The sequence below is a fragment of the Rahnella sp. JUb53 genome (assembly GCF_004346065.1).
Classification (GTDB): domain Bacteria; phylum Pseudomonadota; class Gammaproteobacteria; order Enterobacterales; family Enterobacteriaceae; genus Rahnella; species Rahnella variigena.
This window is the reverse complement of record NZ_SLYT01000002.1, coordinates 57672-288357: the sequence shown is the minus strand read 5'-3', so window position 1 is coordinate 288357 and position 230686 is coordinate 57672. Positions and strand designations below refer to the sequence as shown.

The following is a 230686-nucleotide window of genomic DNA, read 5'->3' as shown; positions in this document are numbered from 1 at the left end:
CGCGCCATTGCTGAACTGGCCGCTGAGCATCAGATTTGGGTTCATGTGGATGCGGCGTGGGGCGGTGCTCTGTTGCTGTCCGAAAAATACCGCGACTATCTGGACGGTATCGAGTTAGTGGATTCCATCACTCTGGACTTCCACAAACAGTTCTTCCAGACCATCAGCTGTGGCGCGTTCCTGCTTAAAGAAGAACGTCATTACGAGCTGATGCGCTATCAGGCGGCTTATCTGAACTCTGAGTTCGACGAAGCGGCTGGCGTACCGAATCTGGTGTCCAAATCACTGCAAACCACCCGCCGTTTCGATGCACTGAAACTGTGGATGGGTCTTGAAGCATTAGGACAGAAACAGTATGCCGCCATCATCGATCACGGTGTGACGATGGCGCAGGAAGTCGCGCAGTATGTGACCTCTGAAGCCGCGCTGGAACTGGTGATGAAGCCGCAGCTGGCGAGCGTGCTGTTCCGTTATCGTCCTGAGCAACTGGCGGGCAGCAGCGATGCGGCTATCGCGTTGCTGAACCAGAAAATCGGCGATGCGCTGCTGGAATCGGGTCGCGCCAACGTAGGCGTGACGGAGCATAACGGCGTGACCTGCCTGAAACTGACTCTGCTGAACCCGACGGTGACGCTGGAAGACGTGAAAGTTCTGCTGGCGCTGGTTGAGAAAACCGCACAGCAATTGCTGAACCAGTAAGTTTTAGTTCTGCGCCCAGGCGCAGCCAAAAGCCGGTGATACGAAAGTGTCACCGGCTTTTTTATTTGTGAAGATTCACTCAGACATGCTGTTAGTGCGGATATTTTCTATAGTGAAATTATCGAAAATAGGGGATTCAAATTTATTTGAAATATCACGCACACGATATATCTTCCACTTGTTCTCCTCCAGCCTGACATAAGCTGCTAAATGTTCGTGTTTTCCATCCTGAATTCCGAGCCAGACATCGACGACTTTACCCCCCATCAGATCACGGATATCACCTGTTTTGAATGCGGCAATCCACGCGGGATCATAGTCTTGTGAGTAAGTGAAATAATCAACATTAAAAATATCAGGTTCCGGAAGTTTGCTGATTATTTCCAGCTGCTTAAGAGTGTCTGTGGCGACATAGCGACGCATTTCAGCCGACTGGAGGGCTGGCGGAGGAGAACTCATGAACGTGTTCAGGTAATAATAATAAAAGTCAGTGACCTGCTGAATGGCCTTTTGGTCATCTGTTCGGGGAGAGGTGCATGCGGTCAGCAGGGTGATGAACAACATGGCAAGTATGCGCATTAAATCACCTTGAAAGTTTTCTTAGAGTCAGGGTTAACAGCAGCCTTATGACCCTGATTGTGGTACGCCGTAACTAAAACTTGATGTAATTCCCCTACGGTCAGCTTACGAATAACGGACGGCTCAATTCCCCTCAGCCAGTCAAGAAACCGACAAATACCAAAAAAATCCACACCTTCGGAGTGAAACAGGTATTCATTTTCACCTAATGAAAATGCCTGACGATAGCCTTCTTCCCCGGTGTGCAAACTTATACCAAAAAATTCCTCAACATCCTCTAGCAGGTCGCTGCCATCATCACCTGTAATGTCCAGGTCATCCTCAATAAGAGTATTTTCATCGATATGATCCTTCCTCAGACCAGCGCTTTGGCGGATACATTCGATTAGCTGAGAAAGTGAGGGGGGCATTGAGTGAGTTCCTTTTTACCTGTGTGGGGGATAGCATATTTTCTGTGGATCTAATTAACAATTAGCTACTCAGGTAATAACCTCATTTTCAGAGGTTTATTACTTTCTTTTTCAGCCTATTCACCGAACTTTCCTATTCTTTCGATCGCCCGGGCCTCGTTTCCTATACTGGTACTTTGTGTTGAAAGCGGGGAGGGACGATGAATTTTCTGTCACACTTCAATTTTATCGCGCTGGTGATGACACCGGCATTCTGGATTGGCGTCGCGACGATGGTGGTGGTTACGCTGGTGACTTACTGGCTGCTGAGCTGGTTACTGTCGTTTCTGCGCAAAGGCGTTAAGAGCTGGGGAGAGGTGCATCCGGCGACCAACAGAATGCGATTTATATTGGGCGATATGCTCAACCGCACTAATAATCTGCTGATATTTGTCGCCGCATTCCTGTTCAGCCTGCGGTTCGTCAATCTGCCGGACAATCTCTACAACACCATCAGCCATGCGTGGTTTCTGGTGCTGGCGCTGCAAATGGCGCTATGGCTTGATCAGGGTGTGGTGTCGTGGTTGCGGCATATCATGCGGCAGCCGGGCATGAATAAAAATCCGGTGACGCTGGTGATCACCGGGCTGATATTCCGCGCGGTGGTCTGGTCGGTAATGCTGTTATCCATTCTGGCTAACGTTGGCGTCAATATTACCGCGCTGGTCGCCAGTCTGGGCGTGGGCGGTATTGCTATCGCGCTGGCTATCCAGACCATCCTCAGCGATGTGTTTGCCTCGCTGTCCATTGGCTTTGATAAGCCTTTCGAAATTGGTGATTTTGTGGTGTTCAATGATGTCGCCGGTACGGTGGAACATATTGGCCTGAAGACCACGCGCATCCGCAGCCTGAGCGGGGAACAGATTGTCTGCGGGAATGCCATTTTGCTTCAGCAGACGCTGCATAATTACAAGCGTATGCAGACCCGCTGCATCGTGTTTAATTTTGGTATCGCCATCAATACCCCGCCGGATAAGCTGCGCAATATCGGTGACATGGTCAAAGGGATTATTATCGATGTCGGCGAAACCAAATTTGACCGGGCGCATCTGCTGGGTTTTGGCACCGACCGTTTGAATATTGAGGTGGTTCATATCGTTAATACCGCCGACTACAATAAATATATGGATATCCAGCAGGAAATTAATATCCGCATTATCGAAAAGCTCATGGAAAACGGTATTGAGATGGCGCTGCCAAATATGATTGTTAAAACCCCGGAGAAAAGTGGCGTTGGAGAATGGGAAGCTGCCAGCGCAAAACCGCAGGGTTAGGATAAAAGACAGGTTTGCCGCATATCGAAACGCTGCAACCCTGTCTTTTTTGGATCTGATTAACGTAACTGCTGTGCGATGGCGCTGTACATCAGCGACGCTTCCAGCGGTTGCGCGCTGAAATCAGGTTCTGCCTGCGGCCATGTTGACCACTGAACAATAACCAGATTTTCTGCGCGATTCACCATAATCACCTGACCATAAATACCCAGCGCCCACATCGAACCTTTTAGCGATTCAGACGGCGCTGGCGTGACGTTTTTGGCATTGGCGGGCACGGCATTATTCCACCACTGATAGCCGTACATCCCTTCCGGATGCGCAGCTGAAACCGAATTCTTCGCCTTATTCCAGTCTGTCGCCTGTTCCAGCCAGTGTTCAGGCAGAATTGTTTTACCGTCCGGCAACTGGCCGCCGCTCATTACAAACTCGCCGAAACGTCCCCAGTCTTCTAACGTCGCGTTAAAGCCGTGCGCCCCTACGTCATGTTTTCCCTGCTGATACGAGTGCCAGACGCCATCCTGGGCCATGCCGTAAGGCTGCCAGAGGGTTTTTTCCAAATATTTCGCCAGCGGCATACCGGTGGCTTTTTCCAGCACATCGCCCAGCAGCCATGCACCGCCAGAAGAATACGACCAGGATTCACCCGCCGGATGCGCGCGTTTCAAACCCGTAATGATTTTACGAACGCAATCGTAGGTGCCCGGCTGCGCTTCACATTGGGTGAGATGAGCAAAATCTGATTCAGGATTAGTGTAGTCCTCATTCCATGCCACGCCGGAGGTGTGCTGAATAAGCTGGCGCAGCGTGACGCCTTCCCACGCGGTGCCTTTGAGATCCGGCTCGTAATCGGTGATGAGGTCATTCAGTGATTTGATTTTTCCCTCTTTGATCGCAATCCCGACCAGTGTTGACACCACGGATTTCCCTACAGAACGCGATGTCCACAAGGTGTGGTCTGTATTGCCTTCGCCCAGATATTTGTACGCGATTTTGCCGTTCTTCAGCACCAGCATGCCGGTTACATTTTCACGCTTCAGGTAATCCTGCAGCGTATAGGTTTTACCGTTCACGCTGTACGTCGGATCCTGAAGTTGTTTTTCTGCCTGTACGAATGGCGTGGCCTTGCCATGACGGAAAACGTCGCCAGCATAATTGCGGTAGTCGTTACGAAAACCGATGACACGGGCGGCCTGATCCCAGTTCAGCATGTCTTTGGTATCCGGCAGCGTTTTATCGAATGGCGTCGGACAGGTGCTGAGTTCGATACCACCGCAGTCCTGTGGTTGTTCTGCAAAAGCAGGCGTCATAAACGAGACTGCTGCACTCATGGCCACAGCCAGCATCAGAGGTTTTAAGAGGGGATTATTCCGTGTTTTCATGTTTTCACTTATCCATCAGAGTATCGGGAAACATGAGTATAAGGAGGGTAAATGGTTTAAAAAAATCAGCTGATGGGGGAAAATCCCCCAATAAAATGACATTCACAGGGAGCAGAACATGTGAGCGTTACGTTATTCCTTCTCACAGATAGAGGCTTTTGCCTGTGTCGCTGAACAGGGGAATTTATCCCGTGCCGCGTTATCACTGGGTAAAGATCGCACCACGCTGCGTGATTTAATTGATTATTTCGAAGACGCGCTGGGGTATCCGCTGTTTATCCGTCAGGGGCGCACGCTGGTGCTGACGGAGCAAGGGCAGCAACTCCACCGGCAGGCACATTTGCTGATGCGTCAGGCTCAGGCCTTTGAGTTTTACGCGCAGTCGCTGCCGCAGCCTGATCAGCAGGAACTGGTGATGGTCTACGACCCCTTCGTTTCGCAGGCGTTTATCGACGCAGTTATCGTGATGATGTCGAAAGAGGGGATCCGTTTCAGCGCATGGAGCGCATCGCGGGAAGAGGCCGAAGCGGCGCTGACTGCCGGGACGGCCCAGATTGCAGTCTGTCAGGCAAATAATCGTGCGCTGGGGATGGATATGGAATGGTGCGCGCTGGGCAATATTGAACTGGATTTTTACGCCGCAAGCGGTTTGTTTCAGCATCAGCAGCGTCCGCTGACGTTGCTCAATCTTTCCCTGAAACCTCAGCTGGTCATGCATCACAAACATGATGAGCAAATTGCCCGCCGGTTACAAATTTCGGGGCATACTCTTTATGTCAACGAGCGTTCTGCGCTGCGCAGTTTGCTGGAAAATGCGCAGGGGTGGGGATTTTTACCCACACATTATCAGGCATCGACATGGAAGGATGTGCAGGCGATTGAGACGGAAGTGGGCAATCAGGGACTGACCATTACGGTGGTGGCTATCTGGCAGCCCGGTCAGACAAAGCAACCGGTCACCGGCAGATTAATCAGTGCACTGCCGGAATTATGGCGTAACAGCCTTCAGGGCTGAAGGATGTGATCGCCGGATAAATGTGCCCTCAGGCAGGCAATTTCAGCGGGCTTTGCTACGCTTTCTTAGCATCCTGTATCTGAACCTCGCCCTGCAAACCATACTGATTTCCCGAAAATCTGCTGAGGAGTTCATTCTATGCCTTTTGTTAAAACGAAAGACGGCGTCAATATTTTCTTCAAAGACTGGGGTCCGAAAGACAAGCAACCGGTTGTTTTCCATCACGGATGGCCGCTGAGTGCGGATGACTGGGACAATCAGATGCTGTTCTTCCTGGCCGAAGGTTTTCGTGTGATCGCCATCGACCGTCGTGGACACGGGCGTTCGGATCAGACCAGTGAAGGTAACGATATGGATCACTATGCGTCCGATGCTTCCGCTGTTGCCGAGCATCTTGACCTGCATGATGCCGTGCATATCGGTCATTCAACGGGCGGGGGGCAGGTTGCCCGCTATGTGGCGCAATACGGCCAGCCACAGGGGCGTGTGGCGAAAGCGGTGCTGATCAGCGCGGTTCCGCCGCTGATGGTGAAAACTGATGCTAATCCCGACGGTACACCGATTGCCGTCTTCGATGGTTTTCGCAGTGCGCTCGCCGCAAACCGCGCGCAGTTTTATTTAGACGTCGCTTCCGGGCCTTTCTACGGGTTTAACCGCGATGGGGCAGAAGTGTCACAAGGCACCATCAATAACTGGTGGCGTCAGGGTATGACCGGCAGCGCCAATGCGCATTACGAAGGAATCAAGGCGTTTTCAGAAACGGATCAGACCGACGATCTGAAAGCCATTACTGTGCCGACGCTGGTCTTGCAGGGGGATGACGATCAGGTTGTACCCTATAAAGATGCTGCTCTCCTGCAGGATAAACTGCTGGCAGACAGCACCCTTAAGATTTATCCAGGCTATCCTCACGGTATGCACACCACGCACGCCGACGTGATCAATAAGGATATTCTGGCGTTTATTCGCGGATAATTCCTGCGTCATTTACGTCATACATCTTTTTAAACAAAGACCCGCTGAAATGGCGGGTTTTTTCTGCAAGGCATAAAAAAGCCCGTCAGGGGAAACGGGCGTTTTTAAGGTTACAAGGGGAAGTCTTGAGATTTCTGTAGGTTGCTACAGAGATGTTCACTATACACTCCCACTGTGACAGAAATGTGTAGGAGAATTCTGGTTCTCACGACAAAGCGTGGCGCGAACGATGGCGGGATTGCGTCTTTCAGGCAATAAAAAAGGCCCGAAGGCCTTTTTTATGCGGACTATGCCAGCTTACTCACTTACTTACGGCCAAGCAGTAAACCCAGCACAACACCAATTGCGCCTGCCGCGATCAGACCGGACAGGGGATTTTCTTTGATCTTCTCCGCGACGTCAGAGACGACTTCACCGGCCTGAGCCGAGTATTTCCGCGCTGCGCCTTTAATCTGGTGCTTAGGAGAATCAACAAAATCGCCAAATTGTTTCTGTGCTTCACCGGCAAGCTGCTTGCCTTTGTCTTCGAGTTTATCTGCCAGATGGTTTGCGTCTGCATCGATATCATGTGATGACATGGTTTTCTCCTTTTGTTAACCGACTTTAAGCCTAGTCGATAATTTCCAGCTCAGGACAATATTCCGCTTATTCCTAAAAAACCGCCGGTTAAATGACCTGCGTCAACGTGGTGAAGCGCACAGCACCAGCGGCTGATCACGCGGCCAGGTACTGAGATCCAGCCGGTCGGTCACGTGGATTTCTCTGCCGCTGAGCAGGTCACGACAGGTGCGGTGAGCCAGTGATTCTGGCAGCATCACCTGCGTATCAACTCCCTCTGCGGGCTGAGTAAAGCCGACTTTTTGCTCATTAAAAACCAGACGGGGCGCGGCGACAATCACCGCTTCGCCGTTTGCCTGCCGCGCAAAAGCGATGACTTTACTGGCGTGGTCGCCAGTCGTTTCCAGCGGGAGATAATCCCCTTGCAGAAACAGCGCGGTTTTTTGCTGACGATAACGGGCAAGAACGGCAACGATATGTTGTTTCAGCTGCCCGCTTGTCCATCCGGTTTCATCGTTCCACGCCGGTTTTTCTCCCTGAACCAGCAGGCGATCCAGCTCATCGAAATCAGGCAGACGCCGGTTATCCGGATCCACCAGACTGAAATTGAGCACTTCGCTGCCCTGATAAATATCCGGGACACCCGGCGCGATCATTTTGATCACCGTTTGGGTCAGACTGTTCACCAGCCCGGCGCGAATAAAGGGACGGATGGCAGCGTAAAAATCATTAAGAAACAGACTGTTATCCGGCGAAAGCAAATGACGGGCATAGCCGAGTACGGCGTTTTCATAATCATCGTTGCTGTCACCCCAGCTGGTGCGCAGCTTGGCTTCACGCAGCGCCTTTTCTACGAATAGCTGGAATCTTTCATTGAGTTCACGCAAACCTTCCTCATCGGCCGGATGCAGTGTTGCCGGCCATGCACCGGCCAGCGCCTGATAAAGCATCCATGCGCCGGTCAGTTTCGGTGCGGGGCCGTCTGGCAAAGTGATGACTTTTGACTGATTCATCTGATGCCAGCGGGTGACATTTTCGGCCCAAAGTTCCGGCGCTTCGGTGAGGGTAAACAGTCTGGCGCGGGCATCTTCGCCGCGTTTGGTATCGTGAGTTGACGTGGTGGAAAGTGCTGCCGGTTGTTCCCCGAGTCGACGGGCCATTTCCTGATGGAACCGGTCGAGGGAAAACCTGCGCAGCAAAGGCTCTGCGCCCACTTCGTTCAGGGCCAGATCCATGTGCTGGCGGAAGAACAGCGTGTCCTCCACGGATTTCGCCATCAGCGGCCCCGTCAGTTGCTGGAAGCGGGTGCGGAACTGGTCAGCCTGACCGGATACGGACTCCGGTGTTTGCGCACAGAGAATACGAGCCAGAAATTCGAGAATATCCGCCGGTACGGCAAGCGATGAGGTGGTGATCTTCCCGATAATGTTATGCAGCAGGGCAGCGTCATCCGCGGGCAGTCCACGCGATGTGCCATAGGTACGATACACCGGGAAGGCGATCAGCAATTCACGCAGCGCCGCCCGCAGGGTGTTGGCATCCCAGGTGTGGTCTTCCGCTTCTGCAATATTCAGCGCCAGCTGGCACAGCGTAGTGAATTCCCCTTCGAAATTTTTCTCCACCATCATCAGTTTGGCGGCGCGCAATTCTTCGCGCATATCTACCGGCTTGCCGACCACGTTTTCATACAAATTGCGCAGCACCGCGATGTTTTCATCTTCGACCAGCACATCGGAAAGTGCGGCGATAAATTCATAACCTGTGGTGCCGGAAACCGGCCAGTCAGCGGGCAGACGTTCGCCTTTACCGAGGATTTTCTCCACCGTGATGTAGCAATCCGCACCGGCCTTTTCCCGCAGACGTTCAAGATAAGCTTTCGGATCGGCAAGACCGTCCACATGATCCACCCGTAACCCGTCCACCGCGCCGGAATGCACCAGTTCGAGGATCAACCGGTGCGTATCATCGAATACCGCGTCATCTTCCACCCGCACGCCCGCCAGACCGGTAATTTCAAAAAATCGCCGGTAGGAAAGTTCACGCGGGGCATCGCGCCATGACATCAGCCGGTAGGGCTGGCGCTGATGTAACTCGGCCAGCGCGCCGTTATCCGGCGTGGTTGCGCTGGCGTCGTGCGTGTCTGGCGCAAGAGGATAGTACGTGTCGAAATAGGCGAGTGCAGGCTGACCGGTTCGGGGATCCGGCTTCAGGGTGATTTCACCTTTTTCCAGCACCTCTTCAAACGTATCGCCGAGAAAAGGCAGGGTCAGCCGCTGCGACCAGTCGATATCAAAATGCCGTGCATAACGGCTTTTTTCGCCGTGTTCAATCACGTCACGCCACCATGGGTTTTCCAGCGACGCGGCCATATGATTCGGCACGATATCGAGGATCAGTCCCAGACCAGCGGCTTTCAGCGCCTGCGACAAACGGTCAAATCCCGCACGTCCGCCAATTATCGGATCGATTTCGTTGGCGTCGGTAATGTCGTAGCCATGCGTGGAATCGGAAGTCGCAGTAAAGACCGGTGAAGCATATAAATGGCTGATCCCAAGCCGCTTTAAATAAGGAACCAGTGCCACTGCTTTATCAAAATCCATGCCATCGCGGAACTGAATACGGTAGGTCGCGGCGGGTATGTTCACATTGATTCTCCCCTGAAAAGACGGACGATAACGGAGCCGGGTTCTGACGCTTCTGTCGCTTCGGGCCAGGCAAACAGCGTTTCACCCGGTTGATCCGGCAGCGGTTGTGTGGTTTCCCCGAGATTGAGCGTCAGAGACAGGATGCCTTTGGAGAATGTCCAGGTGACGGCGAGCACACCGTCCGCCGCCTGCACTATTTTGCCCACGTTACCCTGCGCCGGTGTGAGTAACGGCACGACATATTCACGCCGCAGCTGAAGCAATGTGCGGGTCAGCGCCAGACTGCCCACGCCATAAGGGCTGGCGGGTTTCTGCCAGTCCAGTTTAGAGCTTTCGAACGTCGCTGCTGCATTAGGATCGGGCACGCTTTCCTTGCCATATCCGCTGTGGCCTTCGAATTCTCTGGCGCGTCCTTCACGAACCGCCTGCGCAAGCTCACCTTCAAAATCGGTGAAAAACAGGAACGGATGGGTTTCGCCATACTCTTCGCCCATAAATAACAGCGGAATATGAGGTGAAAGCAGTAATGCGGCCAGCAGGGCGCGTGTTTTACGTTCACCTGCCAGCGTGATGAGGCGGTCGCCCTGTGCGCGGTTGCCAATCTGATCGTGGTTTTGGATGAAATCGACAAAGGCGACCGGTGGCTGATCGCGGCTCTTTTCTCCGCGAGGCTTGCCACTTTGCGGGGAGATTTCGCCCTGATACGCAAATCCTTCCGCGAATGCGCGGGCAGCCAGCCCGAGGGGGTCGGCGGCGAAATCCTGATAATAGGCGTGCGTTTCACCGGTACTGAGCACGTGGACCGCGTTATGCAAGTCATCATTCCATTCAGCGGTAAACTGCGGGACATCACCTGCGGGCGTGCGCGGATGCAAAGAGGTAATATTGCGGCTGTCTTCGGTGGTCAGATGCACGTGGCGACCGGTGATTTCTGCGCGAATACGCCGGGCGATCTCCGGCAGAATATGCGGGTCTGAGGGGTCTTTCATCTGATCGACCGCGTCAAAACGCAGCCCGTCAAGGTGATACTCTTTCAGCCAGTAAAGCGGCGCTTCGGTAATGTACTGACGGGCACCTTCCTGATCATAAGCAATGCCCGTGCCCCAGGCGGTCTGGCGTTCAGAATCGAAAAACTGCGGCGCCAGCAAGGGCAGGTAATTGCCCTCAGGGCCGAAATGGTTGAGCACAATATCGAGCACTACCGAGATGCCGTGACCGTGCGCCGTATCGACAAAGGCTTTGAAATCATCCGGTGTGCCGTAAGCAGAATGCGGCGCGTAGAGCAAAACACCGTCATATCCCCAGCCGCGTTGACCGCCAAACTGCGCCAGTGGCAACACTTCAATCATGGTAATGCCGGTTTCAGCCAGATAAGGCAATTTCTCCATCGCCGCTGCGAACGTGCCCTGCGGGGTAAATGTGCCGACATGAAGCTCATAAATCACCGACTCTTCCCACGGACGTCCTTTCCATTCAGCGTTCTGCCACTGATAGCTTTCTGAAGACGTGACCAGCGAAGGGCCGTTGACGCCTGCCTGCTGGGCACGGGAAGCGGGATCAGGCACCGCCATGCCATCCGGCAGAATAAACTGGTATGCCTCACCGGCAGAAACACCGGTTGCCACCTGTTCAAACCAGCCGTCTTCAGCAGCAGACATTTCTGTGTCCTTGCCGGAAAGGCGCAAGGTTAATTTTGCCTGACCCGGTGCCCAGACCCGAAAGTGAACCGTACCGGCGGCAATGAAATTAGCCCCCCAGCTGGTGGTGAATGCGTTGAAATGCATCGCGTTACCTCGCATAAAAATGGGCGATCAAAAGGTCAGTTAGCCAACGAATAATAATGATAGTCGAGGATGACGCGGATGGGAGGCTGCCAGGCGTCAGGCCCCGGTTAAGGCCGGGGCGTTAACGGTAAGTGTGACGAAACCGGTGCTGGCATCAGGACGATGAGGTGAAAAACACGATGGAAATAATGAAAGAAACGACGGTTCCGATGAGCAACATACATTTGCTCGGCGTGAAGAACTTCTTGTTCTGATTGGCTTTATAAGCCTTGAGTAATAACCACAGCATCACGATGCCAATGATAATAAATATTACGCCACCTGATATACTCGCGACTGGAGCCATATAAGTATCCTTCTCGTCGGTAAAATTTAATTATAGCTCAGCATCAGAGAAGCGTTTTTGAAGCGAATATTAACGTTCATCGGCAATACTGGCATCAGACGATATGACATGCCCGGCCTGCCGCAGCGTCCGGTTCAGACTGTACTGAAGCCGCCGATCAAATGTATAATATCCTGCCGCGATAATGACATAGCGGAATTACCGTTTTGCAGTGACTTAAGTGAAATAAAGCGTTTAATAAATGGGTTTTTATAAAATGGCGTTCAGCCTCAGATAATAATCACACAATACCTAAGGGAATTAAATGAAGTTTCTTCAAACTCTGCTTTTCATGCTGTCAGTGGTGATTACCGGACAGGCCAGTGCGGCAACAACCACCCTGACCGATGTACTGGGAAATAAAATAACCTTAAATACCCCGGTAAAAAGAGCGGTATTAGGTTTCTATTTTGAAGACTATATGGCGGTTGGCGGGGAACAGGCGTATGACCATATTGTCGGTATCTCCCGCGAAGCCTGGCACGGCAAAGTCCCGGCGAACTGGGATATGTATATTAAACACCGTCCCTCCATTGCCGACATCCCGGATATTGGCGAAATCGATCTGCATAACGTGTCACTGGAAAAAGTGATCAGCCTGAAACCGGATGTGGTCATTTTAGCCAGCTGGCAGTATGCCGCCCTGAAATATGAAGTCACGCAACTTCAGAGTCTGAACATCCCGGTTGTGGTGCTCGACTACAATGACCAGACGGTGGAAAATCATGTGAAATCCACGGAAATCATCGGGATATTAACCGGTCAGACTGAGCGCGCGCATGAGCTTGCTCAGCTTTATAAAAATAACATCACGCTGATTGAAGACCGGATCAAACAGGCAAATCTGCCGAAGCCAAAAGTCTACATTGAGTTTGGTAATAAAGGTCCGGCAGAGTATTCGTTTACCTATGGCGAAAATATGTGGGGCGTGATGCTGCGTCTCGCGGGTGGTGAAAATATCGCGGCGCCGTTTGTTAAACAGTGGGGCGAAATTAACCCTGAGCAGTTGCTGTTCGCTAAACCGGATGTCATTTTTATTTCCGGCCGGGAAAATAATAAGGTCGATACCGCATTAGAAATGGGTATTGGCGTCAATGAAGCCACGGCGAGAAAAAAACTGAACGGGTTCGCGCATCGTGACGGCTGGAGTTCATTACCGGCCATTCAGAATGACAGACTCTTCGGCGTTTATCAGGGCGCATCGCGTACGCTGGTAGATTTCACTATGGTGCAGTTTATTGCCAAATCTCTTTATCCGGATTTATTTAAGGATATTGATCCGGTGAAAAACTATCACGATTATTACACGAAATATCTGCCTGTTGTGCCGGTGGGAACCTTTGCGTTATCGGCCAGTGCTGAGCAGCAATAACTGTTTCTGATAACCGATCGTTGCTGTTAATCCATCGCCGCGATACGTTGCGGCGATGAGTCAGTCATCTCGTGGGATGCCACCCTGTCGCCGCGTACATTTCAGTGACCGCGAATTAAAAGGGATGAATTAAAAGGTATAAAGCACTGCCAGATTAAAGGTCGTCCCGCCGCGTTTTTCCACTATCGGACTGTCAGCGGCTTTATCGTCCAGCCAGGTGTAATCCGCACTGACCAGACCGCTCCAGTTCGGGGTTAACTGATGACTCCAGGTCAGGCTGCTGTCCACGCCATAGAATCCTCCGGCGGCCTGATAAGCCCCAAAATGACTGCGACTGCTTTGCTCGCGGCTTACACCATAAAAGGTGTTCATGTAGCGCCGGTCGCCAAAGAGCGCCGCCGACTGGAGCGCGACGGTGTCCGTATCATTCTGAAGCGGCAGCAACGTCACGGAAGTCTGATAATGCACGCCTTGCCCGTCGGTCAGCGGCAGGGTCGCTTTGCCTTCAAAAGACAGCCACGGTGTGGCTGACCAGCCCACGGCAAGGGCCGTGTTGGCGGTCGCATCAATATGCCCCATACCTTTGAGTTTTGCCGAGCCATCCCGCCACATGGAATTTTTGTCCGTGCGTCCGAGGCTATATCCCAGCGTATGTTCCAGATACAGGCCGTTATCCGTCTGCAAGTCATAGCCGATACCTTTGAGCGAGTCGAAGAAAAACGCACCGTCCCGCGCCTGAATAACCGGCGCAACCAGCCAGTTACGCTCGCCGGAACCACTGTAACGCGGCGCGTTCTGCGCGCCCATTCCTACCGTGAAGGTGGTCGCTGGCGGAGTGTCCTCAGCCAGTGTTTTAAGCACTGTCGCGGACAGGGCGAAACAGGTAATGTGCAGTATTAGTTTTCTGGATATCATGTAATTCCTCATCACCCAAACGTATGGTTCGTAGCGGATTGCAGCCGCGCCTGAAACCGAAGTATGAAGAGGCAGTGTCAACAAACTGTCGGGGATTTATGAAGAAACCGTCAAGGCGACAAACATGCAAACAACACGAGTCCTGATCATTGAAGACGATGCCGATGCGGCAGACGTTCTCGATGCCTATTTACAACGTGAAGGGTATGAGGTGCAGATTGCGGGCGACGGGATTTCCGGGCTCGACAAAGCATTGCGCTGGAAGCCCGATCTGGTGCTGCTGGATGTGATGCTGCCGGGCATGAGCGGCACCGACGTGCTGGCGACGCTGCGGCGGGAAACCCGTACGCCGGTGATTATGGTGACGGCGATGGGCGATATGCCGGACAAAATTGGCGCGCTGCGGGAAGGTGCCGATGACTACGTGGTTAAACCTTATAATCCCGGCGAAGTCGTGGCGCGGGTACACGCCGTGCTCCGGCGCACTGCGTCCGGCCAAAAGGATACAGCAACGCTGCGCTGGCAGGCGCTTGAGGTGGATGTTGATGCGCTTACCGCCGCCGTCAGCGCCCCGGCGGGTGAAAACCGCTATCTGGATTTAACCCCGACCGAATTCAGCATTCTGAGCACGCTGATGCGCGCCCCGACGCGGCCATTTTCACGCCAGTATTTGCTTGAGCAATGCCTGCCGGAAAGTGAGGCGCTTGAAAGGGTGGTCGATACGCATGTCTATAACTTGCGTAAAAAGCTTGAATCAGTGGGCATCCTGAATGTGCTAGTCAACGTCCGCGGCGTGGGCTACAGGTTCAGACAGCCATGATCCGCTTACACTATCAGTCTTTATGGCGCTGGATCTGCGTGCGCATTCTGACGCTCGCCATCGGCAGCGTGGTTGTGATTGCGCTGTGTATGTGGCTGCGGTTTGTGATCGAAAACCTGTGGGTTTTGCATCATATGTCTCCTGCGATGCGGCAGGAGTTTGAGGTATTGCGCAATAACCCTGAACTCAATCTCACGCGTTTCCATGAGATTGTGGATCTGGGCTGGGGAGCGCGTTACTCGGATCCTTCTATCGCGTCAGCTGACTGGATCATGGTCGCCATTCTGGTGCTGGTGGTCATTCCGTTTATCGCGATTTTGGGATTAAAAGCCGCACGGCCGCTTTCCTCACAGTTTAGCCGTCTGGCGCAGGTGGCCCGTGCGGTAACCAAAGGGGATTTCAATACTCAGGCTGAACCGGTGAAAAATGCCCCCGCAGAACTGGTGCAGTTCACCGATGATTTTAACGCCATGATGCTGCAACTCTCGCGCTATGAGCGTGAACTGCGGGCATCGCATGTCGCAATGGCGCATGAGCTGCGTTCACCCCTGACGGCGGCGGTCGGGCGGTTGCAGGGGATGCTCGATGGCGTATTTCCGCCGGAGCCACGCCAGTTGCAGATGGTAATGAAACAGCTTCTGCACCTGAACCGTCTGATTGACGAACTGCATCTGCTTTCTCTGGCGGATGCCGGTCAGCTGAATCTGAGCAAAACGCCGCTGGATCTCACTGAACTGTTGCGCGAACGGGTCGCCTGGCTGAAACCTCAGTCAGCGGAGGCCGGTTTTGACATCCTCCTCACGCCTGATACTCCTTGCCGTTATGTTGGCGACCCGTTCCGTCTCGGGCAGGTATTTACCATTCTGATGGAAAATGCGCTGCGTTACGCACTGGAAGGGCGGCGTCTCGACATCACGGTCAGGCCGGAAACCGGCGGTTATGAGATAGCGTTTCGGGACATGGGTCCGGCAGTCGATGACCATTTCCTGGCCGTTATGTTCGAGCGTTTCAGCCGGGCAGAATCTTCCCGCGCCCGGCATTCCGGTGGCAGCGGCCTTGGTTTATCCATTGCCCGCGCGATTTGTGAAGCCCACGGCGGGCGGATCAGTGCTGCGAAAAATGCGGGGGGCGGTCTGACCGTGACCGTCAGTTTACCTGTGCCGGAAAACGGACAATAAAAAAGACCGCGTCTTGACGGTTCCTTGATGAAATATCACGGGAATCTGGACAGTCAGTGGATTGAATAGCGATATCTCAATTCAGGACGACTGTTATGACCGTGACTTTGACTGATTATGTGCGCCACGCGGTGCGTCATCTGCACCCCTGTATTTGCCTGGCACCTCTCATCCCCGCAGCCTGTCTGCTGGTCCTGACCGTGATACTGACGGGCTGCGGGGATAAATCCCGTAAGCCCGCAGCCCCCGCACGCCCCGTCCGCGTGGTGATCGCCCCTTTACCCTCGGCATCCGCCACCGAGCCCCTGACCGGCGAAATCCGCGCTCAGGAAGAGGTGACGCTGGGGTTCCGGCTGGACGGTCGGGTGCTGAGCCGCGCGGTCGATGTCGGCGACCCCGTGGTGGCAGGGCAGGTGCTGGCATCGCAGGAAAGTGACACCAGCCGTAATCAGCTAAACAGTGCGCAGGCCGATCTGGACAGCGCGCGGGCGGCAGAGCAGGTGGCGGCGCAGAATCTCAGGCGTATGCAGCTGCTGATGCCGGGTGGCGCTATCGCCCGCACTCAGCTCGACAGCGCGCAGTCTGACTGGCAGGCCGCCCGTTCGCGACGTCTGAGCAGTGAAGATTCACTGAAAACCGCGCGGGAAAACCTCTCCTGGGCACAGCTTACGGCGCCAGCGGATGGCGTGATCACGCAGGTCAGTGTGGCGCCGGGACAGGTTGTCAGCGCCGGACAAACTGTGGTGACACTTGCGTCGGGCCGCGGACGTGACGCGGTTTTCGACGTTGCCAGACCGCAGTCCTTTTCTCAGCAAACCGGCGGCACTTTCAATGTCTCGCTGCTTTCTGACCCGTCGGTTGTGACGACGGGACATTTACGCGACATCAGCCCGCAGGCCGATCCGCAAACCCGCACGTGGCGGGTTCGCCTGACGCTCGATAATCCGCCGCCCGCGATGGCGCTGGGCGCCAGTGTTCAGCTTTCACTTGTGCATGCCGGTCAGCCGGTGATCGCGTTACCCGCTTCTGCGCTGACCCGCGCCGGAGGCAATCCGGCCCTTTTTATCGTCAATACCCAAACACAGACGCTGCATCTGCGCCCCGTTGTTTTAGAGGGTTACAGCGCTTCAGACATCTTTGTCTCTTCCGGTCTCAGCCCCGGTGAAAAGGTGGTGATCGCCGGAGTGAGTCAGTTGCGTGAAGGCGAGAAAGTGCTGCCCGGGGAGAATGCCGGATGAATCAGCGCCCCTCCTTACGTACCTTTAATCTTTCCGCCTGGGCGCTGGATCATCAGTCCCTGATGGCCTTTTTCATGCTGCTGTTAATGACCGCAGGGGTCATCAGTTATGAGCATTTACCGCGTAATGAGGATCCGGCATTCACTATCAAAACCGCCGTGGTGACCGCCCGCTGGCCGGGGGCTGACGTGGCGGATTCGGTCAGCCTGATGACGGATCCGCTGGAGAAAAAATTACAGGAAACGCCCTATCTGGATTACGTCCAGAGTGAAACCCGCGCCGGGCAGTCGGTTATTTTTGTTAATTTGCGTGATGACACACCGCCTGCCGCCGTGGCGGGGATCTGGTATCAGGTGCGTAAAAAGATGCAGGATATTGCCCCGTCGTTACCCGCAGGTGTGCAAACCAGCGTGAACGATGAGTTCGATGATACGTTTGGCACGATTTATGGTTTTACCGCCGAGGGCTATACGCCGCGTGAGCTGCGCGACCGGGTGGATGATATCAGCCGCAGTCTGATGTCTTTGCCAGACATGGGTAAAACCAGCCTGCTGGGTGTGCAGGAGCAGAATATCGTGATTGCGTTTTCGCCCGCACAACTGGCGGGAATGGGGCTGGATTTACAGCAAATTACCGATGCCCTGAAAGCGCAAAACGCCGTCGAACCGGCGGGTGTTTTGCGCAGCGACCGTGACAATATCGCCTTGCGGGTGAGCGGTGCGCTGACGACGGAGCAGAGTCTGCGCGCCGTGACGCTGCATATCGCCGGGCGCTACATTCCGCTGACGGACGTCGCGACCATCAGCCGTCAGGATGCCGAACCGCCGTCACCGGTCTTTCGTGTCAACGGTAAACCGGCTATCGGACTGGCTATTTCCATGGCGGCCAACGGCAATATGCTTTCCTTCGGCAAGGCGCTGAATGCGCGGATGGACGACATCAGCGCCAGACTGCCGCACGGCATAGAAATGAGTAAAGTCGCCGATCAGCCGGCAGTCGTTTCGCAAGCCGTCAGCGGCTTTATCCGGGTACTGATCGAAGCGGTAGTGATTGTTCTGGCCGTCTCTTTTGTTTCGCTCGGCACCCGCGCCGGGCTGGTCGTTGCTGCCGCCATTCCGGTTGTGCTGGCGATGACATTTACCGGTATGTCGCTGGCGGGAATTGGCTTACAGCGGATTTCACTGGGGGCGCTGATTATCGCGCTGGGGTTGCTGGTCGATGATGCCATGATCACCGTCGAGGCAATGGTATCGCGTATTGAGGCAGGAGAGTCCAAATGGCGTGCGGCGACGTATGCTTTTGAAACCACTGCGTTCCCGATGCTGACCGGCACGCTGGTGATGATCGCTGGGTTTATTCCTGTAGGTTTCGCCGCCTCCAGCGCCGGTGAATATTGCTACTCGTTGTTTGCGGTGGTGTGTATCGCGCTGCTGTGTTCCTGGCTGGTTGCGATTCTTTTTTCTCCGCTGATGGGTTTGTGGATCTTGCCTGAAAAACAGGCTTCACAGGGGGGAAAACGCAGCCGGATGATGGGGTTCTATCAGCGCCTGCTGAATCAGGTGCTGGCGCACCGCGGAATGACGATCGGTGTTGCCTGTCTGCTGCTGGGGCTGGCGGTGTATGCAACGACGTTTATGCAGGGCGAGTTTTTTCCGGCATCAGATCGCCCGGAACTGCTGGTGAGCCTGAGTCTGCCAGCTAACGCGTCGCAGGCGGAAACCGCCCGGCAAACTGCGCGGCTGGAGCAGGCGTTGCAGGGCAATCCTTATGTCGATCACTTTTCAAGCTATGTCGGATCCGGCGCGGTGCGGTTTTATCTGCCGATGGATGTGTTGCTGAATGACGAGAACACCGCGCAACTGGTGGTGGTCGCGAAAAGTCTGGATGACAGGGATAAACTGAGTGCGCAGCTGGACTCGCTCCTGGCCCGTAATTTCAGCGATATTATTACCCGCGTTTCGCCGCTGGAACTGGGGCCGCCGGTGGGCTGGCCGGTAAAGTATCGGGTCAGCGGCCCCGCTTATGACAACGTCAGACAGATCGCGCAGCATCTCGCCAGCGTGCTGGGAAGCAGTCCGCTGACCCGCGAAGTGAATCTGACCGCCGGAGAACCGGAGCGGCTCATCACGTTGCAGGTGAATCAGACTGCGGCGCGGGCGGCGGGCGTCTCATCAGAAAGTCTGGCGGCATTGCTTAATACCGTATGGTCAGGCAGCGTCGTTACCACGGTCAGGGATAAAAACCGGCTGACCGATGTGGTTCTGCGGGCTAACGATCGTGAGCGGCTGGAGGTGTGCACGCTGTCGGGGCTGATGATCACCAGCGCAACGGGACAAAAAATACCGCTGAGTCAGGTTGCCACGCCGGTCTGGGGAATTGACGATCCGGTGGTCTGGCGGCGTCAGCGCCTGCCGTTTATCACCGTACAGACGGATTCAGCCGCGGGGCTGCGGGCAGAAGCGGTTTCACAGCAGCTTGCCCCTTTGGTTTCCAGCCTCCGTGCTTCGCTGCCTGCCGGATATCAGATTGAGGAGGGCGGAGCGGTGGCGGAATCAGATAAAGGCAACAGTTCGGTGTTTGCGGTGTTACCGGTCACCTTACTGATTATGATGACGTTGCTGATGATTCAGTTGCAGCGTTTTTCCCGCCTGTTGCTGGCGTTATTGATGGCGCCTTTTGGCCTGCCCGGCATTGTGCTGGCGATGCTGCCGACGGGTACTCCGATGGGATTTGTGGCTCTGCTGGGCATTATTGCTTTAGCAGGAATGATCATCCGTAACGCGGTGATCCTCATCAGTGAGGCCGATAATAATGTTCTCGCTGGTATGCGTGGCGATGAGGCCATAAAAGCTGCCGCCGTTCACCGGTCCCGCCCGATCCTGCTGACCGCCTGTGCGGCAATACTGGGGATGGTGCCGATTGCTGAGCAGGTTTTCTGGGGACCGATGGCGTACGCCATCATCGGCGGATTGCTGGTCGCCACTTTCGTGACGCTAACCGTATTACCGGCTGCCCTGAGTCTGGTGATGCAACGCGAGAAAATCCCGGTAGAGAAAATGTAATCCGTCAACCACCGCTTTCCCGTTCTTCAGGCTGCTTCAAGGTAAATTTTAACGCAACACGATATATTGCCCGCTTGTTGGATTTTGGACACGTTGGGAATGTACGAGTTTAATCTGGTGTTGCTGCTGTTACAGCAGATGTGCGTGTTTTTGGTGATCGCCTGGCTGATGAGTAAAACGCGGTTATTTATTCCGCTGGTTCAGGTCACGGTGCGCCTGCCGCACAAGCTGTTGTGCTATATCACGTTTTCGATTTTTTGCATTATGGGCACCTATTTCGGGCTGCATATCGAGGATTCTATTGCCAATACCCGTGCGATCGGCGCGGTGATGGGCGGATTACTTGGCGGGCCGTGGGTCGGCGGATTAGTCGGCCTGACCGGCGGCATCCACCGTTATTCAATGGGAGGCATGACGGCGCTGAGCTGCATGATCTCCACCATCGCCGAGGGATTATTAGGCGGCCTGATCCACAGCGTTTTAATCAAACGCGGACGCATCGATAAGTTATTTAATCCGCTGGTGGCCGCTGGCGTGACCTTTGTCGCCGAAATCCTGCAAATGCTGATCATCCTGCTGATTGCCCGTCCGTTTACCGATGCACTCCATCTGGTCAGCAGCATTGCCGCGCCGATGATGGTGACCAATACGCTCGGTGCCGCCATGTTTATGCGCATTCTGCTGGATAAACGGGCAATGTTCGAAAAATACACCTCGGCGTTTTCGGCAACAGCGCTGAAAGTCGCTGCCTCGACGGAAGGTATTTTGCGGCGCGGATTTAACGAAGAAAACAGCATGAAAGTGGCGCAGGTGCTGCTGAAAGAGCTGGATATTGGCGCCGTGGCGATAACCGATCGCGAGCGATTGCTGGCCTTTACCGGCATCGGCGACGACCACCATCTGGTCGGCAAACCTATTGCTTCTGACTATACCTGGCGCGCCATCGAGAACGACGAAGTGGTGTACGCCGATGGCAACGAGATGCCTTACCGCTGTTCGCTGCATCCCAGCTGCAAACTGGGCTCGACGCTGGTGATCCCGCTGCGCGGCGAGAATCAGCGGGTGATCGGCACCATCAAATTGTACGAAGTGCGAAACCGGCTGTTCAGTTCCATCAACCGCACATTGGGCGAAGGCATTGCCCAGCTGCTGTCGGCACAGATCCTTGCCGGTAAATTCGAACAGCAAAAAGCGCTGCTGGCGCAGTCTGAAATTAAGCTGCTGCACGCGCAGGTGAATCCGCACTTCCTGTTTAACGCCCTCAATACGCTGATGGCGGTGATCCGCCACGACAGCGATAAAGCCGGGCAACTGGTGCAGTATCTCTCGACGTTCTTTCGCAAAAATCTCAAGCGCTCTTCCGAGATTGTCACGCTGGCGGATGAGCTGGAGCACGTGAACGCCTATCTGCAAATCGAGCTGGCACGTTTTTCGTCGCGTCTGAACGTGGATTTACAGGTGCCGGATGCATTGTCTTTTCAGCATCTTCCGGCCTTCACTCTGCAACCGCTGGTGGAAAACGCCATAAAACACGGCACATCCCAGTTGCTGAGCAATGGCAATATCATCATTCGTGCTTACAGTGAGGGGCAGACAGTGATCGTCGAAGTGGAAGATAACGCCGGTTTGTATCAGCCGGAAGAAAGCGGTGACGGATTAGGCATGAGTCTGGTGGACAAGCGGCTGCGGGCGCGTTTTGGCGATGATTTCGGCATTACCGTCAATTGCAAACCGGATGATTTCACGCGTATTACGTTACGTCTGCCAGCGGAGGGCGCGCCATGTTAAGAGTGCTGATTGTCGATGATGAGCCGCTGGCGCTGGAGAATCTGCGCTTACAGCTTCAGGATGAAAGCGACATTGAAATTGTCGGCGAGTGTACCAATGCCATTGAAGCGATTGGCGTGATCCACAAAATCCGCCCTGACGTGGTGTTTCTGGACATTCAGATGCCGCGCATCAGCGGGCTGGAAATGGTCGGTATGCTCGATCAGCAGCATCGCCCGCACATCGTTTTTCTGACCGCCTTTGAGGAATATGCGGTGCAGGCGTTTGAACAGTGCGCGTTTGATTATCTGCTTAAACCGATCCAGACGCCGCGTTTACAAAAAACGCTGGCGCGGTTGCGGCTGGGTTTTCAGGAGCAGGATGTCTCGCAGTTACCGCAATACCAGCAGCCGCTGAAGTTTATCCCCTGTCTGAGCAGCAACCGGATCTGGTTGTTGCAGCTGGAAGATGTGGCGTTCGTCAGCAGCCGCATCGGCGGGGTGTATGTCACCGGACAGGATGGCAAAGAGACATTTACGGAACTGACCTTACGCACGCTGGAAGTCCGTACGCCGTTGTTACGTTGTCACCGGCAGTATCTGGTGAATATGGATTATCTTAAGGAAATCCGCCTGGAAGATAAAAATCAGGCGGAGCTGTTACTGCGTGATGGTCAGGTCGTGCCGGTCAGCCGTCGCTATCTCAAATCGCTGAAAGAGACGGTGGGGCTGTAAACCCCGCCGGTTTTCTTTTGGTCAGATCAATCAAGCCGGTCGCAGCCGGGCAAAAGCGTCGCGGATTTCGGTTTCAGGCAATTGTATGCCGATAAACACTAACGCACTGTGCGGGGTTTCATCCGGCTGCCACGGGCGATCCCAGTCGGCGCTGTACAGGCGCTGAACGCCCTGAAACAGCAGGCGGCACGGCTGATCTTCTATCCACAACATCCCTTTGTACCGCATCAGATTGTCGGCAAAGCTGGCCAGCAGTTCTTCCATTATCGCTGAAATGGCGGTCAGCGCCACCGGATAATCCAGCTCCACCACAATTGAAGAAACGGTGTTTTGCTGTGGCGCGACGCGATGGAACAGCGGTTTTGCGGCTATCACGTTTTCTTCGAGCATAAATCCGCGGGTATCAAACAACAGTGCCGGATCGATATCGCCCTGAACCATTTTATATACCGGCGCACGTGCATTAATACGTTGCAGCCGTTCTGTCAGTTCCGGGCATTCACCGGATACATCCGTTTTGGTCAGCAGGATGCGGTCGGCATAACCAATCTGCGACTGCGCCAGCGGGAACTGATCCAGCTGCGACATGGCATGTACGGCATCCACCAGCGTGATAACGCCGTCTAAGACATAACGTTCACAGATGACTTCATGGGCGAAAAACGCCTGCAGGATAGGGCCGGGATCGGCCATGCCGGTGCATTCAATCATCAGCCGGTCAAACTGCACTTCGCCTTTATCCACGCTGTCGAGCAAATCCAGCAGCGCCGCTTCCAGCTCGCCCGAACGGGTGCAACAGATGCAGCCGTTGGATAAGGTGGTGATGCGCGTGGCGCGGTCGCCAATCAGTTGGTTATCGATGGGCATTTCGCCAAATTCATTCTCGATCACCGCAATTTTTATCTCCTGCTGTGTATGCAGAATCTGGCGTAAAAGCGTGGTTTTTCCGGCACCCAAAAAACCGGTTAATACTGTGACTGCAATCGGTGTCATGTTCGCTTTCCTCTTAACTACGGTGCTCTTTTTAACTTCAGCTACTTCTCAACTACAGCGCCCTCTTAACAACAGCGCATTCCGCCTTTACCGTCGCCGCCATAACGCGCCTGCTGGCGCTCGCGGAAAAACTCTTCATAGGTCATCGGCGTGGTATCCGGGTGGTTGGTCTGCATATGCAGAACGTAAGTGTCGTAATCCGGTATGCCCACCAGCATACGCGCGGCCTGACCGAGGTATTTCTTTGCCGCACCTAAGTTGTCAAACATACGTACTCCTCTGAATTTTGTGGAAAAGCCCCGCGTGTGCGGGGCTTTCAGGTAAACGGTTAGTGCCCGGAGGAGATTTTAATCCCTTCCGCAGGAACCGGCACATAAGGCGTTTCCTTATCGGTACGCTTATCGGTTTTACGTGCCTCCAGGCAGGCGCGGATACCGTAGAAAATGATGCTGTACACCACAATCAGGAACAGGATACTCAGCCCGGCGTTGGTGTAGTTGTTGATCACAATATGATGCATATTGCTGATCTGTTCCGGTGTCAGGTTCTCGCCGCCAGCAGCAATGCGTTCTTTGTACTGACCGGCCATGTAGAAGAAGCCTTCCATCTGCGCATTGGTGCTGAACAGTTTCAGACCCAGTGCCCAGGTGGTACAAATCAGTAACCAGATAGCAGGCACCATGGTGACCCAGATGTACTTGGTGCGTTTCATTTTCACCAGTACTACGGTGGCGAGGATCAGCGCGACGGCAGCCAGCATCTGGTTCGAAATCCCGAACAGCGGCCACAGACTTTTCACGCCGCCCAGCGGATCGACCACGCCCTGATACAGCAGGTAACCCCACAGTCCGACGCAACCGGCGGTGCCGATAATCCCGGCGACCAGCGAGTCAGTTTTTTTCAGGAACGGCACAAAGTTACCCAGCAGATCCTGCAACATAAAGCGGCCGGAACGCGTACCCGCATCCAGTGCAGTCAGGATAAACAGCGCTTCAAACAGAATGCCGAAGTGATACCAGAAGCCCATATCCGCCAGTGGCATGATCTTGTGGAACACGTGCGCAATACCTACGGCAAGCGTTGGTGCGCCACCCGCACGGTTCAGCACTGACGGCTCACCGATGTCTTTCGCCGTTTGCATAATCTGCTCAGGCGAGATCACAAATCCCCATGAACTGACGGTTGCTGCCGCGTGCGCTGTAACATCTTTCAGCTGCGCCAGAATCATCGGTGCATTATCGCCGCCCAGTTCGTGCAGGTTTGGCATGGTGATGCCAAGCCCGGCTGGCGGGGTATTCATGGCGAAATACAGACCCGGTTCAATGATGGATGCCGCGACCAGCGCCATCACCGCCACGAAGGATTCCATCAGCATCGCGCCGTAACCGATAAACCGTGCATCGGTTTCGCAGGCCAGTAGCTTAGGCGTGGTGCCGGAGGCAATCAGCGCATGGAAACCGGACACTGCACCGCAGGCAATGGTGATAAACAGGAACGGGAACAACGCGCCTTTCCACAACGGACCTGTACCGTCGATGTACTGGGTCAGCGCAGGCATTTTCAGTTCCGGATTGAGGATCACGATACCGATCGCCAGCCCGACGATAACGCCGATTTTCAGGAAGGTTGCCAGATAGTCACGCGGCGCAAGAATAAGCCAGACCGGCAGCAGGGCGGAGACGAACGCATAACCAATCAGCGTGAAGGTGATGGTGGTGTCTTTGAACGTCAGCGCCGGACCCCAGAACGGGTCGCTGGCGATAACGCCGCCGAAATAGATTGACGCGACCAGCAGGACAACGCCAATGACCGAGATTTCACCCACGCGTCCCGGCCGGATAAAGCGCATGTAGATGCCCATAAACAGCGCAATCGGCACCGTAGAACACACCGTAAACACGCCCCACGGACTTTCCGCCAGTGCTTTCACCACGATTAACGCCAGCACCGCCAGAATAATAATCATGATCAGGAAGCAACCGAACAGCGCGATAGTGCCCGGCACCGGCCCCATTTCTTCTTTGATCATCTCACCCAGAGACGCGCCGTTACGGCGTGAAGAAATGAACAGCACCATAAAGTCCTGCACCGCACCGGCCAGAACCACACCGGCCAGCAACCACAGCACGCCCGGCAGATAACCCATTTGCGCGGCGAGCACCGGACCGACTAACGGACCCGCACCGGCGATGGCAGCAAAGTGGTGACCGAACAGCACATTGCGGTTGGTCGGCACATAGTTCAGGCCGTCGTTGTTGATCACCGCAGGCGTGGAACGGGAAGGATCCAGCTTCATGACCTTTTGCGCGATATACAGACTGTAATAGCGATAGGCCACCAGATAGACCGACACCGAGGCGACGACTATCCATAATGCGCTGATGTGTTCACCCCGCCGCAGGGCGACGACGCCCAGACAGCAGGCACCGAGGAGGGCAACAAGCATCCACGGTAAGTGTTTGAAGAAGGTTTTTTTGTTCATAAATAACCCGGTTATTTAAAAAAACTCACGAAATCCCCGTCTCTGTTTTCTTTATTAAGCACTGCTTTCAGAGAGGCTGGGCCTGTTTATTGCGTATTTTTCTTGCGCACTTTTATTGCCCGTATAGGGTGCCAAAATCGCCGTTGCACAGGCGGGAAAGTTGGTCAGCGGTCACAGAGAGAGATAAGCGGTTGTCAGGCGGGATGAGCGGTTAAGGGGGCGATTAAGGACGTGAAATCTGTGAGTCAGGTCACGTAGGAATCCTGTCAGAAGGTCAGGACGGCAGTGTAACTTTTGTGGCACCGTGGTGTTTTGACAGGTAAATTATTCATTTGCTAAATGATCCGAGGGATCAATCAACACATTCAGGGAGTTTTTATGAAAGGTAAGTTTCCGCAAGGTTTTATGTGGGGCGGGGCAACGGCGGCCAATCAGGTGGAAGGGGCATACGATCAGGATGGCAAAGGGCTGTCCATCGTCGATGCCATTCCGGGCGGCAAAGACCGTCTGAAGATCGTCTCCTCACCGGAATTTGATTTTACCCTTGATCCCGCAAACCATACGTATCCGAATCATAAAGGCATCGATCACTATCATCGTTTTCAGGAAGATATCGCGCTGTTCGCGGAAATGGGATTCAAATGTTACCGTTTTTCTATTGCCTGGACACGCATCTACCCGAACGGCGTTGAGCAGGAGCCTGAGGAAGCCGGGCTGAAGCATTACGATCAGGTGATTGACGCCTGTATCGCGCACGGCATCGAACCGGTGATCACCATTTCACACTATGAGATGCCGCTGCATCTGGCGACCGCGTTTGGCGGCTGGAAAAACCGCGAACTGATTGCTCACTTCGAGCGTTTTGCCCGCACGGTGCTGACCCGCTACGGGCATAAAGTGAAGTACTGGATGACCTTCAACGAGATCAACAGCGCGGCACATTTCCCGATCATGAGTCAGGGGCTGACGGTGAAAACCGGCGCGCTTGAGGCGCAGGCGAAGTTCCAGGCGTGGCATAACCAGTTTGTCGCCAGCAGTCTGGCTGTCAAAATTGCCCACGAAACCAACGCGCAAATCCAGATCGGTTGCATGATCCTGTTTGCCACCAATTACGCTTATGACTGCAATCCGGTCAATCAGCTGGAAACCCTGAAAGAGACTCAGGCGTTTAATTTCTACTGCGCAGACGTGCAGGTGGGCGGTAAATATCCGTATTACGCCAAAAGTCTGTGGCAGTCGCAGGGCGTCGAACTGGATATTCAGCCGGGTGATGTAGAGCTGATTAAACAGCATACGGTGGATTACATTGGTTTCAGCTACTACATGTCTTCGACCATCAACAAAACCAATCCTGACGCGGTCACAGCACAGGGTAACCTGCTCGGCGGCGCGCGTAATCCGTTCCTCGAAGCCAGTGACTGGGGCTGGGAAATCGACCCGGTCGGTCTGCGGATTGCCCTTAATCAGCTTTACGATCGCTATGAAAAACCGTTGTTTATTGTTGAGAACGGACTGGGCGCTGTCGATAAGCCGGATGAAAACCACTACATTGCCGATGATTACCGTATCAACTATTTGCGTCAGCATATTGAAGCCATGGCGGAAGCCATTGAAGACGGCGTGGAACTGATGGGCTACACCCCGTGGGGTTGTATCGATCTGGTGAGTATGTCCACCGGTGAGATGAGCAAGCGTTACGGTCTGATTTATGTCGACCTCGACGATAAGATCTCCGGCACCGGTAACCGTTACCGCAAGAAATCATTCCACTGGTATCAGAAAGTGATCGGAACGAACGGGGAAGATATCAGCTGATAATCTCCCGTCAGACCTGAAACAGTCCGGGTCATGCCCGGACTGTTCTTAATGTCTGTTCATTGACGGGCGAATATGAATTAACGCTCGATTTTCAGCGCTTCCATTACGAGTGAAAATGCCGGCGAATGTTGTTTCCTGCTGGGGTAATAGAGGTAATAACCCGGGAACGGCAAGCAGTAGGGTTCCAGAAAGCGTATCAGACGTCCTTCCTCAATATGGGGAGCAAACTCCTCCTCGGGTAAAAACGCCACACCGAGCCCGGCTAAGGCTGCGTCGACCATGTGGGCCGACGTGTTAAACGTCAGTTGCCCGTCAACACGCACGTTGACAGGTCCCTCATCGTTATCAAACTCCCAGATATACAGCCCGCCCGATGTTGCCATCCGCATATTCATGCAGCTATGTTGCAGCAAATCTTGCGGTGTCAGGGGCATGGGGTGTGAACTCAAATACTCAGGCGAGGCCACCGCGGCCATGCGCAGCTGAGGGGTTAGCGGCATGGCAATCATATCTTTATCGATGGTGTCACCCAGCCGCACACCCGCGTCAAACCTGTCGGCGACAATGTTTCGAAAACCGTGGTTGGCATCGAACTCCAGTTTTATCTCGGGATATTCGCGCAGCAATGCGGATAATTTCGGTAACAGAATGGTTTTGAGAACGTGCGGGCCGCAGGTGATACGCACCGTTCCCGCTGGCTTGTCACGCATCTCTGTCAGCATATCCAGTTCCGCTTCAATCTCATCAAAACGGGTGCCGATAGCCTGTAATAAACGTTCGCCTGCTGCCGTCGGCGACACATTGCGCGTGGTCCGCGTCAGTAGCCGGATATCCATGCGATTTTCAAGCGCAGTAATGGTCTGGCTGAGTGCGGGTTGTGTCACCCCCAGCTGCGCTGCGGCGCGTGTGAAACTGCCTTCGCGGGCCACAGTCACAAACGCAATGAGATCATTGAAATTACGTTTCATTGCACCTTCTTCACTTTCGATTTATAAGCAGAGCTTATAGCCCCATTAAGTATTTATTAGCTGGTAAGACTATACCCGTCGTGTAGAATTTTTAGCAAGCCGGAATACGAAAGAACCGGGATAAAAACCCCTTCGTCTGATTCGATTAACCACATGAAATTACTGTTTTTATTCTTACGAATAAGACGCGGCACCGGCTTGCCAAAAATTCATCCTGCAGAAAGAAAAAAGGATCACAAGTGACGACAGCAGCAGAGAAAGATTTTGTGAACCAGACTCCGGCCGCACACTGGAACGGGGTCTGGGCGATAACGATGTGCGTGTTTGCGCTGGTGGCATCCGAGTTTATGCCGGTGAGTTTGCTGTCACCGGTTGCCCGCGATTTGGGCGTCAGCGAAGGGCTGGCCGGACAGGGGATTGCCATCTCCGGTGGACTGGCGGTGATAACCAGTCTGTCGATCTCCCGGCTGGCCGGTAACGTCAACCGCAAGGCGCTGCTTTTAGGGCTGACAATTCTGATGGCATTTTCCGGCGGACTGATTGCTTTAGCGCCCGGCTATACGACTTACATGATCGGACGAGCCCTGATCGGCGTGGCCATTGGCGGATTCTGGTCCATGTCGGCCGCTGTGGCTATGCGCCTGGTTCCGCAGGATCAGGTTCCCCGCGCACTGGCTATTTTCAACGGCGGTAATGCGCTGGCAACTGTGGTCGCCGCACCGCTGGGCAGTTATCTGGGGGGCGTCATTGGCTGGCGCGGTGCCTTTTTGTGTCTCGTGCCTGTGGCGCTTATCGCCTTTGTCTGGCAGTGGATCAGCCTGCCGTCTATGGCGCCGGAAAGCAGGAAAAATTCTGCAGGGAACGTCTTTCGTTTATTCAAAAATCCTTTAGTGCTGGCGGGTATGGCTGCGTGCGGGATTTTCTTTATGGGGCAGTTTGCCCTGTTTACCTATGTCCGGCCGTTTCTGGAAACCGTCACGCGGGTCAGTGCAGAGATGCTGTCCCTCATTTTGCTGGCGATTGGCGTCGCGGGTTTTGCCGGGACATTACTGATCGGCACGTTTCTGAATAAGCGTTTCTATCTCACGCTCATGGTGATCCCGCTGCTGATGGCCTTCATCGCCGTCATGCTGATGGTTCTTGGCCATTCGTCCGGGATCGTGATCATTCTGCTGGCGTTATGGGGGCTGGTGGCAACGGCAGCGCCGGTCGGCTGGTGGTCCTGGGTGGCAAGCACTTTCCCCAATAATGCCGAAGCCGGGGGCGGGCTGATGGTCGCTGTGGTGCAACTGTCGATTGCGCTGGGCTCGACCTTAGGGGGCGTCGCCTTTGATCATATCGGCTGGCAAAGCACGTTCACCGTTAGCGCGTTGCTGTTGCTTCTGGCGTCCGGCCTGACGTTTATCACTTCACGCAATGACCATTGATCACACGAGCATTTTTAACCGGACGAACTGAAGTCCATTCACCGCAATACCTGATTAAGGATAATTCCATGAGAGTGTTAACGATGTTGTTAGGGCTGTTTGTCAGCTCATTTGCTGCAACAGCCGCCGATATGTCCAACGGCGCAGATAACTTTTATAAAAGCGATAAAGTGACTCAGCAAAAGGTGACGTTTAAAAACCAGTATCAGATGAATGTGACCGGCAATCTTTTCATGCCAAAAGGCATGAATGAAAGCGCGAAAAAACCGGCCATTGTCATTGGTCATCCGATGGGGGCGGTGAAAGAACAGAGTTCCAATCTGTATGCGCAAAAGCTTGCCGAGCAGGGATTTGTGACGCTGGCGATAGACATCTCTTTCTGGGGCGAAAGCGAAGGTAAACCGCGCAATGCTGTCGCGCCGGATATCTATGCAGAGGATTTCAGCGCTGCTGTGGATTACCTCGGCACGCGTCCCTATATCGACAAAAACCGCATCGGGGTACTGGGGATTTGCGGCAGCGGCAGTTTCGTTATCAGTGCGGCAAAAATTGATCCGCGTATGAAAGCGATTGCGACGGTCAGCATGTATGACATGGGGTCGGCAAATCGACACGCGCTCAATAATTCGTTAACCCTTGCGCAGCGTAAACAGATCATTGCCGAGGCGGCAGAGCAACGTTACAGCGAATTCACCGGTGGCGAAACGAAATACACCAGCGGCACGCCGCATAAAATTGACGAGAACTCTCCCCCTGTTGCCAAGGAGTTCTACGACTTTTATCGCACTCCGCGCGGCGAGTTTACGCCAAAAGGTTCATCACCGGCGCTGACCACACACCCGACGCTGACCAGCAATGTGAAATTCATGAACTTCTATCCGTTCAACGATATTGAGACCATTTCACCGCGTCCGATGCTGTTTATCACCGGCGACCAGGCGCATTCAAAAGAATTCAGCGAGGATGCCTATAAACGTGCGGGGCAGCCGAAAGAGTTGTACATCGTTCCGGGTGCCGGTCACGTTGATCTTTACGACCGTACCGATCTGATCCCTTTTGCGAAACTGACTGCGTTCTTTAAAGAAAACCTGAAATAACCCCGCGGATTATTAACAGTCCGGGCCTTTGCCCGGACTACACTTTTGCCCGCACCAGCTCATTGAACCGCGTCGTGTACGCCGGTGACAGCATTTCGCGTTTCATCGCCCAGCCGCGCTGGATCCCCTGACCGGCAAACCAGACTTTGCCGACCCCGTCCTTGTGGATCTTGTCCAGCGTGGCCATCAGATGATCGCTGTTTTTCTTTGGCTGATATTCATCAAACAGATTGAGCTGGGCGACGCCCTGACTGAAAAAGTCGCCCAGCATCACACCGCCTTTCTGATAGCGATATCCGGGTTTCCAGATCTGATCGAGACAACGCACGGCGGCGGCAAGAATATCGCGGCTGTCGTGTGTCGGCGTCATCAGTTTGATGCCGGCATGATTGCCGTAATAAGGGACTTTCGGGTCGTGCGGACTGGTTTTCACAAACGCTGACACGTAGCGGCAATACTGATGTTCTCCGCGCAGTTTTTCCGCCGCGCGTACGGCATAATTGCAGATGGCTTCGCGCATATCCTGATACTCCGTAATGCGTTCGCCAAAAGAACGCGAACAGATAATCTGCTGCTTGGTCGGCACCGATTCTTCAAACGCCAGACAGGATTCGCCGCGCAGTTCGCGCACGGTACGCTCCAGCACCACGCTGAAATGTTTGCGGATCAGCGCCGAAGGGCAGTCGGCAAGTTGCAACGCCGTGGTGATCCCCAGCATATTGAGCTTTTTACTGATGCGCCGCCCCACGCCCCAGACTTCTTCCACCGGCACCAGAGCCATCAGTTTCCGCTGACGCACGGTCTGCGATAAATCCAGCACGCCACCGGTGCCTTTCCAGGTTTTCGCCGCAAAGTTCGCCAGTTTGGCCAGCGTTTTGGTGGGGGCAATCCCCACGCCAACGGCCAGATGTGTCTCCTTCCAGAGGGTCTTCTGCACCTGTTTACCAAAATCATGCAGCGAGATGCAGTTTTCGATATTAGTGATATCCAGAAAGGCCTCATCGATGGAGTAGATATCCACCGCAGGCGCCAGCCGTTCGAGTGTTTCCATCACGCGGTTCGACATGTCGGCATACAGCGCGTAGTTGGATGAAAACACTGCCACGTTGTGCTGGCGGATCGCGTCGCGTGCCTTGAAAAAAGGCGCGCCCATCGGGATCTGCGCCTTTTTGGCCAGCGCATTGCGGGCAATCACGCAGCCGTCATTGTTGGACAACACAATCACCGGCCGCCCGCGGAGATCTGGCCGGAACACGGTTTCGCAGCTCGCGTAAAAGGAGTTCACATCAACGAGGGCAAACATGGTTTGGTTGTCGCTTATAAGGTTTCATTCTTCATACCTATAAAATACTGGTTATGCATACAGTATAATCATAAGTGCGGGAAATGGAAAACGCTTAAGGGGTGAGTCGTCAATCAGCCGGGAAATACAAATCAGCTGCTGATCACTGAGTGTCTTACCCAGATTGAAGGTGTCGCCAGCATTCGCTCAAGTTTTGCTCTCAGTCAGGTGAAATACACCACCGCCTTGCCGACGCGGCATTTAAGAAGGTGAGAAGTGAAGATGTGTTCCCGTATTTACCCCAACCGCACAGGGTTATCCACAAAATCTGGGGATAACCCTGTGCAAAGTCTGGCCTGAAAATCAGCAGTGAATTCCTTCAGACCAGTCGGTATAACCTTTCGCGTCACCGCCGTAACAGGTTTCTTTTGCGGCGATAGTCAACTCAGCACCATAACGCAGACGTTTGGGTTGTCTGTCATACTGATTTCTTAATGGTTGACCGGTCGGCTAGTTTTGTGGTTGCATTTTGTGCGATCCATTTTTACCGGGTGTCGCTGCAAAGAATAATGGCGACACACATTTTGAGAAGGAGGCATTAATGACCACGATTTTCATTATCGGCGCGGCGGGCAATATAGGGCGCCGCCTGTCAAAGACGCTTGCAGATAAAGGACATGCTGTTCGTGCACTTTACCGTAAACCTGAACAGGAACAGACGTTACGTCAGGCAGGGGCCGAACCGGTCAGCGGGAACCTGACAGAGCTGGATGCCACTACTTTGGCAGCGTACATGAAAGGCAGCGACGTGGTGGTCTTCACCGCAGGTGCCGGTGGCAAAGGCGGACCGGAAATGACCAATGCGGTCGATGGCGAAGGGCTGAAAACCGCGGTCGCAGCGGCGACTCAGGCTGGCGTTTCGCGCTTTTTGCTGGTATCTGCATTCCCGGAAGCAGGGCGCGGTAAAACCATTTCTGATACGTTTGAAAACTACATGCGCGTCAAAAAAGAAGCCGATGTGGCGCTGGCGCAAAGCGAACTGGACTGGGTGATCTTAAGACCGGGAACATTAGTGGATGACAGCGGTACCGGACTGATTCAGGCCGGACCCGCCATTCCTTACGGCGATATCCCCCGTGATGACGTGGCAGCCATGCTTGCTGAAATCATTGAGCAGCCTGATGTCAGCCGTGTCATCATTGAACTGACTGCGGGAGATGTGCCGGTTCGTCAGGCTGTAGAGAAGATAGCGAAACGCTAAAGGTTTTTGCCACTCCCAGGCGGGCAGAAGAACGTTTGCCCGTCAGGAGAGTGCCGGATCGGAAAGGGGAGCCGGCAGCCTGAATGAAAAGTTTTTTAAATTACCTGTAGACGACCGGTCTAATTGTTGTTAGTGTAGCGACAAGGTTAAGGCGAACGGGCGATATCACACTGCTTTGTTCAGACCGGATCCAAAGGCTTTTCGTAATGGGTTCACAGGATTTTTTTATCTGACATCTAGACGACTGGTCTACTTAAATCACAATTCACTACGCCGGAGATTTATTATGAAGATTCTTATGGTTCTCACCTCACACGATAAACTGGGTAACACAGGCCGTAAAACAGGTTTCTGGCTGGAAGAGCTGGCCGCGCCTTACTATGCATTTAAAGATGCCGGAGCGGAAATTACGCTGGCTTCTCCAGAAGGTGGCAACCCGCCGTTAGATCCAAAAAGCAATGAGCCGGATTTCCAGACTGAACAGACTCACCGCTTCGAGGCCGACGAGCAGGCAACCGCTCAGCTGGCTTCAACGGTTCGTCTCGACAGCGTGTCGCAAGCTGATTTCGACGCCGTTTTCTATCCTGGCGGTCACGGTCCGTTGTGGGATCTGGCAGAAGATAAAAATTCTGTCGCCCTGATCGAAGCGTTTCTGGCGGCCGGTAAGCACGTGGCGCTGGTCTGTCATGCACCGGGCGTACTGCGTCATGTTAAAACTTCTGAAGGAAAACCACTGGTTGAAGGCAAAAAAGTGACCGGTTTTACCAACACCGAAGAAGAAGCGGTAGGGCTGACAGACGTGGTGCCTTTCCTGGTGGAAGACGAACTGATAGCCAAAGGCGGTATCTATTCCAAAGGACCGGACTGGGGTTCTTATGTGGTGATCGACGGTCTGCTGATCACCGGTCAAAACCCGGGCTCTTCTGCTGAAGCGGCTGAACTGCTGATTAAGCAACTGGGCGCATAGTCGTTCCTCACGCGGGGTGGCAGGCATGAATGTCGCCCCGCTTAGCAGGTGTCGATCTGTTGTTATTGCGGGGTGACAGAGTGTATTGTCGTGCGTGAAGATATTGTCCTTTCATTCGCTCATAGACGACTGGTCTAGTTTCTGGTAAATTTGCCCTATGACTACTGCAACTCAACACCATAACAATGACGTCCGCGAACATATCCTTGCGACAGGCCAGCGTATTATGGCCGGCAAGGGTTTTTCTGCTGTCGGACTGAATGAAATCCTCAAAGACGCGGGCGTGCCCAAAGGGTCTTTCTATCACTATTTTGGCTCGAAAGAGGCTTTTGGTGTGGGAATGCTTGAGCGCTATTTTGAAGACTATCTGGCCGACCTCGACAGGACGCTGAGCCAGCCCGGCCTTAATATGGCGCAGCGACTGATGAATTACTGGCAGCTATGGCGGGAATCTCAGTCATTCTCCGACTGTCAGGGCAAATGCCTTGCCGTGAAACTGGGCGCGGAAGTCGCTGATCTGTCGGATACCATGCGTTTAACGCTGCTTTCCGGCACGGCGGGAATTATCTCGCGTCTGGCGGAAGCATTAGAAACGGGTGTGGCTGAGGGATCTCTGACGATTGATGACACACCACGCACCGTGGCGGAAAGTTTGTATCAGCTCTGGCTGGGTGCCAGCGTGATGGTCAAGATTGTCCGCAACATGAGCCCGTTTGATTCCGCGATGGCGACGACGCAAAAGATTATTCACATCATCTGAAAATAATGCCAGCCATATTAAATGACTGGCATTCGCTTGCGAAAATGATTATTCCGGCAGTTGTGCTAACGCGTTTTTCACTGCATCAGGCATCGAAGGGCGTCCGTTAGTCAGACAGGTTGCCACAAAAGTGGCTTCGGCAAACACCACGCCATCCACTTTGATCTGCTGAACGAAGTTGACGCGGTTACGTTTCTCATTTCTCGCCAGTTCACAGGTTACTTCAACCTGATCGCCTTTTTGCAGGCTTTTACGAAAGCGCAGTGAATACTCCAGCACCATGTACATGTTGCCCTGAGCAAACTCTGCCTCGATATCAATACCCAGCGCTTCGCGCATGTAGGCATGGCGCGTCCATTCCATATAGAAGGGATAATACAAACCATCCACGACACCCTGAAAATCGATATGTTTTTCATCTACTTCATAATGCTTACTAAACATTTGCTGCTCCGTAGCCAGTCCATTTTTTTAAACAGGGCATCATATATACAACAGTAAGTTCTTTTGGTAAAAACCAACGTGTTTCAGAATATAAGATCTCTTGTATCAGGATAAAAAATCCCTTTGCGGGAGCCGGTGACTATAGGAAAGAACCCATGCTGAAAGAAAACTTCAACGAACTGCAGATTTTTCTGGTCGTTGCGAGAGAACGAAGTTTTACCAAAGCAGCAGGAAAGCTGGGGGTTTCGCAGTCGGCGCTCAGTCATGCCGTTAAGGCGCTGGAAGAACGTTTAAACATCCGCCTTTTGACCCGTACCACCCGAAGTGTCGCGCCTACTGAAATCGGCGAGAAGATTATTGCCTGCCTGGAACCACGACTTGCCGATCTCGAGCAGGAGCTGGAAACACTTGTTCAGCTTAACGGCCCGACCTCCGGGAATATCCGCATATCGGCGGGGGAACACTCCGCAAGAAAATTATTGTGGCCAAAGCTGAAGCCGTTTTTACAAGAATATCCTGAAATCAATGTCGAACTGCATGTGGATAACGGCTTCGTCGATATCGTCGATGGTCGCTACGATGCCGGGGTGCGTCTGGGCGAGAGCGTAGATAAGGATATGATTGCCGTCCGCATCGGTCCGGATTTCCGTATGGTGGTCGTCGGTTCGCCGGACTATTTTGCTGAAAAGGGTATTCCGCAAACTCCGCATGAGCTGCAATACCACAAGTGCATCAATATGCGTCTGCCAACCGCCGGTGGGTTGTACCACTGGGAGTTTGAGAAAGAAGGAAAGCCGCTGCGGGTGCGCGTGGAAGGGCAACTGACGTTTAATTTGCTGTCAGAACGAATCGATGCGGTGCTGTCAGGATTTGGACTGGCCTGTGTGCCGGAGGACATGGTTGAGGACCGGGTGAAATCTGGTGAACTGATTCAGGTGCTGGATGCGTGGTGTCCGTCGTTTCCTGGCTATTACCTTTACTACCCGAGCAGAAAACAACATCCGCCAGCTTTTGCGCTGATGATTGATATGCTGCGCGACAACGGATAATACGTCAGCGGCACGAATTTTATCCTTCACAGGCTATGGTTCAGTCCCGCAATACTTTCGAGAAACATACAGCCTCATCCCGGCCGATATAGGGTCCGTAATTCTCTATGAGTACGTATCCATTATTCTTATAAAAATTTACCGCCTTATGGTTAATGTGTCGGGTTTCAAGCCATATCTCTGTATATCCCATGTTTTTCGCGGATGTTTCAAGAAAATTGAGTAAGGCTTTTCCTACCCCAGGGGCGCTTCGGTCTGAGAACATTCTTTTAAGTTCGGCGATATTTTCTGTTAACGGTCGGATAGCCCCGCATCCTGTTGCATCGCCTTTTTCATTTCGTGCCAGCACCCAAAGCGATCTGTCACCATCCATTGAATCTATTGTGAAATTACTTTTTCCACTATCACCCGTTATCGCTGCAAGCTCCGCTGACAATTTTTCTATTAAAGAACAAGAATCTGGCGAAAATGGGTCTGATTTCTCTACTGTTATCATTCGATACCCTCATAAAGTTCTTAGTCAGAATAGAAGATGTTTACGGTAAATTCCTCATGTTTTATTTGATGATGTTAAATGCCGGATTTCTACAGCTCCACCTGTGATGTTTTCCGTTTTTCTGGCCGATCACTTAAACTGCCCCACACAGGACGGAACATAGGGAAAGTAAGATGCTTTTGCCAGCGACAAGCTTTATAAAAAACGTGTATCAATCGTCATCTGAAGAATGAGTCATCAATTGTTTGTTTCTCTGGATGGGCCCAAGGGTGCCGGTAAAACCACATTGCTGGAGGCCATTACGAAAGTATTAAGGGCAGATAACAAGAAGGTGGTCCGCCTTTGCGAGAAAAAAAGCGATCCTTACAGGGGCGAAACAATGGCTCTTGTTAACAAGTTCGCCCGAAATCCCACTCTGGATTTGGAATTAGAGGTTTGTAAGCGCCTTGCTGATAGCCGTGCCTGGATTTCTGAACATGTGCTGACTAAGCAGCCAGCGGACTGCATTATCCTGATGGATCGCTGGTATCCGTCGGATGCCGCGTTTCGCCGGATGATCCCTTTTGCAGAGATTTTACAGCTTAACATTCAACGAAAGGTGAGAACGCCAGACCTGCATGTCGGGGTGGTGACTGCGCCTGAAATTTCCTGGGCAAGGGCCGCGTCGCGGTCACGCGGGCTGGGAAGTACGGTGATTTCTAAGCTGGAAGAGCATGTCGCTTGTACCACGGCGTTCGAGCGAGAAGTTGCACATCATGACTGGGTTTTATGCCGCAATGAAGGAACGATAGAAGACGCAACGATGCAGGTCATTTCTGAGATCTACAGGGTGTCCGGCTCCTTACATCCCCGTTTCTAAAAACTCAATAAAGGCTCTGACTTTTGAATTCAGTGCCGAGCGTTCGTTGACGCAGGCATAGATATTCATCGGCAGGGACTCTGCGTCGCTGTCGCAGAACAAAGGCATGAGCCGTCCGCTATCAATCAACGGCTGGGCGATAAAGCTTGCCAGCCGCGCGATACCGCCGCCGTTCTCTGCTATTTTGGCAATAATATCAATGTCATCGCTGATGAATTGCGGATTGAGTTTCGCATTAACAGGTTGCCCGTTAATCTTAAATGTCCAGGGCAGAAAACGTCCGTCGGTGGGATAACGAAAAACCAGGCAGGCGTGCCGGCTCAGTTCTTCAGGAGTCTGCGGGATGCCTGCGCGCGCCAGATAAGCGGGGGCGGCGCAGAATATAAACGGCAAAGAGGCGATTTTTCTGGCAATCAGTTGATCGTTTAGTTGTGCCTCGATGCGGATACTGACGTCTATGCCTTCCAGCCGGTGGTCAACGTTGCGATCGGTGCTGATCAGTTCGACATCAATATCGGGAAATGACGCTTTGAACGCTGGCATCAGTGGTGCGATGACATACCGGCCAAAGGCGGCAGTCGTGGCGATGCACAGCGGACCCTGCGGTTTGGTTTCAAGCGCAGCAGCCTGCGAAGCGAGATCAATATCATGGGGAATATGGCGGACTTTCTCGAAATAGCGTTTACCACTTTCGGTTAATGTCATGCTCCGGGTGGTGCGCGATATCAGGCGTACGCCCAGATGTGTCTCAAGTCGCGACAGGCTCTGGCTCACCGCCGCCGGACTCATCCCTTTACCGCGTGCTGCCGCGGCGATACTGCCGTGTTCCACTACGCGGATAAAATTGCTGATCAGCCCTAACACATCCATAGTCTCTCCCGTGCCCGATTCGTCACTTTTTATTAATAATGATTAAAGCACAACCGCTCTACCACCGTCAGGGCTAGCTTGTTAGTTTATCCGCTGTTTCGCAAACCTCCGTTAAACAGGATAACCCGATGACTGATGCAGTAACAAAGAATACTCCATGGATCCGCTTTCCAAAACGCACTTCACCCTACATATTTGCTCTGTATATGGCGACCATTATGGCGTTTCTGATGAGTCTGGTGATCACTCTGGCTGAATTTGGCATGGGGCCTCATTACATGGAAAATGTGATGAATGCTTATCAGGTTGCTATGCCCGCGGCCTTTGTCTGCATACTCGTTGTCCGTCCGGTGGTTATCCGGCTGGTGGGATTAACGGTTCACGGTCACTGAGTCATTCAACAGGCTGCCCTGGAGATATATAGAAAAGGGCGGGCGTCTCATCTACGCTGTATGAGCTTTGCCCTTTTTGCATTTACAGGAACTGGAAAGATGAAAGTCGACTGGCACAGCGCCTTGCTGACACGTACCACGCTTGTGGATAAGCATTACAGAAACACCCAGAATGTTCGTCGTTTCCTGACTGAGCAGTGCGGGGAGGATTTTCGCTTCGATCGTGATTTTATGGCCTGGATACGCAATGAAGTGCCAAAAACGCTGGGCGATGTGGCCGATGAGTGGAAGCGCAGGCAGTCACCGTAACGCTGATATTTTAAATTCTGAGTCCTCGATGCTGAGGACTCAGTTCGAAATATCCTCAGTTCATTCCGTTCAGTTTTTCCATCACTTCATCAGATAAACTCAGACGTGCGCTGGCCAGGTTTTCCTGCAAATGTTCCGGTGATGACGTGCCGGGGATCAGCAAAATATTCGGTGAACGTCTGAGCAACCAGGCCAGCGCGACCTGCATTGGTGTGGCCTGTAAGTCAGCGGCGACTTCATCGAGTTGCGTTGACTGCAGCGGGGAAAATCCGCCGAGCGGGAAGAAAGGCACGTAGGCGATGCCCAGATCCGCCAGCCGATCCACCAGCGCATCGTCATGGCGGTTGGCCAGGTTATACATATTCTGCACGCAGACAATCGGCGTCAGTTTCTGCGCGTCCTCGACCTGTTTTGCCGTGACATTGCTCAGGCCAATATGACGAACCAGTCCGCGTTCTTTCAGCTTAATCATCGCCTCGAGCTGCGGTTCGAGCGATCCTTCTTTCGGCTGATGGGTATCCAGCATACTGCGCAGATTCACCACTTCCATTGCCTCAAGCCCCAGATTGCGCAGGTTATCTTCCACCGCACTGACCAGTTCCTGTGGCGTAAATGCCGTTAACCAGCCGCCTTTCTCATCCCGGCGCGCACCGACTTTGGTGACGATACACAGATTGTCAGCGTAAGGATGCAGGGCTTTTTTGATCAGCTTATTGGTTTCATGCGGACCGTAGAAATCACTGGTATCGATATGATTCACACCGCTCGCCACCGCATCGCGCAATACCTGAATGGCGCGGGCCTCATCTTTTACCGGACCAAAAACACCCGGACCTGCCAGCTGCATGGCACCGTAACCTAAACGTGCCACTTCGCGGTCGCCGAGACGATAAGTCATTGAGGGTTGTGACATGGGACTCTCCTTTATGTGTGTTCAATGATTGTAGCGCTGCGCTGGCTGTGCAACTATCCGGTGAAATCAGGACAAACTGTACGAGGCTACGCACAATGTCGATGGATATCGCCCTGCTGCACGCAGTGGTTGAGGTGGCAAAAGCCGGGGGATTTCGCGAGGCGGCGCGGGTTACCGGCAGTAATGCATCACGGCTCAGCGATGCGGTACGCCGCGCCGAACAACAACTGGGCATCCGGTTATTTCACCGCACCACGCGCACGGTGGTTCTGACCGAAGCCGGCAGGGCGCTGATTGAACGACTGCTGCCCGCCATGAATGAAGTGAATGCCGCGCTGGACGCGCTCAACCGTTATCGTCACACGCCGGGTGGCGTACTGCGCCTGAATGTGCCGGTCAGCGCCACGCGGCTGGTTTTGCCCGCCTTAGTGCCGGAATTTTTGCGGCGTTATCCCGATATCCAGCTGGAAATCATCGCCGAAAGTAATGTGCAGGATGTGTTTCGAGATGGCTGCGATGCCGGTATCCGTTATGACGAACGTCTGGAGCAGGATATGGTGGCGATCCCCATTGGTCCGCGTATTCAGCGCTACGCCGCCGCCGCGTCACCGGCATATCTTGATGTCCACGGCAGGCCGTCGCATCCGCGGGATCTGATCCCGCATCGCTGTCTGCGCGGGCGTTATGCCAGCGGCATCATGCCTGACTGGGAATTCGAGCGGGAAGGCGAAACCCTCAGCGTGCAGGTGAGCGGTCCGCTGGTGGTCAGCGTCGGAGGCGCGGTCGATCTGGCGGTGGAAGCAGCGATAGCCGGGACGGGGATCATTTATCTGTTTGAAGAATGGTTACGGCCCGCCATCACCAGCGGAAAACTCGAGCCCCTGTTGCAGCCATGGTGGCTGTCTTTTTCCGGTCCGTGGCTTTATTACAACGATCGCCGTCTGATCCCCGCGCCTTTACAGGCGTTTATTGATTTTGTACGTGAGGATAATCTGCGCCGCGAAACGTCACTCTGAGCGTTGTGCTGCCTGCGGTGTCACTGCCGGATGATAAGACGAGGGCGGCTGACCGATCACGCGGCGAAACATGGTGGAAAAAGACGAGCCATTGTCGTATCCCATCGACAGCGCGATGTCACTGACCGGCCTTCCGGCCACTAATCCCGACAACGCTACCAGTACACAGGCGCGCTGCCGCCAGACAGAAAATGACATCCCCGTTTGTTGAAGAAAATGACGGCGGAAGGTGCTGGCGCTCATAAACAACGCGTTCGCCCAGCGGTCAGCAGGATCATGGATCGATGGTGCGGCTAAAAAGGCCTGACACAGCGCCAGCAGCGGCGGATTTTGTGGCAGCGGAATTTCAAATTCCCGTGTCTGCATCGCGGCAATTTCCTGCAAAAGCAGCGCCACCAGCAGACGATCTCGTGATGACTCGTACAAAGGTTCGAGCTCAACGGCCTCGAGCAACAATTGTCTCAGCAGGGGAGAAACGGTAAGGATTTTACAGCGGTCACGGGCGGGCCACTGCTGCACGCTTTCCGGTTCGATATACAAACTGCGCGTCGAAACGCAGATAAATTTCACACTGTGCGGCTCCAGGGCGGGGATCCACACCGCGTGCTGTGGCGGTACTATCCAGTTTCCCGAACGGGTCGTGACGTGCATCAGCCCGGTGGCGCCGTACAGCAACTGGGCGCGACGGTGACGATGCTCAGGCAGCACAAATCCTCCCGGATAATCGTTCCCCACCGCCACGACTTCCCGGTCGAGATCTTCATAATCTTTTATATGAACGTTGCGCATAAAATTTTCAGGCTGCTTGTTGACCGATTCGCAAGGGTAAATGAGCGCTGCAAAAATGGGAAGGGCACGGTGAAGCCGCTACTCTTGCCGCCTGACATTTTGCGGAGTGGTTACGTGAACGACATCATCATTATTCTTCTGGCAGGTTTTACGACAGGCATCACCACGGTGCTGTTTGGTTTTGGCGGCGGGTTTATTGTGGTGCCTTTTGTGTATCACATCGTGGCGGTGCAGCCGGGTCTGTCACCACATGCCATGCATATTGCCGTGGCGACCTCGACCGCCGTCATGGTGTTTAACGCCGGATGGGCCAGCGTACAGAGCGGCCGGGCGGGAAGATTAAATACCGCCGTGTTGTTTCCGCTGGTCTGGTTTATCGCCACCGGCGCGGTGGGTGGTTCACTGCTTGCCGGATTACTGAAAGATGAGCTGGTTCGCGCCCTGTTTATCCTTTATCTGATCATCACGCTGGCGGATTGCCTGATGCGTAAAGGCTTTATCATCCGGCCACAGCCGCGAAAATTATCCGGTACCACTGTACGGCTGGGGGGCATTTTCATTGGCGTCGTGGCGGCGCTGCTGGGCGTGGGTGGCAGTGTGATGACGGTGCCGCTGCTGCGCCGTCATGGTCATGAGATGCGTGATTGTGTCAGTGCGGCAAATCCGCTTTCCATTCCCGTGGCGGTATGTGGCGCGGTGACCTACAGCCTGGCGGGGCTGCATGCGGTTCCGGCACCGGGGTATTCAGGTTACATCAGCCTGAAGATTTTGGTACTGCTCACAGCATCAGGTTTTTGCGGCATGTTGTTTACCCGCCGGTGTATTCCAGCCGTGCCCGACGTTCTGCATGCCCGGATTTATGTCATCTTGCTGCTGGCGGTGCTGATGGCGATGGCTATTTGAAAACACGAATAATTAACACAACCATAATATAATCCACGACTATTACCCATGAAGGATATATTTATCCAAAGCTTATAAATAACATTTACCTTAATAAAGGTATAGACCGGCCTTGTTTAACTCTTATTTAGTTTTCCCACCTCAGAATAATAGTATTAAAAATATCCTTTATACAGACTGAAGAGATATTAAATAAATTCAGTTCATCGGTAACAGGTACGAATTTTCCGGTGGTTCAATACATTATCTGAGGCTGGAATAATCATCTTATGCGTAGAGTTAACCGGGTAAATCTTTTATGGCTTCTGGCCTTTACGGGGCCAGGTGCGGCTAAAAATGATGCCAGCGAACTGAGTTTATACTCAATCAATACCGGTTCATTTGTTTATCATATGACGGGTAATGTCGGGGACTACAACGAAATTTTCAAGAATAAGTTCTTTTCCGTTGAGCGTAAATTCTCTCAGGAGTCGAAGAACAGTATGCTCGTGGGCACGATGAAAAACAGTTTTAACGATCGTTGTTTGTCGGTGGGTATGAGAAGGGATTTACACGAAATCAATTCCAGGTGGATGATAAAAGGGGTCTATGCCTACACCGGTGAGTTCTTTGCAAAAGCGTTCAGTGACTGCGGCAATCACGGGTCATATCATGATTTTAAAAAAGTCACCGGCATTGGTTTTTCGCCTTACATCTACCACGCGCTCCAGTACAACCCGACCACTTTCTTCGGCGTTGAAGCGGGGATTATTGCGCCTGATATTTTTGCAACCAGCATCCAGTGGAGTTTCCGGTAAGGTTCTGACATAAATAGTTTTTTTCAATGTGATAACGCCTCCCTATATACCGAAAATACCTTTCGGTTCTCCTCCTGATATTCTTTTTATTCACTGCGTCTATACTCAAATTCAGGCTGATGCTGTTCGATTTTCAATACTGTTTTTTCATTAAGGCGGTGGCTGACGTGCTTAAAAAAACTTTCGGGCTTTCATGCTTGCCGTTATTAGTAGCCCTGCCTGGGAGCCAGGCAGATCAATTAAAATTATATTCGATTAACACCGGATCCTTCGTTTATCACCTGACCGGTAACCACGGGCAATATACTGAGAAATTTGATAACGATTTCTACTCAGTTGAGAGAAAATTTTCTGAAGATTCAAAGTATAGCGTGTTAGTCGGGACGATGAAAAACAGCTTTGATGACCGCTGTATCGCCATAGGGATGCGACGCGACTGGGCGGAGAGCAACACGGGTTGGGTGTTCAAAGGCGTGTACGGTTACACTGGCGAGTTCTTTTTTGATGCCTTCAAACACTGTGGCGATGATGGATCTTATGCCGATTTCAAGAAAGTCACCGGCATTGGCTTTTCACCGTATATTTATCACGCCATTCAATACAACTTCACTGATTATTTCGGCGTTGAAAGCGGGATTATTATCCCTTCAGTTTTTGTGATCACCGTGCAATGGAGCTTTAGATAACGCCCCACGCTCAGCCCAGCAATCCCAGATGTTCGACCAGAATCGACGTGCCGATGCCAATCAGTACCACGCCACCGAGGATTTCCGCCCATTTACCGATCGCCGCACCGAGAAAACGGCCCAGCAACATACCGGACGTCGCCATAATGGTGGTAGCCGCGCCAATGGTCAGTGCCATCACCACAATATTCACCTGAAGGAACGCCAGCCCGACGCCGACGGCCATTGCATCCAGACTGGTCGCGACGGCGGTGGTGACCAGCAGCCAGAAGCCGTGGCGACGCGGTGCTTCTGTCTCTTCTGCGGTATCTTTTTTAAAGGCTTCCACAATCATTCGGATACCGAGGATCAGCAGCAGGGTAAACGCCACCCAGTGATCCCAACTCATAATAAACTGGCTGGCCGCCAGACCAATACCCCAGCCGATGACCGGCGTAATCGCTTCGATCACACCAAAAATGAGTCCGGTACGTAATGCCTCTTTAAAGGGCGGACGGTGCAGTGCTGCGCCTTTGCCGATTGCTGCTGCGAACGCATCCATGGACATGCCGAACGCCAGAATGAGGATTGTGTAAAGTTGCATAAAACAGACCAGTCAGGCCTTCATGAAGAAAAAGGCTGTTTATTAAAAGATGCGCGCAGTCTGCCACAGAAATTAAAATAAAAAAACCATAATTTTCAATATGTTATAGTATTGGTTAAGAATGTTAGCACAGGCTATATTTGGTTGAAATGCCCGCAAATTGCTGAAAATGGCATCGGCAGGAATGAAAAACATCAATCATCATAACGATTTATCGCGAGCCGGTTTTATTCACGGAATCTCACCTGCGAAGGCTCGCGCTTCCTCATCGTGCGGCGTAAACAATAAACGTCACTACGCCAAATATCTCCAGCGACTCTTCATCCTGAAAAGTGATCGGCTGATAATTCGGATTCATCGGTACCAGTTGCAGTACCGGATGAGTCCGCAATTTTTTTACCGTGAATTCACCGTCCACCGCCGCCACTACGATATCGCCATCAACCGCTGTCAGGGCGCTGTCCACCACCAGCAAATCGCCTTCGTTGACGTTGGCATCGCTCATCGAATGGCCGGAAACACGGATAAAATAGGTCGCGCTGGCATGGGCAATCAGCAGTTTGTTCAGATCGATACGCGACTCCACGTAATCCTGCGCCGGAGACGGAAAGCCGCAAGGCACGCGATCCAGGAATAACGGCAGGGTGATTTTTTGCAGATGTTCTGCGGGTGTGTACAAAATCATACTCATTTCTCGTGACACTGGTTTTATATACAGTATTCACGCTGAAGGGGCACGGATCAAGCCTGTCAGATGAAGAAAATCCTATCTGCCTGTGCGGACAGAAAATTTAGTGTTCCGCCTATATCCTGTTTCACGACGTACAACGGCGTTCAGACCGGGAGACAATAAAATTATGAGGTTTGTAATTTATTCGAACTATTTTTAGACAGTAAACAATTGCCCTGTGCAAACTGCACACAAAATAAAGTGTTAAAAGATATTATTTTTAGAAAATTAAAATTTCTACGTATTATGGTGTCACATGAAATTTTTAATTATTTAATAGAAGTAGAGAAGTTTCTATAAATGTGTACTTTTTATAAGTAAATAAATGTAATGTATTTATAATATCATGATTTAACTGAGTAATTTATAATTAAATAAAGTTAATATATTAGTAAGTAGAAAGTTATTTAAAAAGAAAAAGCAATTGTCTATCCTTGCCGCTGTATTTTAATTACCTCCCCTCTATTATGGTGATTTATCTGTGAGCAATACACAACATAAACTTAGCAAAGCTCGCCCTCCTCGCGTTCAAATAACCTATGACGTGGAAGTTGGCGGAGCTGAATCCAAAAAAGAATTGCCTTTAGTCATGGGCGTTATTGGTGATTTTGCCAAAGATGAAATGTCTCTGCGCGATCGTCGTTTCACACATATTGATAAAGACAACTTTAACAATGTGATGGAAGGCATGAGCCCGGCAATTGATATGTTGATCGAAAGCACATTACCGGAAAAAGAAGGTCAGATGGCCGTTTCGCTGGAATTTAACTGTATGGATGACTTCTCGCCTGAGAATGTGGCCATGCAAGTTGAGCCTCTGCGCAAACTGCTTGAATTACGTGAACAATTGAGCGATTTACGTAACCGGACAGCCAGCAATGATCGCCTGAAAGAACAGTTGGTTGAATTGCTTGAGAGCCTGAATAAAGACGCCGACCCTGCAAAAGGAGACGCTGAATGAGTGATATTCAGGTCATGAATACCTCAGCACCGGCTGAGCAATCAAGCGATTATCTTGATCAGATCATCGATAATACCCAGGCTATTCGCCGGGAATCTGACCGCCATAAAGTGAAAACGCAGCTGGATAACTTCCTGTCTGAAGTGGCATCCGGTGCGGTCATTGTGTCTAATGATCTGGTGGGAAGCATTGAAGCCCGCATTGCTGCCATTGATGAATTGTTATCTTCTCAGGTCAGCAAAATTATCCAGGCGCCGGAATTTCAGCGTATGGAATCCTCCTGGCGTGGTCTGCACAAACTTGTGCAAAGCAGCGTGACAGAAAATACCAAAGTGCGTGTTTTTAACTGCACGAAGAAAGAGTTGCTGCGTGATTTTAAATCGGCATCCGATTTTGATCAGTCTTCCTTATTTAAAAGCATTTATGAAAGCGAATACGGCACCTTTGGTGGCGACCCTTATTCTGCTTTTGTCGGTGATTTTGAATTTGATTCCATGCCGGAAGACCTGCAATTACTGGAACAGATTTCTCATGTCGCTGCCGCAGCACATGCACCTTTCCTGAGTGCCGCTAATCCAGGCATGTTCGGTATGGGCTCGTATTCTGAGATGCCGCGTCCGCGTGATCTGGGCAAGTTATTTGATACCTCTGATTATGCCCGCTGGAAATCATTCCGCCAGAGCGACGACTCCCGTTATGTTGGCTTAACACTGCCGCGTGTTATCGGGCGCCTGCCTTATGGCGCTAAAACCGTGTCTGTAGAAGCCTTCAATTTCGAAGAAAAAATTGCAGAAAACAATGACGGTGCAAGTTACCTATGGGTGAACGCCGCGTATGAATTAGCGGGCCGTATGGTCGAAGCTTTTGAAGAACATGGCTGGTGCGCTGCGATCCGCGGTGTCGAAGGCGGTGGTCTGGTCAAATCCTTGCCGACCTATAATTATATTTCGCAAACTGGCGAAAAAGTCATGCAATGCCCGACTGAAGTGGCGATTTCCGATCGTCGCGAAAAAGAATTAGCCGATCTGGGCTTTATTCCGTTGGTTTATTGCAAAGGCACGGATTATGCGGCGTTCTTCGCTGTGCAATCAACAAATAAACCGCGCAAATATGATTCTGAACTGGCTAATGCGAATGCTAAATTGTCCAGTCAGTTGCAATATATTATGACAACGTCGCGCTTTGCTCATTATTTAAAATCCATCGTGCGCGATAAAGTGGGCAGTTTTATGTCCAAATCTGAATGCCAGCATTTTCTGCAGAATTGGATCAACCAATATGTGGTGGGTTCCGACAATGTAGGGCCAACAATTAAAGCCAGTCATCCATTGCGTGAGGCAGTTGTGGAAGTTGTTGATGTCCCAGGTTCACCAGGCAGTTATCGCGCCGTTGCGTATTTGAAACCGCATTTCCAGCTTGAAGGTCTCAGCATGTCGCTGCGTCTGGTAGCGGAACTCCCTGCATCAACCGGTGCATAAATATTTAATCAACACTATAAGGAAATACCATGGCTACTGAATCCCTTTTTATGCAAATTGAAGGCGTTAAAGGCACCGTAAGTAATAAAGGTTTTGAGGATTGGATTGCTGTTGAGAATATGAACTTCGGTGTGTATTGCTCTGCAAAAATCGATAATGCCAGCGGTCAGGTAAACAGCGATGGCGTGAATTTTGATGCGATTTCATTCTCAAAAGTAATGGACACCACTTCAACGCAACTGGCTAATATGGTTGCTCAGGGCACCAATCTTAAACAAGTTTCCATTGTTAAAGCATTGTTCCAGGGCGAGAAAATGGTTCAGGCTTTGAAACTGACCTACAAAAACTGTGTGCTGACTAGCTACAACTTTGCTGCTTACTCTGAAGGTGAAGTGCCGAGTGAAAATCTGAGCTTCGTCTTTGGTCAGATGACATTCGAAACCAATATGGTTGAGCCAGACGGTAAAACCAGCAAACAAGGTCCTGTGGGCTGGAATTTGGTTGAGAATACCAAGCTGTAATTTTTCAAATCATCAGTGCATGTTTCGGCATGCACTGTTTCACGGTGTCTTAATGAAAAGTTTATTACAGCAATTGTCTGATGATAATCCGAAAGACCAAAATTGTCCTGATGTGGCCGAAGACAAAAGCAGCATGTTAATTGAAGAGATATTGCTGCTTTTGTCTTCACGCCCCAGAAGTTATCGAATTGATAAAACGCCATTAATTAATGAATCCATTCTTAATTATGGTGTAAGTGATGTATTTGCCAGTGATACACCTCGTCTTGAGCGTAATGCCATTATGCAGTCACGTATTGAAATTGCATTGCAACGCTTTGAGCCGAGGTTGAAAAATATCAGCGTTACGCCAGGAAATGAGCAAGGAAGTTTATGTTCATTCATCATTGATGCTGAGACTTTTACTGGTGAAGTTCGCTACCGGCTTATATGGGACGATGTAATTAGTCAATTCTCTCTGCGTGAATGACAGGTATGAATTATGTTAGCGAAAAAATTAATTTCTTACTATCAGAATGAACTCGCTTACCTGAAAACGCAGGGAAAGGCCTTCGCACGCCATTTTCCCAAGGTCGCCAGACGTTTGGGCATGTCAGAAGGTACCTCAGAAGATCCGCATATTGAGCGAATGATCGAATCTTTTGCCCTGGTTACCGCCCAAATTCAGCAGCGGCTCGATGAGGATATGCCGGAAGTCACCGATGCATTACTGACCGTTCTGGCTCCGCAGTTTCTGCGTCCTTTTCCTTCGGTGTGCATCGTGCAAATGTTGCCGGATAGTAAGGTGAGTGCGCTGACGGCCAGTAACCGTATCGACGCCGGTACCGCGTTATATTCCCGTCCGGTCAACGGGCAGATTTGTCGTTTCCGCACCACCTATCCGGTGACACTCCAGCCGGTCAGTCTGCACAAAGCCAGTCTGCATCTCGATGATGATGACATGAGCTGGAGTCTGAAAATGCAGCTGTCAGTCTGGCCTGGCGCTACGCTGACGGCGGAGACGCTGAGGATCCATCTGCGTGGTGCCAGCACCATCGTAAACATCTTATATACCTTGCTGTGCAGTGAAGTGGAGAGCCTGTCTGTTTTTGCGCAAGACCACTGTCATACCTTGTCGCCGCAGGCGATACATGCCGTGGGCTTTGGCGAAGATGAAGGATTGTTGTCAGGGGACTCACGGGTTTCGCCGACGCACAGTTTGTTGCAGGACTATTTTTTCTTTCCGCAAAAGTTTCATTTTATTGATATGCCACTGCCCGCGGCAATGGTCGCTGGTGGACAGACAGCATTGTCACTGGTGGTGAAATTTAACCGCTGCGCGATGGCGCGCCAGCTAGAAAAGATAGCCGGTACGGTGGATGAGAATCTGTTCCTGCTCAATTGCACCCCGGCCATTAACCTGTTCGCACACCGTGCTGAGCCGATTTCACCTGACCATGAAACCGCTGAATATCCGGTGATCCCGGACATCCGTTATCAGGATGCGATGGAAGTCTGGTCTGTGGACAGCGTCAGTGCGATGCGTAAGCAGGGCAATGAAACACGCTCCCGTCCCATCTATCCGCTGTTCGGGCTGGATCATTCGGCCAGCGACGGTGAGTCCGGGCTTTTCTGGCAATGCATGCGTCGTGAAACCCTGCTCAATGAGGGCGTGGCGTCCACGTTGTTTATCGCCTTTTCTGACCGCGGAGAAAAACCGCTGGTGCCCGGCTGCGATATTGTCAGTCTGAATCTGTCCTGCACCAACCGGGATGTGCCCGCCGCTATGCGTAATGGCGATCCTGACGGCGATTTTGAATCAGAACTGCCGATTGCGGGCATGAAAATTATCGCGCTGACACGCCCGACGCTGCCGGTCAGACCACCGGTGAAACAGGCTACTCGCTGGCGTCTTATTTCTCAGCTTTCGCTCAATCATATGCTGATCAGTGGGCCGGAAGGCGCACGCGTGCTCAAAGAGTCGCTGGCGTTGTACAACTTTACGGATAATCCGGGCATTAGCCGTCTGATTAATCTGATTAAAAGCGTCAGTGCCAGCCCCGTTGTCGCCCGCCTGAACCCACAGGATCCCCGTTCAATGGCGCGCGGCATTGAAATTCGTATGACCTTTGCCGGTGAGGCTGCCGAAGAGGTTGAGTATTTTTTGCTTTGCCGGTTTATCGACTGCTTCCTGGCGCTGTATTCCCCAGTCAACAGCTTTACCCGCGTAGTGACCTGTATCGATGGCCGCGATGAAACAGCATGTACCTGGCCCGTTCGCGCGGGACGACTGTTATGGATCTGAATAAAATTCTCAGCCCACATAACTTTTTCCAGCAGGTGCGCACCATGTTGCGCAGGCTGACACGCGGGCAGGGGACTGACAGCAAGCAGGTGCTCGAAGAACAGCTTTATTTCGTTTCGCCGCTCTCGCTGGACGCGCCGAGAGGTGAAATTACCGCAGTGACACCGCTCGAAGAGCAGCGCTGGCAGGTTGAAGTGTCAGGACACGGGCTGACGGGAACACTGGGCGCATTACCGACGGTGTATACCGAATGGATGATTGAGCGTTACTACCGGCACGGGGATGTGACCGCCAAGGCTTTCCTCGATATTTTCAATCACCGGTTACATAGCCTGCGCTATCTCGCCTGGCAGAAATATCACTACTACGCGATGGCAGAATTTTGCGTAACACGGCCGCTGAGTACCGCGCTGCGTGCGTTATCCGGCGTAACAAACAGCTCGCCTTCATTACAGCAGGAGCAATTTGCCGACCTTTTTGCGCATTCAGTCCGCTCCATGCTCAACTTTGAAACCTGGCTTAAGCACCGTTTCTCGGTCGGCGTGAAAGTCACGCCTTTCACCGGCGGATGGCAAACGATGGAACCTGAGCTTTGTTGCTGTCTGGGGAATCCGGCTCAACCGCTGGCGGTCGCTCCGATGTTGGGCGGTGTCTACTGGGACCGGCAGGCACATTTTACGGTAACTCTGGGACCCGTGCCGATGCATAACGCAGCTCAGTTTTTACCAAAGGGAAAGCATTACCAAAAATTATGGTCGCATATTCGCGAATATGTCGGTGAGGGACTGGATTTCGACATCGACCTGCTTATTGAGAATAAATCAAACGTCGTTACGCCATTGGGGAACGGGCAACTCGGGCTGGATATTTGCCTTGGTGCTTCTCCGGCGGCTGAGCTGCATAAAATTCGTTTACCCGTCTGCCGGGAAGGAAAATAGAACATGTCAAACTTACTGGGGCAAGACAACCGGTTTATCCGCTTTGTTGGGAACGCTGCGGATCAACTAACGTTGATGCATATCGAAGGTGATGAGCAGTTTTCTGACACCTTCCGCTATCAGATTCAGTTTCGTACATCGTTAATTACCGGGCAGATGGGCCGTTTTCTGGGGCATGAAATTGCCTGCGAGATTGGTCGTGGCAATCAAAAACGCTACGTTCACGGCGTGCTGACGAACATCAAAGAAGACAACAATGCCGATGGCCTCAGCACTTTCACTGGCACGCTGGAGCCGCGTATGGCGCTGCTGCGTCTGGGGCGTAATCTGGCGGTTTTTCAAAATATTACCGTGCCGGATTTAGTGTGCAAGCTGCTTCGTCAGCAGAATATTAATCACATTGATTTACGCTTGCGCGGAACATATACGCCGCGTGAATATTGCATCCAGTATCGTGAATCCGATTTTGATTTCATCAGCCGTTTACTTGAGCAGGAAGGCATTTATTACTACTTCCAGCACGACGCCGGACAACACACCTTGGTGCTGGCCGATCATCCTTCCAGCCACCAGACCGGCAAAACGGCAGAACTGCCCTTTATGCCTCAGGCAGGGCGGGGTGATGGTGTCGGGATCCTGAGTTGGGTGGCGTGCTCTTCTCTTGCGGCATCATCCGTATTGCTGAAGGGTTTTAACATGGTCCAGGCGACCAGTGTTGAAGGCGGTTCTCAGGCCGTGGTGGCTGAATATGCGGTGCCGGGTGTCAGCTATGTTGACACTGATGGCCATGAAAAACGTGAATTGCTGCAATCGGGCGCACGGCTGAAAATGGAACAGCTTGAGTCAGACAACCAGCAGTTCTACGCGGAAGCCAGTATCTGGTGGCTAGGCTGTGGCGATAAATTCCATCTGAGCGCTCACCCTTCATGCCCGGGCGATTACCGTATTAAGTCTGTACATATGCAGGCTTCCAGCAGCATTGACCAGAGTGGCCCTGATTTCAGTTGCGAACTCACCGTGCTGAAAGACAGCCTCGCCTGGCGTCCCGCGTGTCTTACGAAACAGCCTGAAATCGCAGGTATCCTCACGGCAGTCGTCGTCGGTCCCAAATCAGAAGAAATCCATACAGACGAATACGGTCGCATCAAAATTCAGTTCCCGTGGGACGGGGAAAACAAACACGACGACGGCAGTTCCTGCTGGGTAAGGGTTTCACAACCCTGGGCTGGCGGGCGCTTTGGTGCCGTGTTCCTGCCTCGCGTCAACAGCGAAGTCACGGTCAGTTTCGTGCAGGGCAACCCGGATTATCCACTGGTGACCGGTACGGTATTTAATGGTCAAAACAAACCACCGCTGAGCTTGCCGGAAGAAAAAAATCACGCCGGATTCGTGTCACGCAGTTCGCTTAACGCCAGTGTAGAAGAAGGGCATGCATTGCGCTTTGACGATAAAAAAGGCGCAGAACGGCTGATCATCACCTCGCAACGCGATCTGTTGCTGACGGTAAAAAACGATGTGATTTCCGACATTGCTAAAAATGTCACGGAAACCATCGGTGAAAACCGCACCACCGAAATAACAAAGGGCAACCAATCCCTGACGCTTAAACAGGGCGATTACAGCCTGGACATAAAAGGCAACCTGCAGGAAAGCCTGAGCGGTGGCGATCATCAGTTAAAAATCAGTGGGGGCGGGAGTTCCGTTAAAGCGGATAAAGCCTGCGTCATTGAATCCACCCAGACGATCGAATTCAAAGTTGGCAGCAGCAAAATCTCAATTTCTCCTTCCGGTATTACGCTCAGCGGAACCACGATCAAAATCGAGGGCAAGGGGACGGCAGAACTTAAAGGTGCGATGGTCACTGTTCAGGGTAGTGGTATGACCCAGATCAAGGGCGGCGTGACGATGATTGGCTGAGGACAAACATAAAATGAAAGACAAATTACTCTCGCCAGAGGCGCTCGCAACGCATAACCCGCTGCAAAGCACCGCTGAAAATGCCATGCGTCTGATGCAGGCAGGGCAATGGGAAGATGCACTGGCCTGCCTGGCGGCGCAAGAGCCACAAGAAAAACTGATGGCCTGGGCATTGCAACAGGTGTTAAGTCGCGCCGGATCGCAGGACACAGCGGTGAAAAACTGTAGCAGCGACATCAGCCAGTGGCTGAGCGCACCCGATGAGGCACTGCGTTTTAGCATTTTCCAGCAGGCCGAATTGCTGGGATTTGATACTCCGGCCGGTGCCCTAGGTCTATCGCTGTTCTGGATGAAGGGCAGTATGACGGCCGCAGAGTTCGAAGCGGTTTATCCCGAACCCCATTTGTCACGGCTGATGCTGCACTGCGCATTGAAATTACTCAGTGTGGCGATAGCAACAGATACCCCGCCGCACAACGGCGCGCAAATCCTGCTGGCTGAATGGCTGGCTTCACGGAGCGTTAACTGATGGCTCAACCCGCTGCCCGAGTAGGCGATATGCATGTGTGCCCGATGGTCACGCCGGGTTTGCCGCCCATTCCGCACGTTGGCGGGCCGGTAACAACACCGGGTACACCAACTGTTCTGATCGGCGGGATGCCCGCCGCCACAATGGGATCGATGGCGGTCTGCGTCGGGCCACCGGATTCGGTAGTGATGGGCAGCAGCAAAGTGCTTATCGGCGGAAAACCTGCAGCGCGTATGGGCGACAGCACCGCGCATGGCGGAACCATTGTTGCGGGTTGTCCGACCGTCCTGATTTCTTAGAGCGTATTGACATGATAATGAACTTTGAGCCCCTGCTGGCGCCTCTCGATGCCGACCAGCCTGCCGGCCGTGATATGGAATATGAGCAGATCTTTGACGATATCCGCCAGGCGAGGGAAAGCGATCCTGATTATTTGCCACAGGGCGAATGGGCGACTGAATTGCGCAAGGCTGACTGGGGCAAAGTCGTCCGGTTGAGCACAAAGGTATTGCAAGAGGATAGTAAGGATTTTCAGGTCGCCTGCTGGCTGACGGAAGGCCTGAGCCAGGTGCATGGGCTCAATGGTTTGCTCGCCGGGATCGGTTTTCTGACACCCTTTATTCAACGCTACTGGCAGAGCGGGTGGCCGGCACTGGATGACGATGGTGCGATTATCCGCCACGGTATGATCAATCGTTTGGATCGTCAGCTTGCGCAATTGCTGCAATGCCATCCTTTATTTGGTCAGGCGGAAAGCACGCTCGATCACTGGCGGAAAGTTCTCGCGTATGAGCATCGCATCACCATGAAACCTGACAGCGCCGCAGTGCCGGGCAGTGATGACGATTTCTCGATGGAAACATTCAACCGCTGGGCCGCTGCACTGGCCCCGCAAAAAGTCGCCGCGCAAAGCGACATGTTGAGTGAGATGGTCGCCGTACTGGACGCGCTGGAAACGACCTACGGTCAGCTCAATCCACAGGCAGATTCGGTGGCAATGGGGCAGACGCGCAGTGCGACCGTCGAAATGCAGGAATTCGTGAAGCGCCTGTTTGATCGTGCGGCACCCGCCTATGACGACGTGATGACACTTAACGTATTAACGCCTTATGACGATGAACAGGAAAGCGACGTTAATTCACTGATGAACACGACCCATAAACAGACCATGTCGCGGGATCTGGCTATCAGCCAAATGCTGACCATTGCCCATTTCTTTCGCCAGACCGAGCCCTCCAGCCCGGTGCCTTTCTTGATGGAACGGGCCGCACGCTGGGCAGGAATGACTCTGACCGAGTGGCTGGAGGAAATGTTGCAGGATGACAGCAGCATGCGCGATATCAACAATGTACTGAAAGGGCACGGAAGAGAATGACGGGTAAAAAAAGGGCGGGGCTGATGCTGGCCGCAATGCTTCTTGCAGGTTGCGTTTCAGACAATGACCAGGGACGTGAGCAAGCCATGGATGAGGCACCTGCGCCTTTTGCAAACGGTGCAATTACCCTGCAACTGCGGGCTGAACCGGGGCTGAACACTGTCAATGAGATGCCTAACAGTTGCACGGTGTTGCTGTTGCAGGCGAAAGACAAACCGGCTCTGGAGAAATTGCTGGGTAATCCTGCCACGTTGAAAAGTTTGTTTGCCGGTGCGGGCAGTGAAGGTGACGTTCTGCAGGTAGACCGTTACGTCATGATGCCAGGCCAGACCAATATCGTGCATGTCGATCGCGCAAGGGATACCCGCAATTTGGCGCTGGTGGCGGGTTATTACCCCTTCCCGTTAAAAAAACACATGGTCAGCATAGCGGTGCCGGTTGAAGCCACCAGCACCGGCTGGTGGGAACCTGTCTGGCAGGCACATTTAACACCGCTTACCCTGTCTGTAACCCTGGGCAGTGAAAGTATCGTCAGCGCAGATGTTCCCGCCACTGACGGAGAAAAACGTTAATGTATCCGGAACAACAACAAATTTACTGGCACTCAGGGCTTTATCTTCAGCCCCAGCATTTTCAGTCACTTGACCTGCATTATGAATGGAGTCTTTCTGAACACCTGCGCCTTGCCCAACCCTATAATTACGGGCTGGTTGAGCTGACGATTAATGAGGCGGCGCTAAGCGATTACGTCATCAGCGTTGAGCAGATCCGTTGTATTTTACCCGGCGGCACGTTGCTGTCGCAACCGGGTAATAGCCTGGTAGAAAAGCGCAATTTTCGCGATATCTGGAAGCAGCGTGATCAGCCACTGACACTCTGGCTGGCGCTGCGCCGGTTCGATCCTTTACACAGTAATGTCACGACGCTGGAGAAAGAGCATGACCGTGCGGTCACCCGCTGGATAAATACCAGCGAAGAATTGGTGATGAAAGATGTCTATGATCATGCTCCCGACGCGACGGTGGCGCGCCTTTGTTACAACGTAAGATTGCTGACCGATGTCGAAAAAGCCGATGCCGTTGACTGTGAGTGTATTCCACTCACCCGGCTGCGTTATGAAAACGAAAGCGTGATTATTGATCCGGCATTTTCGCCGCCTGCGGTGACGCTTTTCGGATCGAACAGCCTTGGTAAACTGATCGAAACACTCTATTTTGAAATGAGTGCCCGTGCCCGAAAACTTGAGGAATATAAGCGCTCTGAACGTCTGGTCAGTGACGCAGACCGTGGTGATCAGGTGACTCAACTGTTGGCTATGCGTTCGCTGAACCGCGTGCTACCTCAGCTGAAAAGCTTTTGTCAGGCCCGTCAGATCCATCCGTGGCAGGTATATAACGTATTGTGCCAGCTGGTCGGTGAACTCTCCTCCTTCAACGACAGTTGTTCCTTCCTTGGTGAATGGCGTGATGGGGGAAATCCGCTACAGGCCTATAACCATAATGATCTGCTGAGCTGTTTTGACAGTGCGCGTAAGACATTGATTACTCTGCTCAACAGTCTGGTTCTCGAAGACAACACTTACATCACACTAGAGAACGATCAGCAGGGTGTGTTCATAGGCGATTTCGACACTACACAAAGTAAAGATGCCGAAATGGTGCTGTTGCTTTTACGTTCAGCCAGCATGCCGATGGAAAACCGTCAGGTCAAAAATCCGGGCGGCATCAAACTGGCATCGCCAAAAATGATTGAACCGCTGATCCAGCATGCCTTGCCGGGGATCCCGGTGACGCGTTGTCCTCAGCCGCCGCGTGGTGTGCCTAACCGCAGCGACTCGCATTATTTCATGGTTGAGCAAGACAGCGATTTATGGCGTAAAGCCGGCCAGCACAACAGCATTGCCTTTTACTGGCCGGATATGCCTGACGATCTTCAGGTACAGATTATTTTTGTGGTGCCGTCATGATGACTTTACTGAATTGTTATTTGCCGCTGTTCCGACATGTCACCGCGTTCTTTGTTAATCCAAGGGATTATGCGGATTACGCCGGGTTTCGTGAAAAATGCATGACGTTATTACAGCAGGCTTTAAATGAGTCAGAACGCCATCACGAACCTCAGGAATGTGAAGAGGCCTATTTCGCGGTCGTGCTTTGGATTGATGAGCGGGTATTACGTTCACAGGCAGTCTGGGTGAAAGACTGGCGCAGTCAGTTGCTGCAAAAATATTATTTTGATATTTCTGTCGGCGGTGAGGAGTTTTTTGTCAGGCTTGATGCAATAGATAAAGAAAATGTTTCTCTGAGAATGGTGTATTTATTCTGCCTGCTGATGGGTTTTCACGGTAAATATACTCATCAGGACGCTTCGTTATTGCAGCAACGTATCGATGATGAACGTCAGTGTCTGCCAGAGGCCTGGCGTCAGTGGCCGAATGATGCCCTGCTGGTTGAGCAGGACGGCGGAGGCATCGAAAAAAACAGTGCTGTGCCTAAAAAATTCCGTCAACGAAAGTGGTTATTACTCTCATTGCCCGTCGTTATTTATGTGTTGATTAGGTTCGCTGGCTTAGGGATGTTTATCGGATAATATTATGTTGAAAAAATTAACTTCCTTTGTCGCGTGGGCTTTGTTTCTGTGCGTGTTATTTATTATCTGTCTGGTAGTCTCCTCTGTTCTCGGGCGGGAAATTATTTATGCATTTATGATGTGGTTTGTTGTGATCCTGACAATTTTAATTGTCCGCTTCATTTGGGGGTTTTCTTCAGGGATTACACAAGCGAAATATATTGCAGCCCTGAAAGCGAAATTTAAGCTGACCCGGTTGGAATATGTATTATCCGAGCACTGGAAAACGGGTGCGGCGGTGATTAAACGCATCAGAAGACGTAAGCAGCCCATTCCCTGGTTTGTTCTGACGGGCGGGCGAAGCGGCAAAACAACCCTGATGGCGGGCGCCGGATTGCCTCTGTTTTCTAATGAACCGGAAAGTTCGTTGGTGGTGCCGACGCGCACCCTGCGCTGGTGGTTTTTCCGGTCAGCAGGTTTTCTGGATCTTTCCAGCCATTTTCTGAGTAAAACGCCCGCCTTTGAACGTGGCTGGCTGCGGCTGGTGAACTGGTGTGGTCGTTTGCCTGCCCCGGCAGGAATAGTGGTGTGCGTTTCTGTCACCGAACTGCTCGAAAAAGATGAAGCTGCGTTGCATCTGCATGCGCGACATATCCGCACGCAAATCGAACCGCTGGTCAATAAAGTCAGACGCCGTCTGCCGGTGTACCTGTTCATTACCTGCTGCGACCGCGTAGCCGGGTTCAGTCACTGGGCTAACAAACTCTCGCCAGCCCAGCGTCAGCAGCCTTTGGGTTATTACTGGCGCCATTCTCCGGTCGTAGATGGTAAAGATCCGGCGCTGTTGGATCCCCTTTTTACCTGCGTGAAAGACGGACTGGATAAAGTACGGGTCAGCCAGCTTTCCGGTGGCGAACCTGAGGCGAGACGCTGTCGCTGATGGACTTTCCGGAGCGGTTGCCTCAGTTACAACCCGCGCTGCAACGCTATCTGGCGGCCTTGTGCGAACCGGATGCGTACTTTCAACCGGCGGAGTTAGGCGGGATCTGGTTTACCGCTACGGAGCCGGTCAGTAAAAACAGTGCCACGCGTCAGGCCGTCTTTGTCCATGATCTGATGACGCGGATTTTACCGATATTAAGCCGTCAGCGTGAAGTCATGCCAGTCGGGTTTGGCCGGCGTTTTCTGCAGCAATGGGGGATGCTGACTTTCAGCGCACTGGCGGTCTTATATGTGCTGGTGAGCGGCTATTTTGTCCACAATCTGACGGATGTCTTACCCGGAAAAACCGATGTCATGGCACAGGTTCAGCAACTGGAAAATATCGAAGGCTGGAGCAAGACACCCGTGCGTTATCTGCCTTTTGTGCCGGTGCTCAACCAGCGTCATGCGCAACTTGAAGCCAGCATCATGGCGGCAACGCCACGCGATAACATTAACATCCGCCAGATTGCTGACCAGTATCAGGAACAATTTGAACAGGCCGATGCGCCGCAAAAACGAACCATGATCCTTACGCTGGCACGCACTCTGATCACTAAGCAGGCCATGTGGGAAAAGCAGCCGTTAAGTGAACTGATGACGCGGGAGCCTGTTCCCGCTGAACTTAGCCTGACCGGGGCGACGCTTGCCTTGCCACCGTCGCAAGATGTGGTACTGCAGCGAGCTTTGTTGCAACAGCCCGGTGGCGAAGAACAACTTACCGTGCTGCGTGAATTGCTGGGCCGTCTGGTGAACAGTGATCCGCAAACTGAGTGGTTAGTGGCACCGTCTGAAGATCTGACGCCGGTGAATCTGACCGATTTCCTGCCTGCTTCAGCCGATAAAACTTACCTCAGCGGTCTGTGGACGTTGCAGGGCACCGCTGAAATTCAGCACTGGCTGGATGAAATTCGCCTGGCGGGCGGCAATACCCCGATGCCGGAACTGGCCGCGTTTGAGCAACGTTGGCCGATCCTGCGTCAGACACAATGGATGAAGATGATGCTGGCCATGAACCAGCAACCTGCCCCCGTGCTGGCTGATGAGCAGTGGCAAGCCACGCTGATCGCCCTTGATCAGGGGCACAGTCCGTCGATGAAGTTTGCCGCGTATGCGAATGAGCAACTGGAAGATATCAGCGTAACGCAAGCACAGTTTTGGCTGCGCGAGCTTCGCCGTCTGCAGCAGTTGCAAACTACGCCGTTACCCGGCGCGCTGATGCCGCGCTTCAGCAGACTGCAGCAATCCATGCAACAGAAAATATTGGCACTGTTGAAACTCGATAGCAAAACGCAGACGCCTGCAATTTCTGAACTCAACGTGAAGAACTGGAATGCCTGGGAGGCCGGTCTGCACGCGGCAGTCGCGGATGTTTTTGCCACGCCGAAAAACAGTGACCGGCTGACCCGCGGGTTGTTCCAGACCGGTGAGAAGGGTGACAGTAATCCTCTGCAGCTGCTCGAAAGCCGCTTTAACGTGTTGCGTAAAAGCCTCTCGACGGAACGCCCTGATTTCGCAACTGACGCGGTGTGGGCACTGTATCAAAACGATTCCCGCTGGCTGGTGGCGCATGCCATGCAGCGTTCTGGCTGCTGGCTGCAACAGCAATGGCAGAGCCGCGTGCTGTGGCCGATGGAAAATAACGCCAGTCGTCTTGAGTATCAGGATCAGCAAGATCTGGCCTGGCAGTATCTGTCTGACTTTATTCGCGGACCGGCGAAAAGCGTGCTGGTGGTTGATGACAGCGGGCCGAAAGCGGGTGAATTCAGCGGGCAAACGCCGGGTCTGACACCGGAGTTCCTGCGGATGGTCAATCACGTGCTGCGCCCCGATGACGTACTGGCGATGCCGGAGCGCGAGAATACCCGCAGCGACGATGCACTGGCCGCGCTGAAAGAAGAACAAACTCAGCTCGAAGCACAATTGGCCGCACTGGAGACAAAAACGCTGGAACTGACGTTGAAAAGTCAGCCTGCCACCATTCCCGGCGGCGCGCGTCTGATGCCCACCGGCACCCGGCTGACGCTGTTTTGCGATGAGCAGCAATGGAAACTTAACAGCATGAACTTCAGCGAACAGGCGCCATTCCGCTGGCGGGCTGGGCACTGTAGCCGTGCATCTCTGGTGATTAATTTCCCGGGCTTTGACCTGACTTATGAATATTTTGGCGATGCCGCCTGGCCGGATTTCCTGGAAGATTTTACCAATGGTCAGCACAGCTTTAAAGCCGATGACTTCCCGGATGACGCCGCGCAGCTGGCTTCGCTGGGCATTAAAGAAGTGATGGTGCGCTATCAGGCTGGCGCGCAAAACCGGATCCAGGATACCTGGCAGCAGTGGCAGGAGTTGCGTCAGGCACTGAATGACAATGCGGATGCGCAACAGGATGCCCGTAGCAAAAAAGCGGAAAAGCAACGACCAGCGGCGCTGAACAGTGGGTTCTCGCAGTTACCGGTCAGTATCACCGATTGTCACTGAGTGTCTGCTTAAGACCCGGTTGAGAAAACTAAACAGGATGACTTATGGGTAACTACCTGAAGAAAATTGTAGAAAAAATGAATGTCGGGGCTCGTGAATGCCTCGATGCGGCGATAAGTCTGGCGGTAAGCCGGACGCATCATGAAGTTGAAGTCGAGCATTTATTGCTGGCGGTGGTGACGCGTCAGCCTGCCATGATTGAGCAACTCTGTCTGAATGCAGGGTTGCGCGGCGATGCGCTGGTCGATGCACTGAAAACCAGCCTGAATCAGCAGCGCAGCGGCAATACGCGCAGTCCGGTGTTATCGGAATTACTGGTGGAGCATCTGGAAAAATCCTGGCTTCATGCCAGCACTTGCTGGCAACAAATGCAGCTTCCGGTACAGGCGTTTCTCGGCAGTCTGATTGCCAATGAAAAAGACATTCAGACGCACCTTTGTCCCGCGCTACAGCAGGCATTGGTGTGTCAGGCGGATCGCGCCGATCAGTTACTGCGTGACGCTTGTGTGCACAATGCCGGTGCCAGCGCAGCCGCGCCGGTGGATCATAACGCGGATTCTGCGGTGATGAAATTCACCCGTAATCTGACCGAACAGGCGCGCAAGGCGACGCTTGATCCGGCACTCGGACGCGAACAGGAAATTCGTCAGCTGATTGATGTGCTGTTGCGTCGTCGCCAGAACAATCCGGTGCTGACCGGTGAGCCGGGGGTAGGGAAAACGGCGCTGGTCGAAGGACTGGCTCAGCGTATTACGCAAGGCAGCGTGCCGGAAGCCTTGAAGAATATGGAAATTTTATCGCTGGATATGGGGCTGTTACAGGCCGGTGCCAGCGTCAAAGGCGAATTTGAAAATCGTCTGCAAACGCTGTTACGAGAAATCAAAGAATATCCGTCTCCGGTGATCCTGTTTATCGATGAGGCTCACACGCTGATTGGTGCTGGTGGTCAGGCAGGGCAAAACGATGCCGCAAACCTGCTTAAACCTGCTCTGGCGCGAGGAGAAATGCGCGTGGTGGCAGCCACTACCTGGGCGGAATACAAAAAGTATTTTGAAAAAGATGCCGCACTGGCACGTCGTTTTCAGGTCATTAAAGTGGCGGAACCGGATGAAGAAACTGCCACCGCCATGCTGCGCTCGCTGAAACCGGCGCTGAGCCAGCATCACGGCGTGCAGATCCTCGAAAGTGCGCTGGTGGCTGCCGTTCGCTTGTCCAGCCGCTATATATCAGGCCGTCAGCTGCCGGACAAATCGATCAGCCTGCTGGACACCGCCTGTGCCCGTGTGGCGATTTCGCAATGCCATGAGCCTAAGGAGATCGAAGATCTCAACGCGCTGCTCAGCAACATTCATACCGAACGTGAAAGCCTGCTCGAAGAAGGAGATAACGCCACAAGGTTGAAATGGCTGGATCAGCGTGAAAGCGAACTTACCCTGAACTTAGAGACACTGCTGCCCGTCTGGCGGCAACAGCAAGATTTGGTGGCGCAGATCACCGCGTGTGAGGATGTGGCGCAGATCGCTGCACTGCGTACCCAACTGGCGGAGATGCATAAAGACCATGCTTTGGTTTATGACTGCGTAGATGCGGTCTGTGTGGCGGATGTGATCGCCGGGTGGACAGGTATTCCGCTGGGCAGAATGGTGGAAAAAGAGCAGCAACAGCTCAGTGATCTGGTCGCGCGGCTGGAAAGCCGGGTGATTGGGCAATCCCATGCATTAGCGACAATTGCACAACAAATCCGCATCGGCCGCGCCAATCTTGCTGATCCGGTTAAGCCAACCGGCGTCTTTATGCTGGCCGGGCCTTCCGGCGTTGGTAAAACAGAAACGGCGCTGGCCTTATCCGAACTACTTTTCGGCGGTGAACAAAGTCTGATTACCATCAATATGTCTGAATATCAGGAAGCGCATTCGGTGTCCGGACTGAAAGGATCGCCGCCGGGGTATGTCGGCTATGGTCAGGGCGGCGTGCTGACCGAGGCGGTGCGCCGTCGCCCTTACAGCGTGGTGCTGCTTGATGAAGTGGAGAAAGCGCACCCTGATGTGATGGAAATGTTCTATCAGGTGTTCGACAAAGGCGTGATGGAAGACGCCGAAGGTCAGCTGATTAACTTCCGTAATACGCTCATTATTCTGACCAGCAACCTGGCAAGCGATCTGGTGATGACCGCCTGCGCAGCCGGAAGCACCGATCAAAATGCGCTGACCCGGTTGTTGCGGCCTGAATTCGACAAATTCTTCCGTCCTGCGCTGATGGGACGTTTGCAACTGATCCCGTATCTGCCGGTTGTGGGCGAAACGCTGGCCAAAATCATCCGACTCAAACTCGATAAAGTGTGCAAACGCTTTATCGCCGCGGGTGAAGGCAACTCTGCGCTGACTTACAGTGAAAAAGTGGTGGAGTTCATGGCCAGCCGTTGTCAGGTGGAACAAAGCGGGGCGCGCGAAATTGATGCCGTACTGAACCGGGAATTGCTGCCATTGCTGACTGACCGTCTGCTGGCAGTTGAAAGTAAAGCTGATATCCGCCTGCAAATTAGTGTCAGTAAAGATCAGCTCACACTGACCAAACAGCCAGCAGTGAAACGCTCTGCGGCGAAACAACCCGCCTGAACGACAGGGAAAGACTGACCATGAAAAACCGGGTGAATCTTCGGGCGCTAAAAATCAACGGGCACGATCCGCGCCTCAGCAAGTCGTTTTTGCTGCTGAGCAGCGAGCTCAGTCCGCTGACCGGCACCATTCCTGCGAGGCTGGACTGGAATGCGCTGGAGGAAAAGTGTTTTCAGCTGTTCCATGAATATGGCTATGACCTGCAAAGTGGCATGTGGTTTTGCCTGATCAACCTGCGGCTTAAAAGCTGGAAAGGGCTGGCGCTGGCACTTGATCTGCTTTCCACAGCATTTGCTCACAACAGCCAGCGTTGCTGGCCACCTGTCGCGGCGGTACAGCAACGTCAGCAACTGATGGACTGGTTCAATGCAAATGTGGCGACGCATATCTATACGCTGGAATATGGCCCGGAAAACAGTGGCGAAATGCGTCTGGTTGAAAAAAGTATTGGCGTGCTGTGCGGACAGTCTAAAAACCTGCAATCACGAAGCCATGATTCTCTGAACAATCTGCATTATTTTCTTCAGGTTCGCTGCCGGTCGGTGCCCTATCCGTTGCAGCCAAAACCAGTGAAAGCCTTGCAGCCTGTTCCGGAGCCAGCGCCTGAAGTCATCAGCGAGAAAAAAGCGCTGGTGACCGAAATGCTGCCGGATGCAGAACCTGCAGAAATCTGTCTGGAGTCTGCGCCATGTCGGCATCCGCTTTTGTGGGCGTTGGGCGGGATGGCGGCGGGTATCGCGATATGTGCTGTCGCAGCCGGTATCTGGTTTTCTGCGCAGTCGCTGAGTTTCGGTGAAAAACTGAGTGCTCCGTTACTGGCACTGCAACACAGTGAAGGTCAGCTGGATGAGGTCTGGCGTATGGCGCAGGAACCCGAATTGCGAGCACAGAAAACGGCGGTGTTAACCCATGCTGCGCCCTTGCTGGGCTGGCTGAGCGCACAACCTTCCGATGTGCTGCTGCGGCAAGGAAAAATATTATCTGACCATCTGGAAAAAGCTTATCCGGGCAATGAATACAGTGCGCAATGGCAGCGCACAATGGATGAGAAGGCGGGAGATATCCCGGCGCTGGATGGTGTCGTTCTTGCTAATAAACATCTTGATGAGCTTGAAGCACGCTTACTGAATGCCGAAAAAAAACACAGCCAATATATGACTGTGTCGGAATTGAAAACAGCGGTATATCAGATACGCCAGGATCTGCAACGTAACGGAACCAGCGCGGAAACATTATTGTGGACGATTCAACAGGACAGGGAGAATAACCGTCAGGTTAACCCCGCCCTGATAAAACAAATCTCACAGAGAATAGATGCCTTAAATGCTGCCAGTATCACGTTGAATTAGCGAAAGGTAAAAAAATTTAAAGTCTCGGTTATTGCTTAATCATCGCTGCCTATGAAGACTCTAAAAAACAATTAATTTTTTTTCATTAATAGTACATCTGTAGTCAAATATTCGAAAGTAATTCATCAGGCTAATCGTTCAGGAGAGGTACGGAAAATATGCATTTTATAGAAAAGTATCCGCAAGGTAAAAAACCATTAATAATGACGTTGTCAGAGGATGTGGAATCACCGCCGGATTATGACCATAATGCCATGAATTTTTCGTTGCTTACGCAAGCATATCAGGATGTTGCTGCGGGTCGTTGTTCTGTGCAATGTGAATCAGGAAAAAAAGATTTTTTGTATATATCAGCAATATACGTCGATGGTAATACCAATACCCCCACCAAGGAAAATCCTAACCAATTTGTTGGGTTAGGACAGATTTTAGTATTCGCTGCGATAAAATATGGGCTCGAATTGAAGATTGAACAAGCCTCACTGGTGGCGGTGGACGACAGTCAGGGATTTTATCTAAAAATGGGATTTCATCCAACTGTAGTGGGTGCCGTAAATCGAATGGATGATAGCGGGGTTTCACTCAAGTCTGGTGGTGGAAAATTAAATCCCCAGTGGCTCAATCGTTTTTCTCAGTCGTCATTTCAGAACGTAAATTTTCGGGGGTCACTCTGGTCGGGGAATATTAATAATATTTATGTAAATCTCCGGAGTAATATCATGAAGAATTGGGATATTGTTGGCTGAAACAATAAATGCTGAAACTTTATCAGGGATTGTAGTGTTGATCTATTTTTCAGAAAGTTAATAACTCATGTGCAAAAATTATATGCTTTATATCGGGAGTCAGGAGATAATGAAACACTAGCGTTTCATCGTATGGATGCTGATAAAGCCCCTAGGGTAACTAGATCCAGATCTAACAAGGAAATCAAACAAGTTACGTGTTGTTGGCGGGCATATCATTATTTTAACTTTGCATGAATTCAATGTCCGAAGCAGTGACAGCTTCACAATATGCACTGTAACAGTATCGCAATGTGAAGTTATGAATATGTCAGTTGTTTTTATTATGATAACTGAATAAATATATTTCAAGGAGTAGTAATATGTTTGGTAATAAAAAAATTAAAACGCAGGGTGAAATAAATATAGCTGAGCTTAAAAAATGGGAAGCAAGAGATAAGAAAAACCTGTTGCTTGTCCATACCGTGAGAACGCAGTATTTGAATAATAGTGTTTTGCTCACTCAGGATGCACAGTCTGTGTTCAAAACATGGGATATAGTGTCGACATCCCTCATTGATTTAAAAGCACTTAAAAAGAACTTCGGTGCCGTTGCCCGAAGGGGGCATGTCGCCACAGGGCTTTTTTTCGAAGCCGGTTTTATATTAGAAGTGCCAACCCAGAATATATTAGGTACGTTCCCGCGCGATGCCTGGTTTCCAAACCATGCCGGTGTTGATATGAAAAATCAACGTATCTTTGATAAATCTGCATTGTCTGATAGCATCTTCAGCGGTAAAGCCAAAAAACCATCGAAGAATATCGAGGGAGGGTATAATAAAATTGTAGATCCCCGTAAAATCCTGTCTCAGACGAATAGCTCTTATTATAACGAAATCGTCGTTATCGGGCGTCCAAATATTAGCCTGTACCCTGGTCTGCCAGCGACAAGGGAAATAAAAGTGGCAGGTATTATTCTTGCGCCTAAATATGTCACAAACAGCAGCGAATTCTTTAAGCAGCAAGCAAGAAAAGAATCCAGAAAAGCTGGCGAGTTAATGATGAAGCATAACCCAGGCATTCCGGTAATTGAGTTATAAGGTTACACAGGAACTCTGAGCTTCATAAAGAGCGGCTATACTTTCTGTGTGGGGCGACCAACGTCGCCCCGGTAAATTGTGAAGCCACTCATGAAGCATACAAAAAATAAATCATCGCTGCTGACTGTGACCGTGGCGTGTATTGGTGTCGTCTATGGCGATATCGGTACCAGCCCGCTGTATACCCTGCGTGAATGCCTGACCGGACAAGCGGGCATCGCCGTGACCCAAAGTGCATTATTCGGCTTTCTGTCGCTTATTTTCTGGCTCCTGATGCTGGTGGTGTCGGTAAAATACATCAGCTTCGTGATGCGTGCCGACAACGACGGCGAGGGAGGCATTCTGACGCTGATGTCACTGGCGATCCGCAACCTTAATCCGCGGTGGATCCCTGCGATCATGTTTATCGGGCTGGTCGGTGGCAGCTTCTTCTATGGCGACGGTGTGATAACACCCGCCATTTCGGTACTTTCGGCAATTGAAGGGCTGGAGATTATTGAGCCGTCGCTCGACCGTTTTATCATTCCATTTTCGATTGCCGTGCTGACGCTGCTGTTCTTCATTCAGAAAAATGGCACCGGCAGCGTGGGCAAAATCTTTGCACCGGTGATGGTGTTGTGGTTTATGACCATCGGCCTGCTGGGGATTGGCGGAGTTATGCGTAATCCCGATGTATTACAGGCGCTGAATCCTTACTGGGCGCTGCATTTCTTTGTGGAATTCAAAACCGTCTCGTTCTTTGCGCTCGGCATGGTGGTGCTGTCGGTGACCGGTGGAGAAGCGTTATATGCCGACATGGGGCATTTCGGTAAAAAACCGATCCGCATTGCCTGGTTTATTCTGGTCGGGCCTTCGCTGGTGATGAATTATTTCGGACAGGGCGCGCTGCTGCTCAGCAAACCCGACGCTATCGTGAATCCGTTTTTCCTGCTCGCTCCGGGCTGGGCGCTGATCCCGCTGTTGATACTGGCTACGCTGGCAACGGTGATTGCCTCGCAGGCGGTGATTTCCGGCGTGTTCTCCCTGACGCGTCAGGCCGTGCGGATGGGCTATCTGCCGCCGATGCGCATCATCTATACCTCAGATGAAGAATCTGGTCAGATTTACATTCCGGTCGTTAACTGGCTGCTGTATTTCGCGGTACTGATTGCCATCGTCAGCTTTAAACATTCCAGCAATCTGGCGTCGGCGTACGGGATTGTGGTCACTGGCACGATGGTCATTACGTCGGTATTGATTGGCATTGTCATGGTCAAAAACTGGGGATGGAAAACCTGGGCTGGCGGTCTGATGATGGCAGCGATGCTGATCATTGATGTGCCGTTGTTTGCCGCCAACCTGACCAAACTGTTCTCCGGCGGCTGGCTGCCGGTGGCCATCGGGCTGACCATTCTGTTGATTATGCTGACCTGGAAAACCGAGCGTTCGCGCCTGCTGCGCCGCCTGAGGCAGGATCCGGAAGCGCTTGAGGCACTGATCGCCTCGCTGGAAAAAGCACCGCCGAAACGCGTGCCGGGCACGGCAGTGGTGATGTCACGCGGGCAATATGAAGTGCCGCTGGTGCTATTGCACAATCTAAAGCACAACAAAATTTTGCACGAACGTGTGGTGCTGCTGACGGTGGTGACGGAAGACGTCCCTTATGTTCACAACGTGAAAAGGGTGACGATTGAACAGCTTTCACCGGCATTCTGGCGGGTGATTGCCAGTTATGGCTGGCGGGAAACGCCGAATGTCACGGATATTCTCTACCGCTGCGGGCTGGAAGGGCTGAAGTGTACGATGAACGAGACGTCTTTCTTTATGTCGCGGGACACATTTACGCTGGGCGAACCCCGTCCGTGGTATTTAAAAGCGCGCGGGAAACTGTTTCAGGTCTTGCAGCGTAACTCTCTGCGTGCGCCGGAGCATTATCATATTCCCCCGAACAGGGTGATTGAGCTGGGTGCAGTGGTGAAATTCTGAGGCTTTGCCCGCCGGATCGTAAAACCGGCGGGCAAAGCAGATTACGCTTGCGGTGCTGAAGTCAGGTCGGTGACTTCAGGCGTAGTCGAACTCTGCGTCGCCTGTGAGGTTTGCGACTGAGTGGTCGGTGTCAGGTCAGTAACGGCCGGTGTCTGCGCAGCTGGCGCGGCAGTTTGTGTCTGCTGAGTCGCCGCCGGTGTTGCAGGCGTAGCGGTTTGCGCAGGCTGAGTCGCAACTGGCGCTGGAGTTGCTGACGCTGAAGTTGTTGAAGCTGTTGAGGTCCCAGATGTTGCAGAAGTCTGCTGAGTCACTTCCGGAGTGGCTGCTGGTGTAGCCGCTGGCGTTGCTGAAGCCTGCGACTCTTTGGCGGCTGCCGGTGCTTCGATGTCTTTCGGCAGCGACGGAACCGGTTCTGCCGGAATCGATTCTGACTTCGGTTTCGGGACAGGCGTTGATGCGCGAACCAGGAACGTCGGTTTGAGATTTGCCACAGAATAAGTCACGTGGCTGACCGCATCACGCGATGTCGCGACTTCGACCGGCGCAATGGTGACGCGACCAATCAGTGAACGGGCATAGCCGCCGACTTTATGTTTCCCTTCCGGAAGCTGGACTTCCATGCTCTCGCCAGTCCCCAGCGCACCCGCCTCTTTATCATCAATGGTCACATACAGTTTGGTGCCATCGTCGGTTTTCGTCGGGACGTGCGCAACGGTCAGGCGCGTCGAGCCAAAATCGAAAGCCGGTGCCTGGTCGGCGGTTTTCGTTTTTGCGCATCCTGTGAGTGCGATAACGGCTGCTACGGCAGCAAGGGTGAAGCGATAACTCATAGTGCGACGTCTTCCTTTAAGGGATTTTTGTGATCTGCGTATCAATATACCTGATCCCACGGGAGAGATGAACGTTCTTACAGGGAACTCGGAGGAGTCTGCTATTCACTTCTCAATGTGTTCTTCATAGCAGTCCGCTGTAACTTTCGGTTGAAGCGCTTCGTCAACTTGTGTATTTTTATGCAAATTAACTGCATAAAATAACAATCACACAGGAGTGACCATGCTTAAGTCATTAATTTTCACCGGGTGTCTGCTTTCTTCATTAATCACATCTGCTTATGCCGCACAGACTACATACGTGGTCGGTTCCGGCGGCACATACCGTCCGTTTGAATACGAAAACAGCCAGAAACAGCTGGAAGGTTTTGATATCGACATTATCAAGGCGATCGCCAAAGCCGAAGATTTTGACATCAAACTGGTTAATACGCCGTGGGAAGGAATTTTTGCGACACTGAATTCCGGTGATCGTGACATCATTATTTCTGGCATCACCATTACCGATAAACGTAAAGCGATGGTGGCTTTCTCCGCCCCGTATTTCCCGGCGGAACAGTCCATCGTGGTGCCTGAAGGCTCTAAAGTGGATTCCGTGGCCGCCCTGAAAGGTCAGAAAGTGGGTGTGGTGAACTCCAGCACCGGCGACATCGTGGTGTCCAATGAACTGGGCAAAAACAGCACCGACATCAAACGTTTTGATAACACTCCGCTGATGTTGCAGGAGCTGGCGGAAGACGGCATCGGCGCGGCGGTCGGTGACGTGGGCGTGGTGAAGTACTACATCAAATCCCATCCGGAGAAAGCGCTGAAACTGGTACCGGATGCTAAATTCGAGCGTCAGTATTTCGGTATTGCGGTCGCTAAAGACAACACCGAACTGTTGGGCAAAGTCAATGCCGGTCTGAAGAAAATCGTGGCTGACGGCACCTACGCCAAAATCTACGAAACCTGGTTTGACAAGAACGTTCCAGCGCTTCCCGCTCAATAATATTCTCATCACGAACAACGTTAATCAGGGGCGGTAACACGCTCCTGAACAAGGACAGGTATGACCGGATTTCGCTGGGAGATAATCTCAGAATATGCGCCGCTGTTTGTACAGGGCGCGCTGATGACCATCAAATGCACCATTATTTGTGTCATTTTAGGCACCACCTGGGGCCTGCTGCTGGGGCTAGGACGGATGGCCCGTGCCGACGACGGTCCGTGGAAACCTATTCTGCGTTTCGCCGTGCAATGGCCGGTGCGTATTTACGTCAGTGCTTTTCGCGGTACGCCGCTGTTTGTGCAGATTATGGTGGTTCACTTTGCTTTAGTGCCGCTGTTTATTAATCCGCGTGACGGCATTTTAGTGGCGAACGGTCTGATGTCCTCGGATTTCGCCCGTGCGCTGCGCTCAGATTACGGTGCATTCTTATCCTGCGTGGTGGCGATTACCCTCAACGCCGGGGCGTATGTTTCCGAGATTTTCCGTGCGGGTATTCAGTCTATCGACAACGGTCAGATGGAAGCTTCCCGCGCGCTGGGAATGGGCTGGGGCAAAACGATGCGCAAGGTTATCTTGCCACAGGCGTTCCGTCGTATTCTTCCGCCGCTGGGTAATAACGCTATCGCGATTGTGAAAGATTCCTCGCTGGCCTCGGCGATTGGCCTGGCCGATCTGGCGTATGCCGCGCGTACTGTTTCCGGCGCTTACGCCACCTACTGGGAACCCTACCTGACTATTTCACTGGTTTACTGGGTTCTGACTTTCCTGCTCTCGCTGCTGGTTCAACACATGGAAAAGAGGTTTGGCAAAAGTGATTCACGTTAAGGATTTACAGAAACAGTTTGGCGAAACCCACGTGTTGCGCGGCATTTCCTGTGACATCGCAGAGAAAGAAGTGGTGTGCATCATCGGGCCTTCAGGTTCCGGTAAAAGCACCTTTCTGCGCTGCCTGAATGCGCTGGAAAAGCCCAATGGCGGCGAAGTGGTGGTGAATGGTTTTGCGGTGCATGACTCGAAAACCAATCTTAATACGCTGCGTGCCGGCGTCGGCATGGTGTTCCAGCGCTTTAATCTGTTCCCGCACATGACCGTGCTGGAAAACTTGATTATGGCGCCGATGTCGCTGAAGGGATTATCGAAAGCGGACGCCGTAACGCGTGCCGAAAAGTTGCTGCAGAAAGTTGGACTGATCGACAAAATCGACGCCTGGCCTTCCAGTTTGTCCGGTGGTCAGCAACAGCGCGTGGCGATTGCCCGTGCACTGGCAATGGAACCGTCGATCATTCTTTTTGATGAACCGACGTCAGCGCTGGATCCGGAGCTGGTCGGTGAAGTGCTGGCGGTCATGAAACAGCTGGCGCTCGAAGGCATGACGATGGTGATTGTGACGCACGAAATGGGCTTTGCGCGTGAAGTCGCTGACCGCGTAGTGTTTATCGATCAGGGTGTGATTCAGGAGCAGGGGCCACCGGCGCAACTGTTCACCGCACCGCAAAATCCGCGAACCCGCGAATTTTTGAGTAAAGTATTATGATCCGACGGCGCTTAAACAGCGCCCGTTTTCTTTGATGTGATGAGGTTTACCATGCAAAGTTTCCATTCTTATTGTATTTCAGCCTCCGGCGAAGAAAGGGCAGAAGGCGATATGCATGCCCGTTTTCCTTACTGGAGTTTCACGAAAACCGCGATCGCGATTTGTGCGCTGAAACTCAGTGAAAACGGGACTGTAAATTTGGATGGCTGTGTTGATGGCGAAGCTTACACCCTGCGGCAGCTGCTCAACCACACCGCCGGATTACCGGATTACGGCGCACTGAAAGATTATCACGACGCTGTCGCTGCCGGAGGAGAACCCTGGTCGCGCGAAAAATTGCTCAGTGCCGCGTTAGCCAGAGGCATGTTGTTTGCGCCGGGCGCGGGCTGGTCTTATTCCAACATTGGCTACATGCTGGCCCGCGAACACATTGAAGCCGCGTCAGGGCTGAGTTTTGCGCAACTGATGACTGACTTCATCACCACACCGCTAGGACTGACCAGTATCGCACTTGTCACCACGCGCGAGGAATTCGCACAACTGCACTGTGAAGCCGCCGGAAAATACCCTCCGGGCTGGGTCTATCACGGTTGTCTGGCAGGCAATGTGCGGGATGCGGCCAGACTGCTGCACGGATTATTCAGCGGTAAACTGCTGAGCGCTGCGTCGATGGCTGAAATGCAGGTGACCATCCCGCTTGGCGGTGCCCTCGAAGGACGGCCGTGGACAGAATGCGGTTACGCGCTGGGGCTGATGAGCGGCGCGATGGGAGACGCGGGACGTTCAGCCGGTCATTCAGGCGGCGGCCCGTCGTGCGTGAACGCGGTCTATCACTTCCCGGATCTCCGCGAACCTGTGACCGGTGCCTGTTTTACTGACGGGCATCACGAAGGCGTGGCAGAAACAGAACTGGGCAGGCTGGTGCAAAATTTCGGGTAAAAGGGCAAAAACACGGCTCCCAGTCTCGGAAGCCGTGTGTTAACAAACTTTAAGGTGGTGGATACGCAAACAGTTCGATAGATGGGATATATTCGATCCCATCAGAGGTGTACAAAACTGAATTAGTAAAGTCGTAAATCCTTCCAGTTATTCTTACTGTTACAAGACGGCCAATTTTAGTAACTTTGGCCTCGGCGCTATCTGATGTAAGAAATGGGGACATTTCCCCCAAGGCTTTCACGGGATTAGCAGCTATCTTTCCGGACAAGTAGTAACGATAGACTTCGGAAACCGTCGCACCCCCGCCCTGATATTTCGTGACGTAGAGCCATGTGTTTTCGTTTAATTGCTGCGATTTGAATAGTGCATCATCATAGGGTGGCCCAGTGTAATGCTGATAAGCAACATAGCTTGCTACCAGCAGTAATAAAACGACGGTTACTATACGGTGCCCCCATTTAATAACCATGCTGTTTGGCATAATCAATACCTTGTTTAATCCATCTTTGATCAACCGGGTCATCTCCGTAAGGCGCTACGCCATACCAATTGCTCCATTCTTCTCTGGAGGTGCCCGCCATACTTTGTGCAAATCCACCGCCCATGAGTAAAATATCTGGCGGGATACCCGCAACATATCCGGTAGCCCCGAAATTAAAATTGCCAAAATTAGCCAGCTTCTTGTTCTGTTGTTTATAGTCCCATACTCCGCGATTTCTTACCTTATGATAAAACCAGTAATAAGTTGCCGGGGTTGCCATTCCCTTGCTCATGCCACGTGCTTTTGCCTCCATAATATTTTTATTCAGAAGACTAAACCCAGAGGCTGGCATTATAGGAATAATAGCCATAATGAGTTCCCTTAGGCTGTTTTACGTTCATTCCATGAGTCAGAAAAAATGTGATTTCCGTCGCAGTGTTTCCATGTGATTTTTTCGTAACGAAACTCTATCTGTTCTAAACATCTTTAGTGTTGATTGCAACAACTTGATTTATATGTTAATTATCATTTTAAAAGATTAGTGGTGGAGCTTGGTTATTTCACGGCGTGCTGACTTTTGTCTTTCCAGGATCCTGGCTTTTTTAACTTTGTGCTAAATTACCCACAATTCTTACCCGCATTCCCGAGGCAACATGATCATCCCTTCAAACCGTACCACCCGTGAAATGAAGATAAACAATGTCGTGCTGGTGACGAATGCATTGAAATCTCTGGGCTCGGCGACGAAGGCGGAACTGGCGGGTGTCACTGGTTTGAGTATCGCCACCTGCGGCGCAGTGCTGAATGATCTGAGCCAGCGGCACGAAGTGCTGGCGCTGGAACTCGACGTCTCGCGTGGCGGCCGTCCGGCGCAGCGCTATGCGTATAACCCGAACTATTTCTCGGTACTTAGCCTGTACGCGCAGGGCAGCGACGCTGCCGCACAGATTGTCTGGTCGGTGAATTCAGCCACCGGTGAAAGTCTGGCGCAGGGTGAAATCCGCTTTTTACCGATGACGCTGGCGACGTTTTATCAGAAAATTGGCAGCCTGCTGGCGGACTATCCCAATATTAAAGCGCTGGGCATTGGCCTGCCCGGCGTGGTGGTAAAAGGAACCGTCACGACCTGTGATATCAGCATGTTTGCCGGTGTGGCGGTTGAGCAGCAACTGCGTGAACAGTTCGGGATTTATGTTCAGGCGGATAACGACATGAACTACACCGCATGGGGTTTTTACCGCAGCAGTTGCGCAGGCATTACCGCGCCGGTGGCGTATCTCTTCAAACCTGAGGTGCCTTGTCTGGGCTGTGGCATGGTTATTAACGGTCAGGTATTACAGGGTGCCAGCCAGTTTGCAGGGGAAGTGTCGAATCTGCCTTTTGAAGGATTGGATAAACTGCCGGTCGCAGAAGAAATGGCGAAAGTGATTGTCTCGCTGACCGCCATTATCAACCCGGCCACCATCGCGCTTTCCGGCCCAAAAATAACTGAAGTACTGCTGTCTGAGCTGACGACGCTTTGCCTGCGGCACATTCCCGCACAGCATATGCCGCAGCTGACTTACCGCCCGTCGATGCGTCAGGATTATCTTCAGGGCATCGCGGAATTGACGCTCAGCAACTACAATCTGCACATTGCTTTCGGTGAATAACGCCGGTTGACTTTGTTGTTCGCCCCCTTATACTGCGGACTTATTAAAAGACTTTTAATAACTAACTTCACCTCGCGGGAGAACCTGATGTCACTGTCATCTGAAATTGCGCACAACGGTATTCATGCCGGAAGTCCTGTCCGGCGTGTCGCGACGCGGGCGATATTTTTTGTCACCGGTATGGCGATGGGGCTGTGGGCGGCGCTGGTTCCGTATGCACAGCTGCGCACGCATTCAGAGGCGGGCGATCTCGGGTTACTGCTGCTGTGTCTCGGGGCTGGTTCGCTGCTGTCGATGCTGGGATCGGGACGGATTATCGGCAAGTTTGGCTGTCGGGCAGTGATCGTCTCGGCGGTCATTTTGTACTGTCTGATGCTGCCGCTGCTGGCGGTGTTCAGTGACATCTGGCTGCTGGCGCTCAGTCTGTTTATTTTCGGCATGGGCATCGGGCTGGCGGATGTAGCCGTCAATGTGCAGGGCACGCTGGTGGAACAGGCCGCGGATAAACCACTGATGTCAGGGTTTCATTGCCTGTGGAGCGTGGGCGGGATCGCCGGCGCCGGTGGCGGTGCGTTGCTGCTCAGTGCCGGTATCACGCCGCTCGGCAGCACGTTTTTTGCCGTGGTGCTGGTTATCGCGCTGACGGCGTATTCTTATCGCGGAATGTTACCGTTCGGCGCGCATGAGGATCCTGAAGAAGGCCAGCCGAAAGCCAGACCGAATTTCCGTCTGGTGCTGATGGCGGTGATGGCGATGATTTGTTTTATGGCCGAAGGCGCGGTGCTGGACTGGGGCGGTGTCTTCCTGACCCAGGATCGCGGTCTGGCGCTGGAACATGCGGGCTGGGGCTTTGCAGTATTTGCCGTGGCGATGTCGCTGATGCGCCTGACCGGTGATGCGATTGTCAGTGCACTGGGGCGCAAACGGATCCTGATTATCGGCGGGATTTTGGGTATCGCCGGTTATCTGATGGTTGTGCTGTTGCCGGGCTGGATCCTGCCATTGTGCGGTTTTGCGCTGGTCGGGATAGGCGCAGCGAATATTGTTCCGGTGCTGATTACGCTGGCCGGTCAGGAAAAAGTGATGCCGGTCAATATGGCGGTGGCGATGGTAGCAACGCTCGGTTATCTCGGTGTGCTGGGCGGTCCGGCGCTGATCGGCTTTATTGCCCATCTTTCCAGTTTGTATATCGCATTCTCGGCGGTCGCGGCGGCGTTTCTGGTCATCACGTTTGGCGCATACAAACTGAAGTATTGATTGTTTTCAAAGACCAATGATTTATAACTGAGTGGCAAATTTGCCAGCTGGCGCGTAAAAACCGCCAGCCCTCTTTTAGCCTGATTGATTTAAAATCCGACTCTGTAAGGAGCAGTAATGGCCGTAAAACTTATCGCCGTAGACATGGATGGAACGTTTCTCAATCCGCAGCACGAATACAATAAAGCCCGCTTTGGCGAGCAATATCAGCAACTTTTGCAACGTGACATTAAGTTTGTGGTGGCGAGCGGCAATCAGTATTACCAGCTTAAATCGTTCTTTGATGATCTCGATACTCAAATTGCTTACGTTGCGGAAGGCGGCGGGTATGTGGTCGATAAAGAACAGGAAATTTACTGCGGCAAGCTTGAGCCGGAACAGGTGACGCAGGTGCTGGAATGGATAAGTCGTACGCCGGGCATTAACACCATTGTGTGTGGGCGCAAAGGGGCTTATGTGCTCAGCGGCACCGATGAGGATTTCATCAGCCGTATGCGCCGTTACTATCACCGACTGACAAAAGTGCATCAATACGCAGAAATCGACGATACGATTTTCAAATTTGCACTGAGCTACGTGGAAGACGATGTCTATCCGCTGATGAGTGAAGTTAACGCTAACCTTGGCGGGATTGTTGCACCGGTGACCAGCGGACATGGCTCTGTTGATCTGATCATCAGCGGGAATCACAAAGCCTGCGGTCTGCAAAAAATCCAGCAAATTTATGGTATCCGCGATGACGAAGTGCTGGCGTTTGGCGACAGCGGCAACGATCTGGAAATGCTCAGCTACGCCGGTTACGGTTTTGCGATGGAAAATGCTTCGGCACCGGCAAAAGCCGCCGCGAAATACGTCGCGCCATCTAACCGTGATGAGGGCGTGCTGAAAGTGATTGATGACGTGCTGAACGGTCGCGCGCCATTCGCTTAAGCAGTTCAATGTGCATTAAAACGAAAAGGCTGCCGCGTAAAACGGCAGCCTTTTTAGCATTGTGTAATGAAGATTGTGTAATGAAGATTGTGTAATGAAGATTAAGGCACATAGTCTGGCGGAACGCCGCTGTCACCGGGCTCTGCAGGGTAGTAATCCGGCGGAACCGGCGATTGCGGTGGTTGATTCGAGCTGTAACCGTCGCTGGCGTCTACCGGCACCTTATTACCTTTGGCGTACATACATTGCGTGTACACCGTATCGTACTGATCCTGCAAGTCGCCGCTGCTGGCACCCGCATTATTGCTGCCCATTGCGCTGCCAATCAGCAAACCACTGCCTGCGCCAATCAGCGCGCCCGGACCGGCCTGATGCGACGCTGCGCCAATCAGTGCTCCGGCTGCCGCGCCCACGACTGTCCCGGCAGCAGCGGTACCGGCGGCATTATTACTGGCAGTTTCTGCGCCGCCATTCACACTGCCATAGGCCGCGTTACGGCATGACATTTCATCCATCTGAAACTGTTGATAATCCTTTCCGGTACCTGGCAGCACCATTACATCTGGTCGGGTTGGGGGAGAAACGCAGCCGGATAAGGTCGCGGCTAAGGCGAGAACCGCCACCGGAGTAAACCTGTTCATGACTTTTATCGCCTGTTAACGTGGTCCTGCGACCACTTTCATCCAGCCGCGCGGGCAGGCCGGGACTCGCGGATAATATCCCGCCGGATTCTGACAGTAATACGCATAAGCCGGGGGTTTCTCGACATACGTTTGCGGCTGCGGTGGCGCAGCGTAAACGACGGCTGGCGGGCCGTAATAGACCGGCGGAGGAATGCCAATCACCACGTCCGGCCCATACCAGCCCCCGCGATAATAGCCGCCATGGTAATAACCATGGCCGTAATAGCCGTGGCCGTAATAGCCATGACCGTAATAACCATAGGCGAACGACGCAGAACTGGCCGACATCAGCGCGCCAGCAGTAAGCATCAACAATAACAGCCTTTTCATAACGACCTCGAAGTGCATTGAGCGGATGTCCGAAGTGATAAAACCTACCACTCCTGAGGATAACGATACGCCTGTTGCGGCTAAAAGGTTGGCGGGGGATTAGGGTGAATATGACAAGGCTGTGGCAGCAATTGTGACCAAAAAATTCAACAGCAAACGTTTGTTTACGTTCAGGGTTTGAGAGGCGGGGGATTCATATTTCAGACCCGGTTTTGCCACAGCAAATCCGGGCTGAGAATTAAAAAATTCGAATTTAAGGTGTTATTTCTTACTTGCTGTAAAACGTCTGAAGGCTTCCAGCGTTTCATCGCTGACGTGATGCTCCACCCCTTCAGCATCCAGACGCGCTGTCTCTGCGCTGATGCCGAGCGCGATGAAAAACGCTTCAACCACGTTATGACGTTCGCGGTTTTCCGCCGCCAGTTTCTCACCTTCCGGTGTAAGAAAGGTTCCGCGATAGGGTAGCTGGTGAACCAGTCCGGCATTGGCCAGGCGTTTCAGGGTTTTTGCCACTGTCGGCTGGGAAACACCCAGACGCGCGGCCAGATCTACCTGTCTCGCTTCGCCAAATTCGTGAATCAAATCTGAAATCAGCTCAACGTAATCATCCATTAATTCCCGGCGATGCGCCTCGCGCACCTGTAAGAAACCCTGCGCGTGTTCTTCCACATCCAGTAATGGATTCATTTTTTTATCTTTCACTACGCCTGCCTCTTTCTTGCTCAACGGTTTTTCACCGCAGCCGCGCTCACCGCAGCAACCCACGCATTGTAAACCAAGTCCACATATCTACCAATTTATGAAAACTTTGCATTGGCTATGGAGTATAGCCTGTGCTATACCTGAATAATAAACCGCCGTTGATGCGCAGATTGACAGGAGAGATTTTCATGGAAAATGGACGACACATCTTAAAATTATTCAGCCATTCGCCGTTTCGTTTACGGCTGATGCTGGTGGGCATGATTGTGGCGCTGATCACCGGCAACGCGCAGGCGGCAGACCAGGCAGCCAGTAAGGACAAAAAAAAGTTTAAAGTGGTGACCACTTTCACGGTGATCCAGGACATCGCGCAGAACGTCGCCGGTGATGCTGCCACCGTGGAGTCGATCACCAAACCGGGCGCTGAGATCCACGACTATCAGCCTACGCCGCGGGATATTGTGAAAACGCAATCCGCCGATCTGATCCTGTGGAACGGGTTTAATCTTGAACGCTGGTTCGGGCGCTTCTTCGCCAACATCAAACATGTGCCTTCGGTCACCGTGACGGACGGCATAACGCCGCTGCCGATTCAGGAAGGGCCGTATCTGGGCAATCCGAATCCGCACGCGTGGATGTCGGCTAAAAATGCGCTGGTGTATGTCGAAAATATCCGAGCGGCGCTGGTGAAATATGACCCCGAAAATGCCGCAACCTACGATCGTAACGCCAAAGATTATGCGCAAAAAATCAGCCAGCTAGATGCCCCGCTGCGTGAACGTCTGGAAAAAATTCCGGCAGGGCAGCGCTGGTTAGTGACCAGTGAAGGCGCGTTCAGTTATCTGGCGAAAGATTATGATTTGAAAGAGGCCTATCTGTGGCCAATCAATGCTGAAGAACAGGGCACGCCGCAGCAGGTGAAAAAAATTATCGATCTGGTGCGTCAGCAGAATATTCCGGTGGTGTTCAGCGAAAGCACGATTTCAGACAAACCGGCAAAACAGGTCAGCAAGGAAACCGGCGCGAAATACGGCGGCGTGTTGTATGTCGATTCGCTGTCAGCGACTGACGGCCCGGTTCCCACGTATATCGATCTGCTGAAAGTCACGGTCGGTACCATTGCAGAAGGGTTCGGACAATGAGTAACGCCGCGCTGAATCTTAACGTTGATGACATTTCGGTGACCTATAACAACGGTCATACCGCGATTGAAAATGCCTCGTTTACCCTGCACGGCGGTTCGATTTGCGCGCTGCTCGGCGTTAACGGCAGCGGTAAATCCACGCTGTTTAAAACCATCATGGGAATACTCCGTCCTACGCACGGCAGCGTGACGCTGGACGGTCTGAACGTGGCGAAAGCGCTGAAGCAAAACCTTATCGCTTATGTGCCCCAGTCGGAAGATGTGGACTGGAATTTTCCGGTGCTGGTGCGTGATGTGGTGATGATGGGGCGTTACGGCAAAATGTCGTTTCTGCGGATCCCATCGGCGGAAGACAAAAAACAGGTGGCGTCGGCGCTGGCTCGCGTAGGCCTCACTGATCTGGCGCATCGGCAGATTGGCGAGCTTTCCGGCGGGCAAAAAAAACGCGTTTTTCTGGCGCGGGCGCTGGCACAACAAGGGCGCGTCATGTTGCTCGATGAACCCTTTACCGGTGTGGATATCAAAACTGAGAATGCCATTATCGAACTCCTGCGCCAGCTGCGCGAAGAAGGGCATCTGATTTTGGTTTCGACGCACAACATCGCCAGTGTGCCGGATTTCTGCGACCGCGTGGTGCTGATCAACCGCACGGTCATCGCGGCTGGTGCGCTCGACACTACGTTTACCTCTCATAATCTCGAAAATACCTTTGGCGGCGCGCTGAGGAACATCGGTTATTTAGTGCCACAGGAACCGGTGAGGCGGGCGGTATGATGGCGCTGTTGCTGGAGCCGTTTCAGTATAACTATATGGTGAAAGCCATCTGGGTGAGTGCCGGTGTCGGCGCGGTGTGCGCATTTTTATCGGCGTATCTGATGCTTAAAGGCTGGTCGCTGATGGGCGATGCGCTCTCGCATTCCGTCGTGCCGGGTGTGGCAGGCGCTTATGCACTGGGCTTTCCGTATGCCATCGGAGCCTTCGGTACCGGCATTCTGGCGGCGCTATCCATGACGCTGCTGCGCCATTTCACCAGGCTGCGCGAAGACGCGATCATCGGCTTCGTCTTCTCGACCTTCTTTGCGCTCGGGCTGTTGCTGGTTTCCCTTAATCCGACATCCGTTAACGTGCAGTCGATTCTGTTCGGCAATATTTTAGGTATCGATGACGCTGATATTTTGCAGGTGCAGATTATCGTCGGCGTTTCCCTGCTGGTGCTGTGCGTGATCTGGCGCGACCTGCTGGCGGTATTTTTCGACGAGGCGCACGCGGTTTCGGTCGGGCTTTCTCCGCTGCGACTCAAAATCATTTTCTTCACTATATTCAGCGCGTGCAGCGTGGCGGCATTACAAACCGTCGGCGCAATTTTGGTGATTGCCATGGTGATCACGCCCGGTGCGACGGCCTATCTGCTTTCTGACCGTTTCTCCCATGTGCTGATTATTTCGGTGATTATCGGCGCGATCACCAGCGCGGCGGGCGCCTGGCTGAGCTATTACCTGGATGGCGCAACCGGCGGCGTTATCGTCTGCCTGCAAACCGCGGTCTTCCTGCTGGCGTTTTTATTCGCGCCAAAACACGGCTGGCTGGCCAGTCATTTACGTATCAAACGCCGGAGCCGCGCATGATGTCCTGGTTTAATGTACTGATGGAGCCGATGAGCTTCGACTTTATGCAGCGCGCGCTGCTGACCAGTATGGCGACCAGCATTGTCTGCGCGATATTCTCTTGTTTTCTGGTGCTCAAAGGCTGGTCGCTGATGGGCGATGCGATTTCACATGCAGTGCTGCCCGGCGTGGTACTGGCCTATCTGGCGGGTATTCCTCTGGTGATTGGCGCGTTTGGTTCCGGTCTGTTTTGCGCCGTGGCAACCGGCTTTATCAAAGAGCATTGCAGGGTCAAAGAAGACTCGGTGATGGGCATTGTCTTCTCGGGCATGTTTGCTGCCGGTCTGGTGCTGTTTTCCCGGGTGAATACGGAGCAGCATCTCAGCCATATTCTGTTCGGCAATGTGCTGGGCGTGACGGACAGTGAAATGCTGCAAACGCTGATTATCGCGCTGGTGGTGACACTGGCGATTATCATCAAATTCAAAGACCTGATGTTATTTTGTTTCGATCCGGTGCAGGCGAAAGTGGTCGGGTTGCCGGTACGTTTTTATCACTATGCGTTGCTGTGTATGCTGGCGCTGACCATTGTCGCGGCGTTGCAGGCCGTGGGTGTTGTACTGGTGGTTGCAATGCTGATTACGCCAGGCATTACTGCGTTTCTGCTGTGTAAGACACTGCCGAAAATGATAATCGTCGCTGTGACGGTGTCACTTATTGCCGCCATTTCCGGCACCTTTATCAGTTTTTATATCGATGCAGCGACCGGACCGGCGATAGTGCTGATTCAGGCTATGCTTTTCCTGCTGGCATTAGCTGTGCATCTTTTGCGTAAACCGTTTAAATCCCGGCAGTCAGCACCGAATGCATAGTGTCCGCAGTGCAGGTTTGGCATGCTTGTGTGCATGTATTCCTTATTTAAAGAGATTCTGATGACCCAACAATTTGCTCCTGTCGAACTGGAAAAGCCTCCGCCTGATTAACCACGGCACGACGGCGCTGGCTACCTGTCGCATAAAGGCCTACCATCGACCGGCAACAAAAGGGTTTAATGAAGTTCAATGAAGTAAGCGTTAAGGATTGTTATGAGCGAAGTAGCAAGTTCCATCAGTGTTGGCGATAGCTTTACTGTCAAGAACGGCTCAACCCACGAAGTAACTGGCTTTGTGAAGAAGGGAGAGAGAATTTACCCGATGATCAAAACAGATCATGGTGATTCAAGCTTCACCTTCATCAAAGAAATTGTTTCGGTAAATAAAGCTTAAACATTAACAACCTTCTCTGTGATCGCGGCCTGTTTGTATTACGTAAAGAACAGGCTGCGTGATGTCAGCTCCCCACCAATTTCCTCTTTTTTCCTCCATCTTTGCCATATGCACGTCTGCCGGACATTGCAGTTTGAATTAACGATATACCGGCAGCAGATTCGCGCTTGAAAGAATATGTACTGCCGCATTGAGCACGCCGAACAGCAGCACCAGTACGATCATTTTATTCCCACCCCACACGCGGTACAGCGGGCTGCCAAAACGCTGGCGTGATGCGCGTGCCATCAGCGCCGGAACAATCACCGCCCAGACCGTTGCCGCCAGTCCGGCAAAACCAATCGCATAAATGAAACCGTCGGGATAAATCACGCCACCAATAATGGGCGGAACGAACGTCACCAGCGCTGTTTTGAAGCGACCAGTCCGGCTGTCGTTGAACTTAAACAGATCCGCCAGATAATCAAACAGGCCGAGCGTCACCCCTAAGAATGAACAGGCGACGGCAAAGTTTGAGAAAATCGTCAGCAGCAAGTCCAGACCGGCGCTGTTAAGTATCTGGCTCAGTGACTGCACCAGCACATCAATATTGCCACCCCGTTCAGCGATGCTGATGAATTCCGGACGCGGAATGTTGCCCATCGTTCCCAGCATCCAGATGATGTACAGCCCGAGCGCCATCAGCGTACCCAGCAGCAGACACTTCCTGATGATTTGCGGATTTTTGCCGTAGTACTTCATCAGGCTCGGCACATTGCCGTGATAGCCAAATGACGCCAGACAGAACGGCAGCGTTGCCAGCACATAAGGCATGTAGCTCGGATTAATTTCGACGCTGTTAAGCAAATTCACCGGTTTCACATGCCACAGCAGGCTGCCGAAAGTCAGGAAGAAGGCAATGATTTTCGCGCCAAGCACAATGGCCGTCATCCGGCTCACCGCACGGGTGCTCAGCCAGACGATAAAGGCCACGACCAGCGCCGTCAGCAGACCGCCGAGGCGGGGAGAAAAACTCACCGACATCTCACGCAACGTGTGCTGGATCACCGAGCCGCTGGCGGAAATATAGGCGTAGGTCAGAATGTACAAAACGAACGCGATAGTGATGCCGTTCAGCCGGTTCCAGTGTTTACCCAGCAGATCGCCGGTCACCGTATTGAAACTCGATCCCACCGGATAGTTAAGATTTGCTTCGAGGATCATCAGTCCGGAATGCAGCATACAAAACCAGGTAAAAATCAGGGCAGCTACAGACCAGAAAAACCAGGCGCCGGACATCACCACTGGCAGGGAAAACATCCCTGCGCCGATGATCGTTCCACCAATAATCATTGCGCCGCCCAGTACAGAACGTTGCGGGGCGGTCACGGAAAGCGTCGCCATAGTGCGTATCCTCGCGTGGCTTTTGTCAGAATTCGTTGAAAGAATGGCTGAAAAAGAAATGAGTGAAATAACGAACAAAAATCGCTGTTTTGTGCTGCGATTTTGGTCTTAAGCGCGGCAATATAGTGGAAATGAAGTAGTTTGTACACTGCTGAACTAGTTTGCTGATACAAAAGCCCACATTCAGAAGCTGAACAGGGCATTCAGGAAGGTGAGCAGGGAAATAACGCCGAAAATGTGTACAAAATATTAACTTTGTGCAATTTTGCGGTTAATAGGGTGCGGGGTATTCATGGCGCAGATCACAGATTTCATTACGATTTCTTATCTAAAAAAAATAAAAAACCCTGTTTGAAAATACAGGGTTGACACACAACATATAGCGAGTAAATTAGAACTCAGCACCAGAGAGAAGTGAAAAGAAATTTTTATTTCGCGGTGCAATTAGCAAGTTGATAAACTTGTCAGTAATGAGATGCGATAAAGGCCATGAAGTATTTTAGTATGGGTGATTCAATACCGGGCGTTATTTGAAAGTCCGTGAGATGATGCTTTAAGGCCACGCAGTAAAGCTGTGCAATCGCATGATGTGGACGAAAACGCGATGATGTAACGCCTTGTTAGTTAGAGTAATGTTCGCGATTTGAGTACGTAAGTATGAAATCGAGAATGTCGCGACGAAAGTAAGGCCACGCATCAAAGAGTATATATCGCGAGGGTGATGTACTCATTTATCCCGAGACATATCAGAAGGGTAAATGAAACGAGCAGGATACTGATGTTATTCCACAAAATTATAGGAGGATAGCGTTACCAGGCAGTAAAAATATATCCTGTGAGAATATGTACATCTTTAGCAGTTGCATTACCTAAGCAGTACACGTAATTAAGTTGATGAATGTTAAATGTTAATTTGATAGTACCTTAAAAGCCCCGGTTTAACGACTGGGGCTTTTTCATTTGTACAGCCTGTTACTCATTATTTCCCGCTGATAGTGCCTTCAAGAATCGTCTGCGCGCCCAGACAAACCAAAAAACACACCAGCGTGGTGTCTTTACCTGCAGTCGCAGCAGTTAATGCGCTGTCCTCATCGCTGATCGCGTCACCTTTTGACAGAGTGACATCGCCGATGCTGATTTCGCCGTCCATCACATACAGCCATTGAGCAAAACCCGCATGTGAAGGAACTTCCGTGGTGGTGTTTTCATCCATGCGAATGTCATAGACATATACCGCCTGCCTGATTTCAAGCGGAGACTCAATGCCTTCCGGCGCAGCCAGCAGCGTCCACTCATTGCTTTTTATGCCGTCAGGGCGCGTCATAAACTGCACGCGGCCTTCCAGATTTGCCTGACGCGGACGGATAAATATCTGCAACATTTCTGCCGACACCAGCGGCGTGGACTCCTCATGCCAGAAACTTTCACCGGCGTTCATCATCATCAGTTGTTTCGGTGAAAGGGGAACACGGTTACCGGCAGAATCTTCATGCACCATCGAACCACGCCACATATAACTGAGGATTTCGTCGTTGTTATGCTCATGCATTTTCACCAGCGTACCCTGTTCGAGAGTGGCATGGTCTATAACACTCAGAGGGCCGAAAGCGTCGTCATTTTTTTCAGGCTGGATTTGCCCCGGCCGCATACGACGGATACGAAACGGGCCATATTCAAAAGTAGTTTTGGGTTCAGCACGTAAAACGTTAAACATAATCTCTCCGGCGGCAGACAGGAACGCAGGGTTCGGATGAAAATCGGATACCATTTTTTAACATACTATGATCATTAAAGCGTATCCGCCGTGAATAAACTTTCCGTTTAATCAGAAACAAAGGCCCCGTCCCTGAGGCACTTAGATCCAAAATGAGCAGTTAATCCAGACTCAACAACGCACTCAGCTGCTCAATTTGTGATTGCCACTGACGTTGCAGCTCAGGTTTCTGATGCTTAGGTTTGCGCGCCAGATCTTCTGCCAGAAGGTGTTCAGCTTCCACCAGCCTCGCCAGCAGTTGCTCTTCTTCCGTGTCCTCGGTGTGGATTACGTCAGTCCCGCTTTCTGAAAAAAACGGTTCCGCTGGCGGGGGAGAACCCGCCAGTACGGCGTAAACCGGCGCAAGGGTATGCCACTCTTCTAACCGTTGCTCATCCACCAGCCAGAACCGGTTACAACTTTGCTCAATGAGCGTCCGGTCGTGTGACACCAAAAGCACCGCACCACGGAAGGTTTTCAGCGTTTCCGCCAGCTCTTCTTTGCCTTCCAGATCCAGGTGGTTAGTCGGTTCATCAAGCAGCAAAAGCGAATAATTCGCCAGCGTCAGCCCGATAAACAGCAGCCGCGAACGTTCTCCGCCGCTGAGCGTACTCACTTTTTGCTGATGGCGGATAAACGGGAATCCTGCGCCAATCAGCGCCATTTTTCTCTGCTCTTCCGTCAGCGGGGCAAAGTTCGCCAGCGCATCACCAAGAGAATCATCGTCCTGCAACTGATGCTGATTCTGATCGTAATAACCCACCCGCACGCGGGGATGGAAAGTCACACCCATATGGGTTGTTTCCGGCTGACTGAAGGCGTTCCACAACGTATGCAACAGCGAGGACTTGCCGCAACCGTTGCGCCCGACCAGTGCGATACGGTCACCGCTTTTGATGCGCATTTCATCCAGTGTGAACAAAACCGGAGCATTGCGCGCAGGACGAACCTGCAAACCGGACAGCGCCAGAACCCGGTCCGCCGCCAGCGCTTCGCCTTTTAACTGCAGCTTCCACTGATTACCGGCGGTGACTTCAGTTTGATCCTCCTTCAGCCGGTCGACCTGCTTTTCCATTTGCTTTGCCTTGCGCGCCAGCTTTTCGTTGTCATACACGCTGCCCCACAGCGCCAGACGTTTGGCACTTTTAGTTACGCGGTCAATCTCCTTTTGTTCTGTTTCCCTGCGCGCAGCGTCGGAGGCGTCTTTTTCTTCCAGCGCCTGGCGTGCCTGCGTACAAGGGAGACGAATAAACTGCAGGGTTTTATCGCGCAGGATCCAGGTGCTGTTGGTCACGTTATCGAGCAGGCTGCGGTCGTGAGAAACCAGCACGAAACTGCCGTTCCAGTTTTTCAGAAACTGTTCCAGCCATAACAGCGTCGGCAGATCCAGATGGTTGCTCGGTTCATCGAGCAGCAGTAAATCGGGCTGGCGGATCAGCGCGCGGGCCAGCAGCAGGCGGGTATGTTGCCCGCCGCTGAGCGTTCCGGCCGTCAGTTGCCAGGCAGATTCATCGAAACCCAGCGTGGAAAGCAACACCTGCGCCTGCCAGAGTTCAGGCTGATGAAGGCCCGGCGGCAGATGATTCAGAACAGATTCGAGCAGGGTATGGTGATTCAGTTCTTCAGGCAGATGTTGTTCAACGCGGGCCATCAGACACTGATTTGCCAGCGTGACACTGCCGGACGTTGCCGCCAGTTCACCGCTGAGGATTTTCAGCAGGGTACTTTTGCCACAGCCGTTGTGGCCGATAAGGCCGATGCGGTCGCCTTTTTTCAGGCCGAAGGAAATCTCAGCCAGCAAAGGGCCAAAAGAATTATCGAATGATACAGATTGTGCAGACAGTAAAGTCATGATGCTTACTCAGGTTTTCGGGCATAGAATGCCTCTCGTCAATATAGCCGACGATAACCGGTAAGCCGGAGGGAAGAACTCAGATTGTCAGTTAGCTTCGCTCAGACAGGTTATCGCGGCAGGGAGCCGGAAACGCCTGAGCAGCGACGATCGCCAAAGACAGGTGAATATAAAAACCATTCACGGGTCAGCATGGGGATCCTCCTTATATATAAAATTGGTGAATGAATGAACTGATTATATTAGGGAATTTTGAATTGTTCCAGTTTCAAAATTCCCCGACCCGCCGTTACGCCTCAACAACCTCATTTTCCAGTTTCTGCCGCTTACGCAGACCGGGGAACCAGGTCATCCACAATCCGACGACAATCAATGTACCGATGCCGCCAATGGCTGCCGCCGGGACTGCGCCCACCCAGGCGGCCATCAGACCGGATTCAAATTCGCCTAGCTGGTTCGAGGTGTTGATGAAGATGGAGTTGACCGCGCTGACGCGTCCGCGCATATCGTCTGGCGTGTCCAGTTGTACCAGTGCGCCGCGAATGACCATGCTTATCATGTCAAATCCGCCGAGCGCAAACAGTGCCAGCATGGATAACCACAGTGAGGTGGAGAACGCGAACACCAGCGTCGCCGCGCCGAAGCCTGCCACGGCGGCAAACATGGTCATACCCACGTTACGTTGCAGCGCGCGGTGGCTCAGCCAGAAACCGACAATCAGTCCACCCACAGCCGGAGCACCGCGCAACAGACCCAGTCCCCACGGGCCGGTATGCAATATGTCGTGGGCAAAAATCGGCAGCAGGGCGGTCGCACCGCCGAGCAAAACCGCGGACAGATCCAGAGAGATCACACCCAGAACATCCGGACGGGCGCGGATGAAACTGATACCGGCGAACAAGGTTTTAAAGGTCGCCGGAACACGGCGCGGTGGCGCCTGTTCGTAACGCAAACAGCGGAAGTGGAAACTCATGTTTTTACTGAATTTATTTTCTTCCCCAAAATCCCTCCAAAACATCTCCCCAAAATGGATTTTAAAATTTATCCCGTTTGTTGGGGAGTAATCCCGTAACTTTCACACAGCTAACGTTATCCAATCTGCTCCTCTGTCGTCATGGTACTTCTCAGTCATAGCTGCCGTTTTGTGTCCGAGTAGAGTTTGCGTGTTGATCCCGTGCGCACTGAAGAGCCTTTCAGCCAGAGAACGTTGTTCGTGAAAAGTCGGGGGCGTAGTTCCTTCGGTAAATTTTAAACCACTTGCGATACGCGCCTGCTTAAACATACGAGTTACTCCGTTTCCCGTTACCGGGTCGCCAGGCTTTGAAGAACCATGAGCGCGAGAGTGGTGGATCATGTACTTGCTCATCACCCTGTCCCTGCATTGCCTGATCACATCATCAAGAGACAAATTAATTTCTGGAAGAAATAGGGTGAGAGGTAAAGCTAGCCGTGTTCCTGTCTTCGACTGTGTGATATGCAGGTGGCCGTCCCAAACATCTGAGAATTTCATGTTCAGAATATCTGCACGTCGCTGACCAGTAATCAGGGCAAGAAGCATGGAGTTTTGCAGATAGGGCTGAAGGTCTGCCGCATTATCGAAAATCTTTTTCCATTGAGAAAAACTAAGCCTTCCCCTGGTTACTTTATTTCTTGGAACTCTGGTTGCCAAAGCTGGGTTGAATCCGGGTTCTATTTCGCCTGAGTGCTGGGCCTCTTTAAATATATCCCCCCACGTAGCCCTTAACATCTGAGCCATTCTGTTTTTGCCCTCTGATTTATACTCGTCAAGAATTGCGGCAATTGACTTTGTATCCAAATTATTAAGGCGCACATTCGGTAGCCTTTTTGAAAGAACCTGCGCACAGCTTTTACGTGTTTTGAACGTGGCCTTCTTTATTTCCCCTTCTATTAAACGCTCTTCAAGTAGAGATATATATTTACCAACCCAGTCCGAAACCCTTATTCCCGCCTCTTTATTTGTTGTTTTTTTCACAGTCATATCAACGAGAAAGTTTATCTGTTTTGATTGCTGCTCTGTGATCATGGTATTGGCTGCAATAGCCGCCTCTCGAGCGGTATCTCCATCGGTTCCGAACCCTATAAATTTACCGGTGATCGGGTGACGATATTGCCAATACACCTTGCTGGTTCGACGGTCGAACTTGCAGTAAAGGTTGGGGATATTAATTTTATGTGTGCGTGGTCTGGCTGCCATTTATCGTTTTCTCCAGTAGTGCTTTGACAGAAGCGGGGAGGTGATTCGGTATCTCCGCTTTTGCAATAACGCCGACATACTTCGCGTCTTCATCAACGACCCATTTGCTGCCTTGTTTAATCGGGGCAGGTATGATCTGGCCGGTTTTTGCATACCGATGAAGTGTTGCTGGCGCTGGTGGATATTTAAACCCTTTCGGACTGGATGCCCATTCCATCAAAGGTACGAGTTGGCCCATACGCTTTTTCTCCACACTTTTAGTTATAGCCGGCTGCACACCGGCTTACTGGCTGATCCGAAATCGGCCGTAATATTTCCCAGCTCGCCACCAGAGCATTTTCTCCCCTGGCGGCATTGCTGGCGCAAACTCAACTGGAACAAACCACAGATTCAGCATTCGTTTCACGAAAATCCGCCTGACTAAATGAGCGCGCTTAGGCATTACTGTTGCCTGACTCCGCCACCTGTTTTGCCAGTTCCTCAGCTTCACGAAAATCCCAGTCTACGCGGTGGGCTATGGTGAGCGCAGAACGAACGGAGTGCCCAATCATGTCATCCAGAGCGTCGAGGGTCATTGCCATGTCTGGATTTCTTTCCAATATCACAGCACGCTGAATCTGCCAGCGATTACAGGTTTCAAGCAGTGAATTTGCCATCACTCCCCCTTAACTGTAGTAAAACCGGCTGCGTGGACTGCGTTAGCAGATTCATTGTCATCTGGATGCTCTTCACTTGTCATGAGGTCCTGCAAGTCAAGTTCGAAGCATTCAATAAGCTGAGTAGCAAGCGTAATAATTCGTGGATCACTCCAGAACTGCGCGCCACTTTTTGAAAAATTATTGCAACGGGCTTCTTCGATACTGTGAGCCAGTGCTGTTGCTGCTTCGAGTTGGTCGAGTAGGGCGATGGCATGCGGGGCAAGGAACCATGATGAGCTGTGCTGACTGTTTAGCAAGTCAGTGAATTTTTCCCTGGCTTGTTCTGGTGTTGGCAGCCTGTTGCCGAATTTGTTACGTAGCGCTGCAATAGCTGTTGTATCAGTCATACAGCCTCCCGAAATTCTTTGCTGGCGCTGAGCTTCTTTTTGTAACTGGCTTTGGCTTCTTTCTGGGTATTACACCATTCACCGGCAGCGCGATGGGAAACCATGCGGAATTTCCCGTCGTTCGGATACCACGAACCGTATTCAATTTTCGGTACATTAATACCCAGCCACTCAGCAAACGAGTGGCCATAATCAGCTGCCAGATATTCTTCGTACCGGGTGCGTTTCTTTGGCTCTGGCAGTGCCGCAATTACCATCTCACGACCAGCATCCGTGACGTGGTAAACCACATCACCATCAGCACAGAAGGACGGCGCGGCGCGGGAAGTCATCAGGCCTGCAGCGACGAGAGATTCCAGATCAGCATTGTCACTGTGGCCGCCGCTGGTGAGGAAATAATTACGGTATGGTTCCCGGCGATTCTCGTTGATTCCCAGTGCATGCTGCATCAGGCCGATCTGGTGTTGGGTTGCCTCAGTCATCATGCGTACTCCGCTTCTTCTTTCTGGCGCTCTTTTCTTCCACGGTACCAGCCGCGCTTAATCCAGCGGCGAGCCTTGCGCATTGCGTCGATATCCCCGCGAATGACCTCAGGGAAGCCGCCATGCTTTACGGTTTTTGGAGTTTCCCCTTCGTAACCCTGCTCTTCACCGACTTCGATGATTTCTGGCCGGTAATAGGCCAGCCACTCGGCACGGCAGCATTGAGGGCAAGGAATATCCCCGCCGTTGCTGAGATAACCTTCGAATCCGCTGTCTGCATCCCACAGTTCGCCGTCGATGCAGACGCTATCCGGATAGTGCGCACCAAATTCGTATCCTTGATACCCGCAACTCGTTTGTACCTGTACTATTTTTCTTTTAGCCATGATTTCCCCCTGATCAGAACATCAGCTCTTCCCAGCGGCGCATAAACAAAGCTCTGGCCTGTACTGGGTTGAGAGGTGTGATAAGAATGTCTGTCGGTTTGATACCTTTCAGAATCGGCCAGAAGTTATCAGCATCTACTTCCAGATCCCGGCGTTCGGTCGCCAGCATGATCAGGTCAGCAGTTTTGACGATGGCGCTCATCTCGCGTGGCAGTTTGTACTTCTCGCGGATCAGGGCGTCAATCTGGCGCTCTACTCGGGAATAGTCCGGCAGCATGCGTTTCAGCGGTGCGGGGATGTCCTTCATGTACGCTTCAGTGGCGTCATGCAACAGGGCTTCGCGCTGGTATTGCGGTTCAACAATCATGCTGCACAGAACAGAGTGCTGAGCCACGCTGTAGAAGTCGGCAATCTGCCCTGCAAATCGGCATTCGTGGGACAGACCCTGCGCGATGTCGGCGATATTGAAGGCGAGCACATTAGGATTTGAGAAATCCAGATGCTGGCCGGAAAAGGTGGTTAACCAGGTCATAAAATTACTCCACACATTAAGAGAGAAATATGCTGCACACTGTTTTTGGGTTGATCGAAGCCCTTGCCGGTTGTGGCAATTAATTTGCTCAGGCATAGATAAGAGCCGCTGGTTGAGCAATGGGTATACTGGTTTCGCTCCGGGGTTGTTTTTACGACCCTTATTTACTCTGGTTTCAGCGGTAAGAACACTCGCGACCAATGCGCTTACCTGCTGTACCGACTTATCAGTGATCTTTCTGCTGCACTAATCCGGCGAAAATGGAGAAAGCTGCTACACTAAAATATGAATAGGAAAACTCTTAATAATTCCAATTAAGTCCCGCACCTATCGCCAGAGTTCTAAAAATGCCTGATATAAAACTCTCTTGTGAGAAATGTACTTCTGAACGTTTTGTAGCCTCTTCCAATTATCCAAGCTCTGACATGGTTTCCTCACTCGTCTGCGCTCTTTGCCACCACCCAGTAGATGTGAGCTCAGTAGTCACATTCAGGGACACTCCCTATATTGCCCTAGTTCCGCCTCTGCCAGACCACCTCTTTCCCCATATTGAATCCAGCCGCCAGGGTTGAATTATTCAAACTGCCATTAAGCTACAGTGTTCTTTCTGTTGCGTGCCTGGTCACTTCTCCACCTCAGGCGGCGGTGTTATCTTGGTAGTTCTCACACAGCCAAGAAGGAAATGAAGGTGGAAAACGCTTCGACTAATTTAGTCACTTTAGCCCGTAGGATTGAAGCTCTTGAGAACGCATTCACGGTAGCGCTTCATTCCGTTTCAACCGCCTTACCCACAGTAAAGAGCGACGTCATTGAAAATCTAAATCGTCATGCTCAAGCTTATAAAGGTAAGGATCCTGCCGTTGCCTCGGCAACCAAGTTGCTCATTAACCGAATTGAAGCTTTCAATCCGAAGATAAGAGATTAATTTTGGTAATCTCGCCGCCTTCTATAAAGGCGGCTACTCCCTGTGCTTGCTCTTGCAAGCTTTCAGAATCCGTTTCTTCGATGAACTCTTTATTCGAAGATGCCAGACCAACAGTTTTCGGTTCTTGCTTATCCATCCTGATACCTCATTAAGCAGCTATGTTCTTGCCGTTGTGCAACCGATGAATTAAATATACAAAACGTATTTTAATAAGTAAATACAAATTGTATACAATCCATATCAATATTGGGTAACATAATGTATTTTAAGTTGTTTTAATTTCTGGGAGGCTGATCTGTGATGGAAGAACTCGGGGATGATTCAGGGGAATAATGTTAGAAAGCCAGCCTCAAGACTGGCTTAAGATCAAAAGTGCTCTAAACAAGGCGCAATTTTGTTTCAACAGCAACGCCAATAATTCTGCAGTTGCCGTTGATAGGCACTAGCGGCCATTGGGGGTTCAACCCTTTCAAGTACTTCTGCCCGCCGTCAATAACAAGCTTTTTGAAAGTGGCTTCATTGGAGTCTGAAAGCTTGGCGATGACTAAACTTCCGTTGGTTGCATCTCGACCAGTATCAAATAAGACATAAGTTCCCTCTGGAACGCTTAGGCCCACAGGAGCAGTCATTGAATCGCCATCAACCTTAAGCCAAAAGGCATCTCCCTGAATATGAGCATCAGACTCCAGCCATTGGTCTATGTCTTTCAAGGAGTAAGCTTCAACAGCCTCCCCCCACATCCCAGCCTTTATACTGCTTACTACAGGATATTTTTTGCCTGAAGAATAAGGCCCAATGTAGGCAACGTCACCCTTAAGTTCTTCATCGATAATTAACCCGCCAGCACCAACCGAAAAGTTACGTTTTCCTAAAAAATGCAGGATTTTTGAAATGTCACTAAGGCTGGGCTCCCGCCTGGCATTTAGCCAATGGCTCACCGCACCTTTAGTAATACCAAGATGTTCTGCTAACTGCTCTTGATTGATGCCCTGATTTTTCATCAGAGACTTAGCGAGATCGTACCATTTCATAGTCATACCCAAATGATACAAGTTGTATACATACAATCGAGACACATAACGTATATCTTCTTGCGAGATATGAATACAAAATGTATATTTAGTGTGTTTACAGGAGAACTCAATGAACAACCTACGAGCCATACGAACCAAACTGGGCATTACTCAAGGGCACTTAGCTAATGCCCTAGGGATAACAAAGGGAGCGGTTTGTCATTACGAGAACGGCAAGAGAAACGTAAACATTGATCAATGTAGGACCATCGTTTCTGCGCTTAACAATTTTGGCGCGAATGTAAGCATTGATGATGTTTTCCCACCAACAAAGACTATCACTGCTGGCGCTCAGCCATAACTACCGAAGGAAAAATGAAATGGTAGATCTCAAATCAACAGTAAAAGCGATGTGCAAAGCCTACCCCGGCGGACGGTCTGCAATGGCTGGCGCTCTGGGCATGACTGAAACGCAGTTCAACAACAACCTGTATGAAAAAAACGGCTGCCGGTTTTTCGAAATTGTTGAGCTGGAAGCGATGGAAGACATCAGCAGTACCAGTTTCCTGGCTGAATACTTCGCCCAGCGCCGCGGTGGCCTGTTCGTCGATATCCCTCAGTTGGACGAATTGGACCAGGTCGAACTGTTCAGCAAAAGCTTGCGCACGGCGGCGCACCGTGGACACGTCGACATGATTATTCAGGCAGCCCTGGAAGATGGTGTGATTGATGAAGCTGAGGCCGCAGAGATTATGAAGTATCACCACCGTCATTTATCGGCGCGTGATGCTGAGGTTCGGGCTGTGCTGGCGCTGTTTGGCAAAAAGCAGAAGTCCGGAAAGGTTGACGCCCCAAGTGTGCAGCTTGAGGCGTCGGGCGCATTAAAAACGTGTGTGGAGTAATTAACGCATGAACAGTTTACTCGTAAAAGCTGGCGTTCCGCAAATGCGCGGTAAAGCTACTGGCGGTACCGCTGGCTCTTTCTCGTATGAAGTGATTATCGATGGTGAGTGGATGCCCTGCAACTACCAGTTCGCGGCGTGGTGGGTAGGTTACGTCCGCCATAGCAGCCAGAAGGTGACGGCATGTCTGAAGAAATCCAAAAGCTGGACAGGCGTTACTAGCATTGGCGGGGCGTTGTGGTACACGTCGTGGGCTTCGACAGAGCAGGGGATCGCGTCATCTTCATGCGCGCCGGTTACCCGCATGAGTGCGCCCAGTCTACTGAACAATTCCGGCGAAAGTTTAAGAGGGTCTTATGAGCGTTAAGTTATCCGCATACGTCTGGGATGGTTGCGCTGCTGCCGGTTTAAAAATATCGGCGGTTGCCATTATGGCGCGCCTCGCTGACTTCAGTTCTGACGAAGGCCTGTGCTGGCCGTCGATTACCACCATTGCCCGCCAGCTGGGTGCCGGTGAAAGCACTGTGCGCACTACGTTGGGCAAACTTGAGGCTGACGGCTGGATCACCAGTACCCAGCGCCGCAAGGGAAACCGCAATACGTCGAACATGTACCAGCTGAATATTGCGAAGCTTCGTGCTGCTGCTGAACCGTCAGATTCTGACGCATCAAAATCTGACGCATCAAATTCTGACCGGTCAAAATTTGAGGCATCAAAATCCAACACGAATACCGGTTTTCACCCGCCAGAATCTGGGGGGGATCCGTTAGTAAATTCAAAACAAGATCCATCAGATAATAAAACCTCTTGTCAGCCTGCTGTGCAGACCGACGCCGAAGTCGAAATTACTGATCAGGCTAAACAGGTTCTGAACTACCTGAACCAGGTCACCGGCTCCCGCTATCAGGTCAGCAAATCCTCACTGGATAACATCCGCGCCAGACTGCGTGAAGGCTTCACCACTGAAGAACATCAGCTGACGGTTGATTACATGCATGCCAAATGGGGAGGCGATCTGGAAATGGCCGAGTACCTGCGACCGTCCACGCTCTTTCAACCTTCAAAGTTCCCTGGCTACCTCGAAGGCGCTAACGCCTGGAATCGTGCAGGCCGTCCAGCGCGCAAAAACGGGAAGTGGGAGCGTGAAGGTGACGTTGCAGTTGATGCAGCCGAGCGGGATGCGGCATACCGCCGGTTCATTAGCGGAGTAGCGGCAACCAAGGCACCGAGTGCGCTGGAAAAAACGGTTTGCGCCGAGGCCAGCAAAGCCAACATCCGCAGCATGCGCGCCGATTTCGCCATATCGCAGTGGGCCAAGATTTGGAAAGAATGTGCCCAGCGCCAGCAGGGAGTGAAAGCAGCATGAAAACTTACCCAGAGTTAGTTCTTGAAGAACTGCAACGCGATAGCACACCGCGGTCATCAGCACAGCTTGAAGCGCTGATCGTAGCCAGAACCGGCATGACACCCCACAAGACGGCAATTCACAGCGCAATCATCGCATTGAGAGCCCGTCCTGAAGTGCATCTGGTTCATACCGAGACTTACCCACGCAAATACAGCCTTGCAACACCATCAGGTTCAGTGAAAACCAAGGCTGAAATCAGTGCTGAGTTTGAACGCAATCTGTGGGCAGTACGTCAGGGAAGGGGGCAGGCATGACATCTGAATTCGCAAGCACCACACCAAACGAGCACAAAGACCGCTGGCAGACGCCGGTTGAAGTATTCACCGCGCTTGATCTGGAGTTTGGTTTTTATCTGGACGCCGCCGCCGACCACCAGAATGCGCTGTGTGCCAGGTATCTGACCGAAGCCGATGATGCGCTGGCTGCCGATTGGGAGAGTTACGGCGCCATCTGGTGTAACCCGCCATACAGCGCGATCACCCCGTGGGTGGAGAAGGCCGCCGAGCAATGCCGCGCCCAGCACCAGCCGGTGGTAATGCTGTTGCCCGCCGATACCTCAACAGGTTGGTTCTCGCTGGCGCTGACTACCGCCGACGAAATCCGCTTTATCACTGATGGTCGCCTGTCCTTCATCAATGCCGGTACCGGCAAGCCAGGGAAGAACGGCAACAGCAAGGGCAGCATGCTCGTTATCTGGCGCCCATTCATCAAACCGCGCGGGCAATTCACCACCGTTTCGCGTGAAGCGCTGATCACTGCTGGCGCTGAGTACCTTCAGGAGGTGGCAGCGTGAACGAACTCCAGAAAATCTGGCTCGATGCCTATCGCAGCTATCTCAAGGCTGCATCACCAACTGGCGAGCTTTGCCCGTCGGATCACGATAGTGCGCTGGACCATGCTGATGCTGTGCTGAATAGCCTGCTCAAAGCAGGGGAGGTGAAATAGTGAAAACGGCAACGGTAAATATAAATAACTACGTCAAGGTAAAGCTGAACGAATTTGGCCTGTCTGTCATGAAATCGAATCGTGAAGAACTTCAGCGCATTGCACCAAGCCTGCCTGACTTTACACCACCAGCTACTGATTCCGAGGGGTATTCAAAATTTCAGCTTTGGTCACTCATGCAGGCTTTCGGTCCGGTTATTCATCTGGGGGGAGAACTTCCATTTGATAGCGAAATCCAGTTTACCTGCGAGTCGGTTATCGAGGAGGAAGAATGATCCTGACGTTACCATTCCCGCCGAGCGTCAACGGTTATTGGCGCTCAACCCGAAAGGGTGTGCTGATCAGCGAGCGCGGGCGGATCTTCCGTTCCAATGCGCTGGCGTCGATTTATCAGCAGTTGCGTAGCCGCCCGACGGCACTACTCACCGAACTGGATGTGCATCTGGTGCTCTACCCCCCGACCAGGGCGAAACGCGATTTAGATAATTTCCAGAAGGCTCTGTTTGATGGTCTGACCCATGCGGGGATCTGGAAAGACGACAGCCAGGTAAAACGAATGACGGTCGAATGGGGACCGGTTATCAAAGAAGGGAAGGCAGAAATAACGATTACTGATTTCAAACCCGCCGGTGTGCAGCCGGTTTAACGTGTGGAGTGATTATGTCGAACAGTTTGCTGTCAGGAAAAGTGGTAACGATGTCGAGCCGTGAGATTGCGGAGCTGGTGCAAAGTAAGCATAGCGACGTGAAACGGTCAGCTGAAAGGCTCGCAGTTGGTGGCGTTTTAACCGCGCCGTTGGCGCAGTTCGAATTTGAGCATAACGGAAACAGATATTTTGAATACCGGTTCAATAAGCGCGATTCGCTGGTGCTGGTTGCCCGGCTGTCGCCCGAGTTCACAGCCGCGGTAGTTGACCGCTGGCAGGAACTGGAATCGAAAAGCCAGTTACCTCAGTCATTGCCGGAAGCGTTACGACTGGCTGCTGATCTGGCCGAAGAAAAACAGGTACTGGAATCTCAGCTGGCGCTGGCCGCGCCGAAAGTTGATTTCGTTGATCAGTACGTCATGGCTAAGGGCTCTATGGGATTCCGCGCGGTCTGCAAATTGCTGCATGCGAAAGAACCAGAATTTCGGTTGTTCCTGCTTGAGAAAGACATTGTTTACCGGCTGGAAGGCCAGTTGACGCCAAAGGCCAATCATTTAGAGGCAGGTCGATTTGAGGTGAAAACCGGTACCAGCCAGCAGAATCAGCATGCGTTTCGACAGGCCAGATTCACGGCGAAGGGTATTGAATGGGTTGCCGGACTGTGGGCCGGCTATCTGCGACAGAAACAGGAGAACGCGGCGTGAGAGCATTACTGAAACCATACCCCCAGCGAGAGTTGGGGATCGTGCAGTTCGCGCTGCCGGCGGACATGGTGAAGTTCTTCAGCAGTAAACGCCTGCTGATCACCAACGAGCCAGCCGAACTCCATAAACTGCCTGATGGTGTGGTACCGGCAGAAGCGCAATCTCTTTCGCGTGATCCGCGTCTGTCTGGTTTCCTGTCATCACCAGCAGTAATCGCCAGAGTTGGCGGCATGGAAGCGCTGACGCTGTGGGTTAAACGCCACCGTGTGTGCCAGTGTCCGGACTACAGCGGGGAATTTCATCACCATGAGCTGGTGCAGGTTCCCCGCGGTCGTGGCGTTGTCTGCCTGTGCTGGGCGCATGATAACGAGTTTCGGGAAAAAGAATCGCCAAAACTGGATGCTATCGCGCTGGTGAACGCCGCCGAGTTTGTGACTGAGGCGATCCGGTACCGTTATGGTCTGCTGGACGGGCGTCACCTTACTTTGCCGGAACTGTGCTGGTGGGCCGTGACGAAAGGGCTGGCTCATTTGCTGCCGCCGGAAATTATTTGCGAAGCGCTGGGGGTTAAATACAAACCCCCGGGTGGTCAGGGTAAAGAAGCGGATGTGAACCCGTGGGAGAGGCAACCACGTGAAGAGCTGGAGAACAACATCAAACCGGTTCTGGCGCTGGCAATCGACCCGGAGACGCCGGAATCATTCCTCCGTATTCCGAAGCGCCGCCGGTACGAAAACGCAAAATACACCCAATGGGTAAAGCGCCAGCCATGCTGCGGCTGTGGCAACGGGTCTGATGATCCTCACCATATAACCGGCAATGGCTTTGGCGGCATGGCAACAAAATCGCATGACCTGTTCGTGATCCCGCTGTGCAGACGGTGTCACGACTCACTTCATGCGAATACGCAGGCTTGGGAAGAAGAACATGGTGATCAGATGTATTTGGTCATGAAGACATTAGACCGCGCGCTGGCGATGGGTGTTATCGCTACCGGCAAGCAAAAATAAGTGTGGAGAGAAAAATGCGTGATATTCATGAGACTTTAGAACTTTGGGGCGCATGGGCTGCCAGCGACAATAGCGGTGTGGACTTTTCTCCGATAGCAGCAGGCTTCAAAGGTCTCTTGCCACAAACATCTAAGTCACGATTACAATGCGATGATGATGAAGGCATCTTGATTGACGGTTGTGTGGCGCGGCTTAAAAAATACAGGGTTGAAGAGTTCGAATTGATAATTTTGCATTACGTATTCAACATTTCATTAAGGACGATTGCTAAAAGACGAAAATGTTCAGATGGTACAGTGAGGAAAGATATGCAAACGGCACAAGGTTTTATACTTGGTGTACGAATGGTCATTAAGCCCAACTAGTGGGCCTAATAGTTCATGTGGATTCTATCACCTAAGTAATATAATCCAAAGAAGGTGGCAACAAGTAACTGCCAAGTGAGAAAAATAAATATGCATGAATAAGAAAAGTGTAATAAAAGGTAAGGGTAAGCTGCAAGTACAGGAGAGATGAACGCATTAAGCATTACGATGATAATGCTTAATGCTGTCAAAAATGAAAATAACATACATAAAAACAATCTCCTAGTGAGTTCTTCCTGAGAGTTAACGGTTCTTCCATTTTCTTTGGTTACAACTATCTCGATGAATGGCGCCCCATTTTCACCAATTAATGGATAGTCAATTTGCTCGCGATTGAAAGTTGCAATTGCAGCAAGGGCTGCTATGTAAAATCCCGGCAAACTTGTGATAAATGAGACTACTGTTTTAATGAAACCATTTTCTTTAGATAGATCAGTAAAAGGTATTTTTAGCAAATAAAAGTACCCTATAGATAGAAGCATCAATACAAAAGGTATATACCAATCGTAAGCTTTTTTACCATTGATACCTTTAATATTAAGGTAGCCAAAAGGTCTAACTAAATGAAATAATAATTCGCCCATATTAGCCTCACATAACATCAATCATTTTGGTCGCAGTTTCAAGTTCTATACTATCATAGGAGTCCTTCAATCGCGATGTAAACCCAGACAAAACGCTCTTTTTAATGAACGTTTTTTCTAATCCATCAAGTTTGATGTTTGATGTTTGAAGTTCAACTTGCCTGATGGCATCAGTATCTGGCTCTTTGAATTTTATCTTTATTAAGTCATAGCCGCCGTTATTATCCTGCTTAAAATAGGATGATATGTTTTTAACCCACCCTATGACATCTTGCTGGCCATGATTAGGGACAATTCTTAGAGTGCTTTGCTTAGGAATAATAGACTGATTAACATCAGGTGCATTAATAACAGAAAACTCATTTCTCACTAACATAACATCAGCAAGCCCTTCTTTATTAATTTTATTGAAAAGGTCCTGGTCAAGCTTGCCGCTCATATCAAATACTGGCTTGTACAATACCTTTTTGGGTTTGTTTGACGATGGAGAAATGACATTAGTTGTCGAGTTTGCCGTGAATTTACTTTCATGTTTTCTTGAAAGCTCAAAGAGTACTCTATCTAAAAAACCATTCATGCGGGATGTCGAAACTTTGGGGACCGGCATATAGGTCATATCGTAAGTCCTCTTATTGCCATTTAGGGATATCACAATATGAGAGGAAATTTCATATCCTTCACCAGCTTGGTGATTCGGAGAAATTTCTTGCCGGTTCAGAGTTTTAGTATTCTTAATTACGGTTACACTTCCGTTTTTGTTCACAACATTTACTAATAAAGCTAGGTGGCTTGCTATTTTATCTGACCTGTTTGATAAAACTTTTACATCCTGAAGTGTTAAAATAATTTCTCCATCCTGATAAGAATGAATCATACCCTTTTGTTCCACAATCCATGGTGATAGCTCAAGCATGGTAGGAATTGGGCAAACACATTGGGATTTTTGAGATTCCTCGATAGACTGTGTTCTAAATTTTGTATCAATAGTTACCTGATGATGGGTAACCAAACGGGTAAAGGCATCCAGAGTCGACATTTTTTCTTTTGTCCATGTTGTATATCGCTGTATAAGAAAATTTTACAAGAAGGCTAACGCGTACGCAAAAACTATCGTAATCTGTTAAGAGTGGTCACGTAGTCACAAAGCTTAGACAATCTCAGAACCTCGCTCAGGCGGGGTTTTGACATTTCTGGAGGATAGTAAAATGTACCAGTAAACGGATAGACCGCAGACGTCAGCCAACGCAGCAGTTGTGATGCTGCCCCGAGTCCAATAATGGAGCCAGCTTTGCATCTGGTCAGGGTAAATGACAAAAGAAGCACCGTTAGAGCTTGCGAGAGCCAACCGCAAAACGGTTACAGCCAAATGCGTGACTCAAAGGCATGAGCGCGGCCACTGCGAAAAGTGGTTTCGAATAAAGAAAAGCCCCGGCATCTGCCAGGGCTTATTTGTTTGTGGAATGGGCGGCGTACATGATGCTGATAACATCGTGCACGCCATTCGCCCGTTAGTTGGTCACGAGCGAACCTAGGCCCATTGCTGATGTGCACACAGCAAATGGAGCCTATCAAAAAGGGCGTCTCTGATCTATGAAAAACACTGTGAATTTAAACAGTATAAATATTATTTGTGCTGACTCACTTCAATACATCAAAACCTTACCTGATAACTGCATTGACCTGATAGCTACGGATCCTCCATATTTCAGGGTTAAATCATGTAAATGGGACAATCAATGGCCTGACGAGTCAGCTTATCTGGCGTGGCTTGACGAGATGTTTGCGGAGTTCTGGCGCGTACTAAAACCATCAGGCAGCCTGTACGTATTTTGCGGTTCGCGTTTGGCTGCTGACACTGAGTTACTGATGCGTGAGCGGTTCAAAATTCTGAACCACATCATCTGGGCCAAACCTTCTGGGCCGTGGAACAGGCAGCACAAAGAAGACTTGAGGTCGTATTTCCCAGCCACTGAGCGGATCCTCTTCGCTGAGCATTACAGCGGACCTTATAGAGGTAAGGCATCGAGTTATTCCACGCAGTGCAAGGAGCAGCGCAAAAATACGCTCAAGCCTTTGGTTGATTATTTTAGTGATGCCCGTAAAGCCTTGGGGATAAGTGCTAAAGTAATTCATGAGGCTACTGGTAAGCAAATGGCTTCGCATTGGTTCAGTGAGAGCCAGTGGCAATTACCCAGTGAGAAAGACTACCTGGCGCTTCAAGGCTTATTTGATCGCGTAGCCCGCGAAAAACATGCGCGGCAAGAGCTGGAACTCCCTCATCATCAGTTGGTAGTGGAATATCATTCATTATCCCGACGTTATGCGGATCTGGTGGATGAGCTAAAGCGTTTGCGGCGGCCTTTCGCAGTGACGAGTCTCGTACCGTTTACTGACGTGTGGACGTATAAGTCAGTTCCATATTATCCCGGTAAACATCCGTGCGAAAAACCAGCTGAGATGATGAGAGACATCATCAACGCCAGCAGCCGACCGGGTGATGTAGTGGCTGATTTTTTCATGGGATCAGGTTCCACGATAAAAGAGGCCATCAAACTGGGACGTTTCGCGCTTGGCGTGGAACTGGAAGAGGAACGGTATAACCAGACGTTGGGAGAAGTATTCCCTGAACAGTCGAATGCCTCATAACACATTACAGCCCCGGCATAGTCTGGGGCTTTTTTATGCCCTCGATTCGTGGAGGACAATAACAGCGATAAGGGGTTTATCAATGTCCGAGCCGGTATCAGCTACAGCGGCTTCAGCGGCGCTTGCCACGGTCGGCGTTTTCGGCTGGTTCACCGGTCTGGATTACGGCGTGGTTTTCGGTGCCTTTGCTGGCGCTGTTTTCTACGTCACGTCAGCCGTTGACCTGTCAGCGTGGCACCGTATTTCGTATTTTGGCGTTTCATTCATGTGCGGCCTGTTTGGTGCCGGTGTTGCTGGCGCTAAGTTGGCGGCCTGGCTCAGTTACCCTGATAAACCATTGGATGCCTTGGGCGCGGTGATCATCTCCGCACTGGCGGTGCAGTTGCTTACGTTCGCCAGCAACAGGGCAAAGAACCCAACATCACTGATTGATCGGTGGAGGGGGCAAAGTGGTAATAAATGACCCGCTGGTAATCCTGAACGTGGTGGTGTGTACGTTGGTTGTTATCCGGCTGAGCTTCTTTCGAAAGAACGGGGCTACACATCGCCGCTGGGCGTCGTGGTTGGCCTACTTGCTGATCCTGATTTATGGTCATGTCCCGCTGCGTTTCCTGTTCGACCATTACGACGGCACGCGCTGGGCTATCCTCTTGCTGAACCTCGTTATCTGCATTGCAATATTCGCAGTGCGTGGGAACGTGGCGAAGATCATTAAAGTCCTGAGACATCCGCAATGACAAAAGATCAATTTACACGGGCGGCTTCCCTGAGCGCCGACTTAGCCGCGCGCTGGTATCCGCATGTGGTGTCCACGATGGCTGAATTCGATATTTCCACCCCGGCGCGTAAGGCGGCATTCATTGCGCAGGTGGGGCATGAGTCTGGTGGATTTAAAACGCTGGTCGAGTCCTTCAATTATTCGATCGCCGGCCTTTCGGTGTTTACGCGCCTCACTGCATCACAGCGTGAACAACTCGGGCGCCGGAATGGTGAAGGTCCACTGCCTGTTGAGCGCCAGCGCGCCATTGCTAATCTTGCTTATGGTGGCCGGTACGGAAACAAAGCCGCGGGTGACGGTTATAAATTCCGTGGTCGTGGCCTGAAACAAATCACGTTCCTCGATAACTATCTGGCCTGTGGCCGTGCGCTGGGCATTGACCTAATCACCGATCCTGACTTGCTTCTGAAAGATGAATACGCGGCGCGGTCGGCGGGCTGGTTCTGGAAAGCCAACAACTGCAAAAGCTTCGCCGACTCAGGCGACTTTGTGGGGCTGACCAAACGCATCAACGGTGGCGTAAATGGTCTGGCCGATCGGCAGGCTCGTCTGGCAATTGCCCAGAAAACACTGGGCATCTGAGAGGCACAACGTGGAAACATCCCTGTTCTCTGCTGTGCTTAAAGCTCACTGGAAATCGGCGGTTGCCATACTGCTGGCCGCCGCGCTTGTGTGGTGGATTGAGGGGCTGCGCTGGGACGCCAACGTGTCAAAGCTGAAAGCGACCCACACCGCAGAGCTGAAGAAAATCAGTGATCAGGCAGTGATTGACCTGACCAACCAGAAGAAACGCACCGAAGCGGCACAAACCGCATTGGCGGCGCTGGATGCCAAACACACGAAGGAATTAGCCGATGAACAGGCCAAGAATGACAGGCTGCGCGCTGATGTCGCTGCTGGCACTCGCCGGGTGCGGATCGCGGCAGCAAACCTTGCCACCTGCGAGCTCGTCGGGAACAGTACTACCGGAACCGGCGGCGTGGGCGATGCAGCACAAGTCGAACTCTCTGGCGCTGGTGGACGGGCTGTTCTCGATCTCCGAGCCAGCGCCATCAAAGACGACAAAGTGATCCAATACCTTCAGGGTTTCGCCGCTGAAGCCCGGAAGCGATGCAAAATCCAATAGGTAATGCTCAATGAAAACTGATAAGACAAGTGCAGAAATAGACCAGGCTGTTTCTCAATACAGCAGTTCTATGAGCATTGCGGTTCAAGATTCGTTAGCCACCAAGTTAAAACTCAGTCCTGAAATGAAAGTCGCAATCACTGAAGTGGTAGAGGAGACGATTAAGCGCGCTTTGCAACCGGGTGGGATTCTTTATCGAAGATAGCCAAGGCATTACAGCATGCATTCACTGAGTGCCTGTGATAATGATTATCATTTATGAAAGGTACTCCCGGCAGGGGGCCTCTCCACGGGGCGGCGCGCTCGCGGAAAACGGCTAGTTTTTCGGATCCTAGGTCATCATCATCATCTGTGCAGGTTATTGATTTTTATAATACCCAATTTGCAAAGATGTCGATTCGTTTAAAAAGTGTTCACCATCATGGACCAAGAGATCGCCTCACTCAAACTCAACATCAACCAGCTTGCAGGTATCACCGGTGTGCATCGGCAGACCGTCGCGGGGCGCCTGAAGAATGTTGATCCCGCCCCAGGCAGTAATGCGAAACTTAAATTATTTTCAGTTACAGATGTGCTAACTGAATTGATGACCCCCACGGTTTCAGGTGACGTCGCTGAAATGACGCCATCCGACCGCCTGGCGCACTGGAAGGCCGAGAATGAGCGGCTGAGTTTTGAGCAAAGCATGGGGCAACTTATCCCTGCGGAAGACGTGGCAAGAGAATTTTCGGTTATGGCGAAGGCAGTCGTTCAGGTACTGGAAACGTTGCCGGACGTGCTCGAGCGAGATTGTGCTCTTCCGCCGTCTGCCGTGATGCGAGTACAAAATATTATTGATGATTTGCGTGACCAGATTGCGCAGAAAGTCATTGACGCAGAACCGGAGGAGGAGACGTCTGAGGAGGACTGATGGCAAAGCGGGCTTCAGCGCGTGGTATCCGGAGAGATGTACCAGGAATACTTCGCGCACCGCGGCGTATGCTGGTTGCCGATGCGGTCAGCCAATATATGCGTGTACCGATGGGGGCTGGCAACTCCGTTCCCTGGGATCCGAATCTGGCGCCGTATGTCATTGAGCCTATGAATTGTCTGGCATCGCGTGAATACGATGCCGTGATTTTCGTCGGACCGTCCCGGACGGGTAAAACCATCGGCCTGATTGATGGCTGGATAGTCTACAACGTTGTCTGCGATCCCTCCGATATGCTGCTTATCCAGATGACAGAAGAGAAAGCGCGCGAACACAGTAAAAAGCGTCTTGACCGTACTTTCCGCAGCAGCCCTGAAGTAGCCAAGCGCCTGAGTCCCCGGCGTAATGACAACAACGTCTACGACCGAACGTTTCGCGCCGGTAACTACCTTAAAATCGGCTGGCCCTCTATTAACATCATGTCGTCATCCGATTATAAGTGCGTGGCGCTGACGGACTATGACCGCTTTCCCGAGGATATCGACGGAGAAGGTGACGGCTTCACACTGGCCTCAAAACGTACCACGACATTTATGTCATCCGGTATGACGCTGGTGGAGAGTTCACCGGGCCGCGATATCCGAGATACCAAGTGGCGGCGAAGTTCACTTCATGAAGCCCCGCCGACCACCGGCATTCTTTCATTATATAACCGCGGCGATCGCCGACGCTGGTACTGGCCTTGTCCGCACTGCGGCGAACACTTCCAACCGGCGAAAGATGTGGTGCAGGGCTATCAGAATATTGTCGATCCGGTGGTTGCCAGCGAGGCGGCATTCATTGAATGCCCACATTGCCGCGGAAAAGTCACAGCAGACCAGAAGCGCGCTTTAAATCAGAAAGGCGTCTGGCTGCGTGATGGCGAGAAGATTGACCGTGATGGCACTGTCACGGGCACGGCCAGACGCTCGCGCATTGCGTCATTCTGGATGGAAGGGCCTGCGGCGGCATACCAAACGCTTTCGCAGCTGGTCTACAAACTGCTTTCAGCTCAGCAGGATTACGAGGCGAACGGCAGTGAAGAAACCCTTAAAGCGGTGATCAACACCGACTGGGGTCTGCCTTACATTCCTCAGTCCAGTGCTGAGCAGCGGAAATCCGAAACCCTTATGGCACGCGCCGTTACCGTCACTAAGCGTACGGTGCCAGACGGCGTGCGTTTTCTGGTGGCGGCCGTTGACGTGCAGGGCGGGCGCAACCGGCGGTTCGTTGTGCAAGTTATTGGCTATGGCGCGCACGGTGAGCGGTGGATAGTCGACCGGTATAACATCAAACAGTCGATGAGAACGGGACCAAACGGCGAAAGTCCGCCGGTTGACCCTGCAGGCTATCTGGAAGACTGGAACCTGCTGCGCACCGACGTGCTGGATAAGACCTGGCCACTCGATAGTAATCCGGATGTTTCTCTGTCCGTCTTGGCGATGGCCGTTGATTCCGGCGGTGAAGACGGCGTCACCGGTAATGCCTATGAGTTCTGGCGACAATGCCGCCGCGATGGCGTACATAAGCGCGTTTATCTCTTTAAAGGCGACAGCACCACCCGCAGCAAGCTGATCACCAAGTCATTGCCGGACAATACCGACCGCCCAAACCGCCGGGCAGAGGCCCGCGGCGACGTGCCCCTCTATCTTCTGCAAACCAATATGCTCAAAGACCGGATCAGTAACGCGCTTCAGCGCGATACGCCGGGGGCTAACTACGTTCACTTTCCTGACTGGCTGGGAGAGTGGTTTTACGACGAACTGACCTATGAAGAACGAGGTGCTGACGGCAAATGGACGAAGCCTGGCAAAGGAGCGAACGAAGCGTTTGACCTGATGGTTTACGCCCATGCGCTGGTGATTTTGCGAGGGTACGAACGGATAAACTGGGAAAAGCCGCCTGATTGGGCGCAACCCATTCAACAATCCGCTCCCCTTGCACCTTCTGAAGCATCCGTTCCGAAACCCCGCAGCAACCATCAAAAACCGAAAACAACCCGCGTCAAGAAAGAGGATAAACCCTCTGCCTGGGCGCCATCAACATCAGGAGGCTGGGTATGAATCAGGCCGATATTGAAGACATGATCCAGCAGTATATGACTGCTGAACGCGCCGTCCTGCAGGGGAAATCCATCACCTTTAACGGGCAGTCCATGACGATGGAGAACTTAAGCGAGATACAAAAGGGGCGCGAGAAATGGGAGCGCCGGCTCAGCACGTTACTGGCTGCGCAGCGCGGGCGACCGCAATACCGGCTGGCGAGGTTTGTGTGATGAGCCTGATTGATGATGCCATTGGCATATTTTCGCCGGGCTGGAAAGCTTCCCGGTTGCGGTCCCGTGTGGCTATCAATGCCTATGAGGCAGCATTGCCGACCCGTACGCACCGGGCGAAGCGGGAAAACCGCAACGCAAATCAGCTCACGCAGTTTGCTGGCCGGTCGATCAGGGAGCAGGCGCGCTGGCTGGACAATAATCACGATCTGGTGATTGGCCTGCTGGACAAACTCGAAGAGCGTATTGTCGGCGCGCGCGGAATTGTGGTTGACCCTCAGCCCATCCTGAAAACGGGGCTGGTGGCCGATGAGCTCTCGAAACAAATACGGGCAGCCTGGGCGGAGTGGTCAGTTTCCCCCGATGTGACAGGGCAGTTTACCCGTCCCGTTCTTGAGCGGCTGATGGCAAGAACCTGGCTGCGCGACGGAGAGGTTTTCGGCCAGATGGTACGGGGTTCAGCACCCGGACTTACCCCGACGGCGAAAATTCCATTCTGGGTTGAGGCGCTGGAGCCGGACTACATTCCTTTGGAGATGAACGATACCGGGAAGGGAGTTTGTCAGGGGATCTATCTCAACAACTGGGGCCGCCCGACAAAGTATGTCGTCTATAAAAATCTGGTGACTTCAGGTGTGGCGCTCGGTAACACAAAAGAAATCCCCGCAGACGGCATGATGCACCTGAAATTCATGCGCCGGCTTCATCAGGTCAGGGGAAACAGCCTGCTATCCGGCATTCTGATCCGCCTGAGCGCGCTGAAAGAGTATGAAGATTCTGAACTGACGGCCGCACGTATTGCCGCCGCGCTGGGTATGTACGTCAAAAAAGGAGACGGGCAATCCTACGAAAACGCGGATGGTAATGGTAAGGACTCCCGCGAGCTTAATATTGAGCCCGGCATGCTCTTTGATGACCTCGAGCCCGGCGAAGAAATCGGAATGATTAAATCGGACCGGCCGAATCCTAACCTTGAGACGTTCCGCAACGGGCAGCTCAGGGCGGTGGCCGCCGGCAGCCGCAGCAGCTTTTCCAGTATCTCCCGCAACTACAACGGCACTTACAGTTCTCAGCGTCAGGAGCTGGTGGAGTCCTTTGAAGGCTACGGCATTCTTCAGGATGCATTTATTGCCGCAGTGACCCGACCGATGTACCGCAGCTGGTTGCAGATGGCGATCACGGCAGGCGTGATCGACGTACCGCCCGATGTGGACATGGCGACGTTGTTTAATGCGGTCTACAGCGGGCCGGTGATGCCGTGGATTGACCCGATGAAAGAGGCCAACTCCTGGCGCGTGCTGTTACGCGGCGGTGCGGCGACAGAAGGGGACTGGGTCAGGGCGCGCGGCGCGAATCCGGGCGATGTAAAACGCCGCCGCAAGGCGGAAGTCGACGAAAACAAAACGTTAGGTCTGGTCTTCGACACGGACCCGGCAAACGATAAAGGGGAAGCCAGTGCGAAAGAATCGAAGAAATAAACTGGGTGTGTCACCCAAGGCCTCCGCAGGGGACAAAAGCTGGTTCCGCATGAAGGCCAGCGGTGACAAGACTGCTGATATTTATATTTATGACGAGATTGGTTACTGGGGCGTGACCGCCCGTCAGTTCGCCAGCAGCATGAAAGCGCTGGGCGATCTGGACCATATCAACTTACATATCCACTCGCCGGGCGGAGACGTCTTTGACGGCATTGCCATTTACAACCTGCTAAACAGTCATACGGCAAGCAAAACCGTGTACATCGACGGCCTTGCCGCTTCAATGGCCTCGGTGATTGCCATGGTGGGTAATCCCATCATCATGCCTGAAAACGCGATGATGATGATCCACAAGCCCTGGGGGATAACCGGCGGTGATGCCAACGACATGCGCGACTATGCCGACCTGCTGGATAAGGTCGAAGCCGTGCTGATCCCGTCCTATGCCAAAAAAACCGGTAAATCTTCTGACGAACTTGCCCTGTTGCTGGGTGAGGAAACGTGGATGACCGCTCAGGAGTGTCTTGAGCACGGTTTTGCTGACCAGATTTCTACCGCGGTGCAGGCAATGGCCCGCATTAATTCAAAACGTATCGAGGAATTCGACGCTATGCCAAACGCACTGAAAAACATGATCACCAAGCCGAAAGCGACCACTCAGGCACCGGCTAATCCGCAACCAGCCCCAGCGCCTGCGGCGGTTCCTGTCCCCGCGGCACTGGATGAAAATACCATCCGCAATCAGGTCATCGCCGCGCAGAAACAGCGCGTCACGGGGATCAAAGACCTGTTCGCCATGTTTGGGGGCCGCCATCAGGAATTACAGGCGTCATGCATTGAAGATATCGACTGTACGGTCGATCAGGCCAAGGACAAACTGCTGGTCATGCTGGGGAAAGATGCCAGCCCGTCCAATAAAAACGGAAACAATGCGCACATTCATGCCGGAAACGGGAATTTCACCGGCGATGGGATCCGTCAGGCGCTGATGGCGCGCGCAGGCTTCGAAGACCGCCAGAACGACAACGTGTATAACGGCATGACCCTGCGCGAATATGCGCGCATGTCGCTGACCGAGCGCGGGGTGGGCGTTGCGGCTTATAACCCGATGCAGATGGTGGGACTGGCGATGACGCACACCACCTCTGATTTTGGCAATATTCTGCTGGATGTGGCGAACAAATCTCTGCTGCAAGGCTGGGAAGAGTCACAGGAGACATTTGAAGCCTGGACGAAGAAAGGGCAGCTCTCTGACTTTAAAACGGCGCACCGCGTCGGGCTGGGTGGCTTCCCGTCACTGCGTAAGGTACGCGAAGGGGCGGAATACAAATACGTCACGACGACAGATAACAGCGAAACCATTGCGCTGGCCACCTATGGTGAAATTTTCTCCATTACCCGTCAGGCCATCATCAACGACGATCTGAACCAGCTGACCGATGTACCGATGAAGATGGGCCGCGCCGCAAAAGCCACCATCGGCGATCTGGTGTATGCCGTGCTGACCGGTAACCCGAAATTATCAGACGGCAAGGCGTTGTTCAGTAGCGATCATAAAAACCTGGCAACCGGTGCCATTGACGTCACGAACCTTGATGCGGGCCGCCAGCTGATGCGTGTTCAGAAAGAGCCAACCACCGGTCGCACCCTGAATATCCGTCCGGCATTCCTGCTGGTGCCAACCGCCCTCGAAACCGTGGCAAACCAGACCATCAAATCTGCCAGCGTGAAAGGTGCCGACGTTAATGCCGGTATTATCAACCCGATCCAGAACTTTGCGACGGTGATCGGTGAACCGCGTCTGGATGACAACAGTACCAAATCCTGGTACCTGGCAGCTGCACAGGGTATGGACACCATTGAAGTAGCTTATCTCAACGGCGTCGAATTGCCTTACATCGATCAGCAGGAAGGATTCAGTTCTGACGGTATTGCAACGAAAGTGCGCATTGATGCTGGCGTTGCGCCGCTCGATTACCGCGGTCTGGTGAAATCCTCCGGACAGTAATCATACTTCCGCTTTCTCCGAATGCCCGTAAGGGCTTTTTTTATACCTAAAATTCGCCCCTTCCGGGGCGTCTGGAGTTTTCCAATGGCTAAGAATTTTGTGCAGGAAGGTCAGACGATTTCCATTACTAATACCGGCTCAGCCGCAATCGTCAGCGGCGACCCCGTAGTAATGGGTTCCCTGCTGGTTGTATCACTGGTGGACATTGCGCCAAATGAAACCGGCGAGGGTATGGCTGAAGGGGTGTTCCTGCTGCCGAAAGTTTCCGCCGATGTCATTCCCGCAGGCACAAAAGTGTTTATCGCGGACGGCGAAATTCAGCTGGCCTCTGCGGATGCGGTCGCTGCGGGTATTGCCTGGGAAGCCGCCGGTGCGGGCAGCACTTTTGTTGAAGTGAAAATCAATGGCTAACGCCTTTGATGCGTTGGCAGCGCGGATGGATGCGGTAACGACCGCGCGGTTTGGACGGGAGGTGGTAATCAATAGCGCCGTGTTTATCGGTGTTGAAAGCCATTTTCTGCCTGAGATGGGGCCGGTGAGCGGTGACGGCTTGTCTGTCGTGGTTTTCTCACCCGATTACCGTCCGCACCGTAACGATCAGGTGGTTTATCAGGGAGAAAGTTACATTGTCACCCGTCATCAGTTGTTTAACGGTAAACCTCAAATCTGGCTGGAGTAGGAGGGCGAGCAATGTCGGTAAAAGGGTTAGAAAAAGCGATTGAAAACCTGAACAGCCTGAGCCGATGGATTGTACCGGACGCGACGGCTAAGGCTCTGAATCGTGTAGCGGGCCGAACGATAAGTCACGGGAGTCGCAAAGTAGCGAAAGAGGCGACGGTAGATGATAACCGTAAGAAAGGTTTGCCGGTTCGCCTGGTGCGACAACGGGCAAAGCTCAGGAAAGCCAAACCTGATCGCCTGATCGCCTCGATTAAAATCAACCGTGGCAACCTTCCTGCTATCAAACTGGGCGCCGCCCGGACACGGTTATCACGGCGTAAGGGCGCAAAAAACGGGCATGGAAGCGTCCTAAAAGTGGGTCCCTACACCTTCCGAAACGCTTTTATTCAACAACTCGCTAATGGCCGTTGGCAGGTCATGCGCCGCGTGGGACAGGCTCGTTATCCCATTGACGTGGTGAAAGTGCCTCTGGATGTCCCGCTGACTGAGGCGTTTACCACGATATCCAAAGGACTGATTGAGAGTGATATGCCGAAAGAGCTGTCTTCTGCCCTGAAAAATCAACTAAGGATCCACCTGAAGCGATGAATAAACACAGCGCTATCCGAGCGGCCGTGCTGGCGAAGCTGCGAGGCGATATTACTGATCCAGTGACCTGGTTCGACGGACGGCCCGTTTTTCTTGAAGAGCAAGATTTGCCGGCCGTTGCAGTGTATCTGTCGGATGCCGAGTACACCGGCGACACGCTGGATGAAGACAGCTGGCAGGCCGTGTTGCACGTTGAAGTTTTTCTGAAAGCAGTAAACCCAGACAGCGCACTTGATGCCTGGATGGAGGAAAAAGTCTATCCCTCGATGGCGTCTATACCTGCCTTGGCTGACTTAATCGAAACCATTACACCGCAGGGCTATGACTATCAGCGTGATGACGAAATGGCCACGTGGGGTTCGGTTGATCTGTCCTATTCCCTCACTTATTCAATGTAAGGATTTTTTATGCCTACTCCAAATCCACTGGCGCCGGTTAAAGGTGCAGGGACAACGCTCTGGTTGTACACCGGATCGGGTAATGCTTTTGCTAACCCGCTCTCAGATATTGACTGGAACCGCCTTGCTAAAATCAAGGACCTCACTCCGGGTGAGATGACTGCGGAGTCCTACGATGATACTTATCTGGACGATGAAGACGCGGACTGGAATGCTACCGCTCAGGGGGCAAAATCTGCAGGTGATACCTCTTTCACACTCGCATGGAAGCCCGGTGAAGAGGGACAGAAAGACCTGGTCGCATGGTTTATTGATGGCTCAGTTCGCTATTACAAAATCAAATACCCCAACGGCACTGTTGACGTTTTTCGCGGCTGGTGCAGTAGCCTGGGTAAAGCGATCCCTGCAAAAGAAGTCATCACCCGTACAGCGAAAATTACCAACACAGGTAAGCCGGAGCTTGCTGAGGAGAGCGGCACCCCGAATATCCCAGTCACGGGCGTAACGCTCGATAAAGCGACCGCAAGTGTCGCTGCAGCCGCGGCAACCACGCTCAACGTGACGGTTAATCCTGCCAGTGCGTCAGATAAGTCATTCCGTGTGGCCACCTCCGACGGGACAAAAGCGAGCGTATCGGTGAACGGCAATGTGATCACCGTGACCGGCGTGGCGGCAGGCTCTGCTGACATTATTGTTATGACCAGTGACGGAAACTTCGTTGCAGTCTGTAAAGTCACCGTGACCGCCGCATAAGGAGTAGATCATGTTTCTTAAAAAAGAAAATTTCAGTTATAACGGCGAGTCTGCAACCCTCTTCGAACTGTCTGCGCTTCAGCGAATTGAGTTCCTGACCTTTATGGCTCAGGAAGAAAAAACGGTCAGCGTAGACAGTGAAGGGATCAGCGATCAGGAAATGACGGCCAGGCTGATTGGTTCGAATATTCGCTGCGGTGCACGTCTGATCGCAATGTCATTGTGGCATAACGATCCGACAGGTACAGACGTTGATACATTGTATCAGCAGGTTCTGAACAGCTGGCCGCCGGAGGCGATCGGTAAAGCCGAAATGCAGATTAAACTGCTCTCCGGCATGCTTGTTCCGATAGAGGGTTCTGACGGCGAAGATTCAGAAGACGCAGACGGAACCGAAAAGGCAGAGCCTGTTACTGCGGAAAAGCCCTTGCCAGCGAGCTAAAGTTTATCCTGAATCTGGCGCGCGAGTTTGGACGGCCCGACTGGCGCGCCATGCTGGCTGGAATGACTTCCACTGAGCTGGGCGACTGGCACCAGTTCTATCGGGAGCATTATTTTCAGGACGCTCAGCTCGATGCGCATTTCTCCGGGCTGCTTTATTCCATCTCCACACTCTTCTTCCGCGATCCGGAACTTACCCCCGCACATTTCAGCCTGCTTTCTCCTTCCGGGAATGTCATTAGTGAAGACGAACCGGACGATGACACGCTGATGACCGCAGCTGAGGGGATCACAGGAGGTACCCGATATGGCCCAGCAGATTAGCGACCTGGTCATCAATCTTGATGTTGATAGTGCGACCTTCAGCGAGCAGGTAGCCCGGATTAAGGGGCAACTGACTGGTGTAGCGAACGAGTCAGATAAAGTTCAGGCGCGAATGCAACGTGCTGCAGATCTGCAAAGTGCCTCACTCAAAAGTGTGGGTGACGCCAGCGCCGCTGCCGCTGCCGAAATGAAATCCCGACAGGGTGCCGCAACGGAAGGGCTCACTAAGGATTGGCTGAGCGTATCAAAATCTGTTGATGAAACGCACCGGCGCGTAACTGAACTCAATCAGCGCATGCGCGAGAATGACGGCCAGGCTGCGGCGCTTGCAAAGCGGCAGGATGAACTCGCTGCGTCATTCTTTCGTCAGATAGATGGCGTTCGTCAGCTCAGCGGCGAAACGCAGTCACTCACCAACGTACAAACGCGTTTACGTGCGGCGAGGGCACAGGGGAACATAACCCAGCAGGATTACCTCGCGCTTATTTCGCACACAGCGGCCAGGCAAAAAGAGCTGCAGGTCGTGGAGGACAAAGCATCAGCCGCGCGAACGCGTTTCCTTACTCAGCTGAAGCAACAAGTTGTTGAGCAAAAACTTTCGGGCACTGAACTGTTGCGCATGAAAGCAGCGCAGGTCGGGGCCAGCGATGCGGCAGAGGTTTACATCCGTAAGCTTGAGGCGGCTAAAGTCGCCACGCACGGGTTGGGTTTACAAAGTTCGGCAGCACGTCGCGAGATCGGTATCCTGATTGGTGAAGTCGCCAGAGGAAACTTTGGTGCGCTGCGTGGCTCCGGTATTACCCTTGCCAATCGCGCCGGATGGATTGATCAGCTTTTGACTTTGCGTGGGTTGGGCATCGCGGGTGTGGTTGGAGGGATTGGTGCGGCGGTTCTTGGCCTGGGTAAAGCCTGGTATGACGGCAGTAAAGAGTCAGAGGAGTTTAACAAACAGCTAATTCTCACAGGGAATTACGCGGGTAAAACGTCAGGACAACTTCAGGTGTTGGCTCGCTCGCTGGCGGGTAACGGCTTAACCCAACACGCTGCTGCTGGTGTGCTGGCGCAGGTCGTGGGAAGCGGTGCATTCAGCGGTAACGATGTCAGCATGGTGAGCAATGTTGCAGCCAGACTCCAGCAGGCCACCGGGCAGGCGGTCGACGAAACCATTAATCAGTTTAAACGCCTGAAAGATGATCCGGTTAACGCCGTCGCAACGCTCAACGATTCCCTGCATTTTCTGACGGCCACCCAATATGAGCAGATTACTTCTGCTCAGGCGCTGGGTGATACGCAGAAAGCAGCAGAGATTGCCATGCAGGCGTATTCAGATGCGGTCATTCAACGCGCTAGTGCGGTCGAGGATAATCTTGGCTCGCTCGAAAAGGCCTGGAACTGGGTAAAAAATTCCGCTTCCGGTGCATGGGATGCCATGCTTGGCGTCGGGCGAAATCCCGATACGGCGATGAAACGCCAGGACACCTTCGCTGACTGGCAGGCAGCTGAAAAACAATACCGTCTGCTGTCGGATAATCTCAACGTTGACCCGGATTACTCCGGCAACAACTTTCTTCAGAAAGCTGATGCGGAGAGGCTGAGAAACGCGCGTCAGCAGGTAGAGCTTAAAAAGCAGGCTTACGATCTCGCCGATCAGCAATATGCGCAGGAAGGGCTCGCCAGCGCACGGGAAAAAATGCGCACTGACCAGCAGAGTCAGGCTATCCGAAACCAGCAACAGTTTAACCAGCTGGTCGATTCCGGCGAAGCGGCAGCAGAAAAGCGCGCAACGGCAGAGAAAAAGCTTAATCAGCTTATTGAGAAAAACCGGCAGGATGCGAAAGACGGCATCGCCACACGGTGGACTGAAAAGGACATTGCTGCGGCAAGGGCTGGCATTGAAAAACAGTGGAAGGACCCCAAAACACCGAAAGGTAAAAGCTATACCACTCCGGCAGGTGAAAGAGCAGAAGAAAAGTCGCAGGCTGAACTGCTTACGCTTCGGGCACAGCTAAAGACGCTTGAGCAGCATACCAGCGTAAACGATGTTATCAGTAAGCAACGGCAGGATCTGTGGCAGGCTGAAAATCAATTCACCGTACTGCAGGAGGCTGCTGGGCGACGCCAGCTCACGGCTCAGGAAAAATCACTGCTGGCGCACAAGGATGAAACGCTCGAGTACAAACGGCAACTGGCCGATCTGGGTGATAAGGTCGCCAGTCAGCAAAAGCTGAACCAACTTGCGGATCAGGCCGCAAAGTTTGAACAGCAACAAACAGCGGCTCGGGCGGGTTTGCAGGCGCAGTCCAGGGGGGTATCCACTCGTGAGGCCGGACGACAAACCACGCTTCAGCGTCTCAGTGAAAGCTATTCGTATAATCCGCAGGCGCAGCAAAAAGTACTCGAAGAACAAAGGGCAACGTTCGAGGCGGAAGATGCCCTGCGTGCGAACTGGTTGGCCGGTGCGAAACAGGGCTGGGCTGAGTATCAGGATTCAGCAACGAACGTCTTTAGCTCGGTACAGCAGATTTCGCAGGCCACGTTCAGCGGGCTGGCGGGGCAGCTGACCAGTCTGACGACAACCGGAAAGGCGAGTTTCAAAGACTTCACCAGCTCGATACTTAAAATGATTGTCTCCGTAATCAACCAGCTGCTGGTGGCCTACGCCATCCAGTCTGCTATGGGCTGGTTAAGTGGTGGGTCTAAAACTTCATCGACAGGACAATCATTTGCGGTACCGTCGTTCCGCCCGTCGGGCTATGATGTTGGCGGCTATACCGGGCACGGCGGCAAGTATGAGCCTGCCGGTGTTGTTCACCGTGGAGAATTTGTTTTCACAAAAGAATCAACCAGCCGAATCGGTGTAACTAATCTCTATCGTCTGATGCGCGGTTATGCCACGGGCGGTCTGGTGGGCGGAGGCAGTGTAGCCGGTCAAGGTCTGGGTGGGATAAGCGTTTACGCGCCGGTCACGGTTACGCAGCAGGGCGATAATGGCACTGTTAACAGTGCTAACGCCACCAGCACTGCAAAACAGCTGCAGGGCATTGTACAGACTGTGCTAACTGACCGGTTTAAAAAAGAGATGGGGCCGGGCGGCTTACTTTACAAAGGAGGTCGATGATGACGGACAGTTTCAACTGGCGAACCCGCAAAACGGCACAGGGGTCCCATAACGTCAGTACGTTACAGGCACAGTTCGGTGATGGTTATAAGCAGGTGTCGGGGATTGGCATCAACAACACTGCTGAAACATGGGATCTCGACTGGACTGGGAAACGTGCTGAGGCGGCGACACTTCGGGCATTTTTACTCAGTCACGTCGTCTCCTCATTCTGGTGGACCAATCCCTGGGGCGAAAAGAAACTCTACCGTGTTAAAAATGATTCCGTAGCGGTGTCATTTCCAGCAGGTGATAAGGCAACGTTGTCTTTCACCTTTGAGCAGGCGTTTGCCCCATAAAATACATGACAGATTTTCAGTTCTGTCCAGCCGTTAAGGAATAGTTGGGCGTCGCCCGCGAAGGTTAAGAACGGGTTGCTTAGGAGTATCTGGCGAAGAAGTCGTGGAGGCTTACGCAGGCAACTACTCCTCATCGGAGGTTTTTTGCGTTGCCATGCATAACTTCGCTGCTATCATTCTTCTAATTATTAAGGGGAGATTGATGAAAAAAATGCTTTTAGCAGTGCTGGCGCTTGGACTTACGGGATGTGTAAACCCATACAATTACAGAGAAGACCAAAAACCAGAGGCATTATTTTCTACATCAAGAGACGCCTCTGATGTCCAGCAGTGTATTCTTGCTGCATGGCAAAATACCCCTCTTATGTCAGCAATTTTACAACAGAAAACCGGAATGTATTACAGCGTGCTGGCGTCAGGTGATAATGTTGATGTCTATAGTGATAATGGAAGAACACTAATTAAATTCTATTCCCTTCGTGGTTCTTTGGATATTACGAATGGAAAAGAAAAGAGAATTTCCGGAATAAAGTCTTGTTTGTAGCGATATTAATGAATACTTATAAACCCGCCATTGAGCGGGTTTTTTATTGCCCGGAGTAAATATGAGCTTTAATCAGGATATTCAGCAGCTTGAGCCAGGCAGTCTTATCCAGTTGGTGGAGATTGACGGTACAGCATTCGGTTTGGATAAAATTTTGCGTTTTCATGCTTATAACATCAGCTCGCCCGGCTGGAAGAGTTTTGCGGTCGAACATCTTCCTTCCATTATCTGGCAGGGTAATGAGTATGATCCCCACCCTTACGAAGTCAAGGGTCTTGAGTTATCGAGTACAGGAGCTCAGCCCACCCCGTCGCTGTCTGTCGGTAACGTGGGCAACTACGTCACCGCCCTCTGTATCCAGTATCAGGACATGGTGAAAGCGAAGGTAAAAATTCATACCACACTGCTGAAGTACCTTGATGCGGCAAACTGGCAACAGGGCAACCCGGATGCCAACCCGCGTGAAGAGCGTGTCCAGCTTTTCTATGTGAATGCCAAAACGGCGGAGACGCGCATTCAGGTTGATTTTGAGCTGTGCTCACCTTTTGACGTGCAGAGCCTGCAACTGCCTTCTAGGCAAATCACCCCTTTGTGCACCTGGTGCATGCGCGGACTCTACCGGTCGGGAACCGGGTGTGACTATAACGACACAAATTACTTTGCCAAGGATGGCACACCGACGAACGACCCGTCAAAAGACCAGTGCGGCGGCAGACGGCGGGACTGTGAAGACCGTTTTGGTAAAGGCAATCCTCTTTCTTTCGGGGGCTTTCCGGGGGCGAACCTTCAGGGGAAATAATAATGCGCGAAAAACTGCTTAACGCTATCAGGGAACACGTGGCGGCAGAGTATCCGAATGAAGCCTGCGGCGTGATTATTCAGGAGGGAAACAGTCAAAAATACGTCCCGTGCCGGAATGTGGCAGAAAAACCGCAGGAAGATTTTGTGATGCACACCGCTGATTATCTCACTGCACAGCAGCGAGGGGATGTGCTGATGGTCGTGCATTCACATCCTGATGTGGCTTACCTCGTCCCGTCTGAAACTGACCGTATTCAGTGCGATCACTCCGGGCTGGAATGGGGGATTATGTCCTGGCCGGACGGTGACTGGTGCACACTGTGTCCGCGCGGTGAGCGTGATTATACCGGCCGCGTCTGGGTGCTGGGGCACGCCGACTGCTGGTCACTCATCATGGACTGGTACAAGCGGGAATATGGCATTGTCCTGCGCAACTGGTCGGTACCTTACGAGTGGTGGGAAGGTGGGAAGGAAAGCCTTTATGACGACAACTGGCAGAATGAGGGCTTTATTGAGGTGCCGGTCAGCGAAATGCAGACGGGCGACATGCTGATGTTTCAGGCTGGCGCGCCCGTGACTAACCACGCCGGAATTTATCTCGGCGATAATCAGATGTTGCACCACAATTCCGGCCAACTTTCCACGCGCGTACCGCTCGGGAACTACTGGCGCGAACGTCTGGTGCGGGCGGTGCGACACAGGGAGCGAATGCATGCTTAAAACAATGATTCTGAAAGGTGCTGCAGCGAAGAAGTTTGGCCGAATTCACCGCTTTCATGTACAAGACCTGCGCGAAATGTTGCGCGCCATGTGTTCACAGATTCCGGGGTTTCGTAAGTACATGGCCACCGCACATCACGATGGCGTAACCTTTGCTTTTTACCGCGAAGACATCAACATCGGTATTCAGGAATTCGATATGTCTTCTACGGCTGACGAGTTCACCATGCAATCCATCCCCAAGGGTTCCAAACGCGCCGGCACGCTACAGATTGTTATTGGGGCCGTGGCTTTGGTGGCCGCATTCTTTACCGCGGGCGCGTCAATGGCGGCATGGGGTGCTGCTTTGAGTGCTGGCGCCATGTCCGCTACTACAGTACTTACCGGGATCGGGCTGTCCATGACGTTAGGTGGTGTAGTGAGTATGTTGACCCCACAGCCACAATTTAACGTCGGATCCTCTTCAAGTACAGATAACAAACCTAACTACGCGTTTGGTTCCCCGGTGAACACGGTGGCAATGGGTTATCCGGTCGCCGTGTTTTATGGTCAGCGCGAAATTGGCGGTGCCATTATCAGCGCGGGTAGTTTTACCAGCGATCAGCAATAATTAATTAACGCCGAAAGGCAGGAGTTATGTATGAATGTGATTATTAAAGATGCCAAAGGTGGGGCTATGGTCTATAACCCCGATGGCACTATTCGCGTCTATCTTCCATGGCTTGGATTATCTGAATTAACTCATGAAAAGCCGCCGACGAGCGATTATTCACTGGGTCCATTCCAGTCCTCTCAAGAAAGCTAATTAAGTTTTTATGTAGGGTGGCATTATCCCGACCAATCAGTTCTACCAGAGCTGAAAAGGCAACCTGAAGAGCAATTATTCTGCCATCATCAGTGGCAGTCGTTTGAATATCCATTTAATTTCCTTACACGGAGTTAATCAGCCATCCCTCCAGTGAATGACGGTCATGCTCCAAACATGTCCGGGCTGAATACTCACCATATCTCTATCGGTAAATCAGCAACATCCTGATATTCGATCAGTCATCAACTCACGGCCGCCTTGTGCGGCCTTTTTTACAGGTGAAATATGCGACTTCTCCAAGGTGAAACAATACAGGGCAGTAAGGGCGGCTCAGCAAAAGCGCACACGCCCGTAGAACAGCCAGATGACCTGCTGTCCACAGCGAAGCTGAAAATGCTGCTGGCCATTGCCGAAGGGGAGATTCAGGGTGACCTGACCGCGCAGCAAATTTTCCTGAATGACACACCACTGGCGAACCAGGACGGCAGCTATAACTTTACCGGCGTCGTATGGGATTTTCGCCCAGGCTCACAGGATCAGACGTACATTCAGGGCATGCCGGAAATTGATAACGAGCTCGCGGTGGGTATTGAGGTAAAGCAAAACACGCCGTGGACGCGCCAACTCAGCAACCTTCAGCTTGATGCCGTGCGAATCAAACTGAGCCTGCCTGTTCAGGTGCTATATAAAGATAATGGCGATCGTGTGGGGACGTCCACTGAGTATGCTATTGACCTGTCCACGGACGGCGCCGCGTGGCAGACGGTGGTAAACACCTCATTCACCGGTAAGACAACATCCGAATACCAGCGTGACCACCGTATAAATCTACCCCGTGCAAACACCGGCTGGGCAGTGCGCGTGCGGCGCATCACGCCGGATTCAACCTCGCAGAGCCTGATTAATGCATTCAAGGTGTTCTCTTACGCCGAGGTCATTGACAGCAAGTTACGCTATCCCAACACAGCACTTCTCTTTGTTGAGGTGGACGCACAGCAGTTTAATGGTGCTGCTCCAAAAATTACCTGCAAGCCGAAAGGCCGTAAAATTCGTGTGCCGTCGAATTACAACCCGGCAACCCGTGAATACAGCGGTTCGTGGAACGGCGAATTTGTCTGGGCATGGACGAATAACCCGGCATGGATATTTTATGATCTGGTGCTGAACAAAATCTTTGGCATGGGAAACCGTGTCGATGCCACCATGATTGACCGGTGGGAGTTGTACGCTATCGCGCAATACTGCGACGAAAAAGTGTCTGACGGAGCCGGCGGCACTGAACCCCGCTTTACCTGCGACGTTTATATTCAGAGTCAGCAGGACGCCTATACCGTGCTCAAGGATATTGCGGCCATTTTCCGGGGGATCACGTTCTGGGGAAATAACGAAATCTTCGTCAATGCTGACGTGCCGCAGGTGGACGCAGAAGGTAATGTTGACCCGGATTACGTTTATCACGCATCAAACGTGGTCAGCGGCCTGTTTACACGCGCAGGCGGTTCGTACAAAAACCGCTATTCGTCCTGTCAGGTCAGCTATTCAGACCAGCAAAACCATTACAGCGACACCGTCGAAACGGTTTATGACTCAGATCTGGTGGCGCGATATGACGTACAGGAAATGCAGCTCACTGCCATTGGTTGCACCTCGCAGAGCGAGGCACACCGCCGCGGACGCTGGGCGTTGTTGTCCAACGCGAAAGATGGCTCAATTTCGTTCGGGGTGGGGCTAGACGGCCATATCCCGCTTCCTGCCTCCATCATTGGCGTAGCGGATCCGTTCTTTGCCGGAAAAGAAAACGGCGGCCGTATCAGTGCCATAGATGGCCGGAACGTCAAACTTGACCGGGAGATAGAATACAAAGCCGGTGATCGTCTTGTCATAAACCTTCCTGACGGTACCGGCCAGGTGCGAACTATTGGCAGCATCAGTGCAGATAAACGCACCGTCACCGTGAATACTAACTGGACAATCAATCCGGTCGCCGGTGGTGTTTGGGCTATCGACAGTGACAGCCTGGCGATTCAGTACTACCGCGTCACGTCGGTGCTGGCTAATGATGACGGTACCTTTACGGTGTCAGGCATCGAGCACGATCCGACGAAGTACCGCTATATCGATGATGGTGTGCGCATTGACTCCCCGCCGGTCACCGTGACGCCGGTGAACGTCATGAACGCCCCGCGAAACGTGGTAATCAGCGAAAGCAGCTATGTGGTTCAGGGGCTGACCGTCGCGAGCCTGAATGCTGCATGGGATAAGGTTGACGGCGCTATCCGCTATCAGGCCCAGTGGCGCAAAGATAACGGCGACTGGATTAACGTCAGTCAGACCAGCGCGCAGGGATTTAGCGTCCAGGGCATTTACTCCGGGCTGTATGACGTGCGTGTGAGGGCGGTTAACGCCGGTGATGTTTCATCACCGTGGGGGTATGCGGAATCTACTAACCTGACAGGGAAGGTCGGTAAACCCGGCACGCCGGTGAATCTGATTGCTTCAGAAAATGTGGTCTGGAATATCAACGTTCAGTGGGCTTTCCCCGCTGGCGCCGGAGACACGGCTTACACTGAAATACAGGTGGCCACGACCGCTGACGGCATTAACCCGCAGTTTCTTGCAAACGTTCCTTATCCGGGAGTGAGTTATCAGCACGGGCCTATGCCTGCCGGCGTGCGTCGCTGGTACCGGGCGCGGCTTGTCGATCGTATCGGAAATACCGGTGACTGGACTGGTTTTGTTGGCGGGGCAAGTAATGCGGATGCCGATGATATTCTCGGGACTGTTATCGAAGATTTCATGAATTCGGAAGATGGTAAGGCGCTTTTAACTCCGCTGCAAACCAGTCCTGAAGCCCTCTTACAGGATATCCTTGCGACTTACGATACGGCTAACCAGCAATGGGCGCAGTACGGCGACAACAGGGCGGGGATCATCCAGGCGCAAAAAGTGGCTGCTAACGCTGAAAGTTCTGTGGCTCAGCTTGAGACGGATGTGGTGGCTCAGTTCGCCGAAACAGAAGCGGCACTTCAGGAGAAGTTTACCGCCTATGCAGATGCATCGGGCGGCTCAGCTATCTACACGCTGAAAACCGGCCTGAAATATGGTGGCGTTAATTATGACGCTGGGCTCTCCGTTGCGGTCACTATAAATGGCTCAACCGTTGATACGCGTGTCGCCATCAACGCCGATAAATTTGTGATTGCCAGTGGCAGTGGCAACAACATTTATTCTCCTTTCACGGTACAAAACGGCCAGGTCTTCATCTCTCAGGGTTTTATCGGGAATGGTTGGATCACCAATGCGATGATTGGAGATTACATTCAGTCGAATAACTTTGTAGCTGGAGTCTCAGGTTGGCAATGGAACAAAGATGGCACAATGCAGAACTACGGAAGTGATGGCGGGGGCGCAACCAAGCAAACCAACACCACTTACAGTACCAAGGACGAGAACGGGGTGCTTCGTGCTCAGTTTGGCAAAATCACGGGAGTGTTCTGATGGCAGATTGGGGAATACAGACCTGGGATGCGAACGGTAACCCTAATAACACCGGTATCGTGCCGGTGTTGGTTGTGGCAACCGTGTATTTAAGTGCCGGGCAGGTTTCCGGCACGTACTCCTATACCGTCCCGTCAGGGTTTCGTGTTGAAGCAATCCAGTCCCCAATAACAGGAGATGCTTATTCCGGATCACGCCGGAAAATCACGGGGTCAGGCGGAACGATATCGATTAGTGATGCGAATGGCGACTATTCAGCTGGGACATATACCGCTGATGAATGTTGGTTAATCATTTATTTGGTAAAAGCATAATGGCAACTTGGGGCGCACTATTTACCGACCAGTATGGTAATCCGTGGATTACTCCAGATACGACACCGATGTGTCTTGTTCAGAAAATAGTTTTAAATCCAACTTCGGCTGGGTCATATAACTTGCCAGTAAACTCATCGTCACCTTTCATTATCGCCTGTCACGCAACAGTGGGCAATGTGCTGTTCTATATCAGAAAGGTCGATTCCACTTATACCCTGAATTATAAGGTTGCGGGGACCGGCGGCAGTCCGGGAACTGTCACCATTTACATTTTTGGATACGTCATACCGCAACCGCTGCCTAAATGGGGAGTTGCCATCTGGAATGCTGCGGGGCAGTGCATTTTGACCAATGAAACTAAGGTGATGAATCCACCGGTTGGGTACGGGACCATAGGTTCTACAACCGACATCGGGTATTTGGTTGATAAAACTGTCAGTGGGAAATGGGCCGTGTTGCCCAGAGTGGTGGGTGTTGTGGTGGGCGTTATGGGCACCACCCAGCCACGCCCGTGGTCTTCTCCCATTGATACTTCAGCATACTACGACGGTTCTTCTACTCGCATCAGGGCCGGTCAGCGCGATGCGCCTGGTGAAGAGTTACACAATGTCGGCTATTCAAACTCGCGCGATCAGATATTCGCAATTGATGTTTCACGTTATTAATCAATAAATAACGATAACGATCGTTTTAAACGATCAATATCAATATATTGATCTATATAACCAATTATCCCCGCTCAATTTTCATTGTTAATGTCTTTTTATCTACGTTGATAGGGACATAAACATGAAGAATATTTTAATGGTTCTTGCCATTGCTTTGATGGTTTCCGGTTGTGCAGGAATGCTTGAAAAGCAGGATCCCGTTTGTGCTGGCGTTGCGCTGGTCGCAGGGCAGGAAACCAATGTGCAGATTTATGGCGTTCGTAAGGTAGCCAGCCAAACCCAGTATAAAGCAGGTGATCCATTCGGCTGGCGCTGGGTAAATAAGACGAATTTCATCAGCACAACGTGCGATAAATAACCACACTATTTCACATGAACCCGCTTCGGCGGGTTTTTTTATGCCCGGAGAAAAGCATGTCAGCAGGCACAATCGCATTAACTAACAATTCAGCAGCAGTTGCTGGTACCGGAACGGCATTCACCACCGATTTAAAAGCGGGTGACTTCGTAGTCGTTATAGTAGGCGGCGTCACTTACTCACTGGGTGTGAAAGCAATAACCTCACCTACTGCATTAACTCTGGTCACCGCTTTTGGTGGACCGACCGCTACAGGCAATGCATGGACTGCGGTACCGAATGCAACATTGGTTGGTATAACAGCGCAGGTCGCAGCCGACGTGGCCAAAGCTATCCGCGGTTTAAATCTGGATAAGGCCAACTGGCAGCAAGTGTTTAGCGGAACGGGTACGATCACGGTTACGCTACCTGATGGTTCGACATATACAGGCCCGGCATGGAGCAGTATTACTACATCCCTTTCTGGTAAAGCCGCGAGCGGTGCAAACAGTGACATAAAATCACTGTCAGGGCTGACGACTGCATTGTCGATTGCCCAGGGAGGAACTGGAGGTAATACGGCAGCAGCAGCTCGTAGTGCTCTCGGGATAACACCGGGTAATATCGGGGCGTTGGCCACCACGGGCGGAACTATGACTGCCACCATCAACAGCTCAACAACTGCGCCATCTATTATTAGTGGCCCCGCGAGTACAAATTCCTCCGGCATTAATTATCTAGGTCAGGCTACGTTAAATTCTAACCAATATATGACCGTTGATATTGTCGGGACGCCAAATAATATAATTACGCGATTCGTTACCTGGAACACGACACCTCATGTTTTCGGATTTTACGATAATGGGAATGGTACTTGCGATGGGCAATGGGTCGGCGGTTCCGATGAACGATTCAAGGGCAACATTACTGATTTCACCCAAGGTCTTGTGGCAACACTGAGTTGCCGGACAGTGACTTACGACAAGCAAGATGGTGCCCGAGAAATTGGTGTTATTGCACAGGATGTTGAGAGATTTGCAGATTGCGCTGTAATTAATGTAGGTAAGAAAGAATTCGGTAACGGTAGAGTCATTGAGGATTTCAAGGGACTAAATACCGCTGGCTTCGCAGCCGCCGCACACGGCAATGCCATCACAAGTCTCTTCGAATTATTGGATTTGGCGCTGAATGATCCCGATGCTGCGCGTTCTAAAATTGCAGAATACAAAGCTTCTATTGTTCCCCCGGTACCGCTTACGGCAGAACAAAAAATCTTTGGTGGCAAAACGCTCGATGAAATGCCGGCTGATACTGATTTTACAGATACCGACCTGCCTGAAAACAACGATGGGAAGGAATTATCTTCATAACTTCCTTCCCTTATCAAACAGTCGCACCAAATTGCCCTATTTAAAGTCATCCTATGCTAGGCTCACGAAAACTACTTCGAGGTGCTTATGATTACAGATGAAGAAGATTCTCTAATACGGCAGGAAATTGGTGAGGCAGTGATTACCGTACTTGAAGACGGCAAGATAGTAAGCGTCGAAACAATCATTACTCAGTTGGAGCAAAAGCACCAAAAGGTGGTTCATCTGCATCACAAGGATAGGTTTTGGAAAGCTATTGACCTGCTGATAGGTAAATCATAAAAAAAGCCCTCGAAAAGAGGGCCAGTGAATCAACACAAAATTTAGTTCGGAACAGGAGAGTTACTCCTTTGTTAACAATAGTTCATGAAATAAATTTAGCTTAAGTATCTTTAGTTTCGTAGTTAAAAAAAGCCCGCGTTAACGGCGGGCTAAAATCAAGGTATCAACATTACTTAGTACTGGAAGGTAGTCACGCCATCCATTTTCAATTTTAGTCCAGGGCGAAGAAAAAGCTATCAATGGGTAAAAAGAACCCACGTATAAGGTGGGCTATTCAAGGAAAGAAAATTTTAGGCCTTGGCAGGCTTGCTGTTCTTATGACAGCTGATCAGATAGTAGTTCGAATGCTAAAAATATCCAGATCACAGGCACAAAAAACCGGCTCATTGCCGGGATAGTTAATTAACTAATTTTATTATCATGTAATTGCTCGGCGATGAACACGCCGAGCTGCGAAGATCGCGCCCGGGTAATGATCATCAAGCCTTTTCTGGAATTCTTCTTTCAATGCCCCGACGGCACCGGCGCTTTTTATTGCTTTGCAGATCAGCCCTCTAAGAATTTACCCGCAGTCTACCCTTCACAATCACAAGAACACGTGATTATACTGTATGTATAAACAGTATTTTGTGAGGTTGTTATATGAACATCTTTTACCCAATACCAGACCCATTGAAGCTTCTGATACCTTTCTTCCAAGACAAAGTGCAAGCAGGTTTCCCCTCACCAGCACAGGACTACATTGAGAAAGGTATTGATTTAAATGAGCTTTGTGTAAATCATCCCGCAGCTACATACTTCGTGATGGCGACAGGCATGTCGATGGTCGATGCTGGAATCTACGAAGGGTCTTTACTTGTTGTTGACCGAAGCCTGCAGGCTAAGCATGGAGATATCATCATTGCATCATTGGCTGGTGAGTACACCGTGAAGCGTCTCTGCACTCATCCAGTTGTTCAGCTTGTGCCAATGAATCCAGATTTCCCGCCGATCGTTCTTCATGACGGTGGCGATGAACTTGAAGTGTTTGGAGTCGTCACTTTCAGTATTAATGGGTTCCAGTAATGTTTGCCCTTGCCGATGTGAACAGCTTCTATGCCAGCTGCGAGACTGTGTTTCGTCCTGATTTGAAAGGGCGGCCAGTGGTTGTTCTTAGCAACAATGACGGTTGCGTAATTGCTCGCAGTACAGAAGCGAAGAAACTAGGAATTAAGATGGGGGACCCGTTCTTTAAGATGCGTGATCTCTTTGAACGTCACAAGATAGTGACCTTTAGCAGCAATTACGCGCTGTATGCAGACATGAGTTCGAGGGTGATGACGGTGTTGGAAGAAATGTCGCCAGCCGTAGAGGTTTACTCAATTGATGAGGCATTTATGAACCTGCAAGGGGTTAGTAATTGCCAGAATCTGGAAGAGTTTGGACGCGAGGTGAGGGCTAAGGTTCTTCGGTGGACTGGTTTGACCGTAGGTGTTGGAATTGCACCGACTAAGACCCTAGCCAAACTAGCTAACCATGCTGCAAAGAAATGGACAAAGACCGGCGGTGTGGTTGATCTGTCTCTACTTGCCAGGCAGCGTAAGCTGATGGCATTGGTGGAAGTTGGGGATGTGTGGGGAGTTGGCAGGCGCATTTCCAAAAAACTTAATGATATGGGCATTAAAACTGCGTTGCAGTTGGCAGACACTCCGACGCCGCTGATACGAAAACACTTTAATATTGTATTAGAGCGAACCGTGAGGGAATTACGTGGGGAGCCATGTTTAGAACTCGAAGAATTTGCGCCAACCAAACAGCAGATCGTCTGCTCTCGTTCATTTGGTGACCGCGTTAGCGAATATGACCTGATGCGTGAAGCTATCTGCAGCCATGCAGTGCGGGCAGCAGAGAAGCTTCGCGGTGAGCGCCAGTACTGTCGCCATATTTCAGCATTCGTCAAAACCAGCCCGTTCGCTATGAATGAACTGTATTACGGCAAAACTGCAGGTACAAAACTGCAGATACCTACTCAAGACAGCCGCGATATAGTAGCCGCTGCCACGCAGTGCCTGGATGCAATCTGGCAAGATGGCCACCGGTTTCAAAAATGTGGAGTGATGCTGGGTGACTTCTATAGCCAAGGGGTGGCACAACTGGGCCTATTCGATGAGTACAAGCCACGTACAAATAGTGAGCAGCTCATGGCTGTTCTCGATGGTATCAACCACAGTGGAAAAGGACGAGTCTGGTTTGCGGGGCAAGGTATTCAAAAGAGTTGGGAGATGAAACGTCAGATGCTCTCACCAGCCTATACCACGCGCTTCAGTGATTTGATGCGCGTGAAAGTCTAACCTGTGGGTCATTTATCGGTTTTATCAACTCAGGCCCGTTGTTCCGAATGCTGCCGACCTTTTGCATAACTGGATGCCAGGTGAATTTTGAAGACGGCACGGACTCCTTCTCGGCTATTTCCAATGCGCGTTCTGGTAGAGTGTCACCATCCAGCCACTCCAGCGCCTGCGTGCGGTCAAGAACGAGCGGGCGTCTGTCATGGATATCGAGCAGTCCCTCATCACTAGCAGCGGTCACGATTACAAAGCCATCATCCTTCGGCGTTTCGGCTGCGTCAGGGTGATACTGGCTTATGGCCGCTAAGAACAGCGGGACATGTGATTTATGGTAGATGAAGTACGGCTGTTTGATCTTAGCGTTAGATTGGTCTTTCTTCCATTCGTACCAGCCATCCGCCATTACTAATGCACGCCCATGCTCGAATAGCGGTTTAAACATCCTGCTCGTTGCCACCGTTTCAACACGCGCATTGATCATCGGTGGCCGCTTTGATTCTTTCGCCCAGCCAGGTTGATATCCCCAGTTAACAGGATCGAGAAATATTTTATCGTGGCGCTGATTGAGCAAAAGGACGCGTGAACCGGGTGCGACGTTGTAACGGTCGAGCGGTATATCATCGATGCTGCTGGCGAACTCTTTATCAGGCGAGAGAACTTCAATGTAATGAGATCGGGGTTCGTACTGAGTGAAACGTCCGCACATATAAAATCCTCCATTGGTGGATCATAAGTATAGACCTTGAAGATAACTTGATGGGGTAGTCAGTCCTTCTGCACAACTAATTATATTATTCGTAAATTCATGCAGTTATAAACACCACCTTTCACAAGTTAAAAATTGCAGAAACAGATGTATTTGCTTTGCTAATCAGAAAGTTAAAATATTTCTTTGCGCTGCTGCTGCTGCGTCATATGGAATGCGCGGAAAAGAGAGATAGAGGGAAAAACCTTCCCCAAAACGAAATGTAAGTGGTTGATCTAAATAGCATGAGATATACACTGCGTGCGACTGAAAAAGCGCAAGAAAAACACACTTAATACACTGTTTTTTATAAACAAAGTAAATATTTTAAGCATGTACTCGTAACGTAAACGGCTGACCATCACAATCGATAACAGATAAAGACAGGCGCACACCGAGTAAGCGACGCCGGCTCCGGCGACATACATAAAACCGCCGAGCGCCGGACCCACCATAGACGCCGCCTGACCTGAAACACTGTTAGCGGCCATTGCCCGTGCCAGTAAATGCGGCGGCACCAGTGCCGGAAGCATCGACTGTAAAGACGGCGCTTCCATGGCTTTGGCGGTCGAAATGATAAAAATCAGGCCGAGGATAATGACTTCGTTGACGTGATGTGTCAGCGATAAATACGCCAGGGCGGCAATCGCCACCCATTCGGCGACTTGTCCGAGCAAGACCACGCGGCGGCGGTCAAACTGATCCGCCACGTGTCCGGCGACCAGCGCCAGCGCGACAGAGGGGAAAAACTGCACCAGCCCGATCAGCCCCAGATCAAACGCCCTTCCGGTAATCGAGTAGATTTGCCAGCTCACCACAATGGAAAGCATCTGGAAACCAAAACTGGAGGCCGCGCGGGCTATCCAGAACGCCACAAACGAGCGGTGCTGTAACAGTGAATCCGGATTACCGGAAGAAGATGACATGACAAATCCCTGAAAAATGAAAGATGCCGTGTCTGCTGGTCGCATGCGACAAGTTAGCCCGGCAATTATTGTGGATACAAATAATTAACAAACAATCTTATCGGCCGTTTTACCATAAAAAATTCAACAAATCTCCCTATCACATTGTGAAGAAAGTGTGCAGTTCGCGTGCAAGCGCCTCTGGTTGCTCCTCGGGAATAAAATGCCCGCTGTTGGCGATAATAATTCCGGTGACGTTTTCAGCAAAATCGCGCAGCGGTACGGCCATATCCGGGATAGAACCCTGATCGGCACTTACCGCCAGCAGCGGCATCTGCAATTTTCCCTGACTGTTCAGCTTCCGGTTCTGCTCAGCGGAAACCGTGACTGAACGGTAATACGCCAGTCCGGCGCGCAACCCGCCGCTTTTGAGGAAAACGCGCAAATACTCGCTGATGTCTTCGTCCGTAAAGGCATCAGGCGCTGCCGTTTTTCTGCGTAAAAACCAGTCCAGATAGATCCGTTCGTTGCCGGTAATCAATGCTTCAGGTAAATCGGGCAGGGTATGAAACGCAAAGTGCCAGGTTTTCCATGATTTATCCGGCGTGACCGGTAGCGCATCCGGTAAGGTAATTCCGGGGATCCCGGCATCGAGCAGCGCCAGTCGTTTCACTTCATTCGGGTAGAGCGCGGCATACGGATAAGCCACCCAGGCACCGACATCGTGGGCGACCAGAAGATAGCGTGTATGTCCAAGAGACTGCATCAGCTCGTGGGTTTTCTGCGCCAGACTCTGTGTGTCGTAGCCGGTTTCTGGCCGGTCGGAGTCGCCCTGACCCGGCAAATCAGGGGCCACCAGCCAGAAAGTATCCTTCAGATCCTGCATAACGTGACGCCATGCAAACCAGCTCTGCGGGAAACCGGCCAGCAGAAGTAAAACCTCGCCGTCAGGATTTCCGCCACAAACGTAATGTATTCGCACGCCATCCACTGTGGCGTAATGGTGATGAAATCCTTTTAGTGTTGGATCGGGTATACCGAAAAGCGCGGTGGCAACGGGAGTGGAAGGCATATTCTGATTCATGATATTTCTCCTGTTAAAGTTTATTAGGAAATGTTTATTTCCTAAATGGCAAAAAAATTTTAATCGAGGATTTTTAGCGCCAGTTCCAGCGTGGAGTCAGCATCCGGATTGTTTTCAACTTTGCCGGCAACACGCATTCCCAGCACGATATAAAGCATCAGGGTTGACGCGGCTTGTGCATCAATGGCCGTTGAGACTGAACCGTCACGTTGCCCCAGTTCGATCAACGAAATCAGGAACGCTTTATTGCGGGTAATCGCCTGACGAACCAGCCCGGCAACTTCATCATCGAAGGTCAGTAACTCAACAGTGCCGGCGACAACCAGACAACCGCGGCGGCCTTCAATTTCATGCGAAGATTTAAGGTAAAAGCGCAGCACCTGGGCAATACGTTCGCGCCCGGTCGTGACGCTCTCAATCTGCTGGCGCAGCTGGGCATTGCGCAGTGAGGTATAGCGCTCAAAAACGTTGAGAAACAGAGTTCGTTTATCAGTGAAAGCCTTGTAGATGCTGCCCGCCGTCAGGTTCATCGCCCGACTCAGGTCGCTGACAGATGCGGCATGAAAGCCTTTCTCACGAAATACCGTCATGGCGTTATCCAGCGCCAGACTGGTGTCGAACTCACGCGGGCGTCCGCGTTCTCTGGAAGGGGAAGGTTGCACAGGAGTCGCCACCATTAGGAAACGTTAATTTCCTAATGGTGGCACTGCGTCGAGGAACCGGCAAGCTATTTTTCTAAAGCTTGCAGAATTGACGCAAAACGGGTGTTTATTTGTGACTGTTTGCCAGCAAAAAGTTACCAGCGTAACTTACGGCCAGAATATTCCACGAAATGATGGCCGCCCTTACCGGATAAGGCTTCAAACTGATCAACAATACCGGTGGTACTTTCTTCAATCGTCAGGGTGGCATTTTCACCGCCCATATCAGTTTTCACCCAGCCCGGATGGACGGAAAGCAGTGTCACTTCCTGTTTTTCGGTCTGTTGCTGCAAACCACGGGTCAGCATATTCAGCGCGGCTTTGCTGGCAGAATAAAGCGGATAGGTCGCCACTTCGTTCTCATTGAGACTGGAAAGCTCAGACGTCATCAGCGCCAGCACACCGGTGCGGTGGTTTAGCAGCGGCAACAATTCGGCGGCGCAGCGTACAGGGGAGATAGTGTTAGTCAAAAACAGCTGAAGAATTTCGTCATCGCTGGCCTGATGAATATCCTGATGATCCGGACCGAACACGCCTGCATTCACAAAAATCAAATCAAAATGGCTCGCGGAGAGCGCGTCTTTTACCGCCTCCCTCGCTTCGGATTTATTGATGTCCAGTTTTACCCATTCAACTGACGCGGGGCTTTTACCAGGTACGGCATCACGCGTGGTAGCAGTCACCTGCCAGCCGCGCTTTGTGAGTACGTCCACCACACCTAAACCGATACCGCGCGATGCGCCGATGATCAATGCTTTCTTAGAGTCAGTCATATTCATCCTTATGTAATCAATGCGTTAACATCAGTTTATTTTTTTCATTAAATCCGTAAATCTGCTTCGTATTAATTGCAGTATGAGCCTGTAACGTTTGGGCAACAATGGGCTGGAGTCTGATTTTCCCTGTCGGCAGAGGCGCCTGATGATGAATCAGGGTTTCATTGCAAGCGCTAGTGCATGAGGCGGTAAGTCTTTACTATAGGAGCAGATGAAGTATTCATGTTGTTTCCAACAGACAGGCAAAGGTGAATAAAAGCATGATCGCCATAAAATGGTTTAGCCTCGTATTTGTCCTCGTTTTACTGCTGTCTTTTGGATACAGCTATGCAAAAGCCTCGCAAACCCGTGAAGAACCCGCAGGGCAGAGTTGGTCTACGGCGCGGCGGGATTCCGCCGGAATTGCGCCGGATCCAGCCAAACTCAAAAGTACCGCCATTGTGCAGATTTATGCTGCACCGACCTATGGCTGGCGCGGACTGGTCGCTGTACACCCGTGGATCATATTCAAGCGGGAAGGGGAAACACAGTTTACCCGTTATGACGTCATCAGCTGGGGCAGTACCAATGTGGTTCGCCGTAATTATGCTATTCCGGATGGCTACTGGTTTGGTTCGCAGCCACGTTTGCTGGTGGATCACCGTGGCGCGCAGGCGCAGATGATGATCCCAAAAATTGAAGCTGCCATTAAAAGTTACCCGTATCCGCACACTTATCACGCCTGGCCGGGACCAAACAGCAACACGTTTATGGCGCATATTGGCCGTGAAGTGCCGGAACTTGAACTGGATATGCCGCCTAACGCCATCGGTAAGGATTATCGCGGAATCACTAATCCGATTGGGTTGCCGCCTTCCGGGCGTGGTGTTCAGGTATCGTTGCTTGGGCTTCTGGGCGTTACGCTGGGCGTGGAAGAAGGTCTTGAAGTTAATGTGCTGGGGCTGAACCTGGGTATCGATGTCAAAAACCCGGCGTTGCGTTTGCCGTTTGTCGGGCGTGTCGGATTTGATAATCCGGGGAAAGCAGAGCTTTAATTAGAGACTTAAGCGGCATTTCGACAAAAAAGGCCCGCCATTTCTGGCAGGCCTTTTGTCTTTCACGAGGCGCTTACTTCACGCACTTCGCACAGGTGCTTGCATGGATTTGCTGGAAGAAATCGTTGCCTTTGTCATCCACCAGAATGAACGCCGGGAAGTCTTCGACTTCGATTTTCCAGATGGCTTCCATACCCAGTTCAGGATATTCCACACATTCCAGGCTCTTGATACTTTGCTGAGCCAGAACTGCTGCCGGGCCGCCGATGCTGCCGAGATAGAAACCGCCGTGTTTATGGCACGCGTCGGTCACCTGCTGGCTACGGTTACCTTTTGCCAGCATGATCATGCTGCCGCCGTTGGATTGCAGAAGATCCACGTAGGAATCCATGCGGCCAGCGGTGGTCGGGCCGAGAGAACCGGAAGCGTAACCTTCAGGGGTTTTCGCCGGGCCTGCGTAGTAAATCGGATGATCTTTAATGTACTGCGGCAAACCTTCGCCGTTATCCAGGCGCTCTTTCAGTTTGGCGTGCGCAATATCACGACCAACAATAATCGTACCGCTCAGGGAAAGGCGGGTTGATACCGGATATTCAGAAAGCTGCGCGAGGATTTCTTTCATCGGACGGTTCAGGTCAACCTTCACCACACCGGCTTCGCCCTGCTGACGCAACGCTTCAGGAATGTACTTGCCTGGATTTTCTTCCAGTTTCTCGATCCAGATACCGTTGCGGTTGATTTTGGCTTTGATGTTACGGTCTGCGGAGCAGGAGACGCCCATACCGACCGGACATGACGCGCCGTGACGTGGCAGACGCACTACGCGGATATCGTGGGCAAAGTATTTGCCACCGAACTGTGCGCCCAGGCCAAGATTGTTGGCTTCAGCCAGCAGTTCCTGTTCCAGATTGACGTCGCGGAATGCCTGACCGTGTTCGTTACCTTCAGTTGGCAGACCGTCGTAGTAATGGGTGGACGCCAGTTTCACCGTTTTCAGCGTCGCTTCAGCGGAAGTTCCGCCAATCACGAACGCGATATGGTACGGCGGACAGGCTGCTGTACCCAGCGTGCGCATTTTCTCAACCAGATAATCTTTCAGTTTAGCCGGCGTGATCAGCGCTTTGGTTTCCTGATACAGATAGGTCTTGTTCGCTGAACCACCGCCTTTGGCGATGCACAGGAATTTGTACTCGTCGCCATCGACACTGTAGAGATCGATTTGCGCAGGCAGGTTGGTGCCGGTGTTCACTTCTTTGTACATATCCAGCGCGGCGTTTTGGGAATAGCGCAGGTTATCTTCAATGAAGGTGTTGTACACGCCCTGAGACAGGCTGGCTTCGTCGCCGCCGCCGGTCCAGACGCGCTGGCCTTTTTTACCCATGATGATGGCAGTACCGGTGTCCTGACAGGTTGGCAGGATACCTTTGGCCGCGATTTCAGAGTTACGCAGGAATTGCAGCGCGACATATTTGTCGTTTTCGCTTGATTCCGGGTCATGAAGAATAGAGGCCACTTGTTGCTGATGCGCAGGGCGCAGCATGAAAGAGGCATCGTGGAACGCCTGCTGGGCCAAAAGGGTCAGCGCCTGCGGTTCCACTTTTAACACTTCTTCGCCATCGAAGGTGCTGACAGATACGTGATCTTTGGTCAGCAGGTAGTATTCGGTGTCATCTTTAGAAACGGGGAAGGGATTTTGATAATAGAACGGTTTGTTCGACATTGTTTTCTCACTTTTTCCGTTTTTGCCGCCACGGATGGGACTGTTGACTCGGTATAGCAGAGGTATTCGGGGCGACGTTTATATTCGTTCTGTATGTTGCCAGCCAAGTACACAGGCTGGCAACGGGGTTTATATGTTTTCTTTCAGTAAATGCTCTGTTAATGCTTTGTGGGTGATTTTATCGCCACAATCAGAACATCATCACCATCCACGGATAACCGATTACCAGTAAAGCAATCAGGAAGATGGCACCAAAGATTGTCCCGAGACGCCAGTAATCTTTGGTTGGCAGATAACCGCTGCCGTAATAAATCGGGCTTGGACCGGTACCGTAAGGTGTGATGATCCCCATAACGCCCAGAGACGTCACCATCAGCAGACAGAATACCTGCATATTAATACCCGGAATGGCGGCACCAATAGTCAGCATAGCCGGTAACAGCGCGGTAGTGTGCGCCGTGGTGCTGGCGAACAGGTAATGGAGCAAATAAAACGCCAGCAGCAGGGCAATCGTCGCTGCACCCGGGGAAATACCGCCCATCAGTGCCGCGCCTTCTTTACCCAGCCAGGCGATGAAACCGGTGCGGGATAAGCCGTCGGCCAGTGCCACCAGCGTAGCGAACCAGGCAAAGGTGTTCCAGGCGGGTTTGTTGCTGGTGATGTCGTTCCAGTTAAGAACCCCGGTCCACAGCATCAGCACCACGACCAGCAGTGCGGCCATCGCCGGTTCAATGAAGCTGGCTGCGAAAATCCACATTGCCAGCGCACAGCACACGAATACCAGCAGCAGGATTTCATGACGGGACATTTTGCCCAGTTTCGCCAGTTCAGCTGTCGCCCAGCGAGGTACTTCGTCATTGATTTTCACTTCCGGCGGGTAGAACCAGTACGCCAGCAGCGGCATGGTCAGCAGAAGCAACAGACCGACCGGCAGGAAGGCGATGAACCAGGTGCCCCAGGAAATGTTGATACCGGTTACGCTGTTCACGATGCCCAGCGCCAGCAGGTTTGGTGCCAGTGCAGACAGGAACATGGAACTGGTGATACAGGCTGCGGTAATCGCCACCCACATCAGGTAAGAACCAATTTTACGTGCGCTCGGGTCATTCGGTTTTGAACCGTACAACGGCGGCAGGTTGGCAATGATCGGGTAGATTGTGCCGCCGCTGCGCGCGGTGTTGGAAGGCGTAAACGGTGCCAGTAATAAGTCAGCGAAGGTGATGGCGTAACCGAGCGTCAGGCTGCGGCGACCCAGATATTTCACCAGGATCAGCGCCAGACGGCGGCCAAACTGGGTTTTATCGTAGCCGGCAGCAAACATGAACGCGCCGAAGATTAGCCAGACCGTGGAGTTACCAAAACCACTGACGGCCCATTTGAAGGACTGTGCTGCGGTTTTGAATTTAGGATCCGCCAGCTCAGCCGGGCTGAACAACAACCACTGGCTGAACAGGGCGATGACCACTACACCGGTTAAGCCGATAACGGCTCCCGGCAATGGTTCGAAGATCAGGCCAACAATGACGCCCACGAAGATGGCGAAGAAATGCCATGCATAAGGTTCAAGCCCGGCAGGCACCGGAACCAGCAGCAGCAACACCGACACCAGCACGGGAAGTACCATAAAGATCCAGCGATTTTTTTTGCCGGGTTCGGCTTTTTTCGCTGGCTCTTTCACCGCAGTTTTTGTTATTTCGCTCATAATATTTATCTTAGGTAGTTAGGAATATTGTGATGATGCATAGGTAAGATGTTGTCTTGTTTTTTTAGTTACTTAATATTTTCTTTAGTTATTTAATAGTGGCATGTTCATTGCCTCATTATTGTTATTTTCGTCTGATAACTCTTATTCCCCGTAAGAGGGAGGAAATGTTTATATAATGCGATTTCCCTATTTTTAACTGTTGATCTTGATCAAGAAAATACGGGGCTAAATTGTTTTTTAAATCGAATAAAACCAAAGAACAGGCTTTATCTGATTAATTATGGCGAGACAGGAGGGCGACATCGTTTGCGGGAAGTATTCTGGAAGTGTTCGGGGAGTAGATCAGCAAAAATGGAGTAGGGCAAATGAGAGGCATTCACAGTGTTGAGCTTCATCCGCGGGCCGTCTTCAGGCTTTCATGCGCCACTTGTCAGCGGCTGAACTTCATGATCTGCCGGAGGATAAGGGCGGCAGGATGTAATAATATTCTCATCAGTTAAATACAATTACGCCCGTAGTTTACAGGAATGTGATTATTTAATTTGTTAGTTAACATATTTTTAATATAACAGGCATTAAGTTAATAGATAAATAGTTAATTAACTAATGTTAGAGGTTTAGAAAGTAAAAATAAAACTATATTAATAAGCATGATTCCGGCTTTGAAATAATACAACGAATAATAAATAAACATTTCAACACGCTTCACAAAAATAGCGCGCCGGTGACGAATTCAGATTTAAAACCTTAAAGTTTGGAGTCACTATTATGAGCAACAACAATCTGCTATTGAGCCCGTTTACTTTACCGAATGGCACTGTGCTGAAAAATCGCATTCTGATGGCGCCAATGACCACCTGCACCGGCTTTTATGACGGCACCGTCACCAGCGAACTGGTTGAATACTACCGTGCCCGCGCCGGCAGCATCGGTACGGTGATTGTTGAATGCTGTTTTATAGATGACAAAGGCCTGGCATTCCCGGGCGCCATCGGTATCGACAACGACGCTAAAATCGACGGACTGGCGAAAATCGCTGCTGCAGTGAAATCTCAGGGTTCAAAAGCCGTTCTGCAGATTTATCACGGCGGCCGCATGAGTGAGCCAAAACTGATTGGCGGCCAGCAGCCTGTCGCGCCAAGTGCATTAGCAGCACCGCGTGAAGGTGCAGCCACACCTGTCGCGCTGACCGCAGAAGAAGTCGACGGCATGATCGCCAAATTTGGTGAAGGCGTGCGTCGTGCCATTGAAGCCGGTTTCGACGGCGTAGAAATCCACGGTGCCAATACCTATCTTATCCAGCAATTCTTCTCTCCGAATTCCAACCAGCGTGACGACAAATGGGGCGGCAGCCGTGAAAACCGCGCACGTTTCCCGCTGGCGGTGCTGGATATTACTCATGAAATGGCGAAGAAATACGCCGACGACTCTTTCATTATTGGTTACCGTTTCTCTCCGGAAGAGCTGGAAGAACCGGGTATCCGTTTTGCCGACACCATGTACCTGCTGGAACAACTGGCGGCGCGCGGTCTGGATTACCTGCATTTCTCCCTCGGTTACTCGCTGCGCCCTTCCATTGTCGATACCACGGATTCGACACCGCTGATCGACAAATACGTCGCAATGCGTTCCGACACACTGGCAAAAATTCCGGTGATGGGCGTGGGCGGCATCGTCAATAAATCCGATGCGGATATGGCGCTGGAACACGGCTACGACATGATTGCTATCGGTAAAGCGTGTATCGCCTATCCGGACTGGGCTGACCGTATCGCCGCCGATCAGAAACTCGATCTGTTCATCGACAGCACACAACGCGAAGCGCTGACCATTCCTGAGCCGCTGTGGCGTTTCTCGCTGGTGGACGCGATGATCCGCGACATGAGCATGACGTCGAAGAAATTTAAAGCCGGTGTGTTCCAGGAAAAAGTGCAGGATCCTGCACACGAACTGGCGATCAGCGTCAGTCTGGAAACCGACCGCATTGCGGATATCGCGCTGGAAGCAGGTGCGGATCTGGATGTGGAATTCACCACCAGTTTTGAAATCATCCGTACCCGGATTCTGGACGCCAACAGCCCGCACGTTGATGCGGTGACTGGCGCGACCGAACAGAGCGAAGCGGTGAAAAAAGCGGTATCCAAAGCGATCGCTAAATCGTGCAAGGCTCAGTTACTGGAAGAGGGTGGCAGTCTGAATGAGCCACAAAACTACGACGTTGTAGTGGTGGGCAGCGGCGGCGCAGGTCTGGCGGCGGCAATTCAGGCGTGTGACGAAGGGGCGAAAGTCCTGATTGTTGAGAAAATGTCTACCATTGGCGGTAACACCATCAAAGCGTCGGTTGGTATGAACGCCGCAGAAACCCGCTACCAGAAACTGAAAGGCATCGAAGACAGCAAAGAGCTGTTCTATCAGGAAACCCTGAAAGGCGGCCAGTTCAAAAACAATACTGTGTTGCTGAAAGAGTTCATCGAACGTGCGCCGCAGGCGGTGGAATGGCTGGCGGAGCACAATATTGAACTGAGCGACATCACCATTACCGGCGGGATGAGTATCGATCGTACGCACCGTCCGGCGGATCGCAGCGCAGTTGGCGGCTTCCTGATCAGCGGCCTGGTGAAGAATCTCAACAAACGCAACATCGACGTCATGCTCGACACTTCTGTCACTGAAATCCGATATGCCGATGGCGCGGTGCAGGGTGTGAATCTGCTCAATGATGAAAACGAAGTGCTGGTGGTTAACGCCAAAAGCGTCATTGTCGCTACCGGTGGTTTCAGCGCCAACCGCGACATGGTCGTGAAATACCGCCCAGAGCTGGACGGTTTCGTCACCACCAACCACAAAGGCGCGACCGGCAGCGGTATCGCTATTTTGCAAGATATCGGCGCAGGCACAGTTGATATGGGTGAAATCCAGATCCACCCGACCGTGGAACAAACGACGTCTTATCTGATTTCAGAAGCCATTCGCGGCGGCGGTGCGATTCTGGTCAGCCAGGCAGGCAAACGCTTCTTCAATGAAATGGAAACCCGCGACAAAGTCTCGGCGAACATTATCGCGCTGCCGGAGAAATTTGCTTACGTGGTGTTTGATGAGCAGGTGCGTCTGAATAATAAAGCGGCTGACGAATACATCGCCAAAGGCTTTGTGATCAGCGGAAATTCGCCACGCGAACTGGCGGCAAAACTGGAGATGAACTCAGACGCCTTTCTGGCGACGCTGGAAAGCTATAACGTGGCCGTTGATAAGCAGGATGACGTGGAATTTGGTCGCCGCACCGCGCTGCGCCACCCAATCAACCAGGGGCCATTCTATGCAATCCGTATCGCGCCGGGCGTGCATCACACCATGGGCGGTGTGACCATCAACACCGACACTTGTGTGCTCGATGCGCAGCAACAGGTACTCGGCGGCGCATTTGCGGCGGGTGAAGTGGTCGGCGGCATTCACGGCGGTAACCGTATCGGCGGTAACGCCGTTGCAGATATCATTATCTTCGGTATCCTTGCAGGACAAAACGCCGCGAAATTCGCGATGCGGTAACCGTTATCACGCAAGGTAATACAATGACGCCAGACGATCGTGTTTATGCTTATTCCGCTGTTTTAATGGGTTCGCCCATTCTTCTCAAGCTGTTTGAACATAACGAGAGTCTGGCGTCTGGCGTTTTCAGGCTGATTAAACATCAGGAAAACACCTTCACGGTGAATCGCCCGCATTCCGATATCATGGCGATCAATCATGCCGCCGGACGTGACCCTGTCACTGTCAGCGCGCCGGTCTTTGATTTGATCCGCCGCGCTAAAGCCATCAGTTGTCTGCCAGACAGCAGTTTCAATTTCACTATCGGCCCGCTGGTTAAACGCTGGAAAATCGGTTTTAGCGGTCACAGCATTCCGGCGGCTCAGGATCTCCAGACGTTACTTGCGCTGACAAATCCCGAAGATGTGATCCTCGATGAACAAACCCGTTCGGTGTTTCTGCAACAGGCAGGAATGGAAATTGACCTCGGCGCGATTGCTAAAGGTTATATCGCCGATGTGGTGCGTGATTATCTGCGTGAACAGCAGGTTGAGAACGCGTTAATCAATCTGGGCGGGAACGTACAGACGCTGGGTGCCGGTGCAGAAGGGGCGTGGGCAATTGGCCTGAAAAAACCGTTTTCCGAGCCGGACACGCTGATTGGGGTAATCAACGTTATCGGTAAATCGGTCGTGACATCTGGTATTTACGAACGTTATTTCGAGCTGGAGGGTCACTGTTATCACCATATTCTCGATCCGAAAACCGGCTATCCGCTGGATAACGAACTGCTCAGCGTAACCATTATTTCAGAAGATTCGATAGACGGGGATATCTGGACAACGTTGCTGTACGGAATGGGCGTGGAGAAAAGTCTGGCGTATCTTGAGCAGATCCCGCACATCGAGGCGATTTTTGTCACCCGCGACGGGCAAATTATTTTGTCATCGCAGCGGCAGTTTACCTTCACACCGCTGGATGACAGTTACCGGATCACGACTTACTGACAATACTGTTTTAACAGCGAATAGTGATCGGCCTGTAAACGGTAGCGGTAAACCGGGCGGCCGGTGACACCGTAGTGAATGCTGGTAAACAGAATGTTCATCTGCGCCAGCCAGATCAGGTATTTACGGCACGATACCCGCGAAATATTCACCGAACTGGCCAGTTCATCCGTGGAGAATTCCATAGTCGGATGAGCATCAATCCACTGACACAACGTGCGGAGTGTTTGTGGCGTTAAACCTTTCGGCAGCTTTTTGGTGTCCGCAGCGGCAGGATTACTGCCGTGGATCAACCGGTCAACGTCAGACTGCTCGTAATACTGCTGATTATCCATCAGCGTTTTTTTCTGCTGCCAGCCGGTCAGTGCTTCCTCAAAACGGGAAAACTGGAACGGTTTGATCAGATAATCCACCACGCCATAATTCAGCGACTTCTTAATGGTTTCCGCATCAGCGGCTGAGGAAATCACAATCACGTCGATTGGCCGGCGGGCGTTGCGCAGTTCAGGCAGTAAATCCAGCCCGTTATCCTGCTGCATATAAACGTCGAGCAAAATCAGATCGATAGACAGCTCTGAATTCAGAACCAGATCTTTCGCCTGTTGCAGCGTCGATGCTGTGCCGCAGCACGTAAAACCTTCTATCTGGCCAACATAACAGCGGTTCAGCTCTGCTACCATGGCGTCGTCGTCAACTATCAGCACATTGATCAAGAACTTGTCCTCTCCGCATCCCAGGGAAGTTGTACAAAAAATTGGGTGTAAACGTCAGGCTCTGATTCGACATTAATCGAACCGCCCAGGCTTTCGACCTGCTGTTTAGCCAGGAACAGGCCCATACCGCGTTGATCGCCTTTTGACGACACCCCTTTTTCAAAAATGGTTTCAATATTTTCCGGCTGAATGCCCGGACCATCGTCACTCACGATGCACGCCAGCTGTCCGTTCTGATAATGCAGCAACACGCTGACTTCACCATCATGCTGCTCGCCGAGCGCATCCAGCGCGTTTTCAATCAGATTGCCGAGCACGGTGATCAACGCAGCCACCTGATCTTCATTATTGTTGTCCGGCAACAGGCTGTCATCGCTGAGCGTCAGCAAATGCCGGGTATCAGATGCGCGGTTAATTTTGCTCAGCAGGAAACCGGCAATCACCGGAGACTTGATTTTCAGCAGCAGCGAACCGATTTCCGCCTGATAATTATTGGCTGTTTTGAGGATGTAATCTTCAAGTTGCGCGTAACTTTTCATGTGCAGCAATCCGAGGATCACGTGCAGTTTGTTCATAAACTCATGCGATCTTTCACGCAACGAATCGGCATAGTCTACCATGCCGCTGAGGCGCTGCATTAACTGGCTGACCTCGGTTTTATCCCTGAAGGTACAGATAGCGCCAATAATGACGCCATTATTGCGTACCGGCACCGTGTTGCTGAGCAGTAAACGGCCTTTGAAATTGATCTCTTCGTCACGGCGCGGCACACCGGTATTCACCACGTCCCGCAGATTGGCGATCAGCGGCAGAGTGCTTTCATCCGGTGTCACGTCTTTAGCGGTTTCCTGAAATATTTGCCGGGCAGTCTGGTTGATCAGCGTGACATGCGCCAGATCGTCTACGGCGATTACGCCTTCTTTGATCGACTGCAACATCGCCTGACGCTGTTCGAACAGCGTCGAAATTTCATAAGGTTCCAGCCCGAACAGGATGCGTTTGAGCATTCTCACCAGACAATACGTGCCAAGTGCGCCGACAATGATGCCGAACAGCACCGTCCACAGAATACTCCAGCGGCTCTTGTTGATTTGCTCGGTGACTTTGACCAGCGAAATCCCGATGGCGACCACGCCGATTTGTTTGTGATTGTTGTCGTAGACCGGCGTGAAAACCCGCAGCGCTTCATCAAGCGTGCCTTTATTGATCGAGACGTTCTCTTTGCCGAGCAGTGCCGGATTGATGTCATCGCCGATAAAATGATGACTGATCACATCCGCATTCGGATGCGAATAACGGATGCCGTCCATATTGGTGACCACGATAAACAGCAGATCGTTACGTTTTTGGACGGAGCTGGCGATCGGCTGAATGATATTGCTGTCAGGCGGCAGAAGCAGGGCGCGTTTGGTTTCCGGCAGATCCGCCATGGTGCGGGCCACGGCCAGTGCTTTATCTTTCACGCCGTCGCGGGTGGTATCGCTGACCTGCACAAAATAAAGCATATGCACAACCAGTAACACGGAAGCAATCACCGCGCTGACCATCAGAATGACAGATGTGCTGAGTTTCATGGGGTGCTTGCGCACGGGATGGCGTTGCTGCGAGTCGCTCATGGGAGCCCCGGAGAGAAGAGAGCCAAATGCTCATTGATGATTTTGACAGTTCGCGTTGTTCGTCCGGCGGTCTGGCGTTGAACACTGCATGAACCATCCCTGTTCACGCATAATGATATGACTATTTGTCTGATATTTCCGCTATTTAATACTTTCAAAAGTGAATCAGACGGCCATTAAAAAAGGCCTGAATCTCTTCAGGCCTTATCTTTATATTTCTTTTCCAGATCACTGGAAGTAAATATCACCGTTTTCGGCTTTGAGGATTTTGCCGTCGGTATCGGTGATCAGCGCGTAGCTGCCGCCGATATAAGTCCAGTGGCTGCCTGCATCCGGGGCAGGCAAATGACGTTCCTGCCAGCCGACGATTTCGTAAGGCTTGGTACGATACAGCGCCGGAACCTGGTCGCCAATCGCATACAGTTTGGAATCATCGTAGAACGATTTGATTTCATGCGAGTTTGACGCGGCAAACGCCGTATTGGCCAGAGGTAACACTGAAGAAACAACCAGAGCAGATAACATAACAATTTTAAAATGACGCATAGATTATCCCGTTTAAAACCATCAACTTAATGCGTGCCTCGGTGATATGCTGCCAGTCCATTGTATGAGTCATAAAGCCAAAGCCTGTGCTTTTTCTGTAGGACAGGATAATAACGAGAAAGTGTCCGGATGACGGGGCGTTTTTTTGTGTCGAAATGCAAATGATTTCAGAACTGTCCGTTAGTGCAAACGGCCGTCGAAATTTCTTCTAGCCTTATAATTCACTCATTTTTCAAATAAGGAATGTTGATGAGCAATCAAAAAACGATTCCCGACTCACTCAATGCGCCACATGTGGACGCTTTCCCGACACCGCCGTTCGAACGCCAGAAACAACCGTTTCCCGGACTCGCCAGCAAAATGAAACCGGTTCCCGATCACGGCGAGAAGACCTATAAAGGCAGCGGGCGGCTGAAAGGGCGTAAAGCGCTGATCACCGGCGGTGATTCCGGCATAGGCCGCGCAGTGGCGATTGCGTTCGCCAGAGAAGGCGCCCAAGTGGCGATCAATTATCTGCCTGACGAAGAGCCGGACGCGAAAGAAGTAGTTGAATTGCTTGCAGGTGAAGGGCTGAAAGTGGTGACGCTTCCGGGCGACATCCGCGATGAAAAATTCTGTCAGCAACTGGTGAACGACGCTGCAGAAAAACTCGGAGGGCTGGATTTGCTGGTCAATAATGCCGGTCGCCAGCAGTTCTGCGATTCGATTAAAGATCTGACCACCGAAGCGTTTGATGCCACCTTCAAAACCAACGTTTATGCCATGTTCTGGATAACCAAAGCAGCACTGGAATTTATCCCGCGCGGCGGTTCGATTATCAACACTTCCTCGGTTCAGGCATTCTTACCGAGCGATAATCTGCTCGATTATTCTCAGACCAAGGCGTCTATCGTGGCGTTCACCAAAGGTCTGGCTAAACAACTGGCGCCTGAGGGCATCCGCGTGAATTCAGTTGCGCCGGGCCCGTACTGGACGGCGTTGCAGGTTTGCGGCGGTCAGCCTCAGGAAAAAGTCGAATCGTTCGGTGAACAGGCTCCGCTGAAGCGTCCGGGACAACCTGCGGAAATCGCGGGAATGTATGTGACGCTGGCTTCGCAGGAAAGCAGCTACGCCTCTGGCCAGGTCTGGTGCTCAGACGGCGGAACCGGCACGTTATAGTTTTCATTCGCTGCGATGACAGAAAAAGTCACCGGCGTCTGCCGGTGACGTCGTGGTTTGATGGGAGCAATCTGCGGATTATTCCTATTTGTCATCACGCAAGCAAAGTCGCCTCGCGGACAATGTAAAGGCAGCTATGATTGATTCATCTGTACCACGCTACAGATAACCACTGCATTTAATCCTTGTGTCTGTCTATGATTGCCCGCCGTCGTGCGGGCTTTTTTTTGTGGAATTTCTGACCAGTTAACGGAAAAATGCCACTTTCCGTTTGAAAACCCTGAGTTTTACTATGGACAATGAGAATTATCTAATTATGCTATATTTAACTTAAATATTTATTCTTATTGCCGGACCCGTCACATGCCAGATATCAGGATTGTCTGCGAACAATGCGGCTCAGACCGCTTCGTCGCCAGCGCAAATACACCTTTCGCTGAACAGGTGAATGCTATTATCTGCGCAGTCTGTTCGCATCCGGTCAGGGTGGATGAAGTCGTCATTTTCAGAGAAGGGACCTATATCAGCGGGATCTACGACAACTTCCCCGCTGGCATACCACGAATGAATGATTTCGATATCTGACGTTATAATCCCCGTGCGGCCCATTCCTCCGGCGTCAGCGTTTTGACATCAAACTGGTCACGTGTACGGGTGTAAGTGTGACCGCCCATTCTTCCGATGGCATCCATTATCTGCTGGTCGATGTGCAGATTCGACGGGTCAACCGCATCGCTGCGGACATACACACCAAGCACTTCACCGAGAATAATTTCACGCGCCGGTCCCACCTGAAGTGTGGTGTGACGACGGCATTCCAGCGCCGCCGGTGCCGCGAGAATGCGGGGACTTCTGACCATCAGCCCTGGCGTGGTATCCAGCCCCGCTTCTTTAAGTTCATCTACCTCCGGTCCGAATTTAATGGCACAGATTTCCATCTGACTGACCAGTGCATCATCGACGATATGAACCGTAAATTCGCCGGTTTCACGGATATTGCGCGCGGTATCTTTAAAACGCATATCGGAATAATTTTCTACGCCTATCGCCACAATCGCGGGGTCATGCGTCAGGACATTAAAAAAACTGAAGGGCCCGGCATTCGGTATTCCGTCCTGGCTGACGGTCGTGACCAGCGCGACAGGACGTGGGATCACCGTGCCGATGAGGATTTTGTACCGCTCACGTTCCGTCAGCCGTGCAAAATCAAAATGAGTGTGCGAAGAAGGTCGGGTCATATCAGTTTCCTGCCGTAACGCGATGGGTTTCAAGTGGCGTGTGGCGGCTCAGATTTTCAAAACCGTCTTTAGTGACAACGTAACAATCACCGATATTACAACCCGCGGACAGCGGCTCAAGCCACTGAGTATGCAGGACAAACACCATGCCTTCTTCCAGTGTGTCGTAATTATGCGACGAAATATTAAAGCTGTTCTGCGCACCGGCCATGCCGACGGAATGCCCGAGATTGGGATTGTGCGGGCCATGCGTCGCCGGATAAACATGCATCAGCTTGCGCCCCTGTGCTTCCCAGTCGATATCCTGCACATACTGATGCGGTATCAGCCGCGCGTTGCCATCCGGCATCGGAGCCCAGTTATAGGGCATGGTCCGCGCCTCCGGTGAGGTCAGCATGCCGCGCTCAATCAGCGGACCGAAGGCGGCATTGTTGATATCACGCATTAATGCACCAGGACGGATCAGCTTTTCAGCACGTTTCACACCTTCGGTACAGGCGGCGAGTACGTCTTCCTGATGCGGTGTGATGTCGCCGACCGCAATCATTCTGGCCGTTTGCGCGGTATAACCCCGGCATGTCACGTTGGAAATATACAAATTGATCAGATCGCCCGGACGGACAACATGGCCGTAAGGTTTGCCGCAATGCGTGCCAAACTCGTTGATACCAATCTGATACCCGTCGCCGGTTTCGCCTCCTGCTGCCAGCTGAGCAAAAGAAAACGCCGCATAAATTTCATGATCTGTCACACCCGGTCTGGCGACATGGTAGGCGGCCTGTGTCCCGAGGCTGATCATCTGCGCCGCGCCACGGAATAACGCAATCTCACGCGGTGAACGGACTTTTTGCAGACGATCCAGAATGGCGTTATCGGCCACGTATTTGCATTTTGGCGTCAGCGATCCGAGTGCCGCCCAGAAGGTCAGGGAGGTACGGTCACCGATTATGCCAATCTGCGCGGCGGTCAGTGCGAAACGGGCAAGTACCTGCGCACATTTTTCCGCTGTTTTAATCACTGAATCGCCCGGACGGTCGGCGTACTCGCGCCCGATTGGCCCGATTTGCCAGATTTCATCCACCAGCACCGGTTCGCCACCCGGCGGCAGCAGCACGGATTGCGTGAAGAACGAGAGCAATACCAGCGGCTGATGCGAATCCGTGGGGATGATCAATACACCTTCGCGCATCCAGTCGCAGATATAGCGCAGATACGCATTCGACGCATGGAACCAGCCGACGCTGCCGGCGTGAACCACGATAGCATCGTGTCCGGCTTCGACCGCCTGACGGCGGATTTTACGCAGACGTTCTTCGAACTCTTCCACTGGCAGAGGAAGCGGGGCGGTGAAATCGAAATCTGGCTGAAAATCCGCCAGCAACTGTCCGATGCGGGAGCCGTTGGCCATCGTCGCATGAGTGTTCATAGGGTCTTCCTTACATCAAAAAAAGAGTCAGTGAGTTATGAGTTTTCAGGGGCAGGACGCGGTGCCAGAACCCGACGGGCAACCAGCAGGCCGAGTAATGTGACGGCGATGAGGATCCCGGAAATAGCCGCCACACGCACATCCAGCGATTCTTCAATCAGCGCAAACATGCGCAGAGGCAGTACCGTAGTTTTGGCATCCGCAAGGAACAGCGAAACCGACACGTTGTCGAGCGACTGGATAAACACCAGAAACGCGCCGGCCAGTATCCCCGGCAGCAACAGCGGTAACGTGACGCGGCGCAGCGTCATAAACCAGCTGGCGCCCATGGTGGTAGAGGCTTCTGCCAGCGAAGGGTTGATCCCCTGCGCAACTACCGACGCCGCGCGGTACATCAGCGGGCCAAATACCACTACATGCCCGATCACCGTAAGCCACAGCGACGGCTGAAAGCCGATGAAGTTCGCCACAATCAGCGCCGCCAGCCCGTAAACCAGACTCGGCAATACCAGTGGCGCGAGCAGCAGCGGCTCGATAGTGCTGACGCTGCGGCGCTTCATACGGGTCATGCCGATAGTGGCGGGAACCGCGAACAGCAAGGCACCAAGCACGGCCAGACCGGCGATTTTCAGCGAGTTCCACGCTGCGGTCTGCTCTGTGGCAGAACGCACCGGATCCAGCAACGCTTCGTACCAGCGCAATGAAAAGCCCTGCGGCGGGTATTTCAGCGTCTGGCCGGAGGTAAACGACATCATCAGCGCGATGACAATCGGTGCCACCAGATAGATGACGCACAGCGTGCCGAAGCCATACACGAACAGTTTGTAGAGCAGCGCCGGAAGCGGATTTTCTCGTGTTTTAAGCATGACCGACCAGTCTCCTGTGGCGTGAAATCATGGTGAGCGCCACCAGCAGGCAGCCCGTGGAGAGCAACAGAACCACGGCGATGGCCGAGGCCAGCGGCCAGTCGAACAGCGTACCGACTTCACGGTAAATCAGCTGCGGGACGTATACATTTCGCGCGCCGCCGATTACCGCCTGAGTGACGAAAGAGCTGCTGGTGCTGGCAAAAACCAGGATCCAGCCCGCCAGCAGACCCGGCAACATCAGCGGCAGCAGCACGGTCACCAGAATGCGCCACGGCCCGGCACCTGATACCTGCGCCGCTTCGGTAAGCTGATACGGCGTACGGGAGAGAATGGCAATCAGCGGCAAAATGATCAGCGGCAGATCAATCTGACACATCGCCATTACCAGCCCGAGTTCGGTAAACATCAGGCTGACCGGCATACCGGTAATGCCCATCGCCATCAGCGCCTCGCTGATCGGCCCCTGACGCCCGAGGATCACAATCCAGGCAAACGTGCGCACCACGTTGCTGGTCAGCATCGGAATGAGGGTCAGGAAAATCAGGATCTGCCGCAGATTGCGTCCGCCATGCCAGTAAAGCAGGGCAATCGGAATGCCCAGCAGAGTGGTGCCGATAACCGTTTCGATACCGAGCCGCGCAGTGTTGACCAGTACGCGGAAATTAAACGCATCCCCGAAGAAACGGGCGTAATGATCCAGCGTCATTCCGCCGTTGCCGGTAAAGCTGAAACCGACCAGCACGGCAAGTGGCGTCGCGAAAAATGCCAAGGAAAGCAATAACATCGGTACGACGTAAGGGAAGCCGCTCTGCTTCATCATTCCACCTCAGCCTGCAACCAGTGTGTCGAACTGGCGGATCCAGTCATCACGGTTTTTGTTAATTTCTGCCCAGTCCGGATAGACCAGGGTTTTAAGCTGTTCGCGGGTGACATAGGCGGAAATCGCCGGGGTCAGTGCCACGTTTTTGTTGGTCGGGAACATCTCGGTCGGCGGCTGTTCCAGTTGCTGCTGTGCAGACTGGGAAATGGCGGCATCCATATAGGCGTAGGCGGCGTCGAGATTTTTGCTGCCTTTGGTCAGATGAATATTGACCGGTGCGGCCGGAGAGCCGGTTTCCGGATGCACGAATTCCGCATTGAGGCCGAGGCTTTTCAGGCGCGCCACGTTGCTGGTGCTGCACATAAACACCGCGATTTCGCCCTGCTGGAACAGCGTCATCTGATGGTTGGTGCTGTCCACCACGCCTTTGAGTTGCTCAGGATGTTCCTTGAAAAGCTTAAACACGGCGGCCATATCCGCAGGCCCATTGCCGTAAATTTTGGCGATTTCGGTGTAGGCCATCACGGCGGTATTCGAGGCAAAACCGGTCCAGGACACCAGCCCTTTGTAAGCCGGATTTTCAAACAAATCGCGATACCCTTTTGGTCGCGGCACCAGATCCGGGTTATAGGCGATACCGTTCACTTCCACGGTTACGGTCGGGCCGTATTCGCCCTGGAAGGAAGGATCGAGCAGGTCCCAGTTTTTCAGTCTGGACGGGTCAATTTTCTGGATAAGATCGTTCTGAACCGCAATCGTCATTTGCCCCGGCGACATCAGCAAGGTGTCATAAGGCGGATTCCCTGGGCTGGCCATGATTTTTGCCAGCTGATCCTGCGCCATGGCAGGTGCGATGGTCAGGTCAAAGCCTTGTTTTTTCAGTACCGGTGTAAGAACGTTGCGATAGGCATCTTCCCAGTTTCCGGGGAAGGTGGCCGCGACTGCACTGCCGCCGGTAGCTGCACTCGCAGCACGTAACGGAAAAGGCAGCATTGTGGAGGCTGCAACACCTGCCATGAGATAACCGAACCGGCGACGACTGATTTCAAAGTCTTTCATAAAGCTCACCTCTGTTTATTCACTGATGAATTCCGGTTCAGCCGGAAAGGCATGACACCTTGCGGTATCGATTTCTGCGAAAAGTTGTGACCCTGGTTCAGGGATGAACGTCGACGGACCTCTGACTTCGGACGCGCGCAGGCTGGTTCCGTCTTCCAGAATCAGGTCGTGAACCAGCGAGGGGCCGAGCGGCACCGAGACGGTCATCCGTGCGGGTTGGGTGTTTTCACCCGGCAGCGCGGATAAACGCACTTCTTCCGGACGGAAGGTAATGGTGACACGAGAACCCAGGGTGAAATTAAGACGGCGCGGCAGGCGAAGCTGCCGGTTATCCGCCAGGCCGATGACGGTGGTGTCGAGTTCAAAACGCAGCACCGTACCGTGCAGCAAATTGGCCTGCCCGATGAAAGTGTTCACGAACAGTGTCTTCGGACGGTCATACACGGTCATCGGCGTATCAATTTGTTCGACGTTGCCTTTGTTCATCAGCACCAGACGGTTTGCCAGACTTTGCGCTTCTTCCTGATCGTGAGTGACGATCAATGTGGTGATGCCTAGCGTTTTTTGCAGATGCAACAGCTCCACCTGAAGATCGAAACGCAATGCACGATCCAGCGCGCCAAAAGGCTCATCGAGCAGCAGAAGTGAAGGACGACCGGCGATAGCACGGGCGACGGCCACACGCTGTTGCTGTCCGCCGGATAGTTCGCGCGGCAGCCGGTTGCCGAAATCATTCAGCCTGACCAGTGACAGCATTTCTTCCACACGCTGCTTACGGGCGGCACGGGAAATCCGCTGACAGGCCAGCGGATAGGCGATGTTCTCGGCAACAGTCAGGTGCGGGAATAACGCATAGTTCTGGAACACCATACCGATCCCCCGGCCTCTGGCTGACACATCGGCCAGATCCTGATCACCGAGCACGATCTTGCCGTTCTTCGGCTGGATCAGACCGGCGATAGCCCGCAGCACGGTGGATTTGCCACAGCCGCTCGGCCCCAGCAACGCCACAATCTCGCCTGCTTCTATTGAAAATGACACATCACTGATGGCGTTCTTTCCACCGTAACTGTGAGTCAGGCCGTGAACGTTCAGGCGTTTGCTTTCAGTGGTGTTTTGCATGTCTGGCATATGGCTTCCCGGATCTGAGTCGTGTGCTTGAAAAAGAAATAGCAAACGGCGTGCCAGAATCGAATGCGCCCATGAGGTTAAAATTCAACCCATTGAAAAACAGACGTTAAATAGCAATTTCGACTTGCGCATACAGATGTTTATAAAAATAAAGCGTGATATTCGTATGTTTAATCACCCTGCTGTTACGCCATGATGGTGCATTGTGTTAACCATTTTGGTGCGAATGTTGTTATTTTAATTCGCAATAACTTTCGAAAATGGTTGCGAATATATGGAGTTGATTTTAAATGTATGATATTTCGGATTTTTTAGGCTTGCCCCGCCGTGATCCTCTGTCATGGCATGTGATTTGCACTGTTAGGATGAATCTTTAATTCCTCTTTTTGGCAGCCACAAGCTGCGGAGTCATTTATGAAATTAGGCATCGACGGACAGAAACTCCCTGAAGTTAAGAAACGCGGACCGCTGGGCAGCCTCGACCATGTCAGGGAACTGGGTCTGGAAGGGATATTTTTCAGTACCGTACTGGATATGAGCCCGACGCTGGATGCGGGAATGCTGCGGGAAATCCGGGCTAAAGCAGACGAATTAGGTCTTTATCTGGAAAGTGGTCTGGGGAAAATCAATCCTTATTGCAGCGCAGAAGCCCCGGAATTACGGGCGATTGGCGATGGCGATATTATTGCGGGTTTCACACGAATGATCGAAGCCAGCGCAGCGATAGGTTGCCGCGAGATGTGGGTATCACCCGGTAATTTTAAAGGCGAGTATCGCGGACGTCTGGCAGTCGATCGTTTTCGAACCGATGTCACCTGGGACGAACAGTTGCAGGCTATGGGCAACGTGCTGCAAAAGCTGGCGCCGGTGGCGCGGGCGCATGGCGTACATATGAATATTGAGACGCATGACGAGATCACGTCTTTTGAAATCCTGCGTCTGATTGAAAGAGTGGGTGAAGACTGTGTCGGCGCGGTGCTGGATACCGCCAATATGTTGCAGCGCGGCGAGCATCCGGTGATGGCGGCGCAGCGGCTGGCGCCTTATATCCGGCAGACGCACATTAAAGATGCCTGGGTCGGTCGCGCGTCCGGCGGTCTGGATTTCCAGCCCCGTGCCTGCGGTCAGGGTGTGGTGGATTTTGCGGCGATTTTACCGATACTCGCTAAGGCCAATCCTGACCTGAATCTGTCGCTGGAAATTAATCAGTCAACCGACGACAAACGCCGCCAGCCTAATCCGCGCCAGTGTATTCAGATTGATGATCCGATCTGGCGTGCCGGTCATCCGGATCTGAATACGACGGAGCTTGAACTCTATTTTGCCATGCTTGATGAAGGCGAAAAGCGCGTTGCTTCAGGTGAAATCCCGGACTGGGAAGGATTTGAAAGTGCACAGTACGGTTATCCGACCTATGAAAATCAGTCTTACGGCTTTGATGCCGCGACGCGGTTTATTCAGGACTCTGCACGCCATATCCGCGCTATCTGCGAACAGAAAGGCATAATATTAGCCTGAAGCCTGGGGATTAAGAGGTTCTGTGCAAATATTGCCACAAGCTTATTCAGCATTTGCGCAGAAACATTCTTAACGAGATACTTAAACCCGCAATGACCGGAGCGCCTTTGTCCGGCATAAGGTATGACTGAGCGTAAATCTGGAGACAACAATGAAGAAAACGCGCGCGCAAAGCGCCAGGACAGCGCCGGTCACGGCCAGTGCGGCCGATAATAACGACGATGTTTCCGAGCGGATCCGTGCCACGCTGGCAGCGGCGATTGGTGAAGGGGCGTTAAAACCGGGCACCAAAATTCTCGAAGAGGCGATTGCCGAACATTTTGGTGTCAGCCGCACGGTGGTGCGTGGCGCGCTGGGCGTACTGGAAAGCGACCATCTGCTTGAGCGCAAAAGAAATCGTGGCACGTTTGTCGCAGAACCCGGTATTGAGCAGGCCAGAAACCTGTTTGAAGCACGGCGTAAAATCGAAGCCCTTCTGCTGGAGCTGGTGGTGGAAAGGGCGACTTCCGAACAGCTGGAAGCACTGGAAAAGCTGGCGGATGAGGAAGAGCACATCCATCATCATGGCGATGAAAAATCGAAAACCGTGCTTTCCGGCAAATTCCACATCGTGCTGGCGGAAATCGCCGGGAATCCTGTGCTGACCGAAATGCTGGCGAAGATTGTCGCGCGGCTCTCGCTGGTGATGTCTTTGTACGAAGAAGAGCATAAGGACGATTGCGGTGCGGATCATCACCGAATGATTGTGGCGGCCATCAAAGAGAAAGACCTGACCAAAGCGCAGCAGCTGATGGACCACCATCTTGCCGACATCGAAGGGCGCGTGCGCTTAACCGAAGGCCACGGCGACCGGCATACGTTTCTGTCCGTTCTGGAAAATTTCTCGTGATGAAACCGTCCGCTTAGCGGCATTCATTCCGGCAGCATTCTTCAACTTTACTAATCTATTACAGGTAGCCCTGTCGGCTGTCGCGCCATTTCTGGCGCTGACAGCTTTGGATTAGTCAAAGGAGAAGGACATGCAAACGCATTCGAATTCGACGGGCCGTGGAATTGCCACGGCGTTGTACGAACTGTTAAACCCCATTCCTCTTGGTTTTTTTGTCGCCGCCTGGATTTTCGACATTCTCTATATGAAAACCTTTATCACCATGTGGACCGATGCGGCGAACTGGTTGATTGTACTGGGGCTTTTCACCGCTGTTATTCCTCGTCTTATCAATCTGGTCCAGGTCTGGACAGGTCCTGAATCTATCGCTGACAGCGCGCGTAAACTGCACTTTTGGCTGAACCTGCTGGCAATCGTGCTGGCGATTTTCAATGCCTTTATTCACAGCCGTGATGCTTATGCGGTTGTCCCGGCGGGCGTCATTCTTTCGACGCTGGTGGTGGTGCTTTTGCTTCTGGCCAATGTCCAGCTGGCATTACGCCTTCCGGTTGCAGGAGGGGCGATACGATGAAAAATTATCAACGTTTATTGTCCGCCTGTGTGCTTGCCGGGCTGCTCAGCAGCTGTGATAACAGTTCGCAAATTGATCCGAAAAAACAAACCGGGGCAGATCCTGAACTGCCAAAAGCGCAGAATTTCCTGATGCCGCCAATGAAAGTGCCGGAAGGTATTCCCTGGAAAAGCGGCGAAATGCCGAAAGTTGCCGACGGACTGAAAATCGAGAAAATCGCTGAAGGGTTGAAACATCCCCGTCAGGTTTACGTGCTGCCCAATAACGATGTGCTGGTGGCGGAATCGAATGGTCCGGCCAAAAAACTCATCTTCCGTCCGAAAGAGCTGATTATGGGCATGGTGCAGAAGTCTTCAGGTAAAGGCGGCGAGGGCGGCAACCGCATTACGTTGCTGCGTAATACCGGCGGCAAATGGGAGAAACATACGTTTATCGCACAGGTAAACTCTCCCTTTGGCATTCAGCTGACCGGAAACACGCTGTGGATTGCGAGCGCCGACAGCCTGATAAAATATCCCTATCAGACAGGTGAAACAGAGATTACCGCGCCTGGTGAAGTGGTGACGCAGTTGCCGGGCGGTCCGATTAACCATCACTGGACGAAATCCCTGCTGGCCAGTCCGGATGGCAGCAAACTGTACGTCGGCGTCGGTTCGAACAGTAATATCACCGAGAATGGCATCGGGGCAGAAGACCGGCGTGCGGCGATACTGGAAGTGGATGCTGCAACCGGGGCCAGCCGCATTTTTGCCAGCGGATTACGCAATCCGACCGGCCTGCAATGGGAACCGCAGAGTGGGAAACTCTGGGCGGTGGTGAATGAGCGCGATGAAATTGGCTCTGATCTGGTACCGGATTACATGACGTCGGTACAGGAGCACGGTTTCTACGGCTGGCCATACAGTTATTACGGCCAGCACGTTGATGAACGGGTCAAACCTCCGCGTCCGGATCTGGTAGAGAAAGCGATCAAGCCTGATTATGCCATCAGCTCACACGTCGCGCCCCTTGGATTGCTGTTCTATACCGGCGAAAACATGCCGCAATATCGCGATGGTGCCTTCGTCAGCGAGCACGGCAGCTGGAACCGTAAACCGCTGAACGGCTATCAGGTGATGTGGGTGAAATTCGAAAAGGGTAAACCGGTGGGGCTGCCGCAACCTGTGGTGACGGGTTTCCTGACTGACGATCAAAAACAAGTTCGCGGTCTTCCTGTCGGGCTGGCGATGGACAAACAGGGCGGCGTACTGATCGCCGACGATGCGGGCAACGTCGTCTGGCGGGTAAGTAAGGCGCAGTAACATCCTGCTCAGGAATGCGGGCAGGAAGCCTGCATTCCTTCATCCAAACTTCCCATTCTCCCTAAACTCAAATTAATAATTTGTTACGCAATAAAAATGAACCTTCTCGCGACAATACCAATGCTAATAATTACTATTCCCGTTCTCATTGCGATCTGTTCTTGTAAAAATAAAAAATAGAAACAGCGTCGCGTCATCAAAAAATTCTACGAGAATGCGTTATGTCCTTTACTGGCAGGGGAAAAGTCGCGGAGTTTTGCGCACCGGATATAAGAAAAGTCTTTACCGTTTCATCACTGGCGCTGGCTATTGTTGTGGCGATCAATCCCGTCTGGGCGGCTGAAACCAGCAGCACGGCTAATGCTGCAACGTCAGGTGACTCGCAGGATATGGTGATCGAAGGCTCACCGACCGTCGCCGGCAGTGACGCGCAGGATTACGCGGTTAAAACGACGACCGCCGGCACCAAAATGAACCTGACCCCGCGCGATATTCCGCAATCGGTCAGCGTGATCACCCGTCAGCGTATGCAGGATCAGAACCTGCAATCGGTCGGCGATGTGCTCGACAACACCACGGGCATCTCTACGGAAGTGATCGACAGCGAACGCGTGTCCTATTTCTCCCGTGGCTTTTACATCAACAATTACACCTATGACGATATTCCTTCGTCCGTCAGCGACACCTGGAACTTTGGCGATGCAGCTGAAGACACGGCGATTTATGACCGTATCGAAGTGGTGCGTGGCGCAACCGGTCTGATGACCGGCGCAGGTAATCCGGCAGCGTCGGTGAACATGGTGCGTAAGCACGCCGACAGCAAAGAATTTACCGGCGATATCAGCGCCAGTTATGGCAGCTGGAACAAGCAACGTTATGTGCTGGATGCTTCCGGCCCGCTGAATCAGGAAGGTTCAGTGCGCGGACGGGTCGTGGCGGGCTATCAGGATCAGGACAGCTGGCTGGATCGTTATCACAAGCGTAAAAAATTCCTCTACGGCGTGATCGATGCCGATGTCACTGACAACACCACGGTATCTCTGGGGTACGATTATCAGGAAACCAACACCGGCAATCCGACCTGGGGCGGTTTGCCGACCTGGTATACGGACGGTTCGCGTACGCATTATGACCGCAGCACTAATACCTCCGCTGACTGGACAAATTACGCCATTCAGTCGCGTAAAGTGTTCGCCAACGTGAAACACGATTTTGATAACGGCTGGACATGGCGGGTTAACGGCACGCATGGCGAGCAAACCTTCAATGATAAGCTGCTGTATCTGATGGATTTCCCGGATCACACCACTGGCGAAGGGCTGAGCGGTTTTGGCAGTAAAGACCGTGGCACGCGCAAAGTGGATTCGGTGGATACCTATGCCACCGGGCCATTTGAACTGTTTGGTCGTCAGCATCAGATGGTTGCTGGTCTCAGCTATAGCCGCCAGCATAACCAGACTTACAGTGCGGATGGATCCATTGACAGCGACGCCATTGGCAGCTTTGGCAACAGCTGGGACGGCAGCGTCAGCGAGCCGGAGTGGGGCGACTGGTACCTGAACGCCGACGATGTGGTTCGTCAGAAAGCGGGCTATTTCGCCACACGCTTTTCGCTGGCTGATCCGCTTTCACTGATCGTCGGTGCGCGTTACACCGAATGGACCAGCAATGGCAGCAGCGGCAACATGCAGAAGAACAACATAACGCCATACGGCGGGCTGGTGTATGACATCAATGACACCTGGTCGGCCTACGCCAGCTACACCTCAATCTTCCAGCCGCAGACAGACCGCGATATCAACGGGCATTATCTGTCACCGACTACAGGTAAAAACTACGAAACTGGCCTGAAATCGGCATGGATGGACGGTCGTCTTAACGCCTCGCTGGCGGTGTTCCGCATTGAGCAGGATAATGTCGCGCAGGCCGATGGCAGCAATTACGTCAACGGTTCCCGCGAGCAGGCGTACGTCGCGGCAAATGGCACAGTGAGCAAAGGGGCGGAGTTTGAGCTGAGCGGCGCTGTCACCGACAATCTGCAAATGACCTTCGGTGCGACGCGTTATGTGGCGAAAGACGATACCGGCAGCCGCCTGAACAGCAACATGCCACAGACCCAGCTGAAACTGTTCAGCCGTTACCAGTTGCCGATGATGCCTGACCTGACGGTAGGCGGCGGTGTTAACTGGCAAAACCGCACCTTCCAGGATGCAACCGGGCCAGACGGCGAGACCCATCGTGTATCGCAGGGCAGCACGGCGATTGTCGATCTGTTCACCCGTTATCAGGTGACAAAACAGTTGTCGGTTCAGGCCAACATCAACAACCTGTTTGACCGCACCTATTACTCGTGGCTCAGTGATTACGCTGTTTACGGCGAACCGCGCAGTGTGTCGGTCAGCGCGAATTATGCGTTCTGATGTGATGCGATAAAGACTATCAGGGCAGCATCGGGATTTCCGGTGCTGCCTTTTTTATGCCTGGTTCAGGTAAAAAGTCGGATTTTTGTACAGGGGATGTGAAGGATGCGAGACTTATTACAACTCAGTCAGACGCTGAACGTTCAGGCTTTCCAGTTTACCGTTCAGGATATCGAGAAAATCGTCGTGGTAAGGCATTGCCACGTGTTTTTTCAAATCTTCTTCAGACTTCCAGCGTTCAATAAAGATGAATGAGACTTTGCCTTTATTTTCGAGGTTACGCACATCGGGTACAGCATGACTTTCATGCAGATCATATTGCAGGCATCCTGCTTCTTGATGAGTTGGAGAAACCATTGCCAATGCGGCATCTCTTACCGTTTCGATGAATTCGGGCAAAGGGGTCAGTGTGGCAACAATTTTTACTTCGCTCATAGGGAGGCCTTTGGTTGTCAGTTATTTATACTGGATTTACACAATCCGGATGCGGATTATTCAAGGTAGTTATGAATTGGGCATTGTGCCAGCCAATATGACAGAATCAATACTGAATGAGTCAACATGCGACGGGGGGATGGGGTATGAATGATGAACGCATTGATCAATGCATTCAATTTAACATAATCATGATTATGCGCACCGAGTGTGTAAGTCCCATTTGATAATGTCACTTTGGAGATGCGGAGATTTCCCGAAATCCCGGTAGATAAAGTCCTGACTATACTTACCCAATCCGACTCCGATGCGTTTTCCGGATTGTCGTATCCGTTTAGTCCGCGCTGTTATCTGGAGCCATGAGCATGACGGAAATCGGATTTGCTTTGATGGTGTTTACCCTGCTGCTGGCCGCCACAATGGTCGGAATGATTGTCAGGCCATTATTGCCTGAAGAACATAAGGCGCATGAAACCGTGCAACTGATGCAGCTGGTCATTGGTATGCTGCTGACGTTCGCCGCGCTGGTTCTCAGTCTGATGACGGCGTCCGCGAAAAGCAACTTCGATACACTGACCAATGATTTTCGCAATTACGCCGCCGATCTCATTCAGCTCGATGTCACGCTACGCGATTATGGCCCGGAGACTGACAGCGCACGTTTAAACCTTCGGCTTTACACGGCGGCTGCCATTGCCAGTACCTGGCCCGCCGACGCAAAACCAGCTGACACTGCTGTGCAGAAAACAGCACGGCCTGAAAATATACAGGACCGGTTAGAGGATTATCGTCTTGGCGAAATGCTCAATTCAACTCAGCGGCAAGTGCGCGAGTTACCGGCGCAGGACCCGTTGCAGAAAAGAGTCATGGAAGTGGCACTCAGTCAGTTTGACAGGCTGATCCAGGCTCGCTGGAAGCTGATTGAAGTCTCGCACAGCTCTATGTCACAGCCCTTTTTTGCCATGCTAACGTTCTGGCTGATGATCATCTTTCTAAGCTTTGGTCTGATTGCCCCGCGTAATGCGCTGGCGATTGTCACCATCACCCTTGGCGCGCTGTCCATCGCTTCCGCTATTTACGTGATTGTCGATCTGGATTCACCTTTTACCGGTCCGATCATGATTTCCAGCCAGCCCATGCAGGAAGCTTTGCAGCATTTAAGCCGCTGAAAATCAGATTTTTTCCTGATTAACCCGTTCGGACAGTTCCTGATGGCTTTCTTTCCTTTCGCTGTAGCGGTCGGCCAGATAAGCGGAATGCCCTTTCAGAAGCAATGTGATTTTGAACAACTCCTCGGTGACATCCACAATCCGGTCGTACCAGGCCGAAGGTTTCATGCGCCCTTCATCGTCAAATTCCTGCCATGCCTTGGGCACTGATGACTGATTGGGAATAGTGAACATCCGCATCCAGCGGCCCAGTATCCGCATCTGATTTACCGTATTAAATGATTGCGACCCGCCGCTTACCTGCATCACCGCCAGCGTCTTGCCCTGCGACGGTCGCACCGCGCCATCACTTAGCGGTATCCGGGGTCCGCTTGGAAAACGGAAATTATCCTACGCTAAGACTAACCGACGACTTTATGACGAAATTTTGCTTATATTAGAAAGGGGGATGCTGTTTTATGATCTGATGATTCATGCCCTTGTCTGCAAACACAAATCGATCCTGAAACGGAAACGATACCTCCCTTTAAGGCACTAAGATAAGCGCCTGTTCAAAACATTCTTTCACTACCATCGCAATTCACAATATTAATGAATGTCATTCATAGTCCCTATCCTCCCACCTGTGATTATCCGCATGAACAAACCCGTTAACATGCCCCTTATCTCTTCATGTCCAACGGATCCCCATGCTTAATCAACAGGCACAAACACAGTCAGCTACAGCTAAAAAAACCGGTCTCTCGTTTCTGCTCATACTCAGCGCCCTGATGGCTGTTACCTCTTTATCAACCGACATTTATCTTCCGGCTATGCCCGTCATGGCGAAAGATTTACAGGGTGATGCAGAGCTGACAATCACAGGGTTCCTTATCGGCTTTTGCGTTGCACAACTGATTTGGGGGCCGATTAGCGATCGTTATGGGCGTCGACTGCCGCTGTTTATCGGTTTAGGTCTATTCATCATCGGTTCGGTGGGCTGCGCGTTATCAACGGATATCGTGCAAATTGTCTTCTGGCGTGTTTTTCAGGCGTTAGGTGCCTGTACCGGGCCGATGCTGGCTCGAGCAATGATCCGTGACTTGTTTAGTCGTACTCGTGCAGCACAAATGCTTTCAACTCTGATGATCATTATGGCCATCGCGCCGATTGCCGGGCCCCTAATCGGCGGGCAAATGATTAAAGTCACCTCGTGGCATGCCATTTTCTGGCTGCTGGCGATTATCGGAACATTAATGCTGATGTCTTTATTCTGGTTACCGGAGACATTACCTGTTGAAAAACGCTCTCAAGCCTCCGTAACCAGAGCCTTTCAAAACTACTATGCCTTGCTAACCAACGCCAAATACATGCGGTTTACTCTGTGTCTGACGTTCTATTACGTCGCGGCCTACGCCTTTATCACGGGCTCCCCGTTTGTGTACATCACGTACTTCGGTGTTGACCCGCAGCATTACGGTTGGCTGTTTGCAGTAAACATTGTGGGATTAATGGCTGTGAGTATGGTCAACAGACGCCTGGTTCACCGCTACCCACTGGAAGCGTTGCTCAGGAATGCCGTATTCATCGCCACTATTGCCGCAATAGTGCTGGCGGTCACGACCGGCCTGGGTGTAGGTGGAATTACCGTGATTGTCGGCGCTGTGTTCGTGTTTTTCTCTATGAATGGCATCATCGCTGCAACATCCACGGCTTGCGCACTTGATGCAGTGCCTAATGTAGCAGGCTCCGCGTCGGCGCTAATGGGCGCGTTACAATACGGCAGTGGCATCGTCTCTTCACTGCTTCTTGCCCTGTTCAGTGATGGCACGCCATGGACGATGGGCTGGATAATTGCGTTGTTTACAGCAGCCAGCGCCCTGATGGCATTGACCGTTCAGCTAAAAAAATAAAACGTCGTTATTGATACCAGACGACACTTTCGTCCAGAGATACCCGCCCTTCCCTGTAGCTCAGGGAGGGATGCGTTTTATCTGGGATCCCAAAAGAAATACCGTAAAGCAGCCTGAAGCCCTCAGGAACATTCAATATTCGACGCACCGTTTGGGCAAAATAACTCAGCACTGCCTGTGGAACGCCTGCGTAACCGCGAGCTGCCAGAGAAAGCAGGAATGTCTGCGCATACATACCCGCATCCGAGGCAACACGAACGTTGTCTCCAACAGCCGGAATGAACAATAGAGCAACATGAGGCGCGCCGAAAAATCTCACATTACGCTCGACCACTTCTGAGCGACTTAAGTTATCCCCCCGCGCAACGCCCAGTGCCTGATAGTACGAGTGCCCCTGCTCCGAAGCCCGTTGCCTGAATGGCTCGGGATAAGCTTCTTTATCAAACGTAAAATCAAGACTGTAGTTCCCCGTCCTCAGATCTTCCGTCAGTGCGTGGCTTAATTCACGAAGTTTATCTCCTGCAACGATATGCAGGGACCAGGGTTGTGTATTGCAGTTGGATGGTGCGCATTGCGCTTCGAGCAAAATGTCTTTGAGGATATCGCTGGGGATAGGAGATGGAAGAAAGGCTCTTGCCGAGTACCTGTTTTTTACTACCTCACTAAATGTTGGCTCTTGCGTACTCATTTGCTTCTCCGCCTGAAAGTAATTTGAAGTGAATGATTCACTCTCTCCAGATCCATCCTGTCACATCAGGCTCATCCTTTTCATTCCCGGTTCCAGATTAGGTCTATGAATTCCATTCATAGCGCCTATTCAAGCTGCGTAATTATCTTTAACCGCAACTTCGTTAATCTGGGTCTATCGCGTGAACACGCAAGCGGAAAATGGCTACAGCTGATGGACATACCCCAGCCTGCGCGGCTGGGGCGTCATCGGAGGCTAACTAAATATTCTTATCGAAGAAGACGTCTAACTTTTGCATTGCCTGGTCAACGTATTTTGGCACCCAATACGTCTCGATATGGGTAGCGCCATCAATCAGGAAGAGTTCTTTGTCCTTCGTACCGGTGGCTTTCGCGAACGCATTTTCAGTCATATAGAGCGTATCCGCTTTTGTACCGGCAATCATCAGCAGCGGTTTATTGATGAGATTTATATGGTCCGTTACGTCAAAGCTCATCAAATCCAGAAGACTGCTGGTGGTGTATTTAAACGTGGAGTTCGGATGCGCATGGGTTTTCCAGTAGTACTCGTAGCCCTGGCGATATAAGGCAAAAGGTAATTTAGCAATCTGTTCATCAGTCAGGTTGGCATCGCCGGAGTAAAGCACTTCTCCTCCGGCTGCTTCCTGAGCACGCGCGTCAGAAGCCTGCTGAAGACGCTGCTGGATAGTATCCAGCTGTGAATCCTGCATACCGTTGCGGCGCACAAGGCCTGAATTAAACATGCTGATGGTTGCTATCGATTTGAACCGCTTGTCAGTTTCAGCCGCAACAAGTGAATACCCGCCGCCTCCGCAAATACCCAGCAGACCAAGGCGGGCGGTATCTACACCAGGATACTGGCTGATGTAGTCAGCCATGCCGTGGATATCCTCAATGCGATTAGCGGGTTTATCCACGCTGCGAGGCATCCCACCGCTGGCGCCCTGATAAGCCGCGTCGGCGGTAATGGTGATGTAGCCCTGCTCGGCGAGACGCTGGGCATACAACCCGGCGACCTGCTCTTTTACGCCACCATTAGGATGTGCAACCACCACCGCAGGGTATTTTTTGGCGGGATCATAGTTAGCAGGGGTATAGACATTCGCAGCAATCTGGATGCCGTGCAGATCGTATTTCACTGGGTGAATGTTGACCTTGCCTTTGACGTTCTCGGTGATGGCACCGTCATAGGCCAGTGTGAATGGATTTTTTTTGTAATCAGCCGCATTGACTGAGGTGGCTCCGGCCATTGCCGTGATTAGCATTGCACTGATAAGCGTAAATTTCATGCTCTCTCCCGATGAGTGTTTGCCTGGTTATGCAGGCTCGCGGAATCAAATTTGCAGGCTTAGAGTAGGCAGAGAGGGCTGTCAGCATCGTGACGGGGAAATAACATTTTCGTCAGGAATGGGACTGAGATGGGTAAGTGTTTCTGACAACGCTGTCAGGTAACTGTCAGCTTTATGTTGGCAATCAGGAGGCAGAATGGTCTCGTTTAATGTGATTCATGTTCAAAAAAGGAGCGATCAATGAAAAGCCAGAATGACCCAACAATGCCAGCGCGACGCAAGCTATTAGTCGCCGGGGCGGGTATTGCCGCCGCCTCGCTGATCCCCCACGTATCGGCAGCGAGCCCATCCTCTCAGGTCGATTCATCCAGACAAACCAGCCATCGCCCTGCGGCTCCGGGCAAACGTAAACTCGGCAAGCTGGAAGTTTCTTCCGTCGGTCTGGGCGTGCAGAACATGAGTCGCAAATATGACACCTCTGTTCCCTGGCGTCCCGAGATGCTCAATGTTATACACCGGGCCTTTGATGAAGGGGTAACGTTCTTCGACGTAGCTGAAGCCTACGGCCCGTTTGAAGTCGAAAAAATTCTCGGGGAAGGCGTCGCCCCGTTCAGGGACAAAATCGTTATCGCCACTAAGTTTGGCTGGAACATTGACCAGCAGACAGGTAAGCGACTGCCGGGTCTCAACAGCAGACCGGAGCATATCAGGCAGGTCGTCGAAAACATGCTCAAACGCCTGCGTACCGATCGTATCGATTTACTGTATCAGCACCGGGTTGATCCACAGATCCCGATCGAAGATGTCGCCGGTGTGGTGAAAGATTTGATGGATCAAGGGAAAGTTCTGCACTGGGGTCTGTCTGAAATGGGCATCAATACGCTGAGACGCGCCCATGCGGCATTACCCGTTACTGCCGTACAAAGTGAATACTCCATGCTCTGGCGCGGCCCTGAAAAGCAGGTACTTCCGCTATGTGAAGAGCTGGGCATTGGCTTTGTGCCATGGAGCCCACTGGGCGTGCAGTTTTTAACGGGCTGGATTGATGGGAATACCCGGTTCGCTGCCGGTGATATACGTGCTATAGAAACGCGATTTTCACCCGACAATCTCCCGCACAACTTACAACTCGTTGAGTTGCTGAAAACCTGGGCGATAAGAAAAAATGCCGCACCGGGTCAGATTGCGCTGGCATGGCTCCTGGCCCGTAAATCCTGGATAGTTCCGATCCCGGGCACCACCAATAAAGACCATATGCTGCAAAACACAGCGGCTACCGGCGTGTCGCTGACTGCGGCAGAAATGACCGAGCTTACCCGCTCACTGGATGCCATCACTATCCAGGGTCAACGTCTGCCGGATGCCGTGCAGGTTTATTCCGATGTTGAAGCACCGATGAAAAGTTAAGAGGAAGTCCCGTTATGCGCCTGTTGTTAGTCGAAGATGAAGAAAAAACGTCAACTTATCTCAACCGTGCGTTGAGTGAGTCCGGATTTACGGTAGATGTTTCTGCAGATGGCGCTGAAGGTCTTCATTACGCGCTGGAGTTCGACTACGACGCGATAATCCTGGATGTCATGCTGCCGGGGATGGATGGCTACCGGGTTCTTGAGGGGGTGCGGGCTGTCAAACAGACGCCGGTGCTGATGCTCTCGGCTCGCGGCTCGGTCGACGAGCGCGTTAAAGGGCTTCGTCTTGGCGCGGATGATTATCTGCCCAAGCCCTTTTCGCTTATTGAGCTGGTGGCGCGCATTCAGGCACTGGTGCGCCGCCGCGCTACGGATGGCGCAGACATCACCCAGCTGCAAATTCACGATCTGCATCTCGACTTACTGGCTCGCCGCGTATTTCGCGCCGGAACGAGACTGGAACTGACCGCAAAAGAGTTTTCCCTGTTAAGCCTTCTGGCCCGGCATCAGGGGGAGATTCTGTCAAAGATGATGATTGCGGAGCAGATATGGGACATGAATTTTGACAGCGATGCCAATGTGGTTGAAGTCGCCATTAAACGACTTCGCGCCAAAGTGGATGCCCCGTTCGATATCAAACTGCTGCATACCGTTCGTGGCATGGGTTATGTCCTCGAAGTCCGGTCCGAATAAATGAAGAGGATAAGCATGCCTAAGCGTTCCATCTCCGTTCATCTGGCGCTGATGTTTGCCTTATCCGCGCTGCTGATTGTCTCCGTTATCGGCATCCTGCTCAGAAGCTCCTTGCATGATTCTTTGCAAAAGCAGATGCATAACGAACTGCTGTTCCGGGAATCATTAATGAGTCCGTGGATCACCGCCCGAACCTCGGCTGACGGCTGGTCTACGCTGGCCAATAAATTTACTGTGTTAACCAATTCTGAAGGTGAACGCGTTCGCTACTGGATAGTGAGCGATAACCCACGCTTTAGCATCGGGGGAACACCACCAGTGGGAGTTCAGTGGTCTTCTTTACAGGAAGGCTTTAATAAAGTGCCCGGTGCATCAGAAGGTGCATGCTCACTGTTTCTGTTAGTGAAAACCATCCCCGCCAACGGTGAAAGGCCTGAGCTGCGCTATGTGGTTGCTATCGACTCCACACCGTACATGGGAACACTTGATGCGTTCACGCGTACATTGCTGATCATTACCGCACTGGGCGTCGTGATTGTCGCCTTACTGGGATACATCGTATCAAGGATCGGTCTTCGTCCGGTTAGGGCGCTCAGTAAACAGGCTCGGCAACTCGCTCCCGGGGACCATGGTCAGCGCCTGAATACCGAAGCATTACCTGACGAATTACAGCAGTTAGCATCATCTTTTAATGGCGTGCTGGAACGGCAAGAGGTCGCCTGGAGGCAGCTCGAAAGCTTTAATGCCGATGTTGCGCATGAACTCCGTACACCGCTGACTAACCTGATTGGTCAGACACAACTGGGGCTCTCACGCCGACGTTCACAAGATGAACTGGAAGAGTTACTGGGTTCTAATCTGGAAGAGCTTGAACGTATGACGTCGATCGTAAACGACATGCTGTTCCTGTCCCATGCCCATGCGGGTGAGCATGCGTCCCAGCTTACCCAAGTGTCCCTGCGGGAAGAAACCCTGAAAACAGCGGATTATGTTGAACCCTCTTTTGCTGAAAAACAGCTCTCTATGGATGTTGAGGGCGACGTCACCGCGCACATCGACCGGCGACTGTTCCACCGCTCACTGGCTAATTTACTGGAAAATAGCGCAAGACATTCCCCCTCCAACAGCACGGTTACGGTACGGTTAAGCGAAACCGGTCATCAGGCCTGTGTTGAAGTTTCAAACCTTGGCGAACCGATATCGCCAGAGCACTTACACCGGCTTTTCGAGCGGTTCTATCGCGTTGACACCTCCCGAGCCAGGAGTGATACCCATCATGGGCTGGGCCTGTCGATTGTACGCGCCGTCGCCATTATGCACCGGGGAGATGTCTTTGCGCGAAGTGAAGGTGGCATCAATACATTTGGTCTCACCTTTGCGATGCAAGCGGATAAAGCTGAGGGCAATGCTCACTCCGACACTGAGTCGGGACAAGGGTTAACTGACAGAATTGTCAGGAGGGCGTCAGCCTGACGTCATTACTCGCTCGATAAAATCATCGCAGGCAATTCCCTCTTCATTGATAAGGACGCTTTGCATGATCGGACATTTACGTTACCTCGGGCTGTTACTTCCCTTCTTCACATTTTCATCCTGGGCAGCGGAGCAAAATCCCGCTGTCCATATCGCCCCCGCAGGAAGTCAGAATGCGGTGTTCGGGCCAGCCGAGAACTTTACCGGGCGCGTCCGGGTTGATCCTCTTTTCAAACCGGATAACGACATCAGTGTTTCCGGGGCTTATGTCACGTTTGAACCCGGCGCTCGTTCCGCATGGCATACGCATCCGGCAGGTCAGCGGCTGATTGTGACCTCGGGTATCGGGCTGACCCAACAAGAAGGCCAGCCGGTGCAGGTTATCCGCGCGGGTGATGTTGTCTCTTGCCCGGCGGGCGTCAAACACTGGCACGGGGCGGCACCCGGCAGCGCGATGACGCATCTGGCGATAACCGGGATTGTGGGTGGCAAAAGCGTTAACTGGATGGAGAAAGTGACAGATGAACAATACCACGCCCATTAAAGCATTAGCGGCAGCAGTGCTGCTGACCTTTGGTTCTGGTCTCGCGGCACATGCCGCCCCCGTCAATAAAGGAGCCTCAGAAATGAACCACGAACAAACCGTTTCAGATACGCTGTCAGCCCGCCAACAGGCCATCCCGTTGATTGCGGCATCGATGGCCAGCAGTCAGATGGATAAGCTGAATGCAGCGCTGAATCAGGGTCTTGATGCAGGACTCACCATAAACGAAACCAAAGAGATTCTCGTCCAGCTTTATGCCTACACGGGCTTCCCCCGTAGCCTGAATGCGCTTAGTGAACTGATGAAGGTCGTCGAAGCACGTAAACAACGTGGCATCGACGACGTTGAAGGTAAAGAACCGGTCGCCCCAATCCCTGTCGGGGATGAGCTTCGCCGTGTCGGTACCGCAAACCAGACAAAAATCTCAGGCGCTCCCGTTCAGGGCCCGCTGTTTGATTTTGCCCCGGTCATTAATCAGTTCCTGCAAACGCACCTGTTCGGCGACATTTTCGCCCGCGATAACCTCGACTGGCAAAGCCGCGAGCTGGCAACGGTTGGCGCATTAGCGGCCACACCAGGCGTTGAAGCCCAGTTGCTATCGCATACACGAGCAAGCATGCGGGTCGGCCTGACGGCAGCGCAGCTGCGCCAGCTGGCACAGGTTCTGCGTGAACATGGCGAAAGTGATGCAGCAACGCGAGCTGAAAAGGCGCTGCAACAGGCGCTCGCAAACAATTAGGAGTGGGTTATGGAGCATGATCCCAACCGCAGAATGTTAATCACCGCACTTGCCGGGCTCACGCTGGCGAACATTTCTTTGGCATCAGCTGCGACCGGAACCACAAACGTGCAGGGTAAAAGCCGTGTTCTGGTGGCGTACTTTTCCCGCAGCGGAAATACACGAGTCATTGCGGGCGTCATTCACCGCAGCCTGAATACCGATCTGTTTGAAATCGAACCGGCTACGCCTTATCCAGAAGACTATTTTCAGACCGTTGAACAGGCGAAAAATGAGCGTGAGCGGGGAGTAAAACCCGCATTAAAAAATAGCGTCGCAGATATCTCACGCTACGAGACCCTGTATTTAGGCTTTCCGATCTGGGGGACCAGCGTGCCGCCTGTAGTGCAAACATTTCTCAGCAGCCACAACCTTGCGGGCAAATTACTCATCCCCTTCATTACCCACGGTGGCTACGGTAATGGAGACAGCGACGACATCCTTGCCCGTCTCGCCCCAACTGCGCGTAGGGAAAAACCGCTGGTTATTGAATGCGACCAGGAGCGAAGAACCACTGAAACGGTCACCAGTTGGTTAGAGACAATACGCAGTTAATCGTCCGCATTCATGAGTCTGCCAAATAAAGGCAATCAGGGGTGCTAAATAATTAACGCTGACAACTCAGATATGATTGAACGGCAAACATAACAGAGGATGTAATCTTGAAGACAATCTTAAAAACGCTGGCCATCTGCGTAATGGCGGGTGGCCTGGTGGCTCAGTCGGTCTATGCCGAGCCGCTGGTCATTCAGGAACAAGGAAGCTTTTCTGCTGGCGGCACTATCATTACCGCACCAGGAACATTTGACGCGAAAAAGCCGCTGGACTCTGCTGGCCAAACCTACCATGGCGATCATGCGTCTGTTTTCTACCAAATTCCCGAGAATCCGCATAAATACCCTATTGTCATGCTGCACGGCGCAGGTCAGTTCTCCCGTACCTGGGAAAGCACCCCGGATGGTCGCGAAGGTTTCCAGAACATATTCCTGCGTCGTGGGTTCTCAACCTATCTTGTCGATCAGCCACGCCGGGGCAGCGCCGGGCGCACGACGGTAGAAGGTACTGTTACGCCTAAACCGGATGAACAAATGTGGTTTAACCAGTTCCGAGTTGGCGTGTGGCCAGAGTATTTTAAAGACGTTCAGTTCTCTCACGACAAAGAAGCGTTGAACCAGTATTTCCGTCAGATGACCCCGAACACCGGGCCGTTTGATATCAATGTTATCTCTGATGCGATGTCCGCAGTGGTGGATAAATCCGGCCCGGCTATCCTCTTCACCCACTCTCAGGGGGGCGGACCAGGCTGGTACACGGCGATGAAAAACGACAAGGTCAAAGCCATTGTCGCCTTCGAGCCTGGCAGCAGCTTTGTCTTCCCGGAAAAAGAACTCCCAGCCCCTATGCCAAGCGCGTTCGACACGCTGAAGGGTGAGCCTGTTCCGATGGAGCAGTTTATGGCTCTGACCAAAATCCCGATTCTGATTATTTACGGCGATAACATACCGGATAAACCTGTCGCCATGCCCGCGCAGGACAGCTGGCGCGTACGTCTGGCGATGGCTCGCGACTGGCGTGATGTGGTGAACAAGCATGGCGGGGATGTGACTGTGACGCATCTGCCTGAAGTGGGGATCAATGGGAATACCCACTTCCCGTTCTCTGACCTCAATAATGTGCAGATTGCCGATTTGGTGAGTAAATTCCTGAAGGAAAAAGACCTGCAATAGGAAGAGCCAGTATTGAGTCTTCATTATTGAAGGCTCAATACAAACATCATCTTTATAAAAAATAAAGTGGCCTAATCCTGCCGAAAAAAAGTGTTGAATATGGCGGTTTGCTTTGCTCACAAAACAGAGCGTCAGCCCTCCAAAGATTAATGAATACATCTAATAAACCCTAGTTAATTACCCCCTCTAATAGAATAAATAACTTTGCGTTATGCTTTTCCTACACAACAGCTGAAGGATAACGTCATGCAAACTGTAAAACTGAACAACGGTATAGAAATGCCCCTTCTGGGCTTTGGTGTCTTCCAGATGACGGATGCCGCCGAATGCGAAAGAGCCGTGATTGACGCTATCGATACAGGATACCGCCTGATCGATACCGCAGCGTCCTACCAGAATGAAACCCAGGTCGGGAACGCACTGAAACAGACTGGTATCGCACGTAACGAACTCTTTGTAACGACCAAACTTTGGCTCCAGGATACCAATTACGAAGGTGCTAAAGCACAGTTCGAACGCTCCCTGAATCGGCTGCAACTTGATTACGTTGACCTGTATCTGATTCACCAGCCTTACGGCGATGTCCATGGAGCCTGGCGTGCTATGGAAGAACTGCAACAGGCAGGCAAAATTCGCGCCATAGGCGTCAGCAACTTCCATCCTGACCGACTGGCCGACCTTATCGCCTTCAACAAAGTGGCCCCTGCGGTAAACCAGATTGAAGTTAACCCCTTCAACCAGCAGTTGCATGCGGTTCCATGGAATCAAAGCCGTGGCATTCAGCCGGAAGCCTGGGCACCGTTTGCTGAAGGTAAAAATGGTCTATTCCAGCATCCCGTATTAACGGCAATTGGTCAGAAGTACGGCAAAAGTGTGGGCCAGGTGGTACTGCGCTGGATCTTCCAGCGGGGCATCGTTTCACTGGCGAAATCGGTGCGGAAAGAGCGCATGGCAGAGAACATCGACATTCTCGATTTTAGACTCAGTTCTGAGGATATGCTGCAGATTGCTGCCCTCGACACCGCAACCAGTGCCTTCTTCTCACACCGAGACCCGGCGATGGTGGAATGGCTGACTGGCCGCAAACTTGATGTTTAAGCCGCGATAAAAGAGGTATTCATTCAATGCAAAAGCGCTTTTTAGGTAAATCTGGGCTAGAAGTGTCCGCTCTGGGACTCGGTTGCATGGGGCTCAGCCATGCCTACGGCCCTGCAACAGATACCCGTCAGGCTATAGAACTTATTCGTACAGCAGTTGAACGTGGAATTACTTTTTTCGATACAGCTGAATTGTATGGCCCCTTCCTTAATGAAGAGGTTGTCGGTGAAGCCTTAAAACCGTTTCGTGACCGTGTGGTCATTGCCACCAAGTTTGGTTTTACCTTTGGCGATGACAATAAGCAGCAGATTTTAAACAGCCGTCCGGAGCATATCCGTGAAGCTGTGGAAGGATCATTACGCCGCCTTAAGACTGATGTCATTGATCTGCTGTATCAACATCGTGTCGACCCGGATGTCCCCATTGAAGATGTTGCGGGTGCAGTGAAAGACCTGATCGCGGAAGGCAAAGTTAAACATTTCGGTCTGTCCGAAGCGGGTGCGCAAACCATTCGTCGTGCCCATGCCGTACAACCGGTCACTGCGCTGCAAAGCGAATATTCCATGTGGTGGCGCGAGCCTGAGCAGGAAATCCTGCCGCTACTGGAAGAGCTGGGTATTGGTTTTGTGCCCTTCAGCCCATTAGGCAAAGGCTTCCTGACGGGAGCGATTAAACCAGGAACAACGTTTGGCAAGGATGATTACCGCAGCACCGTGCCGCGTTTCGCAGAACAGGCGATTGAAGCCAATGAAAAGCTGGTCTCATTACTGGGTGAACTGGCAGCAGAGAAAGGCGTGACGTCTGCGCAAATTGCGCTGGCATGGTTGCTGGCACAAAAACCGTGGATTGTTCCTATCCCTGGTACCACCAAACTACACCGGCTGGAAGAAAACCTGGGGGCTGCCGACATCATTCTTTCGCAGGATGACTCACGGCAGATAACCCAGGCGCTTGAAACGATTAAAGTCGTCGGCGAACGTTACTCTCCTGAGCATCAGGCTCGCACTGGCCGTTAATGCCCCGACGGGTCCGCTGCGATTGGCGGACCCGTTATTCTGAGTAGCGAAGGGCATCGATCATCAGCGCAAAAGCGGGCGGATGCTGCTTACGGCTGGGGTAGTAAAGATAATATCCGGGGAAAGACGGACACCAGTCCTGCAGAACCTGAATAAGCTCTCCTGACTTTATATAATCCTGCACCCTGTCTTCAGGTATACAGGCGATGCCAAAACCGGATAAAGCCGCATCAATCCTTTCCGCCTGCAGATTAAACGTTACCTGTCCTTCCACTCTGACCCGTAACGGTTTCCCATTCTTCTCAAACTCCCAGTGGTAAAGACCACCGGCAGTCGGCAGGCGCATATTGATACACCGATGGGTTTGTAGCTCGTGCGGTGTTTCTGGTACGGGGTTAGCGGCAAAATAGGACGGTGCTCCCACCACTGCCATGCGCATTTCCGGTCCAATCCTCACCGCGATCATATCCTTATCTACGCTTTCGCCCAGGCGGATCCCGGCATCAAAACGCCCCTCAACAATATCGACAAAACCGTTATCAACCACCAGTTCGAGATTAATTTCCGGGTATTCCCTGAGAAAGGGCTTTAGCTTAGGCCATACCAGACTTCGCGCTGCATGCTCCCCGGCAGATAAACGGATATTGCCGGAGGCAGTGCCGTTCAGTTGAACAAGCGATTCCAGCTCCTGCTCAAGATCGGCAATACGGGGTTCAAGGCAGGCGATAATTCTCTCACCGGCTTCTGTGGGGGCAACGCTTCGGGTAGTGCGGGTCAGAAGTCGGATATTTAGCCGTTCCTCCAGGGCCTTCATCGCGTGGCTGAGTGCAGACTGAGAAACCCCCAGTTTACCCGCTGCTTTGGTAAAACTTCGCTCCCTCGCTACCACAAGAAAGATTTGCAGTTCGTTGAAGTTTTCTTTGAGCATCGGCGATTTCCTTATGGAGACATTCCCTTCAACGCGCACTCATGAAGGGTGTTCATAGACACAATCATTTTAGCCCCATTACTGACAATAATGATAATTGATATTCTGACTGTAGAGAAAATAAGTCTGAATTATCAGAGGGTTTATCATGAAAATACTCATTGCAGGCGCGACCGGAAGTATTGGTCTTCATGTCGTGAATACCACTATCGAAATAGGCCATCAGCCCGTGGCGCTGGTCAGAAATAAACGGAAAGTAAAATTACTTCCGCGTGGAACGGATGTTTTTTACGGCGATGTTTCAATGCCTGAAACACTTACCGATTTGCCGAAAGATATTGATGCCATCATCTTCACTCTCGGTTCCGATGGCCAGGGGCGTATTGGGGCCAGAGCGATAGATTACGGTGGTGTACGTAACATTTTACGACTATTCAGGGATACGTCTGTACGCATCGGCTTAATGACCACGATTGGCGTGACTGAACGGCTCAGCACCTGGAATCAACGCACTGAGGTTCATGACTGGAAAAGACGTGCCGAACGTCTGGTCAGGGCGAGTGGCCATCCCTATACCATCGTCAGGCCCGGCTGGTTTGACTACAACAATGATGATGAGCACAGAATCGTTATGCTCCAGGGGGATCGACACCATGCAGGAACGCCGGAGGATGGTGTGATATCCAGAAAACAAATCGCCCAGGTTCTGGTCAGTGCGTTGAGTAACGATGCAGCCACAAATAAAACGTTTGAGCTGGTCGCTGAGCGAGGGGAGGCACAACTGGATTTTACACCTCTCTTTACGGACTTACAGGCAGATAACCCTCAAAAAAATGATGGCGTTTTAGATTTGAACAACATGCCTTTCAGTGAAGAACCTGAGTGCATTATTAACGAGTTAAATCTGTTTTCAATACAGGTAAAATCAATCTAACGCCTTTGACAACTTGGTCAAATAGAGACCAGTCTTATGGCAGTTTAGATCCGGCTTTTACCCGAAGTATGGTTTGACGGGTAGTACTAAACTCTCGGGCAATGGCGCTGATGCTTAAGCCTAAATTAATACGCTCAATAACGACCTGTTTTTGTTCTTCGTTCAGGGCAGAGGGACGGCCAAAACGTTTCCCTGCCGCTTTTGCCCGCGCAATACCTGAATGTGTGCGTTCAAGCAGTAGGTCCCGTTCAAATTCTGCCACGGCAGAAATAACCTGCATGGTCATTTTCCCCGCGGGGCTGGTGAGATCTACTCCACCCAAAGCTAAGCAGTGGACACGAATATCGGAATCTGCCAGTTGTTCTACCGTTTGTCGCAGAAAAATATCAAAATCACCTGGGGATATTACTTGCGGGTGGGCATGGTGATGACTATTCCGGTGCTGTTCGTTACGCTTGCCGCGCTGGCGTTGCGGCTATCTTTCACTTTCTAATGAGATACCCTATGAGCATGATCACTATCTATCACAACCCGGCATGCGGTACGTCTCGTAATACGCTGGAAATGATCCGCAACAGCGGCACTGAACCCACCGTTATTCTGTATCTGGAAACGCCGCCATCCCGTGAGGAACTGGCTACGTTGCTTGCAGATATGGGTATTACCCCGCGGCAGTTGCTGCGTAAGAACGTTGAGCCTTATGAGCAACTCGGACTGGCTGAGGATGTCTTCACCGGCGATCAGCTGATGAGTTTTATGTTGCAGCATCCCATTCTGATTAATCGTCCGATCGTGGTGACACCGCTGGGAACCCGACTGTGCCGCCCGTCTGAAGTGGTGCTGGACATTTTGCCTGATACTCAACGTGGCGCGTTTACCAAAGAAGACGGTGAACAGGTTGTGGATGGTCAGGGTAAAAAGATTAAATAACCGGTTACGGCAATGGCTCAGTTTTTCATGTTTGCCATCATTTTGAAGGGAGACACATTGCCTCCCCTTCCTTCTATGCCTTCACCAGCGCACGTGTTTTATCAAGCAGGAACGGGCGCAGATAACCCACGGTGTTCGACAGCAAAATCACATCGTCAGAAACCTGAATGTTCAGCACGTCCGCCAGATATTTTTTGCGCGCCACCATCCGTTGCCAGACCTGCGGATACTGACTTTCCAGTTCGCGGCGCAACGCTTCATCCGCCAGCGCAACGGTATCTTCAATGCTGCTGCCTCCGTAACCCGGCAGCGAGGGAATAATATCTATCTGGAACAGCATTCCGCTCGCCAGCGGCACGTTAGAATCCGGATAAACCGGTGAGCACAGCCATTCCTCATCGGCCACCAGATGCCCCGGATTGAGATGCCAGTTCCAGGTTTTCTGCTCAAGCGTTTTTTCCACCAGGCGGTATACATCGCCACCGCGCATACCGATATGCAGATTCTCCAGCCAGGTGACCACCGTATGATAATAAGGGATCGCCAGACGCGGCAGCCAGTCAGCGACGTCATGCGGCAACTCTTCCTCACTGGCAACGACGTACGCGGCACGACTCGATAATCCCCCTTTATAGCCGACGGTCAGTGAAAATTTATCACCGTGACGGATGATTTTGTCCGAGGGATAAAGATTCGCATGAGCAAACCGGTCGCCGGTTGCGGCAATCATGATGACATTGTTTTGCTGACCGTCGCCTGCCAGCAACTGACCGATTTCCTTCTCAGATTTACCGGGAGCAATCGCGTCCAGTGCGGCCATCAGGCTGGATGACGCCAGATTTGCGCCGTACTCATAAAATGCAACTTCATTGGCATTATTAATGCACCGTGCGCCATTTTCCGGTGCGATAAACAGGCCTGTGGCATTCACCACATTCTCTTTTCCACCGGCAGCACTGCGCACCGCATCCAGAATAAACGCCGGAACATCAAAGCTGTATGGATCGGTTTGCGGATCGATACGGAACAATTTCCAGCCCGCGACGCCGGTGGTTTGTGACGCTGTCACGCCCGCCGTTGCCAGCAGATTTTGCAGCGGCTGATGATGTTTCATCGGCTGATTGGGCAGGGAAAACACCGGCGCGTGCAGACAGGCTCCTCCGTTGCGGGCATGCGGTACCAGTTTGAGATTCTCGTTACCCATTATGTAGGTGAGTTCGCCGTCACTGCTTACCACCAGCAAAGCTTCTTCAAAACGCGGGATAAAACCAGAAAGGTATTCGAAATTGCCGCCGTGTTCTTTATCGGCGTAAATCACCAGCGACGATAAGCCTTTTTGCTGCATGGCGCTCAGAACGTTGTTCAGGCGGGCTTTCATGGTTTCATCAGACAGCACCGGCGTGGGCACCTGAGGGTAAGTGGCCGGTGCCGGGACAGTGGCCAGTGTGTAGGCAGTATCAGAATTCATTGCGTTTCCTTATGCGTAGAAATCATTATCAGGAGTCAGATTCAGAAATGTTGGGTTCATAAATAACGTAGCCCGCCACGCCGCCCTTCCCGCCGTCTTTCGGATGGTTGATGCCATCGCTGACCGGGATAGGTGAGAAATCGAAGGGCGACACGCCTTCGATGCAGGCGACATTGACGCCATAAAATTCGGGATTGGAGCGACGCTGATGGAAGGTATAAATACCGCAAACCGAACAGAAGAAATGCGCGGCCTCACCGCTGTTAAAGCGATATTCCGTCAGCTTATCCGTGCCTTGCGTGATTTCAACTTCACCGGCAGTGGCGACGACCGCGCCACGCATACGGCAAAATGAACAGTTACAGCGCAGCACGCCGTTAAAACCGTCGGTCAGTGCGACCTTGAACGTGACGGCACCACAATGGCATTGAGCGGACAATTTATCTGGCATAGCAATCTCCCTCTTTGGAATGAGCGGTCGGGTTGGCCGAGAAAATGTTGTACCAAATTTCGCCGCTGATTACAGCTTTCCCTTAAAAAGCCCATTTTTTAGCCGTAAAACATTCACGCCCGCTATCAATTTCTCGTTTTGAGATCTCATACCAACTTTCTGTCACCTATTTTGTTTTACTACCCGATGTTAGGAAATGTTACGGAAATGATTCCGTAATGAAAATAAAATAGCTGCACGTAAGGAAGCTAACATGAAAAGACTGACCACTTTTTGCCTCGCGGGACTTGTATCATTTAATGCGTTTGCCCTGACCGGCAACGATGCCACCACCAAACCGGATCTCTACTATTTAAAGAATGACCAGGCCATCAACAGCCTGACTTTGCTGCCACCGCCACCGGCTGTGGGCAGCATTGCGTTCCTCAATGACCAGGCGATGTATGAGCAAGGCCGTCTGCTGCGTTCAACCGAGCGCGGCAAGCAGGCTGCTGAAGATGCGAACCTGAGCGGAGGCGGTGTGGCGAATGCCTTCTCTGGTGCGTTTGGATCACCAATCACCGCCAAAGACACGCCGGAACTGCACAAGCTGCTGACCAATATGATTGAAGATGCCGGAGATCTGGCGACGCGTGGCGCGAAAGAGAAGTACATGCGTATCCGCCCGTTTGCCTTCTACGGCGTCCCGACCTGTAACACCACCGAGCAGGATAAGCTTTCGAAGAACGGCTCTTATCCTTCAGGTCATACGTCTATTGGCTGGGCAACGGCGTTAGTGCTGACTGAAATCAACCCGCAACGTCAGGATCAGATCCTGCAGCGTGGTTATGATTTAGGCCAGAGCCGTGTGATTTGCGGATACCACTGGCAGAGTGATGTGGATGCAGCGCGTATCGTCGGCTCTGCGGTTGTAGCAACGCTGCACACCAACGACGCTTTCCAGCAACAACTGAAGAAAGCTAAAGAAGAGTTCGCGAAACAGCATAAATAAGCGTTTTTGCTTCTTGCAGGACAAAAAAAAACCGGCCTGATAAGCCGGTTTTTTTACGGAGAGCAGAAAGCGATTCAGGCCGCTTTAACCGCACGCGTCTTTTTAGGAGCTGGCGCTGCTACGGTTTCTTCGGTGTTTTCTTCCGCGGTCTCTTCAGTTTCAGCTTCAGTCACTGCCAGTTCTTCCGTCTGCGCGACAGGGGCTTTCACGGTTTCTTCTTCCGGCAGCTTGCTGGTACGCAGGATGTGCTGGACGGTATCTTTTTGCTCAGCCAGGCGAAGGGCAATGTTTTCTGCCAGCGATTCATCGATCTCCAGTTCGCTCTGCAACAACCAGTCAGTAAAAGCATCTGCCATATCGAGCATTTTGTCGTAAGCGTCCGCTTCTTTCTTATTGGCAAATGTCATTTTTTCTTCACCTTTTCTGACGACAACAAACTTTGTTTCAACAGCCATGATTCGCTCCTTATACTGTAATTATATACAGCATACCAATAATCAATGCAGGATACATCATCCAGCCTGTTTTTTATAGTGCGGCGCAGGCGTGAATTTCTTCCAGATAACCGCTAAGGTAGAAAATAACCCGTTTTATAACGTACTTGTGAGGATTCTGTGACAAATGTGAAAGAAGTCTGCAACTGGAGCAAAGACGCTTACCGGATAACCACCGACATTAGCCAGCTGGATATTCCAGCCGTCCACGCCTATCTGACCCGCTCCAGCTGGGCGCCGGGAATTGACGAGCAAACGGTGCGCGATGGCGCGGAAAACAGCCTCAATTTCAGCTTGTTCGACGGTGAAAAACAGATCGGTTACGCACGTTTCATTACTGATTACGCCACCTTTGCCTATCTGTGCGATGTGTATGTGTTAGAGGAATATCAGGGGAAAAATCTGGGAGCATGGCTGATTGAATGTGTTCAGTCGCATCCGGTCACCGCCCGGCTGCGCAGGATGGCATTGTTTACCTCAACGGCACCCTGGCTGTATGAGAAGTTTGGCTATACGCCGGTGAACGAGCCCAATTACACCTGGGTGATCACTCGTCCGGGGCTTTATCTGAAGAAAGACTGATCAAGGCTAGTGAAGGATTCGAGGGTTTTAGCCAGCATCCGTCATTTCAGTCACCATCCGCACAAAATTATCGCGGATTAAATCCTCTCTGCGCGGATCCCATGCGATCCCGACCTGCCAGCGGGTGGCTTTGCCACTCAGCGGCAGCGTCTTCAGTCCTGGCGGCGCAATATGCATGACACTATTGGGCAGCAGCGCGACACCAACACCGGCGACAACCAGCGCGACAATCGTCTGGATATCTTCGGACTGCTGTACGAAAGGCGTGTGCAACTGGTTTTCATCCAGAAAGCGGTCCGTTTGTGCGTTCAGCCCCCGCCCGCGATCGGGGTATAAACGCAGCAGCGGTTTCTGTTTCAGCCAGCCTGCGACCGTCGTTCCGTCGTCAGCAGGCACCACACACACCAGTTCATCTTCAAACAAGGCGTGATAACTCAGCGGTGCAGCCGGTGGCACACGCACAAAACCAATCTGCAATTTCCCGCTTTGCAGCATGTCGTATTGCACGGCAGAAGGCAGATCTTCCAGCGTGATATCCACACCGGGATACGCTGCCCTGAACCTGGCGATGCATTGCGGCGCAAAGGTAAACGCCGACAGGCCGAATCCCGCCGCCAGCAACCCTTCACCGCCCTTTTCCACCTGACCGACGTGCTGCATAAAGGCCGTCATCTGACGCAGCACCTTCTCCGCTTCGGGCAAAAGTCGTCGCCCTCCCGGCGTAAGCGTGGTGCCATGGCGTCCGCGATCAAACAGCATCACGTTAAGGCGGGATTCCAGCAAACTGATCTGCTTGGTCAGCGCCGGCTGCGAGATAGAAAGCGTGTTAGCCGCCGCTGCATAATTCCCTGCCTGCGCCAGCGTGACGAAAGCTTTGAGCAAACGCGTATTCATTTTGCATTCCGTTTAGTTATCAGAACCAGAAAATACTTCATTATAAAGTTATCAGCCGCATTGCTTTAATACCAGCGTGAACCCTAAACCTTAACGTTACGGAGAATGACAATGTCGGCATCGATTAAAACGGCGGTAGTTCAGTTTCAGCATCAGGCCGGAAACAAAAAATATAATCTGATGATGATGGAGGGTTTTATCCAGCAGGCGGCGATTAACGGCGTACAAATTCTGGCGTTCCCGGAAATGTGTATCACCGGCTACTGGCATGTGCCGAAACTGGATAACGACGGTGTGGCGGCGCTGGCCGAATCCGTCGAAACTGGTTCGTCTGTGCGCCTTATCCGCAAACTGGCCGTGAAACATCAGATGCTGATTGGTGCCGGTTTTATTGAACGCGGAGATGACGGTCGTCTTTATAACGCCTATGCCGCCTGTATGCCGGACGGTTCAGTGCATACGCACCGCAAAATGCACGCCTTTGAACATCCTTCCATCAGTTGCGGCGATACCTATACCGTGTTTGATACGCCCTGGGGCGTGAAGGTCGGTATCCTTATCTGCTGGGATAACAATCTGGTGGAAAACGCCCGTGCAACAGCACTGCTGGGGGCAGATATTTTACTGGCACCGCATCAGACCGGTGGCACAAATTCCCGCAGCCCGCACGGCATGAAGCCCGTTGCGCTGGAATTATGGGAGCAGCGCGCCACACGACCGGAGGAAATCACCGAAGCCTTTAAAGGTGCCAGTGGCCGTGAGTGGCTGATGCGCTGGCTGCCGTCGCGGGCGCACGATAACGGCATGTTTATTTTGTTCAGCAATGGTGTGGGTGCAGACGATGATGAAGTCCGCACAGGAAACGCGATGATTATCGACCCGTACGGCCGCATCGTCGAAGAAACCTGGGCGGCGGCAGACGCGATGGTGAGTGCAGAACTGGATCTTTCGCTTATTCCGATGAGTACCGGCAGGCGCTGGATGGCAGGACGTCGTCCGGATCTTTACCGCATTCTGACGGAGCGTCAGGGCTATGAACGTGATGCGATTACGGCGCGTTTTTCCGAGGAGTTACCCGGAATGAAAACACGCTAAAATCGGTGTTCGTTTTACAGGGAAACCGGATCATAACATTGCCTGCCCGATTGCACCCTTCTGTGTTTCCCGCAGCAAGGCTTTGCTCTATCATGATGCTTTCATTGATCCTTTTGCTCAGCGAGACTTTATTTTGCGCATCCTTCCTTTCGGTTCCCGTATTTTCATGACTTTACTGACTGGCCTGCTTTTGTGCTGGCCGAGTTTGAAAGTTGGTGCCGCGCAGGCGGCTGAGATGGCGTCTCCGGCAGATATAGTGGTTGCTTTCCAGACAGATTATCTGCGCTGGAATAACCAGACCGTGGCGGCGAAAGCGGATCATACGCCCGCTGACAACATAGCGATGGCAGAGAAAACCTACCGCGAGATTCTGAAGAAATACACCCTGCCCGATTTTGTCGGCGAACCTGTCGCTTACAGCTCCGAACCGTTGCACGATCCGGCTAAAGAGAAAATCGTGTCGGTGAAAACCCAAGGTGGCGCGGCGGTAGTGACGACGAAGTTCCCGCAGCAATATTACACGCCGACGTATGAGTACCGTCTGGTGTATCAGCAGCACCGCTGGTATCTGACCGCCGTGGATCTGGTGGACGATGACGGCAAATACCCCAGCCTTTAACGGATATTTCAGGCCAGCGCTGAGCCCACCAGATAAAATATCACCATGCCGGTGACCAGCGTTCCGCCAACCATTAAACCGCTGATGTACAGAAAACCCTGCTCCACCAGGCCTTTGAAGACTGGCTGGTGAAGCAGGATCACAGTGGTTATGTGGTGCGGAACAGTCGTAGTTTTCGCCGTACAAAGGGGCTTATATCTTTTGAGCGGGAGATTAGATGCTATAAAAGGTCTTAAGAAAATCCTGTCTTCGTCACTGAATTTTAATTTTTAATATTTCTTCTTTTAAAACGTCATAGAGCTTATCTTGCAACATATTCAGTTCGTTATTTTCACTCTTTAGCATTTCACCTTTTTTATGTAACACCAAATCATTAAACGATCCTGCCCCTGCGAATATTCCTTTTATCTCCAGGAGTGTTTTTTTGTAGTCAACATCTAACTGCTTGCTAAACAATTCAAATCTTTTCGCCCACTCTTGTTGTTCATTTTCTAAAAGCAATAACTGAATACTGAACAGCAGTTTTTGTATCTTTGTTTTCATTTTAACTCCCCAAAATTTAATGTTTTTATACCCGGAATATCCCAGGGTGCAGGGATAACAACCTGTTCAGTACCTCCTGAGTAAAGATTTGTTTGATATCCGACCTGTCCCACACAGACTTTGGCATCATCAACGTAGTGAGCGTAACGACGCTCATCTTGTGCTGAAAAAAGGTTCACGCTTCTCTCTTTTCTCCATGGGACGCCATGAGCATTAAACCTGTGTGAGCGGCAAAGAGTTCTATGTAAGAATATACAATTGTGTTCGGGGGAACCGCTCCACCATGAATTTTAATTAAACACTGTTGTGTGGTACGAAGGTAGCTTTCTCCAGAAAGAAAGGGTCGTGAGATCCTTTTGATTTTCATGGCATACATCATCATTTTTTATGACTATTTATCTTTGCTAACTCAACTTTTAAAAGGTTGTAGAGTTTATTTTTTAAGGCGTATAGCTCATTATTTTCTTGGGTGAGTGGCACTTTATTTTTATGAAGTACAAGGTCAGTAAAAGATCCCGCCCCTCCAAATAAGCTCCTTAATGAAGACAATGCCGCTTCATAATCATTTTCGAGCTCAACGTTCAGTTCTTCAAATATTTTTGCCCAAGCGGTAGCATCATTATGCGAGAGGATATAAATAATACTGACTACGGTAGTCTTAATTTCATTTTTCATTTCAAATGCCCTTTATTTAATACTCTAATCCCTGATATTTCCCAGGGTGTAAGAACAACGACTTGCTCTGTACCACCTGAAGGTAGTAATCCCACTGTTCAGAAGTGTCTATTCCGATGATTCAGCCGGAATCGATGTTACTTTTAGTAAAGTCATAAGCATCATCAACGTAGTGAGCGTAACGACGCTCATCTTGTGCTGAAAAAAGGTTCACGCTTCTTTCTTTTCTCCATGGGACGTCATGAGCATTTAACCGGTGTGAATGGGGGTAATTATCGCTGCTGAGTTCGTAGTAAATCCGCGCTTGCCTGAAAGCCTCATGCGGCGTCAGGATGTACTGAAAGTCTTCTGGTGAAAGTTCCCTCTCTGCATCCCATGCTCTGATTAATCTAAACATTGCTCAAGCCACTCCTTGCCTGTTGCTATTCCTGTCAATAGGTTACCGATTAAACGGTGACGAAAGTGTGAGCGGCAAAGAGTTCTATGTATGAATGTACAATTGTGTTCGGGGGAACTGCTCCACCAGGCCTTCGGAAACTGGCTGGTGGAGCAGGGGCAGAGTGGTGATGTGGTTGCGGATCAGTCGTAGTTTTCGCCGTACAAACCAATCAGGCGGCGGACGACGCCGTTGGTCCAGCCGAAGCCGTCCTGAAGCGGATATTCCCCGCCGCCACCTTCGCGCGACGCATTGCCGGAAATGTGATATTTCTCGATAAGTTTATGATGCTGCTGGTAAAACTGATTTACGGTTTTCAGCCAGCTGCGGGCAATCTGGTCGCCGAGTACGTCGTTGCCATACAGCTTGAAGCCCTGAATTGCCATCCATTGCAGCGGCGCCCAGCCGTTAGGTTTATCCCACTGTTCGCCGGTTTCGTATTCCGTGGTCATCAGTCCGCCGGAGGTCAGCAGGCGCGTCTGCACGGCGTCAGCAATACGAACGGCCTGATGATGCGTGGCCAGACCGACGTACAAAGGCACCACGCTGGCGGCTGAGAACAGTGCCAGCTGCTGACGGTGCCAGTCGTAATCGCGGAAGCACCCTTCTGTCTCATCCCACAAATAGCGGTTGATGGCTTCACGGCGGGTTTCAGCTTTCTGGCGGAACTCCGCTTCGGTCGCCCGGTCACTGTTGAGGCCGGAAATATTGGCGATGGCGCTTTCCAGTTTGAATAAAAACGCGTTCAGGTCGATCGGAATAAACTGCGTGGTGCGGATACTGGCCAGCCGGTGACCATCACGCAGCCAGCGCGAGGAATAATCCCAGCCTGATTCCGCACCGGCACGCAGATCGCGGTAAACTTCGTTAGCGGGACGACTGGAGAGTTTCGCGGTTTCCACATCTTCGCGCCAGGATTCATCACGCGGCGTGTCCCTGTCATCCCAGTAACGGTTGAGCAAGGTGCCATCCGGCAGACAAACCACGTGGCGATAAGCCTGATTGGGTGCCAGTGAATCCGCGCCATCCATCCAGAATTCATATTCCATTTTGAGATGATCAAGATAACGACGCGCACCGCGCACACCATCTTCTTCAAACAGTTCGACCATCAGCGCAAAGACCGGCGGCTGCGAACGGCTGAGATAATAGGTGCGGTTACCGTTAGGGATATGCCCGTAAATCTCGATCAACCACGCAAAGTTATCGGCCATGGTGCGCAGCAAATCGTTGCGCCCGCTTTCCGCCAGTCCCAGCATGGTGAAATACGAATCCCAGTAGTAGGTTTCGCCAAAACGCCCGCCTGGCACCACGTAAGCCTGCGGTAGCGGCAGCAGTGACGACCAGGAAACATGGTCTTCCGGCTGGCGCGTCAGCACCGGCCAGAGTTTATCGATGTGCTCTTTCAGCGAATCACCCGGATCAGACACGTATTCGTCACCGTGCGGTTCCGGCAGCCAGAAATGCGCCTCAACAAAGCGTTTCAGATTAAAGCCCGGATGGTTTTTTATCCGGCGGTAGCGCAGCAGGATATCCAGCGGATCCATTTTTGGCGGACAGTCAGGAAAAGTTTTGCTGTCGGCAAAAAGCGATGAGGACTGGACGCTGGTGAACAGTTCCATATAACGGTCGGCAGGCGTCAGCGCATCGGAAGGCGGCAGGCCTTCGATCATCTCCGGTTCCGGCTCGGCGTCCATCATCCGGTCAAGGATCAGCTCAATTGGCTCGAGTTCGCTCAGACGAAACTCTTCGCCTTCCAGTGCTGCGATCTCCTTCGTCTGATGTTTCTCATTTAGCATAAGCGAGCCTTTTGGTTAGAGGACTTAGGTTTCAATAACGATTGCAACAGCGTTTTATTTGCCGCCGTGCAATGTCAGATTGTTCAGATCCCGCAAATAGGTGTCACCCCAGTTTGCGATATCATTTTTAGTCAGCACGGCCATCATGTCGTTATACCGCGCCTGTCGTTCGGCCAGCGGCATGGTCAGGGCTTTATCCAGCGCCGCCGCCACGTCATCACGGTCATAAGGATTGACAATCAGCGCCGAGGTGAGTTCATTCGCCGCGCCGGCGAATTGCGAAAGCACCAGTACGCCGGGGTCAGCCGGATCCTGCGCCGCGACATACTCTTTCGCCACCAGATTCATGCCGTCACGCAGCGGCGTCACCAGCCCGACGTCGGTCAGACGGAACAATTTCATCAGCAGACTGCGCTGGAAATGCTGGTTGAGATAGAACAGCGGCGTCTGATTCATGCTGCCGTATTTACCGTTGATGCGTCCGACTTCGGTTTCCAGCTGATGACGCAGTTCCTGATAGGCCTGCACATCGCCACGCGACGTCGGCGCAATCTGGGTATAACGCACTTTGCCGCGATGCTGCGGGAATTTTTCCAGCAACGCTTCAAAGGCCAGAAAACGCTCCGGCAGCCCTTTGGTGTAATCGAGGCGCTCGCAGGAAATAATATTCTGCGCTTCACGCAGTTCACGTTCAATGGCGGCCATTTTTGGAGGCAGAGGCCCTTCCGCCATCTCTTTAATACTTTCTGGCGCAATGCTGATCGGATACACGCCGGTGGCAAAGGTATTACCGAAAGCCTGATGGGTGCCGGAACCGGTCTGTTCCAGCGCGGTAAGCTGGCTCAGATTATCGAGAAACGCCTGACGATCGCTTTCGGTCTGGAAACCGAGCAGGTCGTATTCGCTCATCATTTTGATCAGCTCATCATGCGTCGGCACCGCGTTGAAAATCTCCGGCGTCGGGAACGGAATATGCAGGAAGAAACCGATGCGATTTTTCACACCCAGCTTGCGTAATGCGGCAGCAAACGGCAGCAGGTGGTAGTCGTGGATCCACAGAATGTCGTCTTCTTTAATCAGCGGCTGCAATCTTCTCGCCAGCAGATCATTAACGCGGCAGTAGCCGTCCCAGGCTTCACGCTGGAAATCAACGAGATCGGTGCGGTAATGAAGCGCGGGCCAGAGCACGGCATTGGAAAACTGGCAGTAATACAGGTCGTAATCGTTCTGATCCAGCGGAACAGAAGCGTACGTGATGCCGTCATCTTCAACCAGACTCAGCTCATCTTCGTCATCTTCACCGGAAATTTCGCTGATTTCGCCATTCCAGCCAAACCACAGACCTGAGGTGTTTTTCAGTGCGTCAAGGATCCCAACGGCCAGCCCGCCTGCGGACTTCGACCCGTCAGGAATAGCGATACGGTTAGATACAACAACCAGGCGGCTCATGAGTGTGACTCCTTTGTATGTGTGTTTGTATGAGTAGTAGATGAAGATAATGCGGCGTGACGTTGTAACGTATCCAGCCATTGATAAACATCGCGGACGTGTTTAACACGGTATTTGGCCAGACTAGAACCTTCGCCGACTTTTACGGAAATTCCGTTCAGCGCGTTGACGACTTCAAACCCTTTCTCATCGGTCAGATCGTCGCCGACAAATACCGGCAGACGTCCGGCAAACGGCGGTTGCTGCATAAAGTCATAAATCGCCGCGCCTTTGTCTTTGCCGCGGGGTTTGATTTCAATCACGCATTTCCCCGGCTGAAGAACCAGCTCCGGGTGTTTTGCTACCACAGATTCTGCCAGTTCGAGCACGTGCTGCTGATGAAGCATGGCCTGACGGTAATGCAGCGCGAAGGCCATCCCTTTCACTTCCAGTAATGTGCCTGGCAGCTTTTCCATACCGGCGGCGAGCGCCTGTTCAACGTCTTTCGCCATCTGCGCCGGTAACGTCACGCGGTGAAACTGCCCTTCGCCGTCACGCATTTCTGCACCGTGCACACCGGCTGCTGGCAGAATTAACGGTGCAACCAGCTGGTCCAGTTGTTCAACCGGCCGGCCTGAAATCAGCGCCAGTGCGCCGGAGGAGGCGGTAAACAACGCCTGTAAATGCTGACGGACATCGGACGGAATCGACACGGCATCGGGCTCATCGCGGATTTCGGCGAGCGTGCCATCGACATCGAAAAAGAAGGCGTATTGTTGACTGTCCGGGTGCGGGAGTAGCGGTGTTTCGGTGGTGTTTTCCTGAATTTCTGAGGTCAAGGTCATTCTCCTGCTGATAAGTTACGACACAACGCGTCATTGCGCTGAAAACCCTCGGGCGTTTTCTTATTTTGTAATAGTTGTATCTGATACCTTGTTCACGATTAACTATTAAGAACTGAACTATTTCACTCTGAACTATTTCACCGCAAGCTATTTCGCGATGAACAATTTCGAATTAACAAATATAGTCTCTTATCAGCGCACCGACGGGATAATCAGATTTATCCACAAGCCCGCCGGTGCAGGGTGTTCTCAGAAAATCCCGATAAACGTGACAATGTCACTCATGCGTTTGCCTCGCTTTCATCAGTTACGATTTCGTCATCGCTCAGACGGTCAATCACCGGATAGGCGACGGCGGCAATGTGATGATGCACACGCCGGTAATCACGCAGCACGCGCTGGAAAATATCACCGGATTCCGCCCAGGCATTTTTATCGTCACGCAGCTTTCTGAAGTGCTCGCGGCTGGCTGTCGCCTCTATCTGACGTACCACCTCTTTACGCGCCACCAGCTGATGCGCTGCCGCCAGATCCTCGCCAAGAAATGCGGTGATCGCCAGACGCAGACTCACCAGGATTTCCGCGTGCAGCAGGCCGATATTGTGCAGCTCGAATGCGCTGAACTGCTCGCCACGGCGTCCGCGACGCGTTGCCAGCTGCGTCAGGCTGCTGGAAAGAATGTCGCCTGCGTGCTCGATATTAATGACAAACATCAGGATTTCCTGCGCCCGGTCGGCATCTGAATCGCTCAGCCCTTCCTGCCCGATATCCGCCAGATAGGCGCGGATCGCCGCACTCAGCCCGTCGAGTGACTGATCGGCCTGTCTTATTTCGCCTGCTTTCAGCGGATCGGGAGCGGCAAACAGCGCACGCAGGCGGTCGAGCATAACGTTCAGCATGTCCGCAACCCGCAGTGATTCGCGCACGGAATTGGACAACCCGATGTAGGCAATATCCAGCCCCGCCTCGTCGAGATACATCGGCATACCCGGATCCGCCGGACGCGGTTCTTCCGGGAAAAACCGCTCCAGTGCGCGCGCCAGCGGACCGGTCAGCCCGATAAAAATAATGGCCAGAACGGCGCTGAACGCGGTATGAAACATCACCACCAGCTGCGGCGTGGTCAGTTCGAAAGCGGCGGCCAGTTTGCCGAGCAGCGGCATCAGCGCCAGAGCCACTACGCATCCCGCCCCGCGCACCAGCAAATTGCCTGCTGGCAGACGGCGAGCCACGGCTGAACCCGCGTTCAGTAATGGCGGCAGCGCCCCGCCGATATTGGCACCCAGAACCAGCACCATCGCGGTAACCGGTGTCATCACGCCAGTGGCAGCAAGCGAGGCAATCAGCAAAATCACCGCCACGCTCGAGTGACAAACCAGCGTGAGAATAATGGCAACCATCAGCGCAATCAGCGTGTCGCCTTCCAGCCCCTGCATCACCGCATGAAATACCGGCGTGGTTTCGATATGTCCCAGCGTGGCGCTGAGCATCCCGAGCGCCAGCAGCATCTGGCCGAGGCCTATCAGCGCGCAGCCCGCACTTTCGAAACCGGAATGGTCACGAAGTTTAAACACCACAAATCCGCTCAGTATCAGCAAGGGAACGGCAATTTCGGTGTTGAAACTCATCAGCTGAACCACCAGCGTCGACCCGACATTCGCGCCGAGCATAACCGCCAGCGCCGGTGCCAGGCTCAGCGTTCCGGCGGCGGTAAATGAAGTCGCCATCAGGCTGACCGCGGTGCTGCTTTGCAACAGGCCGGTAATCCCGACGCCAGCAAGCAGCGCCATCCAGCGGTTAGTGAGATGCCGCCCCATCCAGTGACGCAGCGGCGTACCAAATCCGCGCTGGAGCGCGGTTGAAATCATGTGAGAACCCCACAGCAGCAGCGCGATGGCGCCTGCCAGATGCACAAGCAGTGTGGTTCCGGATTGAGTCGTCATAATCATTGTCATTCCCCTTTTTCAGGGTTGTTTTTGTGGTGTGAAAACCGTTACGAAAAGCAAGGTCACGATAAAAGCCGGTACAGTCATGGTGATGCTCCTGTCACCGGATAACGCGCAGATGAAACCGCAGTCTGTTATTTTCAGACAGCAGAAACCCTTCACCTTATTTCAGTGATCGGTATTTACTTATTTTCGCGCAGAATTCCCGCCGTTTATTTTCCTTTAATTAAAAAGTTAGTAAACAGAGTGAAATCGATTATGTGTCTTTTATTGATGCATAACTGACGCTGGAATTTTATTAAAGAAATAATAAAACGACCAAAGCCGTCAGACATGTGTCAAGACGATGTTCAGCGCAACGAAATGCTGACGTTGAATCAGTGAAAGGAAATCCGACTATGTGGATCTTCGCTGTCAGAAACGATACAGCGTTGTTCCAGCTGACCGGTGACAGGACTGACCCGCCACGTGGTAACGCGGTGATTAATCTTGTTGATTTTAGAGGAAAAAATAGACGATGCGTCTTTCTTGCAGGCAGCCAACATCCTGTCACGGGAAGGGCGGACACGCAAAGTGGATGTCATTGTTTTGCCATCAGAAAAAAGGGTAGATTTGAACTTCATAACACACCTCGGGACCGTGACATTCAGGTTGAGGCAGGATTACACGAGAGCATCAGGCTCTGGCGAGGCACACCCAAACGATGAAATGATCACAATCGATTTTATGTTTACTGTTCCGGCACGCTATATCAGCGTCATCCGGCAAGCTACTGGTTACAGTGTCCATTAGTCTCTTATGTAAAGTTAATAAAGGCCGCTACTTGCGGCTCGTGCAATTTACCCATGCGCTATATTATTGTCAACCCGAAAACATTGCTTGATATGTTTCGTTTATATTTCAGTGAAGAAATAGCCGGACAGCATTCGCTGACCGGCTGACAGATGTCTCACCCGAATGTGATAACATCAGAAATTATATTGGATCCCTAACCTGAAACGCGTTTGTCTTTCGTCAGTGGTTTTCCGCACAGACACATTGCCGATTTGCGCATAAGGCGTCCACTGCTTATTAATATTGTAAGCGACTTTCAGATCCTGCTCATAATCCCATTTATCATTGTCGTAAAGGATTTGATCGCTGTGTTTATAAATATAATTATATTCAAAGCGCCAGTCAGCAATCCGATAACCTAACCAGATTTCACCACGATTAGTTTTACGGTCTTCGGTATTCTCTTTGGTATAACGGGTATATTCATAACGATAACGGGCATTAAAATAGATCCCGTTGTCGAATGTATAGCCTGCGGTTAAAAAAGGTTTATAGATGCTGCTGTCAGAACTGGACTCCAGCGTGAAGCCAGGCTGGATAAACACTTTAGGGGTGATCTTATACTGATAGCTTATGGTGCTTTCAGTACCGTTATCCACCAGATTATTAAAGGGTTTGTTCGGGTTGTCACCGCCGGACTTCCATTTGGCTTCCAGCGAGAAACCAAACCCGTTAGCGAAACGGTGTGACACCATCGCGCGGTCTTTATGTTGTTTACTGTCATCCAGCCATTCATGGCGAAGATCAATCGTCACGGCATGACTGCTGGCGCTGGCCAGCAGTAAGCCGCAGAGTATCAGTCTGCAATTTTTCATTAGTTCTAGATCCCAGAGATATTGAGTAATATTATTTATTTAAAATGGGTATTGCTTTTTAACTGCGCTGCATTCACTTTTTCTTCAGAAAGTCAGCGTAATTAAATCCGCCGTCCGAAAGACGGGTTATCGGATCCTGCAGCCGCAAAGAAATAAAATCTCCGGGCTGAATTTCTTTATTTTGTTTATTCATCGTTTTGTGGCCGGTATAAAAATAATTGCTGTCGTCCACATTGCCGGTCACGGCATCGTCATATTTACCCGGCGAGGTGCGCAAGGAAAGATTGCCTTTGAAGGTGCCCTGCTTGTCCGCCGTGGTGTAAGGCGACGGGCGGAACAAGAAGTTGAAGCGTTTGTTGTCCAGCGCGCGGTTGTTTTCGACAATCAGCGCACCGGGGTTGAAGTTATCGGTGAAACCGTCCATGCCGTTTTCGACCGCCACGCTGTCACGGATGATGTGTGCGACAGGCAATCCTTCACCGCCCAGTTTAAAACCGTTACTGCCGTTGTGAACCGACAGACTGTTTTCAATCGTCACGCTGCCATTCGGGCCGTCCTCAATTTTGTTGAACAGGTCAAAGCCATCGTCAACATTGTCATGCGAATAACAATTCACCAGCCGGTTACCCTCTCCGACGCGCATTTTGACCGCGAAACCGTCAGCATTTTTGCGTCCCGGATCCTCATTTCCCCAGGATTCTGAATTGCTGATCAGGTTATGGCTGGCCCACAGCGCACGGCCAATGCCGTCCGGCGAGGCGACCCAGATGCCGGTATCATCGGCGTGATGGGCTTTCACGCGGTCAATATGATTGTAGCTGCCGGCAATGTGGAAGCTTTTCTGCGTGACAGTAATGTCCCGGATATTCCAGAAGCTCGCATCGAGCTTCAGCCCGTTAAACACCACGTTGTCGCCCTGCGCTCGCAGCGTTTTGCGATTCTGTTCCGTGCCGCTGGCCGTTGCCGGTATCACGCCAGCCGGATATTCCCCCTCTGCCAGCCACAAGGTGCCGCCCGGCGCTAACAGATTAACGGCACTGGCGAAATCAAGCGGATGTTGCGCGGAACCGTCGTTACCGGCCTCGCCCTGCGGGGACACGTGCAATTCATCAGGGTTGCTGACCAGTGCCATTTTCAGCGGAAATTCCAGCGTGACCGGTGTGCCGTTATCCGGCGTAAAAATTATCTGTAACGGCGTGACAGGCTGCTGTGCGTGGAATGGCGCTGTCATCACTTCGCCGCCGCGAACGGCGGTCTGGCGCAGTAAAGGTTTGCCATCCTGATCAATCTGCAACTGACCGTCACCGTTGGTACGCCACTGGATCACGCTGTCACGCCGGGTGATCAGTGGCGATGACATGACTTCGATACGCGCTCTAAGTGACGGTGTCACGTAAGGTGCGGAAGGTTGGGTATGCGCTTCATCCAGCGTCAGTTTGGCGTGACTGACGGTGATGCTGGCATTGCGGGAAGCAAAGAATCCGACGTAATAGCCGGTTTTATCCAGCTGCGTCACACGGTCAGCCCCAGCAACGGACTGGCTGATCCACTGGTCGCTGCCCTGCGGCGCGTAAGCGACATCAAAACTGTTATCCGTGCGGGTCAGGCGTAATGAGAAATGTGCAGGCGTGGTCAGCCGGTGGTAACTCTCACGCACGATGCTGATCCCGGTATTTCCCCACGGTTGTTGCACGCCCTGACGGGCAATCAGCGCCAGAACCGGCGGTTTATCGCCGCTAGCCATTACGCTGTTCATCACCATATTTGATGCGGCCGGTAATTCTTCAATGCCGGGTTTGGTCACGGGTTCACGAGGCGTACCCAGAATATCGCGCACCAGTAATCCGGCCCCTTCCTGCCCTGCCGGTTTTGCGCCGTTTTCCGGCCCGAACTGGTTGAGGGTGAAATCGGCCTCAAGACGGAAATTCACGTCAGCCGGTAATTTCGTATAGAAGTAGGTTAAGCCATCATGACTGTTACCGACCTTGCCGCCGCGGCTTTCCAGCGTAAACGGCGTGCTGAGCAACGTGCCGGCGGCAGGTACCGGTTTACCGTCAGCGAGCCGGGTTTCGTTCATGCCGATTTTTTGTGGCAAAACGTTGGTGGCAAAATTGACGTCAGTAGACTGACCAAACGTGATGCTGCGCCAGACCAGTTTACTGGCGTCAGGCAATGCAGCGGCGCTGCTTTGTGCGCACATCCCGAGGGACAGCGCGGCAATAACAAATTTTGATGCCCGCATAATCGTTCTTATCCTAAAAACGTGAGGGGTCGCTGGCCGGTTTCCCGGCCAGTCGGTGAAGTAAGAAATGCAGAGTTAAATCAGGGTTACGGTTTTTGCGTGGCGCTGACCATCGGTTTAGTCGCGTCCAGTTCAACGGCGGGAGTGTCGAAGATTTTGCGGCAAACTTTGCTGTTGCCCCAGCATTCTTCATACGGATAGCCGATCAGTTCTTCCATCACTGCGCGAACTTCCGGCTGAACGTCGGTGATCGCCCCGCCGGCTTTGATACGCGCCACTTCCCCCAGAACCACTAAGTGTGTTTTGCGGTTCAGTTTCATCTGGTGGCTGAATACCATCGCCATCAGTGCCAGTGCTATCACGCCGATGCAGAACACCAGCGCAATCGCCGTTACCGCGCTTTCAGGCTGCGTATGGGATTTAGACTGGAAGCCGTAGAAGCTTAAAATCGCGCCCATCACGAAGACGATCACCGAGCGCATCAGCTTGCCGGAGAAAGTCATCGCACCGGCGTAAATCCCTTCACGGCGGCGGCCTGTAAAGGCTTCATCAATATCAGCCAGGAAGGTGTAAACAGTCCACGGAATGTAATACACGCCACCGGTGCCGATCCCAAACACCACGGTGATCGTCAGCATCGCCACGGTCGCGTACTGTTGCGGCAGATGCAGTAAGTGCAGCAGGCTGTAGCATACGACCGAGAATACAACGATGCCGAGCGCCAGAATGTAAGGTTTGCTGAAGCCGTGCTTCACGCAAATTCCGATGAAAATGGCGGTGGAGAACAACTGCAGAATGGAGTTCAGACTACTCAGCCCGGCTACCATCGTCGGATCATATTGCAGCACAAAGATGATGAAATACGTAAACACCGAGGCGAACAGCCATTCCGCGCCGAACCCGCACAAATACATGCCCAGATGCTTGCGGAACACGCGCAGGTGGAACGTGGACTTCATGTCCCGCACCAGCGTCAGCATGGTTTTGCCCAGCGTCATTTTCTTCTCATCCACCGGCGTGGTTTCTTCCACCGGACGTTCCCAGGAAGATAAATATAAGAGGCCGATGGCGATACACAGAATGACGCCGTAAGTCAGTGCGGTGAAGAAGAACGGCTCAGCGGAATCTTTGCCGTAAATCAGGATGAACTGACCCGGAATAAAGGCCGCCAGGAAGTTCGCCACTTTGCCGAAAATCGCTTTGTAGCCGGTCAGTTTAGAGCGGGCTGAGAAATCAGTGGTCATTTCGGTGGCCAGTGTTTCGTAAGGCACCATCACCGAAGTGTAAATCAGTTCGAACAGCACATAGGTGGAAAGGTAATACCAGAAACCGAAGCCTTCGACCCATAACAACGGGTAGAACATCATCAGCGGTACACCGAGCAGAATGAAGAAACGACGACGGCCAAAACGTTTGCCGAGACGCGTTTTGCCAAAGTTATCAGAAAGATAACCCATCAGCGGATTACTGATAGCATCAATGATACTGGCGACAGAGAAGATTGCTGAAGCCTGCAACAACGTCAGGCCGCAAAACGTGGTGTAGAAGTACAGCAACCAGATACCGGCGATTGCCAGCGCCCCGCTGCCAAGTAAGTTCCCGCCGCCATAGGCCAGCTGGTGTCTGAAAAGAATTGGTTTTTCTGCGTTCATAGTCGTCCCGCCCGGAGAGTGATTATAAAATTGAACCGCTGTTTCGATTTTATGGATATGGCGTTTTATATAGGCGAGGCGAATGAATAGATGTGAATTAGTTCACATTTGACACAGGAGTGTACGAATGAGCGGTCAGTTTTGAGATACGTGTAACAATATCATTCATAATTAATACACAATTTGCGCGACTATTGGGAATGAATTGGTTTTAATTCGAATGATTAGATAACTACGACTTATGAAACCGTGGCTTAAGCAAAGTGCAGATAAGAATTTCTAAAGGGAATTTTCCGTGAAGGTCGAGCATCTGGCGGGCGTTATCGGGGCTATGGCGTGCAAAATCAGGCAGAAAGGCCATTCCCTGGCCCTGTTGCCTGCTACAGCGAGTCATAATTCTGAGGATGTTGCTGTCAGCTTTTCAGCAGCGACGCGGTGCTTTCATGCAGTTCATCGAGCAGCGTGTAACGTTTGCGGTATTCGGAACGTTTCTTACTGGCAATCTCTTCCATCGGTTTGCGCGGCAATTCCAGCGGGACGTCATACAGTGCCGGGGAATACGGCGTCGCGCTGATGGAATCCCAGAATTCGTTATAACTGGCGACAAACACATTTTTCTTGCGGTGACGGTAGCGCAGGCTGCGGAAAACGTGGCCGGTATCGCTCACGGCCAGAATGCGCTGAACGCCGGTCTCTGCCGCGACGCGTTGCAGGCTTTCCAGCAGCAGGCGTTTTGGGAAAAGCCCGTAACAGGATTTCGTCGCCTGTTTAATGACTTCATGTGGCGTCGAGCGGTGTGCGCCCTGGAATCCCCCGACGATCATCGTCGGCCCTTCCGGGCGCTGCACAATGCTGAAGGTCAGCGCCGCCAGCAAGGTGTCTTCCATATACAGGAACATATTGGCTTCGCCTTCGCGCTCGGATTTACCGATGGAACCCAGTACCACGCGGAAAGCTTCGCCATCTTTACCGGTGAACTGCGTCACGGTGTTCCCCTTTTCGCTGAGGAAAGTGTTACGCATTTGCACGTTTTCGAGGCTTTTGACGAACTCGTAGTGATCCACCAGCGCATCCGCACGACCGGCAGAAGGCAGGCCAAGATGCAGATAGGGTTTGTGGATTTTGCTGGGCAGTTTGGTTTGAATGCTGAATGCTTCCTGCCAGACGGGTTCACTGGCCATTTTATTGAGCACTTTCAGGGTATCGAGCGGGTGCAGCAAGGTACGCACGGCGTATTTCACACGGAACATCCGGTCACGCCACAGATTATCAGGCACGCACGCGCCGCTCAGCAGATCCATAAACAAGCTGAATCCGCTGCTTTTTTTGATTGTTTCTTCAACGCCGATTTGTCCGGAGGAAAATGTGCCGTTGAGGGATTCGGTTTCGTTAAGGGATGAGTGTTCCATGATCGGTTTCCGCTGCCTGAAATAATCACGGTATCACCCGATTTTTAAACATCTTTACAACGTAGAATTAAAGAGAACGCAATGCAGGTGGGAAAATGACGAGCGTTTAGTTGTTGTTTACATATTCCTGACATTAACCTCTTTCTGCCTCCTGATTGTGCGAAGCGGCGGAGAGTACATAAGGCTTTCCGTGGATAGATACTAAATGTCTGAAAATTGTCTTTTTTACAGGAACTGCTAATTGTCAGACCTCTTGCACAGGCATAACGTATACCCCTCAATACATAAAGGGATTTGATTATGTCCGTACCAGACAGGATTCTCTCGTAGATGATTGGACATTTATAGGAACGAGGGAACGCGGGAATTTTCGCCTTCATCCTCTCAGACCCGATGGTACTGGGGTTTCTGATGGTTGCATCACCTTTTATAACCATACGGATTTTAACGTTTTGCGGGATTATTTGCTTCGCGCTCATACGATGATTATTCCTGTCTTACGCCAAAAAGCGTATGGAGAAATTGAAGTTCTGGGAGATATCAATGCACCATGCCTGCATTTCTAGCGCGTTGAAAATTGTTTGGCGGTTGGTGCTGTTCATTGTCATTACATGGCTTTTGATACCTTTAAACGAGTCAGTCACACACTATATTTACCTGATAACTGATCCGGTTGTGGAGTTTTATCATTCTTTTTTAGGATTTGATGCAGGTGACCGCGGGGATATGGAAGAACTTACGTTTCTAATATTTTCGGTGACTACTACATCAATTATTGCTACGTGTTTTATAGCCGTCATTGAAGCATCTTTTAGAAAACTAATGCGGATGTTACGGGGGATATGAATGCGCCATGCCTTATTCTGTAAGATAGCGGTGCGGCTGGCGCTTTTTATTTTTATAGATTACTACCTGTTGTCGCCCTTTCCCGGCTGGCTGATTGATTATGAATACATCAAATCGATAGCCATCGCGGATTATTTTGATCAACTGATGAAGCCAGATTACGGAGAGCCGCCGTGGCCTGGATTGCAGGATGATATTTTTGCCGTGCTCCTGTCTGTTACTGGATTGATCTCTACCCTGTTAATAATGGTTATTATTGAAGCAATAGTGAAAGCAGTTCAGAGGAGTATTAAACGTAAAAAGTTAAATTAAACCCGGTCAATGCCGGGTTATTTATTTATGAATACAAAAACTTGAATAGAATAAATTAGCGCATGACTATTTATTCTCTACAAATTCAAATGCCAGCCGCAGCTGTTCCGCATTCGGATTTCCAGGCAGCAGATGAATGGATTCTCCGGCCTGTAATGTGCGTTCAATCAGGCGCGACATCTGCCGTTCATCGTGAATATCCACCTGCAATTGCGCCAGACTGACCGGCAAATCCAGCACTTTGTACAGTGCGGTTAACTGCTGCACCACTTGCGGCTGATTGAGCAACGCACTTTGCACCAGAATGCCATACGCCACTTTTGTACCGTGCAGAAACGCATCGGTTTGCGGCAACGCGGTCAGGCCGTTGTGGACCGAATGCGCCGCCGCGATACGGGTGTAACGGTCGCCCAGTCCGCCGACTAATCCTCCGCCCGCGATAATCGCGTCCAGTACATTGAGGAACGACTGCGTCAGCTGATTATCATCCTGCGCCTGCAACGCCGCTTCGCTTTCATTGAGCAACACATCCCGAATGGTCAGCGCAGTATTCAGGCCGAGCTGAACGGTTAAGGGCAGTTTTTCCGGCTGCGGGCTGAGCACCACGGCTTCGTACCATTTCGCCAGCGTATCGCCGATACCGGCCAGCAGATATTCCTTGGGCGCACGCAGAATAATGCGTGGCTCGACCAAAACCAGATGGTTAGCGTCGTTAAAGATTTCATAACGCAACGCCTGCCCTTCATCGTTGTACCAGACAGACAGTGGCGTCCAGGCGGCACAGGTCGCGGCAATGGTCGGGATAGCGACAACCGGCAATCCCAGACGTCGCGCCACGACTTTCGCAGTATCCAGCACTGCACCGCCGCCAATGCCGATCACTACCTGACGGTCATTCCCGCCAATATCCGCAATACGCTGCACCTCGGTTTCGCTGCAATGCGCCTTAAACAGAACCCGTTTGGCCTGCGAAGCGGTAAAGGCTTCCGGCAGGAAATCCTGTGCTGCCACTAAGGCACGCTCGCCGTAAATCCACAGCGCGTTATCCAGTTGCGCCGGTGTATAGAAGTCGCTCAGCCGGTCGATAGCACCGGGGAACGAAAAATAACTGGCGGGGCCGGTGACCACGCGGATATCTGTCTCACTCATGGGGAAATCCTTAATTTAGAAGCTGTTATCATCCTACGCCCGGACATCCGGATGGCTAATAATCTTTGGCATTAACTTATGCCTTTTCGTTCGTTGCCATTCATTCGCGGGTCATCAAAACTCGGGCAATCAATTCATTAACTCAATATAAGAGCCTGTACAAGGCCTGTCATGAATTGTCCTCCCGTTAAAATGATGATTAACCACACAGGGTAATAACCATGAAACTGTTTTCCTCGTCGTTACTGGCGTTAAGTTTGCTCTCCGTTTTCCCTTCTTTTGCCGCCGGCACCGCGCCAGTACCGAAAGCCATCAGCGATCATAAAGGGCCGGTACGCATTGCAGTGATCCGCAATCTGGGCTCAGACGACAACACAACGCAGTTTGTCTCCGGCGCGATTCAGGAAGGCCGCAAGCTGGGCTTTCAGGTGAATGCATTTCTCAGTAACGGTGATGACGCCAAATTCCAGGACTTTGTGAATCAGGCGATCAGCCAGAAATATGATGGCATTATTTTGTCACAAGGGCGCGATCCCTATTCCACCGAACTGCTCAAACGCATCACCGCCAGCGGCATTGCCGTTTCAGTGTTTGATACGGCGGTCAACGGCGACATTCCCGGTGTGACCGTTACCCAGCAGGACGATGCGTCGCTCACCGATCTTTCCGTCGGTCAGCTGATTAAAGATTTCAATGGCAAAGCCAATATCGTCAAACTGTGGGTTGCCGGTTTCCCGCCAATGGAACGTCGTCAGGACGCGTATAAAAAAATCTTAGCCGCCAATCCGGGCATTCATGAGCTGGAATCCGTCGGCGCGGTGTCTTCTGACGTTCAGGGGGATACCGCAAATAAAGTCGGCGCGCTGCTGGCGAAATACCCGAAAGGCAAAATCGATGCTATCTGGGGAACCTGGGATGCGTTCAGTCAGGGCGCGTACAAAGCCCTGCAGGAGAATGGCCGTACCGAAATCAAACTCTACAGCATTGATATTTCCAATCAGGATATTGGTTTGATGCGCGAAGCCAACAGCCCGTGGAAAGTCAGCGTGGCGGTCGATCCGAAACTGATTGGGGCGATCAACATGCGTCTGGTTGCCAGTAAAATTGCCGGTGAGAAAACGCCTGCCAGCTATGAATTCAAAGCCGCAGCCATTCCGCAGGCGCTGCTGGTCAGCAATCCTGACGCGGTAAATGTGGCGTCGCTGGCGAAAGTGATCCCGGGCTGGGGTAAATCCGATGATTTTATTGCGCCGTGGTTCGCCACGCTTGAAGCGCAGCACAAAAAATAAGGCCTGAAGATGACTACACATTCTCTCCCCACGCCGGAATACAGCCGGAATATGCGGCTGATCGGCCACAGCGATCAGGGCGGAAAACCTGACGGCGTGCAGGTCATGGTTTACCGTGGTTATGCCTATATCGGTCATATGGTGTCGCAGGGCTTTTCCATTGTGGATGTGCGCGACCCTAAAAATCCACGCCCTGCCGGTTTTGTCGCTGCGCCTCCGGGCACCTGGAACGTGCATTTACAGGCGCACGACGATTTACTGCTGGTGATCAACGCGCGGGATTTGTTCGCCGACGTGCGTTTTGCCGATGAAAAAGTCTATTACACCCGCTCCGTCAGCGAGACAGTGCAAGGCACGCAACAGCGTGGATGGAGTGCCGGTGTGCGTATCTTTGATATTTCGCTGCCCGATCAGCCAAAAGAGATCGGCTTTCTCGGGGTGGAAGGGATCGGTGTGCATCGTATCTGGTACGTCGGCGGGCGCTGGGCGTATGTGTCCGCGCTGATTGACGGCTACAGCGATTACATTTTCCTGACCATTGATCTGGCCGACCCGCGCAATCCTCAGGTTGCCGGTCGCTGGTGGTTGCCCGGAATGCACACCGCTGGCGGTGAAACGCCGGACTGGCCGGAAGGTAAACGCTACGCATTGCATCACGCGATCATCAGCGGTGATACTGCCTATGCCAGCTGGCGCGACGGCGGTCTGACACTGCTGGATATTAAAGACCCCAGCGCGCCGCAGCTGATTTCACACCGCAACTGGAGCCCGCCATTTGGCGGCGGCACGCATACCGCTCTGCCGTTGCCGGACCGGGATCTGCTGGTCGTGCTCGATGAAGCGGTGCTGGATAATCAGGAAGATGGCGAGAAGCTGATCTGGGTATTTGATGTGCGCGAGCCGTCGAATCCGGTGAGTATTTCGACCTTTCCGCAACCGGCAGAACGGAATTACGTCAGCAAGGGCGCGCATTTCGGGCCGCATAATCTGCATGAAAACCGTCCCGGTAGTTTTGTCAGTTCGACGCTGATTTTCGCCACCTATCAGAATGCCGGAGTGCGTGCGTACGACATCAGCAATCCGTATCAGCCAAAAGAAACCGGTGCGCTGGTGCCCGCGGCACCAGCAAGCATGATGGATAAACGTCCGGGCAGGCCGCAGGTGATCCAGTCCTGCGACGTGTTTGTCGATGCGCAGGGCATTATCTACAGCACCGACTACAACGGTGGTTTATCAATCATCGAATATCTTGGCTGACGCCCTGCCCGTACCTGGCTTAGTGGATTGAATCTATTTGGCTTCAGGTGCGGGCGTTTTTGCTTTTCCCGCCAACTTTTTTCCCGGACTGAGTACCAGCCACACCGCCACGCAGATCAGTATTCCGCCCGCGAAGAAGCCTTCAGACAGCGTTTCATTGAGTAACAGATAACCCCATAAAATTCCGAACGGCGGGATCAGAAATGTCACTGTCATGCTGCGCAGCGGGCCGATGTCGGCAATGAGCCGGAAATACAGGATATACGCCCACGCGGTACAGATAAGGCCGACTGCCAGCACGCACAGCCAGACCAGCGGCTGCGCCCAATGGACCGGCGCTTCGGTCGCAGATGCGTAAAGGAAGAACGGCAACAGGAACAGCGTGGCACCCAGCTGGCTGCCAGAGGCGACCAGTTTTGGATCTAATCCGCCGCGTTCTGTTATCCAGCGACGGGTCAGGAAACCGGCTACTGCATAGCAACCGGTCGCCACCAGACACGCGATCACACCCGCCAGCAGTTGCGGTACCGACTCTGCGCTGCCAGTTGTGGTCAGCAAGGTGATGCCGAATAAACCTGTCAGCACGCCGAGCGCCTTTTTAAGCGTCACTGCCTCGTTGAAGAACAATCCGCCCATCACCACGCCCATCAGCGGCGTGGTCGCGTTGAGGATCGCCGAATAACCCGCCGGTAACCAGCGTGCCGCCAGACAATACATCAGGAACGGCAAACCGGAGTTGATCACCCCGAGCAGCAGCGAACTGCCAAATTTTTGCTGGTAATCACGCGGCGTTCGCATCACGGCAAGGATAACGACGAGTCCGATAAACCCAAACAGCACGCGCAAAAACGCAGTATTGATGGCACCGAATGCCGGTGCCGCCACCCGCATAAACAGAAAACTCCCCCCCCAGATCGCCGCCAGCAGTAACAGACGGCAAAAATCACCCGCTTTCATTCACATCCCCTATTGAATATTGGCTATTGCCTTGTTTTAGTAGTGGAATTATCAACGTTAAAATCGTGTTAACCAGTGTAGTGAATACGCTGGCGAATTAATCTGCTTTTTCTTGCTTTTATATTCTGAACAGGACGCTTTCATGACTGATTTTTCGCAGGCTGATTTTGATGTTCGTGTGGAATGGGGCGCGCCTGCCATGGAGCATCTGGCGGCAGAAGCGGACTGTATTGTCATTATCGACGTGATGTCGTTTTCCACCTGCGTGAGTGTGGCCGGTGAACGCGGCGGCATGATCTTCCCGTATCCCTGGAAAGACGCCAGTGCGCAGCAATTTGCCGCAGAGAATAATGCCGAATGTGCGCAGTTTGACCGGCGTTTTCAGGGGCAGGGTTTCACTCTTTCTCCCTGCTCCTTGCTGAACATGACAGCGGGAACGCGGCTGGTGCTGCCTTCGCCGAACGGATCCGCGCTGACTTTTAAAGCCAAGGCGCACAAGGCGGCGATTTTCACCGCCTGTTTTCGCAATCTGACCGCGACCGCCCGCGCGTGTGAAAAGTTTCGCCAGATTTTGATCGTGCCCGCTGGTGAAAAGTGGCCGGACAACTCACTGCGTCCGGCACTTGAAGATTTTGCCGCCGCTGGCGGGCTGGTTTCGCGCCTTTCGCACCGTCGTTTATCTGCTGAAGCCCGCGCTGCCTGTGCTGTTTATCAACATCTGACACGGGCAGAACTTGAAGGCTGTAGTTCAGCGCGTGAGCTGAACCGTCGTGGATTTGCCGCCGATATCGCACTTTGTCTGGAGGAAGATGTCAGCGATTTTGCCTGCCAGTTGCAGGGCAAGTCCTTCACTTCGTTCCGCTGAAAGAAAATCGCTCTTTTTGATCCTCATGCGATCTATAACCCAGCCAAAGGTGTGTGATAGGTTTAATACTTATCATCTATCTTTTGCTGCGTTCTGCAGCGATGCTGTTTTTCCGGGACAGAAGACAATGAGCCACAGTAAATCGGATGCGTCAGAACATCCGCAGGGAGAAACCGCCGCCAGTAACGGGATCTCCGTTATTGCTTTATTGGTTGCTGCTGCTTTCTTTATGGAGTTTATCGACGGTACGGTGATTGCCACCGCACTGCCGCAAATGGCGATTTCCTTCGGCGTATCAGCGGTCGATCTCAATGCCGGGATGAGTGCGTATATGCTGACGCTGGCGGTACTTATCCCCGCCAGTGGCTGGGCGGCAGAACGTTTTGGTGCCCGCAACGTATTCACCTTTGCTCTCGCCGTCTTTACGCTGGCTTCGCTGTTTTGTGCCATGGCGACCAGCGTCAGTGAGTTTATCATTCTGCGTATTATTCAGGGTGTTGGCGGTGCGCTGATGGTGCCGGTCGGGCGTCTCACGGTGCTGAAAACTACGCCAAAACCACAGTTAATCAAAGCTATCGCCACGCTCACCTGGCCTGCGCTGGTGGCGCCGATCCTCGGGCCGCCGCTCGGTGGGTTCATTACCCATTACGCCTCATGGCACTGGATTTTCTATATCAATGTGCCGCTCGGAATTATTGCGATGATGCTGGCGTGGCGTCTGTTTCCTCAGGCACCTTCCGATGAACCCAAACATTTCGACAAACCGGGGTTCCTGCTCACCGGGCTGGCGATGCTTTCGCTGGTCACCGGGCTGGAGCTGATCAGCCAGGATCATATTTTGTGGACAACCGCCGGGCTGTTACTGGTCGCAGGTGTGGTGCTTTCGGTGCTGGCTGTGCGTCATCTTTACCGCGACCCCGCGCCGATGGTGAATCTGGGGTCGATGGTGATCCCGACATTTCGTATTAGTATGGGCGGCGGTTCGTTGTTTCGCGTGACCATCAGCGCGGTGCCGTTCCTGCTGCCGCTGATGTTACAGGTCGGATTTGGTATGGATCCGTTCCATGCCGGTTTACTGGTGCTGGCGGTGTTTGCCGGTAATCTGGCGATGAAACCGGCGACCACGCCGCTGATCCGCCGTTTCGGCTTCCGTCCGGTGCTGGTGGTGAATGGCCTGCTGAGCGTTTTCTCACTGCTGTTCTGCGCGTTTCTGACGCCGGGCACGCCGGACTGGCTGGTGATGTTATTGCTGTTTCTCGGCGGCCTTAGCCGTTCAATGCAGTTTACCGGCATCAGTACGCTGGCATTTTCTGATGTGCCTGCAAAACAAATGGCCGATGCTAATACGCTGTTCAGCACGGTGCTGCAACTGTCGGTCGGGCTTGGGATCACGGTCGGTGCGCTAGGTACGCGCCTGGGTGAACAACTGGCAGATGCGCTGCATTGGGAGTCCGTCCCCGGCATGAGTTTCAAAGTGGCTTTTATTGTTATCGCGGTGCTGACCCTGATTGGCTGGCTGGATATGTTGCGTCTGAAACCGGATGCAGGTTCATCTGTTTCGGGCAAAAAGTAAATCGCTGCTCTATGCTGAGTCGTGTTAATTAACCCCTTTGGGAGACCCCGATGTTCACAGGATTAAGTGCTTTTCCTCTCACCCCGCTGACGGATAAAGGCATTGATGAGAAATCTTTTGTCAGGCTAATGTCGCGTCTGGTGAGTGCGGGTGTGGATTCCATCGGCGCACTGGGCTCGACGGGCAGTTATGCTTATCTGAAACACAGTGAACGTGACCGCGTTGCCCGGCTGGCGGTAGAACACGCTGAGGGTATTCCCGTGATGGTCAGTATCGGTTCAGTGCGTACCTCTGACGTGCTGCACCTTGCGGAAGATGCCCAGCGGGCGGGTGTGAGTGCTGTATTACTGGCACCTGTGTCGTATCAGAAACTCACCAGTGATGAAGTCTTCACGTTGTATGAAACGGTGACCCGTCATCTTTCGGTGCCGCTGTGCGTTTACGATAATCCTGCCACGACGCATTTTGATTTCACCGATGAGCTTTACGGGCGTATCGCTCAACTGCCGCATGTTGCCAGTATTAAAATTCCCGGGTTATCTGCTGACCCTGTTGCCACGCAAAGACGTCTGGCGGCGCTTCGTCCGTTGGTTCCGGCGCATGTGACGCTCGGCGCGGCGGGTGATCTGGCTGCTGCCACGGTTCTGACGCAGGGCGGCGATGTGTGGTATTCGGTCATTGCCGGATTGTTCCCGGAAATTCCGGTGGCGATCACACGTGCAGCACAAAACGGGGATACCCAAACTGCGCAGTCTTTATCGGCACAGCTTGAGCCTTTATGGGAAATGTTCCGCCAGCACGGAAGCCTGCGCGTTGTGGCAGCCGCCGCAGAAATTCTCGGCCTGGTTTCTGCCCCATGTCTGCCGTTACCGCTTCAGTCTGTTACGGGTGATGAACGCCAGCGACTGGCACGTGTTATTGAACAGCTTAATTTGCGAGCCTGATATTCGCGGCGGAAATATTTCCGCCGATATTTATTTCATCTGCGCAGCAGGTAAGAGTTATTTATTTTATAAATAGATGGCATTGCTATTATTCATCATGTTTATTAATTTCTGATACATAGAAAGTTCCTCTTTTTGCCTTTCACCCTGTGTTAGACTGGGTTGCCTAAAAATGAAGTTTCAACTTTCGTCGATGTGATTATTTAAAAAATAAGGATATTTATGCTGACACAGGCAAAAAGTAGGCATCAGTCCAAAGATGACCTTTTTCTTCAAAGACTTAAAAATAAACAACTCGCGAAACTCACTCAGACAATAAAAAATACCATCCATACATACGAGTTTCAAAATAAGTTGGCGCACGATCGTAATTTCAATAACATAGAGAAAACCGTTCAGGAGTCCTGGGCTGCTGCTGTTATTCTCAGGAATGCCAATGTCTTCGGCGAAACGGTTTATAAACTCTGCGGTAAGTTAAAGAGCATATGGTCAGAAAGTAATAACTCTGAGGAGTTTGCTTTTTTTAAAAAAGAAGTTGAAGCAGATGTTGATATCGATGGTCAGTTTGCAAGGATATCCAAACAGGATATTACCTCTGTTCTGTTGTCTGCAGAATATTCAGCAGAAATGTTCGTCAGAAAAATACAGTTACTTAAATCGATGGGGACGTTTATCATCGATCATGCGATTCATGATGCGGGTAAATATGCGTTTTTGTTTAAAAATAATGCCTCCCCGGTGGAAAAAATAAAACAAAGGAACAGACCGGCCAGTCTGTTCACTGTCAGGGGGCGGAGCGGCGTGCTATCGAAAACTTATCGTGAAGACATCGGTATTCTTGATAAAGCCACCTTCGATCAGCTTGACCCAAAACTGCAAAAAATATTAACCATTAACGGACTGACGAAAATTCGACCGCTTTTTAGGACCCGGATCAGTCACAAACTGGCTGATGGCAGTCGCGCATTTGTGGAACGTATGTTTGACCGCGATAACCCTTTGCTCGCCTCTATCTCCGGCAGTACCGCAGACATATTTATTGCAGCAGAAGTTCTTGACGATAAACTGAATCAGTCTCAGCTTGATCAGTTAACTCTTTCCGCTATCGCCCTGATTGTCGGGGGCGGCTATCATGCTATGCACGAAGTCATTAATATCCGTTCACCACACCTTAATGTTATCGCCAGCATTGAAAGCCAGATGCGACTAAAAAATTGTAGTGCAGAGTTGCAGGAATATATCGCGGCTTTACATGATGCCTGCGACCGGCTCAGATAATTTATTCCCCCGCTTTTTACCGGCAGGGTCCTGCACAGTGAGGATGCTGCCGCTTTTACGTCACGGCTTCTGCATTCACCCTTTTTGTTGATTACCATCCCTATGATTGCGCTGAAATTGCTCAGGATGGCAGCCTTTTGACTTTTAAGTCCTGCGCCCTGTCGGCAAAGCAGAACCATTTATCTTATTAATAGATATTTTCCATTTCTATTATTCATTAAGTTTATTAATAAACCTAAACTAACGATTTAATCCGTTTGGTTATTTCCTTGTGTTAGACTCCGCTGCCAAAAAATGAAATCTGATTTTTTGCAGAAGTGATTCTTTTAAATAATAAGGAAATTTATGCTGCCACAGGCAAGAAATGGATCCCAGTCCAAAGATGATTTATTTATATACAGATTGAAAAACAAACAACTTGCTCAACTCACCAGCACGAAAAGAAAGTTAAGCCATACTTATGAGTTTCAGGGGAAGTTGGTACATGATCGCAACTTCAACAATATAGAGAAAACGGTTCAGGAATCCTGGGCTGCCGCCGTTATTCTCAGGAACGCCCTTGTTTTTGGTGAGACGATTTATATTCTTTGCGCTAAGTTTGCGAAGATATGGTTAAAGAATAACAGCTCTGAAGAATTTGATTTTTTTGCAAATGAAGTTAAAAAAAATGTAGATACCACTGGCCAGTTTGCAAGGGTATTCAAACAGGATATTACCTCCACCCTTCTGTCATCAGAATATTCAGCAGAAATTTTCGCCAAAAAAATACTGCTAGTTAAGGCTATGGGTGAATTTATCATCAATCATGCCATTAATGATGCGGGGAAATACCCATTTCTGTTTAAAGATAATGTTCCTCCGGTAGCAAAAATAGTGCAAAGAAACAGGCCTGACAGTCTGTTCACCGTGAGGGGACGCAGTGGCGTGATGTCGAATGCCTATCGTGAAGATATCGGTATTCTTGACCAAGCCGTCTTCAGTCAGCTTGACCCGAAACTGCAAAAAATATTAACCATTAACGGCCTGACGAAAAACAGACCGCTTTTCCGTACCCGTATCAGTCATAAACTGGCAGGCGGCAGTCCGGCATTTGTTGAACGCATGTTTGATCGTGATAATCCTTTGCTGGCTTCTATCTCGGGCAGCACCGCCTGTTTATTTACGGCGGCAGATGTTCTGGACGATAAACTGAGTCAGTCTCAGCTTGATCAGATAACCCTGTCCGCTATCGCCCTGTTCGTCGGGGGCGGCTATCATTCCGTGCACGAAATCATCAATATCCGTTCACCGCATCTTAATGTTATGGCAAGCATTGAGAGCCAGATGCGGCTTAAAAACCGTGGTGCGGAATTGCAGGAATATGTGGCGGCTTTACATGCCTCACGCGATCTCCTGAGATAATTTGCTATTCCCCTCTATTTTAACGGCGACACCCTCCCGCGGGGGGATGCCGCCGCTTTTATGTCACCCAACAAACAGCCACCCTTTTTGACCCTTATTCCCCCGTTTGATTTCGCTTAAATCGCTTAAGGTGGCAGCATCATGAACCTTTTCTGCCTGCGCGCTGGCGCGGTGCAAAACCACTAAAGGCTATTCAGGCGTGGCAAAATCATTTTTACGCAGTGGCAGTCTCAACGACATCCTCGCGCTGGGCGAAAACGGGCAGCCGGTATACGCATCAGCCCTGCAATTACGGGAAACCTTACGCCTGCGTAAACAACCCGCAATCGCGGATTGTCTGGCTATTCCTCAACTCAATGAGGCCGGTGACCGTCTCGACTGGTATTCCCCTCGCGAAGGCAAAGTGGTTTCCTGGGCGGCTGCCACGGACGCGGCGCGTGCCTCGGCCTTACGTCAGCTGGAAAACTGCCTCGATGTCGTGTCGCAAATCAGCAAAGCCGCTAAATCCTCTGAAAAATCAGCCAGTCAGTTTTTTGGTGCGCTACTGGAAAAAGCCTTTCGTTTTCCGGATCAGAACCACGTTTATCTGGTCGGCGGCCAGCCTGTTCTGACGTTCTGGGGCTTTGTCAGCCTCGACAGCACAGCCAGTGCCGAACCTTTTGCCGCCCTGCGCGATACGCTCAAAGCTGACGAACCGTTGCCTTCACTTTCGCTGGCCGCCGAAAAAGTCAAAACGCCTGAACCGGTTATCGCGCCTGAAGCGCCAGTGCGTGTGATAAAAACCATTGAGGCGCGCGCCGCAGAACAGGAGGCCGTCACGCCTGAACCGGTTGCTGCACCGCGCCGTAAAATATCGACACTGATCTGGGCACTGCCGGTGGCGGCGCTGGTCGTGGCCGGTTCGGCTGCGGGCTGGTTGTATTCGCGCACGCCTGCACCGAAAGCTGAGATAGCTCAAACCGAAACCCGGAAACCTGCTCCGGTAGCCGAACCTGCGGTGATCGCCCCGCCACCGGTTGCTGAACCTGCGAAGGCACCGGAAGTTACAGCATCAGAAGTGAAAGCATCAGAAGTGAAAGCCCCGCAAGCCGCGCCTGCTGCTGTAGTGGTGCCTGCGCCAGAGCCGGTCGCGGAAGTCGAGAAAACGCCGGTAGTGGCAGAGCCTGCCCCAGCGCCAGTCAGCAAAAATGCGCTGGTACTTCCGCCGGATGCGGTAAAAATCGGTTCGACGAAATTCCTCAACGGCAACTGGAATGGCATCGTTGAAATCAAAGACCCGGTTACCGGCAAGCCGCCGGTGCTGCGTTATCAGTTCAAACAGGGTCAGGGTACGGTGAAAATTACCTATGGTGCAGGTGTTACCTGTCGCGCGCCGGTTAATGCCGGGCTGATGCAGTCAGGAAACCTGGTGATCAATACCCGTTACAGAGCGAAATGCAGTGACGGCTCCCGATATCAGATGCCGGAAATCAGTTGTACCCAGGGCGCGACTGGCGCTGCCGTGTGTCAGGGCCGTTATAACGGCGACACGGTTTACCCAATGACGATTAAGCGCGAAGGTAAATAAGACCATGCTGGCAACCATTACTGATTTTAAACAAAAGATTACTCTGATCCGGGACAGCGGCATCCAGTTCCTCGACTTCTCGCTTAAGCCGGTCTGGGATCTCGAACTGCCTGCCAAATTTGTGCGTAAAAGTGCCAACGGCCCGCTGTTGCGACTGGATTATAATCCGCAAAATGGCCGTCACTTTTTACCGGCAACCGATGGCGGCGCGCCGGAAGTCGTGCGCCCTGAGTTCAGTTTTCCGCTGGAACAGTCGCTGAAATTGCTGGATCAAATCTGGCTGCCGCTGCCTTTCCTGCGCTTTAATCCGCCGCGCACTTTCATGGCCGGCCCGGATAACTGGGCGCGGGTGCAAATCCGTCAGCTGGATACGCCGGAAGCGGACGGCAGCACGCACCGCGTGGTGATTGCTTTTGATACCCGCGTGGTGGAAGGCGATGATGAACAAACTCAGCTCGCCCCTACGCCTGATGATGTGAAAAACGGCATCAGTTTTGCGCTGGCCTGGCATAACGACGAACTGCCGGATTTCCTTGACCAGACCTGGGTTGACGGCTGGCTGCGTGAAGTGTTTACCGAACAATCCGCCATTCGCGAAAAGCGTGAGGCGCGCAACATCAAAGTTGCCCTGCGCGAGTTTGAATATCAGGCGCACTACCTGAATTTGCTGGAAATGCTCGGCAGTCAGCTGGGTATTCCAGAGCTTAAAATCAGCGGTGCCACCTTGCAGGAACCGGCGATCAACGTGGATTTGATCCTCGATGTCGGTAACTCGCATACCTGCGGCATTCTGGTTGAAGATCACGTTGGCGAAACAGACGGTCTGAAGCAGACCAGCGAACTGCAACTGCGCGACCTTTCTCAGCCGCATTTTCTCTATAACGAACTGTTCGAAAGCCGCGTGGAGTTTGCTCAGGCGCGCTTCGGCAAACCTAACTTTTCTGCCGAAAGTGGCCGGGATGATGCGTTTATCTGGCCGTCGATTTTACGTGCCGGTCGCGAAGCCAGTCGTCTGGCTTTACTGCGCGAAGGCACCGAAGGATCAACCGGGATTTCCAGCCCGCGCCGCTATTTGTGGGATGAAGACAGTTATACGCCGGGCTGGCGTTTCAGTCAGGGCGGGCACGGCGCGATCACTGAACCGGTCGCGGCGGCCATGCCGCTGACGTTTCTGATTAACGATGAAGGCCAGCCGCTGTCTGATTTGCCTGTTGAAGATCGTCTTCCGGTGTTTTCGGCGCACTACAGCCGCAGTTCTGTGATGACGCTGATGTTGTCCGAACTGCTGGCGCAGGCGCTGATGCAAATCAACAGCCCGGCTCAGCGAACCAAAATGCTGCGATCTTCCGCCCCGCGTCAGTTACGCAATATCATTCTTACCCTGCCTTCGGCGATGCCTAAACCGGAGCGCGAAATCTTCCGCCGTCGTATGCAGGAAGCGATTGGTCTGGTGTGGAAATCGATGGGCTGGCATCCGTCTGATGACGGTTTTAAACATCCGGCCGACAAGGCGAAAAGCCTGATGCCGGTACCGGATGTGCAGATGGAATGGGACGAAGCCACTTGTGGTCAGATGGTGTATCTGTATAACGAAACGCAGGTGAATTTCGGCGGACATACCGGTGAATTTTTTGCCAGCATGGCGCGTCCTGACCGTGAACTGGCGGATGACGAACCAGTTGGCAAAACCCTGCGCATCGCCTCCATTGATATCGGCGGCGGTACTACCGATCTGGCTATCACCCAATACTGGCTGGATGACGGTATGGGGAATAACGTCAAAATCACCCCGCGTCTGCTGTTCCGCGAAGGCTTCAAAGTGGCGGGCGACGATATTCTGCTCGACGTCATTCAGCTCTACATTTTGCCAGCGCTGCATGCGGCACTGAAAAAGGCCGGTCTGGCGAATCCTGACGGGCTGATGACACGTCTGTTCGGCAGTGAAGGTCGCATGGACGGGCACGCAACGCTGCGCCAGCAAAGCACGTTGCAAATTTTCATTCCGCTGGCCCATGCGGTGCTGGAAGTGTATGAACGCTTTGACCCGCTGGACACCCACGCGGAAATTGACGCACCGTTTGGTGAGTTGCTGGAACAGCCGCCGACGCAAAAAGTGCTCGATTATCTGCACACAGAAATCCAGCGCGTGCTGCCTGCCGGTTCCGCGGTCTTTGATATTTTGCGGACACCGCTGGTGCTCAAGCTAAGCAAGCTGCACGGTGAATTTTTATCCAACCGGATGAGTATTACTCAGAATCTGCGTTCACTGTGTGAAGTCGTGTCGTTGCATGATTGCGATGTCCTGCTGCTGACCGGCCGCCCTTCGCGTTTCCCGGGGATTCAGGCGTTGTTCCGTCACCTGCAACCGCTGCCGATTAACCGCATGTTATCGCTCGACGGTTATCACACCAGCGGCTGGTATCCGTTTAATAAACTCGGTCGCATCGATAACCCGAAATCTACCGCCGCCGTGGGCGCAATGCTGTGTCTGCTGGCGCTGGATCTGCGTCTGCCGGGCTTCTATTTCAAAGCCGGTGATTTCCAGCCTTATTCGACGGTACGTTATCTGGGCATGCTCGATGGCAATCAGGCGCTGACCGACGAGAACGTCTGTTACAGCGATATTGACCTCGATGCCCATGATTACAAACTCGACAGCGCGGCCAGTTTCCGTATTCGTGGTGCCATTTGTCTGGGCTTCCGTCAGCTGGAAAATGACCGCTGGCCTGCGTCACCGCTGTATACCCTGTCAATTGCCGAACCTGAACTGGCGCGTAAAGTGGCCGGTGACAGCGTGCTGCGGGTGAAACTGGCGGTGAAAAAAGGCGAAGACCACCCGACGCCTGAATTTTTTGATATTGCCAGCGCAGTGCTGGATAACGGCACCAAAGTGCCCGTTCATCACCTGCGTCTGCGGCTAAATACACTGGGCGAAAGCCATTACTGGATCGACAGTGGGAGCGTATTCGTCTCATGACAACCAGCACAACAGCAACAATCCCGGCACAGGCAGTGACTACAAATGTGCTGCAACGTCAGTTTGCCGCCGCGTCTGACACCATCGGTGACGCGCTGAACTGGGTGGAAAACACCCGCGCTCAGGCACCGCGTTTAGATCTCGAAGCAGACCGGCTGAATTTGCAGTTAAAACGCTGCCGCGATAAAGCGCAGCGTCTGGCACTGGCCTGCGAGCTGCCGCCCGCGCTGGGCTTTTACGGTCATTCTCAGGCGGGAAAATCCTATCTGATCTGCTCGCTGGCAGCGGGGAATTATGGCCGGCTGGAAACCCGTCTGGGCGGCGTGACGCTGGATTATCTGACGCAAATTAATCCGGGCAACCGCACTGCACGCCTTGCCACCCGTTTCACCCGCCAGTCTGATGTGCGTGACCGGGCTTTCCCGGTGCGCGTGTTGTTACTGAATGAGCCTGATCTGGCCCGCATTGTTATCCGCGCCTTCAAGCCGGACAGTCATTATCACGTGCCGGATACGCAGCAGATCACCGAGCATCTGAATAAGCTGATGATGCATCGCCAGCCGGAGCCGGTTGAAGGCTTCAGCAGCGAGCAGATGATGGGATTATGGGATTCTATGATTCGGCTGGATGCTCGCCGTTTTCGCCACCTCAATGCGCATTTCTGGCCGGTTGCGGTAAATCTCGCGCCGTATCTGACTGTCGATGACCGTGCGCGTTTGTTTTCCATACTGTGGGACAACGTGCCCGCGCTGACCACGGCTTACCGTCATTACGCGCATACGCTGCAACATCTGGGCGGCGCAAAAAGTCTGCTGGCTCCGCTCAGCGTGCTGGTTGATGATGCGATGCAACCGGCGGATGGGATCTTCAGTCAGTCTCCGGCTTTTGACATTGAGATTTCCGTCTGCCCCGAATTTGAAGGTACGGTCACTGCGCCGGTGACGTTGTCACTTGAAGAGCTGACCTTGCTGGCCGCAGAAGTGCAAATCCCCCTGCTTTCGCCGCCACGCGAAGCGTTATTCGAACAGTTTGATTTACTGGATTTACCGGGCTACGGCAGCGCTGAAAACGATGAAAGTGACGATGATGGCGGTGATGATATCAGCCCGCTGTTTCGTGCCAAAGTCGCTTATCTGCCGGAACGTTACACCGACCGCCATGAGATGAATATGCTGATGGTCTGCACCGCTGCGGATAAACGCGATGATGTGGTCGCCGTGGGCCGGATGCTTGAGCATTGGGTGAAAGAGATGCACGGCGAAAACACACAGGTGCGCAGCCGCCGTAAACCAGGGCTGGTGTGGGTGCTGACCCCGTTCGACCGGCGGATGACGCAGTCTGTGCATTTCGACGAGGCCGTCCAGCGTCATGTCGGCAATCCGGGCGATGCCTGGGGCGCGCTGCTGGCGATGGACGAGCGGGGTCTGCAACGCATGGCGGATTATTTGGTGGCTGAAATTCGTCCTGATGTGCGTCTCAACCGTTTGAGTGAATTGCGTGATGAACTGCATCGTGAACTGGCGGATAACCTGCTGGGTCGCTGGTATCAGGAAGGCGAAGCGGCTGACCCGTTGCAGAAACAGCGCACGGTACAAACAGTGATTAAAGCGCTGCAAACCCGCACCGGCGTTCATGGCGAACTCCTGGAAAAGCTGTTGCCGGGCCGCGACGAGCTGCACCGTATTTATCTGGAGCATACCGGCCAGCCAGTGGAGTCCGGAGCTCAGGATCAAAACGGTGCAGAGAGTTTTGGTATTGGCATCGATATTGATCTGTTCGCTGAACAACAGGACGCGCCAGTCTGGCAGGCTAAACCGGATGACGGCACCGCCTTTGCCCGTCAGGTACAGCGTTACTGGATCAACCATCTGCGCAGCCTGCCGGAAAACGAACCCTTGATCGCCCTGCTTGGCGTGGCGAAACCGACGGTTGAATTGCTGATGGAAGAGCTGATCACCGCCAGTTTCCGACTCAATATGGGCGACGCGCTGGTGCGGTCTCTGGGCAGTACATTACCGGCGGGCGCGCGTGAACACGATCATCACGCCGACCGGCAGGTTTCCCGTGCGCTGACCGTGCTGGGTGATTTTGTGGCGTGGCTGGGTTTTGAAAAACAACCGGAAGCTGAGCGTCCGGAAAGCCGTATTAACAAAGGCCACAAGATTTTCGCCAAACCGAAGAAAAGTGTCGCCAGCTGGAAATCATCCCAGCGCCTGACCAAACTATCGGCTACTCCGACCAATTCCACCGCGTTTTATATCTACGACTGGCTGGTGGGTTTGCAGGAAAGCATCATGCGTAATGCAGGTTACGCAGCGGGCGGTGAAATCCCGGCAACACAGCGCGACAGTCTGGCGCGGTTGCTGAAGGTGTTGAGAGTCGCAAGCTGATAAAAAAACCGGGACATCAGCGTGGTGTTCCGGGTTTATGTATGACCGGTGTGGGTTATTGTTTAAAAGAAGATTTAAAAAGTGTTTGCTGGCAGCATGCACCCTGAATTTTTTTCTACATACTCCTCAGCACAATAAGTAAAATCATGTGCAAATGATCACGGCCTCATGAACAAACCGGACAGCAAGATGAATGTAACCCGCATTACTCCCTCTTTTATTTTCCCGACAAAAATCACGCATAAACACAGCCGGTACCGAGGGCTTTCCATGCTGTCCGGTGCGTTTTTATGTGTCGCATTGTTCAGTACACCAGCCTATGCCGGCTGGTATCAGGTACGTAATTACATCGGAACTGTAGGTAGCTATCCCGTTCACGTCTCACTGCAAAACTATGATGAGTTAAATCGTGGAGAAGCCAGGCAGAAAAAAATTGACGGGAGTTACTACTACGATGCAAACCGACGCCCTATCGCTTTAGTGGGTACGCGCCATGCGGATGGCAAGATGGTTCTTTGCGAAGCGACGCCTCCCGATACTCTCGGAGACAGTCCGGTGGTGCCGAAGCCGACATCCGCACGTCCCAATCCTTGTCCGATTGAACTCAGCGTTGAGAGCGGAAAAGTGACGGGTATCTGGAATGACGGAAAAAAATCCCTGGATATACGTCTGCAAGAAGTGGCTCAACTTGATAACACTGACGACAAAAGTCAGGAGATAAAACCTTCCGGGGATGTGGAAATTCCTATGTGGTATCACACGAAAACGCATTTATTATTAGGGATTTACCAGCAAGCGCAGGACTGTGCCTTTTCAATGAGGAAGCTGCGGTTCATTAATATCCGAACGGGTAAAACGGACAAAGAAATGGCATTTGAATGCGGTGCTGGCACCGTCGCAACCTCCATTTACAGTAATGTGTGGCAAGGAAGCAGTGATAAACATGTCACGATTGAATTCCCTGGTGGCTTTAACAATATGGGTGAAGACAGAGATGTTTTGATTGAGTAAGCGCAGAGTGACCGGCTGCTGAAAAAGCGCAATCTGAGTTACACAAAATGCCGGTAAGGCGACTATAAGTATGGGGTCAGGAAATTTCATTCACCGCTCTGAGCGTTCGCAAAGAGCCGAAAAGGAGTCCATATGACTGATATCGCTAAGTTACTCGGCAAAGAAGCTGATTCACTGCTGCAGCATCAATGTTCCACCATCACCGCCGATCAGCTTTATCTTCCCGGCAGCGATTTTGTTGACCGTGTAATGATCGACAATAACCGCTCTCCCCGCGTGCTGGCCGCAATGCAAAACTTGTATAACACCGGACGCTTAGCCAAAACGGGTTATCTGTCCATTTTGCCGGTGGATCAGGGCGTCGAGCACTCCGCAGGCGCTTCCTTTGCCGCGAATCCCCTCTACTTCGATCCTAAAAATATTGTCGAACTGGCTCTTGAAGCCGGCTGTAACTGTGTGGCATCCACATACGGTGTCTTAGCATCAGTTTCACGCCGCTATGCCCATAAAATTCCGTTCCTGGTCAAGCTGAATCATAACGAAACCCTGAGCTATCCGACGCAATACGACCAGACGTTGTATGCCAGCGTGGAACAGGCATTCAATCTTGGTGCGCAGGCAGTCGGTGCGACGATTTATTTTGGCTCGGAACAATCTCGCCGCCAGATTGAAGAAATTTCAGCCGCTTTCGAGCGTGCGCATGAACTGGGAATGGTCACTGTTTTATGGGCATATCTGCGTAATCCGGCGTTTGTGAAAGACGGCAAGGATTATCATTCCAGCGCCGATTTGACCGGACAAGCCAACCATCTGGCTGCGACCATTGGCGCGGATATCGTGAAACAGAAAATGGCGGAAAATAACGGCGGCTATACCGCGGTGAAATTCGGTTATACCGATGAGCGCGTGTATTCGAAACTGACCACCGATCACCCTATCGATCTGGTACGTTATCAGCTGGCTAACTGTTATATGGGGCGTGCAGGTTTAATTAATTCCGGCGGTGCAGCCGGGGAAAATGATATCCAGGAATCGGTCCGTACGGCAGTTATCAATAAACGTGCTGGTGGCATGGGTCTGATTCTGGGGCGTAAGGCCTTTAAGAAATCTATGAAAGAAGGTGTTGCGTTAATAAACGCCGTGCAGGATGTTTATCTGGATAAGAAAGTCACTATTGCCTGATGGTTTTTTAGCAATGTAAGTCTGACAGTGTAAGTTGAGTAATATGTGTCTGCTGGCCGGAAGGTTTCTTCCGGCTTTTTCAGGCATCATCTCAGAATATTTTGTTTTTAATTAACTTCAGACAGCTGAGTAATTCCGAATCCGATAGAAGATTGAATTTCGCCATTATCTTTCTTTTATGCACGCTGACGGACTTCTCTGCTATCTGCAATTTTCTGGCAATATGCCCCACATCCTTACCCGCGTGGATCAGCGTTGCAACTCTGGCCTCTTTTGCAGACAACTCTGGTTGCCTGCAGTTGGCACAATCACGTGGCAACTGGTCAGGACTGCCTGTCGTGTGGTTCGCCCAGCCGCTGATCACCCGTTTTCTGATGTGTTCCAGAGAGCTCTTACGGTTAATAAAAATAATATTAGTAATACACAACGGCAGGTCTGTCATGAACGGCACTGTCCGGCAGTCGTACACGGCAATAATCAGACTGTGCGGAGTGCGTTGCTGAAATAGTGGCTGGCAAATAGTACTTTCGCCAGCGCTGAATCTTTTAACGATAATGTTCGCAGCAGGAATGTTTTCTTCAGTCAGATCAGATATCTGTACAGGAATTTTCTTTTCCAGAGAAAATATCTGCGTAAGGAAATTCTCCATACCATAACGATATGCTGCATTCGGATCATCAAAAATAATATTTAACATGACGGGCTTCAGCTTATTAAGATAATAAATAGCGCCTGTTATCCTCTTGCAGGCTTGCGGCTGATATTACTCAGTTATGGGGAGTGCTCAACATTTTTCGAGTCTACTTTTACACCATAAAAACTGTTGATTTTAAAATTCCCCTGTTCAATGAGTGAATTGTATCTTACGGATACTCCTTTTCTGTAATAACCCCGGATAAAGATAATCCCATGAGGGGTGGTTAATGACTCGCTTCGCCTGCCGCTTAATCTGATTAAACAAAATTCAAAAATTTTATCGGAACATCAAAGCAGTAACGCTAGAATGTTCACTATATTTTCTGCATTCAGCCGATCAAAATTCTCACGGTTGTTTCTCCGACTGTCTCAGGGGGCATACGGATGTTGATAGGGATAGATTTAGGTACTTCAAACTGTGCTGTTTCGATTTGGCAGGACGGTCAGTCTCTGCTGGTTCCCAATGTCTATGGAAAAAATCTGACCCCTTCGGTGGTCGGGATAGACGATGACGGACATATGCTGGTCGGGGCCCCCGCACATGCACGCTTATTTACTCATCCGGAACTTACCCTCGCCAGTTTCAAACGTTTCATGGGAACGGATCATTCATTCCGACTGGGTAACCAGCATTTTCGTGCTGAAGAACTGTCCGCCCTGCTTCTGCGTAGCCTGAAAGCAGACGTGGAACAGCACTGTGGCTGCAAGTGTGACCGCGCCATCATCACCGTCCCTGCTTACTTCAACGATGTACAACGTAACGCGGTCAGGGCTGCGGGTGAACTCGCAGGGCTGCATGTTGAACGTTTGCTTAACGAGCCGACCGCCGCATCGCTGGCTTACGGAATGGCAAATCAGCAGGAACATAAATTTCTGGTGTTTGACCTGGGCGGCGGCACTTTTGATGTCTCGATCATCGATATGTTTGAAGGCGTGATCGAAGTCCGCGCCAGCAGCGGCGATGTCTTCCTTGGCGGTGATGATTTCACGCGCAGTCTTGCCAGCTGGATGTTGAACCAATATCCCCGTCTGGATAAAGAAAATACCGCATTGTTCGGACAATTACTGACACTGGCTGAAAAAGCCAAGTGCCAGCTGACGACTGAAGAGAGCACCACACTGCAATACCAGTGGCAGGGTGAAACTCTTAGCTGGAACCTCACTACCGACATTCTGTTGCAGTGCTGCGAAAGCACGCTGGAGCGGATGAAAAAGCCGGTGATGCAGGCACTGCGTGATGCCAGATTCTCGGCCGATGAAATGGATCACATCGTGCTGGTTGGTGGTGCCACGAGGATGCCGCTGGTACGTCAAACGGTAGCTCGTCTGTTCGGGCGCTTCCCACGCTGTGAGTTGCAACCCGATGAAGCCATTGCAATCGGGGCCGGTATTCAGGCCGGACTGGTGCTTCAGGATCAGGCACTCGACGATATTGTTCTCACTGACGTGATGCCATTTACACTCGGCATCGCTACTTCGCGTCGCAAGGGCGAAGGTTATGAAGATGGTCATTTCCTGCCGCTGATCGAGCGCAACAGTTTTGTGCCAGTGAGCCGGGTCGAAACCATCATCACGGTGTTTGACCAACAGAAACATCTGGATATCTGCGTTTATCAGGGAGAGTCCCGGCTTGTTTCCGATAACGTACTGCTCGGCATGCTCAGAGTTGATGTTCCTCCTCTCCCTGCCGGTGAGGCCAGCGCTGACGTCCGTTTCACTTACACTCTGGATGGTATTCTGGAGGTGGAGTGCAAGATCAACAGAACGGGCCTGAGCGAAAAACTGGTCATAGAAAAAGCGCCGGGCAGCCTCACACCCGCGCAAATTACAGAAAGCCTGCGAAAACTCGATGCCATCAAACAGCATCCGCGTGAACAACTGGTTAACCGGCAACTGGTGGCCGAAGCGAACGCGTATTATGAGCAGAGCCTCGGTGAACAGCGACAGTATATTGCCGATCACCTGTACCACTTTGAACGAATTCTTGATACGCAGGATGCCCGCCAGATCGCTGCAGCGCGCAAGGAAATCGAGGAACTGATCGCGTATCTGCGCAAGGAATGGGAGTAAACGGATGGGCATCTGGTCAGTCTTAGACATCGAACCTACTGATGATCTGAGCATTATCAAACGCGCTTACGCCCGGAAATTGAAAACCACGCGGCCAGATCAAGATCCGGTAGGCTATCAGCGGCTGAGGGAGGCGTTCGAGCAGGCGAAGGGTTATGCGGCGCGCTCTTTGCAGAGTGACGTTGTCACGGAGATTGTCGATGAATCCCCTTCTTTCACCTTACCGACGCCGGTTCACATTGAGCCTTTAAAAGAGCTCACGTCAGATATTGATGATGCGCTGGAGCAAGAATTAGAGGCGTTAAAGCCGGTGACAGAAATCATTGATGTCATGATGGAAGATGAAACCGAAGGCCTGAGCCTGCTGAAATCCGTGCTATCCGGCGGGCTTTTACAAAATCTGCGGCTGCGGGAAGTGTTCAGTCAGGAACTGGCTGCGCAACTGAGTGAGCGCGAGGGACTGTATTCGGCACTGCTTATTCATGTTTCAGAGGTCATGGGTTGGGATATTGACCATTATCAGCCGGAAGGTATTTCCCCATACAGGCTGGAGGCACTTCAGCATCAGGTTGAAATGACCGGTGCGAACTATTACTGGTCGCTCATGGAACGGGAGTATCAGAATTCAGCGCTTAACCGTTTGCGCCTGAGACTTCTGACAGTTGAAGGCGCTACGTTGCCGTGGTGGGCCAGACTGGTGCCAGATTTTATGACATCGCTGCACGACAAGCTCAGAGACATCAGGACTTATTATCCTGCACTGTTGCCGCGTTTAAATTCAGTTTTAGTGAAAACGTTGTCTGAAACCCGAGTGGTTTTGCGCTGGGGAATGGTATTTCTGACGGGCTTCTGGCTGTTGCTCATCATGCTGGCGACACGCGAACATCCGGATCCCTGGCGGTCACGTATCATACTCATTGCCATCATTGGCTTGTATACTCACGGCTACAGTTTTCTTGAACAAAAACTCCGTCGGTGGCCGCGAATATTGTGTGGCACGGTGTGCGCGTTCTCGCTGCTGTCGGTCGGTATTATTGTGAAGATAATGTTGGGCTTTTTCACGATGTTTAAGCCTGAAGCGGGAAACCTGGCTATGGCCGTCACCAATTACGCGGTACTCAGTGCCAGCAGTTTTTGCGTGCTATGGATGATGGCGCCAAAACACTGGAAGTGGTATGGCGTTCCACTTAACTCGATGATTATTTTAGTGATTTTTCCCTGGGAGTGTATGAAAAAAGCCTCAGGAGTGGTGGGTGTTGTGGCCTTCATTTTGCTGCTGGGAATGTATTCCCTGCTGATCGCTTTCGGCTTCCGTTAGTTATTGCGGGCGGGCTGCTTTTGATAAGCAAGCCCGCCCGGGTACTTATTCTGTCAGCACCCAGACACTGACACTGCCCCCGGCGCAGAAGAATACTGCCGATCCTTTTTCGTCAGTTTCGATGATCTCTTCGCGGTTACCCAGCAGGTCATGCCATTTTTTATTGCCGAAATTATCGCCCAGTTCGATGGCTTTTTCTCCGGCTTCACTGTTTGACATCACGACGACACAGCCCGGATGCTCGGCGGTACCGCTGCGGCTGAAGGCCAGACAGTTCGGGTGATCAAAATAATCGGTCTGAACGCCCCATGCGTGGGTTTGCCGCGCCTTGATCAGCGTTTCGAGTCCAGGGATCACCGGCATGTCGATGGTGTAACTGTTGCCATCATCGCCTTCATCTTCGTAATTCGCACCGCATAAGTCCGGATAAAAGACGATCGGCACGCCCTGTTCACGCAGTAAGATCAGCGCATAGGCCAGCGGTTTGAACCAGGGTTCAATAGGCGCTTCCAGTGACTGCAACGGCTGGGTGTCGTGGTTTGCCACCAGCGTGACGGCGTGCGCCGGATCGGCGGCTACCAGCGTATTGTCGAAAATCTGGCTCAGGTTGTAATCTGCGCCTTGCTTTGAAGCGTGATGAAAATTCAGCTGCAACGGCGCATCGAAAAGCATGGTTTTGCCTTCGACCTGCTCAATATAATTTTGCAGCGTCGGCACATCGTGCGACCAGTATTCAGCCACGATATAAATCGGTTCTTCTGCCTCATTCTGGACATGATCGATCCAGTCTTTATAAAACCATGCCGGTATGTGCTTGACCGCATCCAGACGGAATCCGGTGCAACCGGTTTGTTCCAGCAGCCAGCGCGCCCAGTATTTAAGCTCTTCGCTGACCGCATTGTTGCGAAAATCGACGTTGGCGCCCATCAGATAATCGTAGTTACCGAATTCGTCATCGACCTGATCATTCCAGCCGCCGCCGGTGTAATCATTAATGATTTTGAAGATGCCATTCTCGTCAGGATTTTCGATATGATCGACGCCGCTGAAGCAGTGGAAATCCCAGATGAATTTCGAATACTGGCCGTTGCGGGCAGCGAATATAAAGCGCGTCCAGGCATCTGCCTCAATGATGTCGTCACTGATTTCTTCACGATTATCGATATTGACGCGGTTTACCTGCACGCGCTCTTTCTCATCCGCACCCATTTTATGATTGAGCACCACATCGAGGATCACGCCCATTCCGTTAGACTTCAGCGCGTCGATGGCGGCGAGTAACCCCTCTTTGTCGCCGTATTTTGTTGCGCGGCTTCCCTTCTGGTCGAACTCACCCAAATCGAATAAATCGTAGGTGTCATAACCAACCGAGTAACCGCCGGAATCCCCTTTATAGGCAGGCGGGAGCCACGCGGCGGTGATACCGGTTTCTGCCAGCCATGCGGCCTTTTCGGCGACTTCCGGCCAGAGTTGTCCTCCGTCCGGGTAATACCAGTGAAAGAACTGAAACAACGTAGGATTCTGCATACAGGCTTTCCATTCAGATGACCGGGAAATGAAGTATGGAGCAGGAATGGAAAAAATGCGGCGCGGAGCAAAAAAAAGCCGGTCAGCGAGGTGACCGGCTTTGAGATTACGCGGGATTATGATCAGTCAATATCAGGATGCTGCGCAATCAGGTTCTTTCTTTTAGCTTCAAGTTCAACAATCTGAGCGTCAATATCTTCGATTTTCTGTTCGATATTGTCGTGATGTTCCTGAAGGATTTCTTTCGCTTCTGCGCGATCCGACGCGGCTGGCGTCGCACCTTTCAGCGGACGGTTAGCGGTTTCTTTCATGAAGATACCGGTCACCAGGCCGATGATTGCCACCACCATCAGGTAGTAAGCAGGCATATACAAGTTGCCGGTGGCTTCGACCAGCCAGGCGGCGATGGTCGGTGTCAGACCGGCAATCAGCACGGAGATGTTGAAAGCTATCGCCAGCGCGCTGTAGCGGATGTGCGTCGGGAACATGGCCGGCAGGGTCGATGCCATGACGCCGATGAAGCAGTTCAGCAATACCGCGAGGATCAGAAGTCCGGCGAAAATCAGCCCGACAACACCGCTGTTAATCAGAATGAAGCACGGGATAGCCAGAATGAACAGACCCACGCTGCCGATCAGAACAAACGGCTTACGGCCAAAGCGGTCACTCAGCAAGCCCATGAACGGCTGTACAAACAGCATACCGACCATGATGGCGATGATAATCAGCACGCCGTGGTCTTCTGAATAATGCAGGCTGTGAGACAGGTAGCTCGGCATGTACGTCAGCAACATGTAGTAAGTGACGTTAGTCGCAATCACCATCCCGACGCAGACGATCAGCGGTTTCCACTGCTTGGTCAGAATTTCACGGAAAGAGACTTTCGGCGGCTCTGCAATGTCCTTACGGGAATCGCTGTCGATTTTATCGACGTGCTGCTGGAACGTCGGGGTCTCTTCCAGTGCGTGACGCAGGTAGATACCGATCAGGCCAAGCGGTGCGGCGATGAAGAACGGAATACGCCAGCCCCATTCGAGGAAGTTGGTTTCACCGACAATGCTGGAAATCAATACCACCACGCCCGCGCCGAGGATAAAACCGGCGATAGAGCCGAAGTCCAGCCAGCTGCCGAGGAAGCCACGTTTTCTGTCAGGAGAATATTCGGCAACGAAAATCGCTGCGCCGGTGTATTCGCCCCCGACCGAGAAGCCTTGTGCCAGTTTAGCCAGTAACAGCAAAATCGGAGCCCAGATACCGATGGTGGCGTAACCGGGGATCAAACCGATACAGAAGGTACTCACCGACATGATAATGATGGTGACGGATAATACTTTCTGACGGCCAAACTTATCACCCAACGCACCAAAGAACAGGCCGCCCAGAGGCCTGACGAGGAACGGAACCGAGAAGGTAGCCAGTGCGGCAATCATCTGAATGCCCGGATCGGCGCCCGGGAAGAAGACCTGACCCAGTGCAAAAGCGACAAAGCCGTATACACCGAAGTCGAACCACTCCATTGCGTTACCTAACGCAGCTGCGGTGATCGCCTTCTTGAGCTTGGAATCGTCAATGATAGTAATATCGTTGATTTGCATCGGTTTAACGCGTTTCTTTCTTAATCTAATCATGTACATCCCTTTTCTAAAATAACTTCACTGTGTAAAGCGTGAGGTATGTGTTCAGCACCCTTAATCTATTTTGGGTATCAATTGTTATTTACGAAACCATGACATTATAGAATGTTTTTTACAGAAGGGAAAAATGTGATCAATGTTGCATTTTCGGCAGCGACCGCCGCCAGTGTGCAACGGTAAGTGGTAATGTGTTTTCAATTTAATGAAATTGCATTTCAATTAATAAACAAAAGCCCAAACACGGCTGATTTTATTGCCACTTATGAGGTGAATCATGGCGAAAGGTTCTCAGATTCAATTCAATTTTCACACGGTTCAGGACGCACAGACCGGCGCGCGTCTGACGCGTCTGACCCCGCCCGATGTGCTTTGCCATCGCAACTATTTCTATCAGAAATGCTTTACCCGCGACGGCGGCAGGCTGCTGTTTGCCGGTGAGTTTGATGGCAACCGCAATTATTATCTGCTGGATCTGCAGACCCAAAAGGCGGTTCAGCTGACGGAAGGCAAAGGTGACAATACCTTCGGTGGCTTCCTGTCACCCGACGATCAATATCTGTATTACGTGAAAAATGAGCGCAGTTTGCAGTGCGTAAAACTGGACGATTTCAGCGAAAAAACCGTTTATACCGTGCCGGAAGATTGGGTTGGATACGGCACCTGGGTCGCGAACAGTGAATGCACCAGTCTGGTGGGCATTGAAATCAGTCGTAAAGACTGGACGCCGCTGTCTGACTGGAAAATCTTCCAGGAGTTTTATCATAGTAATCCCCGCTGCCGCCTGTTGCGTGTCGATCTCATCAACGGCAAGTCCCGCGTGATACATGAAAAGAATGAATGGCTCGGGCATCCGATTTATCGTCCCTTTGACGACCATACCGTCGCATTCTGTCATGAAGGCCCGCACGATCTGGTGGATGCCCGCATGTGGCTGGTGAATGAGGATGGCAGCAATGTGCGCAAGGTGAAGGAACATGCACCGGGTGAAAGCTGTACGCACGAATTCTGGGTACCGGACGGCTCCGCGCTGATGTATGTGTCTTATCTGAAAGGCCAGCACGACCGCCATATCCGCCGTTTTGATCCGCAAACCGGCGAAGATATTTGCCTGATGACCATGCCTGCGTGTTCGCATCTGATGAGTAATGAAAAC

The 230686-nt window shown here is 52.0% G+C and carries 228 protein-coding genes and 6 pseudogenes (2 of these 234 only partly in view); 148 read left to right on the top strand and 86 right to left on the bottom strand.

The window, feature by feature from the left end:
• Positions 1 to 699 carry the end of an aspartate aminotransferase family protein gene (locus tag EC840_RS05960; protein ID WP_129638858.1) on the top strand. It extends 774 nt beyond the left edge of the window, so 699 of the gene's 1473 nt are visible here — the last part of the coding sequence; its start codon lies beyond the left edge, outside the window; the stop codon is at positions 697 to 699.
• Positions 700 to 774: 75 nt separating this feature from the next.
• Here EC840_RS05960 and EC840_RS05955 read toward each other — a convergent pair whose 3' ends face one another.
• On the bottom strand, positions 775 to 1278 hold the full coding sequence (locus tag EC840_RS05955) for a YbjP/YqhG family protein (RefSeq protein ID WP_132964400.1): 504 nt from the start codon (positions 1276 to 1278) through the stop codon (positions 775 to 777).
• On the bottom strand, positions 1278 to 1688 hold the full coding sequence (locus tag EC840_RS05950) for a hypothetical protein (protein WP_132964398.1): 411 nt from the start codon (positions 1686 to 1688) through the stop codon (positions 1278 to 1280). The genes EC840_RS05955 and EC840_RS05950 overlap by 1 nt, the downstream gene beginning before the upstream one ends.
• A gap of 200 nt (positions 1689 to 1888) precedes the next feature.
• Between EC840_RS05950 and EC840_RS05945 the strand changes: the two genes are divergently transcribed.
• Complete coding sequence (locus EC840_RS05945) at positions 1889 to 3001, top strand: mechanosensitive ion channel family protein (RefSeq protein ID WP_132964396.1); 1113 nt, start codon at positions 1889 to 1891, stop codon at positions 2999 to 3001.
• A 59-nt stretch (positions 3002 to 3060) separates the two neighbouring features.
• Here the strand turns inward: EC840_RS05945 and EC840_RS05940 are convergent, their stop codons facing one another.
• Positions 3061 to 4383 (bottom strand): serine hydrolase, encoded by a 1323-nt coding sequence (locus EC840_RS05940; RefSeq protein WP_132964394.1) that lies wholly within the window; start codon positions 4381 to 4383, stop codon positions 3061 to 3063.
• A gap of 148 nt (positions 4384 to 4531) precedes the next feature.
• Between EC840_RS05940 and EC840_RS05935 the strand changes: the two genes are divergently transcribed.
• Positions 4532 to 5398 (top strand): LysR family transcriptional regulator, encoded by an 867-nt coding sequence (locus tag EC840_RS05935; protein ID WP_243701035.1) that lies wholly within the window; start codon positions 4532 to 4534, stop codon positions 5396 to 5398.
• Between the two features lie 138 nt (positions 5399 to 5536).
• Positions 5537 to 6373 (top strand): alpha/beta hydrolase, encoded by an 837-nt coding sequence (locus EC840_RS05930; RefSeq protein ID WP_120162239.1) that lies wholly within the window; start codon positions 5537 to 5539, stop codon positions 6371 to 6373.
• 305 nt (positions 6374 to 6678) lie between these two features.
• Here the strand turns inward: EC840_RS05930 and EC840_RS05925 are convergent, their stop codons facing one another.
• The 4 genes from EC840_RS05925 to EC840_RS05910 form a co-directional block, all read right to left on the bottom strand.
• Positions 6679 to 6951 (bottom strand): DUF883 family protein, encoded by a 273-nt coding sequence (locus EC840_RS05925; protein ID WP_112286543.1) that lies wholly within the window; start codon positions 6949 to 6951, stop codon positions 6679 to 6681.
• Between the two features lie 102 nt (positions 6952 to 7053).
• Positions 7054 to 9576, bottom strand: a complete 2523-nt coding sequence (treY, locus tag EC840_RS05920; protein WP_132964392.1) for a malto-oligosyltrehalose synthase — start codon at positions 9574 to 9576, stop codon at positions 7054 to 7056.
• The gene (gene treZ, locus EC840_RS05915) at positions 9573 to 11360 is read right to left on the bottom strand and encodes a malto-oligosyltrehalose trehalohydrolase (RefSeq protein WP_132964390.1); all 1788 of its coding nucleotides are present in this window, start codon (positions 11358 to 11360) and stop codon (positions 9573 to 9575) included. Before treZ ends, treY begins: the two co-directional genes overlap by 4 nt.
• A gap of 154 nt (positions 11361 to 11514) precedes the next feature.
• The gene (locus tag EC840_RS05910) at positions 11515 to 11706 is read right to left on the bottom strand and encodes a hypothetical protein (RefSeq protein WP_112286547.1); all 192 of its coding nucleotides are present in this window, start codon (positions 11704 to 11706) and stop codon (positions 11515 to 11517) included.
• A gap of 304 nt (positions 11707 to 12010) precedes the next feature.
• On the opposite strand from EC840_RS05910, the gene EC840_RS05905 reads away from it, so the two are divergent.
• Positions 12011 to 13117: an ABC transporter substrate-binding protein gene (locus tag EC840_RS05905; protein WP_132964388.1), complete on the top strand. Its 1107-nt coding sequence runs from the start codon at positions 12011 to 12013 to the stop codon at positions 13115 to 13117.
• A gap of 129 nt (positions 13118 to 13246) precedes the next feature.
• Here the strand turns inward: EC840_RS05905 and EC840_RS05900 are convergent, their stop codons facing one another.
• On the bottom strand, positions 13247 to 14032 hold the full coding sequence (locus EC840_RS05900; protein ID WP_129638848.1) for a MipA/OmpV family protein: 786 nt from the start codon (positions 14030 to 14032) through the stop codon (positions 13247 to 13249).
• Positions 14033 to 14156: 124 nt separating this feature from the next.
• Between EC840_RS05900 and EC840_RS05895 the strand changes: the two genes are divergently transcribed.
• The 6 genes from EC840_RS05895 (at position 14157) to btsR (ending at position 22831) form a co-directional block, all read left to right on the top strand.
• Complete coding sequence (locus tag EC840_RS05895; RefSeq protein WP_132964386.1) at positions 14157 to 14852, top strand: response regulator; 696 nt, start codon at positions 14157 to 14159, stop codon at positions 14850 to 14852.
• Positions 14849 to 16030 (top strand): ATP-binding protein, encoded by a 1182-nt coding sequence (locus tag EC840_RS05890; protein ID WP_113877270.1) that lies wholly within the window; start codon positions 14849 to 14851, stop codon positions 16028 to 16030. Before EC840_RS05895 ends, EC840_RS05890 begins: the two co-directional genes overlap by 4 nt.
• Positions 16031 to 16125: 95 nt before the next feature.
• Positions 16126 to 17268, top strand: coding sequence for an efflux RND transporter periplasmic adaptor subunit (locus EC840_RS05885; RefSeq protein ID WP_132964384.1), 1143 nt, complete (start codon positions 16126 to 16128; stop codon positions 17266 to 17268).
• Entirely contained in the window at positions 17265 to 20330 is a 3066-nt protein-coding gene (locus EC840_RS05880) for an efflux RND transporter permease subunit (RefSeq protein ID WP_132964382.1), read from the top strand. The genes EC840_RS05885 and EC840_RS05880 overlap by 4 nt, the downstream gene beginning before the upstream one ends.
• 99 nt (positions 20331 to 20429) lie before the next feature.
• Positions 20430 to 22118 carry a sensor histidine kinase gene (locus tag EC840_RS05875; protein ID WP_132964380.1) on the top strand — a complete coding sequence of 563 codons (1689 nt, stop codon included), beginning with the start codon at positions 20430 to 20432 and terminating at the stop codon, positions 22116 to 22118.
• Positions 22112 to 22831, top strand: a complete 720-nt coding sequence (gene btsR, locus EC840_RS05870; protein WP_113877274.1) for a two-component system response regulator BtsR — start codon at positions 22112 to 22114, stop codon at positions 22829 to 22831. The genes EC840_RS05875 and btsR overlap by 7 nt, the downstream gene beginning before the upstream one ends.
• 30 nt (positions 22832 to 22861) lie before the next feature.
• On the opposite strand, the gene yjiA is transcribed toward btsR, so the two are convergent.
• The 3 genes from yjiA to EC840_RS05855 all read right to left on the bottom strand — a co-directional run bounded on the left by yjiA (position 22862) and on the right by EC840_RS05855 (position 26306).
• Complete coding sequence (gene yjiA / locus EC840_RS05865; protein ID WP_132964378.1) at positions 22862 to 23824, bottom strand: GTPase; 963 nt, start codon at positions 23822 to 23824, stop codon at positions 22862 to 22864.
• 65 nt (positions 23825 to 23889) lie between these two features.
• Positions 23890 to 24093, bottom strand: coding sequence for a YbdD/YjiX family protein (locus EC840_RS05860; protein ID WP_014341854.1), 204 nt, complete (start codon positions 24091 to 24093; stop codon positions 23890 to 23892).
• 59 nt (positions 24094 to 24152) lie between these two features.
• On the bottom strand, positions 24153 to 26306 hold the full coding sequence (locus EC840_RS05855; RefSeq protein WP_129638843.1) for a carbon starvation CstA family protein: 2154 nt from the start codon (positions 26304 to 26306) through the stop codon (positions 24153 to 24155).
• 378 nt (positions 26307 to 26684) lie between these two features.
• On the opposite strand from EC840_RS05855, the gene EC840_RS05850 reads away from it, so the two are divergent.
• Positions 26685 to 28121 (top strand): glycoside hydrolase family 1 protein, encoded by a 1437-nt coding sequence (locus EC840_RS05850; protein WP_129638842.1) that lies wholly within the window; start codon positions 26685 to 26687, stop codon positions 28119 to 28121.
• A gap of 80 nt (positions 28122 to 28201) precedes the next feature.
• Here EC840_RS05850 and EC840_RS05845 read toward each other — a convergent pair whose 3' ends face one another.
• Complete coding sequence (locus EC840_RS05845) at positions 28202 to 29092, bottom strand: LysR family transcriptional regulator (RefSeq protein ID WP_113877278.1); 891 nt, start codon at positions 29090 to 29092, stop codon at positions 28202 to 28204.
• A 314-nt stretch (positions 29093 to 29406) separates the two neighbouring features.
• Between EC840_RS05845 and EC840_RS05840 the strand changes: the two genes are divergently transcribed.
• The gene (locus EC840_RS05840) at positions 29407 to 30519 is read left to right on the top strand and encodes an MFS transporter (protein WP_132964805.1); all 1113 of its coding nucleotides are present in this window, start codon (positions 29407 to 29409) and stop codon (positions 30517 to 30519) included.
• A gap of 68 nt (positions 30520 to 30587) precedes the next feature.
• Complete coding sequence (locus EC840_RS05835; protein WP_132964376.1) at positions 30588 to 31616, top strand: alpha/beta hydrolase; 1029 nt, start codon at positions 30588 to 30590, stop codon at positions 31614 to 31616.
• Between the two features lie 37 nt (positions 31617 to 31653).
• On the opposite strand, the gene umuC is transcribed toward EC840_RS05835, so the two are convergent.
• Positions 31654 to 32919, bottom strand: coding sequence for a translesion error-prone DNA polymerase V subunit UmuC (gene umuC / locus EC840_RS05830; protein WP_132964374.1), 1266 nt, complete (start codon positions 32917 to 32919; stop codon positions 31654 to 31656).
• A 580-nt stretch (positions 32920 to 33499) separates the two neighbouring features.
• Here umuC and EC840_RS05820 point away from each other — a divergent pair.
• The 3 genes from EC840_RS05820 (at position 33500) to EC840_RS05810 (ending at position 35886) form a co-directional block, all read left to right on the top strand.
• Positions 33500 to 34159, top strand: a complete 660-nt coding sequence (locus EC840_RS05820; RefSeq protein WP_132964372.1) for an SDR family oxidoreductase — start codon at positions 33500 to 33502, stop codon at positions 34157 to 34159.
• Positions 34160 to 34445: 286 nt separating this feature from the next.
• Positions 34446 to 35126 (top strand): type 1 glutamine amidotransferase domain-containing protein, encoded by a 681-nt coding sequence (locus tag EC840_RS05815; RefSeq protein ID WP_120162289.1) that lies wholly within the window; start codon positions 34446 to 34448, stop codon positions 35124 to 35126.
• 157 nt (positions 35127 to 35283) lie between these two features.
• Positions 35284 to 35886 carry a TetR/AcrR family transcriptional regulator gene (locus EC840_RS05810; RefSeq protein ID WP_112286564.1) on the top strand — a complete coding sequence of 201 codons (603 nt, stop codon included), beginning with the start codon at positions 35284 to 35286 and terminating at the stop codon, positions 35884 to 35886.
• A 48-nt stretch (positions 35887 to 35934) separates the two neighbouring features.
• Here EC840_RS05810 and EC840_RS05805 read toward each other — a convergent pair whose 3' ends face one another.
• Positions 35935 to 36330, bottom strand: coding sequence for an acyl-CoA thioesterase (locus EC840_RS05805; RefSeq protein WP_112286565.1), 396 nt, complete (start codon positions 36328 to 36330; stop codon positions 35935 to 35937).
• A 155-nt stretch (positions 36331 to 36485) separates the two neighbouring features.
• Here EC840_RS05805 and EC840_RS05800 point away from each other — a divergent pair, with 155 nt between their 5' ends.
• Positions 36486 to 37379: a LysR family transcriptional regulator gene (locus EC840_RS05800; protein ID WP_112286566.1), complete on the top strand. Its 894-nt coding sequence runs from the start codon at positions 36486 to 36488 to the stop codon at positions 37377 to 37379.
• Between the two features lie 40 nt (positions 37380 to 37419).
• Here EC840_RS05800 and EC840_RS05795 read toward each other — a convergent pair whose 3' ends face one another.
• Positions 37420 to 37875, bottom strand: coding sequence for a GNAT family N-acetyltransferase (locus tag EC840_RS05795; RefSeq protein WP_132964370.1), 456 nt, complete (start codon positions 37873 to 37875; stop codon positions 37420 to 37422).
• Between the two features lie 229 nt (positions 37876 to 38104).
• On the opposite strand from EC840_RS05795, the gene EC840_RS05790 reads away from it, so the two are divergent.
• Positions 38105 to 38734, top strand: coding sequence for a dTMP kinase (locus tag EC840_RS05790; protein ID WP_113877284.1), 630 nt, complete (start codon positions 38105 to 38107; stop codon positions 38732 to 38734).
• Here EC840_RS05790 and EC840_RS05785 read toward each other — a convergent pair.
• Complete coding sequence (locus EC840_RS05785) at positions 38717 to 39604, bottom strand: LysR family transcriptional regulator (protein ID WP_113877285.1); 888 nt, start codon at positions 39602 to 39604, stop codon at positions 38717 to 38719. The two genes, EC840_RS05790 and EC840_RS05785, sit on opposite strands and share 18 nt — an antisense overlap.
• Positions 39605 to 39732: 128 nt before the next feature.
• Here EC840_RS05785 and EC840_RS05780 point away from each other — a divergent pair, with 128 nt between their 5' ends.
• Together EC840_RS05780 and EC840_RS05775 are read left to right on the top strand one after the other, a co-directional pair.
• Entirely contained in the window at positions 39733 to 39996 is a 264-nt protein-coding gene (locus EC840_RS05780) for a DUF2798 domain-containing protein (protein WP_132964368.1), read from the top strand.
• Between the two features lie 99 nt (positions 39997 to 40095).
• Positions 40096 to 40305, top strand: coding sequence for a DUF6434 domain-containing protein (locus EC840_RS05775; protein ID WP_132964366.1), 210 nt, complete (start codon positions 40096 to 40098; stop codon positions 40303 to 40305).
• Between the two features lie 55 nt (positions 40306 to 40360).
• Here the strand turns inward: EC840_RS05775 and EC840_RS05770 are convergent, their stop codons facing one another.
• A complete protein-coding gene (locus EC840_RS05770; RefSeq protein ID WP_132964364.1) occupies positions 40361 to 41218 on the bottom strand; it encodes an aldo/keto reductase family oxidoreductase in 858 nt (285 codons plus the stop codon).
• A gap of 95 nt (positions 41219 to 41313) precedes the next feature.
• Between EC840_RS05770 and EC840_RS05765 the strand changes: the two genes are divergently transcribed.
• Entirely contained in the window at positions 41314 to 42234 is a 921-nt protein-coding gene (locus EC840_RS05765) for a LysR family transcriptional regulator (RefSeq protein ID WP_113877289.1), read from the top strand.
• On the opposite strand, the gene EC840_RS05760 is transcribed toward EC840_RS05765, so the two are convergent.
• Positions 42226 to 43023 (bottom strand): helix-turn-helix transcriptional regulator, encoded by a 798-nt coding sequence (locus EC840_RS05760; protein ID WP_132964362.1) that lies wholly within the window; start codon positions 43021 to 43023, stop codon positions 42226 to 42228. The two genes, EC840_RS05765 and EC840_RS05760, sit on opposite strands and share 9 nt — an antisense overlap.
• Positions 43024 to 43137: 114 nt before the next feature.
• Between EC840_RS05760 and EC840_RS05755 the strand changes: the two genes are divergently transcribed.
• From EC840_RS05755 to EC840_RS05745, 3 genes are all read left to right on the top strand, one after another.
• Entirely contained in the window at positions 43138 to 43926 is a 789-nt protein-coding gene (locus EC840_RS05755; RefSeq protein ID WP_129638829.1) for a sulfite exporter TauE/SafE family protein, read from the top strand.
• Positions 43927 to 44195: 269 nt separating this feature from the next.
• On the top strand, positions 44196 to 44723 hold the full coding sequence (locus tag EC840_RS05750) for a hypothetical protein (protein ID WP_232829776.1): 528 nt from the start codon (positions 44196 to 44198) through the stop codon (positions 44721 to 44723).
• Between the two features lie 197 nt (positions 44724 to 44920).
• Positions 44921 to 45409 carry a hypothetical protein gene (locus EC840_RS05745; protein WP_113877355.1) on the top strand — a complete coding sequence of 163 codons (489 nt, stop codon included), beginning with the start codon at positions 44921 to 44923 and terminating at the stop codon, positions 45407 to 45409.
• A gap of 10 nt (positions 45410 to 45419) precedes the next feature.
• Here EC840_RS05745 and mntP read toward each other — a convergent pair whose 3' ends face one another.
• Both mntP and umuD (EC840_RS05735) read right to left on the bottom strand, forming a co-directional pair.
• Entirely contained in the window at positions 45420 to 45992 is a 573-nt protein-coding gene (mntP, locus tag EC840_RS05740) for a manganese efflux pump MntP (RefSeq protein WP_112286573.1), read from the bottom strand.
• A gap of 265 nt (positions 45993 to 46257) precedes the next feature.
• A complete protein-coding gene (gene umuD / locus EC840_RS05735) occupies positions 46258 to 46677 on the bottom strand; it encodes a translesion error-prone DNA polymerase V autoproteolytic subunit (RefSeq protein ID WP_129638828.1) in 420 nt (139 codons plus the stop codon).
• Positions 46678 to 47203: 526 nt separating this feature from the next.
• Here umuD (EC840_RS05735) and tssB point away from each other — a divergent pair.
• The 20 genes from tssB to kup all read left to right on the top strand — a co-directional run bounded on the left by tssB (position 47204) and on the right by kup (position 70506).
• A complete protein-coding gene (tssB, locus tag EC840_RS05730; RefSeq protein ID WP_129638827.1) occupies positions 47204 to 47683 on the top strand; it encodes a type VI secretion system contractile sheath small subunit in 480 nt (159 codons plus the stop codon).
• Complete coding sequence (gene tssC / locus EC840_RS05725) at positions 47680 to 49161, top strand: type VI secretion system contractile sheath large subunit (RefSeq protein ID WP_112286576.1); 1482 nt, start codon at positions 47680 to 47682, stop codon at positions 49159 to 49161. The genes tssB and tssC overlap by 4 nt, the downstream gene beginning before the upstream one ends.
• A 29-nt stretch (positions 49162 to 49190) precedes the next feature.
• The gene (locus tag EC840_RS05720) at positions 49191 to 49682 is read left to right on the top strand and encodes a type VI secretion system tube protein Hcp (RefSeq protein ID WP_132964360.1); all 492 of its coding nucleotides are present in this window, start codon (positions 49191 to 49193) and stop codon (positions 49680 to 49682) included.
• A gap of 52 nt (positions 49683 to 49734) precedes the next feature.
• Complete coding sequence (locus tag EC840_RS05715; RefSeq protein ID WP_112286578.1) at positions 49735 to 50151, top strand: GPW/gp25 family protein; 417 nt, start codon at positions 49735 to 49737, stop codon at positions 50149 to 50151.
• A gap of 12 nt (positions 50152 to 50163) precedes the next feature.
• A complete protein-coding gene (tssF, locus tag EC840_RS05710) occupies positions 50164 to 51966 on the top strand; it encodes a type VI secretion system baseplate subunit TssF (RefSeq protein WP_132964358.1) in 1803 nt (600 codons plus the stop codon).
• Complete coding sequence (gene tssG / locus EC840_RS05705; protein WP_129638824.1) at positions 51957 to 52904, top strand: type VI secretion system baseplate subunit TssG; 948 nt, start codon at positions 51957 to 51959, stop codon at positions 52902 to 52904. Before tssF ends, tssG begins: the two co-directional genes overlap by 10 nt.
• A gap of 3 nt (positions 52905 to 52907) precedes the next feature.
• Positions 52908 to 54821 (top strand): type VI secretion system tip protein TssI/VgrG, encoded by a 1914-nt coding sequence (tssI, locus tag EC840_RS05700; protein WP_129638823.1) that lies wholly within the window; start codon positions 52908 to 52910, stop codon positions 54819 to 54821.
• Positions 54822 to 54834: 13 nt separating this feature from the next.
• Positions 54835 to 55350: a hypothetical protein gene (locus tag EC840_RS05695; protein WP_129638822.1), complete on the top strand. Its 516-nt coding sequence runs from the start codon at positions 54835 to 54837 to the stop codon at positions 55348 to 55350.
• A complete protein-coding gene (locus tag EC840_RS05690; protein WP_112286583.1) occupies positions 55350 to 55649 on the top strand; it encodes a PAAR domain-containing protein in 300 nt (99 codons plus the stop codon). The genes EC840_RS05695 and EC840_RS05690 overlap by 1 nt, the downstream gene beginning before the upstream one ends.
• Before the next feature lie 17 nt (positions 55650 to 55666).
• Positions 55667 to 56725 carry a type VI secretion system protein TssA gene (gene tssA / locus EC840_RS05685; RefSeq protein WP_314720941.1) on the top strand — a complete coding sequence of 353 codons (1059 nt, stop codon included), beginning with the start codon at positions 55667 to 55669 and terminating at the stop codon, positions 56723 to 56725.
• Complete coding sequence (locus EC840_RS05680) at positions 56722 to 57297, top strand: type VI secretion lipoprotein TssJ (RefSeq protein WP_132964353.1); 576 nt, start codon at positions 56722 to 56724, stop codon at positions 57295 to 57297. Before tssA ends, EC840_RS05680 begins: the two co-directional genes overlap by 4 nt.
• Positions 57297 to 58691, top strand: coding sequence for a type VI secretion system baseplate subunit TssK (gene tssK / locus EC840_RS05675; RefSeq protein ID WP_132964351.1), 1395 nt, complete (start codon positions 57297 to 57299; stop codon positions 58689 to 58691). The genes EC840_RS05680 and tssK overlap by 1 nt, the downstream gene beginning before the upstream one ends.
• Entirely contained in the window at positions 58688 to 59314 is a 627-nt protein-coding gene (locus EC840_RS05670; RefSeq protein ID WP_129638818.1) for a DotU family type IV/VI secretion system protein, read from the top strand. Before tssK ends, EC840_RS05670 begins: the two co-directional genes overlap by 4 nt.
• 235 nt (positions 59315 to 59549) lie before the next feature.
• A complete protein-coding gene (locus EC840_RS25455; RefSeq protein WP_243701024.1) occupies positions 59550 to 60233 on the top strand; it encodes a type VI secretion system protein in 684 nt (227 codons plus the stop codon).
• A 17-nt stretch (positions 60234 to 60250) separates the two neighbouring features.
• Complete coding sequence (locus tag EC840_RS05665; RefSeq protein WP_243701023.1) at positions 60251 to 62752, top strand: hypothetical protein; 2502 nt, start codon at positions 60251 to 60253, stop codon at positions 62750 to 62752.
• Positions 62753 to 62796: 44 nt separating this feature from the next.
• Positions 62797 to 65367 (top strand): type VI secretion system ATPase TssH, encoded by a 2571-nt coding sequence (tssH, locus tag EC840_RS05660; RefSeq protein WP_132964349.1) that lies wholly within the window; start codon positions 62797 to 62799, stop codon positions 65365 to 65367.
• Between the two features lie 20 nt (positions 65368 to 65387).
• Positions 65388 to 66716 carry a VasL domain-containing protein gene (locus EC840_RS05655; protein WP_132964347.1) on the top strand — a complete coding sequence of 443 codons (1329 nt, stop codon included), beginning with the start codon at positions 65388 to 65390 and terminating at the stop codon, positions 66714 to 66716.
• 158 nt (positions 66717 to 66874) lie between these two features.
• Positions 66875 to 67462, top strand: coding sequence for a GNAT family N-acetyltransferase (locus EC840_RS05650; protein ID WP_132964345.1), 588 nt, complete (start codon positions 66875 to 66877; stop codon positions 67460 to 67462).
• Between the two features lie 362 nt (positions 67463 to 67824).
• Positions 67825 to 68541 (top strand): hypothetical protein, encoded by a 717-nt coding sequence (locus EC840_RS05645; protein ID WP_132964343.1) that lies wholly within the window; start codon positions 67825 to 67827, stop codon positions 68539 to 68541.
• A 90-nt stretch (positions 68542 to 68631) separates the two neighbouring features.
• The gene (gene kup, locus EC840_RS05640) at positions 68632 to 70506 is read left to right on the top strand and encodes a low affinity potassium transporter Kup (protein ID WP_113877305.1); all 1875 of its coding nucleotides are present in this window, start codon (positions 68632 to 68634) and stop codon (positions 70504 to 70506) included.
• A gap of 41 nt (positions 70507 to 70547) precedes the next feature.
• On the opposite strand, the gene EC840_RS05635 is transcribed toward kup, so the two are convergent.
• Positions 70548 to 71336, bottom strand: coding sequence for a hypothetical protein (locus EC840_RS05635; protein ID WP_132964341.1), 789 nt, complete (start codon positions 71334 to 71336; stop codon positions 70548 to 70550).
• A gap of 223 nt (positions 71337 to 71559) precedes the next feature.
• Between EC840_RS05635 and EC840_RS05630 the strand changes: the two genes are divergently transcribed.
• From EC840_RS05630 to EC840_RS05615, 4 genes are read left to right on the top strand one after another with little or no spacing between them, the layout of a single operon-like run.
• The gene (locus EC840_RS05630) at positions 71560 to 72327 is read left to right on the top strand and encodes a basic amino acid ABC transporter substrate-binding protein (protein ID WP_132964339.1); all 768 of its coding nucleotides are present in this window, start codon (positions 71560 to 71562) and stop codon (positions 72325 to 72327) included.
• A gap of 60 nt (positions 72328 to 72387) precedes the next feature.
• Complete coding sequence (locus tag EC840_RS05625; protein WP_112286596.1) at positions 72388 to 73152, top strand: amino acid ABC transporter permease; 765 nt, start codon at positions 72388 to 72390, stop codon at positions 73150 to 73152.
• The gene (locus EC840_RS05620) at positions 73139 to 73861 is read left to right on the top strand and encodes an amino acid ABC transporter ATP-binding protein (RefSeq protein WP_132964804.1); all 723 of its coding nucleotides are present in this window, start codon (positions 73139 to 73141) and stop codon (positions 73859 to 73861) included. The genes EC840_RS05625 and EC840_RS05620 overlap by 14 nt, the downstream gene beginning before the upstream one ends.
• Before the next feature lie 51 nt (positions 73862 to 73912).
• Complete coding sequence (locus tag EC840_RS05615) at positions 73913 to 74800, top strand: serine hydrolase domain-containing protein (protein WP_132964337.1); 888 nt, start codon at positions 73913 to 73915, stop codon at positions 74798 to 74800.
• A gap of 49 nt (positions 74801 to 74849) precedes the next feature.
• Here EC840_RS05615 and EC840_RS05610 read toward each other — a convergent pair whose 3' ends face one another.
• The 3 genes and pseudogenes from EC840_RS05610 to EC840_RS05600 all read right to left on the bottom strand — a co-directional run.
• The gene (locus EC840_RS05610; RefSeq protein WP_132964335.1) at positions 74850 to 75281 is read right to left on the bottom strand and encodes a hypothetical protein; all 432 of its coding nucleotides are present in this window, start codon (positions 75279 to 75281) and stop codon (positions 74850 to 74852) included.
• On the bottom strand, positions 75259 to 75651 hold the full coding sequence (locus tag EC840_RS05605) for a polymorphic toxin type 44 domain-containing protein (RefSeq protein WP_112286599.1): 393 nt from the start codon (positions 75649 to 75651) through the stop codon (positions 75259 to 75261). The genes EC840_RS05610 and EC840_RS05605 overlap by 23 nt, the downstream gene beginning before the upstream one ends.
• Before the next feature lie 11 nt (positions 75652 to 75662).
• Positions 75663 to 75761: pseudogene (locus EC840_RS05600) on the bottom strand (type VI secretion system tube protein Hcp); the annotation flags it as partial.
• Positions 75762 to 75934: 173 nt separating this feature from the next.
• Here EC840_RS05600 and EC840_RS05595 point away from each other — a divergent pair.
• The 3 genes from EC840_RS05595 (at position 75935) to EC840_RS05585 (ending at position 79120) form a co-directional block, all read left to right on the top strand.
• Positions 75935 to 76933 carry an ROK family protein gene (locus EC840_RS05595; protein WP_132964333.1) on the top strand — a complete coding sequence of 333 codons (999 nt, stop codon included), beginning with the start codon at positions 75935 to 75937 and terminating at the stop codon, positions 76931 to 76933.
• Between the two features lie 87 nt (positions 76934 to 77020).
• Positions 77021 to 78190 (top strand): MFS transporter, encoded by a 1170-nt coding sequence (locus tag EC840_RS05590; protein WP_132964331.1) that lies wholly within the window; start codon positions 77021 to 77023, stop codon positions 78188 to 78190.
• Between the two features lie 117 nt (positions 78191 to 78307).
• The gene (locus EC840_RS05585) at positions 78308 to 79120 is read left to right on the top strand and encodes a Cof-type HAD-IIB family hydrolase (RefSeq protein ID WP_132964329.1); all 813 of its coding nucleotides are present in this window, start codon (positions 78308 to 78310) and stop codon (positions 79118 to 79120) included.
• Positions 79121 to 79221: 101 nt separating this feature from the next.
• On the opposite strand, the gene EC840_RS05580 is transcribed toward EC840_RS05585, so the two are convergent.
• The 3 genes from EC840_RS05580 to mntR all read right to left on the bottom strand — a co-directional run bounded on the left by EC840_RS05580 (position 79222) and on the right by mntR (position 80835).
• Entirely contained in the window at positions 79222 to 79761 is a 540-nt protein-coding gene (locus EC840_RS05580) for a glycine zipper family protein (RefSeq protein WP_132964327.1), read from the bottom strand.
• Between the two features lie 15 nt (positions 79762 to 79776).
• Positions 79777 to 80112: a hypothetical protein gene (locus EC840_RS05575; protein ID WP_314720933.1), complete on the bottom strand. Its 336-nt coding sequence runs from the start codon at positions 80110 to 80112 to the stop codon at positions 79777 to 79779.
• A gap of 282 nt (positions 80113 to 80394) precedes the next feature.
• Positions 80395 to 80835 (bottom strand): manganese-binding transcriptional regulator MntR, encoded by a 441-nt coding sequence (mntR, locus tag EC840_RS05570; RefSeq protein ID WP_112286701.1) that lies wholly within the window; start codon positions 80833 to 80835, stop codon positions 80395 to 80397.
• Between the two features lie 188 nt (positions 80836 to 81023).
• On the opposite strand from mntR, the gene EC840_RS05565 reads away from it, so the two are divergent.
• From EC840_RS05565 to EC840_RS05545, 5 genes are all read left to right on the top strand, one after another.
• The gene (locus tag EC840_RS05565; RefSeq protein WP_279432766.1) at positions 81024 to 81977 is read left to right on the top strand and encodes a metal ABC transporter substrate-binding protein; all 954 of its coding nucleotides are present in this window, start codon (positions 81024 to 81026) and stop codon (positions 81975 to 81977) included.
• Complete coding sequence (locus EC840_RS05560; RefSeq protein WP_132964325.1) at positions 81974 to 82753, top strand: ATP-binding cassette domain-containing protein; 780 nt, start codon at positions 81974 to 81976, stop codon at positions 82751 to 82753. The genes EC840_RS05565 and EC840_RS05560 overlap by 4 nt, the downstream gene beginning before the upstream one ends.
• Entirely contained in the window at positions 82750 to 83604 is an 855-nt protein-coding gene (locus EC840_RS05555; RefSeq protein ID WP_132964323.1) for a metal ABC transporter permease, read from the top strand. Before EC840_RS05560 ends, EC840_RS05555 begins: the two co-directional genes overlap by 4 nt.
• Complete coding sequence (locus EC840_RS05550; protein ID WP_132964321.1) at positions 83601 to 84455, top strand: metal ABC transporter permease; 855 nt, start codon at positions 83601 to 83603, stop codon at positions 84453 to 84455. Before EC840_RS05555 ends, EC840_RS05550 begins: the two co-directional genes overlap by 4 nt.
• Before the next feature lie 213 nt (positions 84456 to 84668).
• On the top strand, positions 84669 to 84848 hold the full coding sequence (locus EC840_RS05545) for a hypothetical protein (RefSeq protein ID WP_112286608.1): 180 nt from the start codon (positions 84669 to 84671) through the stop codon (positions 84846 to 84848).
• A gap of 138 nt (positions 84849 to 84986) precedes the next feature.
• Here the strand turns inward: EC840_RS05545 and mtr are convergent, their stop codons facing one another.
• The 11 genes and pseudogenes from mtr to EC840_RS05490 form a co-directional block, all read right to left on the bottom strand.
• Entirely contained in the window at positions 84987 to 86231 is a 1245-nt protein-coding gene (mtr, locus tag EC840_RS05540) for a tryptophan permease (protein WP_129638797.1), read from the bottom strand.
• Between the two features lie 979 nt (positions 86232 to 87210).
• Positions 87211 to 87945, bottom strand: coding sequence for a pirin family protein (locus EC840_RS05535; protein WP_132964319.1), 735 nt, complete (start codon positions 87943 to 87945; stop codon positions 87211 to 87213).
• A gap of 160 nt (positions 87946 to 88105) precedes the next feature.
• Positions 88106 to 89839, bottom strand: a complete 1734-nt coding sequence (locus tag EC840_RS05530) for an ABC-F family ATP-binding cassette domain-containing protein (RefSeq protein ID WP_132964317.1) — start codon at positions 89837 to 89839, stop codon at positions 88106 to 88108.
• Between the two features lie 286 nt (positions 89840 to 90125).
• A pseudogene (locus tag EC840_RS05525) lies at positions 90126 to 90788 on the bottom strand (MFS transporter); the annotation flags it as partial.
• A gap of 123 nt (positions 90789 to 90911) precedes the next feature.
• On the bottom strand, positions 90912 to 92051 hold the full coding sequence (locus tag EC840_RS05520; protein WP_132964315.1) for a phage integrase Arm DNA-binding domain-containing protein: 1140 nt from the start codon (positions 92049 to 92051) through the stop codon (positions 90912 to 90914).
• The gene (locus EC840_RS05515) at positions 92026 to 92289 is read right to left on the bottom strand and encodes an excisionase (RefSeq protein WP_132964313.1); all 264 of its coding nucleotides are present in this window, start codon (positions 92287 to 92289) and stop codon (positions 92026 to 92028) included. The genes EC840_RS05520 and EC840_RS05515 overlap by 26 nt, the downstream gene beginning before the upstream one ends.
• A gap of 196 nt (positions 92290 to 92485) precedes the next feature.
• On the bottom strand, positions 92486 to 92707 hold the full coding sequence (locus EC840_RS05510) for a hypothetical protein (RefSeq protein ID WP_132964311.1): 222 nt from the start codon (positions 92705 to 92707) through the stop codon (positions 92486 to 92488).
• Entirely contained in the window at positions 92707 to 93096 is a 390-nt protein-coding gene (locus EC840_RS05505; RefSeq protein ID WP_132964309.1) for a hypothetical protein, read from the bottom strand. Before EC840_RS05505 ends, EC840_RS05510 begins: the two co-directional genes overlap by 1 nt.
• Positions 93093 to 93581, bottom strand: coding sequence for a hypothetical protein (locus EC840_RS05500; RefSeq protein WP_243701022.1), 489 nt, complete (start codon positions 93579 to 93581; stop codon positions 93093 to 93095). Before EC840_RS05500 ends, EC840_RS05505 begins: the two co-directional genes overlap by 4 nt.
• The gene (locus EC840_RS05495) at positions 93578 to 93964 is read right to left on the bottom strand and encodes a hypothetical protein (protein WP_132964307.1); all 387 of its coding nucleotides are present in this window, start codon (positions 93962 to 93964) and stop codon (positions 93578 to 93580) included. Before EC840_RS05495 ends, EC840_RS05500 begins: the two co-directional genes overlap by 4 nt.
• Before the next feature lie 13 nt (positions 93965 to 93977).
• On the bottom strand, positions 93978 to 94496 hold the full coding sequence (locus tag EC840_RS05490) for an HD family hydrolase (RefSeq protein WP_132964305.1): 519 nt from the start codon (positions 94494 to 94496) through the stop codon (positions 93978 to 93980).
• Positions 94497 to 95184: 688 nt separating this feature from the next.
• Here EC840_RS05490 and EC840_RS05480 point away from each other — a divergent pair.
• Complete coding sequence (locus EC840_RS05480) at positions 95185 to 95421, top strand: hypothetical protein (RefSeq protein WP_132964301.1); 237 nt, start codon at positions 95185 to 95187, stop codon at positions 95419 to 95421.
• Here EC840_RS05480 and EC840_RS25255 read toward each other — a convergent pair.
• The gene (locus EC840_RS25255; protein ID WP_165929012.1) at positions 95399 to 95557 is read right to left on the bottom strand and encodes a hypothetical protein; all 159 of its coding nucleotides are present in this window, start codon (positions 95555 to 95557) and stop codon (positions 95399 to 95401) included. The two genes, EC840_RS05480 and EC840_RS25255, sit on opposite strands and share 23 nt — an antisense overlap.
• A 241-nt stretch (positions 95558 to 95798) precedes the next feature.
• Positions 95799 to 96458 (bottom strand): S24 family peptidase, encoded by a 660-nt coding sequence (locus EC840_RS05475; RefSeq protein ID WP_132964298.1) that lies wholly within the window; start codon positions 96456 to 96458, stop codon positions 95799 to 95801.
• A 106-nt stretch (positions 96459 to 96564) separates the two neighbouring features.
• Here EC840_RS05475 and EC840_RS05470 point away from each other — a divergent pair, with 106 nt between their 5' ends.
• The 12 genes from EC840_RS05470 (at position 96565) to EC840_RS05420 (ending at position 102415) form a co-directional block, all read left to right on the top strand.
• Complete coding sequence (locus EC840_RS05470) at positions 96565 to 96795, top strand: helix-turn-helix transcriptional regulator (protein WP_132964296.1); 231 nt, start codon at positions 96565 to 96567, stop codon at positions 96793 to 96795.
• A 19-nt stretch (positions 96796 to 96814) separates the two neighbouring features.
• Positions 96815 to 97336, top strand: coding sequence for a YmfL family putative regulatory protein (locus EC840_RS05465; RefSeq protein WP_132964294.1), 522 nt, complete (start codon positions 96815 to 96817; stop codon positions 97334 to 97336).
• 237 nt (positions 97337 to 97573) lie between these two features.
• Positions 97574 to 97696, top strand: coding sequence for a DUF4222 domain-containing protein (locus EC840_RS05460; RefSeq protein ID WP_243701021.1), 123 nt, complete (start codon positions 97574 to 97576; stop codon positions 97694 to 97696).
• Positions 97693 to 98703, top strand: coding sequence for a conserved phage C-terminal domain-containing protein (locus EC840_RS05455; RefSeq protein WP_132964292.1), 1011 nt, complete (start codon positions 97693 to 97695; stop codon positions 98701 to 98703). Before EC840_RS05460 ends, EC840_RS05455 begins: the two co-directional genes overlap by 4 nt.
• Positions 98700 to 98999: a hypothetical protein gene (locus EC840_RS05450; RefSeq protein ID WP_132964290.1), complete on the top strand. Its 300-nt coding sequence runs from the start codon at positions 98700 to 98702 to the stop codon at positions 98997 to 98999. The genes EC840_RS05455 and EC840_RS05450 overlap by 4 nt, the downstream gene beginning before the upstream one ends.
• Positions 98996 to 99538, top strand: coding sequence for a phage N-6-adenine-methyltransferase (locus tag EC840_RS05445; protein WP_132964288.1), 543 nt, complete (start codon positions 98996 to 98998; stop codon positions 99536 to 99538). The genes EC840_RS05450 and EC840_RS05445 overlap by 4 nt, the downstream gene beginning before the upstream one ends.
• Positions 99535 to 99690 (top strand): hypothetical protein, encoded by a 156-nt coding sequence (locus EC840_RS25250; protein ID WP_165929011.1) that lies wholly within the window; start codon positions 99535 to 99537, stop codon positions 99688 to 99690. The genes EC840_RS05445 and EC840_RS25250 overlap by 4 nt, the downstream gene beginning before the upstream one ends.
• Positions 99690 to 99965, top strand: coding sequence for a hypothetical protein (locus tag EC840_RS05440; protein ID WP_132964286.1), 276 nt, complete (start codon positions 99690 to 99692; stop codon positions 99963 to 99965). Before EC840_RS25250 ends, EC840_RS05440 begins: the two co-directional genes overlap by 1 nt.
• Complete coding sequence (locus EC840_RS05435; protein WP_132964284.1) at positions 99962 to 100336, top strand: RusA family crossover junction endodeoxyribonuclease; 375 nt, start codon at positions 99962 to 99964, stop codon at positions 100334 to 100336. The genes EC840_RS05440 and EC840_RS05435 overlap by 4 nt, the downstream gene beginning before the upstream one ends.
• Before the next feature lie 14 nt (positions 100337 to 100350).
• On the top strand, positions 100351 to 101040 hold the full coding sequence (locus tag EC840_RS05430; RefSeq protein WP_132964283.1) for a DNA-binding protein: 690 nt from the start codon (positions 100351 to 100353) through the stop codon (positions 101038 to 101040).
• Positions 101037 to 102050 (top strand): DUF968 domain-containing protein, encoded by a 1014-nt coding sequence (locus EC840_RS05425; protein WP_132964281.1) that lies wholly within the window; start codon positions 101037 to 101039, stop codon positions 102048 to 102050. The genes EC840_RS05430 and EC840_RS05425 overlap by 4 nt, the downstream gene beginning before the upstream one ends.
• A gap of 14 nt (positions 102051 to 102064) precedes the next feature.
• Positions 102065 to 102415 (top strand): antiterminator Q family protein, encoded by a 351-nt coding sequence (locus tag EC840_RS05420; RefSeq protein ID WP_132964279.1) that lies wholly within the window; start codon positions 102065 to 102067, stop codon positions 102413 to 102415.
• Between the two features lie 5 nt (positions 102416 to 102420).
• Here EC840_RS05420 and EC840_RS05415 read toward each other — a convergent pair whose 3' ends face one another.
• A complete protein-coding gene (locus EC840_RS05415; RefSeq protein WP_132964277.1) occupies positions 102421 to 102999 on the bottom strand; it encodes a hypothetical protein in 579 nt (192 codons plus the stop codon).
• Positions 103000 to 103006: 7 nt separating this feature from the next.
• Positions 103007 to 104035, bottom strand: a complete 1029-nt coding sequence (locus tag EC840_RS05410; protein WP_132964275.1) for a hypothetical protein — start codon at positions 104033 to 104035, stop codon at positions 103007 to 103009.
• A gap of 554 nt (positions 104036 to 104589) precedes the next feature.
• On the opposite strand from EC840_RS05410, the gene EC840_RS05405 reads away from it, so the two are divergent.
• From EC840_RS05405 to EC840_RS05250, 33 genes are all read left to right on the top strand, one after another.
• The gene (locus tag EC840_RS05405; protein ID WP_207914743.1) at positions 104590 to 105645 is read left to right on the top strand and encodes a site-specific DNA-methyltransferase; all 1056 of its coding nucleotides are present in this window, start codon (positions 104590 to 104592) and stop codon (positions 105643 to 105645) included.
• 82 nt (positions 105646 to 105727) lie between these two features.
• A complete protein-coding gene (locus EC840_RS05400) occupies positions 105728 to 106108 on the top strand; it encodes a phage holin family protein (RefSeq protein ID WP_132964273.1) in 381 nt (126 codons plus the stop codon).
• Positions 106095 to 106382: a phage holin family protein gene (locus EC840_RS05395; protein ID WP_132964271.1), complete on the top strand. Its 288-nt coding sequence runs from the start codon at positions 106095 to 106097 to the stop codon at positions 106380 to 106382. Before EC840_RS05400 ends, EC840_RS05395 begins: the two co-directional genes overlap by 14 nt.
• Positions 106379 to 107005 carry a glycoside hydrolase family 19 protein gene (locus tag EC840_RS05390; protein ID WP_132964269.1) on the top strand — a complete coding sequence of 209 codons (627 nt, stop codon included), beginning with the start codon at positions 106379 to 106381 and terminating at the stop codon, positions 107003 to 107005. The genes EC840_RS05395 and EC840_RS05390 overlap by 4 nt, the downstream gene beginning before the upstream one ends.
• Positions 107006 to 107015: 10 nt before the next feature.
• Entirely contained in the window at positions 107016 to 107549 is a 534-nt protein-coding gene (locus tag EC840_RS05385; RefSeq protein ID WP_243701020.1) for a lysis system i-spanin subunit Rz, read from the top strand.
• A 10-nt stretch (positions 107550 to 107559) separates the two neighbouring features.
• On the top strand, positions 107560 to 107754 hold the full coding sequence (locus EC840_RS05380) for a hypothetical protein (RefSeq protein ID WP_132964265.1): 195 nt from the start codon (positions 107560 to 107562) through the stop codon (positions 107752 to 107754).
• A 216-nt stretch (positions 107755 to 107970) separates the two neighbouring features.
• Complete coding sequence (locus tag EC840_RS05375; RefSeq protein ID WP_132964263.1) at positions 107971 to 108459, top strand: DUF1441 family protein; 489 nt, start codon at positions 107971 to 107973, stop codon at positions 108457 to 108459.
• Complete coding sequence (locus EC840_RS05370) at positions 108459 to 110561, top strand: phage terminase large subunit family protein (RefSeq protein ID WP_132964261.1); 2103 nt, start codon at positions 108459 to 108461, stop codon at positions 110559 to 110561. Before EC840_RS05375 ends, EC840_RS05370 begins: the two co-directional genes overlap by 1 nt.
• Entirely contained in the window at positions 110558 to 110773 is a 216-nt protein-coding gene (locus EC840_RS05365; RefSeq protein ID WP_132964259.1) for a hypothetical protein, read from the top strand. Before EC840_RS05370 ends, EC840_RS05365 begins: the two co-directional genes overlap by 4 nt.
• A complete protein-coding gene (locus EC840_RS05360) occupies positions 110773 to 112251 on the top strand; it encodes a phage portal protein (RefSeq protein ID WP_132964257.1) in 1479 nt (492 codons plus the stop codon). The genes EC840_RS05365 and EC840_RS05360 overlap by 1 nt, the downstream gene beginning before the upstream one ends.
• Before the next feature lie 49 nt (positions 112252 to 112300).
• Positions 112301 to 114259, top strand: coding sequence for a ClpP-like prohead protease/major capsid protein fusion protein (locus EC840_RS05355; RefSeq protein WP_132964796.1), 1959 nt, complete (start codon positions 112301 to 112303; stop codon positions 114257 to 114259).
• Positions 114260 to 114343: 84 nt separating this feature from the next.
• On the top strand, positions 114344 to 114670 hold the full coding sequence (locus EC840_RS05350) for a capsid cement protein (protein WP_119822332.1): 327 nt from the start codon (positions 114344 to 114346) through the stop codon (positions 114668 to 114670).
• Entirely contained in the window at positions 114663 to 114938 is a 276-nt protein-coding gene (locus tag EC840_RS05345) for a DNA breaking-rejoining protein (RefSeq protein WP_119822333.1), read from the top strand. The genes EC840_RS05350 and EC840_RS05345 overlap by 8 nt, the downstream gene beginning before the upstream one ends.
• An 11-nt stretch (positions 114939 to 114949) precedes the next feature.
• On the top strand, positions 114950 to 115528 hold the full coding sequence (locus tag EC840_RS05340; RefSeq protein ID WP_132964254.1) for a phage tail protein: 579 nt from the start codon (positions 114950 to 114952) through the stop codon (positions 115526 to 115528).
• A complete protein-coding gene (locus EC840_RS05335) occupies positions 115525 to 115926 on the top strand; it encodes a phage minor tail U family protein (RefSeq protein ID WP_132964252.1) in 402 nt (133 codons plus the stop codon). The genes EC840_RS05340 and EC840_RS05335 overlap by 4 nt, the downstream gene beginning before the upstream one ends.
• Positions 115927 to 115935: 9 nt before the next feature.
• Positions 115936 to 116679, top strand: a complete 744-nt coding sequence (locus tag EC840_RS05330) for a phage tail protein (RefSeq protein WP_132964250.1) — start codon at positions 115936 to 115938, stop codon at positions 116677 to 116679.
• Between the two features lie 10 nt (positions 116680 to 116689).
• The gene (locus EC840_RS05325; RefSeq protein WP_119822337.1) at positions 116690 to 117121 is read left to right on the top strand and encodes a phage minor tail protein G; all 432 of its coding nucleotides are present in this window, start codon (positions 116690 to 116692) and stop codon (positions 117119 to 117121) included.
• Positions 117122 to 117171: 50 nt separating this feature from the next.
• Positions 117172 to 117444 carry a phage tail assembly protein T gene (locus EC840_RS05320; protein ID WP_243701019.1) on the top strand — a complete coding sequence of 91 codons (273 nt, stop codon included), beginning with the start codon at positions 117172 to 117174 and terminating at the stop codon, positions 117442 to 117444.
• Positions 117428 to 120562, top strand: coding sequence for a phage tail tape measure protein (locus EC840_RS05315; RefSeq protein WP_132964248.1), 3135 nt, complete (start codon positions 117428 to 117430; stop codon positions 120560 to 120562). Before EC840_RS05320 ends, EC840_RS05315 begins: the two co-directional genes overlap by 17 nt.
• A complete protein-coding gene (locus tag EC840_RS05310; protein ID WP_132964246.1) occupies positions 120562 to 120900 on the top strand; it encodes a phage tail protein in 339 nt (112 codons plus the stop codon). Before EC840_RS05315 ends, EC840_RS05310 begins: the two co-directional genes overlap by 1 nt.
• Positions 120901 to 121102: 202 nt before the next feature.
• Complete coding sequence (locus EC840_RS05305; protein WP_132964243.1) at positions 121103 to 121444, top strand: hypothetical protein; 342 nt, start codon at positions 121103 to 121105, stop codon at positions 121442 to 121444.
• Between the two features lie 61 nt (positions 121445 to 121505).
• Positions 121506 to 122243, top strand: a complete 738-nt coding sequence (locus EC840_RS05300) for a phage minor tail protein L (RefSeq protein WP_119822342.1) — start codon at positions 121506 to 121508, stop codon at positions 122241 to 122243.
• A 2-nt stretch (positions 122244 to 122245) separates the two neighbouring features.
• Positions 122246 to 122965: a C40 family peptidase gene (locus EC840_RS05295; protein ID WP_119822343.1), complete on the top strand. Its 720-nt coding sequence runs from the start codon at positions 122246 to 122248 to the stop codon at positions 122963 to 122965.
• Positions 122958 to 123575 carry a tail assembly protein gene (locus EC840_RS05290; protein WP_119822344.1) on the top strand — a complete coding sequence of 206 codons (618 nt, stop codon included), beginning with the start codon at positions 122958 to 122960 and terminating at the stop codon, positions 123573 to 123575. Before EC840_RS05295 ends, EC840_RS05290 begins: the two co-directional genes overlap by 8 nt.
• Before the next feature lie 30 nt (positions 123576 to 123605).
• Positions 123606 to 123770 (top strand): hypothetical protein, encoded by a 165-nt coding sequence (locus EC840_RS25245; RefSeq protein WP_165929009.1) that lies wholly within the window; start codon positions 123606 to 123608, stop codon positions 123768 to 123770.
• A 288-nt stretch (positions 123771 to 124058) separates the two neighbouring features.
• Entirely contained in the window at positions 124059 to 127271 is a 3213-nt protein-coding gene (locus EC840_RS05285) for a host specificity protein J (RefSeq protein WP_132964241.1), read from the top strand.
• On the top strand, positions 127271 to 127585 hold the full coding sequence (locus EC840_RS05280; protein WP_132964240.1) for a hypothetical protein: 315 nt from the start codon (positions 127271 to 127273) through the stop codon (positions 127583 to 127585). Before EC840_RS05285 ends, EC840_RS05280 begins: the two co-directional genes overlap by 1 nt.
• Positions 127585 to 128253, top strand: a complete 669-nt coding sequence (locus EC840_RS05275) for a hypothetical protein (protein ID WP_132964238.1) — start codon at positions 127585 to 127587, stop codon at positions 128251 to 128253. The genes EC840_RS05280 and EC840_RS05275 overlap by 1 nt, the downstream gene beginning before the upstream one ends.
• A 124-nt stretch (positions 128254 to 128377) precedes the next feature.
• Positions 128378 to 128614, top strand: coding sequence for a cor protein (locus EC840_RS05270; RefSeq protein ID WP_132964236.1), 237 nt, complete (start codon positions 128378 to 128380; stop codon positions 128612 to 128614).
• Positions 128615 to 128670: 56 nt separating this feature from the next.
• On the top strand, positions 128671 to 129963 hold the full coding sequence (locus EC840_RS05265; protein ID WP_132964234.1) for a tail fiber domain-containing protein: 1293 nt from the start codon (positions 128671 to 128673) through the stop codon (positions 129961 to 129963).
• Positions 129964 to 130050: 87 nt separating this feature from the next.
• Entirely contained in the window at positions 130051 to 130245 is a 195-nt protein-coding gene (locus tag EC840_RS05260; protein WP_132964232.1) for a hypothetical protein, read from the top strand.
• Between the two features lie 642 nt (positions 130246 to 130887).
• Complete coding sequence (gene umuD / locus EC840_RS05255; protein WP_120163646.1) at positions 130888 to 131310, top strand: translesion error-prone DNA polymerase V autoproteolytic subunit; 423 nt, start codon at positions 130888 to 130890, stop codon at positions 131308 to 131310.
• A complete protein-coding gene (locus EC840_RS05250) occupies positions 131310 to 132575 on the top strand; it encodes a Y-family DNA polymerase (RefSeq protein WP_132964230.1) in 1266 nt (421 codons plus the stop codon). The genes umuD (EC840_RS05255) and EC840_RS05250 overlap by 1 nt, the downstream gene beginning before the upstream one ends.
• On the opposite strand, the gene EC840_RS05245 is transcribed toward EC840_RS05250, so the two are convergent.
• The 5 genes and pseudogenes from EC840_RS05245 to EC840_RS05225 form a co-directional block, all read right to left on the bottom strand.
• On the bottom strand, positions 132547 to 133278 hold the full coding sequence (locus EC840_RS05245; protein WP_132964228.1) for an SOS response-associated peptidase family protein: 732 nt from the start codon (positions 133276 to 133278) through the stop codon (positions 132547 to 132549). The two genes, EC840_RS05250 and EC840_RS05245, sit on opposite strands and share 29 nt — an antisense overlap.
• Before the next feature lie 377 nt (positions 133279 to 133655).
• A pseudogene (locus tag EC840_RS05240) lies at positions 133656 to 134243 on the bottom strand (MFS transporter); the annotation flags it as partial.
• A 139-nt stretch (positions 134244 to 134382) separates the two neighbouring features.
• Positions 134383 to 135294: an alpha/beta hydrolase gene (locus EC840_RS05235; protein ID WP_243701033.1), complete on the bottom strand. Its 912-nt coding sequence runs from the start codon at positions 135292 to 135294 to the stop codon at positions 134383 to 134385.
• A 71-nt stretch (positions 135295 to 135365) separates the two neighbouring features.
• On the bottom strand, positions 135366 to 135983 hold the full coding sequence (locus EC840_RS05230; RefSeq protein WP_132964224.1) for a TetR/AcrR family transcriptional regulator: 618 nt from the start codon (positions 135981 to 135983) through the stop codon (positions 135366 to 135368).
• 119 nt (positions 135984 to 136102) lie between these two features.
• Positions 136103 to 136780, bottom strand: a complete 678-nt coding sequence (locus tag EC840_RS05225) for an SDR family oxidoreductase (RefSeq protein ID WP_113877323.1) — start codon at positions 136778 to 136780, stop codon at positions 136103 to 136105.
• Between the two features lie 263 nt (positions 136781 to 137043).
• Here EC840_RS05225 and EC840_RS05220 point away from each other — a divergent pair, with 263 nt between their 5' ends.
• Positions 137044 to 137817: a DUF3750 domain-containing protein gene (locus tag EC840_RS05220; protein ID WP_132964222.1), complete on the top strand. Its 774-nt coding sequence runs from the start codon at positions 137044 to 137046 to the stop codon at positions 137815 to 137817.
• A gap of 73 nt (positions 137818 to 137890) precedes the next feature.
• Here EC840_RS05220 and fumA read toward each other — a convergent pair whose 3' ends face one another.
• On the bottom strand, positions 137891 to 139537 hold the full coding sequence (gene fumA / locus EC840_RS05215) for a class I fumarate hydratase FumA (protein ID WP_132964220.1): 1647 nt from the start codon (positions 139535 to 139537) through the stop codon (positions 137891 to 137893).
• Between the two features lie 190 nt (positions 139538 to 139727).
• The gene (locus EC840_RS05210; RefSeq protein WP_113877326.1) at positions 139728 to 141239 is read right to left on the bottom strand and encodes an anion permease; all 1512 of its coding nucleotides are present in this window, start codon (positions 141237 to 141239) and stop codon (positions 139728 to 139730) included.
• A gap of 771 nt (positions 141240 to 142010) precedes the next feature.
• Here EC840_RS05210 and EC840_RS05205 point away from each other — a divergent pair.
• Positions 142011 to 144788: a flavocytochrome c gene (locus EC840_RS05205; protein ID WP_132964218.1), complete on the top strand. Its 2778-nt coding sequence runs from the start codon at positions 142011 to 142013 to the stop codon at positions 144786 to 144788.
• A gap of 23 nt (positions 144789 to 144811) precedes the next feature.
• Positions 144812 to 145774, top strand: coding sequence for an FAD:protein FMN transferase (locus EC840_RS05200; protein ID WP_113877328.1), 963 nt, complete (start codon positions 144812 to 144814; stop codon positions 145772 to 145774).
• On the opposite strand, the gene dcuR is transcribed toward EC840_RS05200, so the two are convergent.
• The 3 genes from dcuR to EC840_RS05185 form a co-directional block, all read right to left on the bottom strand.
• A complete protein-coding gene (gene dcuR / locus EC840_RS05195) occupies positions 145768 to 146487 on the bottom strand; it encodes a two-component system response regulator DcuR (RefSeq protein WP_112286620.1) in 720 nt (239 codons plus the stop codon). The genes EC840_RS05200 and dcuR overlap by 7 nt on opposite strands.
• On the bottom strand, positions 146484 to 148103 hold the full coding sequence (locus EC840_RS05190; protein ID WP_132964216.1) for a sensor histidine kinase: 1620 nt from the start codon (positions 148101 to 148103) through the stop codon (positions 146484 to 146486). The genes dcuR and EC840_RS05190 overlap by 4 nt, the downstream gene beginning before the upstream one ends.
• 228 nt (positions 148104 to 148331) lie before the next feature.
• Positions 148332 to 148649: an RcnB family protein gene (locus EC840_RS05185; RefSeq protein WP_112286626.1), complete on the bottom strand. Its 318-nt coding sequence runs from the start codon at positions 148647 to 148649 to the stop codon at positions 148332 to 148334.
• A 249-nt stretch (positions 148650 to 148898) separates the two neighbouring features.
• On the opposite strand from EC840_RS05185, the gene EC840_RS05180 reads away from it, so the two are divergent.
• Positions 148899 to 149807 (top strand): SDR family oxidoreductase, encoded by a 909-nt coding sequence (locus EC840_RS05180; RefSeq protein WP_113877334.1) that lies wholly within the window; start codon positions 148899 to 148901, stop codon positions 149805 to 149807.
• A 363-nt stretch (positions 149808 to 150170) separates the two neighbouring features.
• Positions 150171 to 150392, top strand: a complete 222-nt coding sequence (locus EC840_RS05175) for a hypothetical protein (protein WP_112286628.1) — start codon at positions 150171 to 150173, stop codon at positions 150390 to 150392.
• Positions 150393 to 150394: 2 nt separating this feature from the next.
• On the opposite strand, the gene EC840_RS05170 is transcribed toward EC840_RS05175, so the two are convergent.
• From EC840_RS05170 to EC840_RS05145, 6 genes are read right to left on the bottom strand one after another with little or no spacing between them, the layout of a single operon-like run.
• Positions 150395 to 151045, bottom strand: coding sequence for a flavin reductase family protein (locus tag EC840_RS05170; protein WP_129640012.1), 651 nt, complete (start codon positions 151043 to 151045; stop codon positions 150395 to 150397).
• A 1-nt stretch (position 151046) separates the two neighbouring features.
• Entirely contained in the window at positions 151047 to 152471 is a 1425-nt protein-coding gene (locus tag EC840_RS05165; protein WP_132964214.1) for a Xaa-Pro peptidase family protein, read from the bottom strand.
• Positions 152472 to 152506: 35 nt separating this feature from the next.
• Positions 152507 to 153337, bottom strand: a complete 831-nt coding sequence (locus tag EC840_RS05160; protein ID WP_113877337.1) for an ABC transporter permease — start codon at positions 153335 to 153337, stop codon at positions 152507 to 152509.
• Positions 153330 to 154160: an ABC transporter permease gene (locus EC840_RS05155; protein ID WP_243701018.1), complete on the bottom strand. Its 831-nt coding sequence runs from the start codon at positions 154158 to 154160 to the stop codon at positions 153330 to 153332. The genes EC840_RS05160 and EC840_RS05155 overlap by 8 nt, the downstream gene beginning before the upstream one ends.
• A 6-nt stretch (positions 154161 to 154166) precedes the next feature.
• A complete protein-coding gene (locus EC840_RS05150; protein WP_113877338.1) occupies positions 154167 to 155219 on the bottom strand; it encodes an extracellular solute-binding protein in 1053 nt (350 codons plus the stop codon).
• Between the two features lie 15 nt (positions 155220 to 155234).
• Entirely contained in the window at positions 155235 to 156350 is a 1116-nt protein-coding gene (locus tag EC840_RS05145; RefSeq protein ID WP_112286633.1) for an ABC transporter ATP-binding protein, read from the bottom strand.
• A gap of 414 nt (positions 156351 to 156764) precedes the next feature.
• Between EC840_RS05145 and EC840_RS05140 the strand changes: the two genes are divergently transcribed.
• The 5 genes from EC840_RS05140 to fhuE all read left to right on the top strand — a co-directional run bounded on the left by EC840_RS05140 (position 156765) and on the right by fhuE (position 163049).
• Positions 156765 to 157868: a sugar phosphate isomerase/epimerase family protein gene (locus EC840_RS05140; RefSeq protein WP_132964212.1), complete on the top strand. Its 1104-nt coding sequence runs from the start codon at positions 156765 to 156767 to the stop codon at positions 157866 to 157868.
• A gap of 151 nt (positions 157869 to 158019) precedes the next feature.
• Complete coding sequence (locus EC840_RS05135) at positions 158020 to 158757, top strand: GntR family transcriptional regulator (protein WP_132964210.1); 738 nt, start codon at positions 158020 to 158022, stop codon at positions 158755 to 158757.
• Positions 158758 to 158887: 130 nt separating this feature from the next.
• On the top strand, positions 158888 to 159328 hold the full coding sequence (locus EC840_RS05130) for a DUF2231 domain-containing protein (RefSeq protein WP_132964208.1): 441 nt from the start codon (positions 158888 to 158890) through the stop codon (positions 159326 to 159328).
• Entirely contained in the window at positions 159325 to 160629 is a 1305-nt protein-coding gene (locus EC840_RS05125; protein WP_129640019.1) for a sorbosone dehydrogenase family protein, read from the top strand. Before EC840_RS05130 ends, EC840_RS05125 begins: the two co-directional genes overlap by 4 nt.
• 221 nt (positions 160630 to 160850) lie before the next feature.
• The gene (fhuE, locus tag EC840_RS05120; RefSeq protein ID WP_132964206.1) at positions 160851 to 163049 is read left to right on the top strand and encodes a ferric-rhodotorulic acid/ferric-coprogen receptor FhuE; all 2199 of its coding nucleotides are present in this window, start codon (positions 160851 to 160853) and stop codon (positions 163047 to 163049) included.
• Positions 163050 to 163166: 117 nt separating this feature from the next.
• On the opposite strand, the gene EC840_RS05115 is transcribed toward fhuE, so the two are convergent.
• A complete protein-coding gene (locus tag EC840_RS05115) occupies positions 163167 to 163484 on the bottom strand; it encodes a putative quinol monooxygenase (RefSeq protein ID WP_112286638.1) in 318 nt (105 codons plus the stop codon).
• A gap of 365 nt (positions 163485 to 163849) precedes the next feature.
• On the opposite strand from EC840_RS05115, the gene EC840_RS05110 reads away from it, so the two are divergent.
• The gene (locus tag EC840_RS05110) at positions 163850 to 164653 is read left to right on the top strand and encodes a DUF4239 domain-containing protein (protein WP_132964204.1); all 804 of its coding nucleotides are present in this window, start codon (positions 163850 to 163852) and stop codon (positions 164651 to 164653) included.
• A 3-nt stretch (positions 164654 to 164656) separates the two neighbouring features.
• Here EC840_RS05110 and EC840_RS05105 read toward each other — a convergent pair.
• Positions 164657 to 165013 (bottom strand): annotated as a pseudogene (locus tag EC840_RS05105) (NAD(P)H-dependent oxidoreductase); the annotation flags it as partial.
• Between the two features lie 329 nt (positions 165014 to 165342).
• On the opposite strand from EC840_RS05105, the gene EC840_RS05100 reads away from it, so the two are divergent.
• Complete coding sequence (locus tag EC840_RS05100) at positions 165343 to 166545, top strand: multidrug effflux MFS transporter (protein WP_132964202.1); 1203 nt, start codon at positions 165343 to 165345, stop codon at positions 166543 to 166545.
• A 7-nt stretch (positions 166546 to 166552) separates the two neighbouring features.
• On the opposite strand, the gene EC840_RS05095 is transcribed toward EC840_RS05100, so the two are convergent.
• Together EC840_RS05095 and EC840_RS05090 are read right to left on the bottom strand one after the other, a co-directional pair.
• Positions 166553 to 167233, bottom strand: a complete 681-nt coding sequence (locus EC840_RS05095; protein WP_132964200.1) for a nitroreductase — start codon at positions 167231 to 167233, stop codon at positions 166553 to 166555.
• A gap of 259 nt (positions 167234 to 167492) precedes the next feature.
• Positions 167493 to 168542: an alpha/beta hydrolase gene (locus tag EC840_RS05090; protein ID WP_132964199.1), complete on the bottom strand. Its 1050-nt coding sequence runs from the start codon at positions 168540 to 168542 to the stop codon at positions 167493 to 167495.
• Between the two features lie 240 nt (positions 168543 to 168782).
• Between EC840_RS05090 and EC840_RS05085 the strand changes: the two genes are divergently transcribed.
• From EC840_RS05085 to EC840_RS05045, 9 genes are all read left to right on the top strand, one after another.
• Positions 168783 to 169949 (top strand): aldo/keto reductase, encoded by a 1167-nt coding sequence (locus tag EC840_RS05085; RefSeq protein ID WP_207914742.1) that lies wholly within the window; start codon positions 168783 to 168785, stop codon positions 169947 to 169949.
• A 14-nt stretch (positions 169950 to 169963) separates the two neighbouring features.
• Positions 169964 to 170644, top strand: coding sequence for a heavy metal response regulator transcription factor (locus tag EC840_RS05080; RefSeq protein WP_014226766.1), 681 nt, complete (start codon positions 169964 to 169966; stop codon positions 170642 to 170644).
• Between the two features lie 15 nt (positions 170645 to 170659).
• Positions 170660 to 172117: a heavy metal sensor histidine kinase gene (locus EC840_RS05075; protein WP_132964196.1), complete on the top strand. Its 1458-nt coding sequence runs from the start codon at positions 170660 to 170662 to the stop codon at positions 172115 to 172117.
• 64 nt (positions 172118 to 172181) lie between these two features.
• A complete protein-coding gene (locus EC840_RS05070; RefSeq protein WP_132964194.1) occupies positions 172182 to 172661 on the top strand; it encodes a cupin domain-containing protein in 480 nt (159 codons plus the stop codon).
• Positions 172639 to 173400, top strand: a complete 762-nt coding sequence (locus tag EC840_RS05065) for a carboxymuconolactone decarboxylase family protein (protein WP_132964192.1) — start codon at positions 172639 to 172641, stop codon at positions 173398 to 173400. The genes EC840_RS05070 and EC840_RS05065 overlap by 23 nt, the downstream gene beginning before the upstream one ends.
• A 9-nt stretch (positions 173401 to 173409) precedes the next feature.
• Positions 173410 to 173994, top strand: coding sequence for a flavodoxin (locus EC840_RS05060; protein WP_034950027.1), 585 nt, complete (start codon positions 173410 to 173412; stop codon positions 173992 to 173994).
• A gap of 107 nt (positions 173995 to 174101) precedes the next feature.
• Positions 174102 to 175166: an alpha/beta fold hydrolase gene (locus EC840_RS05055; RefSeq protein WP_034950029.1), complete on the top strand. Its 1065-nt coding sequence runs from the start codon at positions 174102 to 174104 to the stop codon at positions 175164 to 175166.
• 246 nt (positions 175167 to 175412) lie between these two features.
• Positions 175413 to 176264 (top strand): aldo/keto reductase, encoded by an 852-nt coding sequence (locus EC840_RS05050; protein ID WP_034950032.1) that lies wholly within the window; start codon positions 175413 to 175415, stop codon positions 176262 to 176264.
• A gap of 26 nt (positions 176265 to 176290) precedes the next feature.
• On the top strand, positions 176291 to 177280 hold the full coding sequence (locus tag EC840_RS05045; protein ID WP_132964190.1) for an aldo/keto reductase: 990 nt from the start codon (positions 176291 to 176293) through the stop codon (positions 177278 to 177280).
• Between the two features lie 34 nt (positions 177281 to 177314).
• On the opposite strand, the gene EC840_RS05040 is transcribed toward EC840_RS05045, so the two are convergent.
• On the bottom strand, positions 177315 to 178208 hold the full coding sequence (locus EC840_RS05040; protein WP_034950038.1) for a LysR family transcriptional regulator: 894 nt from the start codon (positions 178206 to 178208) through the stop codon (positions 177315 to 177317).
• Between the two features lie 148 nt (positions 178209 to 178356).
• Here EC840_RS05040 and EC840_RS05035 point away from each other — a divergent pair, with 148 nt between their 5' ends.
• Positions 178357 to 179142 (top strand): SDR family oxidoreductase, encoded by a 786-nt coding sequence (locus EC840_RS05035; RefSeq protein WP_001572334.1) that lies wholly within the window; start codon positions 178357 to 178359, stop codon positions 179140 to 179142.
• 34 nt (positions 179143 to 179176) lie between these two features.
• On the opposite strand, the pseudogene EC840_RS05030 reads toward EC840_RS05035, so the two are convergent.
• Positions 179177 to 179521 (bottom strand): annotated as a pseudogene (locus EC840_RS05030) (recombinase family protein); the annotation flags it as partial.
• On the opposite strand from EC840_RS05030, the pseudogene EC840_RS05025 reads away from it, so the two are divergent.
• Together EC840_RS05025 and arsC are read left to right on the top strand one after the other, a co-directional pair.
• Positions 179513 to 179635, top strand: a pseudogene (locus tag EC840_RS05025) (ArsB/NhaD family transporter); the annotation flags it as partial. The pseudogenes EC840_RS05030 and EC840_RS05025 overlap by 9 nt on opposite strands.
• Positions 179636 to 179646: 11 nt before the next feature.
• Complete coding sequence (arsC, locus tag EC840_RS05020) at positions 179647 to 180072, top strand: glutaredoxin-dependent arsenate reductase (RefSeq protein WP_132964188.1); 426 nt, start codon at positions 179647 to 179649, stop codon at positions 180070 to 180072.
• Positions 180073 to 180145: 73 nt separating this feature from the next.
• Here the strand turns inward: arsC and EC840_RS05015 are convergent, their stop codons facing one another.
• A complete protein-coding gene (locus EC840_RS05015) occupies positions 180146 to 181540 on the bottom strand; it encodes an aminopeptidase P family protein (protein ID WP_132964186.1) in 1395 nt (464 codons plus the stop codon).
• A 28-nt stretch (positions 181541 to 181568) separates the two neighbouring features.
• Positions 181569 to 181991, bottom strand: coding sequence for a GFA family protein (locus EC840_RS05010; RefSeq protein WP_132964184.1), 423 nt, complete (start codon positions 181989 to 181991; stop codon positions 181569 to 181571).
• 253 nt (positions 181992 to 182244) lie between these two features.
• Between EC840_RS05010 and phoC the strand changes: the two genes are divergently transcribed.
• Positions 182245 to 182982, top strand: a complete 738-nt coding sequence (gene phoC, locus EC840_RS05005) for an acid phosphatase PhoC (RefSeq protein WP_112286645.1) — start codon at positions 182245 to 182247, stop codon at positions 182980 to 182982.
• 74 nt (positions 182983 to 183056) lie between these two features.
• Here phoC and EC840_RS05000 read toward each other — a convergent pair whose 3' ends face one another.
• Entirely contained in the window at positions 183057 to 183437 is a 381-nt protein-coding gene (locus EC840_RS05000) for a YebG family protein (RefSeq protein ID WP_113878192.1), read from the bottom strand.
• A gap of 159 nt (positions 183438 to 183596) precedes the next feature.
• On the opposite strand from EC840_RS05000, the gene EC840_RS04995 reads away from it, so the two are divergent.
• Complete coding sequence (locus EC840_RS04995) at positions 183597 to 184058, top strand: GNAT family N-acetyltransferase (protein ID WP_113878191.1); 462 nt, start codon at positions 183597 to 183599, stop codon at positions 184056 to 184058.
• 27 nt (positions 184059 to 184085) lie between these two features.
• Here the strand turns inward: EC840_RS04995 and EC840_RS04990 are convergent, their stop codons facing one another.
• Entirely contained in the window at positions 184086 to 184952 is an 867-nt protein-coding gene (locus EC840_RS04990; RefSeq protein WP_132964182.1) for a LysR family transcriptional regulator, read from the bottom strand.
• 105 nt (positions 184953 to 185057) lie between these two features.
• Between EC840_RS04990 and EC840_RS04985 the strand changes: the two genes are divergently transcribed.
• Both EC840_RS04985 and EC840_RS04980 read left to right on the top strand, forming a co-directional pair.
• The gene (locus tag EC840_RS04985) at positions 185058 to 186047 is read left to right on the top strand and encodes a nitrilase family protein (RefSeq protein ID WP_132964180.1); all 990 of its coding nucleotides are present in this window, start codon (positions 185058 to 185060) and stop codon (positions 186045 to 186047) included.
• A gap of 166 nt (positions 186048 to 186213) precedes the next feature.
• On the top strand, positions 186214 to 186666 hold the full coding sequence (locus EC840_RS04980) for a hypothetical protein (RefSeq protein ID WP_132964178.1): 453 nt from the start codon (positions 186214 to 186216) through the stop codon (positions 186664 to 186666).
• Positions 186667 to 186674: 8 nt separating this feature from the next.
• Here EC840_RS04980 and EC840_RS25665 read toward each other — a convergent pair whose 3' ends face one another.
• The 13 genes from EC840_RS25665 to EC840_RS04915 form a co-directional block, all read right to left on the bottom strand.
• A complete protein-coding gene (locus EC840_RS25665) occupies positions 186675 to 186809 on the bottom strand; it encodes a hypothetical protein (protein ID WP_279432765.1) in 135 nt (44 codons plus the stop codon).
• A 109-nt stretch (positions 186810 to 186918) separates the two neighbouring features.
• A complete protein-coding gene (locus EC840_RS04975) occupies positions 186919 to 187209 on the bottom strand; it encodes a hypothetical protein (RefSeq protein WP_132964176.1) in 291 nt (96 codons plus the stop codon).
• Positions 187206 to 187388 carry a hypothetical protein gene (locus tag EC840_RS04970; protein WP_132964174.1) on the bottom strand — a complete coding sequence of 61 codons (183 nt, stop codon included), beginning with the start codon at positions 187386 to 187388 and terminating at the stop codon, positions 187206 to 187208. Before EC840_RS04970 ends, EC840_RS04975 begins: the two co-directional genes overlap by 4 nt.
• Positions 187389 to 187587: 199 nt before the next feature.
• Positions 187588 to 187884, bottom strand: coding sequence for a hypothetical protein (locus tag EC840_RS04965; RefSeq protein WP_132964172.1), 297 nt, complete (start codon positions 187882 to 187884; stop codon positions 187588 to 187590).
• A 121-nt stretch (positions 187885 to 188005) separates the two neighbouring features.
• The gene (locus EC840_RS04960; protein WP_132964170.1) at positions 188006 to 188281 is read right to left on the bottom strand and encodes a hypothetical protein; all 276 of its coding nucleotides are present in this window, start codon (positions 188279 to 188281) and stop codon (positions 188006 to 188008) included.
• A 182-nt stretch (positions 188282 to 188463) separates the two neighbouring features.
• The gene (locus EC840_RS04955; RefSeq protein WP_120163602.1) at positions 188464 to 190119 is read right to left on the bottom strand and encodes an alpha,alpha-trehalase; all 1656 of its coding nucleotides are present in this window, start codon (positions 190117 to 190119) and stop codon (positions 188464 to 188466) included.
• A gap of 54 nt (positions 190120 to 190173) precedes the next feature.
• The gene (otsA, locus tag EC840_RS04950) at positions 190174 to 191568 is read right to left on the bottom strand and encodes an alpha,alpha-trehalose-phosphate synthase (RefSeq protein ID WP_132964168.1); all 1395 of its coding nucleotides are present in this window, start codon (positions 191566 to 191568) and stop codon (positions 190174 to 190176) included.
• Entirely contained in the window at positions 191565 to 192374 is an 810-nt protein-coding gene (otsB, locus tag EC840_RS04945; protein ID WP_243701032.1) for a trehalose-phosphatase, read from the bottom strand. Before otsB ends, otsA begins: the two co-directional genes overlap by 4 nt.
• A gap of 299 nt (positions 192375 to 192673) precedes the next feature.
• Positions 192674 to 194335 (bottom strand): Na/Pi cotransporter family protein, encoded by a 1662-nt coding sequence (locus EC840_RS04940; RefSeq protein WP_113878205.1) that lies wholly within the window; start codon positions 194333 to 194335, stop codon positions 192674 to 192676.
• 971 nt (positions 194336 to 195306) lie between these two features.
• Complete coding sequence (locus tag EC840_RS04930; RefSeq protein WP_129640034.1) at positions 195307 to 195987, bottom strand: oligogalacturonate-specific porin KdgM family protein; 681 nt, start codon at positions 195985 to 195987, stop codon at positions 195307 to 195309.
• Between the two features lie 73 nt (positions 195988 to 196060).
• Complete coding sequence (locus tag EC840_RS04925; protein ID WP_132964162.1) at positions 196061 to 198229, bottom strand: right-handed parallel beta-helix repeat-containing protein; 2169 nt, start codon at positions 198227 to 198229, stop codon at positions 196061 to 196063.
• Between the two features lie 86 nt (positions 198230 to 198315).
• Positions 198316 to 199881, bottom strand: coding sequence for an MFS transporter (locus EC840_RS04920; RefSeq protein WP_132964160.1), 1566 nt, complete (start codon positions 199879 to 199881; stop codon positions 198316 to 198318).
• Between the two features lie 413 nt (positions 199882 to 200294).
• On the bottom strand, positions 200295 to 201290 hold the full coding sequence (locus tag EC840_RS04915) for a VirK/YbjX family protein (protein ID WP_132964158.1): 996 nt from the start codon (positions 201288 to 201290) through the stop codon (positions 200295 to 200297).
• 194 nt (positions 201291 to 201484) lie between these two features.
• Here EC840_RS04915 and EC840_RS04910 point away from each other — a divergent pair, with 194 nt between their 5' ends.
• Together EC840_RS04910 and EC840_RS04900 are read left to right on the top strand one after the other, a co-directional pair.
• Positions 201485 to 201856, top strand: coding sequence for a tlde1 domain-containing protein (locus EC840_RS04910; RefSeq protein ID WP_314721047.1), 372 nt, complete (start codon positions 201485 to 201487; stop codon positions 201854 to 201856).
• Positions 201857 to 202136: 280 nt separating this feature from the next.
• The gene (locus EC840_RS04900) at positions 202137 to 202448 is read left to right on the top strand and encodes a hypothetical protein (RefSeq protein ID WP_112286662.1); all 312 of its coding nucleotides are present in this window, start codon (positions 202137 to 202139) and stop codon (positions 202446 to 202448) included.
• 66 nt (positions 202449 to 202514) lie between these two features.
• On the opposite strand, the gene EC840_RS04895 is transcribed toward EC840_RS04900, so the two are convergent.
• Positions 202515 to 203597 (bottom strand): oxidoreductase, encoded by a 1083-nt coding sequence (locus EC840_RS04895; RefSeq protein ID WP_132964156.1) that lies wholly within the window; start codon positions 203595 to 203597, stop codon positions 202515 to 202517.
• 221 nt (positions 203598 to 203818) lie between these two features.
• Between EC840_RS04895 and EC840_RS04890 the strand changes: the two genes are divergently transcribed.
• Positions 203819 to 204886 (top strand): sugar ABC transporter substrate-binding protein, encoded by a 1068-nt coding sequence (locus tag EC840_RS04890; RefSeq protein ID WP_132964154.1) that lies wholly within the window; start codon positions 203819 to 203821, stop codon positions 204884 to 204886.
• Between the two features lie 9 nt (positions 204887 to 204895).
• On the top strand, positions 204896 to 206143 hold the full coding sequence (locus tag EC840_RS04885) for an LVIVD repeat-containing protein (RefSeq protein ID WP_132964152.1): 1248 nt from the start codon (positions 204896 to 204898) through the stop codon (positions 206141 to 206143).
• Between the two features lie 33 nt (positions 206144 to 206176).
• Here EC840_RS04885 and EC840_RS04880 read toward each other — a convergent pair whose 3' ends face one another.
• The gene (locus tag EC840_RS04880) at positions 206177 to 207100 is read right to left on the bottom strand and encodes a DMT family transporter (RefSeq protein WP_132964150.1); all 924 of its coding nucleotides are present in this window, start codon (positions 207098 to 207100) and stop codon (positions 206177 to 206179) included.
• 142 nt (positions 207101 to 207242) lie between these two features.
• Here EC840_RS04880 and EC840_RS04875 point away from each other — a divergent pair, with 142 nt between their 5' ends.
• The 10 genes from EC840_RS04875 (at position 207243) to fbaB (ending at position 222288) form a co-directional block, all read left to right on the top strand.
• Positions 207243 to 207965: a 2-phosphosulfolactate phosphatase gene (locus tag EC840_RS04875; RefSeq protein WP_132964147.1), complete on the top strand. Its 723-nt coding sequence runs from the start codon at positions 207243 to 207245 to the stop codon at positions 207963 to 207965.
• Between the two features lie 127 nt (positions 207966 to 208092).
• On the top strand, positions 208093 to 209538 hold the full coding sequence (locus EC840_RS04870) for an MFS transporter (RefSeq protein WP_132964145.1): 1446 nt from the start codon (positions 208093 to 208095) through the stop codon (positions 209536 to 209538).
• 50 nt (positions 209539 to 209588) lie between these two features.
• Positions 209589 to 210482 carry a dihydrodipicolinate synthase family protein gene (locus tag EC840_RS04865; RefSeq protein ID WP_132964143.1) on the top strand — a complete coding sequence of 298 codons (894 nt, stop codon included), beginning with the start codon at positions 209589 to 209591 and terminating at the stop codon, positions 210480 to 210482.
• 222 nt (positions 210483 to 210704) lie between these two features.
• Positions 210705 to 211760 carry a hypothetical protein gene (locus EC840_RS04860; RefSeq protein WP_132964142.1) on the top strand — a complete coding sequence of 352 codons (1056 nt, stop codon included), beginning with the start codon at positions 210705 to 210707 and terminating at the stop codon, positions 211758 to 211760.
• Positions 211761 to 212105: 345 nt separating this feature from the next.
• Positions 212106 to 213161, top strand: coding sequence for a hypothetical protein (locus EC840_RS04855; protein WP_132964141.1), 1056 nt, complete (start codon positions 212106 to 212108; stop codon positions 213159 to 213161).
• A gap of 199 nt (positions 213162 to 213360) precedes the next feature.
• A complete protein-coding gene (locus EC840_RS04850) occupies positions 213361 to 214728 on the top strand; it encodes an SrfA family protein (protein WP_132964140.1) in 1368 nt (455 codons plus the stop codon).
• A gap of 4 nt (positions 214729 to 214732) precedes the next feature.
• Positions 214733 to 217705, top strand: coding sequence for a virulence factor SrfB (locus tag EC840_RS04845; protein ID WP_132964139.1), 2973 nt, complete (start codon positions 214733 to 214735; stop codon positions 217703 to 217705).
• Positions 217702 to 220095, top strand: a complete 2394-nt coding sequence (locus EC840_RS04840) for a virulence factor SrfC family protein (protein WP_132964138.1) — start codon at positions 217702 to 217704, stop codon at positions 220093 to 220095. Before EC840_RS04845 ends, EC840_RS04840 begins: the two co-directional genes overlap by 4 nt.
• A gap of 168 nt (positions 220096 to 220263) precedes the next feature.
• Positions 220264 to 221106 (top strand): hypothetical protein, encoded by an 843-nt coding sequence (locus EC840_RS04835; protein WP_205951199.1) that lies wholly within the window; start codon positions 220264 to 220266, stop codon positions 221104 to 221106.
• Between the two features lie 132 nt (positions 221107 to 221238).
• Entirely contained in the window at positions 221239 to 222288 is a 1050-nt protein-coding gene (fbaB, locus tag EC840_RS04830) for a class I fructose-bisphosphate aldolase (RefSeq protein WP_129640047.1), read from the top strand.
• Positions 222289 to 222379: 91 nt separating this feature from the next.
• Here the strand turns inward: fbaB and EC840_RS04825 are convergent, their stop codons facing one another.
• Entirely contained in the window at positions 222380 to 222985 is a 606-nt protein-coding gene (locus EC840_RS04825) for a helix-turn-helix transcriptional regulator (RefSeq protein WP_132964137.1), read from the bottom strand.
• 383 nt (positions 222986 to 223368) lie between these two features.
• Between EC840_RS04825 and EC840_RS04820 the strand changes: the two genes are divergently transcribed.
• A complete protein-coding gene (locus tag EC840_RS04820) occupies positions 223369 to 225054 on the top strand; it encodes a molecular chaperone HscC (RefSeq protein ID WP_132964136.1) in 1686 nt (561 codons plus the stop codon).
• Positions 225055 to 225058: 4 nt separating this feature from the next.
• A complete protein-coding gene (locus tag EC840_RS04815) occupies positions 225059 to 226372 on the top strand; it encodes a hypothetical protein (RefSeq protein WP_132964135.1) in 1314 nt (437 codons plus the stop codon).
• A 45-nt stretch (positions 226373 to 226417) separates the two neighbouring features.
• Here the strand turns inward: EC840_RS04815 and amyA are convergent, their stop codons facing one another.
• Complete coding sequence (gene amyA / locus EC840_RS04810) at positions 226418 to 227899, bottom strand: alpha-amylase (protein WP_132964134.1); 1482 nt, start codon at positions 227897 to 227899, stop codon at positions 226418 to 226420.
• A gap of 122 nt (positions 227900 to 228021) precedes the next feature.
• Complete coding sequence (gene proP, locus EC840_RS04805) at positions 228022 to 229524, bottom strand: glycine betaine/L-proline transporter ProP (protein ID WP_112286704.1); 1503 nt, start codon at positions 229522 to 229524, stop codon at positions 228022 to 228024.
• A 283-nt stretch (positions 229525 to 229807) separates the two neighbouring features.
• Between proP and EC840_RS04800 the strand changes: the two genes are divergently transcribed.
• A protein-coding gene (locus EC840_RS04800; protein WP_132964133.1) for an oligogalacturonate lyase family protein crosses the window boundary here: on the top strand, positions 229808 to 230686 show its 5' portion. It continues 303 nt past the right edge of the window; the window shows 879 of its 1182 coding nt (coding positions 1–879); its start codon is at positions 229808 to 229810; the stop codon falls past the right edge of the window.

What these genes read in the sequence shown, in the direction of transcription:
- EC840_RS04815 (WP_132964135.1), top strand. Translation starts at nt 225,059, where the DNA reads ATGGGCATCTGGTCAGTCTTAGACATCGAACCTACTGATGATCTGAGC.
- EC840_RS05325 (WP_119822337.1), top strand. Translation starts at nt 116,690, where the DNA reads ATGTTTCTTAAAAAAGAAAATTTCAGTTATAACGGCGAGTCTGCAACC.
- EC840_RS04840 (WP_132964138.1), top strand. Translation starts at nt 217,702, where the DNA reads ATGACAACCAGCACAACAGCAACAATCCCGGCACAGGCAGTGACTACA.
- tssF (WP_132964358.1), top strand. Translation starts at nt 50,164, where the DNA reads ATGTTAGCGAAAAAATTAATTTCTTACTATCAGAATGAACTCGCTTAC.
- EC840_RS05435 (WP_132964284.1), top strand. Translation starts at nt 99,962, where the DNA reads ATGATCCTGACGTTACCATTCCCGCCGAGCGTCAACGGTTATTGGCGC.
- EC840_RS05520 (WP_132964315.1), bottom strand. Translation starts at nt 92,051, where the DNA reads ATGGCAGCCAGACCACGCACACATAAAATTAATATCCCCAACCTTTAC.
- EC840_RS05060 (WP_034950027.1), top strand. Translation starts at nt 173,410, where the DNA reads ATGGAGCATGATCCCAACCGCAGAATGTTAATCACCGCACTTGCCGGG.
- EC840_RS05285 (WP_132964241.1), top strand. Translation starts at nt 124,059, where the DNA reads ATGCGACTTCTCCAAGGTGAAACAATACAGGGCAGTAAGGGCGGCTCA.
- EC840_RS04975 (WP_132964176.1), bottom strand. Translation starts at nt 187,209, where the DNA reads ATGAAAACAAAGATACAAAAACTGCTGTTCAGTATTCAGTTATTGCTT.
- EC840_RS05125 (WP_129640019.1), top strand. Translation starts at nt 159,325, where the DNA reads ATGAAAAATTATCAACGTTTATTGTCCGCCTGTGTGCTTGCCGGGCTG.
- EC840_RS05365 (WP_132964259.1), top strand. Translation starts at nt 110,558, where the DNA reads ATGAATCAGGCCGATATTGAAGACATGATCCAGCAGTATATGACTGCT.
- EC840_RS05555 (WP_132964323.1), top strand. Translation starts at nt 82,750, where the DNA reads ATGATGGCGCTGTTGCTGGAGCCGTTTCAGTATAACTATATGGTGAAA.
- umuD (WP_129638828.1), bottom strand. Translation starts at nt 46,677, where the DNA reads ATGATTTTGTACACACCCGCAGAACATCTGCAAAAAATCACCCTGCCG.
- EC840_RS05910 (WP_112286547.1), bottom strand. Translation starts at nt 11,706, where the DNA reads ATGGCTCCAGTCGCGAGTATATCAGGTGGCGTAATATTTATTATCATT.
- EC840_RS05000 (WP_113878192.1), bottom strand. Translation starts at nt 183,437, where the DNA reads ATGGCTGTTGAAACAAAGTTTGTTGTCGTCAGAAAAGGTGAAGAAAAA.
- EC840_RS05595 (WP_132964333.1), top strand. Translation starts at nt 75,935, where the DNA reads ATGATCATCCCTTCAAACCGTACCACCCGTGAAATGAAGATAAACAAT.
- EC840_RS05890 (WP_113877270.1), top strand. Translation starts at nt 14,849, where the DNA reads ATGATCCGCTTACACTATCAGTCTTTATGGCGCTGGATCTGCGTGCGC.
- EC840_RS05090 (WP_132964199.1), bottom strand. Translation starts at nt 168,542, where the DNA reads ATGAAATTTACGCTTATCAGTGCAATGCTAATCACGGCAATGGCCGGA.
- EC840_RS05455 (WP_132964292.1), top strand. Translation starts at nt 97,693, where the DNA reads ATGAGCGTTAAGTTATCCGCATACGTCTGGGATGGTTGCGCTGCTGCC.
- EC840_RS05290 (WP_119822344.1), top strand. Translation starts at nt 122,958, where the DNA reads ATGCTTAAAACAATGATTCTGAAAGGTGCTGCAGCGAAGAAGTTTGGC.
- EC840_RS05490 (WP_132964305.1), bottom strand. Translation starts at nt 94,496, where the DNA reads ATGACCTGGTTAACCACCTTTTCCGGCCAGCATCTGGATTTCTCAAAT.
- EC840_RS05390 (WP_132964269.1), top strand. Translation starts at nt 106,379, where the DNA reads ATGACAAAAGATCAATTTACACGGGCGGCTTCCCTGAGCGCCGACTTA.
- EC840_RS05575 (WP_314720933.1), bottom strand. Translation starts at nt 80,112, where the DNA reads ATGCTTACTGCTGGCGCGCTGATGTCGGCCAGTTCTGCGTCGTTCGCC.
- umuD (WP_120163646.1), top strand. Translation starts at nt 130,888, where the DNA reads ATGAACATCTTTTACCCAATACCAGACCCATTGAAGCTTCTGATACCT.
- amyA (WP_132964134.1), bottom strand. Translation starts at nt 227,899, where the DNA reads ATGCAGAATCCTACGTTGTTTCAGTTCTTTCACTGGTATTACCCGGAC.
- EC840_RS04890 (WP_132964154.1), top strand. Translation starts at nt 203,819, where the DNA reads ATGAAACTGTTTTCCTCGTCGTTACTGGCGTTAAGTTTGCTCTCCGTT.
- EC840_RS05010 (WP_132964184.1), bottom strand. Translation starts at nt 181,991, where the DNA reads ATGCCAGATAAATTGTCCGCTCAATGCCATTGTGGTGCCGTCACGTTC.
- EC840_RS05130 (WP_132964208.1), top strand. Translation starts at nt 158,888, where the DNA reads ATGCAAACGCATTCGAATTCGACGGGCCGTGGAATTGCCACGGCGTTG.
- EC840_RS05590 (WP_132964331.1), top strand. Translation starts at nt 77,021, where the DNA reads ATGTCACTGTCATCTGAAATTGCGCACAACGGTATTCATGCCGGAAGT.
- otsA (WP_132964168.1), bottom strand. Translation starts at nt 191,568, where the DNA reads ATGAGCCGCCTGGTTGTTGTATCTAACCGTATCGCTATTCCTGACGGG.
- EC840_RS05310 (WP_132964246.1), top strand. Translation starts at nt 120,562, where the DNA reads ATGACGGACAGTTTCAACTGGCGAACCCGCAAAACGGCACAGGGGTCC.
- EC840_RS04990 (WP_132964182.1), bottom strand. Translation starts at nt 184,952, where the DNA reads ATGAATACGCGTTTGCTCAAAGCTTTCGTCACGCTGGCGCAGGCAGGG.
- EC840_RS05875 (WP_132964380.1), top strand. Translation starts at nt 20,430, where the DNA reads ATGTACGAGTTTAATCTGGTGTTGCTGCTGTTACAGCAGATGTGCGTG.
- EC840_RS04965 (WP_132964172.1), bottom strand. Translation starts at nt 187,884, where the DNA reads ATGAAAAATGAAATTAAGACTACCGTAGTCAGTATTATTTATATCCTC.
- EC840_RS05760 (WP_132964362.1), bottom strand. Translation starts at nt 43,023, where the DNA reads ATGCGCAACGTTCATATAAAAGATTATGAAGATCTCGACCGGGAAGTC.
- EC840_RS05045 (WP_132964190.1), top strand. Translation starts at nt 176,291, where the DNA reads ATGCAAAAGCGCTTTTTAGGTAAATCTGGGCTAGAAGTGTCCGCTCTG.
- EC840_RS05100 (WP_132964202.1), top strand. Translation starts at nt 165,343, where the DNA reads ATGCTTAATCAACAGGCACAAACACAGTCAGCTACAGCTAAAAAAACC.
- EC840_RS05445 (WP_132964288.1), top strand. Translation starts at nt 98,996, where the DNA reads ATGACATCTGAATTCGCAAGCACCACACCAAACGAGCACAAAGACCGC.
- EC840_RS05695 (WP_129638822.1), top strand. Translation starts at nt 54,835, where the DNA reads ATGAAAGACAAATTACTCTCGCCAGAGGCGCTCGCAACGCATAACCCG.
- EC840_RS05815 (WP_120162289.1), top strand. Translation starts at nt 34,446, where the DNA reads ATGAAGATTCTTATGGTTCTCACCTCACACGATAAACTGGGTAACACA.
- EC840_RS05625 (WP_112286596.1), top strand. Translation starts at nt 72,388, where the DNA reads ATGACCGGATTTCGCTGGGAGATAATCTCAGAATATGCGCCGCTGTTT.
- EC840_RS05345 (WP_119822333.1), top strand. Translation starts at nt 114,663, where the DNA reads ATGGCTAACGCCTTTGATGCGTTGGCAGCGCGGATGGATGCGGTAACG.
- tssI (WP_129638823.1), top strand. Translation starts at nt 52,908, where the DNA reads ATGTCAAACTTACTGGGGCAAGACAACCGGTTTATCCGCTTTGTTGGG.
- EC840_RS05805 (WP_112286565.1), bottom strand. Translation starts at nt 36,330, where the DNA reads ATGTTTAGTAAGCATTATGAAGTAGATGAAAAACATATCGATTTTCAG.
- EC840_RS05610 (WP_132964335.1), bottom strand. Translation starts at nt 75,281, where the DNA reads ATGCCAAACAGCATGGTTATTAAATGGGGGCACCGTATAGTAACCGTC.
- EC840_RS04880 (WP_132964150.1), bottom strand. Translation starts at nt 207,100, where the DNA reads ATGAAAGCGGGTGATTTTTGCCGTCTGTTACTGCTGGCGGCGATCTGG.
- EC840_RS05110 (WP_132964204.1), top strand. Translation starts at nt 163,850, where the DNA reads ATGACGGAAATCGGATTTGCTTTGATGGTGTTTACCCTGCTGCTGGCC.
- EC840_RS05200 (WP_113877328.1), top strand. Translation starts at nt 144,812, where the DNA reads ATGACGCCAGACGATCGTGTTTATGCTTATTCCGCTGTTTTAATGGGT.
- EC840_RS05940 (WP_132964394.1), bottom strand. Translation starts at nt 4,383, where the DNA reads ATGAAAACACGGAATAATCCCCTCTTAAAACCTCTGATGCTGGCTGTG.
- EC840_RS05810 (WP_112286564.1), top strand. Translation starts at nt 35,284, where the DNA reads ATGACTACTGCAACTCAACACCATAACAATGACGTCCGCGAACATATC.
- EC840_RS05270 (WP_132964236.1), top strand. Translation starts at nt 128,378, where the DNA reads ATGAAGAATATTTTAATGGTTCTTGCCATTGCTTTGATGGTTTCCGGT.
- EC840_RS05500 (WP_243701022.1), bottom strand. Translation starts at nt 93,581, where the DNA reads ATGATGACTGAGGCAACCCAACACCAGATCGGCCTGATGCAGCATGCA.
- fhuE (WP_132964206.1), top strand. Translation starts at nt 160,851, where the DNA reads ATGTCCTTTACTGGCAGGGGAAAAGTCGCGGAGTTTTGCGCACCGGAT.
- EC840_RS05860 (WP_014341854.1), bottom strand. Translation starts at nt 24,093, where the DNA reads ATGTTTGACAACTTAGGTGCGGCAAAGAAATACCTCGGTCAGGCCGCG.
- EC840_RS05550 (WP_132964321.1), top strand. Translation starts at nt 83,601, where the DNA reads ATGATGTCCTGGTTTAATGTACTGATGGAGCCGATGAGCTTCGACTTT.
- EC840_RS04985 (WP_132964180.1), top strand. Translation starts at nt 185,058, where the DNA reads ATGACAATGTCGGCATCGATTAAAACGGCGGTAGTTCAGTTTCAGCAT.
- EC840_RS05510 (WP_132964311.1), bottom strand. Translation starts at nt 92,707, where the DNA reads ATGGCAAATTCACTGCTTGAAACCTGTAATCGCTGGCAGATTCAGCGT.
- EC840_RS05375 (WP_132964263.1), top strand. Translation starts at nt 107,971, where the DNA reads ATGGACCAAGAGATCGCCTCACTCAAACTCAACATCAACCAGCTTGCA.
- EC840_RS05750 (WP_232829776.1), top strand. Translation starts at nt 44,196, where the DNA reads ATGCGTAGAGTTAACCGGGTAAATCTTTTATGGCTTCTGGCCTTTACG.
- EC840_RS05950 (WP_132964398.1), bottom strand. Translation starts at nt 1,688, where the DNA reads ATGCCCCCCTCACTTTCTCAGCTAATCGAATGTATCCGCCAAAGCGCT.
- EC840_RS05450 (WP_132964290.1), top strand. Translation starts at nt 98,700, where the DNA reads ATGAAAACTTACCCAGAGTTAGTTCTTGAAGAACTGCAACGCGATAGC.
- EC840_RS05465 (WP_132964294.1), top strand. Translation starts at nt 96,815, where the DNA reads ATGGTAGATCTCAAATCAACAGTAAAAGCGATGTGCAAAGCCTACCCC.
- EC840_RS05545 (WP_112286608.1), top strand. Translation starts at nt 84,669, where the DNA reads ATGAGCGAAGTAGCAAGTTCCATCAGTGTTGGCGATAGCTTTACTGTC.
- EC840_RS05415 (WP_132964277.1), bottom strand. Translation starts at nt 102,999, where the DNA reads ATGGGCGAATTATTATTTCATTTAGTTAGACCTTTTGGCTACCTTAAT.
- EC840_RS05305 (WP_132964243.1), top strand. Translation starts at nt 121,103, where the DNA reads ATGAAAAAAATGCTTTTAGCAGTGCTGGCGCTTGGACTTACGGGATGT.
- EC840_RS05630 (WP_132964339.1), top strand. Translation starts at nt 71,560, where the DNA reads ATGCTTAAGTCATTAATTTTCACCGGGTGTCTGCTTTCTTCATTAATC.
- EC840_RS05220 (WP_132964222.1), top strand. Translation starts at nt 137,044, where the DNA reads ATGATCGCCATAAAATGGTTTAGCCTCGTATTTGTCCTCGTTTTACTG.
- EC840_RS05050 (WP_034950032.1), top strand. Translation starts at nt 175,413, where the DNA reads ATGCAAACTGTAAAACTGAACAACGGTATAGAAATGCCCCTTCTGGGC.
- EC840_RS05320 (WP_243701019.1), top strand. Translation starts at nt 117,172, where the DNA reads ATGCTGGCTGGAATGACTTCCACTGAGCTGGGCGACTGGCACCAGTTC.
- EC840_RS04960 (WP_132964170.1), bottom strand. Translation starts at nt 188,281, where the DNA reads ATGTTTAGATTAATCAGAGCATGGGATGCAGAGAGGGAACTTTCACCA.
- EC840_RS25255 (WP_165929012.1), bottom strand. Translation starts at nt 95,557, where the DNA reads ATGGATAAGCAAGAACCGAAAACTGTTGGTCTGGCATCTTCGAATAAA.
- EC840_RS05930 (WP_120162239.1), top strand. Translation starts at nt 5,537, where the DNA reads ATGCCTTTTGTTAAAACGAAAGACGGCGTCAATATTTTCTTCAAAGAC.
- EC840_RS04980 (WP_132964178.1), top strand. Translation starts at nt 186,214, where the DNA reads ATGACTTTACTGACTGGCCTGCTTTTGTGCTGGCCGAGTTTGAAAGTT.
- EC840_RS05720 (WP_132964360.1), top strand. Translation starts at nt 49,191, where the DNA reads ATGGCTACTGAATCCCTTTTTATGCAAATTGAAGGCGTTAAAGGCACC.
- EC840_RS05280 (WP_132964240.1), top strand. Translation starts at nt 127,271, where the DNA reads ATGGCAGATTGGGGAATACAGACCTGGGATGCGAACGGTAACCCTAAT.
- EC840_RS05340 (WP_132964254.1), top strand. Translation starts at nt 114,950, where the DNA reads ATGTCGGTAAAAGGGTTAGAAAAAGCGATTGAAAACCTGAACAGCCTG.
- EC840_RS05015 (WP_132964186.1), bottom strand. Translation starts at nt 181,540, where the DNA reads ATGAATTCTGATACTGCCTACACACTGGCCACTGTCCCGGCACCGGCC.
- EC840_RS05165 (WP_132964214.1), bottom strand. Translation starts at nt 152,471, where the DNA reads ATGAACACTCATGCGACGATGGCCAACGGCTCCCGCATCGGACAGTTG.
- EC840_RS05780 (WP_132964368.1), top strand. Translation starts at nt 39,733, where the DNA reads ATGACTGATGCAGTAACAAAGAATACTCCATGGATCCGCTTTCCAAAA.
- EC840_RS05715 (WP_112286578.1), top strand. Translation starts at nt 49,735, where the DNA reads ATGAAAAGTTTATTACAGCAATTGTCTGATGATAATCCGAAAGACCAA.
- mntP (WP_112286573.1), bottom strand. Translation starts at nt 45,992, where the DNA reads ATGCAACTTTACACAATCCTCATTCTGGCGTTCGGCATGTCCATGGAT.
- EC840_RS04870 (WP_132964145.1), top strand. Translation starts at nt 208,093, where the DNA reads ATGAGCCACAGTAAATCGGATGCGTCAGAACATCCGCAGGGAGAAACC.
- EC840_RS05040 (WP_034950038.1), bottom strand. Translation starts at nt 178,208, where the DNA reads ATGCTCAAAGAAAACTTCAACGAACTGCAAATCTTTCTTGTGGTAGCG.
- EC840_RS04955 (WP_120163602.1), bottom strand. Translation starts at nt 190,119, where the DNA reads ATGCTAAATGAGAAACATCAGACGAAGGAGATCGCAGCACTGGAAGGC.
- EC840_RS05905 (WP_132964388.1), top strand. Translation starts at nt 12,011, where the DNA reads ATGAAGTTTCTTCAAACTCTGCTTTTCATGCTGTCAGTGGTGATTACC.
- EC840_RS05235 (WP_243701033.1), bottom strand. Translation starts at nt 135,294, where the DNA reads ATGCCTTCCACTCCCGTTGCCACCGCGCTTTTCGGTATACCCGATCCA.
- EC840_RS05140 (WP_132964212.1), top strand. Translation starts at nt 156,765, where the DNA reads ATGAAATTAGGCATCGACGGACAGAAACTCCCTGAAGTTAAGAAACGC.
- EC840_RS04930 (WP_129640034.1), bottom strand. Translation starts at nt 195,987, where the DNA reads ATGAAAAATTGCAGACTGATACTCTGCGGCTTACTGCTGGCCAGCGCC.
- EC840_RS05335 (WP_132964252.1), top strand. Translation starts at nt 115,525, where the DNA reads ATGAATAAACACAGCGCTATCCGAGCGGCCGTGCTGGCGAAGCTGCGA.
- EC840_RS04865 (WP_132964143.1), top strand. Translation starts at nt 209,589, where the DNA reads ATGTTCACAGGATTAAGTGCTTTTCCTCTCACCCCGCTGACGGATAAA.
- EC840_RS04855 (WP_132964141.1), top strand. Translation starts at nt 212,106, where the DNA reads ATGCTGCCACAGGCAAGAAATGGATCCCAGTCCAAAGATGATTTATTT.
- EC840_RS05855 (WP_129638843.1), bottom strand. Translation starts at nt 26,306, where the DNA reads ATGAACAAAAAAACCTTCTTCAAACACTTACCGTGGATGCTTGTTGCC.
- EC840_RS04860 (WP_132964142.1), top strand. Translation starts at nt 210,705, where the DNA reads ATGCTGACACAGGCAAAAAGTAGGCATCAGTCCAAAGATGACCTTTTT.
- EC840_RS05565 (WP_279432766.1), top strand. Translation starts at nt 81,024, where the DNA reads ATGGAAAATGGACGACACATCTTAAAATTATTCAGCCATTCGCCGTTT.
- EC840_RS05690 (WP_112286583.1), top strand. Translation starts at nt 55,350, where the DNA reads ATGGCTCAACCCGCTGCCCGAGTAGGCGATATGCATGTGTGCCCGATG.
- EC840_RS05945 (WP_132964396.1), top strand. Translation starts at nt 1,889, where the DNA reads ATGAATTTTCTGTCACACTTCAATTTTATCGCGCTGGTGATGACACCG.
- EC840_RS05230 (WP_132964224.1), bottom strand. Translation starts at nt 135,983, where the DNA reads ATGGTGGCGACTCCTGTGCAACCTTCCCCTTCCAGAGAACGCGGACGC.
- EC840_RS05150 (WP_113877338.1), bottom strand. Translation starts at nt 155,219, where the DNA reads ATGAAAGACTTTGAAATCAGTCGTCGCCGGTTCGGTTATCTCATGGCA.
- EC840_RS05275 (WP_132964238.1), top strand. Translation starts at nt 127,585, where the DNA reads ATGGCAACTTGGGGCGCACTATTTACCGACCAGTATGGTAATCCGTGG.
- EC840_RS05670 (WP_129638818.1), top strand. Translation starts at nt 58,688, where the DNA reads ATGATGACTTTACTGAATTGTTATTTGCCGCTGTTCCGACATGTCACC.
- EC840_RS05560 (WP_132964325.1), top strand. Translation starts at nt 81,974, where the DNA reads ATGAGTAACGCCGCGCTGAATCTTAACGTTGATGACATTTCGGTGACC.
- EC840_RS05580 (WP_132964327.1), bottom strand. Translation starts at nt 79,761, where the DNA reads ATGAACAGGTTTACTCCGGTGGCGGTTCTCGCCTTAGCCGCGACCTTA.
- btsR (WP_113877274.1), top strand. Translation starts at nt 22,112, where the DNA reads ATGTTAAGAGTGCTGATTGTCGATGATGAGCCGCTGGCGCTGGAGAAT.
- EC840_RS05175 (WP_112286628.1), top strand. Translation starts at nt 150,171, where the DNA reads ATGCCAGATATCAGGATTGTCTGCGAACAATGCGGCTCAGACCGCTTC.
- EC840_RS05205 (WP_132964218.1), top strand. Translation starts at nt 142,011, where the DNA reads ATGAGCAACAACAATCTGCTATTGAGCCCGTTTACTTTACCGAATGGC.
- EC840_RS05770 (WP_132964364.1), bottom strand. Translation starts at nt 41,218, where the DNA reads ATGTCACAACCCTCAATGACTTATCGTCTCGGCGACCGCGAAGTGGCA.
- EC840_RS05420 (WP_132964279.1), top strand. Translation starts at nt 102,065, where the DNA reads ATGCGTGATATTCATGAGACTTTAGAACTTTGGGGCGCATGGGCTGCC.
- EC840_RS05470 (WP_132964296.1), top strand. Translation starts at nt 96,565, where the DNA reads ATGAACAACCTACGAGCCATACGAACCAAACTGGGCATTACTCAAGGG.
- fumA (WP_132964220.1), bottom strand. Translation starts at nt 139,537, where the DNA reads ATGTCGAACAAACCGTTCTATTATCAAAATCCCTTCCCCGTTTCTAAA.
- EC840_RS05265 (WP_132964234.1), top strand. Translation starts at nt 128,671, where the DNA reads ATGTCAGCAGGCACAATCGCATTAACTAACAATTCAGCAGCAGTTGCT.
- EC840_RS05085 (WP_207914742.1), top strand. Translation starts at nt 168,783, where the DNA reads ATGAAAAGCCAGAATGACCCAACAATGCCAGCGCGACGCAAGCTATTA.
- EC840_RS05250 (WP_132964230.1), top strand. Translation starts at nt 131,310, where the DNA reads ATGTTTGCCCTTGCCGATGTGAACAGCTTCTATGCCAGCTGCGAGACT.
- EC840_RS05900 (WP_129638848.1), bottom strand. Translation starts at nt 14,032, where the DNA reads ATGATATCCAGAAAACTAATACTGCACATTACCTGTTTCGCCCTGTCC.
- EC840_RS05210 (WP_113877326.1), bottom strand. Translation starts at nt 141,239, where the DNA reads ATGAGCGAAATAACAAAAACTGCGGTGAAAGAGCCAGCGAAAAAAGCC.
- EC840_RS05260 (WP_132964232.1), top strand. Translation starts at nt 130,051, where the DNA reads ATGATTACAGATGAAGAAGATTCTCTAATACGGCAGGAAATTGGTGAG.
- EC840_RS25245 (WP_165929009.1), top strand. Translation starts at nt 123,606, where the DNA reads ATGAATGTGATTATTAAAGATGCCAAAGGTGGGGCTATGGTCTATAAC.
- phoC (WP_112286645.1), top strand. Translation starts at nt 182,245, where the DNA reads ATGAAAAGACTGACCACTTTTTGCCTCGCGGGACTTGTATCATTTAAT.
- EC840_RS05300 (WP_119822342.1), top strand. Translation starts at nt 121,506, where the DNA reads ATGAGCTTTAATCAGGATATTCAGCAGCTTGAGCCAGGCAGTCTTATC.
- EC840_RS05155 (WP_243701018.1), bottom strand. Translation starts at nt 154,160, where the DNA reads ATGATGAAGCAGAGCGGCTTCCCTTACGTCGTACCGATGTTATTGCTT.
- tssK (WP_132964351.1), top strand. Translation starts at nt 57,297, where the DNA reads ATGTATCCGGAACAACAACAAATTTACTGGCACTCAGGGCTTTATCTT.
- EC840_RS04940 (WP_113878205.1), bottom strand. Translation starts at nt 194,335, where the DNA reads ATGACGACTCAATCCGGAACCACACTGCTTGTGCATCTGGCAGGCGCC.
- EC840_RS04895 (WP_132964156.1), bottom strand. Translation starts at nt 203,597, where the DNA reads ATGAGTGAGACAGATATCCGCGTGGTCACCGGCCCCGCCAGTTATTTT.
- EC840_RS05820 (WP_132964372.1), top strand. Translation starts at nt 33,500, where the DNA reads ATGACCACGATTTTCATTATCGGCGCGGCGGGCAATATAGGGCGCCGC.
- EC840_RS04885 (WP_132964152.1), top strand. Translation starts at nt 204,896, where the DNA reads ATGACTACACATTCTCTCCCCACGCCGGAATACAGCCGGAATATGCGG.
- EC840_RS05840 (WP_132964805.1), top strand. Translation starts at nt 29,407, where the DNA reads ATGTGCGTGTTTGCGCTGGTGGCATCCGAGTTTATGCCGGTGAGTTTG.
- tssH (WP_132964349.1), top strand. Translation starts at nt 62,797, where the DNA reads ATGGGTAACTACCTGAAGAAAATTGTAGAAAAAATGAATGTCGGGGCT.
- yjiA (WP_132964378.1), bottom strand. Translation starts at nt 23,824, where the DNA reads ATGACACCGATTGCAGTCACAGTATTAACCGGTTTTTTGGGTGCCGGA.
- EC840_RS05645 (WP_132964343.1), top strand. Translation starts at nt 67,825, where the DNA reads ATGTTTGGTAATAAAAAAATTAAAACGCAGGGTGAAATAAATATAGCT.
- EC840_RS05790 (WP_113877284.1), top strand. Translation starts at nt 38,105, where the DNA reads ATGAGTCATCAATTGTTTGTTTCTCTGGATGGGCCCAAGGGTGCCGGT.
- EC840_RS05765 (WP_113877289.1), top strand. Translation starts at nt 41,314, where the DNA reads ATGTCGATGGATATCGCCCTGCTGCACGCAGTGGTTGAGGTGGCAAAA.
- EC840_RS05800 (WP_112286566.1), top strand. Translation starts at nt 36,486, where the DNA reads ATGCTGAAAGAAAACTTCAACGAACTGCAGATTTTTCTGGTCGTTGCG.
- EC840_RS05225 (WP_113877323.1), bottom strand. Translation starts at nt 136,780, where the DNA reads ATGACTGACTCTAAGAAAGCATTGATCATCGGCGCATCGCGCGGTATC.
- EC840_RS05585 (WP_132964329.1), top strand. Translation starts at nt 78,308, where the DNA reads ATGGCCGTAAAACTTATCGCCGTAGACATGGATGGAACGTTTCTCAAT.
- EC840_RS04915 (WP_132964158.1), bottom strand. Translation starts at nt 201,290, where the DNA reads ATGGAACACTCATCCCTTAACGAAACCGAATCCCTCAACGGCACATTT.
- kup (WP_113877305.1), top strand. Translation starts at nt 68,632, where the DNA reads ATGAAGCATACAAAAAATAAATCATCGCTGCTGACTGTGACCGTGGCG.
- EC840_RS05880 (WP_132964382.1), top strand. Translation starts at nt 17,265, where the DNA reads ATGAATCAGCGCCCCTCCTTACGTACCTTTAATCTTTCCGCCTGGGCG.
- EC840_RS05650 (WP_132964345.1), top strand. Translation starts at nt 66,875, where the DNA reads ATGCATTTTATAGAAAAGTATCCGCAAGGTAAAAAACCATTAATAATG.
- EC840_RS05330 (WP_132964250.1), top strand. Translation starts at nt 115,936, where the DNA reads ATGCCTACTCCAAATCCACTGGCGCCGGTTAAAGGTGCAGGGACAACG.
- EC840_RS05925 (WP_112286543.1), bottom strand. Translation starts at nt 6,951, where the DNA reads ATGTCATCACATGATATCGATGCAGACGCAAACCATCTGGCAGATAAA.
- EC840_RS05835 (WP_132964376.1), top strand. Translation starts at nt 30,588, where the DNA reads ATGAGAGTGTTAACGATGTTGTTAGGGCTGTTTGTCAGCTCATTTGCT.
- EC840_RS05180 (WP_113877334.1), top strand. Translation starts at nt 148,899, where the DNA reads ATGAGCAATCAAAAAACGATTCCCGACTCACTCAATGCGCCACATGTG.
- EC840_RS05070 (WP_132964194.1), top strand. Translation starts at nt 172,182, where the DNA reads ATGATCGGACATTTACGTTACCTCGGGCTGTTACTTCCCTTCTTCACA.
- EC840_RS04820 (WP_132964136.1), top strand. Translation starts at nt 223,369, where the DNA reads ATGTTGATAGGGATAGATTTAGGTACTTCAAACTGTGCTGTTTCGATT.
- EC840_RS05515 (WP_132964313.1), bottom strand. Translation starts at nt 92,289, where the DNA reads ATGGGCCAACTCGTACCTTTGATGGAATGGGCATCCAGTCCGAAAGGG.
- EC840_RS05370 (WP_132964261.1), top strand. Translation starts at nt 108,459, where the DNA reads ATGGCAAAGCGGGCTTCAGCGCGTGGTATCCGGAGAGATGTACCAGGA.
- EC840_RS04925 (WP_132964162.1), bottom strand. Translation starts at nt 198,229, where the DNA reads ATGCGGGCATCAAAATTTGTTATTGCCGCGCTGTCCCTCGGGATGTGC.
- EC840_RS05380 (WP_132964265.1), top strand. Translation starts at nt 107,560, where the DNA reads ATGAAAACTGATAAGACAAGTGCAGAAATAGACCAGGCTGTTTCTCAA.
- umuC (WP_132964374.1), bottom strand. Translation starts at nt 32,919, where the DNA reads ATGTTTGCCCTCGTTGATGTGAACTCCTTTTACGCGAGCTGCGAAACC.
- EC840_RS05190 (WP_132964216.1), bottom strand. Translation starts at nt 148,103, where the DNA reads ATGAGCGACTCGCAGCAACGCCATCCCGTGCGCAAGCACCCCATGAAA.
- EC840_RS05170 (WP_129640012.1), bottom strand. Translation starts at nt 151,045, where the DNA reads ATGACCCGACCTTCTTCGCACACTCATTTTGATTTTGCACGGCTGACG.
- EC840_RS04825 (WP_132964137.1), bottom strand. Translation starts at nt 222,985, where the DNA reads ATGTTAAATATTATTTTTGATGATCCGAATGCAGCATATCGTTATGGT.
- EC840_RS05410 (WP_132964275.1), bottom strand. Translation starts at nt 104,035, where the DNA reads ATGTCGACTCTGGATGCCTTTACCCGTTTGGTTACCCATCATCAGGTA.
- EC840_RS04835 (WP_205951199.1), top strand. Translation starts at nt 220,264, where the DNA reads ATGAACAAACCGGACAGCAAGATGAATGTAACCCGCATTACTCCCTCT.
- EC840_RS05505 (WP_132964309.1), bottom strand. Translation starts at nt 93,096, where the DNA reads ATGACTGATACAACAGCTATTGCAGCGCTACGTAACAAATTCGGCAAC.
- EC840_RS05885 (WP_132964384.1), top strand. Translation starts at nt 16,126, where the DNA reads ATGACCGTGACTTTGACTGATTATGTGCGCCACGCGGTGCGTCATCTG.
- EC840_RS05955 (WP_132964400.1), bottom strand. Translation starts at nt 1,278, where the DNA reads ATGCGCATACTTGCCATGTTGTTCATCACCCTGCTGACCGCATGCACC.
- EC840_RS05160 (WP_113877337.1), bottom strand. Translation starts at nt 153,337, where the DNA reads ATGCTTAAAACACGAGAAAATCCGCTTCCGGCGCTGCTCTACAAACTG.
- mtr (WP_129638797.1), bottom strand. Translation starts at nt 86,231, where the DNA reads ATGGCGACGCTTTCCGTGACCGCCCCGCAACGTTCTGTACTGGGCGGC.
- EC840_RS05315 (WP_132964248.1), top strand. Translation starts at nt 117,428, where the DNA reads ATGGCCCAGCAGATTAGCGACCTGGTCATCAATCTTGATGTTGATAGT.
- EC840_RS05845 (WP_113877278.1), bottom strand. Translation starts at nt 29,092, where the DNA reads ATGAAACGTAATTTCAATGATCTCATTGCGTTTGTGACTGTGGCCCGC.
- EC840_RS05115 (WP_112286638.1), bottom strand. Translation starts at nt 163,484, where the DNA reads ATGAGCGAAGTAAAAATTGTTGCCACACTGACCCCTTTGCCCGAATTC.
- EC840_RS04845 (WP_132964139.1), top strand. Translation starts at nt 214,733, where the DNA reads ATGCTGGCAACCATTACTGATTTTAAACAAAAGATTACTCTGATCCGG.
- EC840_RS05360 (WP_132964257.1), top strand. Translation starts at nt 110,773, where the DNA reads ATGAGCCTGATTGATGATGCCATTGGCATATTTTCGCCGGGCTGGAAA.
- EC840_RS05400 (WP_132964273.1), top strand. Translation starts at nt 105,728, where the DNA reads ATGTCCGAGCCGGTATCAGCTACAGCGGCTTCAGCGGCGCTTGCCACG.
- EC840_RS05495 (WP_132964307.1), bottom strand. Translation starts at nt 93,964, where the DNA reads ATGGCTAAAAGAAAAATAGTACAGGTACAAACGAGTTGCGGGTATCAA.
- EC840_RS05035 (WP_001572334.1), top strand. Translation starts at nt 178,357, where the DNA reads ATGAAAATACTCATTGCAGGCGCGACCGGAAGTATTGGTCTTCATGTC.
- EC840_RS05615 (WP_132964337.1), top strand. Translation starts at nt 73,913, where the DNA reads ATGCAAAGTTTCCATTCTTATTGTATTTCAGCCTCCGGCGAAGAAAGG.
- fbaB (WP_129640047.1), top strand. Translation starts at nt 221,239, where the DNA reads ATGACTGATATCGCTAAGTTACTCGGCAAAGAAGCTGATTCACTGCTG.
- EC840_RS05080 (WP_014226766.1), top strand. Translation starts at nt 169,964, where the DNA reads ATGCGCCTGTTGTTAGTCGAAGATGAAGAAAAAACGTCAACTTATCTC.
- EC840_RS04875 (WP_132964147.1), top strand. Translation starts at nt 207,243, where the DNA reads ATGACTGATTTTTCGCAGGCTGATTTTGATGTTCGTGTGGAATGGGGC.
- arsC (WP_132964188.1), top strand. Translation starts at nt 179,647, where the DNA reads ATGAGCATGATCACTATCTATCACAACCCGGCATGCGGTACGTCTCGT.
- EC840_RS05295 (WP_119822343.1), top strand. Translation starts at nt 122,246, where the DNA reads ATGCGCGAAAAACTGCTTAACGCTATCAGGGAACACGTGGCGGCAGAG.
- EC840_RS04920 (WP_132964160.1), bottom strand. Translation starts at nt 199,881, where the DNA reads ATGAACGCAGAAAAACCAATTCTTTTCAGACACCAGCTGGCCTATGGC.
- EC840_RS05135 (WP_132964210.1), top strand. Translation starts at nt 158,020, where the DNA reads ATGAAGAAAACGCGCGCGCAAAGCGCCAGGACAGCGCCGGTCACGGCC.
- EC840_RS05430 (WP_132964283.1), top strand. Translation starts at nt 100,351, where the DNA reads ATGTCGAACAGTTTGCTGTCAGGAAAAGTGGTAACGATGTCGAGCCGT.
- tssG (WP_129638824.1), top strand. Translation starts at nt 51,957, where the DNA reads ATGGATCTGAATAAAATTCTCAGCCCACATAACTTTTTCCAGCAGGTG.
- EC840_RS05405 (WP_207914743.1), top strand. Translation starts at nt 104,590, where the DNA reads ATGAAAAACACTGTGAATTTAAACAGTATAAATATTATTTGTGCTGAC.
- EC840_RS05185 (WP_112286626.1), bottom strand. Translation starts at nt 148,649, where the DNA reads ATGCGTCATTTTAAAATTGTTATGTTATCTGCTCTGGTTGTTTCTTCA.
- EC840_RS05895 (WP_132964386.1), top strand. Translation starts at nt 14,157, where the DNA reads ATGCAAACAACACGAGTCCTGATCATTGAAGACGATGCCGATGCGGCA.
- EC840_RS05785 (WP_113877285.1), bottom strand. Translation starts at nt 39,604, where the DNA reads ATGGATGTGTTAGGGCTGATCAGCAATTTTATCCGCGTAGTGGAACAC.
- EC840_RS05795 (WP_132964370.1), bottom strand. Translation starts at nt 37,875, where the DNA reads ATGATAACAGTAGAGAAATCAGACCCATTTTCGCCAGATTCTTGTTCT.
- EC840_RS04900 (WP_112286662.1), top strand. Translation starts at nt 202,137, where the DNA reads ATGCGCCATGCCTTATTCTGTAAGATAGCGGTGCGGCTGGCGCTTTTT.
- EC840_RS05095 (WP_132964200.1), bottom strand. Translation starts at nt 167,233, where the DNA reads ATGAGTACGCAAGAGCCAACATTTAGTGAGGTAGTAAAAAACAGGTAC.
- EC840_RS05850 (WP_129638842.1), top strand. Translation starts at nt 26,685, where the DNA reads ATGAAAGGTAAGTTTCCGCAAGGTTTTATGTGGGGCGGGGCAACGGCG.
- EC840_RS05145 (WP_112286633.1), bottom strand. Translation starts at nt 156,350, where the DNA reads ATGCCAGACATGCAAAACACCACTGAAAGCAAACGCCTGAACGTTCAC.
- EC840_RS05075 (WP_132964196.1), top strand. Translation starts at nt 170,660, where the DNA reads ATGCCTAAGCGTTCCATCTCCGTTCATCTGGCGCTGATGTTTGCCTTA.
- tssA (WP_314720941.1), top strand. Translation starts at nt 55,667, where the DNA reads ATGAACTTTGAGCCCCTGCTGGCGCCTCTCGATGCCGACCAGCCTGCC.
- EC840_RS05775 (WP_132964366.1), top strand. Translation starts at nt 40,096, where the DNA reads ATGAAAGTCGACTGGCACAGCGCCTTGCTGACACGTACCACGCTTGTG.
- EC840_RS05635 (WP_132964341.1), bottom strand. Translation starts at nt 71,336, where the DNA reads ATGAGTTATCGCTTCACCCTTGCTGCCGTAGCAGCCGTTATCGCACTC.
- EC840_RS05535 (WP_132964319.1), bottom strand. Translation starts at nt 87,945, where the DNA reads ATGTTTAACGTTTTACGTGCTGAACCCAAAACTACTTTTGAATATGGC.
- treZ (WP_132964390.1), bottom strand. Translation starts at nt 11,360, where the DNA reads ATGCATTTCAACGCATTCACCACCAGCTGGGGGGCTAATTTCATTGCC.
- EC840_RS05065 (WP_132964192.1), top strand. Translation starts at nt 172,639, where the DNA reads ATGAACAATACCACGCCCATTAAAGCATTAGCGGCAGCAGTGCTGCTG.
- EC840_RS05655 (WP_132964347.1), top strand. Translation starts at nt 65,388, where the DNA reads ATGAAAAACCGGGTGAATCTTCGGGCGCTAAAAATCAACGGGCACGAT.
- EC840_RS05680 (WP_132964353.1), top strand. Translation starts at nt 56,722, where the DNA reads ATGACGGGTAAAAAAAGGGCGGGGCTGATGCTGGCCGCAATGCTTCTT.
- tssC (WP_112286576.1), top strand. Translation starts at nt 47,680, where the DNA reads ATGAGTGATATTCAGGTCATGAATACCTCAGCACCGGCTGAGCAATCA.
- EC840_RS05605 (WP_112286599.1), bottom strand. Translation starts at nt 75,651, where the DNA reads ATGGCTATTATTCCTATAATGCCAGCCTCTGGGTTTAGTCTTCTGAAT.
- EC840_RS05350 (WP_119822332.1), top strand. Translation starts at nt 114,344, where the DNA reads ATGGCTAAGAATTTTGTGCAGGAAGGTCAGACGATTTCCATTACTAAT.
- EC840_RS05355 (WP_132964796.1), top strand. Translation starts at nt 112,301, where the DNA reads ATGAAGGCCAGCGGTGACAAGACTGCTGATATTTATATTTATGACGAG.
- EC840_RS05475 (WP_132964298.1), bottom strand. Translation starts at nt 96,458, where the DNA reads ATGACTATGAAATGGTACGATCTCGCTAAGTCTCTGATGAAAAATCAG.
- EC840_RS05245 (WP_132964228.1), bottom strand. Translation starts at nt 133,278, where the DNA reads ATGTGCGGACGTTTCACTCAGTACGAACCCCGATCTCATTACATTGAA.